The following is a 167,290-nucleotide window of genomic DNA, read 5'->3' on the forward strand; positions in this document are numbered from 1 at the left end:
AATCACTGCATGTGCTTGCCGATCTGCAATGACCTGACGGCATTGTTTTGTGTCATAAGCCCCGTCGGTATAGACTGAATCAATCTGCTCATCCAACGGGATTTGATCAAGTAAATCACCAAGTACCTGTGAATCACTTACATTGTTGGTCGTGAGCTGAACTGCCCGTATTTGTAGGGTTTTAGCATCTATACCAATATGGAGTTTACGCCATTGGCGACGATATTCAGGCTGATGTTTCTTACGTTTCCATTCACCTTCACCTAAAAACTTCAAGCCCGTGGAATCGACAATGAGCAATATATTGCGCAAGGCAGTCCATTGCAACTCTTCTCATAGCTAATTTGAATATCAATATGCTTTTGTCTTCTACAAAGCGTACTGTACGAATATCACTGATATTCGGGGCTGCTCATCCACAAAGGGTTAATCAGACTTTGAACAAAACCTGTGACCATGCGTAAAGACAATCGAAATAGGGATTTGATCATCAGACAGCACTGGATGGCAGTATCAGAATAGGTTTGTGCAACAAAGCCGTAATTAAATAATATAAATCAATGTTATATGCTGATTTTTTTTAAATTGACTAAAACAAATGAAGTTGTATGTTTTATTGCAATTAGATGACAACTTAAATTTTATACTGCATTTTTTTAAAAATGCTACCTCCCCATCTATAAATAAAGAAGTAGCGTTAAGTTTAGTTGTTGGGGAGTTTTAAGCCTGAAAGCCACGCTCGCATTGATGCAGGTTTCAGGGGTTTTTTCAGCAGCATAATATTGAGCTGTTTGAGACGCTCAGGGAGTTCTGGATCAGAATCTGCGGTAATCAAAGCCACTGGAGTTTCAGTTTGGCGATATTCCAAGATAAAATCTAAACCACGTTGTTCCTGATTTAAGTGCTGATCAATCAGCCAAATCTGAATGTTTTCCTGTTCAATAATACGCTTGGCTTCTTCAGGTTCTCTGGCTTTAAAGACCTGATGTCCCCATTTACTCAATAGCGCCTGCATCCCCTCAAGAATATTTTCGTCATTGTCTAAACATAAAATCTTATAGGCTGTATTTCTGAGCGGCATCATTTGAATCGGCGCTGCTGTAATTTTCGGCGCAGCAACAATAGGCGCTTCAATCATGAAGCACGAACCACGTTGTAAATGCGAATAGACATGTACGGGGTAGTTAAGTAGGCTGGTCATACGCTGCACAATTGCCAAGCCTAGTCCTAAACCTTGTTCGCCCCACGGTGAAGTATGTCCACAGCGTTCAAATTCCTGAAACAGTTTGATGCGTTGCTCCTCTGCAATGCCTGGCCCAGTATCCCAAACTCCAATACGGATATGATTGGGTTGTGATGCTGAACGTAAAACCCCAACCACGATTCGCCCTTTGGCTGTATAGCGCAGGGCATTACTGACAAAGTTTTGAATAATACGACGAATCCATTGTGGATCGGTGTCGATCCAGAACGTAGCATCATGGACATGAAACTCAATACCACGTTGAGCAGCAATCGACTTAAACTGTAGCTTCAAATCACTGAGCAGATCATGTAAAGGATAAGCCTGACGTTTTGGTTGAATCGTTCCACCTTCTAAACGTGCAATATCGAGTAGAGCAGACAACATACTTTCTGCACCATGCAAAGCACGGTCTAGTTGCTGAAGGGTCTGACGATCTTCCTCGGACTGAATACTTTGCTCAAGTGCCGTACTAAATAAGCGGGCTGCATGCATCGGTTGCAGCAAGTCATGGCTGGCTGCAGCAATAAAGCGACTCTTGGACATGTTTGCAGTATCGGCTTGTTCACGTGCGCGCTGCTGTTCTGACAGTGCATCTGCCAATTGTTGAGTACGTTCTTTCACACGAGCTTCAAGCACAGCTTCATTTTCACGGAATGCTGTAATATCAGCGAAAGTGGTGACGAATCCACCGCCCTCGATTGGATTACCACGCATTTGAATGACACGGCCATCTTTACGAATCCGTTCAAACTCATGGGCACTACCGACTTTCATCCAGTGAATCCGTTTGCGGACATGCTCTTCAATTGACCCTGGCCCACATTCACCACGTTCTGCGTTATAACGAATCAGGTCGGAAATCGGGCAACCAACATAAACAAGGTCTTTTGGATAATCAAAAAGCTTTAAGTATTGATTATTCCAAGCCACTAAACACATATTGTCATCGACCACACTGACCCCTTGAGTCATATGATCGATCATGGTCATCAGCAAATTTTGATTAAAGCGTTGCCATTGTGAAGCTTGGTCGAGAATGTTGGCAACCTGAGCGATGCCTAGACCATTGTTGGCCAGCGCCGTGGTGAGCAGGGTGCGTGCCGATGCAGCTCCAATCGTTCCTGCCAAATATTGTTCAGTGAAACGCCACCACATGCCATTGGCAATGCTATTGGTATTGAGTACTAAATAATTTTGATCACAAAACTGCTGAAAAGCATGTACGGTAGGGCCTTCACCTGTAATTCGTTTGGCAAGCGCCATTAAATCACTAATTTTTAGACGAGGGCTATCAGGATGGAAATAGCCCATTTCATGGTTTGAGTTTTGAGAAGGTAAGGGCTTGGTTTCATAGTAAAAGAAACTCTCAGCTTGAATCTGCTCTGCCACACTTGGACGATAGGCTTTGGAAACCCAAATATAGAGAATGGTATTTAGACCCAATGACCACATGACACCATGCGTGAGTGGTGCCAGTGATTCGAAGCCAAACAATGCTTCAGGACGTAAGCCATTAATTCCAAACAAGCCGCCATGTAGAATCTGGCTGCTCAATTCTGCATAACCATGCGGTAGGCTACGTAAAATGGTTGGAAACAATAAGGTATAAGCCCACATAATGAAGCCAACCAATAACCCTGCATAGACCCCTTGTTGGCTGCCTCCTCGCCAATACAGTCCACCAATTAAAGCAGGTGCGAACTGTGCAACAGCACTAAAAGCCAATAATCCAAAGACTGAAAGCTGGTTAATGTCATTAAAGTAATGGAAAAATAAGAACCCCATCAGCATGACTGCAACAATGCAAATGCGTCGAGTGGTCTTGAGCACCAAAGGTAAGCGTTGATCATGACGTGATAACAGATTAAAACGCCATAATGCGGGCATGATCAGGTCATTACTGAGCATGATGGAGAGTGCGACCGATGAAACCAGTAACATGCCTGTCGATGCCGAGAACCCACCAAGAAATGCCAAAATCGTTAGCCATTCATGGTTATAGCTCATCGGTAAACTAAGTACGGCTACATCTGGAATTTTAAGTAAATCGGGTTGTACATGCAGTGCCCAGCTGGCAATTGGGAAAATGGTCAGCGTGGTTAAAATCAGATACAAAGAAAACCATTTGCGAGCGCCACGAATATGTTTTTCATCACGCAGTTCAACTACAGCCACATGAAACTGCCGCGGTAAGCAAATAATGGCGAGAGCAGCCAGTAGCGTTTGCACCCAAAAGGTGTCGGGAACGCCACTGATTTGTACTTCATGGAACTGCTCTTGGATGTCCTTACTGATTTGGGTCAGGTTGTTGGGATCATTGGTGATAAAGAAAATTGCAACACAAAGTAACGCAAACAATTTTACAAATGATTCAAAGGCAACCGCCAACATCAGTCCACCATGTTGCTCAGTATTGGCCATTTGTCGTGTGCCGAATACCATGGACAGCATGGCTAAAATTGAAGTGAGCACCAGTACGGTATTTGTGGTGAGATGTAAGGCATTGTTTTCAGGAAGAATAACAGAAGTGCTTAATGCGATTGCACGCAGTTGTAAAGCCAGATAGGGAATAATCGCAATCACGGCAAGAACAGTGACCAAAGATGCAAGCGTGCCACTTTTACCATAACGTGCTGCAATAAAGTCAGCAATCGAGGCAATGGCATGATGTTGGCGGACTCGCCCGATTCGACGCCAAATATCATAGCCTAACCAAATGAATAACAGCGGTCCTAAGTAGATGGGTAAAAAGATAATTCCCTGACGGACGGCAGCGCCTGTAGCGCCATAAAATGTCCACGAAGAGCAATAGACACCCAGGGTTAGACTAAAGAGTAACATGCGTCCACGCGCACTTAGACGGCTGGCATATTTCTCTCCAAAGAAGGCACAGACAAACAAAATTAGAATGTAAAGGCTTAATACCCCAATGATTACCCAGTTATTCATATTGGCTGCTTGCAGATGATCTGTGCTTATCATACCCGAAGCTGAATGCTGAACGACAACCCCACTTAAAATTTTAGCGACCAAAGTCTAACTGACTAAAAGCCTTAAATATTGATACCGTTACAACACAGAAAAAACAATTAAAAATGCGACCAAGGCTGGTTGTACACATGGAGTAAGGTTATGGATGAGGTACAAGTAGAACGAATTCTACAAAATCCAAAATTCAAAGAAATGGTAAGCCGTAAAAGTAAATTGAGCTGGACATTGACCATTATTATGTTGATGATCTATGTCGGTTTCATGCTACTTGTCGGTTACAACAAAGAGTTCTTAATGAGTTCTTTTAGTGGTGGAGTAACGACTTGGGGGATTCCTCTTGGTCTCGGTATCATCGTCTTGTCTTTTGTTTTATGTGGTGTGTATTCGTACATCGCCAACAATTCATTTGACCAGTTGAGTTCAGAAGCCATGAAAGAAGTTGAAGCGATTACGCATCAAAGCAGCACTTCTTCTCAATCTAATGCAACTCACGGATGAGGACATGCGGATGAATTGGACTTCTCTAAAAACTAAAGCTCTGCTTGCATCAACAGCACTTTGTTCAACAGTTGCGATGGCAAGCCCGGATCTTGGTGCTACTGAACAACAGGCAACCAACTGGCACGCGATTATCATGTTCGTGATCTTTGTTGGTTTAACTTTGTTCATTACCAAATGGGCAGCAAAACAAACTACAAGTACCAAAGACTTCTATACCGCAGGTGGTGGTATCAGTGGTTTCCAAAATGGTTTGGCGATTGCGGGTGACTACATGTCAGCGGCGTCATTCCTCGGTATTTCTGCAATGGTGTTTAGCTCAGGTTTTGACGGTTTGCTGTACTCACTTGGTTTCATGGTGGGCTGGCCAATCGTATTGTTCCTAGTTGCTGAACGTCTACGTAACTTGGGTAAATACAACCTGTCTGACGTAGTATCTTTCCGCTTGGAAGAAAAACCAGTACGTACACTTGCTGCATTTAGTTCGTTGGTTGTTGTAGCGTTCTATCTGATTGCACAAATGGTGGGTGCAGGTCAGCTGATTAAACTTCTGTTCGGTCTAAACTATAACATTGCAGTTGTTGTCGTTGGCTTACTAATGATGGCTTATGTAATCTTCGGTGGCATGTTGGCAACAACTTGGGTACAGATCATTAAAGCGGTCATGTTACTGAGCGGTGCAACCTTCATGGCGTTCATGGTAATGAACTCTGTAGGTTTCAGCTTCAGCGAAATGTTTACGAAATCTATCCAGGTTTTTGGTGACGTACGTCATATCAGCTTTGAAGATGCATCTAAAATCATGGGGCCTGGTAAACTTGCAGCAAATCCGATTGATGCATTGTCTCTTGGCTTGGCATTGATGTTTGGTACAGCAGGTCTGCCACATATCTTGATGCGTTTCTTCACAGTAAAAGATGCGAAAGAAGCACGTAAGTCAGTAGTTGTTGCAACAGGTTTTATTGGTTACTTCTACCTATTAACTTTCATTATCGGTTTTGGTGCGATCTTGTTCGTATCGAACAACCCTCAATTCCTTGATGCTGCAAAAATGGCAATGACTGGCAAATTGGAATTGATTGGTGGTAACAACATGGCAGCTGTGCATCTAAGTGATGCTGTAGGCGGCGACATGTTCATGGGCTTTATTTCAGCAGTCGCATTCGCAACGATTCTTGCAGTAGTTGCTGGTTTGACACTCTCTGGTGCATCTGCGATTTCTCATGACTTGTATGCAAACGTGTTCAAAAAAGGTCAAACAACACCTGAATCTGAACTTCGTATGTCAAAAATTGCAACACTTGGTCTTGCAATCTTTGCGATGATCTTGGGTATCTTGTTTGAAAAACAAAACGTTGCATTCATGGTAGGTTTGGCATTCTCTGTTGCTTCTTGTGCAAACTTCCCAGTACTCGTATTGTCAATGTTCTGGAAAGGCTTAACCACTCGTGGTGCGGTAATTGGTGGCGTTGTTGGCTTGGCAACAGCAGTGATTATGATTGTATTGTCTAAAGCAGTTTGGGTAGATACGCTTAAAATCGCTGAGACTCCAGTTAACCCATTGAATGGTCCAGCAATCATTGCAATGCCATTATCATTCCTTTGCTGCTGGTTCTTCTCTGTAACAGACAAGTCAGCGCGTGCAGAAAAAGAACGTAAAGCATTCGACGCTCAATATGTTCGCTCAATGACAGGGATTGGCGCATCAGGTGCATCTGATCACTAATCTGTAAGTTGAAATAAAAAAGCTCCGTCAGGGGCTTTTTTAATGTCTAAATAATACACAAATTAGGCAATGTGCTTCATCAATAAAAAATGCTAGAATAGCGCGCCTATCTTCTTTAGCTATCTATAGTTGTTTCTCATGACTACCAATACCCAAATTACTGAAGATCGTATCCTGATTTTGGATTTCGGTTCGCAATATAGCCAATTGATTGCACGTCGTGTACGTGAAGCAGGCGTATATTCTGAAATGTATGCGTTTGATATGTCTGAGGAAGACATTCGTGCATTTAAACCCAACGGCATTATCTTGTCAGGTGGTCCTGAAAGTGTTCATGAAGAAGGTAGTCCACGTGCACCTCAAGTTGTGTTTGAACTGGGTGTTCCTGTTCTTGGCATTTGCTATGGTTTACAAACCATGTCTGAACAGTTGGGTGGTAAAGTTGAACCAGGTACTGTTCATGAATTTGGTTATGCTGAAGTTGATATTTTAGTTCGTGACCAGTTGATTGGTCACTTACAAGATAAAGAAAACCAATTGCATGTGTGGATGAGCCACGGTGACAAAGTCAGTGCGATTCCAGAAGGTTTTACCGTTACAGCAAGCACACCAAGCTGTCCTTTTGCAGCAGTAAGCGATGAAACACGTCGTTTCTATGGTGTACAGTTCCATCCTGAAGTGACACACACTGCAAAAGGTGCGGAACTTCTTTCTAACTTTGTACATAAAATCTGTGGTTGCCGTGGTCTTTGGACACCAGAACACATTATCGACTTACGCGTAGAACAACTTCGCGCACAAATTGGTGATGAAAAAGTTCTTCTTGGTTTGTCTGGCGGCGTTGACTCATCTGTTGTTGCTGCGCTTTTACATAAAGCGATTGGTGACCAGTTGACTTGCGTATTTGTAGACAATGGCTTGCTTCGTTTAAACGAAGGCGATCAAGTGATGCAAATGTTTGCTGACAACATGGGGATCCGTGTGATCCGTGCAGATGCTGAAGAGCGTTTCTTGACAGCGTTGGCAGGTGAAGTTGATCCTGAGAAAAAACGTAAAATCATTGGTCGTGAATTCATCGAAGTATTTGCCGAAGAAGCACGTAAACTTGATGGCGTGAAATTCTTGGCACAAGGGACAATTTACCCTGACGTGATCGAATCTGCTGCAAGCAAACAAGGTAAAGCACACGTGATTAAATCACATCATAACGTGGGTGGTTTACCAGAAGATTTAGCATTTGACTTGGTTGAGCCATTACGTGACTTGTTCAAAGATGAAGTGCGTAAATTGGGTACAACTTTAGGCTTGCCACACAGCATGATCTACCGTCATCCATTCCCAGGTCCAGGTTTGGGCGTGCGTATTTTGGGTGAAGTGAAAAAAGAATATGCCGATATTCTTCGCCTTGCAGATGACATCTTTATGCAAGAACTTCGCGACAGCGGTTGGTACGATAAAACTGCGCAAGCATTTGCAGTATTCCAACCTGTGAAATCTGTAGGTGTGGTTGGTGATGGTCGCCGTTATGCATGGGTTGTTGCACTTCGCGCTGTTGAAACAGTTGACTTTATGACAGCTCGTTTTGCTCACTTGCCATATGAGTTGGTGGACAAAATCTCTACGCGTATCATGAATGAAATCAAAGATGTATCACGTGTTGTTTATGACGTGTCATCTAAACCACCTGCAACAATTGAATGGGAGTAAAATCGGGATTTCAAAATGCAACGCATTTTGCCGATTTTACGCCAAAGGCTATGCCTGCGGCAGGAGGGATTTCAAGAAGTGAAACTTCTTGCCTGAATTACGCCAAGAGCTGTGCTCGCAGCAGTTGGGATTTCAAAATGCAACGCATTTTGCCGATTTTACGCCAAAGGCTATGCCTGCGGCAGAATAGAAAGTTTTGAGAAGAAGGACGCGTAAGCGTCCTTCTTTATGGATGATATGATTTATTCTTTGATTCTTAAAATAAAAAAAGCTGGCATTAACGCCAGCAGATGAAAGATATTTAATTTAAATCACAAAACTCACAGGCACTTTTAGATTATTAATGGCTGTGTAAATTTCAGAAATACTCTGACAAACAATCAATTTAGCGCGATGTTGTGGTGGCAAGAAACCTTCCTGCACCGCATGGTCAAGCTGAGCAATCAGGGCGTTATAAAAACCATTGACGTTATATAAAATCATCGGTTTCTGATGTTGATCGAGCTGCCCCCAAGTGGCAATTTCTAAAATTTCTTCAAATGTACCTAAACCACCAGGTAGCGCAATAAAGGCGCTGGCACGCTCAGCCATCATCGCTTTACGTTCATGCATTGTTTCAACAACATGCAGTTCAGTCAGTTGGTCATGCGCAGATTCATAATCCAGCATAAATTCAGGGATGACACCAACGACTTCACCACCATGTTCAAGTACAGTATCTGCAACCTGACCCATTAAACCAATACTGGCGCCACCATAAACGATGCCAAAACCATGTTGTGCTAAGCCTTGAGCCAACTGAATGGCACTTTCTAAATAAATAGCTTTATTACCCACACGAGAACCACAGTACAGTGCAATAAGAGCTTGGGTTGTTTTTACTTTTAAATCTTTATTCATATCGACGACACTATTCATCTTTTCTTCTCACCTTATCACGTTTTCTCAATTTAGATTAAGCAAGAAATATGACAATTGTATGCGAAAGCTATTGTATTTTTAGCGTATTTTGTAAATCTTCTGGCTGTTTTGAATCTTGAAAGATCATTTGCAAAGAAATGCAGATAAAAACACAAAATTGCTGAAAAACTCTCGCGAAAAGTGGATAAAAAATGATGAATTTCTAAAAAATCTTGCCTATACTGAAAATTCGATTCACAACATATAGATCAACATGGGTAGTGGTTGTAGGCACTCGAACAATTTTTTAATCATTCAAACTTCGGACTGCATTTCAGTTCCATTTTTCTTTTTGACTCAAGTTCACTGTTCAGTCAAAGCTTTCTTCGGGGAGTGTGATCAATGATTTTCGAATGGATGTCTGATCCCTCTGCATGGGTAGGTTTGGCAACATTGGTCATTCTTGAGGTCGTCCTCGGGATTGATAACTTAGTTTTTATTGCTGTTTTGTCAGAAAAGTTGCCTCCAGAGCAACGTGGTAAAGCACGAGTGATTGGCTTAATGCTAGCACTGTGTATGCGTATGGTGTTGTTGGCATCCATTGCTTGGATTGTTACTTTAGATGAACCTTTATTTCATATTTTAGGGCATCCGTTCTCAGGACATAACCTGATCTTGTTGTTTGGTGGTGTGTTTTTATTATTTAAAGGCACGATGGAACTTCATGAACGGATTGAAGGCAAACAACATCTAAAAGAAGAAAACCCTGTGCATGCCGCATTTTGGGTGGTGATTGCTCAGATTGTGGTGCTTGATGCGGTATTCTCACTCGACAGTGTGATTACCGCGGTCGGAATGGTGAAGCATCTTTCCGTCATGATGATTGCCGTAGTGATTGCTGTTGGTGTCATGCTTTGGGCATCGAAGCCACTCATGGACTTTGTCAATAAACATCCAACCGTCGTGATTTTATGTTTGGGCTTCTTGATGATGATTGGTTTCTCTTTGGTGGTGGAAGGCTTTAATTTCCATATTCCAAAAGGTTACTTATATGCCGCGATCGGTTTCTCAGTATTAATTGAAGCAATTAATCAAGTGACACGTCGTAATCAAGAGCGAACAGTGACTACGACCGATTTACGTTATCGGACGGCTTCTGCTGTGATGCGGATGTTAGGAAGCAAGTCCAATTCAAATAACAATGAAACCGCATCCGATCATCAGGATGTATTGGCAACACATGCTTTTGCTGAAGAAATGTTTGATGATCAAAATAGCGCTTATCACAGTGTGATGGTTCAGGGCGTATTAGGTTTGGCAGAACGTCCTGTGAAGTCTGTCATGACCCCACGTCCTGAACTGGAGTGGGTGGATTTGGACGATAGTCCAGAGCGTATTAAAGAACGTCTGACTCAAATGACGCATTCGCGTTTAGTGTTCGCACATGGCGAGTTGGACAATTTGGCGGGTATTGCGTTAACCCATAAAATTTTGAATGAGTACATCGAAACAGGCAAACTCAACTTTACCGATCATTTACGTGAGCCAATGATTGTGCATGAAAATGCGCATGTTTTGATGGTCATGGAACAATTGCGCCAAGCGCCTTTGCAAATGGCGATTGTCCTCAATGAATATGGTTCGATTGAAGGGATTGTCACTCCAATTGATATTTTAGAAGCCATTGCGGGTGAGTTCCCAGACGAAGACGAAATGCAGGCTGCTGCTGAAAGTCTCGAAGATGGTTCATTGATGATTGATGGTTCAACCGATATTCGTCATATTTCCTTATTGCTTGGGCGTGACTTGGTCGATGAAAGTGAAGAATACTCAACACTTTCGGGGTATCTGTTGTTGCATTTGGGACGTTTGCCTGAAAATGGCGATGTGGTTGAAGCCGATGGTTATAGCTTTGAAATCGTGACGATGGATGGGCATAAAATCGAAAAAGTACATATCGTGCCAAAAGCTCAACCTGAAGAAACATCTTAAGTCTGATTTTGCTAAAATAGCCCTTTAACATGAGGGCTATTTTTATGAGCGAACAAACATGCCCGTGTGGTTATGGCGAATATGCCACCTGTTGCCAACCTTTACATCAAGGGCAGACAGCAGCACAAAGCGCAGCGCAGCTCATGCGCTCACGTTACAGTGCATTTGCCAAACATCAGATTGATTATATTGTCAAAACAACAGCTTTAGGTCAGCAACAGCAGCTTGACCGTGCTGCCTTGGATGCATGGAGTCGACATAATCAGTGGCAACAACTGGAAATTATCAATAGCCTGCCCAAAGTCGATAAAACCCACGCCATGGTGGAATTCAAAGCGTATTATTTCAATGGTCAGGAACAGCAAATCCACCATGAAAAATCCTATTTTGTCTTTCATGCCGAACAGTGGTTTTTCCTTGACCCGACTCTTGAGCAAAGTCCAAGCATGAAGCAAGCGTGTATCTGTGGCTCAGGCAAAAAATTTAAACATTGTTGTGCAGCTTTTCTTTAATATGTACGCCTGTTTAAGTGGTTAAAAGGTTTCGGAAATGTTGCTTACGGTTATTTATATTATTGCGATTACCGCCGAAGCTATGACGGGAGCATTGTCTGCGGGCAGACGTAGTATGGACTGGTTTGGGGTGATTCTGATCGCCTGCGTCACTGCATTGGGTGGCGGGTCTGTCCGTGATGTCTTGTTGGGGCATTATCCCTTGGGTTGGGTAAAACATCCTGAATATTTGGTATTGACCTGCTGTGCAGCATTGCTCACGATTTTTATTGCCAAATGGATGAAACATCTTCGTTCTGTATTCTTATTGCTTGATGCACTTGGCTTAATTGCCTTTACCATTATTGGTTGTCAGATTGCCATTCAGATGGGGCATGGCTTTGTGGTCGCCTCTGTTGCAGGTGTTTTAACAGGTGTATCTGGTGGTATTTTAAGGGATATTTTATGTAATGATATTCCGTTGGTATTCCGCCGTGAGCTTTACGCCAGTATTTCTTTTGTCGCTGTTGTGTGTTATTGGCTGTGTAATATCCTCAACTTGACACTGGAAACCACCATTGTCATTACCCTGATTTTTGGTTTCAGCCTACGGGTTATTGCCATTTATTTTGGTCTGGAAATGCCAAAATTCATTTATAAAGAAGATGATGGACACTCAGCATCATCAATTGATGAATAAAGTATTGTTTAGATCAGTTTTATGTTTTTTGAATCACTTATTGCTTAATTTGAGAACAGCTTATGGATCTGGTATCTCGTGTACAACGCTTACCGATAGGTCGCTTTCACTATAATTTGCTTGGGATTGTCGGTTTGGGGTGGATGTTCGATGCGATGGATACAGGCATCATCGCATTTATTATGACCAAACTGGTGCATGACTGGGGGCTGACCCCTACAGAAAGTGGCTGGATTGTCAGTATTGGTTTTGTCGGTATGGCAATTGGTGCGGTCTTTTCAGGCGCATTGGCCGATCGTTTTGGTCGTAAGAATGTCTTTGCTAGCACCATGGTGCTTTATAGTATTGCCACAGCCTTGTGTGCTTTTGCGCCGAATCTCACGGTACTTTTAGTCTGCCGCTTTTTGGTCGGTTTAGGACTTGGCGGTCAGCTTCCAGTTGCCGTGACGTTAGTTAGTGAATATATTCCTGCACAGGTACGTGGTCGTTTTATTGTTCTTCTAGAAAGCTTTTGGGGACTGGGTTGGCTAGTTGCAGCACTGGTGTCCTATTTTCTGATTCCACATTTTGGCTGGCATATTGCCTTTTTGATTGGCGGTTTACCGTTGTTTTATGTCTGGGTTGTTTTAACCAAAGTCCCTGAATCTGTTCCGTATTTGATTAATCGTAATCGAATTGTAGAAGCACATCAGCTCATTCAGAAGTTGGAACAGCAGGTAGGGGTTGAGGTGATTCAAGAGATTGAGGTATTGCCTGTTGCTCATCAACAGAAAGTATCCTTTCAACAATTGTGGCAAAAACCGTTTGTGCGCCGTACCTTAATGCTGTGGTTGATTTGGTTTGGAATCGTATTTTCCTACTACGGTATCTTTACGTGGTTGCCGAGTCTGTTAGTCAAGCAAGGCTATGATATTGTGAAATCTTTTGAATATGTTTTATTCATGATTTTGGCACAACTGCCTGGTTATATCGTGGCATCGTGGTTGGTTGAAAAACTGGGACGTAAAGCGACCCTCGCAGGTTTTATCGGACTCTGTGCGGTGTCAGCCTACTTCTTTGGACAGTCCAGTAGTGACAACAGCATTATGTTTTGGGGTTGCCTAATGTCATTCTTCAACTTGGGGGCATGGGGTGTTTTATACACTTATACGCCTGAGCAATATCCAACTAATATTCGGGCATTTGGTTCAGGTTGGGCAGCAGCAGTTGGACGAATTGGTGGTATTGTTGCCCCAATGGTGGTGACAAGCTTAATGGTTGCACCAGATGCTTTTCATCATGTCTTTATGATGTTTACTGTGGTGTTACTGGCAGTTGCAGCCGTGATCGTCATTCTTGGGGAAGAAACTCAAGGTAAAACGCTCGAATCAATCGGATTATAAGAATGAGTCGAGTGGAACGTAATGATGTGCTTCAGCATGTCGTTACATTTCATATTTGATTCAAATTCAGATAAAGCGTAGAAAAAAACAACGAGATCAAAGGGTTTTATTTACGTTTAGCTTACGATCTTGTTAAATAGCAATATTCACATTTTTATTCATCTTAGCTCTCAGATAGGTTCAATATTTTTATGACCAATCTTGCGCATCATGCGACAGAAAACCGCTCCGTAGCAGAGTTTACCGAACAAGCCTACTTAAATTATGCCATGTACGTGATTATGGATCGTGCATTGCCACATATCAGTGATGGTTTAAAACCTGTACAGCGTCGTATCGTGTATGCCATGAGTGAGCTAGGCTTGAAGCATAGTGGTAAACCGAAAAAGTCCGCACGTACTGTGGGGGATGTCCTCGGTAAATACCATCCGCATGGTGATTCGGCATGTTATGAAGCCATGGTGTTGATGGCACAGCCATTTAGTTATCGTTATCCGTTTATTGAAGGACAAGGTAACTGGGGTTCACCCGATGATCCGAAGTCTTTCGCTGCCATGCGTTATACCGAAGCCAAATTATCGCAGTTTAGTGAATTACTCCTGTCTGAACTTGGGCAGGGCACGTGTGACTGGCAGGACAACTTTGATGGCTCGCTCAAAGAGCCAATTAATCTGCCTGCACGTGTACCGAATATTTTGCTCAATGGTACGACAGGGATTGCGGTGGGGATGGCAACCGACATTCCACCCCACAATTTGCGTGAGGTGATTAAAGGCACCATTGCCCTGATTCGTAACCCGAATTTGAGCGATGAAAAAGTTGCCGAATATATTCCAGGTCCTGATCTGCCAACTAAAGCCGAAATTATTACCCCACCAGATGAATTATTAAAAATCCAAACTTCTGGTCGTGGCAGTTATCGTATGCGTGCTGTGTATACGATTGAAAAAAATGAAATCGTGATCACTGATTTGCCGTATCAGGTGTCGGGTTCAAAAGTGGTCACACAAATCGCTGACCAGATGCTGGCGAAAAAATTACCTTTGGTGTCCGACATTCGTGATGAATCGGATCACCAAAACCCAACCCGTTTGGTGATTGTGCTGCGCTCAAACCGTGTCGATGCTGAACAGGTGATGAGCCATTTGTTTGCAACGACAGATCTGGAATCAAGCTATCGGGTCAATTTAAACATGATCGGGGCGGATGGTCGTCCACAGGTCAAATCGATTCGTAAAATCCTGTTGGAATGGATCGAAATCCGTAAAGCAACCGTGACACGCCGTTTGCAATATCATCTGAATAAAATCGAAAAGCGCCTGCATATTTTGGCTGGCTTGCTGCTTGCATATTTAGATATTGATACCGTCATTCAAATTATTCGTGATGCTGATCAGCCGAAAGTAGCGCTCATGGAGCAGCTCAATGTCGATGAAATTCAGGCCGAAGCCATTCTCGAACTGAAATTACGTCAATTGGCCAAACTTGAAGAAATGCAAATTCGCCAAGAGCAGGATGAACTTTCTGCCAAAGCGGCGATTATTCGAGAGCAATTGGCGAATCCTGAGTCATTGAAAAACCTCGTGATTAATGAACTGAAGGATGATGCGAAAAAATTTGGTGATGAGCGCCGTTCTGCCATTGTGCAACGTGCCGAAGCGGTGCAAATTAAAGAACAAGACTTGATGCCTGCCGAAGCAGTTACAGTGGTCTTGTCAGAAGCAGGTTGGATTCGTGCTGCAAAAGGTGCAGAGGTCGATGCAGAAAAGCTGAATTACCGCGCAGGCGATCAGTACTTAAGTCATGCTGTCGGTAAGAGCAATCAGCGGGTTTATATTCTCGATCAGACAGGGCGTAGTTATGCTTTGCCAATCAATGGCTTGCCATCGGCACGGGGTTTGGGTGATCCGTTAAGCTCAAAACTTGCCCCTGCTAATGGGGTTGCATTTACGCAAGTCTTGATTGCGGATGATCAGCAAGAGATATTGGCTGCAAGCAATGCAGGCTATGGATTTAAAACCCAAGCCCACGCACTCGATACCAATGCCAAAGCAGGTAAGGCTTTCTTGACAGTTCCTGATCAGGCACAAGTTTTGCCACTCATGGACATTCAACAAAACAGTCATGTTGCTTTGCTAAGCTCAGCAGGGCGCGTCCTGATTGTTGACTTACAAGAGTTACCTGTTTTAAACAAAGGTAAAGGAAATAAACTGATACAACTTCAAGACAATGAAATTGTTGTAGATATGCAATTATTAAATTTATCTGATGTACTTCAGGTCGTTGCGGGACAACAACAATTGAAACTCAAAGGCGATGACTTACAAAAATATCTTGGAAAACGTGGCACAAAAGGGCAACTTCTACCACGTGGTTATCAAAAAGCAAATAAACTCATAGTTCAGACATTGATCTAGTAAGCCAATTTTGAAATACGTTATATATGCTATTGTGGAAGCAAAAGCGCGTTGGGCATAACAAACTCAACAATCAGCCGCATAGCATACAACGCGATCAGATAGGATTATAGATTGGAGATTAAAAGCATTATGGAAAAAATTTGGATTGATGAATACAAAAAAACTGGTATTCCCGAAGTAGTTGAATTGCCATCCGAAAATACTTCCTTAATTGATATTTTTGAACGTAATTTTCAAAAATACGGTTCTCGAGATGCTTTTATTTTCATGGATAAAACCATTTCTTATGCCGATGTTGATCGTGAAAGTAAGAAATTTGCCTGCTATTTACAAAGCTTAGGCTTGGCGAAAGGCTCACGCGTTGCAGTGATGATGCCGAACGTCTTCCAATACCCGATTGTCAGTTTAGGGATTTTCCGTGCAGGATTGATTTTGGTCAATGTCAATCCACTGTATACTGCACGCGAACTTGAACATCAGCTCAATGATGCTGGTGCAGAAGTTTTGGTGATTATTGAAAACTTTGCTTCGGTTTATCAAAAAATTATTGGTCATACGCCAGTCAAACATGTCGTTGTGGCATCGGTTGGCGATATGTTGGGACTCGTGAAAGGTAACTTGGTCAACTTTGTTTTACGTAAAGTGCGTAAACAAATTCCTGACTGGGATATTCCAGGTCATGTACGTTTCAATACGGCATTGCATAAAGTCAGCCCAAGTCAATATAAGCGTCCCATGGTAACCATGAGCGATACGGCTGTATTACAATATACAGGTGGTACAACAGGGGTGTCGAAAGGCGCTGAACTGACGCATCGCAACCTGATTGCCAATATGCTGCAATGTGACACCATGTTCCAGAGTAAATTTGGCAAAGATTCGCAAGAAGTTGAGCGCTTGGTCTGTGCTTTGCCGCTTTATCATATCTTTGCGTTTACTGTATGTGAACTTTATGGGATGTATAAAGGGTTCAGTAACTTACTGATTCCAAATCCACGTGATTTGCCTGCACTGACCAAAGAGCTATCTAAGTTTAAACCTACGATTTTCCCTGCGGTAAATACGCTATTTAATGCTCTAGTGCATAATGATGGTTTCGGTCAGCTTGATCATAGCCAAATGAAACTGGCGCTTGGTGGCGGTATGGCAGTGTTGCCATCGACTGCGGAAGCGTGGAAAAAGCTGACAGGAATTATTATTCATGAAGGGTATGGTTTGTCAGAAACCTCTCCTGTAGCAACCTTTAACCCACCTGCATCTTCAGAATTCAGTGGTACCATCGGGATTCCATTACCTGCAACAGAAGTGGCTATTTTAGATGATGATAGCAATCACGTTGCATTAGGGGAACAAGGTGAAATCTCGATTCGTGGCCCACAGGTCATGAAGGGCTATTGGAACCGTCCTGATGAAACGGCAAAAACCATGACAGCAGATGGTTTTTTCCGTACAGGGGACATCGGTATCATGAATGATCGCGGTTTTATTAAAATCGTGGATCGTAAAAAAGACATGATTTTGGTATCAGGTTTTAACGTTTATCCTGCTGAAATTGAGGAAGTTGTTGCCAAGCATCCAAAAGTTTTGGAAGTTGCGGCGATTGGTGTAGCGGATGAAAAATCGGGTGAAGTGCCAAAACTCTTTGTCGTGAAGAAAGATCCAAGTCTAACCACAGAAGAGTTATTGGCTTATGCAAAAGACAATTTAACAGGTTACAAACGTCCACGTTATGTGGAATTTATGGATGAATTGCCAAAATCTAATGTTGGTAAAATCTTGCGTAAAGACTTGCGTAATAAAACCAAATAGCGCATTTTCCTGTTGAAAATAAGGCCGAAATTTCGGTCTTATTTTTTGGATTGCAGCATGAATTTGTCTAAATAAGGACGTGCCATATAAATAATAATCAGGAAAGGCAACATTCCCAACATTTGTAAGCGTAGATTTTTAAGCTGTAATGTTCCAAAGGTCAGATAATTATCAATCACACAATATAACGCTGTTAAAATGAGCCAGAGCCAAAGCGACCAACGTTTAATGCCAACTGCATAAAAGGCAACGGTAAGCATGATCAATGTGCCGAGCGTTGATTGCCATGTCATATTGGCGCAAATCGTGGTAATCAGTAAGGACATGATCGGTAGAACAATTTTGAGAATGCGATCAACACGTTTTTGGGCGAGGGCTTGTTGAGAGAGAGCATCTAACAGAGTTTGTTGATCTTGATCGACCATTCGTGTGTCCACATTTGCATAATAGAAAGCACTATATTTAACAGAAAAAATCATAGAAAAGCCATGCTATGATGTGGACTTGTTTAATTTCAATAAGAGAAAACATTCATGCAAAGCATAAGCGGGATTATTTATCTAATTTTGACTGCATGTTTATTGCCTTATGTATTTGCCTTTATTGCTAAAGCCGCAGGTGGATATAAATTAAAAGATAATCAGAATCCACGTGAATTTTTAGCCAAAACCACAGGATTAGCCGCGAGAGCCAATGCCGCTCAGCAAAATAGCTTTGAAAGTTTACCGTTATTTTTAACCTCAGTTCTTATGGCTGAATATATGGTGATGAATCAGGGCATGATCATGACTTTAGGGATCGCTTATATTGTTCTGCGTGTTTTGTATGGTATTTGCTATTTGGCAAACTGGGCAACGCTACGTTCAATTATCTGGTTTTTTTCGATGGTTTGTCCGATTTTATTGTTGATATTTACCATTCGTCTACTGTAAGCCTGTTGAATATTTTTCCCATCAAATCATGTGCCATGTATAATTGTGCGCATGATAAAACTTGAGTTCTATGCTCAATTTTTTCAATTTGTTTCTATTTAAAGAGTATTGTCATGAGCTACAACAATATCCCTGCTGGTAAAGATGCACCAAATGATATCTATGTGATCATTGAAATCCCAGCAAATGCTGCACCAATTAAGTACGAAATCGACAAAGATTCAGATGCATTGTTTGTAGACCGTTTCATGGGTACAGCAATGTTCTACCCAGCAAACTATGGTTATGTGCCAAATACCTTGTCTGAAGATGGCGATCCATTAGACGTATTGGTGGTAACTCCACATCCAGTGGCTGCAGGTTCTGTGATTCGTTGCCGTCCTGTTGGTAAATTGAACATGGAAGATGACGGTGGTATCGATGCAAAATTGATCGCTGTACCACACGACAAATTGTCTCCTTTGTACAAAGACATTCAAGAATATACAGATCTTCCAAAATTATTGATCAGCCAAGTTGAGCATTTCTTTGCACACTACAAAGATTTAGAGCCTGGTAAATGGGTTAAAATCTCAGGTTGGGAAGGTGCAGATGTTGCAAAAGCTGAAGTTGTGAAAGCGATTGAAGCGGCTAAAAAATAAGTGATTTCTGCTCATTATGATGAGCACATTGATTTTATTTTGCTGCATAAAAAAACCTACACTTCAAAGTGTAGGTTTTTGTTTTCTAGATCATCAAAGATGATTAGAAGAATTTAACAGGAATGTCTAGGAAGATACGAGTTTCGTTGGTATCAGGCATATATCCGCTATAAGCATCACTATTACGATAGATAGATTCACGTAAACGTAAATTTACGCCTTTAGCAAAGCCAGATTGAACTGTGTATTTAATTTGGTTAAAGAATTCGCTTTCTTTGGCATTTTGCGTGGTTGCAGTATTGATATCCCAACCATATACATAAGCTGTTGTAAATGATAAGCCAGGAACACCAAATGCACCTAGGTCAACATTATATTGAGCTTGTACAGACTTCTCACCACGACCATTAAAGTCTGAAAGGTATGAGTTTGGCAAATAGATACTTTGGAAACCGTCTGCATTTTCCCCATAAGCATAGTTTGTATTACCTGTACTTTGTTGGTAAGCCAACATTACGCTATGTGGACCTTTGTTATAAGTTGTAGAGAACGCCCAAATGTTGTTTGAACGATCTGAAAGATCAACATTCGGTTTTGCTGAAGATACTGATGCATCTTTATCCCACTTAGTATGGTAACCACTTAGGTCATAAGTCAGTGAGCTATCAGTACTTAAAGGTTGTTTAAAGTTTACATCTACGTAATGGCGAGTTAGCTTATCTTTGCTGTCTAAACCATAGTACGAACCACTCAATTGGTCATTAAATTTGTATTTTGTACCCCAAACATAGGCACGTTTTAAATTACTTTGGTCAGTTGCAATTTGATCAGACATTTGGTCTTTAGTGAATTTACCTGCGATCACTTCTAGATTTTTGATTTCATGGCTCGTGATCAATGTGCCCGTAAAGTATTCTGGAACATTACGTGCGGTATTACTTGCAAGTACTGGGATATCAAGAACTTGTGTACCATAAGTTACAGTTGTATTTGAAACACGTGCTTTAACATAAGCGCCACCACGTGCCCATTGATCGTAGGTGTTGCCATTTGAGTCACGAGGAACCATACCATTGCCAGAATGTTTGTTGTCGCCGAGTTTTACAGAGTAATCACCAACAACACCAACAGCAACACCGACAGTACCTTGAGTAAAGCCTGACTCAGCATTTAGCATCGCAGATTGAACGGTAGAGCGAGTATCGTAAACGCCAGCAGCTTCGTCTTTAACAATCCCTTTTTTATCACGATCGATAAAACCAGTACGGAATAAAACCGATGCGCTTGCACCTTCAACAAAGCCTTGAGCTTCGCTTTGTTCACTTGCATATGCGGAAGAGATTAAAGTTGCCTGAATTAAAACTGCTAAGGTTAGCTTCTGTGCTTTTAGCATTGGTTTCCCCTAAAAATAAATAAACTGTTCTTTCGAGTTGATACAGAAAGTTACAAAGTGTTCTTAATCTATAATAAAAATATCATCGGTATCAACATTATTTAACGACTTTTTCACTAAAGTTTCATATGGGTTTAATATATCTCTATTTTTAAAATAAAAATTCAGAATATTTTAAGTTAAATCAGCACATCAATATTTGTAAATGATATTTGTTTTTCATTTAAAGTGAATAAAATGATTAATTTAAATATAAATAATATGAATTTAATTTAAATCAGAAAGAAGTCAAAGCTATTTTCTTTCTAGATAAAAATGCACTTTTTAAAAGCAAATAAATCGGTAGAATGAACTAAAAATGCTCAACTTAATCCTGAATCACAGCAGAATTAGGATTTGTAATGCAATAAAGTTGGCATAGCAATTGCTAATACTCAATGGGTTGAGAGAAATAACCAAAAAAATCGAATTCACTGTTTGGGGAGAAACAGCATGATGAAGAAATTATTCACTACAGCATTATTTGTATCGACATTATCAACTGCGGCCATGGCTGCAGAAGATACAACACTGGCTCAATATGGTTTTACAGTCAGTGGAAATGTCGCATTGACTTCAGATTATCGCTGGCGCGGTCAATCTCAAACACAAAATGATCCTGCGATTCAGGGAACAGTGACCTTGGCACATAGCTCAGGTTTGTATTTCTCAGCCTTTGCATCAAATGTAGATTTTGGTGGGGATAGTGCACATTTAGAACTTGATCCAACGATTGGTTTTGCCACACCCATTACTTTAGGTTCAATTAAACCTACACTTGATTTTGGTGTTGCCTATTATAACTATCCAAGCAATAGTGATATTAATTACCCAGAATATTATGCAAAACTGATTTTTGCTGACAGCATTGTTAAAGGTGATGTATTAACGCCAAGTGTTGCCTACACCAATAAATATGCTGGTGATTCTGATGTCAGTAACTGGAACTTTAATCTTGCTTATAGCTTACCTTTTGCTGATACAGGCTTTGGTGGCGTTGCAAGTGTAGGTTATAGCAAAGCAGATAAAAAGATTTATGGTAATGATGACAACTTCTTTGACTGGAAAGCGGGTGTGACTTATAACTTTAAATCTGTAGCAGGGCTCACTGCGGAGTTAGATGCGGTAGGCACAAATATGGATGGTTATACTGGTGTTCTAGACCGAAGTGTAGATACAGGTGCAGTGTTTAGTTTGACAAAAACTTTCTAAACCAAAATTCGACTTCAAAATTTTCAAAACCGCTCGTTTGAGCGGTTTTTTTATAAGTGAAATTAGCTTTGAAATGGGCTTCGATACGAAAGTGCTTCAGATAAATGAACTGAAGTAATCAATTCACTTTGTGCTAAATCTGCAATGGTTCGAGCAACGCGTAAAACCCGATGATAAGCCCGAGCAGATAAATTTAAACGCTGCTGTGCCATTGCAAGCATTTTCTGTGAGTCAGGAGATAAGACTGCATAATCTTCAAGTTGTTGTGGTGAAAGGAGTTGGTTATTGAAACCTTGGCGGTTCAGTTGGAAACTATGTGCTTGCAGAACGCGTTGGCGGACACAGGCAGAACTTTCACTTCGCTCAGAGTTTTGTAAATCTTGGGCGGACAAGGGAGGTACATCAATATGTAAATCAATACGATCTAACAATGGCCCCGAAATCCGATTTTGATAGCGCTTAATGGACTCTGCTGAACATTGACAACGACTGTCCTGATTAAAAGCATAACCACATGGACAGGGATTCATGGCAGCAATCAGCTGAAACTGGGCGGGAAAAGTCATTTGCCTTGCAGCACGTGAAATCACAATTTCCTGACTTTCTAAGGGTTGGCGTAAAACTTCAAGCACTTTTCGATCAAATTCAGGCAATTCATCAAGGAAGAGCACACCAAGATGGGCAAGCGTGATTTCCCCTGGTTTGGGCTGTGAGCCTCCGCCAACCAGAGCAATTGCCGAGGCTGTATGATGTGGAGCACGAAAAGGTCGTTGACCAAATTGATAAGGCTGATTGGCAACAGAATAAATGCTGGCAACAGTTAAACTATCATCTTGATTAAGTTGCGGTAAAATGCTGGGTAAGCGCGAAGCCAATAATGTTTTACCTGTCCCAGGTGGCCCACGAAACAAGATAGAATGCCCACCTGCTGCGGCAATTTCTAAAGCTCGTCGGGGACGAAGCTGACCTTTAATATCTGCAAGATCGGGTAAGGAATTCTCCTGACTTAGCCGACTTTGAGATGTATAACAGTCAATATGTTGTTGATCTAAAAAGTGCTGACAAACCTGTTTGAGTGAACAAGCAGGGTAAACAGCCAATTGCTCAAGTTGCCCAGCTTCTTGTGCATTATCATACGGTAATAGCAATTGATGATTGGCTTTTTTACAAGCTAAAGCGATACTTAGAACCCCAGAAATGGCACGCAGTTGACCATCAAGCGCAAGCTCTCCAATCAATTCATAATTGGCAATATGTTGATCAGGAATTTGTCCAGATGCAATCAAAATACCCAGTGCAATTGGCAAGTCGAGGCGTGAGCCATCTTTGGGTAAATCTGCAGGTGCTAAATTAATGGTCAGTCTTTTTGTTGGAAACTGAAATCCGCTGTTAATAATTGCAGATCGCACACGATCTTTACTTTCACGAACAGCGGCTTCGGGTAGACCAACAATGGTTAAAGAGGGTAAGCCCTGACTGACGTGAACCTCAACTTCAATGAGAGGTGCTTGAAGACCGAGAACACCCCGTGTGTAAACTTTAGCAAAAGACATATAATTTTTAGTTCCTTTTTGGTGCTTATTGTTTAATCAATTTTGTCTTTTTATGCACATTTATAGTGCTTATTTTTGTGTTTCTAGTGCACTTTCAAGCTGCTTAATTTTTTCATCTAAAAGAGCTAAACGTTGATTTGCAATCAATAGTGCATTCTTTTGACGTTGGATTTCCGCTTGAGATACCAAATCCATACGAGATACAGCTTCATTGAGAAGTGCTCTTAAATTGTGCTCAATGTCTGTTTTAGGTTGATCGATTTGCTCTAATATAGCCTGTAGCAAGGTTTCCATCATGGTGAGATCCTCATTAATGCATCAAAAATTTGGAAAAGATGATCCATTTTAGCATGATGTGTTTTGCTCATCATAAGTTGAAAAAAAACTTCTTTTTTTTCTGATCTATGCACGTAAGGCGCTAAAATAGGGTATAAAGATAGCTCATGTTGAATATTCCTGTATTCCCCTAACCGCAGGAATATTGGCATGAAAATTGAACATAAAACCTTACAGCTGAACAACAAGCCGAAGGAAAACAAACATGAAGCTCGTAACTGCAATTGTGAAACCATTCAAACTGGATGATGTGCGTGAAGCACTCTCTGAAATTGGTGTTCAAGGGATCACTGTAACCGAAGTCAAAGGTTTCGGTCGTCAAAAAGGTCATACGGAACTGTACCGTGGTGCTGAGTATGTCGTTGATTTCCTGCCAAAAGTAAAAATTGAAATTGCTATTAGTGATGAAATGGTTGATTCAGTGATTGAATCCATTACCCGTGTAGCAAGCACAGGTAAAATTGGTGATGGTAAGATTTTTGTGACCAATCTAGAGCAAGTGATTCGTATTCGTACGGGCGAAACAGGTCCAGACGCAGTGTAATTTGGCACGAAGTTTGCTCAGCAGAGTTTAGCTCGCAAAAGATTAAGGTTGGGGGATACGCATGAAAAAAATAATCATGGCGCTTAGTTTATCTGGCGCACTATTAGGTGGTTCTGCTGCTTGGGCAGAAGAAGCAACGTCTTCTGCACCTGAACAAACAGCAGTTGTTGCATCGGACGCAGCAACCACAACAGCCTCTGCGGCAGCGGTGACGCCAGCAGCAGAAGCCGCTCCTGCACCTGCGCCAGCAGCCAAACCAAAATTGGATACTGGTGACACGGCATGGATTCTCATCTCTACCGCATTAGTCCTTCTGATGACCATTCCGGGATTGGCTTTATTCTATGGCGGTATGGTTCGTAAAAAGAACGTATTGGGAACCATGGCGCATAGCTTTATGGCAGCCGTGATTGTGAGTATTGTCTGGGTGGTGATTGGTTACACTCTGGCATTTGACTCTGGCAATGCCTTTATTGGTGGTTTTGGTAAAACTATGCTTTCAGGTATTACCACAGATGCCTTACAAGGCACAATTCCTGAAATTCTCTTCGTGATCTTCCAAATGACTTTTGCAATTATTACAGTTGCAATCATTAGTGGTTCTGTTGCAGAGCGTATGAAATTTGGTGCCTTTGTCGCATTTATTACCATTTGGGTGATCGTGGTTTATGCACCAATTACTCACTGGGTTTGGGGTGGTGGCTGGTTAGGTGTTGATGGTGCACTTGATTTTGCAGGCGGTACAGTTGTACACATTAACTCAGGTGTTGCAGGTCTAGTTGCAGCTTATTTACTAGGTAAGCGTATCGGTCTTGGTAAAGAATCCATGGCGCCACATAACCTTGTGCTTACTGTTATTGGTGCAAGTATGTTATGGGTGGGCTGGTTCGGTTTCAATGGTGGTTCAGCTCTAGGTGCAAATGGTTCAGCGAGTTATGCACTTGTGACGACTCAAGTTGCCGCAGCTGCAGCCGCAATTTCTTGGTTATTTATTGAAAAAATGATTCGTGGTAAAGGTTCTGTACTCGGTGCAGCCTCAGGTGCAGTAGCAGGTTTAGTTGTAATTACACCTGCTGCAGGCTATGTCACTGTAAGCGGTGCTTTAGTGATGGGCTTGATTGGTGGTGTAGTCTGCTTCTGGGGGACAACAGGTCTTAAGCGCTTACTGAAAGTTGATGATTCTTTGGATGCTTTTGGCTTACATGCGGTTGGTGGTATTGTTGGTGCGATTTTAACAGGTGTATTTGCAAGCTCATTCATCATGGGTTCAAAAGCGCCAACTGATCTTGCACACCAAGTTTGGGTACAAGTTGAAGGTGTACTTGCAACAATTGCCTACAGCGGTATCTTAACTTTCGTCATCTTGAAAGTAATCGATGTTGTGATTGGTTTACGAGCAAGCAATGATGATGAACGTATGGGTCTTGACCTCAGCCAACATGGCGAACGTATCGAATAATCGGATCTGATGCCTAAAAAAACAGCCTAATTAGGGCTGTTTTTTTATTTCAAACACAACATTTAGTATCTGAAATATTTTTGATACACTAGAGCCACTGTTTTACTTGATTTTGAGTGTAATGCACTGTCCCTTTTGTAATGTTGCCGATAGCAAAGTGATTGACTCCCGTTTAGCTGCGGAAGGTAGTCAAATTCGTCGCCGCCGTGAATGCCCAAGTTGTGGTGAACGTTTTACGACATTTGAAAGTTATGAAGTTGTCATGCCACGCGTGATTAAATCGAATGGTAAAAATGAGCCATTTGATGAAGCTAAACTGCGCCGTTCGCTCATGCATGCACTACAAAAACGTCCCGTCACACAAGAGCAAATAGAAACGGTGCTGAGCGATATTCAAATTAAAATTCGTCGTTTAGGTGAGCGTGATGTCAGTTCACAAACGATTGGTGAGATTGTAATGCAGGCTTTATTTGGATTAGATCATGTTGCTTATGTTCGCTTCGCTTCGGTTTATCAAGATTTCCAAGATGTAGAAGCTTTTCGTCAGCATATTGAATTGATGCAACAAAGAGAACATTAAAACAACATGTCAAAATTTTCCTCTCAAGATCGCATATATATGCAGCAAGCGATTCAGCTTGCAAAACAAGGTGTGTACAGCACCAAACCTAACCCAAATGTCGGTTGTATATTGGTTAAAGAAGGTCAGGTGATCGGTCAGGGATTTCACCCATGTGCTGGTCAGCCTCATGCTGAAGTTTTTGCTTTGCGTCAGGCTGCTGAACAAGCAGATGGCGCAACGGCGTATGTGACTCTTGAACCTTGTGCACATTATGGGCGTACACCGCCATGTGCAGAAGCACTGGTTAAAGCGCAAGTGAAAAAAGTCATTATTGCCTGCTTAGATCCAAATCCATTGGTGGCAGGTAAAGGCGTAGAAATCTTAAAAGTTGCGGGCATTGAGGTTGAGTCTGGGCTTTGTGAAGAAGAAGCGGCCGCTTTAAATCGTGGATTTTTAAAAGCCATGGCGACCCAAATGCCTTATGTTCGCCTGAAAGTTGCAGCCAGTTTAGATGGTCGCACAGCGATGGCATCGGGTGAGTCGAAGTGGATTACAGGCTCTGCTGCACGTCAGGATGTACAGCACTGGCGAGCAATTTCGGGTGCTGTCATTACAGGAATTCAGACAGTCCTTGCAGATGATTGTCAGTTAAATGTCCGTGAGCTAGCGGGTGTGGATTTAACCACAGTGGTACAACCCAAACGTATTGTGCTGGATCGACAAGGTCGATTGCCGTTGACTGCAAAGATTCTGCAACAACCAGCGTCTTTAATGGTCATGGGGCCTTTTCGACAAGATCTGGCAGATTTAGGTGTTGTACAGCTTGAGGTTCAGCCTTTAGATGATTTGTTGAAGTTGTTAGTCCGTGACTACCAAATTTATGATGTATTGGTGGAGGCGGGTGCAACCTTGGCTTCAGCATTTATTTGCCAAGATTTGGTTGATGAATATATTCATTATCTTGCACCCACATTATTGGGTACTTCGGCGCGCCCGATGTTTCAGGCTGATTTACAAAGCTTACATCAGCAATACCGTTTTCATATTCAAGAAATGACCCAAGTTGGGGGAGATATTCGCCTCAATTTAATCCCAGTGCAAGAGTGATTATGAGTTTAGAAACAACGCTTTATCATAAACGTCGTCATGCTGCGCGTACCACAGATGAGTATTTATTCCATCAACTGGTTCCGTATTTGGGAAACAAGCGTCGCTTATTGCATTTGATTTTAGAAGCGCTAGAAGAAACAGGAACTCTCAATCGCAAAGACAACCGTGCACCTATTTTTGCTGATTTCTTTGCAGGTAGTGGCGTGGTATCACGTTTAGCCCGTCAAAATGGCTATCGAGTGATTGCCAATGACTGGGAGCCGTATAGTCATGCTCTAAACCATGCAGTGTTATCTTGTATTGATGCACCTAAATTTAAAGAATTGGGGGGGTATCAGAAAGCAATAGATTATTTAAACCGCTTACCTTTAACTAAAGGTTGGGTGACGCATAATCTTTGTCCGCGTAATGATGAAGAATATGATCCTGCACGTGACCGATTGTTTTTTAAACGCCGTAATGGTATGCGTATTGATGCGATTCGTCAGCAAATTGCGACATGGCAGGCACAAGGAGCAATTGATGATACTGAAATGAGTGCGCTACTTGCACCTTTGTTGTATTCAGCCAGTTTTGTCAGCAATACCAGTGGTGTTTTTAAAAGTTTTCATCATGGTTGGGGTGGCAAAACCCAAACTGCACTGGAACGCATTGAGTCATTACTTTGGTTAACCCCGAGCCGTTTTTGTGAAATTGGCGATGCTAAAAATCCGATGGCAGAAATGTGGTGTGTCGATGCACAGCATTTAGCCAATCAGATGAGTGGGTTTGAGGTTGATGTGGCATATTTAGATCCGCCTTACAATCAACATGCCTATAGCAGTAATTATCATGTGTTAAATTCACTGACGCTTTGGGATCAGGCTGATTTGCCATCACCAGACACCAAGGGTTTTAAAAGTGGAATTGACCGTGCATGGCGCAAAGAGCGTCCAAGTTTATATAATTCATCGAAATATGCCAAAGAAGCCTATGAAACTTTACTGGCAACGATTAATGCACGCTATATTTTGACCAGTTATTCGACAGATGGAAATATTGCTGCTAAAGATTTGTTAAAGGCGAACTTGGAACGCGGTCGAGTGACCTTATTAACACAAGATGTACCGCGCTATCGCGTGAGTAAGCAACGTCAGTCAGAGCGCGCACGTGTACTGGAATTTATTGTAATTACCGATACTCACGCAAAGTCTGGGCCACCATTGCGACAATTATTGGGACAACTTTATCATTATGCGGAATTGGGCGGTGTTGATACCTCAGGTGTGAGTACCCAATTGGCATTGTGGTAAGCAAAATAAAGAGAACAAACTATGTTTACTGGAATTATTGAAAGCTTAGGTAAAGTTTCTAGCTTGCAAAATGTAGGCGGTGATGTACGGTTACGGATTCAAACTGATCTAGATATGTCCGATGTGCATTTAGGCGATTCGATTGCCACCAATGGCATTTGTTTGACAGTGATCGAGTGGGGAGAGAACTGGTATGCTGCCGATGTTTCCCGTGAAAGTTTGAACCGCAGCACATTAGGTTCATGGCAAGTGGGGCAGGCGGTCAATGTCGAGAAAGCCATGTTGCCGACGACCCGTTTTGGTGGGCATATTGTCAGTGGGCATGTCGATGGCATCGGTGAAATTACCTTGGTGCGTGAAGATGCACGTTCACTGTATTTTGAAGTGACAGCACCTGTCGAACTGGCGAAGTATCTGGCAGAAAAAGGTTCAGTGACAGTCGATGGGATTAGCTTAACCATCAATCATTTACGTGGCAATATTCTCAGCTTGAATTTGATTCCACATACCGCAGAGCGCACCAATATTGGCACATGGAAACAAGGTTCAAAAGTCAATCTTGAAGTAGATGTGTTGGCGCGCTATATCGAACGCTTATTACTGGGTGACAAAGCCGCAGAACAGAAACCTCAGTCGAGTATCAGCATGTCTTTTCTCGCTGAAAATGGTTTTCTAAAATAAAAAATCTCGGCGCATGCCGAGATTTTTTTAGGTATTTGAAGAGGGGTGCTGTTCCAGTATATAGCGGATTTCCTCATCGGCTGCTTGCTGGATTTTCTGATTTAAACTATTCACACTTTGTTGAATTTGTTCAATTAAGCCCTCGGCCTCAAGTTCTAAACGGATTTTGAGATTATCGAGTGCTTGCTGAATTTCAGGGCTAATCACCGTATTGGCATTGGGTTCAAAACGTAATTTAGGTGTCGGTGTATAACGTTCAGTATAGTGATGGCTTTCTTGCGAAAGTTGTTGCTGTAAGGCTTGTAATTGTTGCGTCTGTTGTTGATATTGCAGGCGTTCATCGAGTTGTAAATCATCAAGATAAGCTTGCTGTTGAGCACGTTTTTTCGCTAGAGATTGTTCAAGTGCATGTTGACGGCGAATGCGCGCTTGCTCGACCAACTCGGCTTTTAACTCGGCATAAGCATTTTCAATTCGTTCATAAGATTGTCGTTGTGCTTGTTTGTTATAGCTCAGCCAATTCTCTAGACGAACATCTGTTGCAAACAACTCACAAATACGGCTTAGATCGTCAATATAGGTTTGGCGAACAGCTTGTGGTGCATTGAGCCAACGCTTTTCAAAATCTGCTCCAACATCTAACGCCACATTTCACTCCTCAAAATGACATATTACTTAAGATTATAATTTAAAAGTACGTGGGCTGATGCCCCAATCGCGATACTGTCTGAACTTGTTACGTCCTATTATTTTAGTCGATTCTTGATTTTCGACAATTTCAATAATGTGTTCAAACGTGTCTTGGGGTTCAAGAGCGTGGTTTTCAAAATTGAAGATAAGCCAAGATCCATGTTCAGGCAGATGTGCAGAAATACACACAGCAGAATTGACCTGATCAATGCCATGAGGAATAAAGCTTTGTGGATCAAATGTCCATAAAGCTTCATCGAGTAACTGTTGCTGTTCGGCTTGGCAGCAATACCACCAAATCCGTACAGGTTGTCGCAACAGTTTGCGCGATAAACGGCAAGCACTCTCGACTTGCCGTTCTACGCTATTTTCAAACAGATAAAAACTGACTTTAGTCATGTTGAACACGGTTCACAATAAACTGCATCAATAAGGGAACAGGGCGACCTGTTGAACCTTTATTCGCACCAGAAAGCCATGCTGTACCTGCAACATCTAAATGTGCCCAGCGATAGTCACGGGTAAAACGTTGCAAGAAACACGCAGCGGTAATTGCCCCACCGTGAGGCCCACCAATATTGGCAATATCTGCAAATGGTGAATCGAGTAATTCCTGATAGTCATCCAGCACGGGCATACGCCATACACGGTCAAAGCTTTGTTCACCTGCCTGAGTCAGCTCTTGTGCCAAGGCATCATCTGGAGAGAATAAACCACTCAGCACTTTACCGAGTGCCACCACACAAGCGCCTGTTAAGGTCGCAATATCAATCACAACCGCAGGGTTGAAACGTTGGATATAAGTCAAAGTGTCACAAAGTACCAAGCGACCTTCGGCATCGGTATTTAAAATTTCAACGGTTTGCCCACTCATGGTAGTGACGATATCCCCTGGACGGGTGGCTTGATCAGATGGCATATTTTCTGCAGCCGCTACAGCACCGACCACATGAATGGGTAACTTCGCTTCACAGAGCGCACGCATTGTACCGAGCACAGATGCAGCACCACACATGTCGAATTTCATTTCATCCATGCCTAAGCCGGGTTTGAGTGAAATACCCCCTGTATCAAAAGTCACACCTTTACCAACAAGAACAATTGGGGCTTGTTCTAATTCGGCTTTATATTCAAGAGTAATGATACGACCGGCACGAGCAGAACCTTTGCTGACTGCCAAGAATGCATTCATACCCAAATCAGCAATTTGCTGCTCATCAAGCACAGTCACTTTGAGCAGATCAGGATATTCGGCAGCCAATGCTAAAGCCTGTTCTGCAAGATATTCAGGGAAACAAATATTGCCTGGACGGTTGCCAAGGTCGCGGGCAAAATTCTGTCCAGCATTGACGGCTTGAATCAGTTGAAGCTGCTCAGCATTTAGTGGAGATTGTGCTGTAATGAATTGAATTTCATCTAAAATAAATTCATTTTTCTTCGATTTAAATTCATCATAGCTATAATTGGCTTGCGTTAAGCTCAGCGCAAACAGGGAATGCCACTGCTCAGGGAGTGCCGAAATATCAATATCAATCTGTTGATACTTTTTTTGTGCCGTTTTAATAATAGTTTGTGCCACTTTCGCCAGTTGAGCTGCTTGAATTTGAGCAGCTTGACCTAGACCAACAAGGCTACAAAATGGATAATGATCATGTTGTGTAATTAAGGTTACACTTTCATTTAGGCTGGCTTTAAATTGTGCCGTCGCCAAAACATGTTGGTAGTTTTCAATCTGTTGAGCAACTGGATGTTGAATTTGTTCAGCATCCACCAAGACAAATAGCGCAGTGCCTGCGTCTTGCGAGTGTTTTAAAGACAGTTTCATATGATTTTAGATGCCTATATAAGTGTTTGCAGATTTTTCATGATTGCAACATTACACTGGATCAGGTTGCAATGTGCAATATTAAGTATGGGTTTTTTCTCTTGGCTATTGGGTTAAACTATTCGCCAATCGTATTTTCACTTTTTACGGAAGCTTGCTTTGATTATTCGACGTTATCTTGTTAAGCAGGTCGTGGAGACCTCTTTGGTCGTCATTGCTTTACTGACATTAATTATGATGGGCGGTCGCTTAATCAAATATTTTGGTATTGCTGCGCAAGGTCGTCTAGATGCCAGTGTGTTGTTTAGCATTATTGGTTATCGGCTGCCTGAATTTCTTACCTTGATTATGCCATTGGGCTTTTTTATTGGCTTAATGTTGGTATTTGGGCGTTTGTATGTCGACCATGAAATGGCGGTACTCAATGCCAGTGGTGTAAGTCGCAACCAGTTAGCACGTTTACTTGCACCGTTAACGATTGGCTTTCTGATTTTTCAATTGGTATTGATGACATGGGTATCGCCGTGGGGACTCCGCAAATTTGAGCAGCTATCGAGCACTCAGGCGGTACGGACGGGGTTTGACTTGGTACGCCCCAAAGAGTTCGTTTCCTCAGGGCCTTATACCATTTATGCCAGCAGCCTGTCTGAAGACCGTAAGAATTTACGTGATATCGTGTTTTATGAGCGTGCTACCAAAGAAAATAAACCTGATGTGGTGATTTTGGCACGCGAAGCAACCCGCGTTGAAATTCCGAATGATCCTGCAAATGTGGTCGATTTAATTGATGGTCGCCGTTATGAGATCTATCCTGGGCAGCCACGCTACACCCAAGCTGAGTTTAAAAGTTACCGTTTAAGAATTGAAAATGATAAAGAAGCAGATGTTTCTGGTGATCAAGCGGAGTCGATGCGTTTAAAACAACTCTGGGAAAAACGTCAAGATCCTGTGGTGCAAAGTGAACTGGGTTGGCGTTTATGTGTGCCATTTGCGATTGTGGTTGCATTACTCTTGGCAACAGCATTGTCTGAGGTGAATCCACGACAAGGGCGGTATTATCGTTTATTGCCTGCCATTTTAATTTTTGCCAGTTTGATTGTGGCATTAATGGCAGTCAAAACGCGTATGACCAAAGGGCAGTTGGGAATTTGGGCATATCCGACAGTGCTATTTGTCTATGCCTTTGTGACTTTATTATTTTTGCGCAAACCCAATCTTGCGCCAAAGCTAAAACTTAAATTGAGCAAGTGAGGTTAAGTGAATGTTTGCACGTCGTCTAGTCGCTAAGCATGTGACGAAAACCTCAACTTTAGCCATGTTAGGTGCTACGGGTGTTCTTACCCTATTACAGTTTTTATTCACTTATTTGGCAGAATTGAGTGAACTTAAACATGGCTACACTGCAACTCAGGCATTGGCTTATGTGTTTTGGAATACGCCAAATTATTTATATGAAATTTTACCCATTTCTGCCCTGATTGGTTCGGTCATTGGCTTAGGTACTTTGGCTTCCAACAGTGAACTGATTGTCATGCGTTCGGTTGGGATTAGTTTATGGCGTATTGTAGGTTGGGTGATTCGTTCTGCAATGTTGTTGGTGATTTTATCATTTGCACTCAGTCAGTGGATTATTCCATATACCACTGAAAAAGCAGACAGTATCAAAAAGCATCAAACGGTTGCAGCACTCGGCGAGGTGAAAGGTTACTGGACACGTGAAGGTCAACGTTTTATCTATGTTGATTATGCCAATTCACAAGGTGCGCTGCGCAATATTCAGGTTTTAGATTTTGATGACAATTATCGATTGAAAGCTGTACTCAACGCTGAGCAAGGGCAATATAGCAGCACAGGGCAATGGAATCTGAAACAAAGTCAACAAATGCAGATCCAAGCCAATGGTGATGGGCATTTAACCCAATCGGCGCAACTGCCATTATCCTTGGCTCTACAGCCGAAATATGTGCATATGGTGACGATTGATCCTGAAGACCTTGCACCTAGTCAATTGGTTTCCTTCATGCACTATTTGTCTGAATATAGCCAAGTACCAAAAACCTATCAGTTGGCTTTCTGGAAAAAAGTGGGCATGCCATTTTCACTGATTGCCTTGGTGGTGATTGCCTGTTCATTTATTTTTGGGCCATTGCGTCAGCAGTCGATGGGTTTTCGCTTGGTCATTGCCTTATTTGTCGGGTTAGGCTTTTATTACCTACAAGACTTCTTGGGTTATGCAAGCCTAGTCTACTCACCATCCCCTGCATGGTTTGTGTTTATACCGATTGTTGTGATTTTTGTGGCGGGTGGTTATTTATTAAATCGAGCTAAATAAGTTGACGATCAGTTGCTTCTTCTCACCATCAAAAATATTGAATTGATTGAAAAGCGGTGCAAATCTTAGGTTTGTGCCGCTTTTTTATATCTTAGATTCTCAAATGAAGTGCAACACCAGTCAGCTCAAGTCTACAAACAGGTAATGGCGTGGTGTGTTTAAATCAAGATGGGCAGAAGTATTGGTCACAAGGAGCAACGACTTGTGTGCTAAGCAGTACATCAACTTGGGATAGCAACTAAAAAATAAATTCAAAACTGTGGGTAACTTAAATTTTGATCTTTCATTTGGGGTGAATATCACGTAAAATGCTGCCCTCTATGAAAGGGGTTTGAAGTGTTGCCGATGGTCGGCGCAGGGATAATCCGTAAAAATTATAAGGTTTTTATCATGGTTGTTATTCGTTTAACTCGCGGTGGTGCTAAAAAACGTCCATTCTATCAAATCGTTGTGACTGATAGCCGTAATGCACGTGATGGTCGTTTCATCGAACGTATCGGTTTCTTTAACCCTACAGCTCAAGGTCAAGCAGAAAAAATTCGTTTAGATGCTGACCGTTTCGCTCACTGGGTTGCACAAGGTGCTCAACCTTCTGAACGTGTTGCTTCTTTAGCTGCTCAAGCTAAAAAAGCTGCTGCTACTGCGTAATTGTAGTAGGTAGCCCATGACACCAACACAGAATGTTCCTGAAGATCGTATTCAGATTGGACAGCTACGTTCAGCGTATGGCTTGAATGGGTGGCTCTGGGTCTATTCCAATACAGAACCCATGAGCAACATCTTTGACTACCTGCCTTGGTACATTGAGACCAAAGCAGGTTGGCAAGTTGTTGATGTAAAACGTTGGAAACCACATGGCAAAGGCTTGGTTGTTGCGCTCAAAGGTGTGAGTGATCGCACAGCAGCAGACAATTTAGTTGGCGCAAATATCTGGATTTCAAAATCGCAACTGCCTCAACCGGGCGTGGACGAGTACTACTGGTCAGATTTGAAAGGCTTAACTGTATTAGGTCTCGATGATGACGAACAGGAAGTCAATCTCGGTCAAATCCATGAACTGTTTGAAACAGGTGCAAACGATGTCATGGTGGTTCGTGCCACAGCAGACAGCGTAGACGCTGAAGAGCGTATGATTCCATGGCATAAAGATGTGGTGCAACGCGTTGATCTTGAAGCTGGTCGTATTTACGTCAATTGGGGCGTAGATTATTAATCCCTAAAGGATTCACACAGCAGGAAGAAAGAGGAGTCTGCGGTGTTTTTTGCAGTCATTACGCTTTTTCCTGAAATGTTTGAAGCGATTACAGCCTACGGAATTAGCGGACGTGCAGCAAAGCGTGACATTGTACAAGTGACTTGTATTAATCCGCGTGATTTTGCTGAGGGTAACTACAAACGCGTGGATGAACGTCCGTTTGGTGGTGGCCCAGGTATGGTGATGATGGCTGAGCCTTTGGCAAAAGCAATTCGTCATGCCAAACAGCTTGCAGAGCAAGCGGGAGCAGTTCAAGTTCCTGTGGTGTATATGTCGCCACAAGGAAAGACCTTAAATGAACATGCCGTGCAAAACTTTATCGATTACGATGGTTTGATTGTGCTGTGTGGACGTTATGAAGGGGTAGATGAGCGTTTAATCCAGAAATATGTAGATCAAGAATGGTCGATTGGGGATTACGTTTTATCTGGTGGTGAACTTCCTGCAATGGTCTTGCTCGATAGCATTATTCGACGTTTACCCGATGCCATGTCAGATGAACAATCTCACATACAAGATTCTTTTGTGGATGGTCTATTAGACTGCCCACAATATACCAAGCCTGACCATTTCGAAGGGCTAGATGTGCCAGAGGTACTTAAATCTGGACATCATGCCAATATTGAAAAATGGCGTTTTTTGCAGCGTTATCAACGGACTTTAGCGCGTCGACCTGAGCTGGTCGAGCAAGTTGAGTTGAGCAAGCAGCAAAAAAAATGGCTTAAAGATGAGCAAAAAAAGAGCAAAGATTAAGAGTCTTTGCTTCTGTACAAGGAAATCGAGCATTTAACGCTTTCCTTGAACACCAGATAAGAAGTTGTACTTCTTTGCAAAGATGAACACATATTCAATGCGTTGATCTATGCATAAATTTGAAGCATTGCTTCAAATTCGGGACTTAAACTTGAGTTTATGTCTTCTTTAATAGGCTCTTTGTGCATTGAAGTGGTCAAGCATAAAGAGAAAGATAATCGGGTCTATGCGCTTTAGCCTCTATACCCAGTGGATTTCAGACCTCTTCTGACCCACATATATTGGAGATACCTCATGAGCGGTAAGCATCCTTTAGTTCAAGCTGTTGAAAACGCACAGTTAAAATCTGACCTTCCTGCATTTGCTCCAGGTGACACTGTCATTGTGCAAGTAAAAGTAAAAGAGGGCGACCGTGAACGTCTTCAGGCTTTTGAAGGTGTTGTAATTGCGAAGAAAAACCGTGGTTTAAACTCAGCTTTTACAGTTCGTAAAATTTCTAGCGGTGTTGGTGTTGAGCGTGTTTTCCAAACTCACTCTCCAATCGTTGCTAAAATTGAAGTTAAACGTCGTGGTGATGTTCGCCGTGCGAAACTTTACTATCTTCGTGACTTGTCTGGTAAAGCTGCACGTATTCGTGAAAAATTACCAGCTCGTAAAGCGTAATTCGCTTTATTTGAGTCAAGAAAATGCGCCAATTGGCGCATTTTTTTATGCGTGTGACTTGGCTCAAACAATAAAAATTCATCTGCTGAGAATACAGGCATTCTTGTGCTGAAGATTGTTTAAGCTTTTGTTAAGATGGCGTGTCATTTTTGTTCACCATTTTTCCTATGTCTGTTGCTAAGCCTAAAATCCAGCGCCGTCCAATTAGTGGTGTATTTCTACTCAATAAACCTCTTGAGATTAGTTCGAATGGCGCATTACAAAAAGTGCGTTGGTTGTATCGGGCAGAAAAAGCAGGGCATACAGGGGCACTTGACCCCTTGGCGACAGGGTTGTTACCCATCTGTTTGGGTGAGGCGACCAAGTTTTCGCATTATTTGCTCGATTCAGTCAAGCGCTATCAAACCACAGTGAAGCTTGGGCAAACCACGACCACAGGCGATGTGGAAGGTGAGGTTTTACAACAGCGTGCGGTACCTGAACTGACAACAGACAAAATTGAACAGGTACTTGAACAGTTTCGTGGTGATATTCAGCAAATTCCACCGATGTATTCGGCATTAAAAAAACATGGCAAGCCATTATATGAATTGGCGCGTCAAGGGATTGTGATTGAGCGTGAGCCACGTCCAATTATGATTTACCAATTACAACTGATTGAATTTACAGAAGACAGCTTAACTTTAGATGTGATTTGCTCTAAAGGTACATACATTCGTGTGTTGGGGGAAGATATTGGCGAGGCACTGGGCTGTGGGGGGCATTTAAGTGCATTGCATCGTACTGCAACAGGTCCTTTTGATTTGATTCCGAGCTACACCTTGGAATATTTGGAAAGTTTAACTAAGGCTGAACGTGAAGCATTGTTGTTGCCAGCATATGCACCTGTGGAGCATTTTCCACAAGTTCAGATTCCTGAGGGACGTAGCAAATATTTCTGTAATGGGCTGGAAAGCAATATTGACCATGAAGCAGCAGAGCAAGTTTTGGTCTTTGATGGCGAACGCTGTTTAGGTTTGGCCCAAATTACCGATAAAAAACGCTTAGTTCCTAAGCGAGTTTTGCATTTATGAGAAAAGTGATGATTACTGTATGGACACGATAACGATCTTAAGTCTGATTGGTTTTGCATTTACCGCAGGGGCAATTGATGCTGCTGTTGGTGGAGGCGGGCTGATTCAGATTCCGGGGATTATGAGTACTTTCCCCAACATGGCGACCGCTACGGTAATCGGAACCAATAAGGTTTCTTCTATTTTTGGTACAGGGTCAGCAGCCTTTACCTTTGCCCGCAAAGTAAAGTTGCAGTGGAAATTGCTGATTGTAATTGGGATTTGTTCGCTCATCAGCTCATTTGCGGGTGCGGCATGTTTGTCGTTGATTCCCCAATCTGTATTGCGTCCTTTTGTGTTGCTGATGCTGATTGTGATTGCCATTTATACTTTTATGAAAAAAAGTTTTGGACAGATCGCGGTTGATTTACATATTACCCCGAAACTTTTGGTGTTGGCTGCGATTGGCAGCTTGTTGATTGGTTTCTACGACGGAATTTTTGGCCCTGGGACAGGCAGCTTTTTTATTTTCTTCTTCATTCGTTTTTTGGGTGTGGATTTTCTGCATGCTTCTGCGTTGTCGAAAATTGGCAACTTTATGACCAACCTTGCTGCACTGAGTTTTTTAATTCCCACAGGTCATGCCATTTTACATATTGGTTTGATGATGGCGGTTGCCAATGTGGCAGGCTCAGTGGTCGGGGTGCGTGTTGCGATGAAATATGGCAGCGGCTTTGTACGTAAGATTTTCTTGGTTCTGGTCACGGTACTGATTTGCCGTATTGGTTATCAAACCGTAACGTCATGATAAATGATACTGGCATTTTACTCGTCACATTTGAGTAAAATGCTTTACATATCCTGTCATGATTGATGACAACGACATACAGTTTAAAACAAGAATAAAACCGACTAATGGGTGATTAAAAAATATACTGATTAAGAAGTAAATGATTTCATTGAAAAAAATAGGAATAATTTTATATGAATATTTTTGAAGCTTTACGTCAGAGCCATGAACAACAACGTCATTTAGCACAACAATTAGCAGCAACACATGGTGATCATCAGGAGCGTCAGGTGTTATTTGCTGCACTTAAAAATGAATTATGGGCACATTCGGTTGCAGAGGATCGTTATTTATATATTCCATTGATGTTTGATGATACAGGGCTTGATATTACGCGTCATGCCTTGGCAGAGCATCATAAAATGGATGAACTTGTTGAACAATTAGAAGAAATGCAAATGAGTAGTCCACACTGGTTAGGCATTGCAAAACAATTGCGTGATGTGGTTCATCATCATTTACAAGAAGAGGAACAGCGCTTTTTTCAGCAGGCAGGTAAAATTTTAACGGCACAGAAGAAACAGGAACTGGCTGAACAGTATCTGAATGAATATCAAAAATATAAAATTGAAAATGCTTAAAAATAGATAAAAGTGGCAGTCATTGCCACTTTCTTATCTCTGATCTGATTTGATCGAATTGAGTTGCTGTTCCACTTTTTGCTTGGCGCGTTGGGTGGTGTAGGTACAACCAATCGATGCAATGATAATGGTGGCGAGTGCCAGCCATTGTGTCCAAAGCAGATGTTCCGATAAAAACAAGACCCCTGAAAGTGCCGCAAAGGCAGGTTCTAGACTGGTCAATGTCCCAAAAACCAACGGACTTAAATGGCGTAATGCCACCATTTCCATCGAAAACGGCAGCGCACTGGCGAGAAATGCCAGAGCAATAAAATACAGCAAGTAAGGTGGCTGTAAGACGGTGACAGGTGTGCCCATCCACAGTGCTATCGGCAGCAGTACACAAGAACCGATGAACATACCCAAGCACACGGTATGATTGCCCGAAATGCCTGATGGGCGATTTCCCGTTAAAATATAGACTGCCCAACATGCACCTGCCCCAATCGCCAAGACAATTCCTACAGGGTCAAGTGCCTGACCTGTCTGACTCCACGGAAAAAGCAAGACTAGACCTAAAATTGCTAAACCGACCCAAACTAGATCGTAACGATGCTTGGCATGCAGTAAAGCCACACTCAGCGGGCCAATAAATTCAAAGGAAACGGCAATTCCTAAAGGCAAGCGATGCAGGGACAAGTAAAACAGGGCATTCATGCCTGCTAAAGCCAAGCCATAACCGATAATCGATGCCCAGCGAATTTGCTGCCATGCGACCCGCCAAATTTTAAAAAAGATTGCCAGCAACATAAACCCGAACAGCAGTCTGAGCGCGGAGATACTGAGTACGGGAAATGTTGCAAATAAGGTTTTCGCCAGTGAAGCACTGGTTTGTACACTGACAATGGCAACCATAAGTAGGGCAATGGATTGAACCGTCGTATTATTTTTTAAAAAGCCCATGTTGGAATAATTTAACTAATTGATAAAAAATTAAAAATAAAAAAAGCCACAACACAGGGCTGCGGCTTTTGGGGTGTTGAAGCTTAGAACAATACGCGAACGCGGATTGTACCATCAACATGATTCAGCATCTCGAGTGCTTCGTGAGATGCAGACGCGTCAACATCCATCACCAAGTAACCAACATCGCCTTTAGTCATTAAAGTCTGACCAGAAATGTTGATGCCTTGCTCAGCAAACAAGTTGTTGATTTTTGACAATACACCCGGAATGTTTTTGTGGATGTGAAGTAAACGGTGTTTACCTTCAGTCATTGGCAATGCGATTTCTGGGAAGTTCACCGCAGAAAGCGTCATACCTTTGTCAGAGTAAGCCACAAATTTCTCAGCCACTTCTAAACCGATGTTGGCTTGCGCTTCCATGGTTGAACCACCCACATGTGGTGTTAAGATCACATTGTCTAAACCACGAAGTGGAGAAACAAATTCTTCACCATTGGCTTTAGGCTCTTTCGGGAACACGTCAACCGCAGCACCTGCAATGTGACCTGCTTTGATCGAATCTGCCAAATCTTCAATCACCACACATGTACCACGTGCAGCGTTCAGGAAGATTGCACCTTCTTTCATTTTGGCAAATTGAGCTTTACCGAAGAAGTTGCGTGTAGATGGAACGTCTGGAACATGAAGTGTCACCACGTCAGCAGTTTCAAGCAATTCGTCTAAAGAACCAACTTGACGTGCATTACCCATTGGAAGCTTAGTGACTGCATCGTAATAGATCACGTGCATACCCATGCTTTCTGCAAGTACAGAAAGTTGCGAACCAATTGAACCGTAACCAACAATACCTAAAGTTTTTCCACGAGTTTCGAAAGAACCATTCGCAGATTTGTTCCAGCCACCACGGTGACAGCTTGCAGATTTCTCTGGCACGCCACGAAGTAACAGAATAGTTTCTGCAAGAACAAGTTCAGCAACCGAACGTGTATTTGAATATGGTGCGTTAAATACTGGAATACCACGACTCATTGCCGCTTTAAGGTCGACTTGGTTTGTTCCGATACAGAAGCAACCGACTGCGATCAATTTGTTTGCTGCTGCAAACACTTCTTCAGTCAATTGTGTACGAGAACGAATACCAATAAAGTGTGCATCTTGAACAGCTTCTTTTAAAGCTTCGCCTTCAAGCGCAGTTTTACGATAGTCGATGTTGGTATAACCCGCAGCATTTAAAGTGTCGATGGCATTTTGATGCACACCTTCTAACAATAAGAAACGAATTTTATCTTTAGGTAGTGATAGATGTTGGCTCATTACCGCTCCGCTACATAAGGCCAAATTTGGTCGCAATATGATAACATAGTGAGCAACAACTTGTTTATTTCTTGCTAGGCGTGTACACGATGAATGCTTCTGTCGCTTTATCACCTGACTTACTGACTCAACTGACGGCCATTGTAGGTGAAAATCGCATCAAAACTGATGCCGATAGCTTAGAAAATTGGGGTAAAGACCATACTAAGCACTTTGACCCAAATCCTTCTGTCGTGGTATTTCCATCGAGTACCGAACAAGTTCAGGCCATTGTTCAACTTGCGAATCAGTTCAATGTCGCAATTACACCATCGGGTGGTCGTACAGGTTTGTCAGCGGGTGCAGTTGCAGCCAACGGTGAAATCGTGGTGAGCATGGACAAGATGAACCAGATTCTGGAATTTTTCCCCGCAGATCGCATGGTTCGTGTACAAGCAGGCGTAGTGACAGAACAACTGCAAAACTATGCAGAAGAACAAGGCATGTATTATCCAGTCGATTTCGCATCGTCAGGGTCAAGTCAGATTGGCGGGAACATCGGCACCAATGCTGGCGGTATTAAAGTGATTAAATACGGCATGACCCGTAACTGGGTGTTGGGTCTGACTGTTGTGACGGGTAAAGGCGATATTCTGCACCTCAACAAAGGCATGATCAAAAACGCAACAGGTTATGCGCTTCAGCATTTGTTTATTGGTGGTGAAGGGACTTTGGGCTTGGTGACGGAAGCTGAAATCAAACTTGAGCGTCAGCCACAAGACTTGCAAGTCATGGTACTCGGTGTCCCTGACTTCGATGCCATCATGCCATTGTTACATGCATTCCAAAGCAAGATTGACCTGACTGCATTTGAGTTCTTTGGTGAACTTGCGATGCAAAAAGTTTTAGACAATGGTCATGTACAACGTCCATTTGAAACGCCATGTCCATTCTATGTGTTGCTTGAGTTTGAAGCGCCATACGAGCCAATCATGGAAAAAGCCATGGAAATCTTTGAGCACTGCATGGAACAAGGCTGGGTGCTTGACGGTGTGATGAGCCAAAGCCTAGATCAAGTCCACAGCTTATGGCGTTTACGTGAAGATATTTCGGAGTCGATTGCGCCGTTTATTCCATACAAAAACGATATTTCAGTGTTAATTACTCATGTCCCTGCATTTATTAAAGAAATTGATGCGATTGTGACTGAAAATTACCCAGATTTTGAAATCTGCTGGTTTGGTCATATTGGTGACGGGAACTTGCACTTGAACATCTTAAAACCTGCGGATTTGAGCAAAGATGAATTCTTTGCCAAATGTCAGGTGGTGAACAAATATGTGTTCGATACCGTGAAAAAATACAATGGTTCAATTTCGGCTGAACATGGCGTGGGGATGACCAAAAAGCCATATTTACAATACAGCCGTTCTGCTGAAGAAATCGAATATATGAAAGCTTTGAAGAAAGTATTTGACCCGAATGGTTTAATGAACCCAGGCAAATTATTTGATCTTTAAGACTTGATTGAATAGAAAAAATTCTGCTAAAAGCGTATCGAAAGATGCGCTTTTTTTATATTGAGAATAGATAACAATGAATATTTTAATTGTGGGCAATGGCTTTGATTTGTCGCATTACTTACCAACAAAATACGATCATTTTATGGATGTGATGGGGGCTATTGAACAAAAGAATACAGGTGAAAAAGTAACAGATTTATCGATTCATACAGTAGATGAATGGATGACAGAAATAGATAAAATTTTTGCCAAAAGGGAAGATGCTAATAACGCTAAATATCAAATGAATTTTGATGAATTATTTTCTAAAACACGTGACCCTAAATTTATTGAAAAAACGAAAGAATTTTATCTAACAGATCAAATTGAATTATCTTATCAAAATGTTTTGAAGTTGCAGTATCGTTTAGAACTGAATTGTTGGTATCAATATTTCAAAAATCATGTTGAGGAAATTAAGACTTGGATTGATTTTGAAACTAAAATTGAAGATGTCCTAATGATATTGGCACGTTTTATTACTGAAATTAGCTCTTTTAATAATCCTAAAGTAATTAATAAATATTTGAATAATGTAAATAAAGATGGTTTTAATATTAGAAATAGTGATTTAAGGGTTCTAAAGTTTTTTAATTTAATTTCATATAAAAAAGCAATTCATCCTTTATCACTAAATAATGTTTATTATCATGGTGGAAATATCGAAAATGGCTTTAATGCAGAATCATTCTTAAGTTACTTAAATGATCAACTAGAAGATTTTATTGAATTATTTAATTTCTATCTTGAGGAAGTAGTTAAAAAACTTAAGCCAAAAAGTGCTTTTCAGCCATTAAAATCAGATCAATATGACTTGAACAAAATTGATCAGATTTACTCATTTAACTATACCCAAACATATTTGGATTTTTATAATCAAGCTACGAAAATTGATTTTTTACATGGAAAATCAGGTGAAAAGCAAAATATGGTGCTTGGAGTATCTGAACTAAAGGGGAAAACATTAAAGAAAATCAAGGCTTATGGTTTTACTAAATATCATCAGAAATTAATGAAAAACACAAATTATGGCTTTCTAAATCATAATGAAGAATTTGATAATTTAGTTAATCCTAGTAGTATGAGGGAAGGGGAAATAATCCAGATAAATATCTGGGGACATTCATTAGATGTTTCAGATGAAGACTATATTCAAGAGATTTTTTCATTTAATCAAGATGAAGATCAATATGTTCGGGTTATAGTTTTTTATTTTAATCACACAGCAAAGTTTTCCCTATTAGCCAATCTTTTACATATTTTGAAGAAGGAAAAAGTCGAACATTGGATGAAACAAGGTTGGCTTATATTTAAACCGAATCCTGATGTTGCACAACTGAATCAAATTCAGCCCGTAGAACTAGCAAAAAACGAGTCATAACATGAACATCGAAAAAAATATCCAACAACTTTTTGAACAATGCCAAGATATTCCGCTGTTTTATATTGAGAGTGGTAGCCGCTTATGGGGCATGGCAAGCCCTGACAGCGATTATGATGTTCGTGGTTTTCATTTACCTAGCAAAGCTCAATATTTTGATTATAAGAAACATCGAGATTTGATCGAAATTATGGATGGTGATTTTGATTTTGTGTCCTATGACCTCGATAAAATGTTCGAGCTTTTGGCAAAAAGTAACCCAACTGTTTTGGAGTGGGTAAGGGCACATATCGAATATCTCAATGTTGTGCCTGAATGGAACAGCTTTAAACAAGGATTGCTAGAACGAATTGACTACAGTGCCTTGTATTATCACTATTTATCTTTGGCTGAAAATGGCATGAAAGTCATGCAAGTTGCCGATAATTTTACCTATAAAAAAGTGTTTTACTCGATTCGTGGGTTATTGTCGGCTGAACTGGCACTACAGGAAAGTATGCCTGCATTGCTGATCACCGATTTGTTTGCCCAAATTGATCCAAATGATCCGCTACGCGTGTGGGCGGAAAATTACTTAGAGATCAAAAAACAACAGAAAGAAAAAGCCGTGCTTTCGCAGGATGAGCAAACAGAAATTTTAAAGCAGTTAGAGTTTAAGCAAGCACAATTGGCAGCGCAAAGCATGCCAAAAGCCAATCGGCGTGAGCAACTAGATCAGTATTTAACCGATTATAGCCAACACTTAAAACAGCATTTTTATGGCTGATTTAACTGAGCCTGTGGCAAGTTTTGCCTTGCCACAATTTGATCTTTCTCGACCATCTAGTCAAAAAATGTTATGGTGTGCGCTATAACACTCTATATTTTTATCATCTGATTTTGAGCACGTTGTAAATATAGTGCATTCTTTGTTGATTATTATTTCATGACATAAGTCGACTGGTTGACAGTTCGGCATGACAGATTATTGAAGAAGAAACCATGCAACCGACTCCAAAAACATTGAATCGTTCAACGCTGATGTTTCCACTGGCACTGGTTCTCTTTGAATTTGCCGTATATATGGGTAATGACCTGATTCAACCTGCCATGTTGGCAATTACCCAAGAATTTTCTGTCAGTGCAACATGGGCACCGTCTTCAATGTCGTTTTACCTACTTGGTGGGGCGAGTGTGGCTTGGTTACTTGGACCACTGTCCGACCGATTGGGACGTAGGCGAGTACTACTGGCAGGCGTGCTATTTTTTGCGCTGTGCTGCCTGTTGATTTTACTGACCCAAAACATACAGCAGTTTTTAGCCATGCGTTTCTTACAAGGCATTGGACTGACCGTGATTTCAGCGGTGGGTTATGCTGCGATTCAAGAAAGTTTTGCTGAACGTGATGCAATTAAAGTCATGGCACTGATGGCAAATATTTCCTTGCTTGCGCCATTACTTGGGCCTGTACTTGGCGCATTTCTCATTGATTATGTGTCGTGGCACTGGGGTTTTGTTGCGATTGCGATGTTGGCGGGGCTGAGTTGGTTTGGTCTAAATAGTCAAATGCCACGGCAGCAGCAGAGTGTAAGCCGCCAACCCTTTATCTATTTACTGGACGATTTTAAGCGGGTCTATCGTAATCCGCAGTTCTTGGGTTTGAGTTTGGCATTGCCTTTGGTCAATATGCCGCTAATGCTGTGGATTGCTTTATCACCTGTGATGTTGGTTGAAGAACTCAAACTGAGTAGTTTTGCTTATGGCTTGTCGCAATTCCCTGTATTTATGGGACTGATTGTGGGTAATATGTTGCTGATTCGCATTATTGACCGTTTTGCTTTAGGGCGAACTATTTTTATCGGTGTTCCGATTATGCTGGGCGGTGCTTTTTGTCTATTGGCAGCCGTATTTTTGCCACACTATGCTTTGGCGTTGCTTTTGATTGGGATGACCCTCATCAGTTTTGGCGAAGGCATCTGTTTTTCTGTGATGTATCGTTTTGCGCTGATGTCCTCTGACGTATCAAAAGGCACTGTTGCCGCAGCCGTGTCGATGTTGTTGATGCTGAGTTTTTTTGTGGTGATTGAAGCGGTACGTTGGCTGTACACGCAGGTTCATCTGATTGCGTTTTCTGGGAGTTGTCTGTTACTGCTTGGGTTATGGTTTACCTTTCCACGAAAAATCTTGAAAAGTTTGATGCAACAGCGTCAGCAATCGGGTTCATTTTAAATTTTGGCTATGAATCACCCGAGCAGTGGCTCGGGCTGATTTTACTTAATTTCTTGTATTAATAACTGCTGTCTGAGATGAAGCAGTTCAGGCAAGGTTTCTAATAACAAGCTGATCTGTTTTAAGATCAGTAATAAATGATCAGAAACATCTGCCTGTTGGTTAAGTGTTTTAATCTCTCGCAATTTTACTTGGATTTCAGTGTCAGGCAAGGGCTGCTGTTGCAGTAAAACAGCATTTAAGGTCTGTTGACACCATTGCATTAATTGCAAAATGTCAGGGTCTTGCACCTGTTCACGATGGCTGCCTAACGCAGCAATATAGCTGAGCTGACTGTGGCTATAGACCAAATAGCGGAAAGCATGATGAATCAAAGTCGGGTTCGGATGCGGCTCTGCGCTAAGACTCGAAATCATGGCAGACAGTTCAATTTGCTTGTTATGCGCAAAGCGCCGTGCTTCACGATAACTCAAATCATTTTGCTTACCATATTGGTACTGTGTCATGACTGCATCGAGATATGCCAGTGTCGCTTGAGTTGAGTTTTTAATGTTGTTGGAAATATTTCTAAAATTCCAGTCTGGCCAGATAAAACTCACTGCTAGCCAAGCGATGGCACAGCCAAGTAGTGTATCAATAATACGAGGTAAGATAATTTCATAGCCCGCACCTTTAATGTTAAAAATCAATAACACCATCAGGGTTGCCATGAGGGTTGCCATCGAATATTTTTTGACCCGAAGATAAAAGAACAACACTCCACAAATCACCGTCAGCAACAATTGCCCTTCAACACTCGGCACAAAATATAAAATCGGAATACCACACAGTACCCCAGAGAGTGTGCCTAAAGTACGCATTTTCAGACGCGACTTGGTGGCAAAGTAACTGATCTGACAGACAAATAAACTGGTCAGTAAAATCCAGTAGCCATTGCGTGCAAATGGCAGGAGGGAAATGGCATAACCCACCACAAACACGACTGCAATCCGTACAGCATGGCGAAATAGTGCAGACTGTGGACTTAAATGCTGTTTGAGTTTGAGCCGTAAATCATGCCAGTCCTGAATATCATCATCCAAAAGATTAAGATGATCATCTAGCGTTGTAGTCTGTTCAGGCAAATGATTCAGTGCTAAAAGTTGCTGATGCAGATTGTGCAGATTGTTTAAAATGAGCTGTAAATTTTTAACTTCAACATTACTTGGATTGAGTTGTACCCAGTCATGCATGGATTGCTCTAACTGTTGAAGCGCTAAACTATGTTCAGAATTGACCACATAAGGTTGTCGACTGAGAACACACTGGGAAATTTGCTCACATGCCAGTGCATTCATCCGAATATTTTTCTGAATACGAAAGATCAGATCACTACGACTAAAATTGGCTTGGATGTGTTCATAATGCAAATAATTCGAGGTCGCCTGTTCGTGAATATCCTGTGCGAGAAAGTACAAATGTAGCCAGTAAATGGTGTTTTTATTGGCACGGGAGGCCTTTAAACGGGTCAGTAAAGCGGCTTTGGTCTGATTCAGGCTTTGCACGACTGCTGAGTTTTGTACAGATAAATCAAAGAGTAATTGTTCGACCAAATGCTGGTGATCGGGGTCGAACAGTTTGGACTTGAGTTGTAGAAGTTTGGCAATTTGCTGAAAACTGGTCGAGAGATAATCCTGTACCACTAGTGTGGGTTTGAGTAGATAAAACACAATGGCAGCACAGCCATACCACATGGCTCCCAATACAAAACAGCTAGGCTGCCAGTACCAGACATGAGGCTCGCCCAAGCCAAACATGGTATAAATCGAGAGTAATACCGTCCCAAAGGAAATACTGGCGTAGCGTTGCCCTAAGCCACCGAGCAAGATAAAACCTGCACTCGATAAAGATAAGTAACTGATAAATAATAGGGGATACGGATGCAGTAATTCTAAAATGGTACTGGTCGTAAAAAACAGAATACAGACATAGAGCAGATTACGCAGACGAATGGTGAGTCGGTCATCGAAATCGGTTAATGCTGCGGCAATGGTGCCAAGGGTCACAGGGACAATAAATTGTCCCAAGTGCAAATAATATAAACCAAGTGTCGTACCGGTAAGCACAATACACATTTGCAAGCAATACATGATCAATGCATTGCTTTGGTAACGCTGAAGCAGGGTATAGAAGCTATTCACGTCATTGATTTTTAGGTGATTATGTCGAAGTTTAGACTGAACTTTTTTTATTCGACTGTCAATTGCCCAAGCACTTTATTGAATAATACCGCAAGCAATATGCTCGCTCCCCCGACTTGAGAGGATTGCTGTATCCGCATAGTTGTCTTCACCTGCATTGACAATAATCGCAAGCCCTTGAACGTCACTGAGCTTGAGTCGAGGCGCAATGATGCTTTGATTGACATTACCATTGGAGTCGACTTGTAACGCGGGCAAGTCACCTAAATGCCCTGTTAGTGCTGTACCATGATATTTGGCATGATCAGGATTAAAATGATTGCCTGCAGCATAAGCAGCACCGAGTTTGCCATTTCGTTCAGCAGCTTGGCATGAGCCATTTTCATGGATATGAAAGCCATGTTCCCCCGAAGGCAGTTTAGATAAATGAACCGTGATCACTAAACCTTGTGCTGAATCTTCTAAACGGACAGTCCCTATTTTTTGACTAATACCTTGAGTCGAAACAGCATGGATTTTGACTTTCTTTTGATATGAATGCTGAGAATATAGGGACTGGCAACCTATCATGAAGCCTGAACCGAGTAAGCATAAGCAGCTAAGCTGAATAAAATGACGCATAATGATTATCCTTTTTTTCGTATTTTATTTTTGCGTCTTTTATTCAAGCAAATTCAAATGGATGAATTGTTATTCATCCGTTATGACATGTATGAATTTGTAGGTTTTAATCTTCCGCTGTAAGCTCATTCTGTTCATGAATCCATTCTCGCCAAATCGCCAGTAAAATCGCCAAGATGACAGGTCCAATAAATAGACCCACCAAGCCAAAGCTGGCAATGCCGCCCAATACCCCAAACATGATCAATAAAAACGGGATTTTGGTTGCCCCTGAAATGACCAAAGGACGAATGACGTTATCGGAGGTGCTGACAATACACACACCCCAAATAAAAACACCAATTGATTCAAATACTTGCCCTTGTGAAATCAACCATAAACTGACGGCTGTATAAGACAGTGGCGTCCCAAAAGGAATGAGTGCCAGTACAAAAGTAATGATGGTGAGCACCATTGGGTTCGGTACACCTGCAACAAAGTAGCTTAAACCTGCCAATACCGCTTGGGCGATTGCGGTTAAACCAATGCCATATACGACAGCACGTGTGGTTTCAGAAATCGTGTCTAAATAATGGTGGACACGAGGACCAATGACTTTTTCCAGTGCCGTTTTGACTTGTTCTAAGAGGCTCAAACCATCCCGATAGAAAAAGAACAATGAAAATAAAGCAAAAAATAATTTGACAAGATTACGGCTAATTTCACTCAGGACAAAGCGTCCATAGTTGAGATGGTTCTGTAGCCAAAACATAATATTTTGTGTGATGGCATGTGGATTATTATTCAGTTCATTTAAGCTACGCTGTATATCTTTACCAATGACAGGCAGGTCGGTAATCAGTTGGGGTAAGCTAAAGTGCCCAGAAAATAGCTGTTTTTGCAGTTCAAAAAATAACTGGCGACCTTCATGTTGCAAAATAAAGATAGCAAAAATCAATGGAATGCCGATGACCAAAATAATGAGAAATAACATTAAGGTCGCGCTCAGTGTTTGGCGGTTTTCTCCGCATTTCACCAATACCCAACGATAAATCGGCCATGTCATGTAGGCAATAATAATTGCCCAAACCACAGGCACAATAAAATATTTAAGGACACTGAAGCTTAAGTAAAGCAGGACGAAAAACAATCCAAACAACAAAATCCGATGTAGCAAAACAGGGGCAGATTTTTGCACGCGTATCTCAAAATTAAGGTTTTTTTAATATAGGTATATTAACTGAAAAACCCATGGCGGCAAATTGATCTGTCTGCCATTTAAAACCATGCGGTTGGATCATCAATAATGGCATTGAGTAGCGGTTGCCATTGTTTCTGAATACTCACATAGGTCTTTTGCTGTTTATCAAAAATACTTAAGCCTTGTACAGCCAGTTGTCCATAAGCACTCCGTTCAGAAATCCATGCAATTGGTTGTTGTTCGATTTTTCCAAAAAATTCTTGAATGTCCCGTGAGCTGGCACTGTTGGCTTTCACGCGATTTGCCACGAGCAATAACTCGACCTTACCTTTACGGACGCGTTTAATTTCTTGTAAATGTTTCAGAAAGCGGCGTGTACTGTCGATGTCAAAAAAGGAGGGTTGTAGAGGGGTAATAATGGCATGACTTTCGCTGATCAGATGTTCAGCATGTTCACCTGAAAGTGCACCAGGTGCATCAATAATCAGATAGTCTAGGTTTTTAGGTGCATCGCCAATTGATTTTTCATTGCGCCAGTCTAAAGATTGAATGTGTGCTGCATTGCTTGGGCGTTGTTTGAGCCATTGTAAGCTTGATTTTTGATTGTCGGCATCTGCCAGTGCGACACGATAGTTTTTTACGGCAAGGGCGCTTGCCAAAGTAATTGCTGTATTGGTTTTTCCGCATCCACCTTTCTGGTTGGCAATTAATATAGTTTTCATGTCAATTATAGAAGAAATATAGGCTGGATTACTTTAGCACTTTTTCTCAGGCTGCGCTTATGACATGACAAAAAGTCTTAAGCCTGTTTAAATGCTTGACTTTATTCAGAAGGAAATGACAGATGTCGATTTGGATTGCCATGGCGATAGGTTTGGGTATAGGCATAATCTTGACCTATGCGCTGTTGTCCAATTTACGAAATGGTAAAATTCAAGCCGAATATGAAGCCCAAATTTCTGAATTAAAACGTCAACATCAAAAAGAATTGCGCCAAGTTCAGTCACGCAGCGTGAACAGCAGTCGGGCAATTCTCAAAGGTAAAATGGCAGAGCAGTTTGCACCGATCTTTCCCGAATTTGAATATTTGCCAAGTGATGCCAAATTTTTGGGAGATCCAGTCGATTATGTCGTTTTCAATGGCTATAACGCTTTTCGAGATGGCGCAGGACGAGCCGATCACATCGAAGTGGTGCTGATTGATATTAAAAGTGGGAATGCCCGTTTGACCAAAGGGCAACAAGCGATTGCTGAAGCGGTGAAGAAAGGGCGTATTCGCTTTGAAACCATTCGGATTGAATTTGAAGACTAGATGACAAAATTCCTACGTTTTTAGCGCTTATGGTTACGCTTTTCGCTGTATTTGCTGAGCATTGAGCTTTTAAAATTTAAAAGATCAAATCAATGTTTAGATGAGGAATCAGCATGCCAGTTTTAAAGCATTGGGCATGTGGTATTGGATTGCTAGTGCTTGCAAGCCACAGTTTTGCCTCAAACTCAGGTGCAGAATATAACATTGCCAATGGTCTAGTACCGACCGCTCAAGGGCAATCCATTTCAACCCTAAAAAGTTTCCAAGGCGACTTTCGCATTTTAAGTACCAAAAGCTATACGCATGACGAACAGGCGAAGTTCTCGCCAATTGACTATGCTGTAAGTTGGGGCATGTTTGCTGACCCCTATTTTGCACGTCAAATTACGGTTCGGCAGTATGACCGCTTTCTGAATTGGAAAATGAAAACCTTGCCTGTTTCTCCACAAAAAGCCATGCAAATGGTTTCCAATATGCACATTGTACCTGCTACACCAAACATTGCTCAGCAAATAAAACAGGTTCGCCGTGGGGATTTGGTACGTTTGCAAGGTGAATTGGTTGAAATCAAAGACCGTGACTTGGTCTGGCGATCCTCTCTCACCAATACCGATGTTGGCGAAGGAGGATGTGAACTGTTTCGTGTCAAGTCGATTCAGTGGATTGAACGCAAGGCGTTATAACGCTCAGATTGCGGAATAGTCCCGCGTTGATTTTATGGTGCTGTGGCTGATTCAGTATGTGCTTTCCAGTATTCAAGCTGTTGAGCCGCTTGGATCAGTGTGGATTGATCAGCAGGTGTCTGCTTTTGCGGTTCACGCTGACTGTCCCAGTAAGCAGACATCATGCCTTGGATATAACGCCCTTGTTCTGTTTTTAAATCCAGATCTTTGAGCATGTTGAGTGCGGAATGCACTTGATCATGCTTACGTTGCATCACAAATTCTTGACTGAGCTGATGGTTCTTTTTGAGTTGTTCAAGCTCAGTACGCATCTCCTGTGACATGTCATGAAAATTACGAGTAAAATTTTCTAACTGTTGAATATCATGTGCATCATTGGCTGTTGCTGCAAACTCACGAATATGGGCTGGTCGTTGAGCAACGGGATGGCTTGCTGTAGATGCCGAAGACGTTTGTTCGGTCGCAGGCTGTTCTGGAGTTTTGTGGCAACCTGCTAGCCCCAAGCTGCCTAGCACAAGGCAGGACAGCATCCAATCACGACAAGAAAAAAACATGACATGTCACCTAAGTTAGCAATCGACTTTATTGTGTTTTGATAAAGTCATAAGCATACGTAATATATGGAAAATCAATTTCATCATTTGGGCGTTTGCCTAAATGCTCAAACACCACCTGTTCAAACTGTTGCTTGAGTTGCTGCTGTTTTTCAGCAGGCATCATGGCAATAAAACTGGTTGAAAGCAAACGCTTACTCACGACCTGTTCGACTGTGCCATGATGTTGGTGAATAAAATGCTGTTCACTTCCTAGTTTAAACCATGTTTGATTTTTAAAAACTTTTTTCCAATCACCACTATGATAGCGTGGAGTGTCTGCTTCGAGTGGCAATAAAATATCGGCAATCGCCTTGACCCAAGGCACAGTGGTATCACGTTGATTCCAAATCAATCCAAAATGCCCTTGTGGCTTGAGTAAGCGATAGACTTCGGCAAGGGTTTCATGATTGGAAAACCAGTGAAAGGCTTGAGCTGCTAAAACAGCATCATAATGAGCCGATTCTAATGGAATATGATCACTGTGAGCGCTGAGTATCGTAATTTCAGGTTGGGTGGCATGCAGTTGTTGCTGCATTTCTGCGATTGGTTCAACCGCCACAATATGTGGCGTAACCTGTTTTAGATATTGGGTAAATTTTCCTGTACCTGCAGCAAGATCAATCACTTCCGATTGATGCGTCAGCTCAAGTTCATTACGCAGCCATGAGATGATTTGTAGCGGATAACTTGGACGGGTCTGTTGATAAAGTTCAGCACCAGAGCCAAAGCCTTGTGCTGCGGTTGGGTGTATTGTTGACATAATCTCATTCCTTGAATTTATTTGCTTTTATTATAGGAATTTCTCTGAATTTCAGCAGGGAAATAGCATTATTTATACAATTTAGCCTGTGCTCGACAAGCGACTGCGCCATAATGTCTGAGCATGTTGACCAGCAATTTGTCTGGAAAATTTCAATCTGAATAATAAGCAGCACCAGAGGGAAAATGACACATGAATCAATTTGTACAAATTCCAAATCTAAAACTACACGATGGTCAACACATTCCTGCACTCGGCTTTGGCACTTATAGCCTCAATGGACATGCAGGTGTAGAGGTCATGCAACGTGCTTTAGGGCATGGTTATCGTATGTTAGATTCCGCATTTAACTATGAAAACGAAGGTGCCGTTGGACAGGCTATTCGTTTATCAAAGCTAGAGCGCGATGAATTGTTTATTACCTCTAAGTTGCCAGGGCGCCATCATCATTATGAAAAGGCTGTGGTCACAATTGAGGAATCTCTTTATCGTGCCCAACTGAATTATTTCGATTTATATCTGATCCACTGGCCAAACCCGAAACAGGGTTTATATGTTGAAGCATGGCAGGCTTTGATTGATGCGCAGAAAAAAGGACAAATTAAATCAATTGGAGTAAGCAACTTCTTGCCTGAACATCTTGAAGTTTTAAAGAAAGAAACAGGTGTCATGCCTGTGATTAACCAAATTGAATTACACCCATATTTTAACCAAGCAGAGCAACGGGCATATCATCAGCAGCATGGTATCTTAACGATGGCATGGAGTCCGTTGGGACGGGCGCGTGATGTCTTTCAGGAGCCTGTATTACAGCAAATTGCTGAGCAACTTGGAAAATCAGTCGCACAGATTATTTTGAAATGGCAGATTCAACTTGGTGTGATCCCAATTCCTAAAGCGACCAGTGGCCAAAATCAGCTCGCCAATAAAGCAATTTTTCAGTTTGAACTCAGTGATGAGCAAATGCAGCAGATCAACGCCTTGACGCGCAGCAATGGTCGTTTGAAAAATCAAGACCCTGCGGTGTATGAGGAATTTTAATCACAAACAACAGGAATGGGCGGCATAGACCGTCCATTGGCTTGTAAGTGACAGTTGGGTGGAACGTGGTATTGTGGTGGTTGTGGATGATAATCACCGCGAGGCTGTTGCAGAATAATTACCTGTGGCCGACTGATTTCAACTTGGGTGTGACTTGCATTCGAATCCACAAAAACACGCGTGGTCGATTCAATCTGTCGGGTTTGTTCGGGGACAATAATACAGGCGTGTAATGATAGTCCACAGCCAAGTACACTTGCCCACTTTAGCGTTTTCCACATGACATCACCTCGGTCTTTTTAGTTTCATTTAACTTTAAGTGACTTCAGTGGATTGCTCAATGATTGCTGTGTACAGATTCTGGCAAATGATAAAATTTTTGGAGTTGCTTCATTTGACTGTGCAATTGTTTTGCAGGTAAACGTGTTTCTTGTAGCAGTGTGACCCATGCCATATGGCAGCGTTTAAGTTCATCTGCAGTTTGACACTGACGGATACGCTCAATCAGTCCTTTTGCCAATAAACCACAGTATTGTTGCAAGGTTTCCATCATCATATTTTTCATGGTTGGTAAGTTCAGTGCCAAATCTAGGCTAGGTGGGGGTGTGGTATCGAGCTTAAAATCGGCTTCTTTTTGTTCTTGAGCGATTTCCTCTGCCAGTGTAGGCGCGGCTTGCGGTTTCGCATAGCGTTCTAGTACGTGTGAGAGTACATTGACAGTCGGGGATACTGGCGCAACGGTTTCGGTTTCGGTTTCGGTTTCGGTTTCGGTTTCGGTTTCGGTTTCGGCTGTCTGATCTTCAATAAAACCGAGCGCCAATAGCCCATCAATCAGTTCAGGCTGTAATAGGCGTCTTTGATTCATTTCAGGCAATTTATCAAATGCTTCCGTTCCAATAATAAACAGCAATTGGCGCTGTTTGGCAGAAAGCAATTTAGAGCGTTGTTGTAAAGCGTCATGACCTGCTGTGGTTTTGACATATTGCATTGTCCAATTCCCCCTCATTGGAATAATGCGAATATTCAAGCGCAGCATTGTGACAGCTTAATTAATTCATTTAAATTTAGATGAATTGTATTATGAAATAGCCGAATATATGAATTTTATAGTTTTTCTGAAAAATCCGTTTTGGGATTATGCCTATTGGTTTTAAACTATAGAAATATGACAGCGGCATGGCAAGATGTCATATTTTGCCCTGTTTAATCTCTCTTGCCTTTATACAATAGGCATTCGCCAGTCCCTCTTTTTTATTGCATTTTGGCTGTTGCCAATTTTTATTTTCGGTGCCTGAATGGATAAGCAAATTATTTTTGAAGACGAACAAATCCGAGTTATTTTTCTAAAAGGAAATTCCAAAGAACTGATTTTTTCGTTTGGGGATTTAATTACTCGCGCCAAAGGCTTAACGATTAATGCAGAAAAGTCGTTGGCAAAATACGAATATAACGTGATTGGCGTGATGCCAAAAATTAAATCATGGTTTCCTGCTGCGAGCATGCAAGCCATGATGAGTGCCGTACAGCCGATTTTAGACCAGTTTGAAACGGTTGTCGGTTATGGCGGTTCAATGGGGGGATATGCGGCAATTAAATATTCTAAATTGCTGAAAATGAACCGCATCATTGCATTTGTACCGCAGTATAGTATTGATCCGCAAGAAGTGGAAGACCGTCGTTATACCGAATTTTTTGATGAAAGCTTACATCAGGATATGCATATTACCACGCAGGATGTTTGCTCAAACAGTGAATACATCGTGGTGTATGACCCGCACTATGCCAATGACCGTGAACATTATTTAAAAATCAAACATGTCTTACCACAGTTGCATACCTTGCATTTGCCATTTACAGGGCATGAGGCACTTTCGGTTTTAGCCAGTTCAAGTTTATTGAATGACTTTATTCGCCATCCGTGGAATAAAAACTATTTCTACCAGCAAATGCGTACGGTCAAGAAAAAGAGTAAATTCTACTACCGTACCGTGATTAATAATCTGTTATCACGTCATAGTGCAGCACTTGGGCGCATTTTACGCAGCAATGATTTACAGCTAGATGACCAGTATTTAGATGCTAACTTAAAACAGTTGATTACCCGTATTATGCTGAGTCGCCGTCAGGTGACAGAACAAGATTTACAAAAACTGGGCATTAAGGTTAATTTGCCAAAAGACAATAATCCCAACCAGTTGCAAGATTGTTATGGTAATTATTTGGTGTTTAACATCATTAGCAACAAAATCGAAAGCTATCCAGATGAAGCGATTCGACTCAATCATAAATATTTGATTCCACTGCTAATTAAATCAAGCTGTATCGTCAAGATTGAGCTAAACAACGAGCGTTATATCGTGGCGATGAATGACCGCCGTGTCATGAAACTGTTCCCTGAAGATGATGCCTTGTCGATGGATATGAGCCCGATCGTTGTGAAGAAATATCCAGAATATTATGTGTTGAGCTATAAAGACCAAAATATGCGCTGCGATAGTTTGGGCATTTGTTATTTTGTTGAACCGCCACTTTTGGACGAAGAAAAATTTATCCTCGCATAAATTGCTGAATAGCAAATAAAAACAGAAAAGATTTCGGTTTTTTCTGTTTTTTTATGGTTACTGATTTTGCACAAATTCAGATTGCGATGTATTGATGGCTTTTTATACATTACGCAAATGATTTTTATTTCGGTTTTTTAGTCTTGTGCATGCAGAAATTTTACTCAGTTGTCAGTTGGTCGGTCATTTTCATGGGCAGATGAGTCTACCCAATATCGCTTATATTCATAGTTTACATTTTCAACCTGAACATCGTCCGATCTTAAAACAACTTGTCCCGTGGCAGCAGCTTGAACAGAGTACACAATATTGGTTCGATAGCTTGCGACGGCGCCACATTCAAGATATGCGATTGGATTTGTTTGGGCAATACCCACTGATTTATACCCGTTTTAATGATGGCACACTCAGTGCTTGGCGCTCAGATTGGCAGTTCAATGATTTAGAACAACAATGGGATATAGATTACTATGAGTCACTTTGTAAATTAGAAAAATTTCCTGTGCTTACAACTGTAGATAATCGGCAGGATTTTTTAATAGTGTTGCACAAGTTAGAACATTTGGCTCAAGTCATTGGAGAAACCCAGTTCGCCCAGATTTTTCATCGGGCAGCAGGAACTTTGGCACAAACCAGTCACAGTATTCGAGAGTTACAGCAACAGCTTTTTTTGGCAGCACAGCAAGCATGGGTGTTTGGTGGCATGGGTTCTTGGAATGATGCAGCACCGTATTTGGCGGCAGAGCAGGGTTTGGAACAGGACTACCACCACCTGACTGAGCAATTGCATCGGCAGATCAGACAAGCTTTAATGTATGCAGTCAATTTCGCCAAAACAACATCAAGGACAACAACATGAGCCAGTTAAAAGCTGCATTTTTGGATTATGCCAGTTTAGATCAGAACGACTTGGACTTTCGTCCGCTCAATGCTGCTTTTTCTGAGTTGCAATTGTATGATGCAACCTCGTCAGATCAGGTACTCACACGACTGACCAATGTTGAAGTCGCGATTGTGAATAAAGTGGTGTTAAGCGCTGAAACGATTCAGCAATTGCCAAAACTCAAACTGATTTTAATTTCTGCCACAGGCACTAATAATGTCGATCTAAAAGCTGCACAAGCGCAGGGCATTGTGGTGTGTAACTGTCAAGGGTACGGCACGGCATCGGTGGCACAGCATGCGTTGGCACTGATGCTGGCACTGGCAACCAATGTGGTGAAATACAATCAGGCGGTGCAGCAGGGGCGTTGGCAGCAGGCAGAGCAGTTCTGCTTTTTAGATTTCCCGATTGTGGAGTTGGCAGGTAAAACGCTTGGCGTGTTGGGTTATGGCGAACTTGGACAGGAAGTTGCTCGTTTGGCACAAGCATTCGGCATGAAGATTTTGGTGGGGAATCTGCCAAATCGTCAGCATGAGGGACGTTTGTCACTTGAAGAACTGTTACCACAGGTCGATGTGCTGACGTTACATTGCCCACTGAATGACAGTACCAAAGACCTGATTTCTGAAAAAGAACTGGCGCTCATGAAGCCGAGCGCATTTTTGGTGAATACAGCACGTGGCGGCATCGTCAATGAAATGGCACTGGCACAGGCTTTACAGCAAGGCAAATTGGCAGGTGCAGCAACCGATGTTCTGACTGTCGAGCCACCTAAGCAAGGAAATATCTTGCTTGATTCTACCATTCCGAATTTGATTATCACCCCACATTCAGCATGGGGGAGTGTCCAAGCCCGTCAGCGCATTGTGCAGCAACTGACTGAAAATGCCGAAGGCTTTGCTTCTGGCAATATTCTGCGTCAGGTCAATTAATTACTGCTAGGTTGGCTAAGCGATTTTTGCTCAATTGGGACAGGGGTTGTATCGTTACGGCTGCCTGTCACTACTTCTTTGGTTTGCTCCCATTTCTTTTCGGCGCCTTGTTGTACATCACTGGCTTTTTCTTGCACGGCTTGAGATTTTTCAGCGCCGAACTCTTTGGTGTTTTCCCATTTACGTTGGATTTTTTCTGAGGCCTTGTCTGCACCGCGTTGTGTGGCGTTGCCAATACGCTGCATGGTTTGTCCTGTTTTGTATAAAATCACACGTCCTAGACTTGGATTGTCGGGTAATGGGGCATTTTGAGTGGTTGATGGGTCTGTAGTAAGTGCAAAAACTGACGGTGCTGCAACGAGGCAACTACTCAATAAAAATAGTTTGATTGGGCTTAAATGCATTGCAAGATCTCATCCTGTGAATGCTCGTTATTTTAGGATGAGATGAGGTGAATAGGTGGGAAAGTGAAGAAATTCATACAGCAAACTTACAACAGCATACAAATAGTGAATTTAAGCTGTATTTAAAAAATAATGATTTTCAATTTTTATTGAGTCCATATTATCTTGAATCATCGAAGTTGAGAATTTTTCTTTTTCAGCCCAAAAATTTCGTAAGTTTTCGGCTTTGTTGCATAAATATGTAAGCATCTGATTTAAATAAATTTAATTTTGGATCAAAAAACAATCAAAACTTTTAAAATCATATAGTTATGAAATCTTTGTGCAACAAAGCCAATTTTTTATAATAAATGAAAAAGTATCATCGCAAAATAATTTTTCAGTCACCGCTCTTTTTAGTATATTTATATCTAGCATTTGAATATTTAAAATATTATAAACTAATACTAACTTTTCTTCTTTCATTACGCTTATTTTTAATAAAAAACCCCACTCATTCAAGCAGGGTTTTCTTTAAACTTCAAGCAAATCAGGCTTTAGTGCTGCAACACACTCACATCAGCCACAGCGGTAAACAAGTTACGCAACTGCGCCAATAAACGTAAACGGTTGGCTTTCAGTTCAGCATCTTCTGCCATCACCATCACACCTTCAAAGAAGGCATCAATTGGCGCACGAAGTGCAGCAAGCTTAGACAAGGCTTCTGTGTAATCTTTGGCTGCCAATAATGGTTCAACCACAGGATTCACCGCTTGAAGCTCAGCATACAATGCTTTTTCAGCATCTTCGACCAATTTGCTGGCATCCACAGTACCTTCAGGCGTTGCTTCTTTGGCAAGAATGTTAGCAACACGTTTGTTGGCAGCAGCCAGTGCAGCCGCTTCAGGCAGTGCGCGGAAGTGATTCACAGCATTGATACGTTTGTCAAAATCAAGCGGAGATTTTGGCGATAATGCTTGAACGGCTTGAAGCACATCGACTGCAACGCCTTGGTCTTCGTATTTAGCACGGTAACGACCTTCAAGGAAAGTAACCGCATCAGCCAAAGTCTTGTCGTGATCTTTGACAATCTCGCCATAACCTTGCAGTGCCAAGTTCACCAACTCTTCAATAGTCACATCCAGTTCATTTTCAATGATCAGACGTAAAATACCAATCGCTGAGCGACGCAGCGCAAACGGATCTTTTGAACCTGTTGGGGCTTGTCCAATACCAAAAATACCCACCAAGGTATCTAAACGGTCAGCAAGCGCAATGGTTGTACCCGTTTTGGTTTTTGGTAAAACATCGCCTGCGAATTTTGGTAAATACTGTTCGCCAAGGGCTTCGGCAACTTCATCATTTTCGCCTTCGATGCGAGCATAGTAAGTGCCTGCAATCCCTTGAAGTTCAGGGAATTCACCGACCAATTCAGAGGTTAAGTCGCATTTTGCCAGTAATGCTGCTTTTTCAGCATCAGCCGCATTGGCACCTGTCATGCTTGCTAAAGCCACAGCCAATTTAGCAATACGCTCTGACTTGTCCCAAAGTGTACCCAATTGTGCTTGGAATACCATGTTGGCTAATTTTTCTTTACGAGAAGCAAGCGGTTGTTTTTGGTCTTGCAAGAAGAAGAATTCAGCATCGCTCAAACGTGGACGAACTACTTTTTCATTCCCTTCAATAATTTGAATCGGGTCTTTTGAATCGATGTTCGACACCGTAATGAAGTAAGGCTGTAATTTACCTTCGCTGTTTACCAAGCAGAAATATTTTTGGTTGTCCTGCATGGTGGTAATCAACGCTTCTTGTGGCACAGCCAAATAGCGTTCTTCAAAAGTCGCGCGAAGGGCAACAGGCCATTCTACCAGTGCAGTTACTTCATCTAGCAAATCGCTTGGCACAATCGCAGTTGCATTGACTTCATCAGCCAGTTTTTTCACTTGCTCCTGAATCAATTCCTGACGCAGTTCAAAGTTGGCAATCACATGGGCTTTTTCCAAAGCCGCCAAGTAGTCGTTCGCATGTGCCAAAGTGATCGCTTCAGGTGCATGGAAACGGTGACCATAGCTCAAGTTACCCGCAACGTGATCCTGAATCGTGGCAGGAATCACTTGGTCATCTTTCAGCAATACTACCCATTTTACAGGGCGAACAAATTCGGTACGGCTTGCTGCTGAACGCATGCGTTTTGCAATCGGTAAGCGATCCAAAGCAGTTTGCAAGATTTGCGGTAAAAGTACATCGAGGCTTTGACCTTGAATGTCTTTGTAATAGCACACTTTTTCAACTTTACCTGCTTGGAAGGTTGAAACCTGTTCCACGCTAATGCCTTGACCACGCATAAAACCATCAAGCGCTTTGGTTGGTTTGCCTTCAGCATCATAAGCCGCTTGTACCGCAGGGCCGTCAAAGCGTTTTTGTGTGTCAGCTTGAGCGCCATCGACATCGACAATTTTTAAAGCTAAACGACGTGGTGCGGCATAAGCTTCAATTGAAGCAAAGTTCAAACCTGCTTCCTGTAAGCCTTTGACCGTTTCAGCCTGTAGGGCATCACGCAAAGTTTTTAAGCTTTTTGGAGGAAGTTCTTCACAGCCGAGTTCAAATAAAACAGTATGTTGAGTCATTATTTGTTCTCCGTTTTTGCAGCTTCTGCGTCGGCTTGTGCTTGTAACTGTGCCAAGACTTCATCACGTAAATGCGGTTCTGCCATTGGGAAGCCCAACTTGGCACGCGCTTGGACATAACTTTGTGCAATCGCACGTGACAATCCACGAACACGTAAAATATAACGCTGACGTTCAGTCACCGAAATCGCACCACGTGCGTCCAGCAAGTTAAAGGTGTGTGATGCTTTCATCACTTGCTCATACGCAGGTAATGGCAGCTCAGCTTCAATCAGACGGTTGGCTTCTGACTCGTAAAAATCGAAGAATTCAAATAGTTTTTCAACAGGTGCGTATTCGAAGTTATAAGTCGATTGTTCCACTTCGTTTTGATGGAACACATCGCCATACGTCACTGTGCCAAATGGGCCTTTGGTCCAAACCAAGTCATATACCGAGTCAACCCCTTGCAAATACATCGCAAGACGTTCAAGACCGTAAGTAATTTCACCTGTCACAGGGTAACATTCGATACCGCCCACTTGTTGGAAGTAAGTGAACTGAGTCACTTCCATACCATTCAGCCAAACTTCCCAACCTAAGCCCCAAGCGCCAAGTGTTGGAGATTCCCAGTTATCTTCTACAAAGCGAATGTCATGGGTTAAAGTGTCAATGCCAATGGCTTTGAGTGAGTCCAAATACAACTGCTGAATGTTGTCTGGATTTGGCTTCAAGACCACTTGGAACTGGTAATAATGCTGTAAGCGGTTCGGGTTTTCACCGTAGCGACCATCTTTAGGACGGCGCGAAGGCTGCACGTAAGCCGCGTTCCAAGTTTCAGGGCCTAAGGCACGTAAGAAGGTTGCTGTGTGGAATGTTCCTGCGCCAACTTCCATGTCATAAGGTTGCAAAACAACACAGCCTTGCTCGGCCCAGTAATTTTGTAAGGCAAGAATTAAGCCTTGAAAAGTATCAATATGCGAGATGGCGCGACTCATGTAGCATCCACGAATTATGAGAAAAATTGTCCCTAAGTATAAGGATTTTGTAGGTAGGTGGCAAAGACTTCTATGCAAAATTGCCAATCGTCAGGGAAATGATGAATGAGATAAATTTTGCATATAGATTCAGCATTTTCTCATCAAAGGGTTTTCTGATATTTATAATCTATAAAATAAATACATCTTTAAGGTTCACACCGTATAATATTTTTCCATAGCGTAAAAAGAGCAGGAATGATGTCGCTACCGATAGACATTTTAAAACCCAATTTTAAATTGTTGCCCGTTAGGGAACGCGTGTTGTGCGCGCTTGGTGCCTTATTTGGACTCGCGATTTCATCCGCTTTTAGCTGGTGGGTGTTAGGTGGTTTTAATGCATGGTACATTGCCCCAATGGGCGCATCTTCAGTCTTGTTATTTGCTGTCCCTTCTAGCCCTTTGGCACAGCCGTGGAATATTGTGGTCGGAAATACGCTTGCCGCATTCATTGGAGTTTTGTGCACACAATATATTCCTGAAGTAACACTTGCATTTAGTATTGCCGTTGCACTGGCGATTTTTTTGATGATGAGCAGTGATTCCTTACATCCCCCGAGTGGAGCAGTTGCGATGACCGCAGTCTTGGGTGGAGCATCAGTGCATCAGTTGGGCTTTAAATTTATCGCTTATCCTGTTTTGTTAAATTCATTGTTACTTTTGGCTGTGGCAGTCATTTTTAATCGTGCCATTGGACGCAGTTACCCAAACACTGCACAGCTTAATCCGCGTAGCAAAGACCCGACACCAGAACAAAAAGTCAGTATTCAACCCCAAGACATTCAAGATGTTTTAGCGCATCAAACCGAGCTACTCGATATTAGCCAATATCAGCTTGAGGAAATTATTTTACAGGCACAGCGCCATGCTCAACAGCGCTCTCCACAGATTTACGCCTGCCGAGATATTATGAGTCGTGACTTAATCACCCTAAATGCTCAAGATGAAATTCAGCAGGCTGTTGCCAAATTCAAACAGGTCAATCTGATGAGCTTGCCTGTGATTGATGATGCAGGAAAATTATTGGGTACACTGGCACTCTATGAAGTCGTGGAATGGTTTCAGTCAGTTGCTGATCCACGCGCGCCACACCAAGATTTTGTCTATCAGATTATGCAGCGCCAAGTGGTTACGGTTCAGCCTGAACAACCGTTATACGACCTTATTCCTTATTTTGTGGAACGTTCATTTAATTATATTGCTGTGGTTGAGCAGCAACGCTTAGTTGGAATTATTAGTCGTGCCGATATGATTGCGGCGTTACAGCGACAATTGCTGATGCAACAGGCATAAAAAAACCACGACTTTCGGGGGAAAAGTCGTGGCGAAACTTTAAAACTTAGCGATAACGTTCTTCATTGATGGTGCGAATCGGGTGTTGATAGCGCATCGAAGGGTTAAAAATTCTTTTTTGCTTAGGAATGATGATCCATAAAATCAGATAGACCAAAATACCAGGAAATGCTGCACTCATAAGAGAAACAACAACAAAGAGGACACGCAAAAGGTTGGCGTTCCAGCCAAAACGATCAGCAATACCTCCCATTACCCCAGCAATCATCTGTTGGCGGCTTGAACGGTATAGTCCTGAACTGCTCATGCAAGGCTCCTGTTATATATAAGCATCACGATATTAACAAATAATGCGAACAAAGTCTTACTTTTTATATGGGACTTGAATGAAAAATTTCTAGGCTTAGCCTGCTGAAAAAGCGTTAATTTATGTAAATTTTTACTGTACAAAAAATAGTTTTGATTAAAATGCCTGACATAAAGATGTCATTCGGCATATTTTACTCTCCCAAAGGTTCTTATAATGCTCCCCCCATTACCTTATCTAAAAATGATGAGTTACTCAACTGTGCTTTGTGGGTGTGCATTGCTCAGTGCTTGTAGTCCAGCATCAGGTGACAATATACCAAATGGCAGCGCCGCATCGGCAAGTTTAGCAGTGCATAGTCATACGAATGATGGTCAAAAATTGATGGATGTTGCAGGTAAAAGCACCATGCCTGCACAAAATCAGCAGCCTGAAGTTCATCATGTGTTGACTCAACAAGAAAAACATATGGTTGGGCGTTATATTGTGACGATTTCCTGTATTGATCGGATTGCACGTTGTGAAACAGGGAAAAAGGGCTCAGTTGAGTACATTATCAACCTAATGGATGATGGCTCGGTATTTCGTTTGATTAAGAGCTTTGGAAAAATTTATGCAGATACGCGAATGGCGGAAGGTTATCAAGAAGACCATTGGGAAGTGGTGAGTGAACAGCAAAAGCAATATGTATTAGTCCATTTTAATACAGGTTTAAAATTTTATTATCTTATTGATGCTAAAGGCAATTTGATGATGGATAGCCAGCGAAATTTTGCTGTAAATCATCGTTTCTTTGAGCAGGGTCATCCTTATACATTAAATGACTACTATTTAGAACGCGCTCAGAACTAATTCAACGGACATGATATTGATCTGAAATGTCATTCTGATTTTTACACAGGCAAAAAAAATCCTCTCAAAAAGAGAGGATTTTTTAGAATCTTGGTGGGTCGTCCGCGACTCGAACGCGGGACCAACGGATTAAAAGTCCGCTGCTCTACCAACTGAGCTAACGACCCCTAACGGGTTCAATTCGATAAATGGTGGGTCGTCCGCGACTCGAACGCGGGACCAACGGATTAAAAGTCCGCTGCTCTACCAACTGAGCTAACGACCCATATCGTCTTGATGGTGCGTATTGTAGCAAGATCTTGGGCGATGGCAAGAGGATTTTGCAAGAAAATGAATTAACTGCTTACAAAATCCACAAATTAAGTGTTTTAAGTCGAAAAAATGATTAAAAACGATAGTGATACTGTTGAATGTTGGCAAAAATCTCAGCAGTAAGTGGGGTATAGGTCTGACTCTGAGGCAGGGTCACAACGATTGGCTCATGGCATTGCTCTAAATCAAAACCTTGATGCTTTAACTTGTTTTTTGGGTATTTAAAGGTACTCGTCGTTTCAAGCTGTTGCTGAATTCTTAAAAACACAGGAACTGCATAAGCAGGCAGTGCTTGCTGTAGCTTTTTCCAAAGCTCGGCAAGATTAAGCTGTTCTAAGCTAAGACCTTGTGCCAGTGTGATACTGGCCATTCCTGCCCGTCCATTGGTTTGAGGAATCTCTACACCGTAGACCACAGCTTCAGCAATCTCAGTTTGCTGCATTAAGACATTTTCAACTTCTGCCGTTGAAACATTTTCACCTTTCCAGCGGAAGGTATCACCTAAGCGGTCAATAAATTGTGCATGGCGAAAGCCTAAATTTCGGACTAAATCACCACTATTAAAATAGGCATCGCCTTGTTTAAAAACATCTTGCAAAAGGGCACTCTGATTTTTTGCAGCATCACTATACCCATCGAAAGGTGAACGTCGGGTAATCTTACCAATTAGTAATCCCACTTCACCTTTTTTGACCTTCTGGCAAAAGCCTTGATCATTGCGAATCGGTCGATTTTTCTCCTGATCATATTGCACAATGGCAAAAGGGGTCGGTGAAAGCCCGACGGTATTATCAAAATTGAGCAGATTGCTAAAACCAACATTGCCTTCACTTGAAGCGTACATTTCTAAAATTTCATCAACGGCAAAACGCTGTTTGAAATCATGCCAAATATTAGGACGCAGACCATTACCAATCATTTTACTGACTCGGTGCTGCTGGTCTTGTGATGATGCTGGAGCATCTAGCAGGTAGCGACAGATTTCACCGACATAACCCAAAGCCGATACATTAAATTTTTGGACATCTAACCAAAATTGACTGGTTGAATATTTACGTCGAGTTGCCAATGCTGCACCGCCAGCAATCACACCACACCAACACACCACAATACCTGTGGCATGGTACATCGGTAATGGGGCATAGAGGACATCTTGTTCATTTAAATTAAGCATATGCCCATAAGTGCCGTAAGCCAGTGTCCAGCGCCCATGATTGAAAATCACCGCTTTAGGTAAGCCTGTTGTACCCGATGTGTAAATGTAAAATAGCCCATCTTTGGCATAAACATGCTTGGTTGTGGTGGTATTAAATTCGGGAAAGCAATCAATACATTGTGCTAAGTTTAAATAACCTTGTGGTGCTGTACCTTGTTCTTTACGTGTTTCAGTATCAGCAAACCAGTAACAACGTATGGTTTCATCGAATTCATGCTGAATTGGTTGAATGACAGTATCGTATTCTGCCCCAACAATTAGGGCTTTTGGCTGAACCAGACGAATGCTATGACTCAGTACCTGACCTGATTGCGCTGTGTTGAGTAAAGCTGCAATTGCTCCAATTTTAGCAAGAGCCAAAACACAGGCAAAAAATTCAGGACGATTGCTGAGCATGATGGCAATCACGTCACCTTTTTGCACACCTTGAGCTAGAAAGTAGTGTCCAATCTGGTTCGCCCACTGATTCAGTTCTTTATAACTCATCTGCTGTTGTTCAAAAAATAAAGCAGGGCGTTCAGAATGATATTGAGCTGTTTTTTCAAAAGCTACCGCAAGTCCTGTCGGGGTTTTGCTGCTACGCAAATAAGCTTGTTTTAAGCCTGAGAGAATATGGGGTAATTTCGGTAAGACGGATGGAATTTTTTGGAGCAGATCGCTGAATTCGATGGTATCTGTAGAAGAAGCTTTCATCACGTACCTATACTAAACAAAGAGAGAAAAATAATCAGTTATTTGCCTTAAAACTAAAAACCGCTTCACGAAGGAAGCGGTTTTTGTTTACAGAGGATTATTCTGTAGGGGTGTTTGGTGTTGCTTTTTTCGGTGGACGTCCACGTGGGCGACGAGGTGGGCGCGCTGCTGTTTTGTCTTTGGCAGCGGCCTTGCTGCTGTCTTCTGTTTTAGTTTCAACTTCGGCAGCAGTTTCTTCAACTACAGGCGAGCTGACCTTTTCAGTTTCAGTGATAGGCGTTGCAACTTCAGGATTTACAATCTCTGATGCTGTTTCAGTCACAGTCACCTCGACTTCAGTGCTTTCTGCAACTGGAGTAACTACAGCTTCAGACTCTAGAGACGTTGCCTCTGAGCTTGTTTCAACGATTGTTTCTGCAGTAATAGGAGCTGCTATTTCAGTTGTTGACTCCTCAACGACTGGACTAGTTTCTTCTACTGCGACCACGGTTTCCTCTGCTTGCTCCTGTAGGTGCTTGGCTTTCGCCTGTTCAGCAGCCTGTTTTGCTAAGCGACGACGTTCGCGAGGATCATTGGCAACACGTATTTGTGGTGCTTCTGGCGGGGTGAGGGCTAAAACTTCAGCAGGTTCAGCTTCGGCAGTGACTTTGCTTGGCAACTGTACATCACGCGTCACAGGCTTTTTCTCAGCTTCAACGTCAGCAGGCTGTTCAGCTACAGTACTGGCAGCATATTGCTCAGTGAATTTGATCAAAGCACGATTGAAGGTTTGTACCAAACCAAACTGCTCAATGAGTACGGTACAGTCTTCACCATAAACATGGCGAATGAGGCTACCCACATTGTACTGCGCTAATGTTGGAACTTGGCTCGGACTCAGTTTGACCACAGGTGTGGTTGATACTTTGGCTTCGCGTTGTTGGCGGCGGCGCATACGTGGGTCATTGCTCGCACGTTTAACTTCAGATTGAACTGCTGGTTTATTTTCAGCTGTTTTTTCTTCAGCGTTGCTCACCACTTTTTCTTCAACAGCAGCAATAGGCTGTTCAGCTGTTACTTCTGTTTTAACGACTTCAGGAGTTGTAGTCACTTGATCGACTACTTCTTCAGGAGCAGTGGCAACAGCGAGTGGACTGTTATGCAATGCAACAATTTCACGTGTTGCTTGCTCAACGTTCACGAGTAATGCTGTCGTCATTTCCTCTGAACGAGGTACATCAACAACATTGACTTTGACATCTGCTGGCTTAGCAGTGACAGCAGGAGTCGGGGTGTTGTTCACGACAACTGTCGGCTCTGTATTTAATACAGATGCATCGCGATGGCGATTTGGACGTTGTGGGCGCTGTTGATTGCGGTCACGACGTGCCACAGCAGGAGCTTCATTGGCATGATTTTGCTCAGTGAAATTAGGCTCTTGTTGTTGGCGTTTTTGTTGGCGTTTCAGTTCACGCATTTCTTGACGCGATAATTGCACAACTTCTTCGTGAACTTGAGCATTCTGATTTTGCTCAGGTTGTTGCTGTTCACGAGGTTCTTTGTGCTTATTACGCTGTTTTTTATGGTTGTTATTGTTGCGCTGTTGTTGAGACTTTTCATCTTTTTCGTGAGGTTCACGTTTTTCTGGCTTGCTTGGCGCAGCAACTGAAGATGGTGCAAGATAAGCATTATTATTGCTCACCGTTGCTGGAGTTTCAGGTACAGGCGTTGCAACAGTGTTCTGTACTTGACCAAACTGACCACGGCTGACAGCGCCATTGTTCACCATCTGTTCAATCGCTGCAGCAGCATTATTGGCAGAGCGTGACTGGTCACTTGTATGCGCCTGTTTTTGAACAAACAGATTTTCTAGCCATGCACATGGACTATTATTTTTCTGAGCAGGTGCAGCAACTTGCTGTGGTGCTTGTTCTACTGCAGCAGGAGGAGCATTGCGTTTTTGTTTTGCTTCAGGTGCTGTTGCGACTGGCGCAGTATGCTCATCTTCTAAATGCCATTCAGAAGACTGATAGCCAAGCTCTTTTTCACTTGAACGCGTTGCTTCTGTACGTTCGTAGCTGGTCGGTGCAAAACCTTCAGGGTTGTACTGAATTTCATAATGTGGTGTTTCCAAGTGCGGGTGAGGCAACACGGTAACACGGACATTTGAAGTTTGTTCAAGATAAACCAGACTGTGGCGTTTTTCATTGAGCAAGAACGCTGCAATTTCAACAGGAACTTCAACTTGAACTTCACCATGACGTTCACGAAGCGCAATTTCTTCGATCTTACGCATGATAGAAAGAGAAAGAGAACGAAGGTCACGTACCATGCCTGTACCATGACAGCGTGGGCAGACATAACCTGTTGCTTCTTCTAGAGATGGACGTAAGCGCTGACGGCTCATTTCCATTAAACCAAAACGTGATAGCTGACCAAACTGGATACGCGCACGGTCACTTTGCGTTGCTTCGCGAAGTTTCGCTTCAACCACACGCTGGTTACGGTCTTTAGTCATGTCGATGAAGTCGATCACCACTAAACCACCGATATCACGCAAACGTAATTGACGTGCAATTTCTTCAGCAGCTTCAACGTTGGTGTTGAGCGCAGTTTCTTCAACATCGTGACCACGGGTTGATTTTGCTGAGTTGATGTCGATTGAAACCAAAGCTTCAGTTTGGTCAATGACAATCGAACCGCCAGATGGCAATTTCACTTCGCGTTCATAAGCGGTTTGAATTTGGCTTTCGATACCAAAGTGTGCAAACAGTGGCTCATTTAGTGTATAGGTTTTTAATTTGTCGAGTTGACGAGGCATCACTGCTTTAACAAAGTTATAGGCTTCGTTAAATGCTTGCTCGCTATCAATCAGGATTTCAGCAACGTCATCACGTAAGTAATCACGAATGGCACGAGTAACAACCCCCGCTTCCTGATGAACTAACATTGGCGATGGGCCAGAATTTGCTGTGCTTTGAATTTGCGCCCAAAGGTCAAGCAAGTGTTGCAAGTCAAGTTGCAATTCTTCTTGGCTACGCCCAATACCTGCGGTACGCACAATTACGCTCATACCACGAGGCACATTGAGCGATGCTAACATTTCTTTGAGTTCTTCACGCACAGAACCTGAAATTTGACGGCTGATACCACCACCTTTCGGGTTATTTGGCATAAGCACCAAGTAACGACCTGCAAGTGAAATATAGGTAGACAGCGCAGCACCCTTGTTACCACGTTCTTCTTTTTCAACTTGGACTAAAAGTTCAGTTCCTTCGCTGATCAGTTCGCGAATGTTATTGTTTTCACGTGGGTCACTGTTGAGATAGCTGCGTGCAATTTCACGCATAGATAAAAAGCCTTGACGCCCTGCGCCATACTCGACAAATACAGCTTCAAGTGATGGCTCTACACGGGTGACATGACCTTTATAGATATTTGATTTTTTTTGTTCACGGGTACGGTTTTCAAGGTCAAAATCGTACAGACGATGACCAGTGATGAGTGCAACACGAACTTCTTCGGCATGTGTTGCATTGATCAACATACGTTTCATGGGTGTAATACCTAATCGTTGAAGCACAACGACAAGTCTGTTGCGGAGTGATTTTCAAGATGCAGAATTGAAGAAATCGCGTAGCGTTTACGCGCACTCACGAAGACCAGCTGAAGTGCTGGTTTTTGATTCATGCATATGAAAATACAAAACCGCTTTAATCCTTAATCGACTAAAATCGCCTGAAGATTCACTGGCTCTCAGGAGGTGTATTGGATGTCAAACTTTCACTGTATGTGGCGGGTGTGTTGATAACACAGGGTATACGGAATGTTCGTCGTATCCGCGCATCGCATACAAATCCAATACATCGAACGCTGAAGCCTGAATGCGACATCAGGAGACTTGTCTGATGTGTTTCAGTTTACGTTTAATAACTAGCCTAAACTAGCGACATATTTTTTGGGGCAGGCTGTTTTACGTGCAAAAGTACAAATTAACGTAACAGCCTACAATTTTGCCGATATAATAAGCCTTCGGCGCGGCATATTCTTTTGGGACCTTTCCGAGTTGCAGCTGAGATCTACCGTTCATTATTTTGAAATGGTAGACAATTTTACTCACTTACGGCGGTATCCGTGCGCTGACTATATCAAACCTTGTGGCATCTGCCTATGGGCTAAGCTTAAGTTTATTGTGAAAAGAATAGCCTATTTGATCTTTTTTTAATCATATTCGAGTATTTTTAAGGTTTAATGAGTTGTATGAATACCAACCAAGAATGGCAAAGTGTGACATGGTTTGAGGTGACTGAACATCAAGCAGGACAGCGTGTCGATAATTTTCTGTTTACCCGTTTAAAAGGCGTACCCAAGAGCCGTATTTATCGTTTGATGCGAGAAGGTCAGGTTCGCGTGAATAAAAAGCGCATTAAAGCCGAAACGCGTCTGGAAATTGGTGATCAGATTCGCGTCGCACCGATTCGCTATGAACAAAAGCAAGAGGGTGATGTACCTGTCAGTGACAGTGTTGCACAAGGTTTGTTGCAACGTGTGGTCTATGAAGATGAAGGCTTGTTAGTGGTGAATAAACCTTCAGGGATTGCAGTGCATGGCGGTAGTGGTGTGGCCTATGGCTTAATCGAGGCATTACGCACGGTTACAGGCAAAAAATATTTAGAACTGATCCACCGTATTGACCGTGATACGTCGGGTCTGGTGATGATCAGTAAAAAACGCAGCACCTTAAAGCATTTGCAAGATTTACTACGCGAACACAAAATCCAAAAAACCTATGCGGCGATTGTTAAAGGTCAGGTCAGTCTCGACAAGCAATTGATTGATGCGCCGTTGTTACGTTATGAATTGGCCAATGGTGAGCGTCGTGTGCGTGTGTCTAAAGAAGGCAAACCGAGCCAAACAGTGTGGAAAGTTGCCAAGCGTTTTAAACAAGCGACTTTAGTACATGCATCGCCTTTGTCGGGTCGCACCCATCAGATTCGTGTGCATGGGCAAAGTATCGGACATCCTTTAGTGGGTGATGATAAATATGGACATACCACGCCTTACACTGGCCCTGAAGCACGTCGCCTGTGCTTACATGCCATGCGCTTAGAAATTCCAGATTATCCTGTGATTGAAGCTGAATTACCTGAAGACATGCAGCAATTATTGAAAGAGCTGGAAAAAGGAGCTTAATGTGCAGACACAATTGGTCATTTTTGATTGGGATGGCACATTATTTAATTCTGTTGGGCAAATTGTAGCAAGTTTGAAATTTGCTGCGCAGCAACATCAGCAACCTTTAAGCGATGAAGATGCCAAAAGCATTATTGGGCTTGGTTTGCCAGAAGTCATGCAAACGCTATTTCCAGATGTTCCTGAATTGCATCAGGAAATTTTGGACAGCTACGCACAGCATTATGTTGCATCTTCCCAAGATGATCAGTGGTTTGATGGGGTTGGTAATATGCTGCAAGACCTCAAACGTCAGGGGGTACAATTGGCTGTGGCGACAGGTAAAAGCCGTCGTGGTTTAGATCGTGTTTTGGCGAAAACCCAAAGTCAGGATTTATTTGTGATGACCCGCGCAGCAAGCGAAACCAAATCTAAACCCGATCCTTTAATGTTGCAGCAGATCTTAGATTTTACAGGGATTCCAGCCAATCAAGCGATTATGGTGGGCGATACCAGTTATGATCTTGAAATGGCACAGCGCATTGATATGCCACGGGTTGGCGTAAGTTATGGAGTACATCACGTTGATATTTTAAAACAATATCAACCGATGACGATTGCCAATAGTGTGACTGAGTTACACCATTGGTTGAATACTCAAGTGGCTTAAGCGTACTTCATCAGTTCAAAATGCTGGTGTAACAACTCCAGCAGTTTTTGCATTGGAAAGGATAAGTTATTTTTCCGATAGCTCACAAATAAGTTGAGCGGTGGCAATTCATGTTCCAGTGGGCGAACTGCGATCTGATCTAGTTTAATAAATGGATCAAGATATTGCGGTAAAATTGAACAACTCATTTCTTGTTCAATCACCGCAATATTTTCGACCAAGTTGTCACTTTTTTCCTGAATATGCGGTTGAATATGATGTTTCTCAAAAAACTCAGCAATCGCTTTATTCATAACACAATAAGAATTGGCTTTTGACATTACCAAGTCCACCCCGTTGAGTGCTTGGAGTGGAATCGTTGCCAATTGAGCCAAAGGGTGCTGCTTGGCTAGGAACAAAGCCAAAGTATCTTGCAAGACCACAAAATTATCAATTTCATCGTCATCGAATGATTGACGTGAAAACACAATATCGAGATCACCCTTTTTAAGCGCACGGTAATGGTCTAAGCCATTTAAAATCTGTAAATCCACTTTGATATGTGGGTACAGCATACGCAAAGTAGGTAAAATTTTAGGAAAAACACGCACTTCTGCTGTAGTGATAAATCCGATTTTTAAAATTTGCTGTTTTGAGAGATGAACCTCTCGTGCCATGCGTACCGCTTTCTCAGCTTGAGCAATCGTCAGGCGTGCCTGCTTTAAAAAGACCGCACCTTCCTCAGTCAGTTCGACCTTGCGTTTGGTACGATTGAGCAGTCGAACCCCAATTTCATCTTCTAAGTCTTTGATTTGTTGACTTAACGAAGGTTGCGCAGTGTACAGTTTAAGTGCTGCTTTACTAAAATTAAGTTCTTCTGCAACCATAATAAAATATCGAAGATGGCGTAGTTCCATTAACCGACCCAATTCTCAAGCATTTTTATCTATAAGCTAGCAGTATAATCGAAAGCAGGCGCTTTGAAATGCTGAAAACAATACAAAAATAAAAAGAAAAATCCTGTGAAACCCTGTATATGATGTAAATCAGCAGAAATTTTCAGCATTCATGCATACTTTTAGGTCGTGCAATATAACATAACGTCCTTGAGTTAAGATCGGATCTGAAAGGTACAGATTAAGTTTTTATAATATTAAGCCTTATGGATAAAAAAACAGCATTGCACTATGAGCTGCCCACCAAAAATTGTTGGGCACATACCTTGTTACAGCCGCGGTTGAATTTTGAATCCACGCAGTTTCAGGCGGGGCGTTTTCAGAATAATACGACTCGTCCGAATGGTCAGAAATTTAATTTGTTCAAATGGTTATTAACCCGACGTTCGTTTACGTGGAATGTTGATCGTGATCAGGAATTTCAGCAATTTACCTCGATTTCACGAGAGCTGCCACAGACCCGTGCTGATGCAGATTTTAACCAGTGGAAAGTCTGGTTTGTGGGGCATGCCACTGTTTTGATTCAGATTGGGCCATATAACTTTTTGACAGACCCTGTCTGGGCTGAATTTGTCAGTCCGAAACAAGGTTCTGGGCCACGTCGGGTTTGTCCTGCTGGAATTGCCTTAGAGCATTTGCCACATATCCATGCCGTATTGTTGAGTCATAACCATTATGATCATATGGATTTGGCGACGCTGACATGGTTGCATAAAAAATTTAAAATGCCGATTTATACAGGTTTAGGAAATGCGTGGTATCTGCCTAAATCTTTTAAGGTGATTGAACTGGATTGGTGGCAATCCGTACAACTGGATGATTTTGAAATTATTTATACACCTGCACAACATGGCTCAGGGCGCGGCTTGCGTGACCAAGACAGTGCCTTATGGGGTGGTTTTTGTTTAAAACGCCAAAAGCAGTATTGTTTCTTTGCAGGTGATACGGGTTATGCGGGGCATTTTAAGGAGATCTATGCGCGTTTTGGCGCACCGCGTATTGCGCTTTTGCCTATAGGTGCATATGCCCCACAACATGTTTTGCATTATATGCACATGAATCCACAAGATGCGTTAAAGGCACATACAGATTTGCAAGCACAGCGCTCTTTAGCGATTCATTATCGAACTTTCCAGTTGACCGATGAACAGCGTGATGAGCCTGAAGCTGTCCTTGAACACGCCATTAAACATTCATCTAAACTGATGAATCCATTTTATTGTATTCGTGAAGGGAAGCGTTTAACGGTGTAGTCGACTTATTTTTCTGTCTAAATGCGAAAATTTGTAAGGCAACTACGGATAAAACTGACATGGCAATATTCATAATAACGGGGTTAAAAGCGCCAATCAGTTGTGAAGGTGCCAGAATGGCACTGAGCAACAGCAAGCCGATTAACCCTGTAATACTCAAGTAATGGACATAACGACTGCGCTGCCAAATCAGAAAAGCACACCCAAATAAAATTTCAGCACTCCCTGAAAGACGCACAAAAACTGTGGCAAGATCTGCATTGAATCCTAAAAATTGCCAAACCTGAATGTCAAATGTAGATGGAAACACGAGTTTCGGTAATAAACCCTGATAGATCCAAAGAAATGCCAAAGTCATTTGAATCAAGCGCTGAGGATGTTCAGCCAAAAAATTAAGCTTCATGAATCGCATGTTCCAAAAAGTGCGAACGATTTTCTTGACTTGGCAATAAACAGGATGAAGTTGTACCAAATAATTGATAACGGTTGAGCGCGACTCGTCGATATAAAAAGTCTCGGATAATGCTTGGGACAAGATAACCAATATTGCTCAGAGAAAAAGGAAATTTGAGTTGTTGCATCACTTTAAGAAATGTTGAGGAATCGACATAGCGTTGCCCATTGTAGACCACAAGCATGGTCGAATAATCTGCGGTTGACATGCCATAATATTTTAAGATTGCCTCACCTAATGGTGATTGTATTGAGGCGAATTTAAATTTAGATTGACGATCATAACGAATCAGAAATTTTGCCCAGCCATTACAAAGTACGCAGATGGCATCGAATAAGATAATGTCATGTTGTTGGATGATTTTCTCAATCTCATAGGACATTTTTCTAGCCAACTTATTGTCGTTTTTTAATGCTTTAAATTTAGCAAAAATAACCTATAAAAACGATTTTTGTTTTGAGTGTTTATTTCACAAAAAATACAGCATATAGCCTCTCTAAAAAAAGTTAAACAGCAAAAGATTTGAAATTTTTTTATCAAAAAATCATTATCTATAGATGATTTTATTTATTTTTTTAAATAGAAGATTTCGATTGTTTTGATTAATTAAATCCGCTTTAGCTTGTTCATAAAAGCCGCTATTTTGATAGCGTAAAACCTAAAACACAAAATAGGTTATTGAATTTGGAGATTCAACATGGACAAGAAATCGCAAGCTTCGACAGGAAAATGTCCATTTGCACATGGTGCAAATACGTCTGCAGCCAGCTCAAATACAGATTGGTGGCCGAACGCACTCAATTTAGACATTTTGTCGCAGCACGATAAAAAAACAAATCCTATGGATGCTGACTTTGATTATGCAGCAGCATTTCAGCAACTTGATCTTGAAGCGGTCAAGCAAGATTTACGTGATTTGATTAATAGCAGTCAGGCATGGTGGCCATCCGATTATGGCAGTTATATTGGCATGTTTGTACGAACTGCTTGGCATTTAGCAGGAACGTATCGTAAGCAAGATGGTCGTGGTGGAGCCAATACAGGCAATCAGCGTTTTGCACCACTTAATAGCTGGCCAGATAACGTCAATACCGATAAAGGTCGTCGCTTACTTTGGCCAATTAAGAAAAAATATGGCAATAAACTGTCTTGGGGAGATCTGATTGTTCTTGCAGGTACAGTGGCTTATGAAGTTGCAGGTTTAAAAACCTTTGGGTTTGCAGGTGGACGAGAAGATATTTGGCATCCTGAAAAAGATATTTACTGGGGTGAAGAACGTAAATGGCTCGATGCAACCAAAAACCGTTATGACAATGACCAAGATCGTAGTTCACTGGAAAATCCACTGGCTGCGGTACAAATGGGTCTAGTTTATGTCAATCCAGAAGGGGTGGATGGTCAGCCTGATCCATTAAAAACAGCACAAGACATGCGTACCACCTTTGACCGTATGGCAATGAATGATGAGGAAACAGTTGCTTTAACAGCAGGTGGACATACGGTAGGCAAAGCGCATGGCAACGGTAAAGCTGAGCTGCTTGGCGCAGATACCGAAGCTGCTGATGTGGAATTTCAAGGTTTAGGTTGGCATAACCCAGAGGGCACAGGGAACGCTGGAAATACAATGGTGAGTGGTTTGGAAGGTGCGTGGACAACTCATCCAACCAAATGGGACAATGAATATTTCTATTTATTATTTAACTATGAATGGGAAGTCCGTAAAAGCCCAGCAGGCGCGTATCAGTGGGAACCTATTGACATTAAAGAAGAAGATAAACCTGTCGATGCACATAACCCGAATATTCGCCGTAATCCGATCATGACCGATGCCGATATGGCACTCAAAGTTGATCCTGAATATCGTAAAATTGCTGAACATTTTTATCAAAATCCTGCTGATTTTGCGGATGTCTTTGCGCGAGCATGGTTTAAGCTGACTCACCGTGATTTGGGGCCAAAGAGCCGTTATTTGGGTGCGGATGTGCCTGCTGAAGATCTAATCTGGCAAGATCCTGTTCCAGCAGTCGACTACACATTAACTGAAGCAGAAATTGATGAACTGAAAGTCAAGTTACTCAATAGTGGTCTAACCCGTACGGAACTGATTACCACTGCATGGGACAGTGCCCGAACTTATCGTAGTTCAGATTTTCGTGGAGGCGCAAACGGCGCACGTATTCGCCTTGCACCACAAAAAGATTGGATCGGCAATGAGCCAGAGCGTTTACAAAAAGTTTTAGCGAAACTCGAAGAGATTCAATCGGGATTGGTTAAAAAAGTCAGTATTGCTGATTTAATCGTATTGGGAGGGGCAGCAGCAATTCAGCAGGCAGCACAGGAGGCTGGTGTTGAGGTGGTTGTGCCATTCTTACAAGGGCGTGGTGATGCTACTCAAGCGCAAACCGACGAATATTCATTTGCTGATTTAGAGCCAAAGCATGATGGCTACCGCAATTGGATCAAACAGGATTATGCCGTACAACCTGAAGAAATGTTGTTAGATCGTACCCAATTGATGGGCTTGACTGCACCTGAAATGACGGTCTTGATTGGTGGGATGCGTGTTCTAGATACCAACTATGGCGGTACAAAAGAGGGGGTATTCACTGAGCGAGCAGGTGTATTGAGCAATGACTTTTTTGTCAATTTGACTGATATGAACAATACATGGCGACCTGTTGGCAAAAACCGTTATGAAATTTGTGACCGTGCAACAGGTGCAGTCAAATGGACAGCAACCCGTGTCGATTTGGTTTTTGGTTCAAATTCGATTTTGCGTTCTTATGCTGAAGTGTACGCGCAGGATGATAACCAAGAGAAATTTGTACATGACTTTATTGCAGCATGGAATAAAGTCATGAATGCGGATCGCTTCGATGCTAAAAAATAAGTCTAACGCATGATTGAAAAAGCCAGTTTAAATGACTGGCTTTCTCTTTTTTTGATTATTCTGAATAATTTTTGTCATGAATCCATGCACATTAAATTTTTCAAAGTGTTTAATAAATGTGCTAAATTAGATCATTGTCTTCTATAGACCGTATTTTTAGAAAAGGTAAAGAAAATGGCGAAACGTCAAATGCAACCAGAGGTTGTGATTCATAATTTTGTGGCGAAACACATGCACGAAGCAAACAAAAGTCAAGTATTTGTGGATCGTAAGAAAAATGCAAAACGAGGTTATAGCAAACATAAAAAAGGGCGATACTCTATGGAAGATCGCCCTTTTTTGTGCTTGTTAAATCGAGATCAAGCGATTGGTTTTCACCATGTCGGCTAGTCCATGTGTTCTAAAATAATGTTCTAGCCAGCTTTTGACCAGTAAAGGATTATTGAGCTGCAATACGTGATGAAGTAGCTCTTGAGCATCAGTCATGGGAACATGACAAATGGCTTTACGCACCCGCAAGATATTACTTGAACTCATCGACAGGGTATTGAAGCCCATTGCCATCAGCAAAATAGCAGACAACGGATCGCCCGCCATTTCTCCGCAAATACTAATCGGCTTCTCGTATTTATGGCACTCTTTCACCAAGCGACGCAAAGCACGTAAGATTGCAGGGTGAAAATGTGAATAAACACTGGAAACATGCGGGTTGTTACGGTCTACGGCTAATAAATATTGAATCAGGTCATTAGAACCCACTGAGAAAAAATCGACCAATGGTGCAAATTCATCAATTTGCAACAATACACTTGGCACTTCGACCATAATCCCGATTTTAGGTTTGTTAATTTTGACTTGTTCTTCTTCCTGAACTGCGACCCAATCACGTTCGAGTAAATACAGCACTTCTTCGACTTCGCTAACACTGGTCACCATTGGTAGCAGAATATGTAGATTATTTAAACCAATACTGGCTTTTAGCATTGCACGGATTTGTGCCGAGAAAATCTCTGGGTGATCAAGGGTAAAGCGGAGTCCACGCCAACCCAATGCCGAGTTTTCTTCATCAATGCTGAAATAAGGGAGGTCTTTGTCTGCACCAATATCGAGGGTACGCATGGTCACAGGTTTGTTGGCAAAGTGGCTGAGCTGTTGCCGATAGATTGCGCGTTGTTCTTCTTCGCCAGGGAAGCGGTCACGTAACATAAATGGGATTTCAGAACGATATAAACCAACCCCTTTGGCACCACGTTGTACACCACGAACCACGTCAATCATCAGACCTGTATTAACGAATAGACGAACAGGAACACCATCAGGTGTAATCGCATCCTTAGTCTCATATTGCTTGAGGTCTTTGGCAATTTGTTCTTCTTCTTTTTGAATCTCTTTATAACGTTGACGCAAGCGACGAGGAGGATTGACAAAAACCCGACCTTGATAGGCATCGACAATCATTTCGGCATCATCTAAGGCGCTGATAGGCAGTTCAGTCACGCCGACAACGGTAGGAATACCTAAGGCACGTGCAACAATCACCATATGTGAGTTAGCTGCACCTTCACTGGTCACGATTGCCGCGATTTTATCCATTGGCAGTTCAACTAGAGCAGCTGTACTGATTTCTTCACCAATCAGGATACTATCTGAGCTGAGTTCACGATGGCTTGAATCTGCTTCTTGCAAGGAAGCCAAAATACGCCGTGCTAAATCTTTAAGATCAGACACCCGTTCACGGAGGTAGTCATCTTCCATTTGGGCAAAGAGTGCGATGTGTTTATCCATCACTTTTTTGACTGCACCTTGCGCCCAGTGACCTTCACGAATCAGTTCTTTAATTTCGGCAGGTAAGGCATTTTCATCGAGCATGCGTAAGAATACGCTAAACAATGCGCGTTCTTCAGACATGAGCGAGTCTTGCATTTTTTCATCAAGCGATTGAATTTCCTGACGAACATTGGAAACAGCATGATCGAGTAGCTTGAGTTCGTCGGGGATATTTTCAGCTTCACGCTCAGGTACAGCCGATAAATCTGCCGCAGGATACAAAATAATGGCACGCCCTAAAGCGATGCCACCTGCACCTGAAACACCCTGAAAGGTTTTATAGTTTGAAATATTGCTCGGCTTACGGAAAACATCAATGTTTCCAACCGCATGCGCATGGGCAATGACACCTGAAAGCTGCGCACATAAAGTCACCAAAAAGGATTCAGCTGCTTCACTGAAATCTTGGGATTCACTGTTTTGAACAACCAAGACCCCCATCACCTTACGGCGATACATGACAGGGACGCCGAGAAATGAGTTGTATAACTCTTCACCTGTTTCTGGGAAGTAAGCATAACGCTCATGTTGTGCAGCATTGTCGAGATTGACGATTTCTTCGCGTTGCCCAACTAGACCAACCAAGCCTTCACCCAATTGCAAGGAAACATTGCCAACCGCTTCAGGATTGAGTCCTTTGCTGGCCATGAGGACATAGCGCTGGTTACGTTCATCGAGTAAATAGATCGAACAGACATCGACATCCATCGCAATCGAAACCTGATTAACCATGATGTCTAATGATTCATGCAAGCTCACAGCCGCATCGACCTCTTGGACAATGCGGCGTAGGGTGTCTAATTGCATGTTCGACATAACTACGTACTCCCAAAACAATTTATATAATCAGTAATTATGACTTTAGTTATAACAGCAGCCTGCTAGAAAAGCATTCACTAAAAAACTCTTTTTTAGTCTGTTTTTTAGTGTGGCAGCAGACTGCATAATTCGGTCATGGCTTTTCGGTAAACATCTCTTTTAAAGTTAATAACTTGTCCAAGTGGATACCAATAACTGACCCATTGCCACTGATCAAATTCAGGTGGATCAGCAAGATTCAACTGAATATTTTGGGCTGATGCGGTCAGCTTCAATAAAAACCATTTTTGTTTTTGTCCGATACAGACAGGATCACTACCTGAGCGGATATATCGGTGTGGCAAACGGTAACGCAACCAACCTTTGGTTTGCGCAATAATCTGGACGTGTTCTGGCAATAAGCCAATTTCTTCTCTTAGCTCACGGTATAATGCCTGTTCAGGAGTTTCTCCAATTTGGATTCCTCCTTGCGGAAACTGCCATGCATTGTGACCAATGCGTTTTGCCCATAACACTTGTCCATGTTCGTTTGCCAAAATGATCCCGACATTGGGTCGGAAACCTTCGGAGTCGATCATTTGGCTACCTAAATTTGTTCGATCTTATTGTCTTTATTTTGGGGATGGCAAAATTTGTGCATCCAACACAAAAAAAGACCTCAGAATATTGTTAAAAATTGCTATGATCTTAACGAATTTCTTTGCATTAGCGGCAACTGATTTACATTTTTTTGCTTTAATTTTTCAGTTTTAATGAGAATTTCCATGAAATTGGCTTTATTTGATCTTGATCACACCCTGTTAAATACCGATTCAGACCACTCTTGGGGTGAATTTTTAGTGAATGAAGGCTTGGTTGATCCCGTGCATCATCGCCAAATGAATGATAAGTTCTATGAAGACTATAAGGCAGGAATGCTTGATCCGATTGCCTATAATGAGTTTGTATTTGAGTTTTTAGCTCAACATTCAAATCAATATTTAACTGATTTACATCAATTATTTATGCAAAAAATCATTCGTCCGCAAATGCGCCAAAAAGGTTTCCATGCCATTCAAAAGCATAAAGACTTAGGACATGCGATTGTTGGGATTACGGCGACCAGTGACTTTATTACGGCGCCTATTTTTCGCGAGTTTGGAATTACTGAAATTATCGCCACCAATGCAGAAGTTAAAGATGGTTATTACACAGGTAAAGTGGCGGGTACACCTTGTTATCAGCAAGGTAAGCTGGTGCGTTTAGAACAGTGGTTGGCAGGTCGTGAAGTTGATGAGTCTTGGGCATATTCAGATTCTATCAATGACCGTTTTTTGCTTGAATATGCAACCCATGCAATTGCTGTGAATCCTGATGACCGTTTAGAACAACTTGCCAAAGAGCAAGGTTGGCAAATCCAAGATTGGTCGATTTAACCCCCTTTATGCTGATTTATTTTTGATATATTGAAAGAGATTTCAATATGCTCAGCGAGACAGATCAAGCACATGCAGATGATGTCGATTTATTTTTAAAAATCTTCACGCAGTGTCTAAATTTATTGCTATAACAACTCAGCAATAAATTTAGAGGCTGCTATGAAACAACAAAAAATTGCATTGCCAAATCAACTTTGGACGTCAGACAGTATTGATCTTACCTCGCACCGTTATCAGGGTAAATTATTGAAAAAAGCCGATGGTTTGGCTTTGGGGAAAGCACAGCGTAAAACCCATCCACGGCAAAATCTTGCGGATTTATCTCAGCGTCCCAAAAATACCAATGCACTGACGATTTATGATTGGAGTAATCAAGGGCGACTCGAACATCTCAAGCCAATTCGGGCAAAACGTATGAGTGTTTCGGCATTTACTTTTTATCGGGGAATGCCTGCATTGATGCTGTTTGATCAGGCTTGGGAGCCGCAGCATTCAGGTTTGTTTCAGCAAATTTGTGGTGACTGTCATTTGAGTAATTTTGGCGGTTTTGCCAGTCCTGAACGTAATTTACTATTTGGGATTAATGATTTTGATGAAACATTGGTTGCACCGTTTGAGTGGGATCTTAAGCGGTTAGCGACCAGTTTTGTGATTGCAGCTCAAGATATTGGACTCAGTGAGCGAGCAGGTTTAAAAGCCGTAAAAATTATGCTCAACAGCTACCGTACACATCTCACTGAGCATACGAAATTGTCACCTTTACAGGTGTGGTATGAAAAAGTGGATGCGAGCACTCTGCTGAAAAGTACCGAATGTCAAAAATTACGCAAAAAACGTGCTAAACATTTGGATCGTGCAGAAAAACGCACGACACACTCCTTATTGCCGAAGTTAACTGAACAAGACCCTGAAACAGGATCTCGTCATTTTATTGATGAACCACCGTTGTTGTGGCACCCCCAAGTGGATGAACCCTTTGCCAAAGATGCGGATGAATTCTTTAAAGATTATCGAGATTCATTGAAATATGAACGCCGTATTTTATTTGACCGTTATCAATTAACCGATGTCGCTATGAAAGTGGTTGGCGTTGGAAGTGTGGGAACGCGCTCAGCGATTGCACTTTTTGAGGATGCAGACCGTGAACCTCTAATTTTACAAATGAAAGAAGCCTGTCCCTCTATTTTAAGCCCGCTCTTTCTTGAGCGAGTCGCACATGAAGGTGAGCGTGTTGTGCATGGGCAACAGTTAATGCAAGCCGCAAGCGATATTTTCTTGGGATTTTCTCGAATTGAACAGCAGTTTCATGTGCGTCAGTTACGCGATATGAAGATTTCAGTCGATTTACAGGATATGGATGAAGCCTATTTTCATGAATATGCAGAAAGTTGTGGTTTTGCTTTGGCTCATGCTCATGCCAAAGCAGGCAATGCTGATGTAGTAATGGGATATTTGGGTGAGGGTGATGGCATAGTTGAGACTTTACAGTGTTATGCGATGGCATCTTCTGAACGTAATCTAGAAGATTATCAATTGTTTATGAATGAAATTTCGGATGAAAAAATCGCTGTTGCGGGCGATGATGTGTTGTAAGTTTTTATTTTAAAAATTAGAGAGAAATGATGTTTAAGAAAATTTTGTCAGGACTGGGGATGCAAGGCGTGAGTGTGGAAACACGTTTGCATAACCCAAAACTTTATGCAGGTGAAACCTTGCATGGAGAAATTCGCTTTCAAGGTGGGTCTTCCGATAAGGAAATTAATCATCTGAATTTACAGTTGATGACGCTGGCTGAAGTCGAGTCAGGTGATCATGAAAGCAATCAGGCTTTGATTTTACAAGACTGGTTGGTCAATTCTCGTTTTATTTTACCTGCCAATCAAAGTCATTGTATTCCTTTTAGTCTGGCTTTGCCCCTCGAAACCCCGATTACCGAAGTTGCTTGTCGTCAGAACGCCACGCGTGTCTGGATACAGACGTATATGGATGTAGATTGGGGGTTGGATGCAACAGATCACGACTATTTAAATATTTTACCAACACCCACCATGCAGGTATTTTTACAGGCAATGCAGTATTGTGGTTTTGTGTTGGCAACTGTAGATGTGGAAAAAGGGCAAATCACAGCGCCTGCTTTTCGCTCAACGTTGGGCTGTTATCAGGAATTGGAGTTTGTTTCTGTACATCATTTTAGCGGGTTCAATGAAGTTGAAGTGTCTTTTGTCACACAAGCCACCTGTATCCATATCATGCTTGAAATTGATCGAAAATTTCGCTCAGATCAGTTATTGACGCTGACCTTACCAAATCAGGGTCTAGTTGTTGAACAAGTGGCTCAACAGATTCGGCAAATTTTAGGCTTAGGGTAGAGGAATTGTCATCTATTTGACATCTTGCTCTTTTAAATTTGAAGCATGAGTAAAATAAAAATAAATCAGGAAGAATACGCTTCCACTATGTTTCAAATGTTTCTTAGTCTTCACCGTTATGCTGCAAAGCGGTGGCCTCGTTGTTATTCTTTACCGCCTTTATCTTATGGCATATCTTCTTAGAATATCCTGAATTGTATCGCCAGTTTTGTCTGCAAAGTTTGGGGCGTGTTGTCCAACATCAGCCTTACACTGCCCATAGCTCACCTCAAGAGCAGCAACAACAGTTATATGCTGCATGGCAATATAGCTGTCGTTTGCATGGTCTAAATCCTCAACATGCCACTCATCTACCGCGTTTATTTGCAATAGATCAGTTGCTGCAATGGCCACAGGGGCAGACCTTTGTTTTAGAGCAAATCCAACAGGATTATGTCCAGTATCTCAAGTCATAATCCTCATCCTCATCCTCATCCTCATCCTCATCCTCAAGCTGTAGCAGTGGTTGTAGCAGTTGTGGTGGTGATTAATGTTGTGTCTGCATCATTTGAATTAAGCTTTGCATGGCACGCGACTGGGTTCGGGCAGGATGCCAGACCAAGCCCAGTTGACGCTGCATTTTAATTTCAAGTGGTAGTCTTTTCAGGTCTTGATTAACGAGTGTTAGGGGTAGTACTGACCAGCCTAACCCAATCGAAACCAACATGCGAATGGATTCTAAAGGATTGTTACTCATACTGACTTTGGGCTTCAAACCTTGTTTTTCAAACTCTGCTAGTGTGATTTGACTGGTATAGGTCTTTGCAGCAGGCAGCAAACTTGGATAGCTCATCAGATCTTCTAAGCTAAGCTGAGTTTTGGCAGCAAGCGGATGAAATGGCGCGGCTACAAACACCAAAGGATCATTCCAGATCGATTGATACTTTAAGCGTTCATCCAGTTGCGGTGGTAAGGTTAAAAAGGCCAATTCTAAATCACCTGCAAAAACCTGTTCATGGGCTTGCTCTGAATCAACGAAATGTACATCTAAAGTGACATCGGGATAATGCTGAACATATTGTTTGAGATGATGCGGCAAGTGGTGCAAACCAATATGATGACTGGTACCAATTTTTAAACGACCTTGTACACTCGTGTGTTGATGGCTAAGCGTGTGGTGCATTTCACCCAGTTCATTTAGCCATGTTTTGACTTTGGGCAGAAGTTCATAGGCAGTATGTGTGGGTTGAATCCCGCGACCTGCTGACTCGAACAGGGTAACGCCAAAATATTCTTCTAAACAGTGGATACGTTTTGTGACCGCAGGTTGGGTAATAAATAGTTGATCGGCGGCAAGCGAAATCGAGCCTGTTTCCATGACTTTAATAAAAGCTTCAAAAGCGGCCAAATTCATGTTTATTATCCATAAACTATTTTTATAGTCTTCTATTATTTAAGAATCATGTGGATTAAGCAAAATAAAATAAACCTTTTTACATATGCGTCTTGAATTTTCTGCCTAATCCCAGAATCTTTGGTTATTGCGCAGATGAAATAAGCTTCAAGCTCTCTAAAAAAGCCACTGAAAAGTGGCTTTATCAGCAAGAGAAATGGGTTGAGTTATGAGGACATGATTTTTTCTTTTTGATTGAGATTGTGCTTTTCCCAAAAGCGTTCATGAATAAAGTAAGCAAATGCTTGAACAGTCGGTTCAAGTAAACTCAGGGTTATCGCCATCCAAAAGTTACCTGTTACAAAATATCCCACCAACATGGCAACCGTAATATGCATGACATAGTAGCTTAGGGTTTTTTTGAACATTCGCTGATGGGTAATCACAAAGTGTTGAATGTGTGCCATATCGGGATTCCTCTGCTCAATGCTGATCTTGAATAGAGATTAACGCTGACCTTTAAATTTGTAAAAACGAATATTTTTGTTATTTTGATTGGTAAAGTAGATGCTTATGGCGGGATGAATTTCAGTGTTTAATTCATTCCAAAAAGTTTATTGATTTATAAAAATGATAAATTAGATTTATGTGAAACACCGCTTATAATGAAAATAGAAGATTTAATTACCCAGTCCAATGGAGCGCGTCGACATGGCAGGCAAGACATTATATGACAAGTTGTGGGATGACCATTTGGTGAAGCAACGTGATGATGGTTCGAGTTTAATTTACATCGACCGTCATCTGTTACATGAAGTGACTTCACCGCAAGCATTTGAAGGTTTACAACTTGCAGGTCGTCAGCCATGGCGTTTAAGTGCCAACATCGCAACACCTGACCATAACGTTCCGACATCGAAAAAAGAACGTGAGCAGGGTGTTGCCGGAATTGAAGATGATACGTCACGTATTCAAGTCCAAACTTTAGATGACAACTGTAAAACCTTTAACATTGTTGAGTTTGACATCAATGATGTACGTCAGGGGATTGCACATGTGGTTGGGCCAGAGCAAGGTTTAACTTTGCCAGGCATGACGGTGGTGTGTGGTGATTCACATACAGCAACGCATGGTGCATTTGGCTGTTTGGCACACGGTATCGGCACTTCAGAAGTTGAACATGTATTGGCAACCCAATGCTTGGTTCAAAAGAAAATGAAAAACATGTTGGTTCGTGTCGATGGGACATTGGGCAAAGGCGTGACCTCTAAAGACGTGGTTTTGGCGATTATCGGTAAAATCGGGACAGCAGGTGGTACAGGTCATGCGATTGAGTTCGGTGGTCAAGTCTTCCGTGACATGTCGATGGAAGGTCGTATGACGGTGTGTAACATGGCAATTGAAGCAGGCGCACGCGTTGGCTTGGTGGCTGTGGATGATAAAACTATTGAGTATGTCAAAGACCGCCCATATGCACCAAAAGGTGAAGATTGGGACAAAGCGGTTGCTTACTGGAATACTTTACATTCTGATGATGATGCTCAATTTGACACGGTTGTGGTGTTAAACGGCGAAGAGATTGAACCACAAGTCTCTTGGGGGACATCTCCAGAAATGGTGATTGCAGTATCACAAGCGGTTCCAACATTGGAACAGGCAAAAGATGATGTACAGCGTAAAGACTGGACTCGTGCTTATCAGTACATGGGTTTAACCGCAGGTCAGGCTTTGGCAGACATTCAGTTAGATCGTGTATTTATCGGTTCATGCACCAACTCACGTATTGAAGATATTCGTGCTGCGGCTGAAGTGGTGAAAGGCCATAAAGTAGCAACAAGCATTAAACAAGCCATGGTTGTTCCAGGTTCTGGTTTGGTGAAACAGCAAGCTGAAGCTGAAGGTTTGGACAAAATCTTCATTGAAGCTGGTTTTGAATGGCGTGAACCGGGTTGCTCAATGTGCTTGGCGATGAATGCTGATAAGTTACAACCAGGTGAGCACTGTGCATCCACCTCAAACCGTAACTTTGAAGGTCGTCAGGGGAATGGCGGGCGTACCCATTTGGTCAGCCCAGCAATGGCAGCAGCAGCGGCAATTGCAGGTCATTTCGTTGATGTTCGTACATTCTAAGGGAGTCGCAGATGAAAGCGTATACAGTTGAACAGGGTATCGTTGCACCTTTAGATCGTGCCAATGTCGATACCGACTTGATTATTCCAAAACAATTTTTGAAATCCATTAAACGCACAGGCTTTGGCGATAATTTGTTTGATGAGCTTCGTTATTTGGATGAAGGTTATTTGGGACAAGACATTAGCAAACGTCCGAAAAACCCTGACTTCATGTTGAACCAAGCACGTTATCAGGGTGCTTCGGTGCTCATTGCACGTAGCAACTTTGGTTGTGGTTCAAGCCGTGAACATGCACCTTGGGCACTTGAAGAGTATGGTTTCCGTACCGTGATTGCACCAAGTTTCGCGGACATTTTCTTCAATAATAGTTTTAAAAATGGCATGTTACCTGTCATTTTATCGGAAGAAATTGTTGATCAACTTTTCAAGGAATGTGCAGCGACTGAAGGCTATCAGTTAACGATTGATTTGGCTGCGCAAGAAGTGCGTACGCCATCGGGTCAAGCATTTTCCTTTGAAGTTGATCCATTTCGTAAGCACTGCTTGTTAAATGGTTTGGATGATATTGGTTTGACTTTACAAGATGCGGATTTAATCCGTGAATATGAAGCCAAAACCAAACAAGCACGCCCTTGGGTTTTCCAAGAATTACAGGGCTAAGTTGTTGCACTATAAACATGGCGCGAAAGCCCAACTATTGCTAACATGTCGAATTATTTTATGTAATTCAATCTGCTGATCGGCAAAAGGTTGGGCTATTCACATGTTAAAAAACATCGGTCGCGGTGCTTTCTTGGGGTTATCTGCGGTATTGCTGAGTGCGTGTCAACATACGCAACGTGCGGTTGATACCATGGCGATCAAGTTTATTGCACCTGAACAACGACCTGCAAATGTCAAACTGTACTGTACAGGGACTGCCAATTGCGAATTTGAACGCTTTGATAATATTCAAATTGTGGATGACACAACACATTTGGTGAATTATGAAGCCATTCGAAAAGGCTATGTGCGTTTAAATAGTAAAACCACAAGCTATAACAATTCTTTATATTTGACCGTACCTGACCAGCAGCATGAAGTAGTGATTCGCTTCTATCCGATCTCGATGGATCGTGCTGAAAAAATCAGTGTGATTCACAATTTTAAGGCGAATAAAAGTTATAGCTTCAAAATGTATCGCAATCGAAGTAAACAATCAGGCAGTTTGTTGAACGTATCAGCACCAGATCCACTGTGTGTGGTGCTATTGCAAGATCAACACCCAATTCGCCGTTTTTGTAAGCCCTATAATGTGCTAACAGGATTGGGCGAATTTGTGGAACAAAAACTTTAACTGGGCAATTTGCGCCTGAGTTGTTGTGATAAATGGAACCCTTTATGTCTAAACATATTTTAATTTTAGCGGGCGATGGTATTGGCCCTGAGATTGTTGCTGCTGCGGAAACTGTTTTAAACACAGTCAATGACAAGTTTAACTTAGGTTTAACGTGGGAACATGGTTTACTCGGTGGTTCAGCGATTGATGCACATGGCGAACCCTACCCAGCAGTGACTAGCGCACAGGCACAAAAAGCCGATGCCATTTTATTGGGTGCGGTTGGCGGGCCAAAATGGGACAGTATTGAGCGCTCAATTCGTCCTGAACGCGGTTTACTGAAAATCCGTAGCGAACTTAATTTATTCGCCAACTTGCGCCCAGCGATCTTGTATCCGCAATTGGCAGATGCTTCAAGCTTGAAGCCTGAAATTGTAGCGGGTTTAGACATTCTTATCGTTCGTGAATTGACAGGCGGAATCTACTTCGGTCAGCCACGCGGGATTCGTGAACTCGAAAACGGTGAAAAACAGGGTTATAACACTGACGTTTATGCAGAGTCTGAAATTAAACGTATTGCCAAAGTTGCTTTTGAAATGGCAAACCTACGTGGTGGCAAAGTCTGTTCAGTAGACAAAGCCAACGTACTTGAAGTGACTGAACTTTGGAAACAAACCGTAACTGCGCTTAAAGAAGAACAATATCCTGAGATTAATTTGTCACACATGTATGTGGACAATGCTGCGATGCAATTGGTGCGTGCGCCAAAACAGTTTGATGTGATTGTGACAGGCAACCTGTTTGGCGACATCTTGTCTGATGAAGCTGCGATGTTGACAGGTTCGATTGGTATGTTGCCATCGGCATCATTGGATGAAAATGGCAAAGGCATGTATGAGCCATGTCATGGTTCTGCACCAGATATCGCGGGTAAAGATCTTGCCAATCCATTAGCGACGATTCTTTCAGTGGCAATGATGCTACGTTACACTTTCCGTGAAGAAGCAGCAGCTAAAGCGATTGAAGATGCTGTGGGTCAAGTTCTAGATCAAGGTTTACGTACAGCAGATATTATGTCTGAAGGCATGGACAAAGTAGGTACGAAGGCAATGGGTGCCGCAGTGGTTGCAGCGTTAGTTTAAGTTGAACAGATTTAAAAAGCGTGATCACCAAGATCGCGCTTTTTTCTATTTATAAAATTTAAAATAATTTGATTTTTTATAACAAGCAACATAGAGAAAATGATGAAAATGAAACGTAAATTAGGATTAGCAGGATTACTGCTAGGTTTATCATTGAGTGCCTATGCAGATAATTGTGATCATGCTAGAAATACCTATGATGCAGTGCACTGTGATAATAAAGTCTATGTCAATGCAGACAATGAGCTGAATAAGACCTATCAGGAACTACGTAGCAAATTGAACCCTCAGCAAAAGACCATTCTCAAGCGTTCACAACTTACTTGGATTCGAGACCGTGATCAAAGCTGTTCAGGTGAATCTGATGTGGGTACGGTAATTTCTACAGGATGCCAGTTACGTAAAACTCAGGAGCGTAACTCTTGGCTACACGAGCGCTTACGTGAGTGTATAACCATTGGCTGTAAAACATCAGCATTACGCTAAGCCTAAAAAAAGCCACAATAATGTGGCTTTTTTTGCTTCTACTAATACTTAACGTGCACGGTAAGTGATGCGACCTTTGGTCAAGTCATATGGAGTCATTTCAACTTTAACATGGTCACCCGTTAAAATACGGATGTAATGCTTACGCATTTTACCTGAAATATGAGCAATCACTTCATGACCGTTTTCTAAACGAACACGGAACATGGTATTAGGAAGCGTTTCGGTGACAACGCCTTCGAACTCAATCAGTTCCTCTTTATTGGCCATAGCCTACCTAAAAGAATAAATAACAAGGCGCAAATTATAGACAAAATTCAGCAATAAAACAATATAAAGCCAAATAAAGCACGATGAAAAGCAGCAAAAGTGAACCGTGCGTCTAAACTTTTTTCGCCCAAACCCAGTGCATCAGGTTGTCAGTTTGGTCAATCCTCAGTACTCTGAAAAATGGCAATGCAGGGATGAAAATAGGTGGAAATATGGGGCAGTTAACGGATGCTTCAGTCATATTGCGACTTGGCTATCAGGCACTACGTCGGGCAGGATTGTCAACAGAGCAAATTTTGACAAAGGCAGGTGTGGCAATCAGCCAACTTGAAACCAATCAACGTACCCCTGTAAGTGCTCAAAGTGCTTTTTGGCTAGCTGCTGAACAGGTCAGTCATGATCCTGATATTGGTCTTCACTTAGGGGAACATTTACCTCTATATCGTGGTCAGGTCATTGAACATCTGTTTATGAGTAGTGAAAATTTTGGCGAAGGTTTACATCGGGCATTGGCTTATCAACGTTTGATTAGTGATGCCTTTCAAGCTCAACTGGTTTGTAAAGATGGGCAATGTTATTTGACCAATGGTACACAACCGCATCCTAATCGTTTACTCAACCGCCATTTTTCAGAATGTGCCATGTCAGGCGTTTTACGTTTTTTTAAATTTTTAACGGAAGGACAATTTCAGCCGCTATTTATTGATTTTGATTTTCAGGAAGGTGCGGCACCTGAAGAATATTTTCGGGTTTATGAATGCCCTGTCAGTTTAGGGCAAAAAGAAACACGCTTGTATTTTGATTCAGCCATTTTAAAACATCCGCTTTGGCAGGCCGACCCTGATCTTTTGCAATTGCATGAACAGCTTGCTCATGAAAAACTACAGGAATTAGCCCGTTATGACTTAGTTAGTGAAGTTCGTCGGGCAATTGGTGCAACATTAGAGCAAGGCGAAACCACGCTAGAAAGTGTCGCAGCGCAGTTACAGATTACACCGCGTCGTCTGCGCACTTTATTGAGCGATGCAGAAACCAGTTTTCAACAAATTCTCTCGGCATATCGTTGTCGATTGGCGAAAAAATTACTGGCGAACACCCATGAAAGTATTGAGAAAATTGTGTACCTGACAGGTTTTGCCGAGCCAAGTACCTTTTATCGCGCATTTAAGCGCTGGACGAATGAAACACCGATTGAGTACCGCAAACGAAAACAGAGTGACTAAATCGAGTCACTCTGGCCAGTTCAGCCATTGAGGCCCCAAAGCAACTTTGGGTAAATCAAATTGCTCTGGATAATAGGCTTGAATAAAATACAAACCATCCGCAGGGGCAGTCACGCCTGCTGCTTTGCGGTCTTCTGCGGCAAACATCACATCAATATGTTCAATCGGATATTGTTCCTGACCAATTTCCAGTAAACAGCCCATGATGTTGCGCACCATGTGATGCAAGAAACCATCTGCCTGAATATCTAAAATCAGAAACGGCCCATGTTGGGTAAGGCGGCAATGCTTCACATGGCGGACAGGTTGGTTGGATTGGCAAGCTGCTGCACGAAAAGTTTCGAAGTTATGTGTGCCTTCAAATTTTTGTGCGGCTTCCACCATTTTTGCGACATTGAGTGTCTGATGAATATGCGTGACTTGTTTGTGTAGCAAAGCAGGGCGATGAGCTGCGTTATAGACCACATAGCGATAGCGTCGAGCAGTGGCTTTAAAGCGAGCATGGAAGTCTGTGTCCATTCGCTTGATCCACTGAATCGAGATGTCTTTCGGAAGTTGGCTATTGGTTCCCATAATCCAACCACGTTCAGAACGATCTGCTGGGCTGTCAAAGTGTGCCACCATGTTGGTTGCATGAACGCCTGCATCTGTCCGCCCTGCGCCATGTAAAATAACAACATGATTGGCAACTTTGCTGAGCACTCGTTCTAGGGTTTCCTGAACGCTTGCAACACCTGCTTGCTGTGTCTGCCAACCGCGATAGGCAGTACCACAAAACTCAATTCCAATCGCATAGCGCTGCGCTGTCATTTCTATTTCACTCATGCCAGTGTTTCAACCAGTCGTTTGCTTGATCGTAGTGCAAATAGAGTGCTAATAATTTGGCATACAAATCGGCATGACCTAAACAGTCAGACACTGCGATATTGGCTTCTTTGACCCATGCACTCACTGCATAGCGCTGATCAATGCCACCCGCAGTCACTTGCGTATTCAATACAGGTAAACAGTTCTTTTGTTTAAGCTGCTGGAAAATCTCAATAATTGCAGGATTGGTGACCAGATTACCTGTTCCGAAACCCTGTAAAATGAGGAAGTCAGGTGTATGGTTTAATACATGCGCTAAATTCTGCTCAAGTTGATTTAAGCTGATTGGCTGCATCATCCAGTTTAAGATATTGAGGTTCTGGGCACGTTCAAGCATGGTTTCAGTCACGGTCATTGCTTGAGAATGTTGTGCAATGGCTTGTGTGGAGGCAATGCCTTTAAATGCATCTAATTCAGTTGTGTGTGCTTTAAGTGCGGTACGACCATGAAAGAGTTGATGATGGAAGGCTAAATACACACCTGCATCTACCTTGAGAATATGCTCAAGGGCAAACCATAAATTATCTCGCGCATCTGTTTCTTCACGAATGGTTGTACCATCAACAGTGAGTAATGGGAACTGACTGCCTGTAATGATCAAGTGGCATGATGCTGCCAAAATTCGTGCAAGGACTGCACTGGCATAGCTTAGGGTATCTGTGCCATGAATCACCACAAAATGCTGAAAACTTTGGCTTTGTAATTGTTGAATAAACTGTGCCAGTTTGAGCCAGTCGACTGCGGTATAGGCACTACTGTCTTTAATCACAGGTGCAGCAAAACATTCGATGCTCAAGTGATCTGGCAAATAACCGTGTAGACGAGGTAGAAACTCATGTTCTGGCATTGGACTGAGAGGTTCACCTACACAGCCAAATGTCCCACCCATATAAATTAAAGCAATTTTAGACATGATAAAAATAAAAAAAGCAGCCGAATTCGACTGCTTATGGTAGAACGAACTGCTTTAAGATGCCATTTGATTTAATAAATATTTAGCGCGATCTAATTCATCTGAATTATATTGGATCTGCGGATCTTCCAATAATGCACGTGCTGAGCTAAATGCACCTAAACGAATATATTGCTCTGCAAGCGATAAATTAAGTTCAGTATCATTCAGTTCTGCTAACTCAGGGAACTGTTGTACAACATAATCTACAGAAGATTTTGGTGCTTCAGCAATCGCTTCTTCAACAACAGGCTCAGGAACGATTTCAGTCCGAGTTTCTTCAATGAGATCAAAACTTACAACAGACAGTGAAACTGGCTCAACTTCTACAGGTTGAGTTACTGTTTCAGTTTTAGCCTGAGCTTCTTCTAATTTATCAAAAGTAAAGGAAACTTCAGGTTGAGCAGTAGGTGGGCTAACTGGTTCTGGCTGTTTTTCAGGAGCAGCAGGTTCTGTAAAGTCAAACTTGAACTCAACCACAGGTACTTCTTCAGGCTGAGTGGTAGGCTCTACTTTCTTTTCTAGGCTTTCAAGATGAAGATGTGCAGTGGCATCATGATGTTCAGTTTTTGCAAATTCAGGAATTTGATCAGTTTTTTGACCAAAATCAATTTTTGTAGTAAAGGTTTCAGGACCTTTGGTTTCGGTCGTGTGTGGTTCAATACTTAAATGGATTGGCTTAGCAATAGGCGTTGCTTCAGAGTTTACTTCTGGTTTGCTAAAGCCTTCTAAATGGAACTCAAGTGGTTTGTGTTCTTCTGTTTTTTCAACAGGTGCTGCTGGTGCTGTCTGTAGCTCTGCTTGAAGCTGGTCGAAAGATAAGGCACTTGGCTGCTCTTGAGCTAGGGGCTTCTCAAGATCCAATCCACTTTTAAGTTGATCAAAATCAACGGCTTTGGCTTGAGGGGTAGGCTTTTCAGGCTCAACCACTTTCACGACTTCAGGAGCTTTTTCATCAGGCAATTGAACAGGGGTAAACTGAATCGAATCAGGCTTAGCTTGTTCTTTATGTTCAGTCAGACGCTGTTCAGCTTCACGAACCACATCATACAGATTGAGTGAGCGTAAATGTGACAATAATTGGTTTGTCGAAAATTGATCATTTTGATCAATATGAATCTGTAAGAGTAGGAGATATAAGTCATGCTGACTATTATCAGCATTGAGTGCCTGATTAATTAATGCTTCCGCTGTATTGAAATTTTTCTCTTGAATTAGCTTTTCAATTTGACGACGAAATGCAGGATCAAGCTCTTTCGGTTGGCTTTTAACCGTAAGAACTTCTTGAGTTTCTGTTACATCGGTACTGGTCGTGCTTGGACGTTTCGTCGCTTTCTTTTTGGGCTCGACTTTTCTTTTTGATTCTTGTTGCCCCGCACTTCGTTTTTTAAGCACAATGGCTATAACGAGTAATAGAACAAATGGAATGATGTATAGCAACATTTTTTTATCCTTGCATTAGCAGCAATGTATTCAGGCTAAAAACGATTTATCAGTGATGACTTGGCTTTTTGGCTTTTTGTTGCTGTTGCAACTGCTGCTGTAATTGCGCAAGTCGTGCATTTAATAACTGAATTTGATGGTCTTTTTGTTGCAAAGCCAAATCCAATTGAGCTACATTTTTTTGTAATGTAACGGTTTTTTGTCGAATTGTCATAACTTTTAATGATAATTCAGACGAAGTTTTTTCAGTAGTTCGACTACTGCCCCCCATTTTAGCAGAAGCCGCATCTGTATTTTCAGCAACTAAAGTCATTTCAGCTTGATCTAAACGATATTTAGTTGAATATTTGCCTGAAGATGTATTGGTTGAACGCGCAGCAGGTTTCGCTGGTGTTGAGTTTGCGTGGGGTGGTGTTGCACCTAAATTAAGATTTGTTCCTGTTCTTAAGCGGTTAACATTTCCCCCTACAAAAGCATGTTCATTGAGCGCTTTAATATGATTCATGACTTCCCCAATCGGCTGATGGGTCTGTCCTGAAATCCGTGCAGCAATACTCCATAAGGAATCTTGGCGCTGTACCACATAATTGCCGTTTTGCGTATTTTTAGCTGTCGTGACAGGCTTTACTTCGACTGCTTTCCTTGGCGCAGTCGCTGGCGTTTTATTGGCGCTTGTTGTTTGGGTCTGCTGTGGTGTAGTTGCTTGTGCTTGTGCTTGTGCTTGTGCTTGTGGTGGCACTTGAGCTGTTTGGCTTGTTGGCTTGGGGGGTATGCTCTTGACTACGGGTACAGGTGCAACACTGATGGCTAAGGCACTCGCTGGTGTCACAGCATTGATTGGTGCTGTTGAATTTTGAGTGTAAAGCGTACTCTCGGGTAAGTTGAGCGCAATATCTTTTTCACTGACTACTTGTTTGGGAATTAATACACGCTCTTGTGTCGAAGCATTCAGGTTAGCGATTGGCGTCGTTTTATTGAGTGTTGCCGTATTGCTTGGTGTACCGTCTAAATTACGTTGAATCTGCTGTAGATGTGCGCCATCAGCATCTTGAACTTTTAAAATCAAGTTAATATTTTTATTGCTAATAGGTTGTGATGAGGTGATCACAATGACACCGCTATTATTACCTGTGCGGCGAACAAAAAAGTTCAAACCACTCAAATCTTGTTGGCTTGCACCCATCCGCACTAGATCATCTGGATTGGCAAGACTCGCTTGAATGCTCGAGTTATCACTGGCATTGGTGTAAGGAATTTCTACATATAATAATTGCCCTTGAGTTGATTCAACTTGGGCAGCGTTAAAAGTTAATGCATAGCCACTTTGTGCAGCAAAACAGAAAACCAGTGCTGAAGCGAGTTTGTTGTATGCAGTCATTTTCATCCACAACATGGAATTGTTGATTGTTTTGCCTATAATGTAGCGGTATGTAAATAAATTGTAAATTTGTACAATGTTAAAAAGCCGATCTTTTCAGATCGGCTTTCCACTTTGACCTTAAAAATTACGAATTTTTGTAGTCAATCAAGATACGAAGCATACGACGTAAAGGCTCTGCTGCACCCCAAAGTAGTTGGTCACCGACAGTAAATGCACCAAGGTACTCTTTACCCATGTTCAGTTTACGTAAACGACCCACAGGAACAGTCAGTGTACCTGTGACTGCAACTGGAGTTAAGTCTGTCATAGACGCTTCACGCGTATTTGGAACAACTTTTGCCCACTGGTTTGACTGACGAATCATATCTTCGATTTCATCAAGCGGAACATCTTTTTTCAATTTCAATGTCAATGCTTGAGAATGGCAGCGCATAGCACCAATACGAACACAGTGACCATCAATTGGAACGATTTGTGAATTGCCCAAGATTTTGTTGGTTTCAGCTTGACCTTTCCATTCTTCTTTTGATTGACCATTTTCGAGTTGTTTGTCGATATATGGAATCAGCGAGCCTGCTAATGGCACACCAAAGTTTGCAGAAGGGAAGCCTTCGCCACGTTGCAAGTCAGCAATTTTAGAATCAATGTCCAAAATGGCAGATTTAGGATCATCCAACAAATCTTTAGTATTGTTGTATAAATAACCCATACCTGTGATCAGTTCACGCATATTTTGCGCGCCTGCACCTGATGCTGCTTGATAAGTCATTGCAGTCATCCATTCCACAAGATTTTTTTGGAATAGAGAACCTAAGCCCATCAGCATCAATGAAACGGTACAGTTACCACCAACGAAAGTTTTGGTGCCATTTACTAAACCATCTTTAATGACATTGAGGTTGACTGGATCAAGGACAATGATCGCTTCATCGTCCATACGCAGAGTCGATGCCGCATCGATCCAGTAACCATTCCAACCTTCAGCTTTGAGTTTTGGAAATACTGCTGAAGTATAGTCACCACCTTGGCAGGTAATAATGACATCCATTTGCTTCAGGCTCTTAATGTCTGATGCATCCATAAGTGCTGGGGCAGTCTTACCACCAAAAGCAGGCGCTTGACCACCTGCATTACTGGTAGAAAAATAGAATGGCTCAAAGTGAGCAAAGTCGTTCTCTTCAACCATACGTTGCATAAGGACAGAACCAACCATCCCACGCCAACCGACCAGACCTACTTTCATGTCATTGTGCCTCGGTAGTGTAATAAAAAAATAAAAGGGTTTTGAGTGTACCAAAAGTGTCCTCAACTGCAAGACCTACATAAGTCAAACACTTAAATAATTGAGTGAAATATCTGCTTTGTGTTACATAAAAAATTGATAAAGATGAAAAAAATCTGAAGAAAAATCATCTTAAAAGAGTGACTTCAATGATTTATCTACAACTGCTCAGTATTTTAGTGATTTGGCTAAGTTTTTGGTCGCTGATCCCCCGAGATGAGTGGTGGTTTCGGGGCGCAGATTTTCCTCGTCTTCAGATCCTTGTTTTGGGGATGGGGAGTTGGCTGGGGATGCTATTATGCACACAGACTTGGACGGTCGTACAAGTGCTACTGTTTATGCTTTTGAGTGCTGCAATTGCCTATCAATTGAAAATGGTTTTACCGTATACCCCGCTTTGGAAGAAACAAGTCCAACCAGTTAAAGCGCATCAACTTGATCCTCAAAAACAATTGTCAATTATTGTTTCAAATGTGCTTACGCCCAATCAAGATTACCATCTGCTCTTAGCGCATGTTCACAAATTACAGCCCGATTTGTTACTCACGCTTGAAACCGATCAACGTTGGCAGACTGCCTTAGCACCGCTCGAAGCGGATTATCCTTATCGGGTGGCAATTCCTCTCGATAATTTGTACGGCATGCATCTTTATAGCCGTTTACCACTCAAGGACACTCAGGTTAAATTTATTTTAAGTGATGAAATTCCGTCTATTCACACCTGTGTTCAGTTGCGCGGTGGTCAAGATGTACAGTTGTATTGCTTACACCCTAAACCCCCAAGCCCAACAGAAGCCAAAGACTCGACATTGAGAGATGCTGAACTGTTGATTGTTGGGGATCAAATTAAAGATCTGAATCAAAGCTGTATTGTGATGGGGGATTTAAATGATGTGGCATGGTCACGAACTACACGTTTATTTCAGCGGATTAGTGGTTTGCTAGATCCGCGTGTTGGACGCAATTTTATCAACACTTTTCATGCAAATTATCCATTATTACGTTGGTCTCTAGATCATGTATTTCACAGCACCGATTTTGGTTTGGTACACATGCGGCGTTTATCACATATTGGTTCGGATCATTTTCCAATCTATGTGATTTTACAAACAGAGCAGATTTTTGAGCAAATCCATGAGGAATTACCAGAAACAGCAGATGATACCAAGGAAGCTCAGCTCGCGATTCAAGAAGGTATTCATAAAGCTGAAAAAGAACGCTCAACATGATTGATATATTGCCAACTCGCTTGAAATAAATAGCGTTGAATCCATCAAAGCATAACAACTGCTAGCGCTGTGTAAGCTTATACGTACAGTACAGAAAGCCGATGACGGCTATACGCTTTTGAGAATTCCTTTTAATCTAAACCTATCGGCACAAGGAAGAATGGGAATGGAGCATCCCGTATGGAAGAGGTGCTGATTGGATAACATCAATGGCATGATGGCAACAAGGATAGGCAACAACTAAAACAATAACAATAAGATCTGCAAACACAACCTCAATTGACCCGAGTAAGGTAGGATGCTTGACTCGGGTTTTAATTTTGAATAGCTATTTCAAGATTTCGGCATAGAGTGCCAAAGTATTCTGACACATGTCATGCAGACTAAATTGAGTGACAGGCGCAATATTCACAGGTTGTTCAATATGTTGTTGTACACAATGCAGTAAGCTGGTGGTGTCATCCACTTCAATTAGACCTTGAGGGTAAACCTCAGACAAAATTTCAGCGACACCGCCACGTTTCCAGCCAATCACAGGTGTTCCGACAGATAATGCTTCTAAGGCGGTACGCCCGAAAGTTTCTGCCTGATTGGAAAGAGACAGCACCACATCGCTTAAAGCGAGCCATTCACGAATATCTGAGCGATGACCAACGAACGTGATATTGTCAGTTAAACCTTGCTGTTGCACATTATTTTGTAATTCATCCAGATAAGCCTGTTTCTTGGCATCCGCACCGCCAACGACCAAGGCATGAACTTGGGGGTATTGCTGCTTGAGCTGAACCATCAATTGAATCAGGGTTTCATGTCCTTTCAGGCGTGTAATTCGCCCAGGAAGACAAAGCAAAAACTTATTTTCAAGCTGTGGGTAATCCAAATACACCTGATTGAGCCATTTCGCAGTGGGCTGATAGCCATGCGGAAATGCCTTGGGATCAATACCACGATAAATTCGCACAATATCTTGTGCTGGACATTCAGGATAATTCTGATGAATGTAATCCACGACGCTATCGGACACTGCAATGACTTTTTCAGCATGGGTCATGATGGCGCTGTAGCGGTTCACCGAATAAAAACCATGTACCGTACTGATGAGATGTGGACGGCGTGCCGTGGGAATTCCCTTGAGGGCAAAATGCGTCAGCCAAGCAGGCACGCGTGAGCGCACATGTACAATATCGGGTTGATACTGTTCAATGACTTTTCTAAGCGGACGAATTTGCCACAGACTCGACAAGGCTTTTTTATGAATCGGCAATTGAATATGTGTTGAACCTTCAGCTTCTAGTTCAGGTACCAAGCGCCCACCATTGGACACCACCAATGATTCATGACCTTGTTGCACCAAAGCACGTGCAATTTCAAGGGTTCCACGTTCCACACCGCCACTGTTCAGTTCTGGAAGAAGTTGCATTACTTTCATGCTGAATTCCTGATTTTAATAAATTTTGTCGTAGCCTTCAGGGCGGGTTTTAAAGCGGCGGTGAAACCACATGTATTGCGTTGGTGCGATTCGTAGCTGATTTTCAATAATTTTATTCACACGAGTTGCATCATCAACTTCATCATCAGATGGCAGGTTTTCAACAGGTGGTTCAATCAAAATATGATAACGCGGATCGGCTTCATCACCATAACGATAAAAATACAACGGAATTGCTGCTGCCTTGCTAATTTTGAGCAAACGACGATGCGCAGTCACAGTTGCTGCAGGTATCCCAAAAAATGGTGCCATCACGCCTTGTTTTAAACCAAAGTCCTGATCGGGGCTATACCAAATCGCACGACCATTTTTAAGATGACGAATCAGACCACGCATATCATCATGGTCAATTTGATTTTTATAAATCGTGGCACGGCAGCGATAAATCAGCATATCCAGTAAAGGATTATTTTGCGGGCGGTATACCACATCAGGTTCAAAGTACTGTGCGCAGACATAGCCGCCTGCATCGAGCAAAGTGCTGTGTGTCCCCAGTAACAGCACACCCTGACCTTTTTGCTGAGCATGGGTGATATGTTCCAGACCTTCAATCGTCACACGATCTTTAAACCATTTGGGTTTATACCACGCATTTAAGGTTTCAAATGTACCGAGCATCATGTCGACAAAGACTTGCTTGGCTTGTTGTTCTACTTTCGCCTGTGACCATTCGGGAAAACACACTTGCAGGTTGCGAATGGTGGTTTTACGACGAGACTTGAGATATTTCCATGCCAAGTTTGCTAAAAGGTGTGCCAGACTGCGTTGAATGCCCCACGGCAAGATGGCAAGCAGCATCAGAAACACAATCGCAAGCCATACCCCCCAATATTTAGGCAGTAGAAAAGACCATTGAAATTGACCAGGAATATACGCTTGCTGTTTACTCATATGGCGATAAAAACTGAATAAAAAACTGCACGCAGTGTAGCATGAACTGATTTTTAAAATTCAAAGACTTCTGTGAATGGCATGATCTTCTCATTCGGAAAGAAAAATAAAGTGAACGGATCAATATTTCAAATTGCGTTAAAGTCAGTCCTAACACATACAAACTGAAAACAGGTAGAGAACAATGAAAACCATTCAAATCCTGCAAGGAGATATTACTGAATTGGCTGTGGATGCGATTGTCAATGCAGCCAACACCTCATTACTGGGCGGTGGTGGCGTGGATGGAGCAATTCATCGAAAAGGCGGTGCTGAAATTTTAAAGGAATGTCAGCAGATACGTGCACAACAAGGCGGCTGTGCGGTGGGCGAGGCTGTGATTACCCATGCGGGTTTATTGCCTGCGAAATACGTGATTCATACGGTTGGCCCGATCTGGCGAAATGGTATGTATGAAGAAGATCAGTTTTTGGAAAATGCCTACCTGAATAGTCTAAAGCTCGCAGAAGCCCACCAATTGCACCGAATCGCATTTCCCAATATTTCAACAGGTGTGTATGGCTTTCCCAAAGCGCGTGCGGTCAATATTGCCTTAGCCACCGTGATTGATTTTCTTAAAACCTCAACACAGGTTGAAGAAGTCATTTTTGTGTGCTTTGATCAGGAAAATTATCAGCTTTATCAGCAAGAAAGTTTAAGTCATGCCAAGCAGCAGAGCGATTTACGCTTACTTTAAATTTAATGGAAAATAACCATGTTGGAACTTCGCCCTAACTGTGAGTGTTGTAATACCGATTTAGCCGTGAATTCAAAAGATGTACTGATCTGTTCATTTGAATGCACCTTTTGCTTGGCATGTAGTGAGCAAATTTTAAATTTTATTTGCCCCAATTGTGGCGGTGAACTGGTGAAGCGACCGATTCGTCCAAGCAATAAACTTGAAAAATATCCTGCATCAACTCAACGGGTTTTTAATCCGAATTTAAAGAATTAATAAGCTTGTTATGCCAATATCTATTGTGTAGCAGGAGTTCATCAGTATTTGGGTTGAAAATTTAACTAGTAGGGGCAGAGTATGAGAAAAATATCGCAGGTCGTGGGTGCTGTTGTTTTAGCCTGCATCATGCAATCGAGTTTTGCTGACGATCTTGGGCAAGATATGGAGATGATTGCAAAGAATTATGACATATTTCAGAACACACAAAACCCAGCACAGGCGGTAGATGCCCTGAGTGCGATGCAACAGGCAGTTTTAGATGCCAAGAAATCCATTCCCATGACATTGATCGGTGAGCCTGATCATAGCCCTAAGGTACAACAATACCAAAAAGGCTTGGATGATCTGAATGCTGAACTGACTCAAACGGTGGCTATGGTGAAAGCTGGGCATTTGCAGCAGGCACGTGAACAGGCAATTCCTGTGATTGATCAGATCAAAAAGACCAATCACCAAAAATTTCGTTAATACCTCATGTTCAAGAAGCCTGAATGAACCCAAATGAAAAAACCACGCCTTAGCGTGGTTTTTTAGATACAACAGAAGATTAATTGCCGTTGGACATATTTTCTAGTTCATCCCAACGCTCTAATTTTTCAAGCAGAACTTCTTCAATTTCTGCTAAGCGTTGGCTGGCTTGAGTGGCTGCATCGGCATCTTTAACGAACCATGAACCATCTGCCAGTTTTTCCGACAGCTCGCTTTGTTCAGCTTCAAGATTCTCAATTTCAGCAGGGAGTTGTTCAAGCTCACGCTGATCTTTATAGCTGAGTTTCACTTTCTTGGTCGGTGCTGCTTGGGCAGCGAGTTTCTCGGCTTCTGCTTTCGCTTGGGCTTTTTTCACATCGGCTTTTTGATCAACGACTTTTTCATCAGGGCGTTGTAGCAAATAGTCCTGATAACCACCGATATATTCAGCAATACCGCCTTTACCATCGAACACCCAAGTTGAAGTGACCACGTTGTCCATAAAGGCACGATCATGGCTGATCAACAGTAATGTGCCTTTGTATTCAGCCAGCATTTCTTCAAGCAGCTCAAGTGTCACCATATCCAAGTCATTGGTCGGTTCGTCCATAACAATCAGGTTAGATGGCTTGAGCAAGAGTTTTGCCAGTAGGACACGGTTACGCTCACCGCCTGACAAGGCTTTCACAGGGGTGCGGGCACGTTCAGGCGAGAACAGGAAGTCTTGTAAATAGCTGTAGATATGACGGCGTTGACCATTCACATCGACAAAGTCGGAACCTTCAGACACATTGGCAGCCACCGATTTTTCAAGCTCAAGCTGATTACGCAACTGATCAAAGTAAGCCACTTCAAGCTGTGTACCTGTTTTCACTGTACCTGTGTGTTCGACATCGCCCAAAATGGCTTTAATCAGTGTGGTTTTACCAACACCGTTATCACCGACAAGACCGATACGATCGCCACGCATGACCAATGCAGAGAAGTCATGAATGAGCGGTTTGTCACCATATTGAACACTCAAATGCTCAATATCAAAGACCAGTTTACCTGAGCGCTGTGCTTCCTGAACGCCCATGTTGACTTTGCCTTGCTGGAAGCGGCGGGCTTTAGATTCTTCACGTAAGGCTTTTAATGCGCGCACACGACCTTCATTACGGGTACGACGTGCTTTAATGCCTTGGCGAATCCACGCTTCTTCTTCAGCGAGTTTTTTATCAAACAAAGCATTTTGCTTTTCTTCAGCTTCAAGCTGTTGGGCCTTTAGTTCAAGATAACGTGAATAGTTACCTTCAAAGCTGCGCAATGTACCACGATCAAGCTCGACAATCCGTGTGGCTAAGCTGTCTACAAATGCACGGTCATGCGAAATAAATAACAGGGTTAAGTTATTTTGATCGAGTAAGAATTTTTCTAACCATTCGATACTTTCGACATCCAAATGGTTGGTGGGTTCGTCGAGTAACAGCACATCAGGTTGAGTTAAAAGTGCGCGAGCCAATAGTACACGACGTTTACGACCACCCGATAAATCCGCCAAATCGGCATTTGGGTCTAAGCCCATTTTGCCTAAAATGGTGTTGACCTTGTTTTCAAGTGACCAGCCATCAAGCTGATCAAGTTTGTGCTGTAAGTCGCCCATGCGTTCGCAGGCAGCCATATCACCAAGTACGCAAGCATCGCTTGCCGTATGATATTGTTTTAAAACTTCAGCCGCTTCACCTGCGCCATCGGCGACGATGTCAGCAACTTTACCCGAATCCATCGGTACATCTTGGGCAAGCATGGAAATGGTTAAGCCATTTTGCACTAAAACTTCACCATGATCGGGCAATAAGCTTCCCTCAATCAGTTTAAGTAAAGTAGACTTACCCTCGCCGTTGCGCCCAATCAAACACACTCGTTCGCCACGTTCCAAATTAAAGTTCGCGCCGTCGAGAAGGGCAGGTCCACCAAATGCAAGTTGGACATCCCTTAAAGTAATATAGGCCATAGAGTTTCCTAAAATCTCAAATTGAGGAGTGTTAAATGACTAAACCACCATACGATGATCAAGCGTCATTTTCCGCACCCATTGAAGATTTGCAAGTCCGAATTGCATTTTTAGATGATTTAGTTGAACAATTAAATGAGCAACTGGCTCGTCAAAGTCAGGAAATTGCGGATTTACAAAAACAAATGCAGTTATTGTATCAGCGTGTTGAAGCTGCCGATTTGTCAGAAGGTGTTGCGCCGTTTGACCCAATGACCAATAAACCACCGCATTACTAAACATCTGTTTTCAGTGTTTTTGGACTGGGTTATAGTAGAATGAAAATCTCATATTTTATTCTTCAATGAAAAAAATATGATTACTGGACATCGAGAATTGTCCCCAGACATCACAAAATATCAAGAAGTTATTAATTCAATATGACTTGATTTTTGTTGTCTATTTAACCTCGAATGTCAATTTTTCATTGGATGCCATTTACTCCCTGATTTCTTATATCAAAGCGGATAAATTTAACCTGATTAAAATTCCGATTGCAGGACGCAGTTCTGCTGATTTTGGTTTGACATATATTGCTGGGCAACTCAGCCAAAAATATCAGGCAGATGAATATACGTTTGATGTAATATCCAATGATCACACCACCGAATATGTTGTAGAATTACTACGTTTAAATAGATTCAATAAAAATTAAGTTTAGAACAATCATGTCAGTCAAAAAAATATTATTGCTCGATATCGAAAATATTCACCATAATGATCAACAAATTTTGACAACCTTGCAGCACTATCATCGGGTTTATTTGGTCTATGCCAAATCATCCTTAAAAATAGGGTTAGATCATTTACCTGAATTAGCCGCTTTAGTGAATCAAGATCGTTTACGCCTTTTAAAAATGCCACATGGCGGTGCAAATGCTGCTGACTTTGGCTTATCTTTTATTGCAGGTCAGTTGGCTGCAACGGCTAAAAAGCGAACTGAGTTTTATATCTGTTCTCATGATCAGGCGATTGGGCATATTGTAGATTTGTTAAAAATGGCAGGTTTTTTTGCCAAACAAATTGGAGAAAGTTATCCACCTCAGCCAGAAACCCAAATTCAAGTGATAGAGCAGCAATTGACAGTGATTGCGCCGCCAGAAGTTACGGCTATATCAACACAACACAAGGCGTTACTTCAATACTGTCGTATTGTCAGTAAAATGAAAAATCATCCTGTTCGTCTTGAGAGCTTAAAAAATAGTGTGAAATCTTATTTAAAACTGAATGATGAACCAACAGAACAGTTTATTTTACTTTTACAAAAAGAAAAAATCGTGCAAGTGAACCAAAATAAAGTCAGTTTTAATCAGTCAAAAATGAACATATGGCTGCAAACTCATACAAGCTGATCTGCACTTGATCAGTAAAACTTGCCTTTTCTATTCAGCTTATGTAACTCTAATATAAAGATGAATAGATGAAGAACGTCAGGTATGGGTCTTTGGATTACCATTATTATTGTGGTGTTTGTACTGGGGTCAATTTTAGGTTTACGGGTCAATCCGCGTGAAAAAGCCTTGGGCATCATGCGTGACAAAGCGCGTAAGATGGGATTGCATCCACGTTTGATTGTTGCACCAGAATGGACAAATATTCCCAAAGCCACTGAAAGTCGTGCCAGTATGGTGGCCTATTACAGTGTGCTATTACCCGATGCAAAACTACCTTTAATGCGTGCTCGAGTGAAAGATCAACAACTTGAGCTAGTGTATGGGGATGAGAAATTTAAAGATTATCCCATTGCATTAAAGGGGATTTATGCTATTGATATGCAGGCGAACTGTGTTGGTGCATATTGGGATGAACATGCAGACTTGCATGCAACCCAATTAGAAGCAATGAAAGCATACTTAACAGCTTTGGCTGAACTTTAAAATTTTAGAAATAGGAAACGAATACCATTATGGCGAATGCTCCTCGGTCTAGCGCTAAAACGACTACAGAACAATCCGCGAGTGCGACTAAAAAACGCGCACTGGTGATTGTGGAGTCGCCAGCCAAAGCGAAAACCATTAACAAGTATTTGGGGAATGAATATATCGTCAAGTCTTCGGTCGGTCACGTTCGTGACTTGCCGACAGGCGGTTCAGCCAATAAAACGGGTGAGAAAAAACCAACCACCCGTACCAAATTAACCGATGCCGAGAAACAGCAAAAATCACAGCTTGCGCTGATCAATCGTATGGGAGTCGACCCTGAACATGATTGGGCAGCACATTATGAAGTTTTGCCGGGCAAAGAACATGTGGTTGCTGAGTTAAAAAAACTGGCTTCACAAGTCGATGAAATCTATCTCGCAACGGATTTGGACCGTGAAGGGGAAGCGATTGCTTGGCATTTACGTGAAGTGATCGGTGGCGATGACTCGCGTTATCAGCGTGTGGTGTTTAACGAAATTACCAAAAATGCCATTCAGGAAGCGTTTAAGCATCCGACTCGTTTAGATATTCACCGTGTTAATGCACAACAAGCTCGTCGTTTCTTAGACCGAGTGGTTGGCTTTATGATTTCACCACTGTTGTGGGAGAAAATTGCACGTGGTTTATCGGCAGGACGTGTTCAATCAGTTGCGGTTAAACTGGTGGTAGAGCGTGAGCGTGAAATTCGTGCTTTTATCCCAGAAGAATATTGGCAAGTCTTTGCAGATACTAAATCTTTGAACGATGACATTCGTCTAGAAGCAGTCAAGCAAGCAGGCAAGACCCTCAAATTACGCAATAAAGCGGAAACTGATGCTGTATTGAAGATCTTAAAAGATGCTCAATATAAAGTTGTTAACCGCGAGGATAAACCAACCAAGGTTAATCCAAGTGCGCCATATATCACCTCGACGTTACAACAGGCAGCCAGTACGCGTTTAGGTTTCTCTGTGAAGAAAACCATGATGTTGGCGCAGCGTTTGTACGAAGCAGGTTTTATTACCTACATGCGTACCGACTCGACTTTCTTGAGTGATGATGCGGTGAATATGGTTCGTCACCATATTGAAACGGAATTTGGCGCGAAATACTTGCCAGAAAAACCAAATCGTTATGGCAATAAAGCGGGTGCACAAGAAGCGCATGAAGCCATTCGTCCATCTAACGTAGCCCTTTCAGGTGATCAGTTGGTGGGTGTAGAGCGTGATGCCCAGCGTTTGTATGATTTAATCTGGCGCCAATTTGTGGCATGTCAGATGACACCAGCGGAATATCTATCTTCAACCATTTTGGTCGATGCCAATGGTGTTGAACTAAAAGCCAAAGGTCGTACTTTGGTATTTGATGGCTTTACCAAAGTCCGTGGTCAAAACAAGTCTGATGATGATGTGTTGTTGCCTGCGGTGAAAGTCGGTGAAGTCCTTAATCTGGAAAAACTTGATCCATCACAACATTTTACCAAGCCACCAGCACGCTTTACAGAAGCGTCTTTGGTCAAAGAATTGGAAAAACGTGGGATTGGTCGACCATCGACCTATGCTGCGATTATTTCGACCATTCAGGAACGCGGTTACGTCAAACTGGAAAATCGTCGTCTCTTTGCGGAAAAAATGGGTGAGATTGTCACTGACCGCTTGGATGAAAGTTTTAACAACCTGATGAACTATGCGTTTACAGCAGATCTTGAAGGTCAGCTCGATAGAGTTGCAACAGGTGAGCGTAACTGGAAAGAGTTACTCGACACGTTCTATGGTGACTTTAAAAACCGTTTAACAGTCGCACAAGGCGATCATGGTATGCGCCGTAATCAGCCTGTGGAAGTGGCTGATGTTCACTGTCCAGAATGTAGCCGTCCGATGCAGGTTCGTACGGGAACAACAGGGGTGTTCCTTGGTTGTTCGGGCTATAACTTGCCACCGAAAGAACGTTGTAAAGGTACGCTTAACCTGACGCCAGTTGAGTCTTTGGCAGTGCTCTCTGATGATGATGGTGCTGAAACTGCCGATCTTATGTCTAAACGCCGTTGTCCAAAATGTGGTACGGCAATGGACAGCTATGTGATTGATGGTGGTCGTAAACTGCATATTTGCGGGAATAACCCAGACTGCGAAGGTTATGAACTCGAAGAAGGTGAGTTCAAGATCAAAGGGTACGATGGCCCGACCATTCCATGTGACAAGTGTGATGGTGAAATGCAATTGAAAACTGGACGTTTTGGCCCTTACTTTGCCTGCACCAGTTGTGACAATACCCGTAAAGTTCTGAAAAATGGTCAGCCTGCACCTCCACGTGTTGATCCAATTAAAATGGAACATCTCCGTTCAGCAAAACATGATGATTTCTTCGTGTTGCGAGATGGCGCAGCAGGTCTGTTTTTGGCAGCAAGTAAGTTTCCGAAAATTCGTGAAACACGCGCACCCAAAGTAGCAGAGCTACGTACGGTGGCTGAACAGCTTGATCCGAAATATCAGTACTTATTACAAGCACCCGATGCTGACCCAGAAGGCAATGTAACGATTGTTAAATTCAGTCGTAAGAATCAGGCTCAGTATATTGGCTCTGAAAATGCCGAAGGCAAGCCGACCAAATGGAGTCTTGTTTATCAGGATGGTAAGTGGGTTGAAGGTTAAGACCGTCATTTGAAATTGATTTAAAAATGCTGGCAAATTTGCTGGCATTTTTTATAGAACAACAATAAATAGGTTGGGGATATGTGGAAAAAAATTCGAATATTAATTTTATTGTCAGTGTTACTTGTGGTTGCGGTTAATGCATGGCGAGACCAAAACCAAAATTGGGATCTTCCAGTTTTGGTGCTATTACATCCAGTCAATGCCGATGGGCAAACCACCACTGAACAATATATTCGGCAGCTAAACATAGAAAATTTTAAGGATTCACAGAATTTTTTAGCTGAGACCAGTGCGGCTTATCGTGGAAAAAAAGTTGATTTTATTTATCAGCTTGGGCGTGAGTTACCACAAATCCCTCCAAAAGTTCCAGAAAATGCCACCGCGCTGCAAGCGATTGTGTGGAGTTTGAAATTCCGTTATTACGCTTGGAAGCAGCACCAGTCCAGCGATGGTCGTCCTACGGTAACCTTGTATTTAAATTATTATGATCCTCAGCAAACCTCAGCATTAAAACATTCCACAGCCTTAGAAAAAGGCAAAATTGGTTCAGTAAACCTATTTGCATCTACTGCACAGGCAGCGCAAAATGAAGTTGTGGTCACCCATGAGCTATTGCATACCTTTGGCGCAACAGATAAATATGATTTGGCTACAGGTCAACCTATTTATCCACTGGGCTATACCCAACCAGAGCAACAACCGCTTTATCCTCAAAGACAAGCCGAGATTATGGGCGGTTATATTGCACTTTCTGCAACGCAAAATAAAATGCCCGACAGTCTTACACAGGTTGGATTAAATAAAGCCACAGCGATTGAAGTGGGCTGGTTAAAATAAGTCATTAGAGAAAATCTCATGCTAACCGTTGGAAATGATTTGGTGCGTCATCAATTACACCAGCAACGCAACAAGTATTTGATGATTGGTGGATTGCTTATCGCCTTTGCAATAGTGCTTTTAGGAAGTCTGCCATTTGCCACTTTCAGTATGGTTGTGTTCTTCGGTTTGTTGCTAATGCTTGCCGCATTTTTACATATGATCGCCGCATTTTTATTTTTTGAAGGTGGAATACGCGTGCTATGGCTTATTTTTGCCATCGCTTATTTTGTCGCAGGGAGTATTGTCTTTCAACATCCGTGGAGTACAGCACAGTTCTTAACTCAATTATTGGGGGGAGTTTTTGTGATTGCTGGCGGATTACACATGATCAAAGCATGGCTCTTTCGAGTGTTTCAAGGATGGTGCTGGATTTTAATATCAGGATTCTTAACCACATTGACAGGTCTGCTGATTTTAGTCACACCACATGCGGCTGTATGGTTATTGGGGCTATGTTTTGCGATTGATCTGCTTGTTCAGGGATTAAATTATCTCAACTTAGCTGCGGTAATTCATCAGATTCCACCCAGCTCGGCTGATAGTTAAGCAAACAAGATGATCAACTTTTGCTACACTTGACACAAAGATAGATTGCACTGATGCAAAAAGGTTAAACATGAAAATTTTAGTTCGTAACTTAGAGCGCTCAATTACTGAAGCCGAATTATTGGAGTTGTTTCAGACGTATGGGCAAGTTGATTCATGTGTAGTTGTCCTTGATCAAACAACAGGTAAATCAAAAGGTTTTGGTTTTGTTGAAATGCCTCATGCTCGTGAAGCGATTAAAGCCATTAAAGGTTTAAATACATTGAAAATAAAAGGCTTTGGAATTCGTGTCAAAGCCGCCGATGCTTCCGAATAGCAGGGTAAAAGAGGAGTCATTTTGTACTCCTTTTTTTATATAAAAACATCAAAAAACTATATTCAAAGCAGAGCACTAGCGCTAATCTATGAACAGGTTATCTGAAATTATTTGAAAGGGAATCATTATGTCACGTGTTGCTCGCTATCATGCCGATCGTACCAATCAAAAATTATATTTTGCACGTTTAGCATGTTTGCAAGCAGAGCAGACCGATCATGTACAGCAAATTCAAGCGTATCGTGAAGCTGCTGTATTTCATTTGCATGGTGCGATTTTGGCATTTTTGCAAGAGTTGGTGCGTTATTATCGGTTGAATGATGCACAGCCAACATTGAAGTCGATTGAAGAACATATGGGAGAAAAAGGGCAGGTTTCACCTGAAGTGACTGTCATGCAACAACTTGCCCGAGATGGATTTATTGCTGAATTAAAACGTGCTTACCGCATGTGCCAATATTCACCTGAGCCAACAGCGCCAGCCCCAGAGCAAGAAACCTCATCGAATTTAATTATTAAGGTGACTCAGGGACCACAATCATGGTTGCCAGATATTGAGATTTTGCGTGAATGGCATCGTGAGTTAAGCCGCTTAATTGATGGCTTTCGTAATGAAATGGTCGAATTTTAACAACTTGAACTTTGCATTTCTGCACCCATATAAGTTAGTCTAAATGTTCCGCTCATGGTGCGTATGGAGGTCGTATGTCTATACAGCAATTAAAAGAGTTATTTGGTAATCAAGATGCCATTCTTGAGCTTGTGCAACTTGAAAATGGTGAGTTAGCACTTCGTAATGCGGGCTCTGAACAAGCACCTTTGGTCACAATCCAATTTAATGAAGAAGTTCGTGCATTGCTGGGTGAAAACACAGCCATCGTTGCACAGCACATGATTCAGGCCGCACTTTTGGGATTGCTTGAAAAGCAGGCCAATCAATGGCAGGCTGAAGTGGTTGATGAGCCACCCACAGTCTTTAGTTAATTTATAATAAAAAACGTACAGTTTCGGCTGTACGTTTTTTTATGATTAATGCTGATGTGCCAATTCGATCTGATGCAGAATATGTCTGCTCATATTAATCGCCATTTCTTCTTTGGCATAAAATACTTCACCAATCTGATCCGCACGAATCACTTCAGCTTGTTCTTTATTTTCAGCACAGACTAAAACCTGAATCTCAGGGTTGAGTTGCTTGGCAATATCAACAATCCGATGAATATCTAAAATATCCATAGGTGAGATAATCAACATTCGAGCATGCATAATATGCGCTTGAATCAGGACGCTAGGTTCAGTTGCAATACCACTGACCGCGGCAATCCCTTTTTCCCGAAGTTTTTCAACAATTTCACGGTTTTCTTCAGCAATCACCACTTTAATATTTTGTTCCATCAGTGTCTGGGTGATACGTCTGCCAACTTCACCATGTCCAACAATCACGACCTGATCGCGTAAATACGCCTGATCCATTTCATCGGGGAGCATTGCAAGTGGGTCACCACTACGTTCAAGTAAGCGAGCCAGATGTGAACGTTCACGAATCCAGCGTTGAGCAGGTTCAATGGCGGAAAAGACAAATGAATTGAGTGTAATAGAAAATAATGCCCCTGCCAGAATCAGATTTTGAGCCGTGGTGGTGAGTAAGCCCAGTGAAATACCAAGTGTGGCAAGAATAAAAGAGAATTCTCCAATTTGTGCTAAGCTTGCTCCAACTGTCAGCGCTGTATTGATTGGATAGCGGAAAAATAGAACCAAGCCCATCGCTGCTATGGTTTTACCCAACATAATAATTGCAACAACCGCAAGGATATGTAAGGGTTGTTCGACAATAATACGTGGGTCAAACAGCATTCCGACTGAGACAAAGAATAAAATCGAAAAAATTTCACGTAGAGGTAAGGTTTCCTCTTCAGCACGGTGACTAAAATCAGATTCTTTTACCACCATCCCTGCGAAAAATGCGCCAAGTGCCATGGATACACCAAAAATGGCATATGAGCCATAGGCAATCGAAACGGCGCAGGCAACGACTGTTAAAGTAAATAATTCACGGGAACCTAAACGCGCGACAAACTGCATAATGAGAGGAACAAGGCGCTTGCCAATAACCAGCATAAAGGCGATAAAGCCTGCCACTTTTAGTAAGGTCAGCCCAAGGGTGAGCCAGATACTGCTCGATGCTGCATGTCCATGATCTAAGGCTTTACCGCCAAGTAAGACAGCGGTTGCAGGTAAAATGACTAAGACCAGCACCATCACCAAGTCTTCAACCAAGAGCCAGCCGACCGCAATTTTGCCATTAACAGATTCGAGTAAACCACGATCTGCCAAAGCTTTCAGTAAAACCACTGTGCTTGCACAAGATAGGCTTAAACCAAAGACCAAGGCAGAACCGAACGACCAGCCCCAGAACATCGCAACGAGCCCACCCAAAACTGTTGCAACAGCAATTTGTAGGATTGCGCCTGGTAATGCAATTCGTCTAACTTGTAATAAATCATTGAGAGAAAAATGCATACCAACGCCAAACATGAGAAACATAACACCAAGTTCGGCAAGTTGGTTGGCAAGCCCGATATCGGCTTCGATACCTGGGGTATTGGGACTAATTAAAATCCCTGCAATTAAGTAACCAATCAGTGGGGGAAGGCGTAGCCGTGCAGTAATATAGCCACACAATAATGCTAGACCAAAACCCACGGCGAGTAGAACAATCAGGTCAACATTATGTGGCACTACTGACTCCTCAAAACGTGAGAAAAAGCAAAGAAAAAATATAAAAATTGAAGATTTTATAGATAGTAGCAATAACCTTAAAAAAAAGGCAAAAAAAACGACCCCAAAAGGAGTCGTTTTTTTCGGAAGCTAAAATTATTTGATTTTAGCTTCTTTGAAAATTACGTGTTGACGGATTTTTGGATCAAATTTTTTGATTTCCATTTTTTCCGGCATAGTACGTTTGTTCTTAGTAGTGGTATAGAAATAACCTGTACCCGCAGAAGAAACTAGGCGAATTTTATCACGCATTTCTATGACTCCTTAGATCTTTTGACCTTGAGCACGAAGATCAGCTACAACCTTTTCAATGCCCAATTTGTCGATAATACGCATACCTTTAGTAGATAAACGAATACGCACAAAACGTTTTTCGCTTTCTAACCAAAAACGGTGGTGGTGCAGGTTCGGCTCGAACCGGCGCTTGGTTTTGTTGTTTGCGTGTGAGACGTTGTTACCAACGACTGGACGCTTGCCGGTAACTTGGCAAACCTTAGACATGGTGGAACTCCATTGATGATTTAGCCAACAGCAATCCTGTGGCCAGTCATAAAACAAACAGATTGAATTGATTCAAGGGGCGTTTTATACCAAAAATGCGATTAAAAGACAAGCAATTTTACATAAAACGACTCTTGAATGTAATCAATAGCTCATGCCTTGATCATTTAGCGCAGGAGTGCTTTAGAAATCAATTTGTGAATTGGCTTATTAAACGGTGGTAGTACGAATTTTAAACTATATAGTTTAGGGTTCGACATCATCGAGCGTTCATGTGACAAATTGAAAAAGCCTTCTGGTCCATGGTATTTTCCCATACCTGATGCACCAACACCGCCAAAAGGCAAATCGTCTTGTGCAACATGGCTGAGAACCATATTTTGACCAAAATGTCCTGAGTGGGTTCGTTCAGCGACATAATCGGCACGAGCTTGATCAAAGTCGAAGTAGTATAACGCAAGTGGACGCGGTCTGCGATTAATAAACTCGATGACTTGTTCAATATTTTCATATTCCATGATTGGAAGAATCGGGCCAAAGATTTCATGTTGCATCAGTTGCATCTCTGTTGTGACACCCGTCACCAGTGTCGGTGCAATTTTACGTTGTGTACTCAATAATTCATGCTTAGGATTAATTTCAATAATTTTAGCACCAGAGCGTTGCGCATCTTCTAAATAGCGGTGTAAACGCAAATACTGTTTATCATTAATAATTGCCGTATAGTCTTGGTTGTTTGCCAAGTGTGGGTACATTTGTTGTACCGCAACTTTAAAGTGCTCAATAAATTCGGCTGTTTTGCCTTTTGGTAGAAAGATATAGTCAGGCGCAACACAGGTTTGACCTGCATTCCATAATTTTCCAACAGCCACGCGCAGCGCAACATCTTTCATTTGCATCGAAGAATGAACCAGTACAGGGGATTTTCCACCAAGTTCTAAAATCACGGGCACTAGATTTTGGGCAGCCGCTTGCATGACGGTTTTGCCAACATTGGTTGAGCCAGTAAAAATCATTTTGTCAAAAGCGAGGTGGCTAAAAGCATCGGAAATAATCCCCCCTCCGTTGACCACTGAGACCAATTCACATGGAAATGCTTCAGATAACGCAGTATCGAGAACTTTGCCAAAATAGGCCGAAGCACTTGAAATTTTGATCATGGCATGATTGCCTGCGGCAAGTGCGCAAATCAGCGGACCAATCGAGAGTAAAAGTGGATAATTCCATGGTGCAATGATGCCAATCACTCCTAGTGGCTGAAATTGTACCCAGCCTTTGGCAGGTTGGTGCAACCAGCTAATGTGACGCTTTTCAGGCTTCATCCATGCGGTCAGGTTTTTGCGATAATAGCGAATTTGTTCAAGACACGTCAGTATCTCTCCAATTCGGGTTTCACCCAAAGCTCGATTGCCAAAATCTTGACTAATCGCTTCTGCAAATTGATCTTGGTATTTCACCAAAACTGCTTTTAGTCGATCCAAACGTTCGATACGATCTTTGGCTGATGGCATTGGATAGCGCTGATAAGCTTGTTTTTGTTGTTTTAAAATATGCGTCAGTTGTTGCTCAATACGCTCAGGAGTTATAGAAGTCATGGTTTGCATAATAGATGCCTCCTTGCATATTATCGGTATTGAACACTTTTAGAGTAAAAACTCTAAACAGTCAAGCATAGAATTGTGCTAGGCTGTTACAGTTTTTTGACCCGCCCCATTGGTTGTCGTACATGTCACAAACAAAAACAGTAAAGACCAAACAGCGCATTTTGAATCTGAGCCTGCAATTGTTTAATGAACGTGGTGAACGTGCAGTCACCACCAATCATATTGCAGCTGAGCTCGAAATGAGCCCTGGTAATTTGTATTATCATTTCCGAAATAAACAAGAAATTATTAAAGCGCTGACGGATCAGTATCAACGTGAAACGCTAGAGATGCTCGCTTTGCCAAAAGCTCGATCTGTAAACGCTGATGATAAAATTCGCTATTTTCAGGTACTCAGTGAACAGCTCTGGCGTTATCGGTTTTTACACCGAGATGTTTATCATTTGGCTGAAAATGATCTGAATTTTAAACAGCAGTATGCACAATTTGCGCGTCAAGTCATGCAGCAAGGTCAATGTATTTATCAGGCATTTGTCGATGCAGGTCTCATGAAAATGACACCTGTAGAAATTGAAGCATTGATTGTGAATATCTGGATTGTGTTGACGAATTGGACAAATTTCCTGTTTATGACAGGGCATTTAGATGATCACAATCAACTTGAAGATAAATGGGTTTGGCAGGCACTCCGCCAGATGTTGTTTTTGGAAGGACCGTATTTGCAGGGTGAAAGCCGAGCAACATATGAGGCGTTATTAAATAGCTTAAATCCATCTGATTGGTTTAATGTTTTGGCTTTACAATCACAGACATAAAAACCAGTAGGTGATATTTTAAAAAAAGAGTAGAATACTCGGCTATCTTTTTTAAATGAATTATTGATATAGAGTAACATGAATATGACCACTGCCAATACCGCACGTTTGCTGATTACTTGTGAAGATAAGCCAGGCATCGTGCAAGCTGTATCGAGTTTTTTGTATCATCAAGGTGCGAACATTACTGCACTCGACCAGTATGCTACGGAAGCTCAGGGCGGGCGTTACTTCATGCGTGTTGAGTTTGAACTCGATCATTTGCAAAGCCGTAAAGATACCTTATTGCAAACCTTTGACACCAATGTTGCAGAACGTTATGAAATGCAATGGCGTTTGGCCTTTGTCGGCGATGTGAAAAAAGTCGGTATTTTGGTGTCTAAAGTTGGCCATGCGTTACTTGAGTTGTTATGGCGTCATTCACGTGGTTCTTTACCATGTGAAATCACTCAGGTCATTTCTAACCATGAAGATCTTCGTGAAGCGGTTGAGAATTTTGGTATTCCATTTACGGTTGTTAAAATCACCAAAGACAATAAAACCGAAGCTTATGCACAAATTGATGAATTGATGCAGGGCAATGATTTGTTGGTGCTCGCACGTTATATGCAAATCTTGAATGAAGATTTTGTCACTAAATGGCCAATGAAAATTATCAATATTCACCATTCATTCCTGCCAGCCTTTGTGGGGGCAAACCCGTACAAACAAGCGTATGAAAAAGGGGTGAAATTGATTGGTGCCACAGCACACTATGTGACTGCGGAGCTCGATCAAGGTCCAATTATCGAACAGGATGTTGAGCGTGTTAGCCACCAATATAGCGTTGAACAGTTGCGTGAACTCGGTGAAGATGTTGAACGTAATGTGCTTGCACGCGCGGTGAAGTGGCATTTAGAAGACCGTGTGATTGTGCATGGCAACAAGACGGTGGTGTTCCAGTAAGCACGATGGCAATAAAAAAGGCATGTTGAACATGCCTTTTTATTTATGGGGTTTCAGTTTCGATTTCATCTTCAGTGTCATCAAGATCATCTTCGGCATCGTCATCAGAAGCCTCAGGAATCATATTGATGTCGATGACTTGTTGATTATCATCGAGAATATAATGCAGACGACCTGCCATGACCGCAGCCAACTCTTCCAAACCTTGTTTATTGAGTGAAGAAAACAGTTGAATGGAAAACTGCATTTTCATTTTCTTCAAGGCTTGTTTCACTTCAAGCAAAGCTTTGTTAGCAGGGCCACGATTCAGTTTATCTGCTTTCGTCAGTAGAATGTGAACAAACAATTTACGTGAATGTGCCCATTCCAGCATCATCAAGTCAAAGTGTTGTAGTGGATGACGAATATCCATGAGAAGCACCAAACCTTGCAGACTTTCACGGTGAATCAGATAATTTTCCAGTTCTTTTTGCCAAACGCGCTTCATTTCTTCAGGCACAGCAGCATAACCATAACCTGGTAAGTCAACCAAGCGCTGATTTGGATTGCCCAAACTGAAAAAGTTAATCATTTGGGTGCGTCCTGGTTTTTTCGAGGCGCGTGCCAATTGCTTTTGATTGGTTAAGGCATTAATTGCACTGGATTTTCCAGCGTTAGACCGACCTGCAAATGCAATTTCATAACCTGTATCTTCTACACAAAGCGCAAGTTTAGGAGCGCTCATCAAGAATTCGGCTTGGCGTAACCAGTTTAGGGACTGCACCGCATAACCCGTAATGGCTGGGTCAGGCTGTTTTTCATAGCTAATCTTTTGCTTAGGTGCAAGTCTCGCCTTGGTGTCTTTAGATTTTGCATAACGATGCATAGATAGATTTCACGCGAGATAAACAATGTCATCTATAGTATAAAGCAAGCGGCTCTATGGTGCGAATTTTCAATTTTTATAAATTGAGTAAAGCAATTGGAGAATGCTCAGCAACAGCATTGGGGGTTGATGTGTCGAGGACTTGACCAAGTGTGTAAGCATTTAAACTGGCATAGAATTGATCAACAGCATGATCAAGAATACCTTTTAGACCACATTGCGGACGCAATATACAGGGAGGATTATTGCATTCCACAATATTGACTTCGCCTTGGAGGATTTTGACTAAATCTCCGAGTCGAGCACTCAAAGCTTCAGGATTGAGACGAATACCGCCACCTTTACCACGAGTGGTAATAATCCACTGCTGTTTAGCCATGAAGTGAACAATTTTAACTAAATGGTTGGCAGGTACTTGTAAGCACTCTGCAAGCTCAGCGATGGTATAGGGGGCTTGGCGAGTTTGGGCGACTGTAATTAAGATGCGTAATGCATAATCGGTAAACTTATTAAGCTGCATAAGTAAGACATAATCATATATATGTACAGATATTAATACTAAAGCCTGTAAAAATGAAACTTTTGTCAATATCTGTACATGAGGGGGATTTGATTAGTCGGCAAGTGGTGCTGAAACTTGGACTTGATCGCCTACGTTATAGTTTGCAAGCAAGATGTTGGCAACATCATATTCACTATGATTTTCTTCTGGGCGAACTTCAATGTGATATTCAGTATTGTCTTGCTGTGCTGAGAATTTAAACTGCTGTGGCTGTTCAATTTCATGATTTGGCACTTTGATTTTTACAGAAATATAAGCGCCAACTTGTCCTTCGCTAATCGCATGACCATCAACAGGTTTAAGCGTAAAACGTTTACCCGATTCTAGTGCTTCAATCGCTGTAATTTCAAAACCACGCCAACCCGCCCAACCGCCATTTTGTGCCGCAAGCTGTTCATATTTTTGTTTTTCAGCATGAATTAAGATATCTGCCAATTGTAGATAAGCCTGTTTCCATGCCTCAATCAATTCTGATTCAAAAGGTACATTAAGCACTTCACTAATTGAATGAAGTAAGTTTTCGCCAACAATCGAGTAATGATCTGCCTGAATGTTAAGACTGACATGCTTGTTGGCAATATGATTGACTGCTTTGGCTAAAACACTTGGGTTTTCAATATGTTCAGCATAAGCTAAAACCGCAGCAGCCAAAGCGCGTGGCTGGCGACCTGTACTTTGGTGATCAAGATTGAAAACATTTTTAAGTTCAGGGTGATTGTTGAGCATGCGCTTATAGAAATACGAAGTCAGCGCAACCCCATTTTCACGAAGGACAGGAACTGTAGATTTAACAAGAGCGATATGTTCTGGAGTCATGGCTGAACCTTTTTGTAATGGCTGTGACTATTTAAGATGTATTTAAAATAAATTTTATAAGAAAGAAAAACAAGAGGGTTGACCCATAAAACACATATTTTTTTTATGGAAATTTTTTGTTCGGAATATTTTTAATAAAAAATAATGACAAGTGTATGAATGAATAAGAGTCTGCTTAGCAATATAGAAAAGCTAAGCAGAAATGACAATGTTATAGAACTTGAAGGGCCTGTTTGATGTCAGTCATCAAATCTTCACTCGATTCTAGACCAATACAAAAGCGAACTAGGAAGCCGTTTGCAAGATGCGGGTGTTCTAGATTGCGCATCTCTTTTAAATCGTAAAGCATAACAAGGCTCACAGGACCGCCCCAACTAAAGCCGAGTTTGAAGAGTTGTAAGGCATCGCAAAAGCGACGGATATCTTCAAGCGTGTAGTGTTCTTGGAAAATGACACTGACCAAACCTGCACTTTGTTGGTCTTGGCAAACTTCAAGCCAGAATTTATGTCCAGCTGAAAGAGAATCACTTGGATGTAGAACTTGTTGAATTTTATTTTGTTGTTTGAGCCACTGCAAAATTGCTTGAGCAGTCATGGATTGTTGTTGATAGCGTAATTGCATATGTGCAAGGCTGCGCTGAATTTGGGCACAATCATCTCCTGAAACAGAAATGCCTTGAGTGGCATGAAGATGGAGTAGCTTTAAGTGGAGTGTATGATCTTGCGTCACGACACTGCCCATTAAAATGTCACCACCACCACTTGGGTATTTGGTGAGCGCATGCACGCTAATATCAACAGATAAATGTTCATCTGAAAAATCGAAAGCATTAAAGGCTAAACCTGCACCCCAAGTATTATCGAGAACAGTAGTAATCTGGTGCTGTTTGGCTTTTTTAACCAGATTGACTAGATCTGGAAATTCTAAAGTGACTGATCCTGCAGCTTCTAGCCAAAGCAGCTTGGCTTGTTTGGAGGGCTGAAAGCTATCATAGTCGAGTGGATTGTATATCCGAACAATGACCCCAAAATTTTGCTCCAAATAGCGTGCGTGTGCCATGCTTGGGCCGTAGATATTATCGGGAACCCAAACTTCATCTCCTGATTTGAGTAAGGCGGAATTGACTAAATTAACGGCAGATAAACCACTAGGGGTTAATAAACAGTATTGACCATGTTCAAGCTGTGCGATTTTATCGGCAAGCGTATAGGTGGTTGGCGTGCCATGTGTGCCATAACTATAGTCATAACGATCACTCCAATGCCGATCAAATAACTTTTGAGTGTTCTCAAAAATAATAGTTGATGCGCGATAAAGGGGAGGTTGAATGGTTTCAATATATTGTGGAGCTAATCTTGGTGCATGAATGAGTTGGGTTTGAGGTGATTTTTTCAAAGGATTGCTCTATGAATCAAAAGATTGATATTAATTTAAGTGATTTGGATCAAAAAATAATAGAAATAAAAAATCAAAAAAAAGGACTCTTTTTTCTAAAAGTTGGCGCTATTTTTGCTAATTAAAGTTTAATCATCGCAATTATGGGACAATGATGCATGAAGACGCATTTAAAAGTTCATTATTTTCAACACATCGCAGGGGAAGGGTTTGGTAGCTGCTATGAATTTTTAAAAGCTCATCAAGCCAAAATTACTGCGACAGAATTTTTTGCCTTGCCGAGCGATACATGCTTAGAAATCGAAGCACTACCTCAAATTGAGGATGTGGATCTCTTAATTATTATGGGAGGGCCAATGAGTGTGAATGATGAGGCGAATTATCCTTGGTTAAAAATAGAAAAGCGCTGGATTCGCCGTTACTTGGCAACGGGCAAACCTGCGATAGGCTTATGCTTGGGTGGTCAGCTGATTGCGAATGCTTTGGGTGCTGCAGTGAGCCGCAATACACACAAAGAGTTGGGGTGGAGTACGGTCTACCGCATTGATAATGTTCCTCAACATTGTTTTGAACTGCCAAAAGAATTTAGTGTTTTGCAGTGGCACAATGAATCTTTTGATATTCCAAAAGGTGCAATCCATCTGGCTGAAAATCCAGTTTGCCGTAATCAAATGTATCAAATCGGCAATAATGTTTTGGGCTTTCAGTTTCATCCGGAAATGACCCCTGATGTATTGCAAAACTTCTTGGATGATGATGACAAAATCGCTGTTTTGGATGGAGAGCAGATTCGTAGTATTGATCACCTAAAAAAAACACCACTCCAATATTTTTTACAAGGCAATGACTTGTTGAATCGTGCGATTGAATTTGTTTTAAAAAGTGCCTAACCCCCATTTTTTGAAAAGTCAGTGTAAAAATAAAAAAGTTGTGATTTAAATAAAAATGAATGGCGATCGCCTAATCAAAGCGGTTTGATTGAAGGCTTTAATTTTTAAAAGCTAATCTTTTGAAAATAGGAACAGACTTGATCATCGGTAAAAATATATGCAAAAGATATTTGCGTAATCATTGAACAATGGTTATAATGAGCGACCTCTCAAAGAGAGTATGGTTATTGAAAAATATAACCTAATCGTAACAGTCGTGGCATCGATCATGACCTTAGTGATTTTCACTGCCCTTGACACTTACCAATAGGTGAGATGCGTCATGGGTGATTCTTTATATATTTTGGCTTGGAGTTAACTGGTATGTCTAACCAGAGAATTCGTATCCGTTTGAAGTCTTTTGATCATCGTTTAATTGATCAATCAGCTCAAGAAATCGTAGAAACTGCAAAACGTACTGGCGCACAAGTGTGTGGTCCAATCCCGATGCCAACTCGCATCGAACGTTTTAACGTTTTAACATCACCACACGTAAATAAAGATGCTCGTGACCAATACGAAATTCGTACTTACAAACGTTTGATCGATATCGTTCAACCTACAGACAAAACTGTTGATGCGTTGATGAAATTGGATCTTGCAGCTGGTGTTGATGTTCAGATCGCATTGGGTTAAGGCTTTCGGTTAATTAACACTCTTAAGTTAATTAGGCCGCTTTTTTAGAGGTTTATGCACATGGCTATTGGTTTAGTCGGTCGCAAGTGCGGTATGACCCGTATCTTTACAGATGCTGGTGTTTCTGTGCCTGTAACAGTGATTGAGGTTGATCCAAACCGCATCACTCAAATCAAAACGCTTGAAACTGATGGTTATCAAGCGATTCAAATCACTACTGGTGAACGTCGCGAATCTCGCGTAACTAACGCTCAGAAAGGTCACTTTGCGAAAGCGGGTGTTGCTGCTGGTCGTCTAGTTCAAGAATTCCGCGCTACAGAAGCTGATCTTGAAGGTCGTGAAGTTGGTGGTGTTCTAACTGTTGATATGTTTACAGTTGGTCAAATCGTTGACGTTACTGGTACATCTAAAGGTAAAGGTTTCCAAGGTGGTGTTAAGCGTTGGAACTTCCGTACACAAGATGCTACACATGGTAACTCGGTTTCTCACCGTGTTTTAGGTTCTACTGGTCAAAACCAGACTCCTGGTCGCGTATTCAAAGGCAAAAAAATGGCTGGCCATTTAGGTGCTGAACGCGTAACTACTCAGGGTCTTGAGATTGTTGCTATTGATGCTGAACGTTCAGTTCTAGTTGTTAAAGGTGCAGTCCCTGGTGCTACTGGTGGTGACGTTACCGTTCGTCCTACGATCAAGGCCTGAGGGGAAATAACGTGAATTTACAAACTGTTTCCGGCTCTGCTGTTGAATTGTCTGAAGTTGCTTTCGGTCGTGACTTTAACGAAGCACTTGTACACCAAGTTGTTACAGCTTACTTAGCTGGCGGTCGTCAAGGTTCGAAAGCTCAGAAATCACGTGCTGACGTATCTGGTGGTGGTAAAAAACCATTCCGTCAAAAAGGTACTGGTCGCGCTCGTGCTGGTTCTATTCGTAGCCCAATCTGGGTTGGCGGTGGTAAAACATTTGCTGCTCGTCCACAAGACTGGTCTCAAAAAGTTAACCGTAAAATGTACCGCGGTGCAATGCAATGTATCTTAGCTGAACTTGTTCGCCAAGATCGTCTTGTATTGGTTGAAGAGATTGCTGTTGCAGCTCCGAAAACTAAAGAATTGCTTGCAAAACTTAACGACTTGAATGCTCCTCGTGCATTGATCGTTACAGAAGCTGTTGAAGAGAATTTATATCTTGCAGCGCGTAACCTTCCACACGTTGATGTGGTTGATGCAACTGCAATCGATCCTGTTAGCTTGATTGCGTTCGATAAAGTTGTTATGTCTGTGGCTGCTGCTAAGAAAATTGAGGTAGAACTCGGATGAACAACGAACGTATCTATCAAGTCCTTCAAGGACCAGTATTCTCAGAAAAAGCTCAAGTTTTAGGTGAAACTGCTGGTGTTCAAGTATTTAAAGTTGCACTTGATGCAAACAAACTTGAAATCAAAAAAGCAGTTGAACAACTATTTGGTGTTGAAGTTGTGAAAGTAAACACAACAATCACTAAAGGTAAGACTAAGCGCTTTGGTAAAACATTAGGACGTCGTTCTGATGTTAAAAAAGCATACGTCACCCTGAAAGCTGGCCAAGATGTCGAAATGGCTGACTTGGGCGATACCGCTGAAAGCGCAGCGGAATAAGGACGAAAATTATGCCGATTCAAAAATGTAAGCCAACGTCTCCAGGACGTCGCTTTGTAGAGAAAGTGGTTCATAGCCATCTTCACAAAGGCGCGCCTCATGCTCCGTTGGTTGAAGCTAAAAAACGTACTGGTGGTCGTAATAACAACGGTCACATTACAACTCGTCACGTAGGTGGTGGTCATAAACAACACTACCGTCTTGTTGACTTTAAACGTAATAAAGATGGCATTCCTGCTACTGTAGAGCGTATTGAATACGATCCTAACCGTACTGCACACATTGCATTAGTTTTGTATGCTGACGGTGAACGTCGTTATATCATTGCGCCTAAAGGCTTACGTGCTGGCGATAAAGTACAATCTGGTAACGATGCTCCAATTCGTCCAGGTAACTGCTTGCCACTTCGTAACATGCCAATCGGTTCTACTCTACACAATGTTGAACTTAAAATCGGTAAAGGTGCTCAATTAGCACGTTCTGCTGGTACTTCTGTTCAGTTGTTAGGTCGTGATGGTTCTTACGCAATTGTTCGTCTACGTTCAGGCGAAATGCGTAAAATTCATGTTGAATGTCGCGCTGTAATTGGTGAAGTTTCTAACCAAGAAAACAACCTTCGCTCATTGGGTAAAGCTGGTGCTGCGCGCTGGCGTGGTGTTCGTCCTACCGTACGTGGTATGGCAATGAACCCAGTTGATCACCCACATGGTGGTGGTGAAGGGCGTAACAAAGGTATTCAACCTGTGAGCCCATGGGGTCAAAAAGCTAAAGGGTACAAGACACGTACCAACAAGCGTACGACTAAGATGATTATTCGCGATCGTCGCGTCAAGTAAAGGAATCTGATTAATGCCTCGTTCATTGAAAAAAGGTCCATTCGTCGATGCGCACTTGTTCGCTAAAGTTGAAGCTGCTATTGCTGCTAACAACCGTAAGCCGATCAAGACATGGTCACGTCGTTCGATGATCCTCCCGGATTTTGTTGGTCTAACAATCTCTGTACACAATGGCCGTAACCACGTTCCAGTAATTGTTACTGAACACATGGTTGGTCACAAACTCGGTGAATTCGCGCCAACTCGTACCTATCGTGGTCACGGTGTTGACAAGAAGTCTAAACGTTAATAGGTGCTATGATGGAAGTAACTGCTAAATTACGCGGTGCCGCTATCTCGGCACAGAAAGCTCGTTTGGTTGCAGATCTTATCCGTGGCAAGTCAGTTGCTCACGCGCTTAACATCTTAAACTTCAGCAATAAAAAAGCTGCAGTTTTAGTTAAAAAAGCATTGGAATCTGCAATTGCGAATGCTGAACACAATAACAGTTTAGATGTAGACGACCTTAAAGTTTCTACGATTTACGTTGATGAAGGCATTAGCCTTAAACGTATTATGCCACGTGCTAAAGGCCGTGCAGATCGTATTACTAAGCGTACTTGTCACATCACCGTTAAGGTAGGGGTTTGATATGGGTCAGAAGGTTCATCCAATCGGTATCCGCCTAGGTGTTGTGAAACGTCATAACGCTAACTGGTATGCGAATCCGAAACAATACGCTGAATACTTGCTTAAAGATTTACAAGTTCGTGAGTTTTTGACTAAAAAACTTAAGAATGCGATGGTCAGCAATATTCTTATCGAACGTCCAACAGGCGCTGCTAAAGTAACAATTAGCACTGCTCGTCCTGGTATCGTGATCGGTAAAAAAGGCGAAGACATTGAAAAATTACAACGTGAGCTCACCACTATCATGGGTGTGCCTGCGCAAGTAAGCATCAACGAAATTGATCGCCCTGACTTGGACGCTCGTCTAGTTGCTGAAGCTATCGCTTCTCAATTGGAAAAACGTGTCATGTTCCGTCGTGCCATGAAGCGTGCGGTACAAAACACAATGCGTGCTGGTGCTAAAGGTATCAAAGTTGAAGTTTCTGGTCGTTTAGGTGGTGCAGAGATCGCTCGTACAGAATGGTATCGTGAGGGTCGTGTACCTTTACATACACTTCGTGCTGACATCGACTACGCAACTATGCGTGCAGAAACAACTTACGGTACGATTGGTGTTAAAGTTTGGATTTTCCGTGGTGAAATCTTGGGTGGCATGAAACAAGTCATGAACCCAGCTCCAGCCGAAGAACGTCCAGCTAAACGCGGTCGTGGTCGTGGTGAAGGTCAAGAGCGTCGTGGTCGTCGTTCAGACCGTGCTGCAGACAAGGGAGAATAATCCATGTTGCAACCAAAACGTACCAAATTCCGTAAAGTGCAAAAAGGCCGTAACACTGGTCTTGCACATCGTGGTAGTACAGTATCATTTGGTTCGATCGCAATTAAAGCAACTGAACGTGGTCGTATGACTGCTCGTCAGATCGAAGCTGCGCGTCGTACCATTAGCCGTCGTATCAAACGTGGTGGTAAAATCTTCATCCGCGTATTCCCTGACAAACCAATTACCGAAAAACCATTAGAAGTACGTATGGGTAACGGTAAAGGTAACGTGGAATACTGGGTTTGCGAGATCAAACCAGGTAAGATCCTGTACGAAATTGAAGGTGTGAACGAAGAGTTAGCGCGTGAAGCATTCACTTTAGCTGCTGCTAAACTTCCGTTTAAAACCACTATCGTGACTCGGACGGTAATGTAATGAAAACTAAAGATCTACGTGAAAAATCGGTAGAAGAGTTGAAAGCTTTGCTTGATGAGCAACAGCTTAACCAATTCCGTCTTCGTATGGCAAAGGCAACTGGTCAATTGGGTAAATCTCATGAAGTACAAGTTGCGCGCAAAGCGATTGCTCGTATTAAGACACTCCTTACCGAAAAACAGGGGAACGGACAATGAGTGAAAAAACAGTCCGCACGTTAACCGGCAAAGTTGTAAGCGACAAAATGGACAAGTCTATTGTTGTTCTTATTGAACGCCGCGTTCAACACCCGTTGTATGGCAAATCAATCCGCCGTTCAACAAAATTACACGCTCATGATGAGAACAATACTGCTAAAACTGGCGATATCGTAACCATCAAAGAAAGCCGCCCAATTTCTAAAACTAAAGCTTGGACTTTAGTGGAAGTAGTTGAAGCGGCTGCTGAGTAATTAGACGTTCTTGTTGCATCATCGGTTAATTTCGAGTACGCTATGCGTCTTTCGAAATTGCGACCGGTGATGCTCGGTTTTGGAGTAGGGCAATGATTCAAACCGAAAGTATGCTCGACGTAGCAGACAACAGTGGTGCTCGCCGCGTACAATGTATTAAAGTACTTGGTGGTTCACATCGTCGTTATGCTTCTGTTGGCGACATTATTAAAGTTACTGTAAAAGAAGCAATTCCACGTGGCCGTGTTAAAAAAGGTGACGTGATGAATGCGGTAGTTGTACGTACAAAATTCGGCATCCGTCGTCCAGATGGTTCAGTTATTCGTTTCGACGATAACGCAGCTGTTATTTTGAACAACAACAAAGCTCCGATTGCAACTCGTATCTTCGGACCAGTGACTCGTGAACTTCGTACTGAACAGTTCATGAAAATCATTTCATTGGCTCCTGAAGTTCTATAAGAGGCGATCATGGCTAAGATTAAAAAAGGCGATCAAGTAATTGTGATCGCAGGTAAAGAAAAAGGCAAACAGGGTACTGTTCTGTCTATTTCTGAAGACCGTGTTAAGGTTGAAGGCCTTAACTTAGTGAAGAAGCACCAAAAGCCAAACCGTGTAACTGGCGCTGAAGGCGGCATCGTTACTCAGGAAGCTTCGCTTCATATCTCAAACGTGGCAATTTTAAATGCTACAACCCAAAAGGCTGACCGTGTTGGTTACCAAGTGATTGAAGGCGTGAAAACTCGCGTTTACAAATCAAATGGTGAACCAGTGGCGGTAGCGAAGTAATAGGTTGAAACGGCGATGGCCAGACTTAAAACACGTTACAACGAAGAACTTAAAGCTAAGTTACAAGAAGAACTTGGCATTAAGAATGTGATGGAAATTCCTCGCATCACAAAAATCACTCTGAATATGGGTGTAGGCGCAGCAGCTGCTGATAAAAAATTATTAGATGGCGCGCTTTCTGATATGCAAGCAATCGCTGGTCAAAAACCAGTGCTTACACTTGCACGTAAATCTATCGCTGGTTTCAAAATCCGTGATGGTTGGCCGATCGGTTGTAAAGTTACTTTACGCGGCGAACGTATGTACGAATTCTTGGATCGTTTGATCGCGATTGCAATCCCTCGTATCCGTGACTTCCGTGGTTTCTCAGCGAAATCTTTCGACGGTCGTGGTAACTACTCGATGGGCTTGAAAGAACAAATCGTTTTCCCTGAAATCGATTTCGACAAGATTGATCGTATTCGTGGTATGGATATTACTATCACTACTACTGCTCGCACCGATGACGAAGGCCGTGCGCTTATGCGTGCATTCGGCTTCCCGTTCAAATAAGAGGTCGATATGGCTAAGAAAGGTATGATTAATCGCGAATTAAAACGCGAAAAAACTGTTGCTAAATTTGCTGCAAAACGTGCTGAATTAAAAGCTACGATTGCAAATGTAAATGCAAGCGACGAAGAGCGTTTTGAAGCGATGTTAAAATTACAAGCATTGCCACGTAATGCATCTCCTGTACGTCTTCGTAACCGTTGTGGTTTAACTGGTCGTCCTCATGGTTATTTCCGTAAGTTCGGTCTAAGCCGTAACAAACTACGTGATACTGTGATGCAAGGTGATGTACCAGGCGTTGTGAAGGCAAGCTGGTAAGGAGCGACTAAATGAGTATGCAAGATACCGTTGCCGACATGTTAACACGTGTTCGTAACGCACAAATGGCTAAGAAATCAACTGTTTCTATGCCAAGCTCTAAATTGAAGGTTGCTATTGCAAACGTCTTAGAGCAAGAAGGTTATATTTCAAATGTAGAAGTTGCTGACAATGAAGGCAAAGCTACTTTGACTATTACTTTAAAATATTTTGAAGGCAAGCCAGTTATTGAAACTGTGAAACGCGTAAGCCGTCCAGGTCTTCGCCAATATCGCGGTAAAGATAAACTTCCTAGCGTTAAGCAAGGTTTGGGTATTGCAATTGTTTCTACAAGCAAAGGCATCATGACTGATCGCGCTGCACGTGCTGCGGGCGTTGGTGGTGAAGTTATTGCTTTTGTTTCTTAATAGGTGATTCCTCATGTCTCGTGTGGCTAAAGCCCCAGTAACTGTACCTAACGGTGTAACAGTTACTCAGAACGGCCGGCAGGTCGAAGTGAAAGGCAGCAAAGGTACTTTGTCTTTCAACCTGCATGCGCTGGTCGAGCTAAAACAGGAAGAAGGTAAACTTCAAATTGCTCCAGTTAAAGAGTCGAAAGACGCTTGGATGCAAGCTGGTACTGCTCGCGCTGTATTGAACAACCTTGTTAAAGGTGTTAACGAAGGTTTCGAACGTAAGTTACAACTTATTGGTGTCGGTTATAAAGCTGCGATCAAAGGAAACGTGGTTAATTTAAACCTCGGTTTCTCGCATCCAATCGATTACACATTGCCTGAAGGTGTAACTGCAGAAACTCCAACAGCGACTGAAATCGTATTGAAATCAGCTAACAAGCAATTGTTGGGTCAAGTGGCTGCAAATATCCGTTCTTACCGTTCACCAGAGCCATATAAAGGTAAAGGTGTTCGTTACTCGGATGAAGTTGTTCTTCGTAAAGAAGCTAAGAAGAAATAAGGCGCGAGGTTCTTATGAACGAAAAGAAACAAACCCGTTTGCGTCGTGCGAAAAGCACACGCTTGCACATTCGTGCATTGGGTGCGACTCGTTTGTGTGTAAACCGCACTCCGCGTCACATCTATGCTCAAGTTATTTCAGCAGATGGTGGCAAAGTTTTAGCGCAAGCTTCAACTTTAGATGCTACTTTACGTGCTGGTGCAACTGGTAATATTGAAGCAGCGACTAAAGTAGGTGCTTTAATCGCAGAGCGTGCGAAAGCAGCTGGTGTTACCAAAGTTGCATTTGACCGTTCTGGTTTTAAATATCATGGTCGTATCAAAGCCTTGGCTGATGCTGCTCGTGAAAACGGCTTGGAGTTCTAATCATGGCTAAAGTTGAACAAAACGAAGGTCTTGTTGAAAAGCTGGTTGCCGTTGATCGTGTAGCCAAAGTTGTTAAGGGTGGTCGTATCTTCTCTTTCACAGCGTTAACTGTGGTTGGTGATGGTAATGGTCGCGTAGGTTTCGGTCGTGGTAAAGCACGTGAAGTTCCAGCTGCTATTTCTAAAGCGCTTGAAGCTGCTCGTCGTAACATGATCACTGTAGACCTTGCTGGTAATACTTTACAACATCCTGTGAATGCTCGTCATGGCGCAAGCCGTGTATACATGCAACCTGCTTCAGAAGGTACTGGCGTAATTGCTGGTGGTGCTATGCGTGCCGTTCTTGAAGCTGCAGGTGTACATAACGTACTTGCTAAATGTTATGGTTCTACAAATGCTGCTAACGTAGTAAACGCAACTTTCAAAGGTTTGCGTGATATGACTTCTCCTGAGAAAGTCGCTGCGAAACGTGGTAAATCAGTAGAAGAAATTCAAGGGTAATCGATCATGAAAACGATTAAAGTTACCCAGACTAAATCTGCTTCGCATCGCTTGAAAAATCACAAGCTTTGCCTTCAAGGTTTAGGTCTGCGTCGCATCGGTCATACTGTAGAAGTGCAAGACACTCCTTCTAACCGTGGTATGATCAATAAAGTCTACTATATGGTTAGTGTAGAGGAATAAGCCATGACTCTGCGTTTAAATGAGATTGCACCTGCAGAAGGTGCTAAACGCGAACACCGTCGTCTTGGCCGTGGTATCGGTTCAGGTGTTGGTAAGACTGGTGGTCGTGGTGTTAAAGGTCAAAAATCACGTAAAAGCGGTGGCGTACGTCCAGGCTTTGAAGGTGGTCAAACAGCGATTTACCGTCGTTTACCTAAATTTGGTTTCACTAGCCAAATCGCTTTAAAAACTGCTGAAGTACGTTTATCAGAACTTGCTAAAGTAGAAGGCGATATCGTTAGTCTTGAAACTTTAAAAGCTGCAAACGTAGTACGTCGCGATCAACTTCGTGCTCGTGTTGTACTTTCTGGTGAAGTAACTCGTGCGTTCACTGTTAAAGGTGTTGCATTGACTAAAGGCGCACAAGCTGCAATTGAAGCTGCTGGCGGTAAAGTCGAGGAGTAATCACTAGTGTCTATGTCTCCTAGTTCCTCAGGTCATGTCAACATGATGAAAGGCCAACCATTTCATGTGAAATACCGTGAAATTATTCGTCGGATGATTTTTCTCATCTGTGCATTGTTGGTCTTTCGACTAGGATCGCATATTCCGGTACCAGGCATTAATAATGCTGCACTTGAACGACTTTTTAATGCAAACCAAGGGACTATCCTTGGTTTGTTTAACATGTTTTCAGGTGGGGCATTGCAACGAATGTCTATTCTTGCCTTAGGGATCATGCCATACATTTCTGCATCTATTATTGTGCAGTTAATGTCAACAGTAATCCCTTCGCTCGAAGCTTTGAAAAAAGAAGGTGAGCAAGGTAAGCGCAAAATTAACCAGTATACGCGTCAAGGCACATTACTACTTGCTGTTGTTCAGGCAACGGGAATGTGTGCAGGCTTAATTAGTCAAGGAATCACTTTGACAAATGGCTTGGCATTTTATGTACCTGCTGTAACTTCTTTAGTTGCGGGTACGATGTTCTTGATGTGGCTTGGAGAGCAAATTACCGAACGTGGTATTGGTAATGGAATCTCAATGATTATTTTTGCAGGAATTGTTGCAAACCTTCCAAATATGGTTTTGCAGTTTTTCTCAGCAGATAGTCAAGTAAGTCTAATCGGTTTGGTTGTTTTTGCTTTGATTGCACTTGCTGTATTGGTGGCAATCGTATTTATTGAAAAAGCGCAACGTCGTATTTCAGTAAACTATGCGCAAAAGCAGCAAGGTCGTCGTATTTTTACGGCTCAGCAAACTCATTTGCCATTAAAAATTAATATGGCAGGGGTGATTCCTGCAATTTTTGCAAGCTCATTGTTGTTGTTCCCAGCAAGTTTGGGGCAATGGGTAGGAAGTGCTGATCCAAATGCTGGTGTAGTGAAGCGTACACTGCAAGATTTGGCACTTGTTTTGTCGCCTGGACATACTTTGTATTTGGTGCTCTTTGGTGCGTTAATTATCTTTTTCTGTTATTTTTATACGGCGCTTGTATTTAGTCCAAAAGAAGTAGCAGAGAACTTAAAACGCAGCGGAGCTTATGTGCCTGGTATTCGCCCAGGTGAGCAAACTGCTCGTTATTTAGATCATATTCTCAATCGTTTGACCTTTATTGGGGCAATATATATTACAGTAATTTGTTTAATGCCAATGATTTTGCAAAGTGCTTTTAGCATGTCAGTGAATATTGGTGGAACATCATTGCTGATTGTTGTTGTTGTTGTGATGGATTTTATGGCGCAGTTACAAGCCCATTTGACTTCACACCAATATGATAATCAAACGCTTATGAGAAAAACGACTGCTCATCCGAAGGGATAAGCGCACTTAGAGGTTTCATCATGAAAGTACAGGCTTCTGTAAAGAAAATTTGTGGTAGCTGTAAAGTTATCCGTCGTAATGGGGTAATCCGCGTGATTTGTAGCGCTGAACCTCGTCATAAGCAGCGTCAAGGTTAATTTTATAATCAAGACCTGTTGATTTCAGTAGGCGAATTGGGTTACTATCCGCCCCTCAAGAATTTGATGGGGCGGTTGATTATCTCGACCTGCCTTTTTGGAGAAAGTGAATGGCTCGTATTGCCGGTGTAAACATTCCGGATAACAAGCATGCTGTTATCTCCCTCACTTACATTTTTGGTGTTGGTCGCCACACTGCTAAGAATATCTTAGCTGCTGTTGGTATTGCTCCAACAACTAAAGTACGTGAATTGGATGATGCTCAGCTTGATGCGATTCGTGCAGAAGTTGCTAAGGTTCCTACCGAAGGTGACTTGCGCCGCGAAATTTCCATGAACATTAAACGTTTAATGGATTTAGGCTGCTACCGTGGTCTTCGTCATCGTCGTAGCTTGCCTGTCCGCGGTCAACGCACCAAAACTAACGCACGTACCCGTAAAGGTCCGCGCAAACCGATTAAAAAGTAAGATTTCTGGAAGCTAAAAGATGGCTAAAGATACTCGCACACGCAAGAAGGTCACTCGTACCGTCTCTGAAGGTGTTGCACACATTCACGCGTCTTTTAATAACACCATTGTAACGATTACCGATCGTCAAGGTAATGCATTGGCTTGGGCTACCTCAGGTGGACAAGGCTTCCGTGGTTCACGTAAATCAACTCCGTTTGCTGCTCAGGTAGCTGCTGAAGTTGCTGGTAAAGCAGCTTTGGATTACGGTTTGAAAAATCTGGACGTCCTTGTAAAAGGTCCTGGTCCTGGTCGTGAGTCTGCGGTTCGTGCATTAGGCGCAGTGGGTTATAAGATTAACAGCATTACCGATGTGACACCAATCCCTCACAACGGTTGCCGTCCACCTAAAAAACGTCGCGTGTAAGGAGAAACATTCATGGCTCGTTATATTGGTCCAAAATGCAAACTCTCTCGCCGCGAAGGGACAGACCTGCAACTTAAATCTGGCGTTAAACCATTTGACGTCAAAACTAAAAAGCATGCAAAAGCGCCTGGTCAACATGGCCAAGCTCGCGGAAAGCAATCTGAGTACTCACTACAATTACGTGAAAAACAAAAAGTACGTCGTATGTACGGTGTGTTAGAGCGTCAATTTAGTAATTACTATAAAGAAGCAGCTCGTGTTAAAGGTGCAACAGGTGAGAACTTGTTGAAATTGCTTGAAAGCCGCCTTGATAACGTAGTTTATCGCATGGGTTTTGGTTCTACACGTGCAGAAGCTCGTCAGTTAGTATCTCACCGTTCTATCACTTTGAATGGCCGTCGTGTAAACATCGCGTCTATCCAAGTTAAAGCTGGTGATGTTATTGCTGTTCATGAAGGTGCTAAACAACAATTGCGTATCAAAAATGCAATTGAATTAGCTACTCAACGTGGCATTCCTTCTTGGATTGAGATTGATCATTCTAAGTTTGAAGGTACGTTCAAAGCTGCACCAGATCGTTCAGATCTACCTGCTGAAATCAACGAAAGCTTGATTGTAGAATTGTATTCTAAATAATCCTTGAGGTAGCAATAAATGACGCGTACTGCAAACGAGTTTCTAACTCCGCAAGCGATCAAGGTCGAAGCGGCAAGCGGGACCTCGGCAAAAGTGATTCTGGAACCTTTAGAGCGTGGCTTTGGTCACACTTTGGGTAATGCTTTACGTCGCATTCTATTGTCTTCTTTACCTGGCGCTGCTGTGGTTGAAGTAGAGATAGAAGGTGTCGAGCACGAGTACAGTACTTTAGAAGGCTTGCAGCAGGACATCGTCGAGCTCTTGCTGAACCTTAAAGGATTGTCTATTAAGCTGTTCGATCAAAACGAAGCTTACCTAACATTAGAAAAACAAGGTCCAGGAGACGTAACAGCTGCTGACCTTCGTTTACCTCATAATGTTGAATTGGTGAATCCTGAGCATTTGATCGGCACATTAAGTGCTACAGGCGCATTGAAAATGCGTTTGAAAGTGTCTCAAGGTCGTGGTTATGAAACATCTGACTCACGTTTCCCTGAAGGTGAAACACGTCCAGTAGGTCGTTTGCAGTTAGATGCTTCTTATAGCCCAATTAAGCGCGTGTCTTACACCGTAGAAAATGCGCGTGTAGAACAACGTACTGACCTTGATAAGCTGGTCATTGATCTTGAAACCAACGGTACAGTTGATCCTGAAGAAGCAATCCGCAAAGCGGCAACAATCTTGCAACAACAAATTGCAATTTTTGTTGATCTTCAGAAAGATCAAGCTCCTGTTGCTCAAGAACCTCGCGAAGAAGTTGATCCAATTTTGCTTCGTCCAGTAGATGATCTCGAGCTTACTGTTCGTTCTGCTAACTGTTTGAAGGCAGAAAATATTTACTACATTGGTGATCTTGTTCAACGTACTGAGGTTGAGTTATTAAAAACTCCTAACCTAGGTAAGAAATCGTTGACTGAGATTAAAGATGTTTTAGCTTCGAAAGGCTTGCAACTCGGCATGCGTTTAGAAAACTGGCCACCAGCTAGTTTACGCATGGACGATCGTTTCGCCTATCGTAGCCGTTAATTAAGTAGGACTATCACCATGCGTCATCGTAATAGTGGTGTGAAATTAGGCCGTACAAGCAGCCATCGTAAGGCGTTGTTCCAAAACTTAACAAATGCTTTAGTAGAGCATGAGTTAATTAAAACAACTTTGCCTAAAGCGAAAGAACTTCGCCGTGTTGCTGAGCCTTTAATCACTTTAGCTAAAAACGATACAGTAGCAAACCGCCGTTTAGCGTTTGCTCGTACTCGTAATGCAGCAACTGTTGGTAAATTATTTACCGTTCTTGGCCCTCGTTACAAAGAACGTAACGGCGGTTATCTACGTGTTCTTAAAGCGGGCTTCCGTGCAGGTGATGCTGCGCCGATGGCTTACGTTGAGCTAGTAGATCGCGAAGTTAAATAATTTCGCAAAAGAACTTAGTTGTTCGAAAAAGGTCGGTTTATACCGACCTTTTTTTATGGGGAAATCAGTTAGAATAATTCAAAACACAAGATGATATTACCAATGGAACATCATGTCGATGTATTGATTATTGGAGCAGGAATTTCAGGAATTGGCGCAGCTGTACATTTGCAGCAGTCATGCCCTACGCTCAGTTTTAAAATTTTAGAACGCCGCTCAAATATTGGGGGAACTTGGGATTTATTTCGCTACCCAGGAATCCGATCTGATTCAGATATGTCAACGTTGAGTTATCAATTTTATCCGTGGTTAAAAAGTCAGACTTTAGCAGATGGTCAATCTATTCAGGATTATTTAGAAGAAGTCGTAGATCACTATAATTTGTCTACTTTGATCGAATTTGAAAAACAGGTCAAAGCAGCCAATTACGATACTCAGAGCAAATATTGGCGATTGCATGTAGAAAATAACAAGCAGCAAGTTGAAATTTGGCAAGCACGTTTTATGATTAGCTGTACGGGTTATTATAATTATGATCAGGGCTATTTACCGAATTTTCCTCAGCAAGACAATTTTCAGGGTCAATTGATTCATCCTCAGCACTGGCCAGCTGACCTGAATTATCAAAATAAAAAAGTGGTTGTCATCGGTAGTGGAGCAACGGCAGTCACGCTTGTCCCTGCGTTAGCCAAATCAGGTGCTCGACATGTCACCTTATTACAACGTTCTCCGAGTTATGTCGCTAAAATATCAGCTCAAGATTCAACCTATCAATTGCTACATCAGCATCTTTCAGCAACATGGGCCTATCGTTTTGTTCGTGGTCGAAATATTTTGTTGCAGCGTATCATTTTTCAGATGGCTGAAAGCATGCCAAAGCTTACGAAGCGTTTGCTACTGCAATCTGTTGAGCAGGAATTGCAAGGCAAAGTCGATATGCGACATTTCACTCCAAATTATTCTCCTTGGGATCAACGTTTATGTGCCGTTCCAGAAGGGGATTTATTTCAGGTGTTACGTGAGGGTGAGGCAAGCATTGTCACGGATCATATTGATCATTTTACCCCATCAGGGATTCAGTTAAGGTCAGGAGAGCATTTAGATGCTGATTTGATCATTTCTGCCACAGGCTTACAGATCCAGTTGTTGGGTGGTTTACAACTGACAATTGATCATCAACCTGTGAATTTGGGTGAAAAAATGCTGTATCAGGGGGTATTGCTGAGTGATGTTCCTAATTTTGCTTTGATGATGGGTTATAGCAATGCATCGTGGACGTTAAAAGTGGATATCGCTGCGCAGTATGTATGCCGATTACTTAAATATATGCACACACATCATCATAAAGAAGTGGTTGCACACACCGATGTTCAACAGCGTACTCAGCAAGGCATTATGGGTAAATTGTCTTCGGGTTATTTGCAGCGGGCTACCGATATTATGCCAAAGCAAGGAAAACGTTTGCCTTGGCGGATTTCTCATAACTATTTACTGGATAAATTTATCTTAAAGTACGTAAGTTTTCGCGATAAAAATTTAAGCTTTCGTGACTAAATAAAATCCTGAATTGAGCTATTTCGTTTTTTTAAATTCTTGTTACACTACTTGCCATAACAATGGGACTGGAAATCAATATGTCAGACGATATTAGTTTAGAAGAACGTAAAGTCATCTACCGTGCACGTCGTGGATTAAAAGAAATTGATGTATATTTTGACCCCTATGTTCGACAATATTATTTGCAAGCAAGCCCTGAAGAAAAAGCTTTATTTGCTGAGTTGGTTGATCAGGAAGATCCTGATTTACTGGACTGGTTTATGGAAGTGGGTGAACCTCCACGCCCTGAAATTAAAAATTTGATTGTGAAACTGAAGCATTATGTCCATCAATAATCTAAGTTTTCAGTTAAAACCAAGCAAGATTGCTTGGTTTTTTCAATTTGTGTGCTATGTCGTGTTGCTTATACTGAGTTATTCTGCATTGCCATGGTATTTGGTTTTATTAATGATTCTGCTGGCGAGTTTGGCTTGGATTTGGTTTCGACTAAAACAACAGAATATTACTGTGCTTGCACAACTTGAATCTGAGTTGTGGACTGTCGATCATCAACAATTACACTTAATTCGATTGGTTGATCATGGCATATATATTGTGCTGTTCTGGCAAGAAGAACAGCCGCCATGCGTCATTTGGTGTGATCAGCTTAGCTTGCAAAAATGGAAACAACTGAAAATTTTGGCCAAGCTATACCGTCCGCAATTGACCGAAATGACCAAATAAAAATAGATTTGGGCGAATGTTTAAACTGAAGTTCCGAACTATGCTGTACTCTACAAGCTTTACCTTTGACAAGCAGCATAATACAGAACCGTGATTGTGCTGCTTTTTTTTATTATTACTGCGCTTTTTGTTGCTCAGCAAGTTGTTGTTCAAGAAGCTTAATTTCTTCTTGTTTGAGTCTGATTAATTTATCAGAATCACTATGTTGGGCTTTTAGAGTCGCTTCTTGATGTTTCAATTGCTTTTGAATATCTTCAAGTTTGGATACTTCTTCTTTTGCTAAAGATGGATTTTCAGGTACGGGCTGTTTCAGTACGCTATCATCAACCAAATTTTTCGTTGGTTGAGTTGTTTTAGGTTCTGAAGCTGTTGTTATTGGTTCAGATGATGCAACAGGTTGTGCCATAGGAGGAGCTTGTGTTTTATGTTGTGCAGTGGCAGGTATTTTGGTTGTAGGAGCAGTCACAAACCATGATTGCCAAACAAATACAGCTAAACAAATGGCAAAAAGAACGCCAACAATAATCCAAAGTAAGAAAGAATTTGATTTATTAGTTTTCATAATCGTGTCAATTAATGGTTTGACGGAGTGGCGTGACGTGGGCGAAATTGAATAACACCCACCTCATCTGCTACAACTGGAGTTTCAGGCTCCTCGACATGTGTTGGTCGATTTTCACTGTAGCCACATTCAATACATTCAATCCATTCATGATCATTTTCAGTGAGCATCACCACACGATCTAACGCTTCACATTTTGGACATTTTGCACCTGCAATGAATCGTTTTTTCATAAGATGATACCTATACCATGAATCATGAATTTTAAGCGCATAGTTTAAGCGTTTTTAGGCGCTTTCGTCCAACCCTGATGACGTAATAACGCATCAATTTTAGGCTCACGACCACGAAAATGTACAAAAGCATCAAGTGCAGTGTCTTTACCGCCGACTGCTAAAATTGCTTTACGGAACTCATGTCCAGTGTCTGTGTTGAAAATTCCTTCATTTTCAAAGCGATCAAACGCATCACTGGCTAAAACCTCTGCCCATTTGTAAGAATAGTAACCTGCTGCATATCCCCCTGCGAAAATATGGCTAAAACTATGCTGGAAGCGGTTATATGCTGTGGTTGGTAAAACAGAAATACGCTGACGAATTTGGTCTAAAGTGTCTTGGATCTGAGCGGTGTTGAGTGCAGGTATATGCTGATGGATTTCGAGGTCAAACAAGGCAAATTCAAGCTGACGTAAGGTTTGCATGCCAGACTGGAAGAAACGCGCATCGAGTAGGGCATTGAGTAAATCTTGCGGTAAGGTCTGCTTGGTTTCAATGTGTTCACTGATCAGGTCTAGACTAGCTTTATCCCATGTCCAAAATTCCATAAATTGACTTGGAAGTTCTACGGCATCCCATGCAACACCATGTGTTCCTGCCACTGAAATATTGTCGACTTCGGTCAGGAGGTGATGTAAGCCATGTCCAAATTCATGGAATAAGGTCGTGACTTCATCATGTGTCAACAGGGCAGGTTGATCGCCTACAGGTGGAGTAAAGTTACAGACCATATAGCAGATTGGTTTTTGTAGGGACAGTGCGGTTTGCATACGTGAGCGGAAGCCACTCATCCATGCACCACCACGTTTGCCATGGCGTGCATATAAATCTAAATAGAAACCACCGAGTACTTGTCCTTGATCTTCAATTTCAAAGTAACGCACATCAGGCTGCCATACAGGTGCGGCACGTTCTTGAATTTGAATGCCATATAAACGATGTACAATTTCAAATAAACCTTGCACGACTTTGGGTGCAGGGAAATACGGTTTTAAGGCTTCTTGTGACAGGTTAAATTGTTGCTGTTTAAGTTTTTCTGAATAGAAGCTACTGTCCCAAGGTTGTAATTCATCAATCCCATCTTGTGCGGCAATGGCTTTTAACTCGGCAATTTCTTGTAAGGCAGGCGTGCGAGCATGTTCAGCCAGTTCATTGAGAAATTCAAAAACAGTCGCGACATTCGGCGCCATTTTGCTGGCAAGTGAATATTCAGCGTAGTTGTCAAAACCAATTAGCTGCGCCATTTCCTGACGTAAACTCAAGATTTCCTGCATAACCTCTGAATTATCAAATTCAGTATGCTGAGACTGCTCGGAAGCACGAGTGGTGTAGGCTTTATACAGTTCCTCACGTAAAGTGCGGTCTTGGGCATAGGTCATAATTGCCAAGTAAGATGGAAAATCCAGTGTAGCAACCGCTTGTTCTAGCTCACGTTGCTGACCATATTGTTTTAACAGGGCAACACTACTTTCGGGTAAACCTTGTAATTGAGTCTCTTCGAGGGGTTTAAAGTAGGCTTGTGTAGCATCTAAGACATGATTTGAAAAGTCTGAAGACAATTGAGACAAACGCGCAGAAATTTCTGCATAGCGCTGTTTGGCTGCACCTTCAAGTGCCACACCTGAAAGTTTAAAGTCACGTAATGCAAGGCGAATCGCACTTTGCTGTGCAGGGGTTAACGTTGAAAATTCCGGACCATCATGAAGATGCTGGTAAGTCTGATACAGCGCCGTATGTTGACCAAGTTGTGTATAGTATTCACTGAGGAGAGGTAGTAGTGACTGATAAACTTCACGCGTTACGGCATTGCTCATAACTGAATTTAAATGGGCCAAGACTCCCCATGACTCACTCATATTATTTTCAAGGGTATCCATTTGCTCAAGCACTTGAGTTTGAGTAGCAAAATCAGTTGGAGCTTGAGTCAGTTCAGTAAGAAACTTTAATCCTGCTTGGATTTGTTGCTGAATTTGCTCTTTTAATTGATCGAGTTGAATTTGATCAAACTGGGGAGTAGGAAGCGTTGCTTGTTGTAATGTCATTCTGTATGCCAAAAAATATAAACGTTATTTGTAGATTTAAGGCTTAAAGTGACAGAAATCAAGGGTAATGGATGAGGTTCTTAAATGAAACGGTGCTTTTCTCATTGAATTGGAATAGAAGAGATAGAAAAAGTAAAAGAGCCGAAGCTCTTTTACTTGATGTTGAATCAATCCTGCCGAGTTTTGGCATTGGATTTTTTCTTTTTCACTTTGTCTTTTTTCTTGGCTTTGTCTTTGCTTTTCGATTCAGCTTTCACTGTCGATTTTTTTGCTGTTTTTTTGCCATAAGAACTCGGTTTATTTTTGTCCTTTTTCTTACGGACAGGTTTTTCACCCGCTTCTTGTGGCTCAGCAGGAGGTGCTGCAACGTCTGGCTGATTGAAGACTTGCTCACGCAGTGTAGGTTTGCTACTCGCACGTGGTGCACGACTGCGAATGGCTCGACCTGCATGACTGATCTGTTTGAGTAATTCAAAGTCAATTTTTCGTTCTTCAAGATTTACGCCAGCGACTTTAATATTCAACTCATCGCCTAAACCAAAGATCTGACCACGATTTTGCCCAATCAGTGTTTGGCTAGCAGGGTCATAGACAAAGAAGTCATCACCAAGTTGGCTAATATGAATCATGCCATCGACATACAAATCTTTGAGTGTGACAAATAAACCAAACTCAGCCACAGCACTGATGGTACCGACAAATTCATCACCCAAATGCTGTTGCATATAGTGGCATTTTAACCAAGTCGTAACGCTACGTGATGCTTCATCGGCACGACGTTCGGTTTGCGAGAAATGCTCACCCGCATCATCGAGTGCTGCACCTGAAAGCACAGGTTTCTTGTTGTCTAAATGCGCTTTGATGGCACGGTGCAAGAGCAAGTCAGGGTAACGACGAATCGGAGAGGTGAAGTGGGTATACGCTTCATAAGCCAGACCGTAATGTCCTGCATTTTTTGCGCTGTAGAATGCTTGCATCATTGAGCGTAACAACACTGCATGAATGCTGGCTGCATCAATACGGTCTTTGGTCGCTTCAATGACTTTTTGATAATCGGCTTGTGTTGGTTGTTCAGGGAATGGAATGCCTAAATTCAACAGTTTCACAAAATCACGAACCTTTTGAATGCGTGAGAACTCAGGGGCTTCATGCACACGGTACAGCATTGGAATATCATGTTCTAAAGCGTATTCTGCGGCTGCAACGTTGGCGAGCAACATGCATTCTTCAATCAGTTTGTGAGCATCGTTACGGGTGCGAGGCAAAATTTCTTTAATACCGCCCAACTCATCAAACGTCATATAAGTTTCAACCGTCTCAAACTCCATGGCATGACGTTCAGCACGCAAGCCTTTTAACGTTTGATAGAGTTGAAACAAGATATTGATCGACTTACGAATTTCACGGTCTTCAGGAATGGCTTGAGAGTCACCTTCCAAATATTTTCCGACTTGGTCATAAGTCAAACGGGCTTTGGAATGCATCACTGAAGGATAAAACTCAAAGCCAGTCACTCGACCTGCACGCGATAATTTCAAATCGCAGACCATACATAAGCGGTCAACGTGTGGGTTTAGCGAGCACAAACCATTGGAGAGGGCTTCAGGCAACATCGGCAAGACAAAGTGTGGAAAATACACCGAAGTTCCACGCTCTTGTGCTTCATTATCTAAAGGCTGTTCTAAACGCACATAATGACTGACATCAGCAATTGCCACCACGACACGGTAGCCACCGCCCGAACGTTTTTCCGCATAGACGGCATCATCAAAGTCGCGAGCATCTTCACCATCAATGGTAACAAGCGCCAAATCACGTAAATCAACACGTCCTTGAATATCTTTGGCTGAAGGCTCCTTAAAGCTTTCAGCTTCTTTAACCACTTCTTCAGGAAATTCATACGGCAAACCAAACTCTAAAATAGTTTGCGGAATAATGATTTCTGTGTTGGCTTTGTCTGCCATCGACTGAACAATATGTCCTGTCGCAAACTCTTCACGAGTTGGATAATCATCAATTGCCACACGTAAACTGTCACCAACTTTGGCTTGAGCATGTTCGATCAGTTGTTTTTCGAGCGTAATCGGCTGATGGCTGTTGGGTGTACTTGGCTGAATAAAGTATTCACCTTCATGTTCTGCCAATTTACCAATCACCTGTTTGACGCGGTGTTGTACAACTTCAGCAATATGTCCCCAAGCTTTACCTTTGCGATCGACCGAAGTTTGACGGACTTTGACGCGATCGCCGTTGAATACCAAACGCAATTCGCGCTCTGGTAGTAACAAATCATCTTGACCATCGATATGTGCTGAGCCGAGTCCTTTACTGTTGATATAAACTGTCGCTTCATGCGTTGGCTGGTCGGTCATGAGTTGAAACTTCAAGCCATCCTTGCCCAATTGACCATCTCGTACCATAGCACTCAGACGATGGCTCAGTGCTTCAATGCTTTTTTGATCTTGTAAATTGAAATGATCAACTAGTTCAGCATGTGATTGAGGTGTTTCAAGTTTTTCGAGGCTGGTTAAAATGAGAGTACGGCTAGGAATTGGATTGTCATAACGCTCCGCTTCCGCTTTGGCTTCAGGATCGACCCAGTTTTTCATCATATTGTGTGGCTTCTTATCAGCAGATAGGTTTAGCATAAGTCATGCAGAAATAGACTGCACGTAATTCATTGCAATAATGTGTTGAAGTGTCAGTTTTTTATGCGTATAGGAGATGCATGTGATTATGGTAGCAATAAAATCGCCTAAAAAATCAGCTAAAATGCGGAAATTGTTTAAAAAATAGATGATTGAATCAAAAAAGATGAAAAAAACAAAAACTTTACTTGCTGAGCTGCATTTTAGTTTGTATTATTGCGTCCTGTTACGGTGAGATGGGTGAGTGGCTGAAACCACGTCCCTGCTAAGGACGCATACGGGCAACTGTATCGAGGGTTCGAATCCCTCTCTCACCGCCATTTACTTACGCGCTCATAGCTCAGCTGGATAGAGCACTTGGCTACGAACTAAGGGGTCGGGAGTTCGAATCTCTCTGAGCGCACCAAGTAAATTAAACAGGCAGACGTAACACGCCGATATAGGCACACAAGTATATGCGCTCATAGCTCAGCTGGATAGAGCACTTGGCTACGAACTAAGGGGTCGGGAGTTCGAATCTCTCTGAGCGCACCAACTTGATAAAATACCGCTTTTAAAGCGGTTTTTTTATGCCTGAAATTTATAAAAATAAATCGTAGATATAACAATATGAATCTCGCACTTTTTGATTTTGATCATACCATTACCCATACCGACAGTTTTGCTCAATTTTTAAAATATTCATTGTCTTATCGCAAACTGTTCTTCGGTGGTTTTCGGGCTGCGCCGTGGTTTATGGCATTTCGAGCGGGATATGTTAGCGATCAGCAAATTGGAATGAGATTATGTCGAGTTGCCTATAAAAATTACCCTGTTAACAAACTGGAACAGCAAGGCTTACAATTTTCAAAAACGATTTTGCCGAATTTGCTGCATGAGCATGCCAAACAGCGAATTGCTTGACATCAACAGCAGGGCGATCAGGTCGTCGTGGTGTCGTCTTCTTTAAATGTGTATTTAAAAGACTGGTGTCAGCAGCAGGGCATTGACTTGATTTGTAATCAGCTTGAAGTTCGGGCGGGACGCTATACTGGAGAGTTACAGCAAGGTGATTGTGGTTATGTAGAAAAAGCCAATCGCGTACAGCAGAAATATAAACTCAGCGACTTTGATGCAATCTATGCGTATGGCGATAGTCCAAATGATCATGCCATGCTGGCATTGGCAGATTATAAGTTTTATCAGTGGCAAGAAATCTAGATTTATTTTTAAGCAAGGAAGTCTGATTTCGCTTAATAACTATTCATTCGCTATTAATTTTTGAAAAAAGGCTAGGCATTTTTTTAAAAGTGCGTATAATGCCCATCCATCAAGACAATGCGCTCATAGCTCAGCTGGATAGAGCACTTGGCTACGAACTAAGGGGTCGGGAGTTCGAATCTCTCTGAGCGCACCAACTTGATCAAGATTGAAAAAACCGCAGATTAAATGCGGTTTTTTTGTGCCTGTATTTTATGGTTGCTTTATGCAAATGTTTTAAAGCGTGCTGCATCATCCATCAATGTTTTTTCGCCTGCTTCCGCTTCAATTGAGCCAAATGCCAATCGCATAAATAGAACGAATTTTCTCCATAATTTCTAAGAAAGAAACTGGTGCAGTTTCAACTCAAGATTCGACGGGTTGGTTTTTTAAACCAAACAATTTTTCAAAGAAAGACATAAAATTATTTCTAAAATATGCCGTACATAAAAGTTATTTTATAGTTTTAAATTGATGGACTACTATTTTATTTATGCAACGATGTGGATACTGTTGCAAAATAGCACAGAGATTGATTTTAAAAGCCAAGATGATTGTGGTCTAATAGCGATACTTTTTTGAGTATTTGCAGCATGTTATGACAGATCAAAAACCTGCCCTATCTTTGCGTTACGCCCTAAATTTAGAAGAATCACAGGACGGCTTTGGGCTTGCAACTTTTGGTAAAAAACAAATTACCCGTTTTCTTACACCACTAATTAGTCTAGGAATTATTGTCTATGGCTTTTATATCGGTTTTTCTGGTGTAGGTCGTTACTATGTGGGTTTAGGGGTGTTCTTTTTAGTATTGCAAATTGCGATGCGTTATTGGTTATTACCAATGCTTTTTAGACGTCAGTTCGTTAAATATCAGGCAGCGAAAAGCGAGCAGGGTATTGATCTTTATCAGCATTATTTTGAATTGTATTCGGGTGGGCGCAAGCAGCAGTATCCATACAGTGAAGTGCAGAATTTTGCCCAAGGCAAACTGACGTATATGTTGGAACTGAAAACACGTAGTGTACTGATCGTACCAAAACGTGCCTTTGCGCAGCCTGATGAACAGCGTCTTTTTGAGCATAGTTTCAAAAAATAATCGAATCATCAAGAGAACAAAGGAAGTCGTATGAGTGTTCGTCCAAATAAGATCGTGTGTGTGGGTCGTAGTTATGCGGATCATGCCAAAGAACTTGGTAATGCCGTTCCAGATCGTCCAGTGCTATTTATTAAGCCTTCGAGCAGTTTAATTGGTTTAGATGATGGTATTTCATGGAATTCGGCACTCGGTAGCTGCCACCATGAATGTGAGCTAACTTTGCGTATCGACCAAACCTTGAAGGCTGAAACTGATCCTGCAAAAGCACTTGCAGCAATTGGTGCGGTGACATTGGGACTAGATTTAACCTTGCGTGATTTGCAAACTGAATTGAAAAATAAAGGTCAGCCTTGGGAACGTGCTAAATCTTTCGATGGCGCTTGTGTGCTTGCTGACTGGGTTGATGTCAGTGAAATTGAAGACTGGAAACATGTTCACTACACACTTGAAGTGAATGATGCGATTCGTCAGTCTGGTGATACGGCATTGTTACTGTTCCCAATTGCTGAAATGCTGTGTGATATGAGTCAGGCATTTACCATCGAAGCGGGTGATGTGGTGATGACGGGCACACCAGCAGGAGTGGCAGCATTAGCAGCAGGCGATCAACTTAAAATGACTTTAAAAGGTCAAAGCCAAGATTTTGTTTGGACAACTTTTGTAAAAGCCTAAGCTGTTCTGAGGTCAAAAAACCGAGTGTGATCACTCGGTTTTTTGATATGGAATAGTGCTCAATGCGGTTCGATGATCAAATAAATGGGCTAAAGGAATAGATAAATGACTTTTTAGATAATCATCGGCATCATTGAGTAAAGGCTCAAGTGCTTGCATCCATTGATCATCATCATGAATATTACAAACATCACGGCGCAGTGGTAAGGTAAACGGTAAGGTGTTATAGAAGCTCCAAAAATCAACCTGAGACAAGTTGCGAATCAGCGCATATTCATCCCCATCGGTGCGTTTAATCAAGTGTTGACGTTCAAGCAATTCAACATAAGCAGGCCAACGTCCCACTTCGCCACGACCTAAGATTTTGAGGGCTTCCTCATCGTTGACTGTTTCACCTAGTTTCTGTTTTTTATAAAATAAATCTAAAATATCAAGCAGCATAATCACAGGGTGACGTTTTTGGCGGTTGCCTGTACTAAAAGAGGTGAGAGCGAAACTGACCTCGACGCCTAATAAGACGATATTCCATGATAAATAAATCCATAATAGAAAAATAGGAACCGCGGCAAATGCACCATAGACCAGTTCATAGCTAGTAAAATTTGCCATCATGAAACCAAAAAAGCTTTTGAGTAACTGAAAAATTGAACCACTCAAAATGCCTGCAATTGCAGCGGCTTTAATCGGTACAGATCGGTTTGGGATTGTCCAATAAATAATAAAAAAACCAAGAATAATCAGAATATAAGAAATAAATCCTAGAAATATCGTACCATCGATTTGATAACCAACAAAATTATTGCTCAAGATATTCAGGGAAGCGACAGTTGATGAAATTACAAATGCACTACCTAACAAAATTGGACCTAAAGAAATAATGGTCCAATAGCGCATAAAACCAATAATTCCACCACGCTGTTGCTTGACTCGCCAAATACGATTAAAAGCTTCCTCAACACTAGTGAGCATCATCACTGAAGTGAGGAATAAAAATAAAATTCCGATCACAGTCAGGTTACTGGACTTGTCCGTAAACGAGTTCAAGGCCTGATCAAAGGCGATGCTGCTTTTAGGTAATAGATTGGTATAGATGAGATGCTGTACTTGCTGACGTGCAGGTTCTAGCGCTTTAATCGAAGAAATAATGACTAAAAACACTGTTAGCATGGGTACGACAGCAAATAACGTGGTGTAAGTCAGTGAAGCGGCTTTGTCACGACAACGATCATTCTCAAACCGATTGATTGTAAATAAAAGAAACTGAAACCATTTTTTTTCATAAAATGGCAGGCGTGTCAGAAGTTTTTGCATAACCTAGCCCTAATTTTTTTGATGAGAATTTATGTAATATTTCTCTAAGGCTACCCAAAAAAACGACAAAATACCGTATAGTTTTCTTTTTTATTGTATTTCAAGAGCAATGCAAACCTATATTCTCGTACTGTATTACAGCAAATATGGCTCAACCAAAGAAATGGCACACTTGATTGCCGATGGTATTGAAGCAGCAGGGATGTCCGTCAAAATTCGTACCGTTCCACAATTGACCACGGCGGTAGAAGTCGCTGCGCCAAGTATTCCTGAAGAAGGCGATATTTACTGTAGTTTAGAGGATTTGGCAGGCTGTGCAGGTTTAGCACTAGGTTCGCCAACGCGCTTTGGTAACATGGCGAGCGAGATGAAATACTTTTGGGATCAGACTACGACCTTATGGCTGAGTGGTGCTTTACATAACAAACCTGCTTGTGTCTTTACGTCATCGGGTTCGATGCATGGCGGACAGGAAAGTACTTTGCTTAGTATGTTGCCGCCTTTATTTCACCACGGCATGATGATTTTAGGTTTAACCAATGCACATCCTGCATTGTCCAATACTAAATCAGGCGGAACGCCGTATGGGGCAAGTCATGTCAGTGGTTCACGTCATGATCAAGGTTTAAGCGCAGAAGAAAAAGCGTTGTGTATTGAACAGGGTAAACGTTTGGGTGAAGTCGCATTGAAATTGCAATAACAAGATTGATTTTTAGGTCGATGACTGGGCAAGCATTCCAATTCATCGACCAAATGCTCCAAAAAAAAAGAGCGAATCAATCGCTCTTTTTTATTTAATCTCTAACGAAAGTCACCTGACCATCATTTAACGACTCGACACGTGCGAGCGATTCAACGCGGTAGCCTTTTTCAAGCAAGAGTTGACGACCTGTTTGGAATGATTTTTCAATCACAATACCCAAACCAACCACTTCAGCTTGAGCTTGATGGACTAAATCAATTAAACCTAACGCGGCTTGACCATTTGCCAAGAAATCATCAATCACAAGGACTTTATCAGTCGCATGTAAGTACTTGTTTGAAATCGTAATGGTGCTGGTGGTTTGCTTGGTAAATGAATAGACTTTTGATTCGTACAAATCATTTTTTAGGGTTAAAGACTGATGTTTACGCGCAAAAATGACGGGAACACCAAGTTCTAAACCTGCCATTACCGCAGGTGCAATACCTGAAGCTTCAATGGTAATGATTTTGGTAATACCTTGATCTTTAAAGCGTACAGCAAATTCATGTCCAATTTGCTGCATCAAGACAGGATCGATTTGGTGATTTAAGAAAGCATCTACTTTCAGAACTTGATCAGATAGAACGATACCTTCACTTAAGATTTTCTGTTCTAGTGCTTGCACAGGGAGGAACCTCTAAGGAACGGATGCTTTTTTAAGCAAAGGCGTATTTTAAAAAGCATCCGAAAAATTGCAAGTCAAAATTGCAAAAATGCGTTTATTTGGTTGGTCCTTGATAGCCTGTGAGCAAAATACCATAAGAACTGCTACCATCATTATGGGCAACTTTGACAGGTAAGTAGTCAAGTTTAGGCGCTAACCAGAAAATGGTATTACGTTCGGCTTTGCCGTGTTCGAGTTTGACTTTAATGGTACTGAGTGTGCCATAAGGAGTAACAAGGTTTTCATTCCCCAGTTTAATAAAACGACGAGCATCTACCCCTTTGGCATCAGTCAGCAAATAACTGTTTTTAAGCCCTGATTTTTGTAAATCTTCACGGATTTGGATTTCAGCATTGAGTTCATCCAAAGCGCCTGTTTTCCATGCAAACGAACGTGCTTTGCCTTTGCGGTTGGTGGTAATGGTTTTGGCGGCAGGATTAAAGTTGATTTTAAGCGTATCAGACAAGCCAATATAACTGGCATTGCGGCTAAAACTATTGGAAACCACATTATTGCCGATGAGGGAAAAGTGACTGGTTTCGGTGGCAGAAGCTAAAATGCCGGCCTTTGCTGCAAAGACATAAGTCCAGTTATTGCCATTTTGTTTTAAACTACGGGTTGCTGAACCCATGTTTTTACCGTTATAGGAAAACTGGTAAGTTGCCTGAAACGGGCTGAGTGCCATAGCTTCTGAAGAAATTGCGACAGCGCCAAGCAAAAGAACAGCAACGCCCAAAGAGCGTGCAGGGATTCGTTGTTTAAGCATAATCATTCCTACAATATTTATATTTTATCGTGACATAGATTAATCGATGAAATGTGAATGCATACATATATTTTGTATGAGATCTATCATATTATGTGCTTTTTTCAGCGTCTTTTGTTGTATCCACAGGATCGGTTAATGTTGACTCCTCTGAAGTTTTCTTAAAAAGCGCTTCTAAATTGACATTGCCCAAAACCACCAGTTCAGCTTCACGTAATACCGCATGATTGACGTGAACTTTGGCTAAAGTTTCAATAATAGATGGATTTTTACCGAGCCAGCGATTCAGGTCGAGATATAACAGATCATCTTTGACATCAAGCACATTAAAACGCTGTAAAATTGTACCAAGTGGGTCTTTGTCTAAAACTTTTTGATAAAAGAATAGGGCGAATTTAACGGCTATTTTTTGGAAAACATTTTTATACTTGGCTTCAATGACTTGAGTTTGGCTAATTTGTTCAAAGACCAAGAGTTGGGTATCTTTGTTGAGTTCCATTTGTAATAATTTTAGGTCAACAGATAAAGTGGTATACAAGCCTTGAACGTCAAGTGTGGCATACAAACGTAGCCAGTCATCATGTACATCGGCATGTAAGTCCTGCAAAATTTTCACGTTATCGGTCACAAAACGTTTGAAAGTTGCGTTTAGAAATACTTGCGATAATGCAAATTCACGCTCTTCCTCAATAAATCCTCCAGCCTTGCGGTATACCTCGCAGATACGTTTAGAAATGTTGGAAATGAGCGTTTGCATAAATGGCTTCCAAAAAATAGTTTTTTATACGGGTTGCAATCTTATTGAATAAGATGAAAAATTCACATCTATTTTTTATACTCGCTGTTGCAAAGTCGATCAGCTATATTCGGCTGCAAAAATAGTATAAAACAGCATTTTTCTCTAAAAAATCGCATATTTGTATGTTACGTGTATTTTTGACAAGTTTGGTCGTTTTAATGTTATGACAAAGCAATACTTGATTCAGCAAAAAATCACACTGTCTTGGTGGAAAGACTCGGTATTTATGGTGGCAGTGATTTCGGCATTGCTACTGCATCTTATTTTGTTGTGCATACGCTTTGCGATGCCGCATGCCGATCAGTCTATGCATCAAGACATTGCTGTGACGATTCGACCAAGCAAAGATGCAGTGGAAAACGCAGACTTTATTGCACAGGCAGATCAACAAGGTTCAGGGATTTTTAGACAAAAACACCGTATGTCAACCAATCTTGCCCCAGCAGATGAGTCTCAGTCCGCAGGTGATCAACAACTGCAACAACTTGAAATGGTTAAACAGCAGCGCGAGCTTAAATTTGAAGAAAAAGTGCTGATGACTGTTTTGAGCTGGCAAAAACAAAGTGAAGATCAACATCGTAAAAAAGCCATGGATGAATTGCAAAGCCAATATCAGGCGAAAGCAGCGATGGTGGCGAGTCTTGAAGCTCAGTATTTACAGCGTCAACAAGATTTTAGTCGTCAGCAAAAAATTAAAACGGTAGATGGTATTCAGGCTAAACGAGATGCATCGGCGGCTTATTTGAATAAGTTCCGTGAAAAAGTGGAGTTATATGGCAACCGCTACTATCCAGAACAAGCCAAGCAACAACGCTGGTCTGGCGAAGTTCGTTTAATGGTGGCCTTAAATAGTGAGGGTGGGGTACGTGCATTGCATTTATTGCAGAGTTCTGGACATGCGGTTTTAGATGAAGCAGCCAAAGATTCTGTACGCCGTGGAGCGCCTTTTGGGCGTTTCGATGCCAGCATGAAAGATATTTCTGAGTTACGTATTGTACGGACGTGGCGTTTTGATCCAGCTGAAGCTGAATTTGAAGTGAAATAAAAAAATCGGGAATTTATCCCGATTTTTTTATGTGGTTTGATGGATTTGATACTGTCGCTGCAATTCACAAATTTCAATGCTGTAGTTTTTGTACCAGCGTTCTCGTCCGATCTGTTGCGCGATTTGATGTTCAGGATCTTGTTGCCAACGTTGAATACTGGCGAGATCTGTCCAATATGACAGTGCAATTTCTTGCTCATTTTCAGTATAGGACTCGAACTTCAAGCAACCATAGTCAGAAAAGGCCTTTTGACGTAATTGCTGTGCAGTTTGACTATATTCTGAATCGAGCTGTGCAATCTCTGCTTTGAAAATCACCACAAACATCAATTGCACTCCTTTCTATTTTTACTGATCCTGATACGGATTGGCTAAACCGAGTTTGGCTAAAATCTCAATTTCCAAAGCTTCCATTTCCTCAGCATCTTCATCGCTAGTTTCATGGTCATAGCCAAGCAAATGCAGTGTGCCATGCACCAACATATGGGTGAAATGATCGAGCGGTTTTTTATGCTGTTGATCGGCTTCCTGCAAAACGACAGGAATACAGATCACCAAGTCACCCAGTGGAAATGCATCCAGCATCGGAAGGACTTCTTCAGGAATATCACTTGGAAAAGACAGAACATTGGTCGGTTTGTCTTTTTGGCGGTATTGTAAATTCAGTTCATGACTTTCAGCATTATCGACACAAGCAACCCCGATTTCACAATCTTGCTGCATGTCGACATGGCGTAAAGTGGTTTCAATGACTTTTTTAAGATAACCACGTTTTAGCACCAGTTCAGGTGCTAAAACGTCTTGTTGTAATGAAAGATTAAGTTTCAAAATGAGTCCTTAAGCGTCCTGATGTTGGGCATCTGCCGCGACATCATTTTCTTGAATGAGTGCTTCGTGGCGTGCTTTGCGTGCAGCACGTTCTTCAGCACCAATTCGGTGTTGCTCACTGTCCCAGCCTTCATAGGCTTCGACAATTTTTTGTACGAGTTGATGGCGAACCACATCACGAGAGTGGAAACGCGTAATATGAATTTCAGTCACATGCTCTAAAACACGCAAAGCATGAGCTAAACCTGATTGCTGACCACGTGGTAAATCGACTTGGGTAATATCCCCTGTAATGACGGCGCGAGAACCAAAACCTAAACGGGTGAGGAACATCTTCATTTGTTCAGGTGTGGTGTTTTGTGCTTCATCCAAAATCACAAACGAGTGATTTAAGGTACGTCCACGCATATAAGCGAGCGGTGCAACTTCAATCACTTGGCGTTCGATCAACTTCGCCACTTTTTCAAAGCCAAGCATTTCATACAAAGCATCGTAAAGTGGACGTAGATAGGGATCAATTTTTTGGCTTAAGTCCCCAGGGAGGAAACCCAGTTTTTCACCTGCTTCAACCGCAGGACGAACCAAGAGAATTCGCTGGATTTCGTTACGTTCGAGCATATCGACTGCTGCAGCAACGGCTAAATAGGTTTTACCCGTTCCCGCAGGTCCAATACCAAAAGAAATATCACTTTGCAAAATACGCTGTACATAGCGTTTCTGGTTTGCACCACGCGGGTTAATACGCCCTTTGCGTGTTTGTAACCAGACGCTGTCTAGCCCAGTATGCTCCTGACCCTCATCATCCATCAGATCACGCTCGGTCTGACTGCCTTGAATCATCATGTGTAATTGGTCTGCACTAATCGGAGAGGACAGTTCAGCTTCTTCATGCAGTCGCTGTAACAGGGTTTCTGCTCTCTCCACCACCTCAATGTCACCATCGATATAAAAAACATCGCCTCGATGGGTAATTTGGACGTCTAAACGTTGTTCAATTTGTTTCAAGTGACCGTTGTAAGCACCGAGCATGCTTTTTAAACGGTCCATTGAAATACCTGGAAAAGATACTGTACGTCGGATCGCTGCAGTCAAGACAATTCCTTTTAAGTGTTGTTTAGTCTATAGCCCTACATTACGCCACGTCAGGCTCAAGATTCAAGAGCTCACCATAGACTAAATTCAAAGTTTTAATCTCGGTAATCTCAATTTCTGCAAAACGACCAACCCAAGTCGCATCGCCAATAAACGTTACTAAACGGGTGTTGTCTGCTGTGCCGACCAAAAGATTTGGGTCTTTATTAGAAACATTTTCAATCAAGACACGTTGCACTGTACCTAGCATGGCATCAGTTTTGTCGATACTTGACTGTTTAATGACTTTTTGAACTTGTGCAAGACGGTCTTTTTTCACCTCTTCAGGCGTCGTGTCTTCAAGCTCTGAAGCAGGTGTACCTGGGCGTTTAGAGTAAATGAAGCTATAAGAATGATCGAAATCTAAATCTTTAATGAACTGCAAAGTTTCCGCAAAATGTTCATCAGTTTCACCTGGGAAACCAATAATAAAATCACTCGACAAATGCATGTCTGGGCGGATTTCGCGTAACTTTTCAATTTTATTGATATAAACATCAATGGTGTGGTTACGTTTCATGGCCTGTAACACAGCATTTGAACCACTTTGTACAGGCAAGTGCAAATGCGACACCATTTGTGGAAGATCACGGTAGCACTGAATCAGGTCTTCAGAAAATTCAAGTGGATGCGATGTGGTATAACGTAGACGACCAATCCCTGGAATTTCTGAAACTAAACGTAACAAATCAGCGAAGGTACAGATTTTGCCATCAAAGGTTTCACCACGATAACCATTGACGTTTTGACCTAAAAGGCTGATTTCACGAACGCCTTTTTCAGCAAGACCTGCAATTTCCGCCAAGACATCATCAAGTGGACGAGAAACTTCTTCACCACGTGTGTAAGGCACAACACAGAATGAACAATATTTTGAACAACCTTCCATGATCGAAACAAAGGCTTTGTAACCTTCAACACGTGGTTCAGGCAAGAAGTCGAATTTTTCAATATCAGGGAATGAGATATCGACCAGTTTAATTTTGTCTTGCTTTGGCTTTTCAACTTGATCGTTGTGTTGATCGAGCATTTGCGGTAAACGGTGCAAAGTTTGTGGGCCAAAAACCATGTCGACATACGGTGCACGTTTTTGAATGTTGTCACCTTCTTGTGAGGCGACACAACCACCGACACCGATCACAAGATCAGGATTTTTTTCTTTCAGTTTGCGCCAACGACCAAGCTCACTAAAGACTTTTTCTTGAGCTTTTTCACGAATCGAACAGGTGTTCATCAAAAGAATGTCAGCATCTTTTGGATCGTTGGTGAGTACATAGCCGTGTGAGTCGCCGAGGAGGTCGGCCATACGGTGACTGTCATATTCATTCATTTGACACCCTTGAGTTTCAATGTACAGTTTTTTCACTGCGTTTGAAACGTCAGAGGTGTGCAAAGGCTGGGAGACAGTGTTTTCTGAGGCAGCTTCGGCACGTGCTGGAATGAAGGTCTGAACCGTCATGTAGGCTCCTGAAAAATAAGGCTAAGAGTTCAGGTCTAGATTGGTATGAACCTGTAACACTTTGGCAAGGAAGAAAAGGAGCGGTATTTTAGCATTTTTTGTTTTGAAGCTATAGCTCTTTTGGTTTTTACGGATCGGTACGAAATTGCCGATTCTTTGCCCAAAATGATTACATAACATAACAACAACAGTGCATCTATTAACATTAAACTGAGGGCAAAAATTGCAGGGCAAGTAAGGGTATATTCGGCTATATGAAAAAATTGCGGGTTTTATGTGCAACAACATATCAATTTTATGGTCGTCTATTTGCCTTAGGGTGTGTTTTTGGAGCCAATGGAGCAGCGTTCGCTGCCGAAGAACAATTTAATGATGCATTACGTGCTGCAAATTCAGGAAATACAGCATTATTGGATCAGTATACGACAAGCATGCAACAAGATGCTTTGGGGTATTACCCTGAATACTGGAAACTCAATATCAATTTAGGTTATCAACCGTCTGGTCAGATTGTTGATTTTGCAAGACGCTATCCACAATCTGCGATGGCAGAAAAATTAGCTGCTGATTATGTCGAAGAAAAAGTCAAGCAAGCTGATTATAACAATGCCCAACCTGTTGTTCCTTATGTCACCAATCCTGATCAAGCAGAGAGTTGTGCGGTTGCACAGGTACGCGCCAAATCTGGTGATCCTTTGGTTTTTGCTGAATTTAAAGATTTATGGCTCAGTACCGAAAGCTTGCCCGATGCCTGTCAAAGTCTGGGACGAATGATGCTCAGTAGTCCACTCATGAGTACGCAAGATAAACAGCAACGCTTATGGGGGCAATTGCGAGCAGGGCAGTTAGGAGCAGCATTGGCAACAGCTCAAGCCATGGGATTAAATCTATCTTTGGCTCAACTCAATCAAATTCAGAACAGTCCATTGAACTATCTTTGGTCAACACCTAAAAATAATGCCACAGACTATGCTTATTTAATCTTTGCTTTGTCACGTTTGGCTCAAACTGATCTGGATTCGGGTTTAAGTGCTGCAAATCGTGTAGCAGAGAATGTTCCTGAGCCTGTACAGAAATATTTATATCGCAGTGTGGCATATATTGGCGGTACGAGCGTTCTCAAAAATAATTTTAATCGGATTGTGCTCAACTATTTTGATGTCAGTTATGGTGACTTAGCTTTTAGTCCAGAAGAGGCTGAAATTTATGCCCGTCAGGCGGTACGTTTTGGCGCATGGGATAGTGTCATGCGTGCGATTGGTAGTATGAGTGTAACCCAACAGCAAGAAGACCGTTGGCAATACTGGTTAGCTCGTGCTTATGAGCAACGTGGCGATGCAAACTCGAAACGAATTGCAATGGGAATCTATCAGCGTTTGGCAAAAAGTGGTGATGATTATCATAACTTATTGGCTCAACAGCGATTAGGTGAAGCATATCGCAAACGGGTTCAATATCAGCCTACAGCCAGCGATTTTCGGCGCTTAGATCAAGATATTCATTTTCGTCGTGCATTTGCATTAAAACGTATTAATGCCTCAGATATTTATATAAATCGCGAATGGAACTGGGCAGTGCGACAGGCGTATTTACGTGAAGATGATGGCTTGTTGTTGGCAGCTGCACAGCGTGCAGCCGATATGGGCTGGTATGATCGTGCAATTTATGCGGCTAATCGTACAATCAATAAACACAATGATCGTTTGAGTTATTTAACGCCTCATCAAAATACGGTGGTCAGTTATAGTCAAAATGTGGGCTTAGATCCTGCATGGGCGTATGGATTAATGCGTCAGGAAAGTCGTTTTGTGACACATGCCCGTTCTAGTGTTGGAGCGGGAGGTTTAATGCAAATCATGCCAGAAACTGCGAAACAAGTCGCAAAAAAAATGGGAGAAACGTATAATCCCGCCGTATTAACCGATATGAATACAAATGTACGTTATGGTACGTATTATTTGTCCATGATTCAGGGGCAACTCAGTGACAATGCTGTGTTAGCCACAGCAGGTTATAATGCAGGACCAAACCGCGCGCGCCGTTGGCAAGCCAGTACGGGAACCATTGCGGCAGACCAATATGTTGAAAGTATTCCATTATCTGAAACGCGTGATTACGTTAAAAATGTCATGACCAATGCAACTCACTATGGTTCAGTGCTTGGACAGGGAATACAAAATATTGGTAAATGGATGCGTGCAATCCCCGCACGTCTAGAACAGTAAATGCGAGAGATCTGACTTTTGGTTTCCTACATCATTAGACAAGAATGCTTAGCTTATTCAGCTTCTTTTGTTATCGGCAGCTTACTGATGTTTGGGCTGATGGTTATGTATTCTCCAGCACATGCTGAATCGAACTCTAGCCGTGGCGGACATATTCTACATGTTCAGATGACCCCTGCAATTTGTGCATTAGACCCCAATCGTAAAAAACAGCGAAAATGCCTTGAAGGTTATGCGCTAACAGTCGCAGGTCTTGTTCCTGAAACCATGCGTGCAGGTTGTGAAACCAACAGCTCAGCGATATTGCCCCCTTTACAAGCCAAAGTTGTTGCACGCATTATTCCTGATGAAGCATCACGCATTCAGCTTTGGCGAAGTGTTGGTGGGTGTATGTCAATGTCCGCCGTACAATATTTTAGAACCATTATTAATTATGCACAGAGGCTCAAAATTCCTGCGGTATTAACAGATGCTTCTTCACATACTATTCAACGACCGACATTGCTCGCCCAATTTTTAAAACTCAACTCGGGTTTACCTGCAGATGGTATTGAGTTTCATTGTCAGAGCAATCATGGCACAACTGTATTGACGCATGTCAGCATTTGTTACAACAGTAACGGCACATATAAAGCTTGTGCAAATCATGAAATTTCAAATTGTCCAAAAAGCTTTACCATACAGGGAACTTATTAATCTGCTTTGCATGCATTGATCAGGTGATTTGTCACGTAGTGAAGCAACGGAAGATCAGTAAATTTAGCTATTAACACGCTTCATTTTGTTTAAATTTTCTATCAGACTTTTGTTGCAAATCATTCTATTTTTCATGCATGACCCGCAAGATTGGAGTACAATAATTGCCGTTTATGATTAAGGATTAAATGGAACCACTGTTTAATCATATCAACGATCCTCAATTGGAGATAATCACATGAAGCAACCCGTTCGTGTTGCCGTTACAGGCGCTGCAGGTCAAATCGGTTATAGCTTATTATTCCGTATTGCAAGCGGTGAAATGTTAGGGAAAGACCAACCAGTTATTTTACAATTGCTTGAAATTCCAGTTGAAAAAGCTCAACAAGCGCTTAAAGGCGTCATGATGGAACTTGATGACTGTGCGTTCCCATTGTTGGCTGGCATGATCGGTACTGATGATCCTAAAGTTGCATTTAAAGATGCTGACTATGCATTGTTAGTGGGTTCACGTCCACGTGGTCCAGGTATGGAACGTGCTGACTTACTTAAAGTAAACGGTGAAATCTTCATTGGTCAAGGTAAAGCACTAAACGAAGTTGCTAGCCGTGACGTTAAAGTGCTTGTTGTGGGTAACCCTGCAAATACGAACGCTTACATCGCAATGAAATCTGCTCCAGATCTTCCAGCGAAAAACTTTACTGCAATGTTGCGTCTTGACCACAACCGTGCATTGACTCAACTTGCTCAAAAAGCGGGTGTTGCAGTTTCTGACATCGAAAACATGACTGTTTGGGGTAACCACTCTCCAACAATGTATGCTGACTACCGTTTTGCAAACGTAAACGGCGAAAGCTTGAAAGACAAAATCAACGATGCCGCTTGGAACAAAGACGTATTCCTTCCAACTGTGGGTAAACGTGGTGCTGCGATCATCGAAGCGCGTGGTCTGTCTTCTGCTGCTTCTGCTGCAAATGCTGCAATCGACCATATGCGTGATTGGGCACTTGGCACAAACGGCAAGTGGGTAACGATGGGTATTCCTTCTGACGGTTCTTATGGTATTCCTGAAGGCGTCATGTTCGGTTTCCCTGTAACAACTGAAAACGGTGAATACAAAATCGTTCAAGGTTTAGAAATCGACGAATTTAGCCGTGAGCGTATCAACTTCACTCTAAACGAGCTAGAAGAAGAACGTGCAGCCGTTGCTGACATGGTAAAATAATTCATCAGTTTGATGAGTTGGAAAGCACTCTCTTGTAGGGTGCTTTTTTATGACTTTACAGGAATTCAACTGAGAATAATTCCCCAAAAGCAGTATAATTTTTAAAATAAACAGATTTGGTGGATGGAGATAAAAATGTTTGAACAACAACCTACACTCGAATTGCTATTTCAGCAATTGGGTTTGCCCGCAGAAGCAGAGGCGATAAAAGATTTTGTGAGTACACATCAACTTGCGCAAGATGTTGAACTCGCGGATGCTGTATTTTGGAATGCATCGCAACGTGAATTTTTACAACACCGCTATGATCAAGATGATGAATGGGCCATTGTGGTCGATGAATTAAATGAGTTACTACATACCGACGCACAGCATCCGATATCTTAAGATCGATCGAAATTAAAAAAACCTCTATTAGATATAGAGGTTTTTTAATTTAATGAAGCTGTTTTTTTACAAGTTCAATAAACCAAACTTCTTGATGGAGTGGTTTAAATTGAGGATGTGCATGTAGCAGTTCATGGTCATATTCTGAACTATTGATATATTTGCGTAGCCAATGTTTGGTCATGGCATGTTCTTGTTTCACAATTGCTGCATACGCCAAGAAGAAATAAATATCACCATAAGCTAAATGTGCCAACGGCTTTAAGATTTGCTGGGTAATCAGTGCAAATTTACTATCTTGATTCAGCTCAAAATAAATCATATAAGCTTTGGCAAGTTGTAAAGATAAATTTATATACAACTGCATTGGAATTTCTTCAAATTCCACACGCCCTTGTTCTAAAATCGCCAGCGCTTCATGCAGAAAATACAACTGTTCTTGACGATTCTGGCTTAAAGTCACCAATTGCAGGCGTAAATCACCACGCTCCAACGCCAGTTCTGGGCTATTGGCGCTTAAATAGAGCTGATCAGTTTCTCCAATCCGCGCAATAATCTGTTGGCTGTTCATTAACATGCTGTTTCCTCAATGGCTCATAAACAGTATATGTGGATTTTTCGATACATTTAAAGTCAGTAAGGATTAACTGTAGGGACTATGACCAAATCGAGTGATTGCTGCGCATCCATGCCGTGATTGATAGGCGTTGCTGTTGTGCAGCAAGAACTTCATGCAGTAAATCACTTTGAAACAGGGCGATACGATTCGGTTTTGGCTCTAAAATATGCCAGTTTTGTTGTTTATCTTGCAGGCGTAGCTGCCCACCCCAGTCTTCTTGCCATTCTGAATGTAAATACAATACCGCAGAAACCATCCGATCATTTTTCTTTTGTGGATTGTCACGGTGTAAGGCATAAAATTCACCTGCGTTGTAACAGGCAAAATGTGCTTCGACTTCACGAATACCGAAGAAAAAAGCTTGATTCAGCTCTTGAGCCAGTTGCATCAGCGTGGCAACATGTCGTTCAGCAATCGGTAAATTTTCGTTAATCCATAAAATGTAATCACTGCGAATTTGACTCACCACGCCATTTTGAATGGCTGCATCACGAAATTCATTTAAATGGTGCATACATTCTTGGTGAACGGTTTGTAAGTATTCGTCAGGGTATGCTTGATCAATAAGACTAAAACCAAAACTATCTAAATCATTGATAATTTTATTTATATCCCATTTTTTTGGTAAAGGCTCAGCCATAATTCCCCAGTTAAAATTCAAATCTATTGAAAAACTCAGTTATTTTAGAACAACTGTCCAATCCGCATCGATGTTTTTTTCATGTTAAGATAGCCGTTGATTTTAGGAATTGATAGAAACATGAATTACCGTCACCATTTTCATGCGGGCAACTTTGCCGATGTTATGAAGCATGTGCTTTTGCTGCAACTACTGGCACGTCTCAATGCAAAAGATAAACCTTATCGTTATATCGACACGCATGGTGGTGCGGGAAAATATGACTTATCTCAAGCCCCTTCACAGAAGTCTGGTGAGTATCTTTCGGGTATTCATCGTTTGATGCAATTGCCATCGATTCAAAAACGCCATGCACCTGAAGCAGTACAGCAATATTTGAATCTGGTTGAAAACATGCGTGTCGAAGATGGTCGTGGCGCTTATCCAGGTTCGCCGTGGTTTGCATTGCAAGGCATGCGTGATATCGACAAAGCCACTGTTTTTGAAATGCAGCGCGATGTCTTTCAGCAGCTTCGCCAAAATATTCGTGACCGCCGTGCGGGGTTGCATGAACGTGATGCTTATGAAGGGTTACTTGGTGTAATTCCGCCAAAAGAAAAACGCGGTTTGGTGATGATCGATCCCCCTTACGAACTTGAACGTAAGGACTTTCCACAATTGGTTGAATTACTGGTCAATGCCTATAAAAAATGGCCGACAGGTGTATTTGCGGTTTGGTATCCAATTAAAGACCGTGCCATGATTGAACGTTTTGAGAAAAAAATGAGTAAAACGGGCATTCGTCGTCAGCTCGTTTGTGAAATCTGTGTTTGGCCAGATGATACACCAGTCGGTTTAAATGGCTGTGGTATGTTGATTATTAACCCACCTTGGCAGTTTGCTGAGCAAGCAGATCAGGCATTACAGTGGCTATTCCCGCATTTGCGCATGCAAGAGAACGGTGGTTCTGTTGCAGTCAAATGGCTGGTGGGTGAATAATACGGTTTTTAATCAAAAAATATTGGGGAAGCAACAACATGACCAATGTGCCCAAACACAATGGAGATTGTTCAGATGATGCTTATGATGGGCTAACATTTGAAGTCATCGAAGAAGAGCATACGCATGAAGGGCAGCGCATTAAACGCCGTGGGATTTATTTGTGGCCTAACTTGATTACCACAGCAGCATTGCTGTCAGGTTTCTACTCAATTATTTCGAGTATGGACGGCCAATTTATCCATGCAATTTATGCCATCTTTCTTGCAGCATTGTTTGATGGGTTGGATGGTCGTGTTGCACGTGCGATTGGTGCACAAAGCGCTTTCGGTGAGCAGTTTGACTCGCTATCGGACTTGATTGCTTTTGGTCTTGCACCTGCAATTTTAATGTATAGCTGGAGTTTGCATGGTTTAGGTCGTATTGGTCTGGCTTGTTGTTTCGTTTATACCGCATGTGCTGCATTCCGTTTGGCACGTTTTAATGTTCAAATTGGTGTGGTTGATAAACGCTATTTTATCGGTGTTGCTAGCCCACTCGCTGCGATTTTAGTGATCTGTCTAGTTTGGGTGAGTCGTGATTATTCACATGTATTTAATGTGAAAGAATTATCTACCCAAATTAGTTATGCCATTTTCATGGTTGTGGTTGGTTTGCTGATGATTTCGAATATGAAATATTATTCATTCAAGCAGATGGATCGTAAGCGTGTGCCATTTGTTGTAATGTTGCCAGTTGTGCTGATTTTGGCAGCAATGACTTATAATATTCCTGTGGGTATATTGGTGGTTGCAAGTATTTACGCGCTTTCAGGAATTGTGACTACTTTTTTAGCAAGGAAAAAAGTAACATAAAAAAATAAAAGCCACATTTATGGAGGTTGTTGTGTACTGGAACAGTTTTTCCAAATCAGCGAAGCAGCCTCCAGATTTGACCCAATTGCAGTGGCTGCCAAATCTTCAATATAAAACACTACATTATGGCTTGGTCTTTTTAAATCTGCCTGCGCCACTTCATTACATCAATTTTCTAAGTTTACTGGGTATACCCAATATTCCTGTTTTACAAAATCCGGCAGCAGTGACAACAACTGAATTTGATACAGCTTGGATTTTTCATTCTTGCAGTTTAACTCAACTAAACTGTCTACAAAGCTATTCAATACAAGATGATTGTGGGCAAACACCAGAACTTATCGACTTTGATCAAACCATTAAAATTGTAAAAGCAGAGCAAAGCTTTAGATTGATTCACGAATATAGTGAACTCGCATTTTTACTGAACATTCGGTTACATCCACCACGCTATAAAAATTATCCATTTAATCTCGGGATTATGCAGCAATGGGTTTGTCCAGCCAGTATGCAAGGCACATTACGTTATAAAGAACAAAGCTATCAGGTACAAAGTACTGGTATTTTTAGCTATGCACGAACCATTCAACTTCCATTTTGGAGTTGGTATTTTTATACAAGACAAATAATTCAAGTTGAGCATTTGCAATTTATCTTTTATCAAATTCGCAATCGTTTTAATCAAATTATTCACAGTAAACTCATTTTGCTAGACACACAGCAGCAAAAAATCAAAACATATTTACATAATGTAGAGTTTGAAGTGGTGCGTGTTTACCCTAAAGTTGTTACGCCAAATGGTTTGAGCATGTACTTACCTCGTGAATTTTCTTGGCATTTACAGCATCGACATCTCAAAATTCAACTATTTGCCGAAGCAAGAGGGGATTATAAGTTTGGATTTGGTGCGGGCTATGTTGGAAGTTTTAGCTATAAACTTAAAATGAATCAGAAATACTATGAAGGTGAGGCAGGATATTGTGAATATGTTGACTGTCGTGCACTCAAGTGGCAGGAAATAAATGCCACTGAGAAGCATTTCTTCAAAAAAACCGTACAAGATCTAGCCTGCCAACCCCTAAAAACCTTTAAATAGGATAAAGTTTAATCGGTTGTAAGAAAAAAGTGGTTTAGGGGGTTGCGTTAGATTAGTTATGGTCTATAATGCGTATCCATCGGCGGTGATGCAGATAAAAACTTGTTGATTAACAAGGGCTTAGCTAGATAGATAAGTTTTTTGATTGATTGAATGAGTTTTAAAAAATATCGAAATTACCTGTTGACTTTGTTTTAAAATAGAGTAACATAGCCGACCTAGCTTGATGATGACGAATCATTAAGAAGATCATTAAGAGAATTGGAAGAACAACTTGTGTGGATTTTTACCAGTTGATCAGTCGAAAATATATTTCATTGATTGAATTGGTAGAAATTTCTCGAAGTTTATTTGAGCGAATTTTTAGTCAGTAAGATTAATGAGCCAGATTTAGTACTTTTAGTAAAGTACAAATGAT

At 41.9% G+C, this 167,290-nt stretch carries 174 protein-coding genes, 6 tRNA genes and 6 pseudogenes; 119 read left to right on the plus strand and 67 right to left on the minus strand.

The window, feature by feature from the left end; translation table 11 throughout:
- Both GBN19_RS00005 and GBN19_RS00010 read right to left on the minus strand, forming a co-directional pair.
- Window positions 1-527 (minus strand): annotated as a pseudogene (locus tag GBN19_RS00005) (IS5 family transposase); the annotation flags it as partial.
- 176 nt (window positions 528-703) lie between these two features.
- Window positions 704-4,195 (minus strand): hybrid sensor histidine kinase/response regulator, encoded by a 3,492-nt coding sequence (locus GBN19_RS00010; RefSeq protein WP_151709239.1) that lies wholly within the window; start codon window positions 4,193-4,195, stop codon window positions 704-706.
- A gap of 183 nt (window positions 4,196-4,378) precedes the next feature.
- Here GBN19_RS00010 and GBN19_RS00015 point away from each other — a divergent pair, with 183 nt between their 5' ends.
- The 3 genes from GBN19_RS00015 (at window position 4,379) to guaA (ending at window position 8,168) form a co-directional block, all read left to right on the plus strand.
- Window positions 4,379-4,735 (plus strand): DUF485 domain-containing protein, encoded by a 357-nt coding sequence (locus GBN19_RS00015; RefSeq protein ID WP_151776728.1) that lies wholly within the window; start codon window positions 4,379-4,381, stop codon window positions 4,733-4,735.
- 10 nt (window positions 4,736-4,745) lie between these two features.
- The gene (locus GBN19_RS00020) at window positions 4,746-6,461 is read left to right on the plus strand and encodes a cation acetate symporter (protein ID WP_151776729.1); all 1,716 of its coding nucleotides are present in this window, start codon (window positions 4,746-4,748) and stop codon (window positions 6,459-6,461) included.
- A gap of 138 nt (window positions 6,462-6,599) precedes the next feature.
- Window positions 6,600-8,168 carry a glutamine-hydrolyzing GMP synthase gene (gene guaA / locus GBN19_RS00025; RefSeq protein ID WP_151709242.1) on the plus strand — a complete coding sequence of 523 codons (1,569 nt, stop codon included), beginning with the start codon at window positions 6,600-6,602 and terminating at the stop codon, window positions 8,166-8,168.
- A gap of 306 nt (window positions 8,169-8,474) precedes the next feature.
- Here the strand turns inward: guaA and GBN19_RS00030 are convergent, their stop codons facing one another.
- Window positions 8,475-9,086, minus strand: coding sequence for an LOG family protein (locus GBN19_RS00030; RefSeq protein WP_151776730.1), 612 nt, complete (start codon window positions 9,084-9,086; stop codon window positions 8,475-8,477).
- A gap of 384 nt (window positions 9,087-9,470) precedes the next feature.
- On the opposite strand from GBN19_RS00030, the gene GBN19_RS00035 reads away from it, so the two are divergent.
- From GBN19_RS00035 to GBN19_RS00060, 6 genes are all read left to right on the plus strand, one after another.
- Window positions 9,471-11,060, plus strand: a complete 1,590-nt coding sequence (locus GBN19_RS00035) for a TerC family protein (protein ID WP_151776731.1) — start codon at window positions 9,471-9,473, stop codon at window positions 11,058-11,060.
- 44 nt (window positions 11,061-11,104) lie between these two features.
- Window positions 11,105-11,572, plus strand: coding sequence for a YchJ family protein (locus tag GBN19_RS00040; RefSeq protein ID WP_151709245.1), 468 nt, complete (start codon window positions 11,105-11,107; stop codon window positions 11,570-11,572).
- 37 nt (window positions 11,573-11,609) lie between these two features.
- Window positions 11,610-12,251, plus strand: a complete 642-nt coding sequence (locus tag GBN19_RS00045) for a trimeric intracellular cation channel family protein (RefSeq protein WP_151709246.1) — start codon at window positions 11,610-11,612, stop codon at window positions 12,249-12,251.
- Between the two features lie 62 nt (window positions 12,252-12,313).
- Window positions 12,314-13,633 (plus strand): niacin transporter NiaP, encoded by a 1,320-nt coding sequence (gene niaP, locus GBN19_RS00050; RefSeq protein ID WP_151776732.1) that lies wholly within the window; start codon window positions 12,314-12,316, stop codon window positions 13,631-13,633.
- A gap of 191 nt (window positions 13,634-13,824) precedes the next feature.
- The gene (parC, locus tag GBN19_RS00055) at window positions 13,825-16,050 is read left to right on the plus strand and encodes a DNA topoisomerase IV subunit A (RefSeq protein WP_151776733.1); all 2,226 of its coding nucleotides are present in this window, start codon (window positions 13,825-13,827) and stop codon (window positions 16,048-16,050) included.
- A gap of 132 nt (window positions 16,051-16,182) precedes the next feature.
- On the plus strand, window positions 16,183-17,862 hold the full coding sequence (locus GBN19_RS00060; protein ID WP_151776734.1) for an AMP-binding protein: 1,680 nt from the start codon (window positions 16,183-16,185) through the stop codon (window positions 17,860-17,862).
- A gap of 38 nt (window positions 17,863-17,900) precedes the next feature.
- Here GBN19_RS00060 and GBN19_RS00065 read toward each other — a convergent pair whose 3' ends face one another.
- Window positions 17,901-18,287, minus strand: coding sequence for a hypothetical protein (locus tag GBN19_RS00065; protein ID WP_151709250.1), 387 nt, complete (start codon window positions 18,285-18,287; stop codon window positions 17,901-17,903).
- Window positions 18,288-18,395: 108 nt separating this feature from the next.
- Here GBN19_RS00065 and GBN19_RS00070 point away from each other — a divergent pair, with 108 nt between their 5' ends.
- Both GBN19_RS00070 and ppa read left to right on the plus strand, forming a co-directional pair.
- On the plus strand, window positions 18,396-18,794 hold the full coding sequence (locus GBN19_RS00070) for an MAPEG family protein (protein ID WP_151709251.1): 399 nt from the start codon (window positions 18,396-18,398) through the stop codon (window positions 18,792-18,794).
- A gap of 113 nt (window positions 18,795-18,907) precedes the next feature.
- Window positions 18,908-19,435: an inorganic diphosphatase gene (gene ppa, locus GBN19_RS00075; protein WP_151776735.1), complete on the plus strand. Its 528-nt coding sequence runs from the start codon at window positions 18,908-18,910 to the stop codon at window positions 19,433-19,435.
- Window positions 19,436-19,538: 103 nt separating this feature from the next.
- Here ppa and GBN19_RS00080 read toward each other — a convergent pair whose 3' ends face one another.
- Window positions 19,539-20,828 carry an OprD family outer membrane porin gene (locus GBN19_RS00080; protein WP_151776736.1) on the minus strand — a complete coding sequence of 430 codons (1,290 nt, stop codon included), beginning with the start codon at window positions 20,826-20,828 and terminating at the stop codon, window positions 19,539-19,541.
- Window positions 20,829-21,320: 492 nt separating this feature from the next.
- On the opposite strand from GBN19_RS00080, the gene GBN19_RS00085 reads away from it, so the two are divergent.
- A complete protein-coding gene (locus GBN19_RS00085) occupies window positions 21,321-22,079 on the plus strand; it encodes a TorF family putative porin (protein ID WP_375707840.1) in 759 nt (252 codons plus the stop codon).
- 62 nt (window positions 22,080-22,141) lie between these two features.
- On the opposite strand, the gene GBN19_RS00090 is transcribed toward GBN19_RS00085, so the two are convergent.
- Window positions 22,142-23,632 carry a YifB family Mg chelatase-like AAA ATPase gene (locus GBN19_RS00090; protein ID WP_151776737.1) on the minus strand — a complete coding sequence of 497 codons (1,491 nt, stop codon included), beginning with the start codon at window positions 23,630-23,632 and terminating at the stop codon, window positions 22,142-22,144.
- A gap of 69 nt (window positions 23,633-23,701) precedes the next feature.
- On the minus strand, window positions 23,702-23,929 hold the full coding sequence (locus GBN19_RS00095; protein WP_151709255.1) for an accessory factor UbiK family protein: 228 nt from the start codon (window positions 23,927-23,929) through the stop codon (window positions 23,702-23,704).
- 244 nt (window positions 23,930-24,173) lie between these two features.
- On the opposite strand from GBN19_RS00095, the gene glnK reads away from it, so the two are divergent.
- The 6 genes from glnK to GBN19_RS00125 all read left to right on the plus strand — a co-directional run bounded on the left by glnK (window position 24,174) and on the right by GBN19_RS00125 (window position 29,616).
- Entirely contained in the window at window positions 24,174-24,512 is a 339-nt protein-coding gene (gene glnK, locus GBN19_RS00100) for a P-II family nitrogen regulator (protein ID WP_004749947.1), read from the plus strand.
- Between the two features lie 61 nt (window positions 24,513-24,573).
- Entirely contained in the window at window positions 24,574-25,971 is a 1,398-nt protein-coding gene (locus GBN19_RS00105; protein ID WP_151776738.1) for an ammonium transporter, read from the plus strand.
- 121 nt (window positions 25,972-26,092) lie between these two features.
- Entirely contained in the window at window positions 26,093-26,551 is a 459-nt protein-coding gene (gene nrdR, locus GBN19_RS00110; protein WP_151709257.1) for a transcriptional regulator NrdR, read from the plus strand.
- 6 nt (window positions 26,552-26,557) lie between these two features.
- Window positions 26,558-27,640 carry a bifunctional diaminohydroxyphosphoribosylaminopyrimidine deaminase/5-amino-6-(5-phosphoribosylamino)uracil reductase RibD gene (ribD, locus tag GBN19_RS00115; protein WP_151776739.1) on the plus strand — a complete coding sequence of 361 codons (1,083 nt, stop codon included), beginning with the start codon at window positions 26,558-26,560 and terminating at the stop codon, window positions 27,638-27,640.
- 2 nt (window positions 27,641-27,642) lie between these two features.
- Window positions 27,643-28,935, plus strand: a complete 1,293-nt coding sequence (locus tag GBN19_RS00120; protein ID WP_151709259.1) for a DNA adenine methylase — start codon at window positions 27,643-27,645, stop codon at window positions 28,933-28,935.
- Between the two features lie 21 nt (window positions 28,936-28,956).
- Window positions 28,957-29,616: a riboflavin synthase gene (locus GBN19_RS00125; protein ID WP_151709260.1), complete on the plus strand. Its 660-nt coding sequence runs from the start codon at window positions 28,957-28,959 to the stop codon at window positions 29,614-29,616.
- Window positions 29,617-29,643: 27 nt separating this feature from the next.
- Here GBN19_RS00125 and GBN19_RS00130 read toward each other — a convergent pair whose 3' ends face one another.
- From GBN19_RS00130 to GBN19_RS00140, 3 genes are read right to left on the minus strand one after another with little or no spacing between them, the layout of a single operon-like run.
- Window positions 29,644-30,264, minus strand: coding sequence for a hypothetical protein (locus GBN19_RS00130; RefSeq protein ID WP_151776740.1), 621 nt, complete (start codon window positions 30,262-30,264; stop codon window positions 29,644-29,646).
- Window positions 30,265-30,297: 33 nt separating this feature from the next.
- Window positions 30,298-30,705, minus strand: a complete 408-nt coding sequence (locus tag GBN19_RS00135) for a DNA polymerase III subunit chi (RefSeq protein WP_151776741.1) — start codon at window positions 30,703-30,705, stop codon at window positions 30,298-30,300.
- Window positions 30,698-32,131 carry a leucyl aminopeptidase gene (locus tag GBN19_RS00140; protein WP_151776742.1) on the minus strand — a complete coding sequence of 478 codons (1,434 nt, stop codon included), beginning with the start codon at window positions 32,129-32,131 and terminating at the stop codon, window positions 30,698-30,700. Before GBN19_RS00140 ends, GBN19_RS00135 begins: the two co-directional genes overlap by 8 nt.
- Before the next feature lie 159 nt (window positions 32,132-32,290).
- Here GBN19_RS00140 and lptF point away from each other — a divergent pair, with 159 nt between their 5' ends.
- From lptF to GBN19_RS00190, 10 genes and pseudogenes are all read left to right on the plus strand, one after another.
- A complete protein-coding gene (gene lptF, locus GBN19_RS00145; protein ID WP_151776743.1) occupies window positions 32,291-33,382 on the plus strand; it encodes an LPS export ABC transporter permease LptF in 1,092 nt (363 codons plus the stop codon).
- A 10-nt stretch (window positions 33,383-33,392) separates the two neighbouring features.
- Window positions 33,393-34,463, plus strand: a complete 1,071-nt coding sequence (gene lptG, locus GBN19_RS00150) for an LPS export ABC transporter permease LptG (RefSeq protein ID WP_151776744.1) — start codon at window positions 33,393-33,395, stop codon at window positions 34,461-34,463.
- Window positions 34,464-34,570: 107 nt separating this feature from the next.
- Window positions 34,571-34,705 (plus strand): annotated as a pseudogene (locus GBN19_RS16025) (type IV pilin protein); the annotation flags it as partial.
- Between the two features lie 148 nt (window positions 34,706-34,853).
- A complete protein-coding gene (gene rpsP / locus GBN19_RS00160) occupies window positions 34,854-35,111 on the plus strand; it encodes a 30S ribosomal protein S16 (RefSeq protein ID WP_111894073.1) in 258 nt (85 codons plus the stop codon).
- A 16-nt stretch (window positions 35,112-35,127) separates the two neighbouring features.
- On the plus strand, window positions 35,128-35,676 hold the full coding sequence (rimM, locus tag GBN19_RS00165) for a ribosome maturation factor RimM (protein WP_111893681.1): 549 nt from the start codon (window positions 35,128-35,130) through the stop codon (window positions 35,674-35,676).
- A 42-nt stretch (window positions 35,677-35,718) separates the two neighbouring features.
- The gene (trmD, locus tag GBN19_RS00170; protein WP_151709269.1) at window positions 35,719-36,471 is read left to right on the plus strand and encodes a tRNA (guanosine(37)-N1)-methyltransferase TrmD; all 753 of its coding nucleotides are present in this window, start codon (window positions 35,719-35,721) and stop codon (window positions 36,469-36,471) included.
- Between the two features lie 294 nt (window positions 36,472-36,765).
- Complete coding sequence (gene rplS, locus GBN19_RS00175) at window positions 36,766-37,134, plus strand: 50S ribosomal protein L19 (RefSeq protein ID WP_111893677.1); 369 nt, start codon at window positions 36,766-36,768, stop codon at window positions 37,132-37,134.
- A 167-nt stretch (window positions 37,135-37,301) separates the two neighbouring features.
- The gene (gene truB / locus GBN19_RS00180; RefSeq protein ID WP_151776745.1) at window positions 37,302-38,207 is read left to right on the plus strand and encodes a tRNA pseudouridine(55) synthase TruB; all 906 of its coding nucleotides are present in this window, start codon (window positions 37,302-37,304) and stop codon (window positions 38,205-38,207) included.
- Between the two features lie 19 nt (window positions 38,208-38,226).
- Window positions 38,227-38,994, plus strand: a complete 768-nt coding sequence (locus tag GBN19_RS00185; RefSeq protein WP_151709270.1) for a sulfite exporter TauE/SafE family protein — start codon at window positions 38,227-38,229, stop codon at window positions 38,992-38,994.
- A gap of 176 nt (window positions 38,995-39,170) precedes the next feature.
- Window positions 39,171-39,617 carry a hemerythrin domain-containing protein gene (locus tag GBN19_RS00190; protein WP_151709271.1) on the plus strand — a complete coding sequence of 149 codons (447 nt, stop codon included), beginning with the start codon at window positions 39,171-39,173 and terminating at the stop codon, window positions 39,615-39,617.
- 33 nt (window positions 39,618-39,650) lie between these two features.
- Here GBN19_RS00190 and GBN19_RS00195 read toward each other — a convergent pair whose 3' ends face one another.
- Window positions 39,651-40,559: an EamA family transporter gene (locus GBN19_RS00195; protein WP_151709272.1), complete on the minus strand. Its 909-nt coding sequence runs from the start codon at window positions 40,557-40,559 to the stop codon at window positions 39,651-39,653.
- A gap of 83 nt (window positions 40,560-40,642) precedes the next feature.
- Window positions 40,643-41,875, minus strand: a complete 1,233-nt coding sequence (gene serA, locus GBN19_RS00200; protein WP_151709273.1) for a phosphoglycerate dehydrogenase — start codon at window positions 41,873-41,875, stop codon at window positions 40,643-40,645.
- A gap of 89 nt (window positions 41,876-41,964) precedes the next feature.
- On the opposite strand from serA, the gene GBN19_RS00205 reads away from it, so the two are divergent.
- The 4 genes from GBN19_RS00205 (at window position 41,965) to craA (ending at window position 47,005) form a co-directional block, all read left to right on the plus strand.
- A complete protein-coding gene (locus GBN19_RS00205) occupies window positions 41,965-43,374 on the plus strand; it encodes an FAD-binding oxidoreductase (RefSeq protein WP_151776746.1) in 1,410 nt (469 codons plus the stop codon).
- A gap of 76 nt (window positions 43,375-43,450) precedes the next feature.
- Window positions 43,451-44,797 (plus strand): AbiH family protein, encoded by a 1,347-nt coding sequence (locus GBN19_RS00210; protein WP_151776747.1) that lies wholly within the window; start codon window positions 43,451-43,453, stop codon window positions 44,795-44,797.
- Between the two features lies 1 nt (window position 44,798).
- A complete protein-coding gene (locus GBN19_RS00215) occupies window positions 44,799-45,563 on the plus strand; it encodes a nucleotidyltransferase domain-containing protein (RefSeq protein ID WP_151776748.1) in 765 nt (254 codons plus the stop codon).
- 215 nt (window positions 45,564-45,778) lie between these two features.
- The gene (gene craA / locus GBN19_RS00220; protein ID WP_151776749.1) at window positions 45,779-47,005 is read left to right on the plus strand and encodes a chloramphenicol efflux MFS transporter CraA; all 1,227 of its coding nucleotides are present in this window, start codon (window positions 45,779-45,781) and stop codon (window positions 47,003-47,005) included.
- Window positions 47,006-47,046: 41 nt separating this feature from the next.
- Here the strand turns inward: craA and yccS are convergent, their stop codons facing one another.
- The 4 genes from yccS to GBN19_RS00240 all read right to left on the minus strand — a co-directional run bounded on the left by yccS (window position 47,047) and on the right by GBN19_RS00240 (window position 51,708).
- Complete coding sequence (gene yccS, locus GBN19_RS00225) at window positions 47,047-49,185, minus strand: YccS family putative transporter (protein WP_151776750.1); 2,139 nt, start codon at window positions 49,183-49,185, stop codon at window positions 47,047-47,049.
- A 75-nt stretch (window positions 49,186-49,260) separates the two neighbouring features.
- A complete protein-coding gene (locus GBN19_RS00230) occupies window positions 49,261-49,806 on the minus strand; it encodes a superoxide dismutase family protein (RefSeq protein ID WP_151776751.1) in 546 nt (181 codons plus the stop codon).
- Between the two features lie 106 nt (window positions 49,807-49,912).
- Window positions 49,913-50,983, minus strand: a complete 1,071-nt coding sequence (locus tag GBN19_RS00235; RefSeq protein ID WP_151776752.1) for an AI-2E family transporter — start codon at window positions 50,981-50,983, stop codon at window positions 49,913-49,915.
- A gap of 80 nt (window positions 50,984-51,063) precedes the next feature.
- Window positions 51,064-51,708: a ParA family protein gene (locus GBN19_RS00240; protein WP_151776753.1), complete on the minus strand. Its 645-nt coding sequence runs from the start codon at window positions 51,706-51,708 to the stop codon at window positions 51,064-51,066.
- Window positions 51,709-51,830: 122 nt separating this feature from the next.
- Here GBN19_RS00240 and GBN19_RS00245 point away from each other — a divergent pair, with 122 nt between their 5' ends.
- Both GBN19_RS00245 and GBN19_RS00250 read left to right on the plus strand, forming a co-directional pair.
- Entirely contained in the window at window positions 51,831-52,298 is a 468-nt protein-coding gene (locus GBN19_RS00245) for a Holliday junction resolvase-like protein (protein WP_151776754.1), read from the plus strand.
- A gap of 113 nt (window positions 52,299-52,411) precedes the next feature.
- The gene (locus GBN19_RS00250; protein ID WP_171494399.1) at window positions 52,412-52,981 is read left to right on the plus strand and encodes a hypothetical protein; all 570 of its coding nucleotides are present in this window, start codon (window positions 52,412-52,414) and stop codon (window positions 52,979-52,981) included.
- 32 nt (window positions 52,982-53,013) lie between these two features.
- Here GBN19_RS00250 and GBN19_RS00255 read toward each other — a convergent pair whose 3' ends face one another.
- Entirely contained in the window at window positions 53,014-53,535 is a 522-nt protein-coding gene (locus tag GBN19_RS00255; RefSeq protein WP_151776755.1) for a hypothetical protein, read from the minus strand.
- Between the two features lie 28 nt (window positions 53,536-53,563).
- Window positions 53,564-54,340 carry a class I SAM-dependent methyltransferase gene (locus GBN19_RS00260; RefSeq protein ID WP_171494403.1) on the minus strand — a complete coding sequence of 259 codons (777 nt, stop codon included), beginning with the start codon at window positions 54,338-54,340 and terminating at the stop codon, window positions 53,564-53,566.
- Window positions 54,341-54,529: 189 nt separating this feature from the next.
- On the opposite strand from GBN19_RS00260, the gene GBN19_RS00265 reads away from it, so the two are divergent.
- Window positions 54,530-55,378: an aldo/keto reductase gene (locus tag GBN19_RS00265; RefSeq protein WP_151776757.1), complete on the plus strand. Its 849-nt coding sequence runs from the start codon at window positions 54,530-54,532 to the stop codon at window positions 55,376-55,378.
- Here the strand turns inward: GBN19_RS00265 and GBN19_RS00270 are convergent.
- The gene (locus GBN19_RS00270) at window positions 55,375-55,659 is read right to left on the minus strand and encodes a hypothetical protein (protein ID WP_151776758.1); all 285 of its coding nucleotides are present in this window, start codon (window positions 55,657-55,659) and stop codon (window positions 55,375-55,377) included. The genes GBN19_RS00265 and GBN19_RS00270 overlap by 4 nt on opposite strands.
- Before the next feature lie 56 nt (window positions 55,660-55,715).
- On the minus strand, window positions 55,716-56,366 hold the full coding sequence (locus GBN19_RS00275; protein ID WP_151776759.1) for a hypothetical protein: 651 nt from the start codon (window positions 56,364-56,366) through the stop codon (window positions 55,716-55,718).
- A 307-nt stretch (window positions 56,367-56,673) separates the two neighbouring features.
- On the opposite strand from GBN19_RS00275, the gene GBN19_RS00280 reads away from it, so the two are divergent.
- The 3 genes from GBN19_RS00280 to GBN19_RS00290 all read left to right on the plus strand — a co-directional run bounded on the left by GBN19_RS00280 (window position 56,674) and on the right by GBN19_RS00290 (window position 59,754).
- A complete protein-coding gene (locus GBN19_RS00280; protein WP_151776760.1) occupies window positions 56,674-57,939 on the plus strand; it encodes a hypothetical protein in 1,266 nt (421 codons plus the stop codon).
- 145 nt (window positions 57,940-58,084) lie between these two features.
- The gene (locus GBN19_RS00285) at window positions 58,085-58,798 is read left to right on the plus strand and encodes a hypothetical protein (protein WP_151776761.1); all 714 of its coding nucleotides are present in this window, start codon (window positions 58,085-58,087) and stop codon (window positions 58,796-58,798) included.
- The gene (locus GBN19_RS00290) at window positions 58,795-59,754 is read left to right on the plus strand and encodes a 2-hydroxyacid dehydrogenase (protein ID WP_151776762.1); all 960 of its coding nucleotides are present in this window, start codon (window positions 58,795-58,797) and stop codon (window positions 59,752-59,754) included. The genes GBN19_RS00285 and GBN19_RS00290 overlap by 4 nt, the downstream gene beginning before the upstream one ends.
- Here the strand turns inward: GBN19_RS00290 and GBN19_RS00295 are convergent.
- From GBN19_RS00295 to glyQ, 3 genes are all read right to left on the minus strand, one after another.
- Window positions 59,751-60,158 carry a hypothetical protein gene (locus tag GBN19_RS00295; RefSeq protein ID WP_151776763.1) on the minus strand — a complete coding sequence of 136 codons (408 nt, stop codon included), beginning with the start codon at window positions 60,156-60,158 and terminating at the stop codon, window positions 59,751-59,753. The two genes, GBN19_RS00290 and GBN19_RS00295, sit on opposite strands and share 4 nt — an antisense overlap.
- 536 nt (window positions 60,159-60,694) lie before the next feature.
- Entirely contained in the window at window positions 60,695-62,764 is a 2,070-nt protein-coding gene (gene glyS, locus GBN19_RS00300; RefSeq protein ID WP_151776764.1) for a glycine--tRNA ligase subunit beta, read from the minus strand.
- Window positions 62,764-63,741 carry a glycine--tRNA ligase subunit alpha gene (gene glyQ / locus GBN19_RS00305; protein WP_111893619.1) on the minus strand — a complete coding sequence of 326 codons (978 nt, stop codon included), beginning with the start codon at window positions 63,739-63,741 and terminating at the stop codon, window positions 62,764-62,766. Before glyQ ends, glyS begins: the two co-directional genes overlap by 1 nt.
- A gap of 240 nt (window positions 63,742-63,981) precedes the next feature.
- Here glyQ and GBN19_RS00310 point away from each other — a divergent pair, with 240 nt between their 5' ends.
- Window positions 63,982-65,073 (plus strand): HPP family protein, encoded by a 1,092-nt coding sequence (locus tag GBN19_RS00310; protein ID WP_151776824.1) that lies wholly within the window; start codon window positions 63,982-63,984, stop codon window positions 65,071-65,073.
- Window positions 65,074-65,119: 46 nt separating this feature from the next.
- Here the strand turns inward: GBN19_RS00310 and GBN19_RS00315 are convergent, their stop codons facing one another.
- Entirely contained in the window at window positions 65,120-65,380 is a 261-nt protein-coding gene (locus GBN19_RS00315) for a PspC domain-containing protein (protein ID WP_151776765.1), read from the minus strand.
- Between the two features lie 216 nt (window positions 65,381-65,596).
- Here GBN19_RS00315 and GBN19_RS00320 point away from each other — a divergent pair, with 216 nt between their 5' ends.
- On the plus strand, window positions 65,597-66,232 hold the full coding sequence (locus tag GBN19_RS00320; RefSeq protein ID WP_151776766.1) for a hypothetical protein: 636 nt from the start codon (window positions 65,597-65,599) through the stop codon (window positions 66,230-66,232).
- A gap of 91 nt (window positions 66,233-66,323) precedes the next feature.
- Here the strand turns inward: GBN19_RS00320 and GBN19_RS00325 are convergent.
- The 4 genes from GBN19_RS00325 to GBN19_RS00340 all read right to left on the minus strand — a co-directional run bounded on the left by GBN19_RS00325 (window position 66,324) and on the right by GBN19_RS00340 (window position 71,988).
- A tRNA-Lys gene (locus GBN19_RS00325) sits at window positions 66,324-66,399 on the minus strand.
- 22 nt (window positions 66,400-66,421) lie between these two features.
- Window positions 66,422-66,497 (minus strand) — tRNA-Lys (locus GBN19_RS00330).
- A 120-nt stretch (window positions 66,498-66,617) separates the two neighbouring features.
- A complete protein-coding gene (locus tag GBN19_RS00335; protein WP_375707841.1) occupies window positions 66,618-68,456 on the minus strand; it encodes a long-chain-acyl-CoA synthetase in 1,839 nt (612 codons plus the stop codon).
- Between the two features lie 94 nt (window positions 68,457-68,550).
- Window positions 68,551-71,988, minus strand: a complete 3,438-nt coding sequence (locus tag GBN19_RS00340) for an Rne/Rng family ribonuclease (RefSeq protein ID WP_151776768.1) — start codon at window positions 71,986-71,988, stop codon at window positions 68,551-68,553.
- A 704-nt stretch (window positions 71,989-72,692) separates the two neighbouring features.
- Between GBN19_RS00340 and GBN19_RS00350 the strand changes: the two genes are divergently transcribed.
- Together GBN19_RS00350 and GBN19_RS00355 are read left to right on the plus strand one after the other, a co-directional pair.
- Window positions 72,693-73,625 carry an RluA family pseudouridine synthase gene (locus GBN19_RS00350; protein WP_151708619.1) on the plus strand — a complete coding sequence of 311 codons (933 nt, stop codon included), beginning with the start codon at window positions 72,693-72,695 and terminating at the stop codon, window positions 73,623-73,625.
- Between the two features lies 1 nt (window position 73,626).
- Window positions 73,627-74,274 (plus strand): HAD-IA family hydrolase, encoded by a 648-nt coding sequence (locus tag GBN19_RS00355; protein WP_151708620.1) that lies wholly within the window; start codon window positions 73,627-73,629, stop codon window positions 74,272-74,274.
- Here the strand turns inward: GBN19_RS00355 and GBN19_RS00360 are convergent.
- On the minus strand, window positions 74,271-75,170 hold the full coding sequence (locus tag GBN19_RS00360; RefSeq protein ID WP_151776769.1) for a LysR substrate-binding domain-containing protein: 900 nt from the start codon (window positions 75,168-75,170) through the stop codon (window positions 74,271-74,273). The two genes, GBN19_RS00355 and GBN19_RS00360, sit on opposite strands and share 4 nt — an antisense overlap.
- A 245-nt stretch (window positions 75,171-75,415) precedes the next feature.
- On the opposite strand from GBN19_RS00360, the gene GBN19_RS00365 reads away from it, so the two are divergent.
- Window positions 75,416-76,462: an MBL fold metallo-hydrolase gene (locus GBN19_RS00365; RefSeq protein WP_151708622.1), complete on the plus strand. Its 1,047-nt coding sequence runs from the start codon at window positions 75,416-75,418 to the stop codon at window positions 76,460-76,462.
- Here GBN19_RS00365 and GBN19_RS00370 read toward each other — a convergent pair.
- Complete coding sequence (locus GBN19_RS00370) at window positions 76,407-76,865, minus strand: DoxX-like family protein (protein WP_151708623.1); 459 nt, start codon at window positions 76,863-76,865, stop codon at window positions 76,407-76,409. The two genes, GBN19_RS00365 and GBN19_RS00370, sit on opposite strands and share 56 nt — an antisense overlap.
- Window positions 76,855-77,298, minus strand: a complete 444-nt coding sequence (locus GBN19_RS00375) for a thiol-disulfide oxidoreductase DCC family protein (RefSeq protein ID WP_151776770.1) — start codon at window positions 77,296-77,298, stop codon at window positions 76,855-76,857. Before GBN19_RS00375 ends, GBN19_RS00370 begins: the two co-directional genes overlap by 11 nt.
- Window positions 77,299-77,613: 315 nt before the next feature.
- Between GBN19_RS00375 and katG the strand changes: the two genes are divergently transcribed.
- On the plus strand, window positions 77,614-79,806 hold the full coding sequence (katG, locus tag GBN19_RS00380; RefSeq protein WP_151776771.1) for a catalase/peroxidase HPI: 2,193 nt from the start codon (window positions 77,614-77,616) through the stop codon (window positions 79,804-79,806).
- A 174-nt stretch (window positions 79,807-79,980) separates the two neighbouring features.
- Complete coding sequence (locus GBN19_RS00385; RefSeq protein WP_151776772.1) at window positions 79,981-80,196, plus strand: DUF7230 family protein; 216 nt, start codon at window positions 79,981-79,983, stop codon at window positions 80,194-80,196.
- Here GBN19_RS00385 and ptsP read toward each other — a convergent pair.
- Together ptsP and GBN19_RS00395 are read right to left on the minus strand one after the other, a co-directional pair.
- Window positions 80,155-82,449, minus strand: a complete 2,295-nt coding sequence (gene ptsP / locus GBN19_RS00390; RefSeq protein WP_151776773.1) for a phosphoenolpyruvate--protein phosphotransferase — start codon at window positions 82,447-82,449, stop codon at window positions 80,155-80,157. The genes GBN19_RS00385 and ptsP overlap by 42 nt on opposite strands.
- 107 nt (window positions 82,450-82,556) lie before the next feature.
- Window positions 82,557-83,030: an RNA pyrophosphohydrolase gene (locus GBN19_RS00395; protein WP_151776774.1), complete on the minus strand. Its 474-nt coding sequence runs from the start codon at window positions 83,028-83,030 to the stop codon at window positions 82,557-82,559.
- A 186-nt stretch (window positions 83,031-83,216) separates the two neighbouring features.
- On the opposite strand from GBN19_RS00395, the gene GBN19_RS00400 reads away from it, so the two are divergent.
- From GBN19_RS00400 to GBN19_RS00415, 4 genes are all read left to right on the plus strand, one after another.
- The gene (locus GBN19_RS00400; RefSeq protein WP_151776775.1) at window positions 83,217-83,867 is read left to right on the plus strand and encodes an HAD family hydrolase; all 651 of its coding nucleotides are present in this window, start codon (window positions 83,217-83,219) and stop codon (window positions 83,865-83,867) included.
- 162 nt (window positions 83,868-84,029) lie between these two features.
- Window positions 84,030-85,463, plus strand: a complete 1,434-nt coding sequence (locus GBN19_RS00405; protein WP_151776776.1) for a DUF2252 domain-containing protein — start codon at window positions 84,030-84,032, stop codon at window positions 85,461-85,463.
- Between the two features lie 29 nt (window positions 85,464-85,492).
- On the plus strand, window positions 85,493-86,239 hold the full coding sequence (locus GBN19_RS00410; protein ID WP_151776825.1) for a sporulation protein: 747 nt from the start codon (window positions 85,493-85,495) through the stop codon (window positions 86,237-86,239).
- 131 nt (window positions 86,240-86,370) lie between these two features.
- Entirely contained in the window at window positions 86,371-86,694 is a 324-nt protein-coding gene (locus GBN19_RS00415; RefSeq protein WP_151776777.1) for a hypothetical protein, read from the plus strand.
- Between the two features lie 71 nt (window positions 86,695-86,765).
- Here GBN19_RS00415 and GBN19_RS00420 read toward each other — a convergent pair whose 3' ends face one another.
- Window positions 86,766-87,632 (minus strand): LysR family transcriptional regulator, encoded by an 867-nt coding sequence (locus GBN19_RS00420; protein ID WP_151776778.1) that lies wholly within the window; start codon window positions 87,630-87,632, stop codon window positions 86,766-86,768.
- Between the two features lie 206 nt (window positions 87,633-87,838).
- Entirely contained in the window at window positions 87,839-88,078 is a 240-nt protein-coding gene (locus GBN19_RS00425; protein ID WP_151708634.1) for a DUF2061 domain-containing protein, read from the minus strand.
- Window positions 88,079-88,322: 244 nt separating this feature from the next.
- Between GBN19_RS00425 and leuC the strand changes: the two genes are divergently transcribed.
- The 5 genes from leuC (at window position 88,323) to GBN19_RS00450 (ending at window position 92,689) form a co-directional block, all read left to right on the plus strand.
- A complete protein-coding gene (gene leuC, locus GBN19_RS00430; RefSeq protein ID WP_111895216.1) occupies window positions 88,323-89,741 on the plus strand; it encodes a 3-isopropylmalate dehydratase large subunit in 1,419 nt (472 codons plus the stop codon).
- An 11-nt stretch (window positions 89,742-89,752) separates the two neighbouring features.
- Window positions 89,753-90,403 (plus strand): 3-isopropylmalate dehydratase small subunit, encoded by a 651-nt coding sequence (gene leuD / locus GBN19_RS00435; RefSeq protein WP_151776779.1) that lies wholly within the window; start codon window positions 89,753-89,755, stop codon window positions 90,401-90,403.
- A gap of 103 nt (window positions 90,404-90,506) precedes the next feature.
- A complete protein-coding gene (locus GBN19_RS00440; RefSeq protein WP_151708637.1) occupies window positions 90,507-91,079 on the plus strand; it encodes a hypothetical protein in 573 nt (190 codons plus the stop codon).
- A gap of 44 nt (window positions 91,080-91,123) precedes the next feature.
- Entirely contained in the window at window positions 91,124-92,203 is a 1,080-nt protein-coding gene (leuB, locus tag GBN19_RS00445; protein ID WP_151776780.1) for a 3-isopropylmalate dehydrogenase, read from the plus strand.
- Window positions 92,204-92,311: 108 nt separating this feature from the next.
- On the plus strand, window positions 92,312-92,689 hold the full coding sequence (locus tag GBN19_RS00450; protein WP_375707842.1) for a lysozyme inhibitor LprI family protein: 378 nt from the start codon (window positions 92,312-92,314) through the stop codon (window positions 92,687-92,689).
- A 48-nt stretch (window positions 92,690-92,737) separates the two neighbouring features.
- Here the strand turns inward: GBN19_RS00450 and infA are convergent, their stop codons facing one another.
- On the minus strand, window positions 92,738-92,959 hold the full coding sequence (gene infA / locus GBN19_RS00455) for a translation initiation factor IF-1 (RefSeq protein ID WP_004754324.1): 222 nt from the start codon (window positions 92,957-92,959) through the stop codon (window positions 92,738-92,740).
- Window positions 92,960-93,171: 212 nt separating this feature from the next.
- On the opposite strand from infA, the gene GBN19_RS00460 reads away from it, so the two are divergent.
- On the plus strand, window positions 93,172-94,182 hold the full coding sequence (locus tag GBN19_RS00460; protein WP_151776781.1) for an AraC family transcriptional regulator: 1,011 nt from the start codon (window positions 93,172-93,174) through the stop codon (window positions 94,180-94,182).
- Between the two features lie 6 nt (window positions 94,183-94,188).
- Here GBN19_RS00460 and truA read toward each other — a convergent pair whose 3' ends face one another.
- The 5 genes from truA to asd all read right to left on the minus strand — a co-directional run bounded on the left by truA (window position 94,189) and on the right by asd (window position 100,068).
- The gene (gene truA / locus GBN19_RS00465) at window positions 94,189-94,992 is read right to left on the minus strand and encodes a tRNA pseudouridine(38-40) synthase TruA (RefSeq protein ID WP_171494404.1); all 804 of its coding nucleotides are present in this window, start codon (window positions 94,990-94,992) and stop codon (window positions 94,189-94,191) included.
- Between the two features lie 7 nt (window positions 94,993-94,999).
- On the minus strand, window positions 95,000-95,962 hold the full coding sequence (locus tag GBN19_RS00470; RefSeq protein ID WP_151776783.1) for an asparaginase domain-containing protein: 963 nt from the start codon (window positions 95,960-95,962) through the stop codon (window positions 95,000-95,002).
- 54 nt (window positions 95,963-96,016) lie between these two features.
- The gene (locus GBN19_RS00475) at window positions 96,017-97,444 is read right to left on the minus strand and encodes a hypothetical protein (protein WP_151776784.1); all 1,428 of its coding nucleotides are present in this window, start codon (window positions 97,442-97,444) and stop codon (window positions 96,017-96,019) included.
- A 49-nt stretch (window positions 97,445-97,493) separates the two neighbouring features.
- Complete coding sequence (locus tag GBN19_RS00480; RefSeq protein WP_151776785.1) at window positions 97,494-98,822, minus strand: type IV pilus assembly protein FimV; 1,329 nt, start codon at window positions 98,820-98,822, stop codon at window positions 97,494-97,496.
- A gap of 127 nt (window positions 98,823-98,949) precedes the next feature.
- A complete protein-coding gene (gene asd, locus GBN19_RS00485) occupies window positions 98,950-100,068 on the minus strand; it encodes an aspartate-semialdehyde dehydrogenase (protein ID WP_151776786.1) in 1,119 nt (372 codons plus the stop codon).
- A gap of 188 nt (window positions 100,069-100,256) precedes the next feature.
- Between asd and GBN19_RS00490 the strand changes: the two genes are divergently transcribed.
- On the plus strand, window positions 100,257-101,336 hold the full coding sequence (locus GBN19_RS00490; protein ID WP_151776787.1) for an endonuclease/exonuclease/phosphatase family protein: 1,080 nt from the start codon (window positions 100,257-100,259) through the stop codon (window positions 101,334-101,336).
- A gap of 328 nt (window positions 101,337-101,664) precedes the next feature.
- Here GBN19_RS00490 and GBN19_RS00495 read toward each other — a convergent pair whose 3' ends face one another.
- The gene (locus GBN19_RS00495; protein ID WP_151708647.1) at window positions 101,665-102,765 is read right to left on the minus strand and encodes a glycosyltransferase family 4 protein; all 1,101 of its coding nucleotides are present in this window, start codon (window positions 102,763-102,765) and stop codon (window positions 101,665-101,667) included.
- Window positions 102,766-102,780: 15 nt separating this feature from the next.
- Complete coding sequence (gene lpxL, locus GBN19_RS00500; protein WP_151776788.1) at window positions 102,781-103,716, minus strand: LpxL/LpxP family Kdo(2)-lipid IV(A) lauroyl/palmitoleoyl acyltransferase; 936 nt, start codon at window positions 103,714-103,716, stop codon at window positions 102,781-102,783.
- A 184-nt stretch (window positions 103,717-103,900) separates the two neighbouring features.
- Between lpxL and GBN19_RS00505 the strand changes: the two genes are divergently transcribed.
- The 3 genes from GBN19_RS00505 to GBN19_RS00515 all read left to right on the plus strand — a co-directional run bounded on the left by GBN19_RS00505 (window position 103,901) and on the right by GBN19_RS00515 (window position 105,181).
- On the plus strand, window positions 103,901-104,452 hold the full coding sequence (locus GBN19_RS00505) for an O-acetyl-ADP-ribose deacetylase (RefSeq protein WP_151776789.1): 552 nt from the start codon (window positions 103,901-103,903) through the stop codon (window positions 104,450-104,452).
- 18 nt (window positions 104,453-104,470) lie between these two features.
- Window positions 104,471-104,710 carry a DUF1272 domain-containing protein gene (locus GBN19_RS00510; protein WP_151708650.1) on the plus strand — a complete coding sequence of 80 codons (240 nt, stop codon included), beginning with the start codon at window positions 104,471-104,473 and terminating at the stop codon, window positions 104,708-104,710.
- Between the two features lie 81 nt (window positions 104,711-104,791).
- Window positions 104,792-105,181, plus strand: a complete 390-nt coding sequence (locus GBN19_RS00515) for a cytochrome b562 (protein ID WP_151776790.1) — start codon at window positions 104,792-104,794, stop codon at window positions 105,179-105,181.
- A 79-nt stretch (window positions 105,182-105,260) separates the two neighbouring features.
- Here GBN19_RS00515 and GBN19_RS00520 read toward each other — a convergent pair whose 3' ends face one another.
- Window positions 105,261-107,174 carry an ATP-binding cassette domain-containing protein gene (locus tag GBN19_RS00520; protein WP_151776791.1) on the minus strand — a complete coding sequence of 638 codons (1,914 nt, stop codon included), beginning with the start codon at window positions 107,172-107,174 and terminating at the stop codon, window positions 105,261-105,263.
- A 35-nt stretch (window positions 107,175-107,209) separates the two neighbouring features.
- Between GBN19_RS00520 and GBN19_RS00525 the strand changes: the two genes are divergently transcribed.
- The 10 genes from GBN19_RS00525 to GBN19_RS00570 all read left to right on the plus strand — a co-directional run bounded on the left by GBN19_RS00525 (window position 107,210) and on the right by GBN19_RS00570 (window position 114,493).
- Window positions 107,210-107,452, plus strand: a complete 243-nt coding sequence (locus GBN19_RS00525; protein ID WP_111895234.1) for a SlyX family protein — start codon at window positions 107,210-107,212, stop codon at window positions 107,450-107,452.
- Between the two features lie 89 nt (window positions 107,453-107,541).
- Window positions 107,542-107,868, plus strand: coding sequence for a PIN domain-containing protein (locus GBN19_RS00530; protein ID WP_228271182.1), 327 nt, complete (start codon window positions 107,542-107,544; stop codon window positions 107,866-107,868).
- A gap of 13 nt (window positions 107,869-107,881) precedes the next feature.
- The gene (locus tag GBN19_RS00535; protein ID WP_151776793.1) at window positions 107,882-108,565 is read left to right on the plus strand and encodes a PIN domain-containing protein; all 684 of its coding nucleotides are present in this window, start codon (window positions 107,882-107,884) and stop codon (window positions 108,563-108,565) included.
- A gap of 84 nt (window positions 108,566-108,649) precedes the next feature.
- The gene (locus tag GBN19_RS00540) at window positions 108,650-109,090 is read left to right on the plus strand and encodes an ammonium transporter (RefSeq protein ID WP_151776794.1); all 441 of its coding nucleotides are present in this window, start codon (window positions 108,650-108,652) and stop codon (window positions 109,088-109,090) included.
- A 29-nt stretch (window positions 109,091-109,119) separates the two neighbouring features.
- A complete protein-coding gene (gene topA, locus GBN19_RS00545; protein ID WP_151776795.1) occupies window positions 109,120-111,765 on the plus strand; it encodes a type I DNA topoisomerase in 2,646 nt (881 codons plus the stop codon).
- An 81-nt stretch (window positions 111,766-111,846) separates the two neighbouring features.
- The gene (locus GBN19_RS00550; RefSeq protein WP_151776796.1) at window positions 111,847-112,605 is read left to right on the plus strand and encodes a hypothetical protein; all 759 of its coding nucleotides are present in this window, start codon (window positions 111,847-111,849) and stop codon (window positions 112,603-112,605) included.
- A gap of 18 nt (window positions 112,606-112,623) precedes the next feature.
- Window positions 112,624-113,193: an HdeD family acid-resistance protein gene (locus GBN19_RS00555; protein ID WP_151776797.1), complete on the plus strand. Its 570-nt coding sequence runs from the start codon at window positions 112,624-112,626 to the stop codon at window positions 113,191-113,193.
- A 70-nt stretch (window positions 113,194-113,263) separates the two neighbouring features.
- Entirely contained in the window at window positions 113,264-113,509 is a 246-nt protein-coding gene (locus tag GBN19_RS00560; protein ID WP_151708659.1) for an RNA recognition motif domain-containing protein, read from the plus strand.
- Between the two features lie 127 nt (window positions 113,510-113,636).
- Window positions 113,637-114,140: a DUF6586 family protein gene (locus tag GBN19_RS00565; RefSeq protein ID WP_151708660.1), complete on the plus strand. Its 504-nt coding sequence runs from the start codon at window positions 113,637-113,639 to the stop codon at window positions 114,138-114,140.
- 74 nt (window positions 114,141-114,214) lie between these two features.
- The gene (locus GBN19_RS00570; protein WP_151708661.1) at window positions 114,215-114,493 is read left to right on the plus strand and encodes a hypothetical protein; all 279 of its coding nucleotides are present in this window, start codon (window positions 114,215-114,217) and stop codon (window positions 114,491-114,493) included.
- Window positions 114,494-114,538: 45 nt separating this feature from the next.
- Here GBN19_RS00570 and GBN19_RS00575 read toward each other — a convergent pair whose 3' ends face one another.
- The 4 genes from GBN19_RS00575 to GBN19_RS00590 form a co-directional block, all read right to left on the minus strand.
- Entirely contained in the window at window positions 114,539-116,248 is a 1,710-nt protein-coding gene (locus tag GBN19_RS00575) for a cation:proton antiporter (RefSeq protein WP_151708662.1), read from the minus strand.
- Window positions 116,249-116,383: 135 nt separating this feature from the next.
- On the minus strand, window positions 116,384-116,539 hold the full coding sequence (rpmG, locus tag GBN19_RS00580) for a 50S ribosomal protein L33 (RefSeq protein ID WP_001205031.1): 156 nt from the start codon (window positions 116,537-116,539) through the stop codon (window positions 116,384-116,386).
- A gap of 12 nt (window positions 116,540-116,551) precedes the next feature.
- Window positions 116,552-116,788 (minus strand): 50S ribosomal protein L28, encoded by a 237-nt coding sequence (rpmB, locus tag GBN19_RS00585; protein WP_004754274.1) that lies wholly within the window; start codon window positions 116,786-116,788, stop codon window positions 116,552-116,554.
- 167 nt (window positions 116,789-116,955) lie between these two features.
- Window positions 116,956-118,392: a coniferyl aldehyde dehydrogenase gene (locus tag GBN19_RS00590; protein ID WP_151776798.1), complete on the minus strand. Its 1,437-nt coding sequence runs from the start codon at window positions 118,390-118,392 to the stop codon at window positions 116,956-116,958.
- A gap of 122 nt (window positions 118,393-118,514) precedes the next feature.
- On the opposite strand from GBN19_RS00590, the gene GBN19_RS00595 reads away from it, so the two are divergent.
- Window positions 118,515-119,207: a TetR/AcrR family transcriptional regulator gene (locus tag GBN19_RS00595; RefSeq protein WP_151776799.1), complete on the plus strand. Its 693-nt coding sequence runs from the start codon at window positions 118,515-118,517 to the stop codon at window positions 119,205-119,207.
- A gap of 78 nt (window positions 119,208-119,285) precedes the next feature.
- A complete protein-coding gene (gene purU / locus GBN19_RS00600; RefSeq protein WP_151776800.1) occupies window positions 119,286-120,152 on the plus strand; it encodes a formyltetrahydrofolate deformylase in 867 nt (288 codons plus the stop codon).
- Window positions 120,153-120,195: 43 nt separating this feature from the next.
- Here the strand turns inward: purU and yihA are convergent, their stop codons facing one another.
- From yihA to GBN19_RS00620, 4 genes are all read right to left on the minus strand, one after another.
- Window positions 120,196-121,017 (minus strand): ribosome biogenesis GTP-binding protein YihA/YsxC, encoded by an 822-nt coding sequence (gene yihA, locus GBN19_RS00605; protein WP_151776801.1) that lies wholly within the window; start codon window positions 121,015-121,017, stop codon window positions 120,196-120,198.
- Between the two features lie 76 nt (window positions 121,018-121,093).
- Window positions 121,094-121,537: an RrF2 family transcriptional regulator gene (locus GBN19_RS00610; RefSeq protein WP_151776802.1), complete on the minus strand. Its 444-nt coding sequence runs from the start codon at window positions 121,535-121,537 to the stop codon at window positions 121,094-121,096.
- Window positions 121,538-121,630: 93 nt separating this feature from the next.
- On the minus strand, window positions 121,631-122,395 hold the full coding sequence (locus GBN19_RS00615) for a globin domain-containing protein (protein ID WP_151776803.1): 765 nt from the start codon (window positions 122,393-122,395) through the stop codon (window positions 121,631-121,633).
- A 211-nt stretch (window positions 122,396-122,606) separates the two neighbouring features.
- Window positions 122,607-123,791 carry a PLP-dependent transferase gene (locus GBN19_RS00620; protein WP_151776804.1) on the minus strand — a complete coding sequence of 395 codons (1,185 nt, stop codon included), beginning with the start codon at window positions 123,789-123,791 and terminating at the stop codon, window positions 122,607-122,609.
- Window positions 123,792-123,949: 158 nt separating this feature from the next.
- Between GBN19_RS00620 and GBN19_RS00625 the strand changes: the two genes are divergently transcribed.
- The 32 genes and pseudogenes from GBN19_RS00625 to GBN19_RS00780 all read left to right on the plus strand — a co-directional run bounded on the left by GBN19_RS00625 (window position 123,950) and on the right by GBN19_RS00780 (window position 140,870).
- The gene (locus tag GBN19_RS00625) at window positions 123,950-124,681 is read left to right on the plus strand and encodes a type 1 glutamine amidotransferase (protein WP_151708670.1); all 732 of its coding nucleotides are present in this window, start codon (window positions 123,950-123,952) and stop codon (window positions 124,679-124,681) included.
- 363 nt (window positions 124,682-125,044) lie between these two features.
- Window positions 125,045-125,356, plus strand: coding sequence for a 30S ribosomal protein S10 (gene rpsJ / locus GBN19_RS00630; protein WP_000070912.1), 312 nt, complete (start codon window positions 125,045-125,047; stop codon window positions 125,354-125,356).
- Window positions 125,357-125,416: 60 nt separating this feature from the next.
- A complete protein-coding gene (gene rplC / locus GBN19_RS00635) occupies window positions 125,417-126,055 on the plus strand; it encodes a 50S ribosomal protein L3 (RefSeq protein ID WP_100241842.1) in 639 nt (212 codons plus the stop codon).
- An 11-nt stretch (window positions 126,056-126,066) separates the two neighbouring features.
- Window positions 126,067-126,669: a 50S ribosomal protein L4 gene (rplD, locus tag GBN19_RS00640; protein ID WP_151708671.1), complete on the plus strand. Its 603-nt coding sequence runs from the start codon at window positions 126,067-126,069 to the stop codon at window positions 126,667-126,669.
- Window positions 126,666-126,986, plus strand: a complete 321-nt coding sequence (gene rplW, locus GBN19_RS00645) for a 50S ribosomal protein L23 (protein ID WP_111895254.1) — start codon at window positions 126,666-126,668, stop codon at window positions 126,984-126,986. Before rplD ends, rplW begins: the two co-directional genes overlap by 4 nt.
- Before the next feature lie 11 nt (window positions 126,987-126,997).
- On the plus strand, window positions 126,998-127,822 hold the full coding sequence (gene rplB, locus GBN19_RS00650; protein ID WP_111895255.1) for a 50S ribosomal protein L2: 825 nt from the start codon (window positions 126,998-127,000) through the stop codon (window positions 127,820-127,822).
- 13 nt (window positions 127,823-127,835) lie between these two features.
- The gene (rpsS, locus tag GBN19_RS00655) at window positions 127,836-128,111 is read left to right on the plus strand and encodes a 30S ribosomal protein S19 (RefSeq protein ID WP_004641066.1); all 276 of its coding nucleotides are present in this window, start codon (window positions 127,836-127,838) and stop codon (window positions 128,109-128,111) included.
- 11 nt (window positions 128,112-128,122) lie between these two features.
- Window positions 128,123-128,452, plus strand: coding sequence for a 50S ribosomal protein L22 (gene rplV, locus GBN19_RS00660; protein ID WP_004754247.1), 330 nt, complete (start codon window positions 128,123-128,125; stop codon window positions 128,450-128,452).
- Window position 128,453: 1 nt separating this feature from the next.
- Window positions 128,454-129,267 (plus strand): annotated as a pseudogene (gene rpsC / locus GBN19_RS00665) (30S ribosomal protein S3); the annotation flags it as partial.
- The gene (gene rplP, locus GBN19_RS00670; RefSeq protein ID WP_151708673.1) at window positions 129,210-129,623 is read left to right on the plus strand and encodes a 50S ribosomal protein L16; all 414 of its coding nucleotides are present in this window, start codon (window positions 129,210-129,212) and stop codon (window positions 129,621-129,623) included. The pseudogene rpsC and the gene rplP, both read left to right, overlap by 58 nt.
- On the plus strand, window positions 129,623-129,820 hold the full coding sequence (rpmC, locus tag GBN19_RS00675) for a 50S ribosomal protein L29 (RefSeq protein WP_004754241.1): 198 nt from the start codon (window positions 129,623-129,625) through the stop codon (window positions 129,818-129,820). Before rplP ends, rpmC begins: the two co-directional genes overlap by 1 nt.
- Complete coding sequence (rpsQ, locus tag GBN19_RS00680) at window positions 129,817-130,074, plus strand: 30S ribosomal protein S17 (protein ID WP_111895258.1); 258 nt, start codon at window positions 129,817-129,819, stop codon at window positions 130,072-130,074. The genes rpmC and rpsQ overlap by 4 nt, the downstream gene beginning before the upstream one ends.
- 92 nt (window positions 130,075-130,166) lie before the next feature.
- Window positions 130,167-130,535, plus strand: a complete 369-nt coding sequence (gene rplN, locus GBN19_RS00685; protein ID WP_004725701.1) for a 50S ribosomal protein L14 — start codon at window positions 130,167-130,169, stop codon at window positions 130,533-130,535.
- A 9-nt stretch (window positions 130,536-130,544) separates the two neighbouring features.
- Window positions 130,545-130,862, plus strand: coding sequence for a 50S ribosomal protein L24 (gene rplX, locus GBN19_RS00690; RefSeq protein ID WP_111895259.1), 318 nt, complete (start codon window positions 130,545-130,547; stop codon window positions 130,860-130,862).
- A gap of 15 nt (window positions 130,863-130,877) precedes the next feature.
- Window positions 130,878-131,414: a 50S ribosomal protein L5 gene (gene rplE, locus GBN19_RS00695; protein ID WP_151708674.1), complete on the plus strand. Its 537-nt coding sequence runs from the start codon at window positions 130,878-130,880 to the stop codon at window positions 131,412-131,414.
- A gap of 9 nt (window positions 131,415-131,423) precedes the next feature.
- Window positions 131,424-131,729, plus strand: coding sequence for a 30S ribosomal protein S14 (gene rpsN / locus GBN19_RS00700; RefSeq protein ID WP_151708675.1), 306 nt, complete (start codon window positions 131,424-131,426; stop codon window positions 131,727-131,729).
- Window positions 131,730-131,740: 11 nt separating this feature from the next.
- Window positions 131,741-132,136: a 30S ribosomal protein S8 gene (gene rpsH / locus GBN19_RS00705; protein ID WP_111895261.1), complete on the plus strand. Its 396-nt coding sequence runs from the start codon at window positions 131,741-131,743 to the stop codon at window positions 132,134-132,136.
- Between the two features lie 13 nt (window positions 132,137-132,149).
- Complete coding sequence (rplF, locus tag GBN19_RS00710) at window positions 132,150-132,683, plus strand: 50S ribosomal protein L6 (RefSeq protein WP_111895262.1); 534 nt, start codon at window positions 132,150-132,152, stop codon at window positions 132,681-132,683.
- A 14-nt stretch (window positions 132,684-132,697) separates the two neighbouring features.
- Window positions 132,698-133,048, plus strand: coding sequence for a 50S ribosomal protein L18 (rplR, locus tag GBN19_RS00715; protein WP_151708676.1), 351 nt, complete (start codon window positions 132,698-132,700; stop codon window positions 133,046-133,048).
- A 2-nt stretch (window positions 133,049-133,050) separates the two neighbouring features.
- Window positions 133,051-133,548, plus strand: coding sequence for a 30S ribosomal protein S5 (rpsE, locus tag GBN19_RS00720; protein WP_151708677.1), 498 nt, complete (start codon window positions 133,051-133,053; stop codon window positions 133,546-133,548).
- Window positions 133,549-133,554: 6 nt separating this feature from the next.
- Window positions 133,555-133,731 carry a 50S ribosomal protein L30 gene (rpmD, locus tag GBN19_RS00725; RefSeq protein ID WP_004985357.1) on the plus strand — a complete coding sequence of 59 codons (177 nt, stop codon included), beginning with the start codon at window positions 133,555-133,557 and terminating at the stop codon, window positions 133,729-133,731.
- A gap of 3 nt (window positions 133,732-133,734) precedes the next feature.
- Window positions 133,735-134,175, plus strand: coding sequence for a 50S ribosomal protein L15 (gene rplO / locus GBN19_RS00730; protein WP_151708678.1), 441 nt, complete (start codon window positions 133,735-133,737; stop codon window positions 134,173-134,175).
- A 45-nt stretch (window positions 134,176-134,220) separates the two neighbouring features.
- A complete protein-coding gene (gene secY, locus GBN19_RS00735) occupies window positions 134,221-135,534 on the plus strand; it encodes a preprotein translocase subunit SecY (RefSeq protein WP_171492547.1) in 1,314 nt (437 codons plus the stop codon).
- Between the two features lie 20 nt (window positions 135,535-135,554).
- Window positions 135,555-135,671 (plus strand): 50S ribosomal protein L36, encoded by a 117-nt coding sequence (rpmJ, locus tag GBN19_RS00740; RefSeq protein ID WP_000867907.1) that lies wholly within the window; start codon window positions 135,555-135,557, stop codon window positions 135,669-135,671.
- A gap of 110 nt (window positions 135,672-135,781) precedes the next feature.
- Window positions 135,782-136,138, plus strand: a complete 357-nt coding sequence (rpsM, locus tag GBN19_RS00745) for a 30S ribosomal protein S13 (RefSeq protein ID WP_045792481.1) — start codon at window positions 135,782-135,784, stop codon at window positions 136,136-136,138.
- Between the two features lie 19 nt (window positions 136,139-136,157).
- Entirely contained in the window at window positions 136,158-136,544 is a 387-nt protein-coding gene (gene rpsK, locus GBN19_RS00750) for a 30S ribosomal protein S11 (protein WP_001040166.1), read from the plus strand.
- Between the two features lie 12 nt (window positions 136,545-136,556).
- Window positions 136,557-137,180, plus strand: coding sequence for a 30S ribosomal protein S4 (rpsD, locus tag GBN19_RS00755; RefSeq protein WP_111895265.1), 624 nt, complete (start codon window positions 136,557-136,559; stop codon window positions 137,178-137,180).
- Window positions 137,181-137,198: 18 nt separating this feature from the next.
- Window positions 137,199-138,206 (plus strand): DNA-directed RNA polymerase subunit alpha, encoded by a 1,008-nt coding sequence (locus GBN19_RS00760; RefSeq protein ID WP_004754213.1) that lies wholly within the window; start codon window positions 137,199-137,201, stop codon window positions 138,204-138,206.
- Window positions 138,207-138,224: 18 nt separating this feature from the next.
- Window positions 138,225-138,590: a 50S ribosomal protein L17 gene (gene rplQ / locus GBN19_RS00765; RefSeq protein ID WP_004754212.1), complete on the plus strand. Its 366-nt coding sequence runs from the start codon at window positions 138,225-138,227 to the stop codon at window positions 138,588-138,590.
- Window positions 138,591-138,692: 102 nt separating this feature from the next.
- Entirely contained in the window at window positions 138,693-140,144 is a 1,452-nt protein-coding gene (locus GBN19_RS00770) for a flavin-containing monooxygenase (protein WP_151776805.1), read from the plus strand.
- An 80-nt stretch (window positions 140,145-140,224) separates the two neighbouring features.
- Window positions 140,225-140,482: an FAD assembly factor SdhE gene (locus tag GBN19_RS00775; protein ID WP_151708680.1), complete on the plus strand. Its 258-nt coding sequence runs from the start codon at window positions 140,225-140,227 to the stop codon at window positions 140,480-140,482.
- A 61-nt stretch (window positions 140,483-140,543) separates the two neighbouring features.
- The gene (locus GBN19_RS00780; RefSeq protein WP_228271181.1) at window positions 140,544-140,870 is read left to right on the plus strand and encodes a hypothetical protein; all 327 of its coding nucleotides are present in this window, start codon (window positions 140,544-140,546) and stop codon (window positions 140,868-140,870) included.
- A 115-nt stretch (window positions 140,871-140,985) separates the two neighbouring features.
- Here the strand turns inward: GBN19_RS00780 and GBN19_RS00785 are convergent, their stop codons facing one another.
- The 4 genes from GBN19_RS00785 to rnr form a co-directional block, all read right to left on the minus strand.
- Window positions 140,986-141,432, minus strand: coding sequence for a hypothetical protein (locus GBN19_RS00785; protein ID WP_151776806.1), 447 nt, complete (start codon window positions 141,430-141,432; stop codon window positions 140,986-140,988).
- 11 nt (window positions 141,433-141,443) lie between these two features.
- Window positions 141,444-141,665, minus strand: coding sequence for a YheV family putative zinc ribbon protein (locus GBN19_RS00790; protein WP_151776807.1), 222 nt, complete (start codon window positions 141,663-141,665; stop codon window positions 141,444-141,446).
- A gap of 44 nt (window positions 141,666-141,709) precedes the next feature.
- Window positions 141,710-143,749: a M3 family metallopeptidase gene (locus tag GBN19_RS00795; protein ID WP_151776808.1), complete on the minus strand. Its 2,040-nt coding sequence runs from the start codon at window positions 143,747-143,749 to the stop codon at window positions 141,710-141,712.
- 167 nt (window positions 143,750-143,916) lie between these two features.
- Window positions 143,917-146,361: a ribonuclease R gene (gene rnr / locus GBN19_RS00800; RefSeq protein ID WP_151776809.1), complete on the minus strand. Its 2,445-nt coding sequence runs from the start codon at window positions 146,359-146,361 to the stop codon at window positions 143,917-143,919.
- Window positions 146,362-146,627: 266 nt separating this feature from the next.
- Between rnr and GBN19_RS00805 the strand changes: the two genes are divergently transcribed.
- From GBN19_RS00805 to GBN19_RS00825, 5 genes and pseudogenes are all read left to right on the plus strand, one after another.
- A tRNA-Ser gene (locus GBN19_RS00805) sits at window positions 146,628-146,717 on the plus strand.
- Window positions 146,718-146,726: 9 nt separating this feature from the next.
- Window positions 146,727-146,803, plus strand: a tRNA-Arg gene (locus GBN19_RS00810).
- Window positions 146,804-146,854: 51 nt separating this feature from the next.
- Window positions 146,855-146,931: transfer RNA gene (locus GBN19_RS00815), tRNA-Arg, on the plus strand.
- Window positions 146,932-147,006: 75 nt separating this feature from the next.
- Window positions 147,007-147,597, plus strand: a pseudogene (locus tag GBN19_RS00820) (HAD-IB family hydrolase).
- A 119-nt stretch (window positions 147,598-147,716) separates the two neighbouring features.
- Window positions 147,717-147,793: transfer RNA gene (locus GBN19_RS00825), tRNA-Arg, on the plus strand.
- Between the two features lie 67 nt (window positions 147,794-147,860).
- Here the strand turns inward: GBN19_RS00825 and GBN19_RS00830 are convergent.
- A pseudogene (locus GBN19_RS00830) lies at window positions 147,861-147,944 on the minus strand (nitroreductase family protein); the annotation flags it as partial.
- Between the two features lie 290 nt (window positions 147,945-148,234).
- Between GBN19_RS00830 and GBN19_RS00835 the strand changes: the two are divergent.
- Both GBN19_RS00835 and GBN19_RS00840 read left to right on the plus strand, forming a co-directional pair.
- Entirely contained in the window at window positions 148,235-148,732 is a 498-nt protein-coding gene (locus tag GBN19_RS00835; protein WP_151708687.1) for a YcxB family protein, read from the plus strand.
- Window positions 148,733-148,747: 15 nt separating this feature from the next.
- Window positions 148,748-149,404 (plus strand): annotated as a pseudogene (locus tag GBN19_RS00840) (fumarylacetoacetate hydrolase family protein); the annotation flags it as partial.
- A 30-nt stretch (window positions 149,405-149,434) separates the two neighbouring features.
- Here GBN19_RS00840 and GBN19_RS00845 read toward each other — a convergent pair.
- Entirely contained in the window at window positions 149,435-150,715 is a 1,281-nt protein-coding gene (locus tag GBN19_RS00845; protein ID WP_151708689.1) for a YhjD/YihY/BrkB family envelope integrity protein, read from the minus strand.
- 109 nt (window positions 150,716-150,824) lie between these two features.
- Between GBN19_RS00845 and wrbA the strand changes: the two genes are divergently transcribed.
- Window positions 150,825-151,415 (plus strand): NAD(P)H:quinone oxidoreductase, encoded by a 591-nt coding sequence (gene wrbA, locus GBN19_RS00850; protein WP_151708690.1) that lies wholly within the window; start codon window positions 150,825-150,827, stop codon window positions 151,413-151,415.
- Between the two features lie 94 nt (window positions 151,416-151,509).
- Here the strand turns inward: wrbA and GBN19_RS00855 are convergent, their stop codons facing one another.
- From GBN19_RS00855 to GBN19_RS00865, 3 genes are all read right to left on the minus strand, one after another.
- Window positions 151,510-152,085 carry a xanthine phosphoribosyltransferase gene (locus GBN19_RS00855; RefSeq protein ID WP_151708691.1) on the minus strand — a complete coding sequence of 192 codons (576 nt, stop codon included), beginning with the start codon at window positions 152,083-152,085 and terminating at the stop codon, window positions 151,510-151,512.
- Between the two features lie 94 nt (window positions 152,086-152,179).
- On the minus strand, window positions 152,180-152,890 hold the full coding sequence (locus tag GBN19_RS00860; RefSeq protein ID WP_151708692.1) for a DUF3108 domain-containing protein: 711 nt from the start codon (window positions 152,888-152,890) through the stop codon (window positions 152,180-152,182).
- 91 nt (window positions 152,891-152,981) lie between these two features.
- Window positions 152,982-153,647, minus strand: coding sequence for a hypothetical protein (locus GBN19_RS00865; RefSeq protein ID WP_151776811.1), 666 nt, complete (start codon window positions 153,645-153,647; stop codon window positions 152,982-152,984).
- Window positions 153,648-153,852: 205 nt separating this feature from the next.
- Between GBN19_RS00865 and GBN19_RS00870 the strand changes: the two genes are divergently transcribed.
- The gene (locus tag GBN19_RS00870; protein ID WP_151776812.1) at window positions 153,853-154,734 is read left to right on the plus strand and encodes an energy transducer TonB; all 882 of its coding nucleotides are present in this window, start codon (window positions 153,853-153,855) and stop codon (window positions 154,732-154,734) included.
- A 27-nt stretch (window positions 154,735-154,761) separates the two neighbouring features.
- Here the strand turns inward: GBN19_RS00870 and GBN19_RS00875 are convergent, their stop codons facing one another.
- The 4 genes from GBN19_RS00875 to miaB are packed head-to-tail and all read right to left on the minus strand — an operon-like array spanning window position 154,762 to window position 158,152.
- The gene (locus tag GBN19_RS00875) at window positions 154,762-155,061 is read right to left on the minus strand and encodes an antibiotic biosynthesis monooxygenase family protein (RefSeq protein ID WP_151776813.1); all 300 of its coding nucleotides are present in this window, start codon (window positions 155,059-155,061) and stop codon (window positions 154,762-154,764) included.
- 21 nt (window positions 155,062-155,082) lie between these two features.
- The gene (ybeY, locus tag GBN19_RS00880) at window positions 155,083-155,562 is read right to left on the minus strand and encodes an rRNA maturation RNase YbeY (protein ID WP_111895284.1); all 480 of its coding nucleotides are present in this window, start codon (window positions 155,560-155,562) and stop codon (window positions 155,083-155,085) included.
- A 9-nt stretch (window positions 155,563-155,571) separates the two neighbouring features.
- Window positions 155,572-156,654, minus strand: coding sequence for a PhoH family protein (locus tag GBN19_RS00885; RefSeq protein ID WP_151776814.1), 1,083 nt, complete (start codon window positions 156,652-156,654; stop codon window positions 155,572-155,574).
- A 40-nt stretch (window positions 156,655-156,694) separates the two neighbouring features.
- Window positions 156,695-158,152: a tRNA (N6-isopentenyl adenosine(37)-C2)-methylthiotransferase MiaB gene (miaB, locus tag GBN19_RS00890; RefSeq protein ID WP_151708696.1), complete on the minus strand. Its 1,458-nt coding sequence runs from the start codon at window positions 158,150-158,152 to the stop codon at window positions 156,695-156,697.
- Window positions 158,153-158,406: 254 nt separating this feature from the next.
- Between miaB and GBN19_RS00895 the strand changes: the two genes are divergently transcribed.
- From GBN19_RS00895 to GBN19_RS00910, 4 genes are all read left to right on the plus strand, one after another.
- On the plus strand, window positions 158,407-160,377 hold the full coding sequence (locus GBN19_RS00895) for a lytic transglycosylase domain-containing protein (RefSeq protein ID WP_151776815.1): 1,971 nt from the start codon (window positions 158,407-158,409) through the stop codon (window positions 160,375-160,377).
- Between the two features lie 30 nt (window positions 160,378-160,407).
- Window positions 160,408-161,073 (plus strand): ribonuclease T2 family protein, encoded by a 666-nt coding sequence (locus tag GBN19_RS00900; RefSeq protein ID WP_151776827.1) that lies wholly within the window; start codon window positions 160,408-160,410, stop codon window positions 161,071-161,073.
- 238 nt (window positions 161,074-161,311) lie between these two features.
- Window positions 161,312-162,298, plus strand: a complete 987-nt coding sequence (locus GBN19_RS00905; protein ID WP_151776816.1) for a malate dehydrogenase — start codon at window positions 161,312-161,314, stop codon at window positions 162,296-162,298.
- A gap of 135 nt (window positions 162,299-162,433) precedes the next feature.
- Window positions 162,434-162,685: a DUF2789 family protein gene (locus GBN19_RS00910; RefSeq protein WP_151776817.1), complete on the plus strand. Its 252-nt coding sequence runs from the start codon at window positions 162,434-162,436 to the stop codon at window positions 162,683-162,685.
- 49 nt (window positions 162,686-162,734) lie between these two features.
- On the opposite strand, the gene GBN19_RS00915 is transcribed toward GBN19_RS00910, so the two are convergent.
- Together GBN19_RS00915 and GBN19_RS00920 are read right to left on the minus strand one after the other, a co-directional pair.
- Complete coding sequence (locus tag GBN19_RS00915) at window positions 162,735-163,262, minus strand: hypothetical protein (protein WP_151776818.1); 528 nt, start codon at window positions 163,260-163,262, stop codon at window positions 162,735-162,737.
- A 79-nt stretch (window positions 163,263-163,341) separates the two neighbouring features.
- On the minus strand, window positions 163,342-163,947 hold the full coding sequence (locus GBN19_RS00920; RefSeq protein WP_375707843.1) for a 2OG-Fe(II) oxygenase: 606 nt from the start codon (window positions 163,945-163,947) through the stop codon (window positions 163,342-163,344).
- Window positions 163,948-164,064: 117 nt separating this feature from the next.
- Here GBN19_RS00920 and GBN19_RS00925 point away from each other — a divergent pair, with 117 nt between their 5' ends.
- The 3 genes from GBN19_RS00925 to GBN19_RS00935 are packed head-to-tail and all read left to right on the plus strand — an operon-like array spanning window position 164,065 to window position 166,872.
- A complete protein-coding gene (locus GBN19_RS00925; RefSeq protein ID WP_151708702.1) occupies window positions 164,065-164,922 on the plus strand; it encodes a 23S rRNA (adenine(2030)-N(6))-methyltransferase RlmJ in 858 nt (285 codons plus the stop codon).
- Window positions 164,923-164,960: 38 nt separating this feature from the next.
- Complete coding sequence (pssA, locus tag GBN19_RS00930) at window positions 164,961-165,776, plus strand: CDP-diacylglycerol--serine O-phosphatidyltransferase (protein ID WP_151776820.1); 816 nt, start codon at window positions 164,961-164,963, stop codon at window positions 165,774-165,776.
- Between the two features lie 31 nt (window positions 165,777-165,807).
- Window positions 165,808-166,872: a DUF6670 family protein gene (locus GBN19_RS00935; protein ID WP_151776821.1), complete on the plus strand. Its 1,065-nt coding sequence runs from the start codon at window positions 165,808-165,810 to the stop codon at window positions 166,870-166,872.
- Window positions 166,873-167,290: the final 418 nt, after the last annotated feature.

The organism is Acinetobacter brisouii (assembly GCF_008993995.1).
Classification (GTDB): Bacteria; Pseudomonadota; Gammaproteobacteria; order Pseudomonadales; family Moraxellaceae; genus Acinetobacter; species Acinetobacter brisouii_A.

Bases quoted from the DNA above. Each gene is read 5' to 3' on its own strand.
- GBN19_RS00010 (WP_151709239.1), bottom strand. From the start codon at position 4,195: ATGAATAACTGGGTAATCATTGGGGTATTAAGCCTTTACATTCTAATT.
- GBN19_RS00015 (WP_151776728.1), top strand. From the start codon at position 4,379: ATGGATGAGGTACAAGTAGAACGAATTCTACAAAATCCAAAATTCAAA.
- GBN19_RS00020 (WP_151776729.1), top strand. From the start codon at position 4,746: ATGAATTGGACTTCTCTAAAAACTAAAGCTCTGCTTGCATCAACAGCA.
- guaA (WP_151709242.1), top strand. From the start codon at position 6,600: ATGACTACCAATACCCAAATTACTGAAGATCGTATCCTGATTTTGGAT.
- GBN19_RS00030 (WP_151776730.1), bottom strand. From the start codon at position 9,086: ATGAATAGTGTCGTCGATATGAATAAAGATTTAAAAGTAAAAACAACC.
- GBN19_RS00035 (WP_151776731.1), top strand. From the start codon at position 9,471: ATGATTTTCGAATGGATGTCTGATCCCTCTGCATGGGTAGGTTTGGCA.
- GBN19_RS00040 (WP_151709245.1), top strand. From the start codon at position 11,105: ATGAGCGAACAAACATGCCCGTGTGGTTATGGCGAATATGCCACCTGT.
- GBN19_RS00045 (WP_151709246.1), top strand. From the start codon at position 11,610: ATGTTGCTTACGGTTATTTATATTATTGCGATTACCGCCGAAGCTATG.
- niaP (WP_151776732.1), top strand. From the start codon at position 12,314: ATGGATCTGGTATCTCGTGTACAACGCTTACCGATAGGTCGCTTTCAC.
- parC (WP_151776733.1), top strand. From the start codon at position 13,825: ATGACCAATCTTGCGCATCATGCGACAGAAAACCGCTCCGTAGCAGAG.
- GBN19_RS00060 (WP_151776734.1), top strand. From the start codon at position 16,183: ATGGAAAAAATTTGGATTGATGAATACAAAAAAACTGGTATTCCCGAA.
- GBN19_RS00065 (WP_151709250.1), bottom strand. From the start codon at position 18,287: ATGGTCGATCAAGATCAACAAACTCTGTTAGATGCTCTCTCTCAACAA.
- GBN19_RS00070 (WP_151709251.1), top strand. From the start codon at position 18,396: ATGCAAAGCATAAGCGGGATTATTTATCTAATTTTGACTGCATGTTTA.
- ppa (WP_151776735.1), top strand. From the start codon at position 18,908: ATGAGCTACAACAATATCCCTGCTGGTAAAGATGCACCAAATGATATC.
- GBN19_RS00080 (WP_151776736.1), bottom strand. From the start codon at position 20,828: ATGCTAAAAGCACAGAAGCTAACCTTAGCAGTTTTAATTCAGGCAACT.
- GBN19_RS00085 (WP_375707840.1), top strand. From the start codon at position 21,321: ATGATGAAGAAATTATTCACTACAGCATTATTTGTATCGACATTATCA.
- GBN19_RS00090 (WP_151776737.1), bottom strand. From the start codon at position 23,632: ATGTCTTTTGCTAAAGTTTACACACGGGGTGTTCTCGGTCTTCAAGCA.
- GBN19_RS00095 (WP_151709255.1), bottom strand. From the start codon at position 23,929: ATGATGGAAACCTTGCTACAGGCTATATTAGAGCAAATCGATCAACCT.
- glnK (WP_004749947.1), top strand. From the start codon at position 24,174: ATGAAGCTCGTAACTGCAATTGTGAAACCATTCAAACTGGATGATGTG.
- GBN19_RS00105 (WP_151776738.1), top strand. From the start codon at position 24,574: ATGAAAAAAATAATCATGGCGCTTAGTTTATCTGGCGCACTATTAGGT.
- nrdR (WP_151709257.1), top strand. From the start codon at position 26,093: ATGCACTGTCCCTTTTGTAATGTTGCCGATAGCAAAGTGATTGACTCC.
- ribD (WP_151776739.1), top strand. From the start codon at position 26,558: ATGTCAAAATTTTCCTCTCAAGATCGCATATATATGCAGCAAGCGATT.
- GBN19_RS00120 (WP_151709259.1), top strand. From the start codon at position 27,643: ATGAGTTTAGAAACAACGCTTTATCATAAACGTCGTCATGCTGCGCGT.
- GBN19_RS00125 (WP_151709260.1), top strand. From the start codon at position 28,957: ATGTTTACTGGAATTATTGAAAGCTTAGGTAAAGTTTCTAGCTTGCAA.
- GBN19_RS00135 (WP_151776741.1), bottom strand. From the start codon at position 30,705: ATGACTAAAGTCAGTTTTTATCTGTTTGAAAATAGCGTAGAACGGCAA.
- GBN19_RS00140 (WP_151776742.1), bottom strand. From the start codon at position 32,131: ATGAAACTGTCTTTAAAACACTCGCAAGACGCAGGCACTGCGCTATTT.
- lptG (WP_151776744.1), top strand. From the start codon at position 33,393: ATGTTTGCACGTCGTCTAGTCGCTAAGCATGTGACGAAAACCTCAACT.
- rpsP (WP_111894073.1), top strand. From the start codon at position 34,854: ATGGTTGTTATTCGTTTAACTCGCGGTGGTGCTAAAAAACGTCCATTC.
- rimM (WP_111893681.1), top strand. From the start codon at position 35,128: ATGACACCAACACAGAATGTTCCTGAAGATCGTATTCAGATTGGACAG.
- rplS (WP_111893677.1), top strand. From the start codon at position 36,766: ATGAGCGGTAAGCATCCTTTAGTTCAAGCTGTTGAAAACGCACAGTTA.
- truB (WP_151776745.1), top strand. From the start codon at position 37,302: ATGTCTGTTGCTAAGCCTAAAATCCAGCGCCGTCCAATTAGTGGTGTA.
- GBN19_RS00185 (WP_151709270.1), top strand. From the start codon at position 38,227: ATGGACACGATAACGATCTTAAGTCTGATTGGTTTTGCATTTACCGCA.
- GBN19_RS00190 (WP_151709271.1), top strand. From the start codon at position 39,171: ATGAATATTTTTGAAGCTTTACGTCAGAGCCATGAACAACAACGTCAT.
- GBN19_RS00195 (WP_151709272.1), bottom strand. From the start codon at position 40,559: ATGGGCTTTTTAAAAAATAATACGACGGTTCAATCCATTGCCCTACTT.
- serA (WP_151709273.1), bottom strand. From the start codon at position 41,875: ATGAGCCAACATCTATCACTACCTAAAGATAAAATTCGTTTCTTATTG.
- GBN19_RS00205 (WP_151776746.1), top strand. From the start codon at position 41,965: ATGAATGCTTCTGTCGCTTTATCACCTGACTTACTGACTCAACTGACG.
- GBN19_RS00210 (WP_151776747.1), top strand. From the start codon at position 43,451: ATGAATATTTTAATTGTGGGCAATGGCTTTGATTTGTCGCATTACTTA.
- GBN19_RS00215 (WP_151776748.1), top strand. From the start codon at position 44,799: ATGAACATCGAAAAAAATATCCAACAACTTTTTGAACAATGCCAAGAT.
- craA (WP_151776749.1), top strand. From the start codon at position 45,779: ATGCAACCGACTCCAAAAACATTGAATCGTTCAACGCTGATGTTTCCA.
- GBN19_RS00230 (WP_151776751.1), bottom strand. From the start codon at position 49,806: ATGCGTCATTTTATTCAGCTTAGCTGCTTATGCTTACTCGGTTCAGGC.
- GBN19_RS00240 (WP_151776753.1), bottom strand. From the start codon at position 51,708: ATGAAAACTATATTAATTGCCAACCAGAAAGGTGGATGCGGAAAAACC.
- GBN19_RS00245 (WP_151776754.1), top strand. From the start codon at position 51,831: ATGTCGATTTGGATTGCCATGGCGATAGGTTTGGGTATAGGCATAATC.
- GBN19_RS00250 (WP_171494399.1), top strand. From the start codon at position 52,412: ATGCCAGTTTTAAAGCATTGGGCATGTGGTATTGGATTGCTAGTGCTT.
- GBN19_RS00255 (WP_151776755.1), bottom strand. From the start codon at position 53,535: ATGTTTTTTTCTTGTCGTGATTGGATGCTGTCCTGCCTTGTGCTAGGC.
- GBN19_RS00265 (WP_151776757.1), top strand. From the start codon at position 54,530: ATGAATCAATTTGTACAAATTCCAAATCTAAAACTACACGATGGTCAA.
- GBN19_RS00270 (WP_151776758.1), bottom strand. From the start codon at position 55,659: ATGTGGAAAACGCTAAAGTGGGCAAGTGTACTTGGCTGTGGACTATCA.
- GBN19_RS00275 (WP_151776759.1), bottom strand. From the start codon at position 56,366: ATGCAATATGTCAAAACCACAGCAGGTCATGACGCTTTACAACAACGC.
- GBN19_RS00280 (WP_151776760.1), top strand. From the start codon at position 56,674: ATGGATAAGCAAATTATTTTTGAAGACGAACAAATCCGAGTTATTTTT.
- GBN19_RS00290 (WP_151776762.1), top strand. From the start codon at position 58,795: ATGAGCCAGTTAAAAGCTGCATTTTTGGATTATGCCAGTTTAGATCAG.
- GBN19_RS00295 (WP_151776763.1), bottom strand. From the start codon at position 60,158: ATGCATTTAAGCCCAATCAAACTATTTTTATTGAGTAGTTGCCTCGTT.
- glyS (WP_151776764.1), bottom strand. From the start codon at position 62,764: ATGACTCAACATACTGTTTTATTTGAACTCGGCTGTGAAGAACTTCCT.
- glyQ (WP_111893619.1), bottom strand. From the start codon at position 63,741: ATGAGTCGCGCCATCTCGCATATTGATACTTTTCAAGGCTTAATTCTT.
- GBN19_RS00310 (WP_151776824.1), top strand. From the start codon at position 63,982: ATGTCGCTACCGATAGACATTTTAAAACCCAATTTTAAATTGTTGCCC.
- GBN19_RS00315 (WP_151776765.1), bottom strand. From the start codon at position 65,380: ATGAGCAGTTCAGGACTATACCGTTCAAGCCGCCAACAGATGATTGCT.
- GBN19_RS00320 (WP_151776766.1), top strand. From the start codon at position 65,597: ATGCTCCCCCCATTACCTTATCTAAAAATGATGAGTTACTCAACTGTG.
- GBN19_RS00340 (WP_151776768.1), bottom strand. From the start codon at position 71,988: ATGAAACGTATGTTGATCAATGCAACACATGCCGAAGAAGTTCGTGTT.
- GBN19_RS00350 (WP_151708619.1), top strand. From the start codon at position 72,693: ATGAATACCAACCAAGAATGGCAAAGTGTGACATGGTTTGAGGTGACT.
- GBN19_RS00360 (WP_151776769.1), bottom strand. From the start codon at position 75,170: ATGGAACTACGCCATCTTCGATATTTTATTATGGTTGCAGAAGAACTT.
- GBN19_RS00365 (WP_151708622.1), top strand. From the start codon at position 75,416: ATGGATAAAAAAACAGCATTGCACTATGAGCTGCCCACCAAAAATTGT.
- GBN19_RS00370 (WP_151708623.1), bottom strand. From the start codon at position 76,865: ATGAAGCTTAATTTTTTGGCTGAACATCCTCAGCGCTTGATTCAAATG.
- GBN19_RS00375 (WP_151776770.1), bottom strand. From the start codon at position 77,298: ATGTCCTATGAGATTGAGAAAATCATCCAACAACATGACATTATCTTA.
- katG (WP_151776771.1), top strand. From the start codon at position 77,614: ATGGACAAGAAATCGCAAGCTTCGACAGGAAAATGTCCATTTGCACAT.
- GBN19_RS00385 (WP_151776772.1), top strand. From the start codon at position 79,981: ATGGCGAAACGTCAAATGCAACCAGAGGTTGTGATTCATAATTTTGTG.
- ptsP (WP_151776773.1), bottom strand. From the start codon at position 82,449: ATGTCGAACATGCAATTAGACACCCTACGCCGCATTGTCCAAGAGGTC.
- GBN19_RS00395 (WP_151776774.1), bottom strand. From the start codon at position 83,030: ATGATCGACTCCGAAGGTTTCCGACCCAATGTCGGGATCATTTTGGCA.
- GBN19_RS00400 (WP_151776775.1), top strand. From the start codon at position 83,217: ATGAAATTGGCTTTATTTGATCTTGATCACACCCTGTTAAATACCGAT.
- GBN19_RS00405 (WP_151776776.1), top strand. From the start codon at position 84,030: ATGAAACAACAAAAAATTGCATTGCCAAATCAACTTTGGACGTCAGAC.
- GBN19_RS00410 (WP_151776825.1), top strand. From the start codon at position 85,493: ATGTTTAAGAAAATTTTGTCAGGACTGGGGATGCAAGGCGTGAGTGTG.
- GBN19_RS00420 (WP_151776778.1), bottom strand. From the start codon at position 87,632: ATGAATTTGGCCGCTTTTGAAGCTTTTATTAAAGTCATGGAAACAGGC.
- GBN19_RS00425 (WP_151708634.1), bottom strand. From the start codon at position 88,078: ATGGCACACATTCAACACTTTGTGATTACCCATCAGCGAATGTTCAAA.
- leuC (WP_111895216.1), top strand. From the start codon at position 88,323: ATGGCAGGCAAGACATTATATGACAAGTTGTGGGATGACCATTTGGTG.
- leuD (WP_151776779.1), top strand. From the start codon at position 89,753: ATGAAAGCGTATACAGTTGAACAGGGTATCGTTGCACCTTTAGATCGT.
- GBN19_RS00440 (WP_151708637.1), top strand. From the start codon at position 90,507: ATGTTAAAAAACATCGGTCGCGGTGCTTTCTTGGGGTTATCTGCGGTA.
- leuB (WP_151776780.1), top strand. From the start codon at position 91,124: ATGTCTAAACATATTTTAATTTTAGCGGGCGATGGTATTGGCCCTGAG.
- GBN19_RS00450 (WP_375707842.1), top strand. From the start codon at position 92,312: ATGAAACGTAAATTAGGATTAGCAGGATTACTGCTAGGTTTATCATTG.
- infA (WP_004754324.1), bottom strand. From the start codon at position 92,959: ATGGCCAATAAAGAGGAACTGATTGAGTTCGAAGGCGTTGTCACCGAA.
- GBN19_RS00460 (WP_151776781.1), top strand. From the start codon at position 93,172: ATGGGGCAGTTAACGGATGCTTCAGTCATATTGCGACTTGGCTATCAG.
- truA (WP_171494404.1), bottom strand. From the start codon at position 94,992: ATGACAGCGCAGCGCTATGCGATTGGAATTGAGTTTTGTGGTACTGCC.
- GBN19_RS00470 (WP_151776783.1), bottom strand. From the start codon at position 95,962: ATGTCTAAAATTGCTTTAATTTATATGGGTGGGACATTTGGCTGTGTA.
- GBN19_RS00475 (WP_151776784.1), bottom strand. From the start codon at position 97,444: ATGTTGCTATACATCATTCCATTTGTTCTATTACTCGTTATAGCCATT.
- GBN19_RS00480 (WP_151776785.1), bottom strand. From the start codon at position 98,822: ATGACTGCATACAACAAACTCGCTTCAGCACTGGTTTTCTGTTTTGCT.
- asd (WP_151776786.1), bottom strand. From the start codon at position 100,068: ATGAAAGTAGGTCTGGTCGGTTGGCGTGGGATGGTTGGTTCTGTCCTT.
- GBN19_RS00490 (WP_151776787.1), top strand. From the start codon at position 100,257: ATGATTTATCTACAACTGCTCAGTATTTTAGTGATTTGGCTAAGTTTT.
- GBN19_RS00495 (WP_151708647.1), bottom strand. From the start codon at position 102,765: ATGAAAGTAATGCAACTTCTTCCAGAACTGAACAGTGGCGGTGTGGAA.
- lpxL (WP_151776788.1), bottom strand. From the start codon at position 103,716: ATGAGTAAACAGCAAGCGTATATTCCTGGTCAATTTCAATGGTCTTTT.
- GBN19_RS00505 (WP_151776789.1), top strand. From the start codon at position 103,901: ATGAAAACCATTCAAATCCTGCAAGGAGATATTACTGAATTGGCTGTG.
- GBN19_RS00510 (WP_151708650.1), top strand. From the start codon at position 104,471: ATGTTGGAACTTCGCCCTAACTGTGAGTGTTGTAATACCGATTTAGCC.
- GBN19_RS00515 (WP_151776790.1), top strand. From the start codon at position 104,792: ATGAGAAAAATATCGCAGGTCGTGGGTGCTGTTGTTTTAGCCTGCATC.
- GBN19_RS00520 (WP_151776791.1), bottom strand. From the start codon at position 107,174: ATGGCCTATATTACTTTAAGGGATGTCCAACTTGCATTTGGTGGACCT.
- GBN19_RS00525 (WP_111895234.1), top strand. From the start codon at position 107,210: ATGACTAAACCACCATACGATGATCAAGCGTCATTTTCCGCACCCATT.
- GBN19_RS00535 (WP_151776793.1), top strand. From the start codon at position 107,882: ATGTCAGTCAAAAAAATATTATTGCTCGATATCGAAAATATTCACCAT.
- GBN19_RS00540 (WP_151776794.1), top strand. From the start codon at position 108,650: ATGGGTCTTTGGATTACCATTATTATTGTGGTGTTTGTACTGGGGTCA.
- topA (WP_151776795.1), top strand. From the start codon at position 109,120: ATGGCGAATGCTCCTCGGTCTAGCGCTAAAACGACTACAGAACAATCC.
- GBN19_RS00550 (WP_151776796.1), top strand. From the start codon at position 111,847: ATGTGGAAAAAAATTCGAATATTAATTTTATTGTCAGTGTTACTTGTG.
- GBN19_RS00555 (WP_151776797.1), top strand. From the start codon at position 112,624: ATGCTAACCGTTGGAAATGATTTGGTGCGTCATCAATTACACCAGCAA.
- GBN19_RS00560 (WP_151708659.1), top strand. From the start codon at position 113,264: ATGAAAATTTTAGTTCGTAACTTAGAGCGCTCAATTACTGAAGCCGAA.
- GBN19_RS00565 (WP_151708660.1), top strand. From the start codon at position 113,637: ATGTCACGTGTTGCTCGCTATCATGCCGATCGTACCAATCAAAAATTA.
- GBN19_RS00570 (WP_151708661.1), top strand. From the start codon at position 114,215: ATGTCTATACAGCAATTAAAAGAGTTATTTGGTAATCAAGATGCCATT.
- rpmG (WP_001205031.1), bottom strand. From the start codon at position 116,539: ATGCGTGATAAAATTCGCCTAGTTTCTTCTGCGGGTACAGGTTATTTC.
- rpmB (WP_004754274.1), bottom strand. From the start codon at position 116,788: ATGTCTAAGGTTTGCCAAGTTACCGGCAAGCGTCCAGTCGTTGGTAAC.
- GBN19_RS00590 (WP_151776798.1), bottom strand. From the start codon at position 118,392: ATGCAAACCATGACTTCTATAACTCCTGAGCGTATTGAGCAACAACTG.
- GBN19_RS00595 (WP_151776799.1), top strand. From the start codon at position 118,515: ATGTCACAAACAAAAACAGTAAAGACCAAACAGCGCATTTTGAATCTG.
- purU (WP_151776800.1), top strand. From the start codon at position 119,286: ATGAATATGACCACTGCCAATACCGCACGTTTGCTGATTACTTGTGAA.
- yihA (WP_151776801.1), bottom strand. From the start codon at position 121,017: ATGCATCGTTATGCAAAATCTAAAGACACCAAGGCGAGACTTGCACCT.
- GBN19_RS00610 (WP_151776802.1), bottom strand. From the start codon at position 121,537: ATGCAGCTTAATAAGTTTACCGATTATGCATTACGCATCTTAATTACA.
- GBN19_RS00615 (WP_151776803.1), bottom strand. From the start codon at position 122,395: ATGACTCCAGAACATATCGCTCTTGTTAAATCTACAGTTCCTGTCCTT.
- GBN19_RS00625 (WP_151708670.1), top strand. From the start codon at position 123,950: ATGAAGACGCATTTAAAAGTTCATTATTTTCAACACATCGCAGGGGAA.
- rpsJ (WP_000070912.1), top strand. From the start codon at position 125,045: ATGTCTAACCAGAGAATTCGTATCCGTTTGAAGTCTTTTGATCATCGT.
- rplC (WP_100241842.1), top strand. From the start codon at position 125,417: ATGGCTATTGGTTTAGTCGGTCGCAAGTGCGGTATGACCCGTATCTTT.
- rplW (WP_111895254.1), top strand. From the start codon at position 126,666: ATGAACAACGAACGTATCTATCAAGTCCTTCAAGGACCAGTATTCTCA.
- rplB (WP_111895255.1), top strand. From the start codon at position 126,998: ATGCCGATTCAAAAATGTAAGCCAACGTCTCCAGGACGTCGCTTTGTA.
- rpsS (WP_004641066.1), top strand. From the start codon at position 127,836: ATGCCTCGTTCATTGAAAAAAGGTCCATTCGTCGATGCGCACTTGTTC.
- rplV (WP_004754247.1), top strand. From the start codon at position 128,123: ATGGAAGTAACTGCTAAATTACGCGGTGCCGCTATCTCGGCACAGAAA.
- rplP (WP_151708673.1), top strand. From the start codon at position 129,210: ATGTTGCAACCAAAACGTACCAAATTCCGTAAAGTGCAAAAAGGCCGT.
- rpmC (WP_004754241.1), top strand. From the start codon at position 129,623: ATGAAAACTAAAGATCTACGTGAAAAATCGGTAGAAGAGTTGAAAGCT.
- rpsQ (WP_111895258.1), top strand. From the start codon at position 129,817: ATGAGTGAAAAAACAGTCCGCACGTTAACCGGCAAAGTTGTAAGCGAC.
- rplN (WP_004725701.1), top strand. From the start codon at position 130,167: ATGATTCAAACCGAAAGTATGCTCGACGTAGCAGACAACAGTGGTGCT.
- rplX (WP_111895259.1), top strand. From the start codon at position 130,545: ATGGCTAAGATTAAAAAAGGCGATCAAGTAATTGTGATCGCAGGTAAA.
- rplE (WP_151708674.1), top strand. From the start codon at position 130,878: ATGGCCAGACTTAAAACACGTTACAACGAAGAACTTAAAGCTAAGTTA.
- rpsN (WP_151708675.1), top strand. From the start codon at position 131,424: ATGGCTAAGAAAGGTATGATTAATCGCGAATTAAAACGCGAAAAAACT.
- rpsH (WP_111895261.1), top strand. From the start codon at position 131,741: ATGAGTATGCAAGATACCGTTGCCGACATGTTAACACGTGTTCGTAAC.
- rplF (WP_111895262.1), top strand. From the start codon at position 132,150: ATGTCTCGTGTGGCTAAAGCCCCAGTAACTGTACCTAACGGTGTAACA.
- rplR (WP_151708676.1), top strand. From the start codon at position 132,698: ATGAACGAAAAGAAACAAACCCGTTTGCGTCGTGCGAAAAGCACACGC.
- rpsE (WP_151708677.1), top strand. From the start codon at position 133,051: ATGGCTAAAGTTGAACAAAACGAAGGTCTTGTTGAAAAGCTGGTTGCC.
- rpmD (WP_004985357.1), top strand. From the start codon at position 133,555: ATGAAAACGATTAAAGTTACCCAGACTAAATCTGCTTCGCATCGCTTG.
- rplO (WP_151708678.1), top strand. From the start codon at position 133,735: ATGACTCTGCGTTTAAATGAGATTGCACCTGCAGAAGGTGCTAAACGC.
- secY (WP_171492547.1), top strand. From the start codon at position 134,221: ATGAAAGGCCAACCATTTCATGTGAAATACCGTGAAATTATTCGTCGG.
- rpmJ (WP_000867907.1), top strand. From the start codon at position 135,555: ATGAAAGTACAGGCTTCTGTAAAGAAAATTTGTGGTAGCTGTAAAGTT.
- rpsM (WP_045792481.1), top strand. From the start codon at position 135,782: ATGGCTCGTATTGCCGGTGTAAACATTCCGGATAACAAGCATGCTGTT.
- rpsK (WP_001040166.1), top strand. From the start codon at position 136,158: ATGGCTAAAGATACTCGCACACGCAAGAAGGTCACTCGTACCGTCTCT.
- rpsD (WP_111895265.1), top strand. From the start codon at position 136,557: ATGGCTCGTTATATTGGTCCAAAATGCAAACTCTCTCGCCGCGAAGGG.
- GBN19_RS00760 (WP_004754213.1), top strand. From the start codon at position 137,199: ATGACGCGTACTGCAAACGAGTTTCTAACTCCGCAAGCGATCAAGGTC.
- rplQ (WP_004754212.1), top strand. From the start codon at position 138,225: ATGCGTCATCGTAATAGTGGTGTGAAATTAGGCCGTACAAGCAGCCAT.
- GBN19_RS00770 (WP_151776805.1), top strand. From the start codon at position 138,693: ATGGAACATCATGTCGATGTATTGATTATTGGAGCAGGAATTTCAGGA.
- GBN19_RS00775 (WP_151708680.1), top strand. From the start codon at position 140,225: ATGTCAGACGATATTAGTTTAGAAGAACGTAAAGTCATCTACCGTGCA.
- GBN19_RS00785 (WP_151776806.1), bottom strand. From the start codon at position 141,432: ATGAAAACTAATAAATCAAATTCTTTCTTACTTTGGATTATTGTTGGC.
- GBN19_RS00790 (WP_151776807.1), bottom strand. From the start codon at position 141,665: ATGAAAAAACGATTCATTGCAGGTGCAAAATGTCCAAAATGTGAAGCG.
- GBN19_RS00795 (WP_151776808.1), bottom strand. From the start codon at position 143,749: ATGACATTACAACAAGCAACGCTTCCTACTCCCCAGTTTGATCAAATT.
- rnr (WP_151776809.1), bottom strand. From the start codon at position 146,361: ATGATGAAAAACTGGGTCGATCCTGAAGCCAAAGCGGAAGCGGAGCGT.
- GBN19_RS00835 (WP_151708687.1), top strand. From the start codon at position 148,235: ATGACAGATCAAAAACCTGCCCTATCTTTGCGTTACGCCCTAAATTTA.
- GBN19_RS00845 (WP_151708689.1), bottom strand. From the start codon at position 150,715: ATGCAAAAACTTCTGACACGCCTGCCATTTTATGAAAAAAAATGGTTT.
- wrbA (WP_151708690.1), top strand. From the start codon at position 150,825: ATGCAAACCTATATTCTCGTACTGTATTACAGCAAATATGGCTCAACC.
- GBN19_RS00860 (WP_151708692.1), bottom strand. From the start codon at position 152,890: ATGCTTAAACAACGAATCCCTGCACGCTCTTTGGGCGTTGCTGTTCTT.
- GBN19_RS00865 (WP_151776811.1), bottom strand. From the start codon at position 153,647: ATGCAAACGCTCATTTCCAACATTTCTAAACGTATCTGCGAGGTATAC.
- GBN19_RS00870 (WP_151776812.1), top strand. From the start codon at position 153,853: ATGACAAAGCAATACTTGATTCAGCAAAAAATCACACTGTCTTGGTGG.
- GBN19_RS00875 (WP_151776813.1), bottom strand. From the start codon at position 155,061: ATGTTTGTGGTGATTTTCAAAGCAGAGATTGCACAGCTCGATTCAGAA.
- miaB (WP_151708696.1), bottom strand. From the start codon at position 158,152: ATGACGGTTCAGACCTTCATTCCAGCACGTGCCGAAGCTGCCTCAGAA.
- GBN19_RS00895 (WP_151776815.1), top strand. From the start codon at position 158,407: ATGAAAAAATTGCGGGTTTTATGTGCAACAACATATCAATTTTATGGT.
- GBN19_RS00905 (WP_151776816.1), top strand. From the start codon at position 161,312: ATGAAGCAACCCGTTCGTGTTGCCGTTACAGGCGCTGCAGGTCAAATC.
- GBN19_RS00910 (WP_151776817.1), top strand. From the start codon at position 162,434: ATGTTTGAACAACAACCTACACTCGAATTGCTATTTCAGCAATTGGGT.
- GBN19_RS00915 (WP_151776818.1), bottom strand. From the start codon at position 163,262: ATGTTAATGAACAGCCAACAGATTATTGCGCGGATTGGAGAAACTGAT.
- GBN19_RS00925 (WP_151708702.1), top strand. From the start codon at position 164,065: ATGAATTACCGTCACCATTTTCATGCGGGCAACTTTGCCGATGTTATG.
- pssA (WP_151776820.1), top strand. From the start codon at position 164,961: ATGACCAATGTGCCCAAACACAATGGAGATTGTTCAGATGATGCTTAT.